The organism is Trichormus variabilis 0441 (assembly GCF_009856605.1).
In the GTDB taxonomy this organism is placed as follows: Bacteria; Cyanobacteriota; Cyanobacteriia; order Cyanobacteriales; family Nostocaceae; genus Trichormus; species Trichormus variabilis.
Map to the genome: position 1 here is coordinate 1,696,442 of NZ_CP047242.1, position 230,686 is coordinate 1,927,127.

Sequence of the window (230,686 nt, forward strand, 5' to 3'; positions counted from 1 at the left end):
CTTGCGTGAATGCCGGTAAACCCTTTCGGCAGTTCCTTCTGGGGGGAACCCCCAAGATCGGACTGCCTCACCAACACAATGCCCACCTTACTACATTTCAAAAATCAAATAGTAGTCTTATATTTGGGAAAATATTTAACAGTTATGCCAATATTTTCTAAAATAACCTTTTCTGGGAGTGCTGAAAATTTTTATATCTTAAGATAGATGCAATTATTTTATGAGGGAAAATACTTCTTCTAAAAATATATCTCTTTTATTTATCAGCTATCAAAATGGTGTAATTATATTTAGCTAAACTAACATCAATTTGAAACAAGAGTGAAACAGTTACATACAGACATACCTTGATTGTGTTTGGCTTTCTTAATTTGGTATTCCTGCGGAGAACCCTTACCCCCACCGGGAAGCAAGCTACTCGTACCGTCTCCGACAGGAGAAAAGCATTTTGTTGGCGCACCCATGCTACCGCGTTCGCCCTTCGCGGAGCGTTCCGTAGGAAAGGCGTTCTCGAAGAGTACCCGTAGGGTGTTTTGAATTTTTAATTGGTATAAAGCTGGAAATATCATACTGTAATGTCAAATAATCCAACTCTCTGACTTTTCATCAGTGTATAGATAATGAATTCAAGTCCGGCGAAAAAATCTCAATCTAATACCCCTGATGAAGAGCAGCAGGGGAATGAAAATGAATTATTTCCTATTGTGGGCATGGGGGCTTCTGCGGGAGGTTTAGAAGCATTCACAGAATTACTCAACAATTTGCCAAGCGATACAGGGATGGGGTTTGTGTTGATTCAGCACTTAGTCCCAGATCAAAAAAGTCTGTTGAGTGAGATTTTGTCTCAGACAACTCAAATGCCCGTGGTAGAGGTACAAAATGGGATGGTTGTGGCACCAAATCATGTGTATGTGATTCCCCCCAATACCATGATGACCATTTCTCAAGGAACTTTGTACCTGAGTCCCCGTAAGAAGACTCGCGGACAAGTGATGTCAATTGATACTTTCTTCTTTTCCTTAGCAGAGGACAGGGGAAACAAAGCTATTGCTGTGGTGTTGTCAGGGGGAGATGGCGATGGTACCAGAGGACTGGAAGCAATCAAGGCGGCTGGGGGGATTACCTTTGCTGAGTGTCAGGAATCGGCAAGAGTGAGTAGTATGCCCAATACTGCCGTAGCGTCTGGTAGTGTAGACTTTATTTTGACACCACAAGCGATCGCTCAAGAGTTAGCAAATATCAGCCGTCATCCTTATATCAAGCCAACAACACCAGAAAAATCAACTGAAGTCATACCCGAAACTGGGGATGCGCTGCACACAATCTTTAGTCTACTAAAAGCTGCTACAGGTGTTGATTTTAATTACTACAAGCAAACTACCCTCAAGCGGCGTATCTTCCGGCGGATGATTTTATATAAGCTGGAAAGATTAGAAGATTATGTGCGTTATCTTCAGGAAAATCTGGCGGAAGTGAAAGCACTGTATCAAGATGTGCTAATCACCGTCACCAATTTCTTCCGAGATCCTGAAGTCTTTGAAGCTTTAAAAACTACAGTATTTCCGCAGATTATTAGCAGGGAGCAAACTCCCGACAAACCCATTCGAGTTTGGGTAGCGGGGTGTTCCACTGGTGAGGAAGCTTACTCCATTGCTATCTGCTTACTGGAATATTTGTCTAATCAATCCATTAATACAACTATACAGATTTTTGCTACGGATATTAATGAGGTAGCAATTGAGAAAGCGAGAATCGGTATTTACAAGCCTAGCCAAGTTTTAGATGTTTCGCCAGCACGCCTACAGCGCTTTTTTGTGCCGGTGGAAGGTGGTTATCAAATCAGCAAGCCAGTGCGGGAATTGTGTGTTTTTGCCAGACAAAATCTCATTAGCGAACCGCCATTCTCTCGGCTCGATTTGATTAGCTGTCGCAATGTCCTAATTTATCTAGGAGCAACTGTACAGAAAAAGTTGATTCCCATGTTCCACTATGGGCTGAAGTCAACGGGCTTTTTATTGCTAGGTACTTCAGAAACAGTAGGCGAGTTTAGCGATTTGTTTGCACTAGTTGACAGAAAGCATAAAATTTATTCTCGGAAAATGGCTCCAGCTAGATTGGGGATGGATTTATTAGCCAGTCATTATCCTACAGAACCAGCAAAACCCCAACCACCAGTCAACGAAGATGGTTGGAACGATTTACAAATGCAGAAAGAGGCTGACCGAATTGTCTTGAGTCAATATGCTCCAGTGGGTGTAATTATTGATAACGATTTGGAAATTGTCCAGTTTCGCGGACAGACTAGTGCTTATCTGCAATCACCACCCGGTAGACCCAGCTTTAATTTGCTGAAGATGGCAAAAGCAGAGTTAAGGCTAGAACTACGTACTGCTATTCATCAAGCCAAAAAGCGGGGAATTGCTGTCAAAAAAGAAGGCTTATTAATTAAAGATAACGAGCAAGTCAAGCTGATAAAATTCGATGTTGTGCCGTTTAAAGCCCCAGGCAGAGCAGAACGCTATTTTTTAGTCATGTTTGCAGAGATGCCAACGGCAGCAACTTCTATGTTAGGTGTAGCTGGAGATGAGACTCGGCAGCAAAAACAAACTAATAACGCTCAGGAGATTAACCAACTCAAACAGGAGTTAGCCAGCACTAAAGAGTATTTGCAATCAATTATTGAAGAACAGCAAGCCACAAATCAAGACCTAAGAGCAGCTAACGAGGAGATTCTTTCTAGTAACGAAGAATTACAAAGCACTAATGAGGAACTAGAAACGGCTAAAGAAGAAATTCAAGCCACCAATGAAGAATTAAACACAATTAACGACGAACTACAACGGCGCAATATTGAATCCACTCAGGTCAGTAATGATTTACAAAACCTCCTCAGTAGTATAAATATTCCTATCCTCATGTTGGGCGGGGATTTGCGAATTCGGCGCTTTACCCCAACAGCAGAGAGAATCTATAACCTAATTCCTACGGATATAGGGAGACCATTGAGTGATATTAATCACAACTTAAATATTTCTGACTTAGAACAGCAAATTCAAGAAGTGATAGGCACCCTCACCTTTAAAGTGCAAGAAGTACAAGACAACGAGGGGCATTGGTATGATTTACGCATCCGTCCCTACCGGACAATGGACAACAAAATTGACGGTGCTGTTGTGGTATTGGTTGACATTGACGCGCTCAAACGCAGTGCTGAACAACTGAGAGCATCCCGCGATTATGCTGAAGCCATCGTTGATACGATGCGGGAATCTTTGGTGGTGCTGGATCTAAATTTACGGGTAGTGCGGGCTAATCGCTCTTTCTACGAGACATTCCAGATTCAGCCTACAGAAACAGAACAACGCCTGATATTTGACATAGGTAATGGACGATGGAATATTCCCCAATTGCGATCGCTCTTAGAAGAGATTCCGCCCAATATTACCCCATTTCAAGATATTGAAGTAGGGCATAACTTCGAGCAACTGGGATACAAAACTTTACGGCTCAATGCCCGAAAAATGCCCCAAATCGATGATACGCAGTTAATTTTGCTGCTCATTGAAGATATCACTCAACAAAAGCAATTAGAAGCAGAACGGACTCAATTACTCGCTCAAGAGCATTCAGCCCGTGAGGCAGCAGAGACAGCCAACCGCGCCAAAGATGAGTTTTTATCAATTCTCTCCCATGAGTTGCGAAATCCCCTCAATACCATACTTGGTTGGGCTAGTTTGCTCAGCACCCACCAGTTGGAAGCAGATACAGTTAACCAAGGGTTAGAGGCTATTGAGCGCAGCGCTCAAGCTCAAGCCCACCTCATCAGTGATTTGTTAGATGTTTCCCGCATTAGCTCTGGTAGACTGCGGATGGATGCCCAGCCAATTGAACTGATACCAATAATTGAAGCAGCGATCGCCGTCGTCCGTCTAGCAGCAGAAGCTAAAAACATTCACATTGAAACCCAGTTAGACCCCACACAAAAAACCATAGTAGGTGATCCAATTCGCTTACAGCAGGTGATTTGGAATTTACTTTCTAACGCCATCAAGTTCACCCCAGTCAGAGGCAGAATTGATATCACACTAGAGTACACTGACTTCCACGCGCAAATTCAAATCAGTGATACTGGTCAAGGTATCAGCCCTGACTTTCTCCCCTTTATTTTTGAACGCTTCCGCCAAGCTGATGGCAGCAGAACCCGCTCCAACACTGGCTTAGGATTAGGGCTTTCCATTGTCCGCCACTTAGTAGAACTCCACGGCGGTACAGTGGCAGCGCAAAGCCCAGGTGAAGGGCTAGGAGCAACCTTTACAATTCGCCTACCCCTACAAACTACCGAAGGCGGGACATCTGTACTTAACACCAGCGATTCCTTAGCTTCCACAAACAAAACCGAATTATCAACCGAAAACATTGCCTCTCTCGCAGGGCTGCGGGTTCTTGTGGTCGATGACGAACCAGATATACGTCTGTTATTCAAATTAGTACTGGAAGAATACGGTGTGGAAGTGGCAACAGTTGGTTCAGCCAGTGCCGCACTGTCAACCCTGACGGGAAACCCCAACGGCTATGACATCCTTCTATCTGACATCGGTTTACCGGGAGAAGACGGTTATGCACTGATTCGCAATGTCAGAGCGCTGAGTCCAGAACTTGGGGGTCAGATTCCCGCCGCCGCCCTGACAGCTTATGCTGGCTATGCAGAATATGCACAGGCTTTAGCAGCAGGTTTTCAAATGCACCTTGCTAAACCCGTCGAACCATATCAATTAGTGTCTTTAGTGGCTTCCTTGGCTGTAGGGGTTAGGGGGGTGTAGGGGTGTAAGGGTATAAGGGGGTAGGGAAGCTGGCAAAAATCCTAACTCAGCACTTTTCTAAGTAAACAATACAAGCAATTAACCACAATAAACCTGCTGCATAACCAGCTAACACGTCCGTAGGCCAATGTACACCTAAATAAAGCCGGCTAAAACCTATTGCCAAAATTAAAGCAGCCGTTGAGGCGAAAATCTGATTGCGCCATTGAGGAAATTCTTTGGCTAACACATAGCCGATATAACCATAAACGGCGGTAGAAACCATTGCATGACCACTAGGAAAACTATAGTGGATCGCATTCACTAGATAATCCCACAAGGCGGGACGCGCCCTGCCAAAAAGCTCTTTTAACAGAAAATTTAGACCTATTGCACCTACTGTAGCTATACCCAAGCCTGTTGCTTCTCGACGGCGATTGTAGCGCCAGAGATAGGAACCTAACCCGGAGGAAATTAATAAAAAGGGTAATGGCTCACCGAGAAATGTGATAGACTGCATGGTCAGATCAAGTAGGGGATTGTGCAGCCTCTGAAGCTCTAGCAAAATCCTTTCATCTAGACCATATTTAAATAGCAGTCCAGCGCTAAAAGCAAAGGTAGTGGCTGTAGCTGCTCCGAGAATAACTTGAGTGTTAAGATTCTCTAATTGCGGCGGTATGATGCTCTGTGTGGACGAATCTGCAATTGGGCTGAGATTAACCGAGACGCTTCTATAATCCAAAACAATATCTTGTAGGAGAGAGGCAATACCTTCTGGGCTAAAATTTGGATCGAAAATTACCAACACATTACCCGTGAGATGATTAGCACTCACTTGGGTAATGATATCTATCCTTAATAAGCGTAATTCGATATATCTTTTAAGCTCTTGGGAACCATGCAACCCCTTCACCTTAAATCTTGCTCTACCCTTAACAGCAGTATGTACTGCTCGAACCAAAGAGTAATCATGAGATAGATGACGATAATCATCTTTAGTTTGAGATTTCAGCGATTCCTGTAATAACATTCTGCCAGAGGACTCAAAACTATATTTTTGTCTCCTAATTCTAGCGACATTAACAATTCAAAATTCAAAAATAGGAAATAAGTGTAGGGCTGACCTAACAAACCCTACTGGACTGAAACAGGTTGCAAGAATTGGTGAAACATCCGGGATGAGATTGGAAAAAATTAAACCCATATAAAGCCCAGTGGGCAAGTTCAGCAGATGGACAGCCTTGGGTTTTTGCCGCACTTGTAGGTAGACACTTTTAATTGCTAAATTTGGGAAATCTACCAAAGAGCGTTATTTTTGAAAAATATACTCAGTTAAAATCTTCAAAATAAAAAGGTCAGTTAGCATCAATGCCACACTCTTATTCTTTTGACCAAGATAGTAACGGACATAAATCATTTGAACTACCCGGAGCTAGGCCACACTATAACCCCGATCGCCCCGGACAAGTAGAGCATATTTTCCTAGATTTGAACTTAGATATTCCTCGGCAAAGTTACGAAGGTAGTTGCAGTATTCGTTTATTGCCTATCCGCAACGGTATAGATCGCTTAACTTTGGATGCGGTTAACTTGCAAATTCGATCTGTACAGGTGGATGAGGTAGGGCAGAACTTTGATTATGATGGCGAACAGTTGGTAATTCAACTATCCCAACCAACCGAGATTGGCAAACGGATATTAATTGCGATCGCCTATGCTGTGGAAAAACCCCAGCGCGGTATCTACTTCATTCAACCAGATTCACACTACCCAAATAAAACCGTTCAAGTTTGGACTCAAGGCGAAGATGAGGACTCCCGCTTCTGGTTTCCTTGTTTCGACTACCCAGGACAACTTTCTACTTCAGAAATTCGGGTGCGCGTTCCTAAATCTCTCATGGCGATTTCTAATGGTGAACTGATTGACACTCAAGAAGACGGCAAGCATAAAATCTATCACTGGTCACAACAACAGATTCATCCTACCTACTTGATGACCCTCGCCGTTGCCGACTTTGCAGAAATCCGGGATGAATGGCGCGGTAAACCAGTCACCTACTATGTAGAAAAGGGACGAGAGGCAGATGCTAAACGCAGCATGGGCAAAACTCCGAGAATGATTGAGTTTTTGAGTGAAAAGTATGGTTACGCCTATGCTTTCCCCAAATATGCCCAAGTTTGCGTCAGCGACTTTATCTTTGGGGGTATGGAAAATACTTCCACCACCTTATTAACAGATCGATGTTTGCTAGATGAACGCGCCGCTTTAGATAATCGCAACACTGAAAGTTTGGTGGTTCACGAACTAGCACACCAATGGTTTGGTGATTTGCTGGTGATTAAACATTGGTCTCATGCTTGGATTAAGGAAGGTATGGCTTCCTACTCTGAAGTGATGTGGACTGAACAGGAATATAGCGCTGAAGAAGCCGCATATTACCGACTATTAGAAGCCCGGAGTTACTTGAGTGAAGATAGCGGGCGCTACCGCCGACCGATGGTAACGCACGTTTATCGAGAAGCCATTGAACTTTATGACCGCCACACCTATGAAAAAGGGTCTTGTGTTTATCACATGATTCGGGCGGAATTGGGAGAGGACTTATTTTGGCAGGCAATGCAAACCTTTGTCCAGGATAATGCTCACAAAACTGTAGAGACAATAGATTTACTCCGGGCAATTGAAAAAGCCACTGGACGCAATCTAGCTTTCCTGTTTGACCAATACGTTTATCGTGGTGGTCATCCTGATTTTAAAGTGGCTTATTCTTGGGACGGGGAAGCGAAGTTAGCCAAAGTGACAGTCACCCAAACCCAAGTCCCCGCAGATAAGGATAAAGATGTATTTGACCTGAGAATCCCCATTGGTTTTGGCTATAACCAAACAGCAGCAGCAAAACTGCAAACTTTCACGGTGCGGGTACATGAACGGGAACAAAGTTTTTACTTCCCACTCACAGATAAGCCAGATTTCATCAGCTTTGACGTGGGAAATCACTGGCTGAAAACCGTGTCTTTAGAATATCCCATCCCAGAGTTAAAAGCACAGTTGGCATCTGACCCTGACCCAATTTCACGCATATATGCGGCGGCGGCTTTGGCGAAAAAAGGCGGATTAGAAGCGACTAAAGCCTTAGCAGCATCTCTGAAAAATGAACCATTTTGGGGTGTACGGGTGGAAGTGGCGAAACAGTTGGCAGAAATTAAGCTAGACCAAGCTTTTGATGGATTAGTTGAGGGTTTGGCAGATAAAAGTGCTTATGTGCGGCGGGCAGTGGTGCAAGCACTAGCAAAAATCAAAACTCGCCCTAGTTATAAGGCTGTCAAAGGTGTAGTCAAAGATGGTGATGCTAGTTACTACGTAGAGTCGTCAGCTTGTCTGGCTTTAGGTGCGATCGCCGCCATTAATTTTGATGATAAATCCAAAGAAGAAAAGGCTATCAAGCTTTTGCAATCGGTTTTAGAAGAAAGGGCTGGTTGGAATGAAGTAGTCCGCAGTGGGGCGATCGGCGGTTTAGCTGAACTCAAAACCTCAGAAGCCGCATTAGATTTGATCCTTGAATACACCAAACTCGGTGTACCCCAACCATTACGCCTGGCAGCAATTCGGGCATTAGGCAAAATTTCCCCTGGTCAAACTCCAGTGAATTTAGAACGGATTATTGCCAGGCTAGGGGAACTGTCCAAAGAACACTTCTTTTTAACTCTGATGTCAGTTGTTGCTGCATTAGGGCAAATGGAGACACCAAAGGCGATGGGAGTATTGCGATCGCTTGCTGACCAAACAGCCGATGGCCGTGTGCGCCGTTTCGCCGAAGAAGAACTGGCTAATGTGCAGAAAAACATCGGTACAGACAACGCTTTACGAAAATTACGGGAGGAACTTGACCAACTCAAACAACAAAACCAAGAACTCAAAAGCCGTCTAGAAAATTTAGAGGCTAAATCCCAGACTGTTAAACAGTAATCAGATGTCTTTGGTTTAAATTGAACATTTTTTCGTGTTGGCTGTTGACAGTTGACAGTTAACCATCAACTGTCAACAAACCATAAAAGGGTAATAGCTTATCTAGCTTGGTAATGGTGGTGCTAGAGGTGCGCGTCTTGTAGCACCACCTCCACCTATGCTAGTCGGGCTATTGTTATCCACGATGTAAACTGCCTGATATAGCTTCATGATGTCGTTGTAAAAAGTGCCAGATGAAGCCTCGAAACTGTAACCATATTTTGTTTTAAACTCTTCTGGAACTCCTTTTTCTACTGCTATATAATGACCGTCCCATCCAGCATCATCAACAACATAAGCACCGTAATTTTGTAATGCACGAAAAAGCTTCTTGCCAACTGGAGTTTGTAATTGCAGACTAGATTCGGTGACAGATGGCGGAATTGCTAGTAAGGTTCCTTGTACAAGTGCAGGGTTTTTCCCACCATAATTAGTGGCGGCGGCGTTGTCAGCTCGGTCTGCTGGCCAGCGATACCCAGGAAGACTACTGGAATAATAGAAGTATTTTTTCCCCCAAAGGACAAACTTGATAGCATGGCGAATTGGTTGATCATTAGTCAGTTCGCCTCTACGAATTGAACCGCCAATAGAAGAAAGTCCAGATCCAAAATGCGCTCCACCTATGCCTTGACCAGATAAACTCAAATCAGGGTAATAGCGCCAACCGTAAATTGGCCCACTCTTTTGACAACGAGCTAACGGCTCAAGCTGTACTAAGGTTTTACCATCTGGCATCAAAAAAGCGGAGGCATTGTTCGGCGTACTATAGGGAGTTAAGGTAGCGTCGGGAATGATTAAACTATTGGGAACAGGTAGAGATATGTTCATATAATTCGTACCAGCACACCTTTTAGTCCAGCTACCAGGAGAATAGACTGGGCGTAAAGGATCACTAGCTTTTAACTTGTAAAAATACTCTCGATCTGGTCCAAACCAACCAGCCTTTTGAATATTTGCTGGTATATATTTAGCGTCTGAGCCTATGGGCATATTCCAAATTGATGTGGTGGAAAATGGCCATAGCCAAGGATCTCTTGTAACTGTTTGACTATTAGTAGCTGACGTTGTAGAGAAAATAGTCAATCCAATACTTATTATTACCGCAAATATACGTAATTGACGCTTGCGGTATTTCCAGAAGGAAAACAATTTCATCAGAATCTAGCCTAGAGAAGTTGATTAAGGGAACTAAGCTATAACTTACGCACTAAGCCGCAAAATTCAGGTGATAGTCGTCCTTTGTGCCTGTTGAGCTAACACATTGCTATCTATATTTAGAAAACTAGAATCAGCGATTTATCTGCACACCCATGATGAAATTCTGCTGCGAAGTGCGTAAAAAATATAACTTGAAGATAGTCTTCCCAGACTGAGATTGTAAATAACAGTGAAGAAGTTGTAGTTTTATAAAGTATAATTAATAAAAAGATAGAAATATCTGGGCAGTTCAATAAGCTAGCATAGCCGCGAACAAGCCCGAAAATCAAGATTAATAGTTTTTTTTCACAGAAAACTACCCTTACCTTCGACTAGCAAACAACTTGCGGGTCAACACACTAAAGGACACTGTAAATTTCCCAGAAGAAGAGGCAGACAAAGGCGTGGGTCAGTATCAACCTGGTCAGCTAAAGCGCTACAATCCCGATGCGATCGCTCGTTACTATCGTTTTCGTCCCTGGCTAGCATGGGGACGGCTATTCAAAATAACTTGGTCTTTTGCCATGTTTGTTTTGGGTTTGAAGTGGGATGAATGGCAAAATCAAGTAGAGCAGAACAAGGGAAAACGAGCTACCCAGTTGCGACAACTACTTACCCGTTTAGGTCCTACTTTTATTAAGGTTGGTCAGGCTCTCTCCACTAGACCAGACCTCATACGTAAGGATTTCCTAGAAGAACTCATCAAGCTGCAAGACCAATTGCCAGCTTTTGATAATGCGATCGCTTATCACATTATTGAATCTGAGTTAGATAGACCCATCTCAGAAGTATATAGCGAACTCTCCCCTGCTCCCATTGCCGCCGCTAGTTTGGGTCAAGTCTATCGGGGACGTTTAATTAGTGGTGAGGAAGTCGCGGTCAAAGTACAGCGCCCTCATCTGCGTCCTACCCTCACCCTCGACCTTTATTTGATGCGTTGGGCTGCTAGTTGGTTAGCGCCTTGGCTACCACTCAACCTTGGTCATGACTTAACTTTGATTGTGGATGAGTTTGGTATCAAGTTATTTGAAGAAATCGATTACTTGAATGAAGGTCGCAACGCCGAAAAATTTGCTCACAACTTCCGTAATGATTCCCAAGTAAAAGTACCGAGTATCTATTGGCGCTTTACTACCAGTCGGGTTTTAACTTTAGAGTGGATTAATGGTTTCAAGCTCACAGATACTGAAAGTATTCGCAAAGCTGGTTTAGACCCAGAAGCGATTATCAGTATTGGTGTCACCTCAGGCTTGCAGCAGTTGTTGGAATATGGCTTTTTCCACGCAGATCCCCATCCAGGTAATTTATTTGCCATGCCTGACGGTCGTATGGCTTATATTGACTTTGGCATGATGGATCAGTTGGAAGAAAAGAGTAAAGAAAGTTTGGTAGATGCACTAGTGCATCTAGTCAACAAAGACTATAGTGATTTAGCCTTAGATTTTGTCAATTTAGGCTTTCTGACTCCAGATACTAATATTGTTCCTATCATTCCGGCATTGGAAACAGTATTAGGAAATGCCATTGGTAAAAATGTCAGCGATTTTAACTTTAAAACCATCACAGATCAGTTCTCGGAACTGATGTATGAGTATCCATTCCGAGTTCCTGCCAAGTTTGCTTTAATTATTCGCTCTCTCGTGACACAAGAAGGGATTGCTTTGAGCCTTAATCCCAATTTCAAAATTGTGGATGTGGGTTATCCTTACGTAGCCAGACGGTTACTAACTGGAGAATCACCCGAATTAAGAAGGCGGTTGCTGAATGTGCTATTCAAAGATGGTAGATTTCAGTGGCAACGCTTGGAGAATTTGATTGCGATCGCTCGCAGTGATAACAATTTTGATGTGTTACCCACAGCCAGAATGGGTTTGCAATTTCTCTTGTCTGATGAAGGTCAATTTCTCCGCCGCCAGTTGGTGTTAGCACTTACAGAAGATGACCGCTTGCACACAGAAGAAGTTCAACGCCTGTGGTCTTTGGTGAAAGATGACCTCCAACCAAATCGCATATTAAATGTGGCGATCGGTTTGCTCACAGATTTATCTAGAGAAGGTGTTGCCGCTATTTTACCTAAGGCAACTTCTTTTGGATTTTTTGATGAAGCCCAATCAAAAAATTAAAAATCTACTTTTCTGACATTTTTAAAAAATTTCATTAATTCTCATTGGTAGTTTTCATGTACTATTATCCTTTACAACCACCCTATTTCTTACTACTTTTAGGTCTATTCGTAGCAGTAACCTCCGGTATTGCCTTATCTGGGACACTTAAATTAGTAGTGCAGAAGTGGCAAGTCAATAGCGTCGAAAATTCTCAAGCTAGTTCATCATTAAAAAAACTTTTGTCCGTACCCTTTTTAGGGATAACTAGTGGTACTTGTTTATTTTTATCTTCTGGCTTAGAAATATTTGGCTTTCCTGGTTCTCTAGCTTTAGGAATTGGTTTACCTCTCAGTTTGCTGACTTGTCTATTAGTTTGGTTGCAATTAGGTAGTATGTTAACTTTTGCAGAACGCCAAGGGATGAAATCACTAGACTTAGATACTTTGCCTTAGAGGTTATTTATAAAGAAAAAATAAAATTATTGTAGAGGAGCCAGTGCGTTGCGGAGGTTCCCTCCGTTGTAGTAACTGGCGTTGTGTTAGGCGCTGATTTCCCTGATGATTGTTCACAAAATAACTATCATTGCGCCTAACGCACCGCCTCATGGAAGGTGCGTTACGGCTAAATTTTCTTGTCTCTAAATCCCAAATTCTTTCATAGCCGTAACACACCCTACTTAAGATTTACTTTATAAATGGTCTCTTAGACGACTAGCAAAAACCAACATCCGTACTTAACAAATTGATGAAGATTTAGTAATACGTAAGTAGTTATGCGTGATTAAATGTAAGATGTAATTGCGATACCTACGGGAATCGATGGTAGAACATAGTTATATTTATCTAAGTCTACCTACTTAATAGGGAAATTACTTATTACCGAAGTGACGGGTTTAAGCTCTCTATTGAGTGAAGTATGTTGGGTTCCCGTCCCTCGCAAGTAATATTTCTTACAAGTCAATTTTATGCTTGTTTTTGTAATACCTTTAAAAAGCCAACAAGTTGCTAAATCTTGGAAGAATGTTTCTCAACTCTTTGAGAGATGCCTCCGCTCAATTTGTGAACAAACTGATACTAACTTTAGAGTAGTTGTTGTTTGTCATGAAAAGCCGGAGATAAAGTTTAACCATCCTCATGTTAATTATGTTGAAGTTGACTTTCCCATACCTGATCGCAATATCCTTCAACAAAGGCAAGATAAAGGAAAAAAAATCATTAAAGGGTTGATGTATGCCCGGCATTTTTCACCAACTCATGTCATGATCGTTGATGCTGATGATTGTCTTAGTGGGCGTATTGCTGAGTTTACAAATCAGCATCCAAATGTTAATGGCTGGTATTTGAATAAAGGATATGTTTATCAGGAGAAAAGTGCGTTTATTTACTATAGAAAATCACATTTTCACTCTTGGTGCGGAACTTGTAATATTCTAAAGTTCGATACCTGCAATTTACCTAGCAAAGATGATGAGTATCCTGAAGATTTAGTAAATCTTTATATCGCACATAAAAAGTTACCAGAGTTTATGATTAGGAAGGGTCTGGTAATAGAAGAACTACCATTTATCGGCGCTGTTTATATTATTGGCAATGGAGAAAATATTTATCAGAAAGGTTTCTCAAGTATACACAATGAAAATAAAAATAAGATATTTTTCCTCCTCAAAGAAGCACTAAAGTTTAGACCGATAAATTCATCTATTAGAAAAGAGTTTGGTGTTTATCAATTATCATAGATTGTTAAAGTCAAAAAGCCTCTAAAATCCGGCTTTTTGGCTTTAATATCAACTACTTTGTAAGCTGCCTTAATTGAGTTTTGATGCGGTTCAAAGTTTTTTCCCACTGGCTTTGTTTTGCTGGTGTAGGTATTGTCATTGCCGGTAAAGCGGGATTCAGATTTCGATAATGTTCCCATATTTCCCAGTAGGGACAACCTGGTTGAATACGAATACCAGCCCAATGCAGATATTGCAGAGGTTGATTAATATGAGGATCAAATACTAAGTTACCTTGAGTTTGGAAGTGAGAAGAACCAGCCCAATTACCTGGTGCTTTACCTTCCCGGCGCACAATGTTGAAGCGCCGTGGAATGCGCTTGAGCAACATATAATTGATGATTGGTTGATCGGAAGTCTTTTGTGAAAAGTCAAAATATTCGGGGTGGGCTGCACACTCGCTAAAAGTGGCAAATAAATCATCTGCCGATATTAAATTTTTCTTAGAACCCCAAAAACCACCGTTAAATATATCTTTAACTTCTGCCTCAGTAAACACTTTATCTTCTATAACTTTAGATGTAAAAACGTTTTTTATCCCTCCAGAATGTTGATAATCGCAGCAAATGAAATCTGCTGACTCAAGGTAGTTAAGATTATCAATGATTTTTTCAAAGACAACAATATCAGTATCAATATATAAAAATTCATCAAATGGGCCGAACCAACAAGCCTGCTTACGAAATTGATTGGGACGGGCAAAGAAGCGCCCACCGAAAGTTTCGTGTAATCTTTGAGAAAGTTGGTCTATAAAAGCTAAATCACCATAAAGTTGGACTCCATAATTTTGCTTAAGAATGTCTGCTATCTTGTGATAATTATCATCATAGGGAATCATCACAACTGGCGTATCCGCGTCATGTAATCGGATACTATTTAGTAGTGCGATCGCCTGATCAATAACTTTATCGTTAGCTATAATATATATTCCCCGGCTCATATCTTTCACCTCACACTGTTAAACCTAATTTTTTTAAAATTCTTTGACCTAGACTGGGATAAGTCTTGATAACTTTTGGCTTTGTTGTGAACTGTGGCCGTTGGTTCGGTTCATGCAAATAGCGGTAATGCAAAAAGACATCTCGATAGGGAAAGTCAAGATTTTCTCCAGCACAAACTTGTCTAAATAAAGCTGATCTTAGCCCGATATAATGAATATATGTGAGTCGATTACCTTTATCATATAAAATGTTATCTCGCGCTTCAAAATGGGGAGAAGTTACACAACAACCAGTTTTTTCTTGATGGGATAAACTGCGAGCGAAATTATAATTAGAAATGCCTAACCGCATAACCATATAATTAAGTACAGTTTGGTCAGGAGCCATATCATAAAGGACTTCAGCTTCTCCCTGAGCCAGTTTATCTAGAATAATTTCTCGTTTTTCAGCAGTAAATAACCCTTTTTTAGCAGCATAAAATCCTGAACAAAATATCTCTGTTTGTAATTGTTCTTTGGTAAATAACTTTGTCAATTTGGGAGAATTAATATCATAAACATGAGATAAATCTTTATACTGGAAGTCATGAACTACCCAATCATAGTGATTTAGTTGCTGAAAAACCGCATCTAAGGGACTCATTAATAATGTATCCGCATCCATATAGACAAAGCGGTCGAAAGGCCCATCAAAGGCACAGAAACGGCGATGAGTACCAACTCGAAAATATTTCTCTTCACTAATTTTTTGCCAATGTGTTTTAGCAGTAGGATGAGTATCCCAAACACGACAAACAAATTCATCCCATTGTTTGATTGACTCTTGATGATCATAAAGCTGCACATGAGGACGACGGGCAATTTCCGCAGCAATTTCCGTTGTATCGTTGTCATAGGGATAAATGCAAACAGGCATTTGTGTCCCGTAAATTGCTTCAATACTATTCAGTAGAGCAATTAACTGGTCGTAAACTCGATCATTTGCAAGGGTACAAATACCATCCATATATTACTCACCATTGATTAATAAGATTTATCAAACACTGTCTAGGAAAATTGAGTAACGAATTCTGACAACCAGTTGAGTAAGTTTAACTTGTGTAAGATAATTTGTCTGGCTTCGGCGATCGCATCCTTGGCAGCATACCAAGCATCAGGGGTAGCTGTCACTTCTTGAATGTAAGCAATACCTTTTTCATCCAAACTGGGTAAGCGTAAAAAACTGCCTGGGGGTAATAGCTTATCTGCGGCTGGCCCACCATAATAAATCGGCAAACACCACGCCAACAGAGCATCCCATAATTTTTCACTCACATACCAATCGTTGTCGGCATAATTTTCAATTGATAAGTTGTAATAATATGGAGCCATTCCATACCACTTGTTACCCAATTCTCCTAATGATTTTGCCCATATAGGTAAATCACGTCCATATAAATTACACTTAACTTCGCTAGCTTGTAGTAATTCCAAAAATCTTAATCGGCGACGATGGTTAACAGTCCGACTAATACCAGAAGTTATCCAACTGCAAGGAAATACTTTTTCGGGGACAGGCATTTCATTTAGTTCCCGAAATGAGTTGTTATGATACCAAATTGCCGGCATATAATCAGGCTTAGGAGCAAAATCATCAGGGCCAGAAATATAACCGCAATACTTTTGTGCTTCTTGATAATAGCGTTTATTTTTCTCTACAATCTCATCTAGGGGAGGTTCGCGTAATAGATAAATAATTTTTTCTTTGGGAACATTCCTGAGTAGAGATTCAACATTGATTTGTGGATTTTGTAGTTTGCGCTTTAGCTTATCTATCAAAGATGTTTGCTGATTATCTTTAGGAAAATCAAATTGATACATTAACAGAAAATCTGGTTTTCCTGACAGTGCTTGTATTTGAATATTCTGCCAAATACCAAATTGTTGGGGTGTTTGTTGCCACAGCCAATCTGCTCTTTTTGCTAGATTGCGGTAGCTGGTAATCATGCCAATTTTCTTTATATCCATAGAGCCAATATTCATTAATTTATAATTTAATTTTGAATTTAAGCTATGAGTGGGGGACGCAAAGATTCATCAACGTAACTGAGGATTTTTTCGGCTCTATTTTCCCAGGAAAATGGTTTAGCTAATGCAATATTATTTGTATAACCTTCTATTTTTCTTGGATAAATTTCTAATGCTTGTTTCAGTGCTTTAGCCAGTTGGTAAGGATTATCAGGTTCACACCACACAGCAGCTAAAGGCATATCTTTAAAAAGCATTAACGGAGGAATTTCTGTAATTACTATGGGAGTTCCAGAAGCCATGTATTGGAAGAATTTCACAGGATTCGTGAAATTAGCAGACTTGCCAGAGCAGTGGGGATGAACCAAAATATCAGCAGCTTGAAATAAACTGACTAAGCGTTGGCGAGGCAATATCCAACCTAGAAACTTGACATTTTCTACTTGTTTATCTTTAGCCAATTGTTGATAAGCTGTCACTTGTTCTGTCTTACCGCCTGTAATAGCAAACTGAACTTGTGGTAATTCTTTGGCTGCATCAATTAAAACATCAATACCTTTAAAAGGGTATAAAGCGCCAGAATAAACCACTAGAGACTGATGTTCATCTTTGAGTAATTCTTTGCGCCATGCTGTGGCTTGCTCCGATTGTCTTAATAAGAATGATTGATCAAATCCGTTATGTACCCAAACAACTTTCTCTGGGGGAAATCCCTGTTCAATTAAACTTTGTCTAATAATTTCTGATTGGGTGACAGCAACTTGTAGAAATGGACTTTCAGCAATGGCTTTGGGAACTTTTTCCTTTTGGAAGTAGTGGCGTTCGTAGATAGTGGGAATGCGGTTTTTTATTGCTGCTTGGACAAAGTTCCAGTCTCTAGTGTGAACGATTTTTGTATATTTTAGGAGATGAAATGGTAAATAATATCGCGTTACCACTGTACTAGATGCTGTAAATTTACCCCCTACACAATCAATCGGCCAGGGCATTGGTAAAGATGCCACTTTTAGCTTATCTTGCACATCGTAAAAATCTACAAAACTTTGATCTGGCTGTTTTGGTTGGAAAGGATTAAGTAAATCTAATGTATTCCCAGAACCTCGACTAGCTTCTGGATATACTAAAACAGAGGAATATCCTAAATTAGCTGCGCCATTAGCACAAAGAACGTCATGAATTTCGTGAGCCGTATCTGGTTTCTGGGAGATTATTCTACTATAGAAAATATATTTATTTTTCATTGTTTACTTTAGGGCAAATAATTCTGTGAGCGTTTTAGAAAATGCCTGTTTCAACATTTTCCAAACAATCGAGTAAATTCATCGACACATTTAGAGACTCTTTTAACAATAAATACTCACTTTGTTCTAACTCTCCTGTGCTATCAGTTAATGACCGCAAAGAAACTAATATGTTGTTAAACTGTATCCGAAATTCATTGATATTTTTCAGGTGTTCGAGCAGGGTATTGTTATTTTGATTATCCTCTGATAGTGACGTAGATAAATAATAGACTTGCTGCTGTAGAGTATCTTCAAAAATGTCTAGAGTATTGATGATTTTAAATGCTGACTTGTATGAGTCTTCAATCAGTTCTTGGTGTTCTTGGTTATTGTCTGTAACATCATCCAATAACAAGCGTAAGACACCAATCATGGAGTGGAGGCGTGTACGGATTTCATGGGAAATTCGCAATAAGCTTTGATTGGTTCTATTGGTAGTTTCAGAATTATTGCTAAACTGCATTCCATAAAGGCGTGAGTAGTAACCACCCTTTTGTAGTAGCTCTTCGTGGGTTCCCACCTCTACGACTTTTCCTTGCTCTAAGACGGCGATTTGGTCGGCTTTGCGGACTGTAGACAGGCGGTGAGCAATAACTAGAGTTGTCCTGTCGCGGCTGAGTTCTTCTAGCGCTCCTTGTACCAAACGTTCCGAAACGGTGTCTAAAGCGCTAGTTGCTTCGTCGAGAATCAGAATATCAGGGTTTTGTAAAAGAGCGCGAGCGATCGCTAATCTTTGTCTTTGTCCTCCCGATAACATGACACCGCGATCGCCAATCATCGTATCAAATTGTTGGGGCAGTTTACTAATAAATTCGTAGGCATTTGCCCGTTTAGCAGCTGCTACAACCTCTTCTTCTGTGGCTTCTTGTTTACCATAGGCAATATTATTTCGCACTGAATTATTAAATAGAAAGGTATCTTGGCTAACAACCCCCATACACTTACGTATAGAATTGATATCAAACTCACGCAGGTCTACATCATCTAAAGTAATACAACCACCAGTTGGGTCATAAAATCTGGGTAACAAGTCTGCCAATGTAGATTTCCCTGCGCCTGATCCTCCTACTAGTGCCAATGTTGTGCCACGGGGTAGTTTTAAAGTTACATCTTTAAGTACCTGCTTATCATGACCAGGGTAAGTGAAGGAAACAGATTTAAAATTGATCCCTGTTTGTAAGCCGTTGTAGGCAATTTTTCCATTGGTTAAAAATGGTTTGTCATCTAATCTGAGTAGGTCATTTACTGAGTCCACACTAGCATTCATGCTAGCGAAGCTACTCCGGAGACTATTGAGTTGGGAAACTAGGGGTAGCAGACGTAATAATATGAGTAAATATGTTAAGAGAACAGCCGAAAGCGTACTAATTTGATCAGCGAAAAAAGTTTTACTTAACAGCACAATTATCAGCAAAGATGTAACTCCCAAAAACTCACTTAAGGGAGTGATGGCGTTGGAGTTCATCTGAGCTTTAAAGTCTGCCAATTCGCGCTCACGGATTAGCCGTTTAATTCTATTAAATTCTTTTCTTTCATTCGCTGTGGTCTTGACAAGACGAATGCCATTGAGAGTTTCTAGCACAGCAATGGAGTAGGCTTTCGACATTTCACTTAATATCTTGCCAAACTTGCGAGAACGGCTAATTGCAAATTGATTGACTAAGGTTACCAGCGACAGCAAGATTGCCGCCATGATAGTTAATTGCCAAGATATTGATAGTAATAGACAGATAAAAACAGAAATTGTAATACTGAGAATAACTAATTTGATGATATTGCCTACATAACTAGCGGCACGGCCAATTTCACCTCCCAAACGATTGATTAAGTCACCAACTTTGGTTTTGGCGTAATAATCTATATCAATATTGAGTAATAAATCGATGCCTGCCTCTCGCATATCCGCAGTCAGTCTGCGAGTTAGAGAACTTGATGATAGTGTGCTGGTATATGTGGCTAAATTTTTTAAGGCAATTGTCAAGATGATTGCTCCCGCCATTGCGGCAATCCGATAATTTTCTGGCACATTATCGAATGGGGTCATAATGGCTTTGAGCAAACCCGGAGCGCCTTTCAAGTCTACTGGTTGTCCTACTATTCGTAAAATTACTGGTACAATCAGTGCTGTACTAATCCCATTAAATAAAGCTCCAGAAAATCCTAATATTATCGTCAGTAGAATTAATCCTGGGTAGGGTTTCGCAAATTTTAGTAAGATGCGTCTGGTAAGCATTTAGTTTATGAGGGTAACACTAGAGTCATTTTTAACATAAAGTATCCAGGCATTCATTAATTTCTCCTTTTATTTGCCAGCAATATCTATTTATACTTACAAATTAGCAATAACCGACTGTAGAGTAGTTGCCATAGCAGATATACTGTACTTTTCTATACATCTTATTCTAGCTTGGCGACCGCGATCGCTCGCTCCATCCAAATCTGCAAATATCAACTTAATTTGCGTTGCTATTTCCTCAGGACAAGCCGGTTCAACTAAATAAGCCGTTTCCCCAACGATTTCGGGAATATCCCCCACTCTTGTGGCTAGAATTGGCTTGGCCATGGCCATCCCATCAGTTAGTTTCAAGGGAAACTGCGCTAAAGCTGCTGGTGTATTTCTTTGGGGAACAACAATAATGTGAGCAGCAGCTACAATTTTGGGCATTTCCGTTGGTGGAGATTTTGGTAACTGGATAATCCAACGTCCCCATTTTTCCCTCAGTTGAGCATCATAGTCATCATAAGGGCTACCACCAACAATCACTAGTCTCAAATCAGGCTCATTAAGAATGTCTAACGCCATTAAGACATCTTCCACACCTTTATATGGTCTGGGTGCGCCAGGAAACATTAAAATTCTGTATTCGGATAACCCATAACAAGCTCGGCTTTCTTCTGCGTTGTAGTTAATAGGATTAAATAAATCAGTATCTTTACCATTAGGTATATATACACCACCGAAGCGTTCTTGTAAAAATTTGGTATGAATAGTAACTACATTAGCTTTTGGCGCAATTCCTTCCACCAATTTTAAATACAAAGGATGATCAGGATTGCGTAATGCTCCATCCGGCTTAAAAATATCTCGATAAAGTTGTTTTAATGAAGGGCGATACTGCCAGTTTTCTCCACCGTGCCAACCTAATTCCCAATCATCTATATCTAGAATTACTGGCTGACGAGTACTGATTTTTTTCCATAAAGATAGACCTAATGTTGTAGGTTTAGGTCGCATCGCATAAATAATATCACCATCAATTCTCTTCAAGAGTTGATTGGCTGAAACTAAAAATTTTGGATAGTTATAGCCTATGAATTGATTAATCTGAATTTCTGATTGGGGAAACACTGCTGCTTCGCCAAAGACAAATCCTAAAATTTCAACTTGATAGTTTAGCTTTTGTAGGGCTTGAGCTAAAAGAAAAGAACGTACAGAACCGCCTCCCCATCTTCCTGCTCCAGCACTGGATAAGTCGCTGACAACTATGGAAACTTTTAGCTTGGATTTGTTAGCCTGTAGATTCACGATGCAATTTTGTTGTGATAATTTAACTAAGTCCTGATACTAATGATAAGTCTTGGTCTGGGATTTATACTTTATGTTTGAAATATATCTAGGGTAGGCAATACTCATCAAGATAATCATAATAGGGAAACATAGCCTACCCTTATGAAGATACTACTAATAAATTTTTATACTACCAGTTAATTAGCTTTAATTGCCCTGTCTGAATATGGTCAAAAATCCGATTAATTTGGCGGCGTTCTTGTTCATCAATATCATGATGATTAAAAACGGCAGATGTTAGCAAAGCATGGTCTTGGGGACTCATTTTACCGGAACGTAAGATTCTATCTACGATTTGCTTAACTGTAGTTTCTGTTTGACTATAAACACTGGTGTAAGTGTATCTGTAGTCAGTAGTCATATATTCTCCTATAGTGGTGAATTTATCTGGAAATGAGACTCTACTCCTCTGGCTAAAAAGTAGATACGTAGAAAATATTGCAACTTCATCAAAACTTATAATTAAAGATAGAAGTTAATATCTGTATATTTATAGATTTTCGGCATTTTGGGAGCAAAAAAGAACACATTTAATCTAACTTTACATTTATACTTCCTCCCAGAGAATTATCACTGATAAATAATGAGTATATTTATAATTTCCGATTACACTTCCAGTGTAATTACGGTTGTATAATATCATGGTTTATAAAAAGTGAAACAGCAAAAATAAAATCCTGGTATTTTATATGGCTTGTCTCAAGCTTAAGTTAATGACCAGAATTAGCGATCGCTAATAGACTAAAAATATTGACTGGCTACGGAGATAAAGATTATGCAGGTGATTCGTTTGGCCGCACTTTCAGACAATTACATCTTCTTATTACACGACAGCCAAAAAAATATCGCCGCCGTTGTTGACCCAGCAGAAGCCGAGCCAGTACTTAAGCAACTTGCACAGCTAAACGCAGAATTAGTGGCAATTTTTAACACACACCACCACAATGATCATGTAGGTGGCAACCAGCAATTAATCCAAAACTTTCCCCAACTAAAAGTTTATGGTGGCGCTGAAGATAAAGGCAGAATCCCTGGACAACAGGTATTTTTACAACCAGGCGATCGCGTCCAATTTACTGATAGAGTAGCTGAAGTTATCTTTGTACCAGGACATACCCGCGCTCACATCGCTTACTACTTCCCTCCTCAAACAGCCGATACACCAGGAGAATTATTCTGCGGAGATACTCTGTTTGCTGGTGGTTGCGGTCGTTTATTTGAAGGTACACCAGCGCAAATGGTGGAATCTTTAACTAAGCTGCGTTCCTTACCAGAAAATACCCGTGTCTGGTGCGCTCATGAATACACCTTAAAAAATTTACAATTTGCACTCAGTGTAGATAGTGAGAACACTGAATTACAAAAACGCTTTGACGAAGTTAAGACAAAGCGCAGTCAAGGAATAGCCACAGTCCCTTCCTTATTGGGAGTAGAAAAGCTCACCAATCCCTTTTTACGTTGGGAACAACCCTCATTACAGTCAGCAGTTAACAGTAATGACCCTGTACAAACCTTTGCCCGCATTCGCGGATTAAAGGATAAGTTTTAGTGATTGGTAATTGGTTGAAAGTTGTTCTCTTCCGCTCCTCTGCTTCCTCAATCCCTAGTCCGGCTAAAAAATTTATAGCAAACAGTTGCGATCGCCCCCGGCAGTTCGCTAGGATCTGTAAGCTTTAGGGTATAGAAATGCTGGGAATAAGGCTACACTAACGTGAGCGCTCCTGCTGCAACCCAAGTTAATGAGATTTTACAGGAAAAATAGAAAACATGGTGAAACGCGTACAATTAGTTTTAACTAAGGATGTCAGCAAGCTAGGCAGATCCGGCGACTTAGTAGACGTAGCTCCTGGTTATGCTCGGAATTATTTAATTCCTCAGAGTTTAGCAACTCATGCTACCCCTGGTATTCTCAAGCAAGTAGAACGCCGCCGTGAACAAGAACGGCAACGTCAATTAGAACTCAGACAACAAGCATTAGAGCAGAAAGAAGCTTTAGAAAAAGTTGGCAGCTTAAAAATTGCCAAGCAAGTTGGTGAAAACGAAGCGATTTTTGGTACAGTTACCAGCCAAGATGTTGCAGACGCTATCCAAGCAGCTACCAGTCAAGAAGTAGACCGCCGTGGTATTACCATTCCTGACATTGGCAAACTGGGTACTTACAAAGCCGAAATTAAGCTATTCTCTGACGTTACAGCACAAATTGATATTGAAGTTGTAGCAAGCTAAAGGAAACAGGGGAGCAGAGGAGCAGGGGAACAGGGGAGCAGAGGAGACTTAAACTTACTACACCCTGACATCCCTACACCCTGGCACCCCCATACCCTGGCACCCCCATACCTTGACACCCCTATGGCTGAAGAATTGAGCTTTCAAGGCGACGGTAGTAACCGCCTTCCACCCCAAAACATCGAGGCAGAAGAAGCAATTTTAGGGGGCATTCTACTAGATCCAGAAGCGATTGGTCGAGTAAGCGAAGTCCTGATTACCGAAGCTTTTTATATTAGCGCCCACAGGGATATCTATCAAGCCGCATTGCGTCTCCACGGCCAAGGTAAACCCACAGATTTGCTGTCAGTCACAAGTTGGCTCACTGATAATGACTTACTGACCCGCATAGGTGGTAGAAACAAATTAGCCACCTTGGTAGACCGCACAGTCTCAGCTGTGAATATCGATGCCTTAGCAGGGTTAGTGATGGAAAAATACCTGCGACGGCAATTAATTAAAGCTGGCAATGAAATTGTCCATCTCGGTTACGAGACAGAAAAAGAATTACCCATAGTACTAGACCAAGCAGAACAGAAAGTTTTTGGCGTTACTCAAGAACGACCCCAATCAGGCTTAGTTCACATCGCAGACACCCTAATTAATAACTTCCAAGAAATTGAGGAGCGCAATCAAGGCATTGCTTTACCTGGTATTCCCTGCGGCTTTTATGATTTAGATGCGATGACTAGTGGCTTTCAGCGTTCTGATTTAATCATCGTCGCTGGCAGGCCATCAATGGGGAAAACAGCATTTTGTTTGAACCTAGCTAATAATATCGCTGCTTCCATGAAGCTACCTGTTGCTGTTTTCAGTTTAGAAATGTCGAAAGAGCAGCTGGTACAACGTCTACTGGCTAGTGAAGCCCAAATCGAAAGTGGCTATCTGCGGAGTGGTCGCCTCAGTCAAACACAATGGGAACCATTAAGCCGGGCGATTAGTATGCTGTCTGAAATGCCCATTTTTATTGATGACACGCCGAATATTACCGTCACCCAAATGCGCTCTCAAGCTAGAAGATTACAAGCCGAACAAGGTGTAGAACTGGGTTTGATAGTGATAGATTACCTGCAATTAATGGAAGGAGGCGGAGATAATCGCGTCCAAGAGTTATCTAAAATTACCCGTTCTCTCAAAGGTTTAGCTAGAGAATTATCCGTACCTGTAATAGCTCTGTCTCAGCTAAGTCGTGGCGTAGAAGCACGCACCAACAAGCGTCCTATGTTGTCTGATTTACGTGAAAGCGGCTCCATTGAGCAGGATGCGGATTTAGTTATTATGTTATACCGTGATGATTACTATAACAGCGACACCCCCGATCGCGGCCTAGCGGAAGTAATTATAGCGAAACATCGCAACGGCCCAACAGGTACAGTAAAACTCCTATTTGACCCACAGTTTACCAAATTTAAAAACTTAGCCAGATCGGGCTATTAAATGATGATGAATACAGTCAACAGTCAACAGTCATGAGTTTTTACCTTTGACTGTGGACTATTGACTATGGACTATTCCCCTACTTCACTTCCAACAATTCCACATCAAATAGTAGGGTTGAGTAAGGTGGAATCACCCCACCAGCACCACGAGCGCCATAACCCAATTCTGAGGGGATGATTAATTGACGACGACCACCTACTTTCATGGTGCTAAGTCCTTCATCCCAACCTTTAATGACTTGTCCAACACCGATGGTAAAGCTGAAGGGACGATTGCGATCGCGTGAGCTATCAAACTTGGTACCATCTTCTAAAGTACCAGTGTAGTGAACTACGACGGTTTGTCCACTTTTGGGAGTCGCGCCAGTTCCCTCTTCTATTTCCACATATTTGAGACCAGAATCGGTAGTGACAGTCGGCTTAGAGGCATCAGACATAATATTGCTCTTGATTGGAGTATTGTTTTCAGTAACGCTAATGGTGGCTAGTGGAGTTTGCGGTAAATTAGCAGCAATAGCAGAGTCCTGTTTATTCCCTACTTGTGCCAACACCAAAACCACAACACAAACCAGCATCAAACCTATGCTGAGTAAAATTGCTTTCAAAATTAGCCCTCCCCACTGAGGTAGTTTGGCAATGAAAATTACCAACAGGACACAATTAGTTTAAATCAGAAGCACATCCTAACGCCAAAGCTTATTTTCTAAATCGCGCACTTGACGTTCTAAACGGTCAATTCTTCCCCGCAATTCATCCACTTCAGACTGACGCGCTACCCCTAAATCCTGCATCATATTTCGCATTTGTCGTTGCATTTGGGCATCCCATGTCCCCTGCTCGGTCTTTAACTGCTGTACAATGTCATCCATAACAGCTTTAGCTTGCTCTGGATTGAGCTTACCGTCTTTGACCAATTCATCACTAACCTCCTTGAGTTTTTCTGCCACCAAAGAAGTTGTACCAATACCAAGCATCATTATTTGTTGCAACCAGTTGTTGCTGTCCATACTCTTTCCCTATTCCTTATTTCAAACCAGCCGACCCTTGCTCCTGAGTGTATGCAATCAAGCTATGCTGGAAGCGTAGTTATTCTAGCCTACAGTTCTATTTTGGCAGATTGGCAAACACAAGGGATGAATGGGTGTGGTTATAGAATTTCTGAGGTTTAAAGTTGAAGCTAGCCTGCGAGAGAGTTATATCCACAAGGATGCAGAGATTTGGACAACAGCATTGGCCAAGTATCCAGGGTTTTTAGGTAAAGAAGTTTGGACAAATCCCCTAGAATCCACAGAAGTGATTTTTATCATTTATTGGGAAACTAAAGAACACTGGAAAACCATACCAGCAGCAGATTTAGAGGCTATTGAGCAAAGGTTTAAGCAAGCTGTGGGAGATATCTATGAGTTAGTGGAATTTAGGGAGTATCAAGTACGGAAATTTCTCCATAACTAGCAATTGCCCCACAGCGCCAGAAATCAGCAACTAAGCAGACATAATATTATGTCTAGTATTTTTGACTTTACTAGCATAAATGATGAATTTGTGTTGTACATTTCATCTACAATATGTATACCCAATCTGCCTAAAATCCTACCCAGACAATCTAGAGCAATCCTCCATGCACAATAAATTAACTAACGCAAATATTGAAAATTATCACGTTCTCTTAACTCCAAACGAAGTAAAAGAAAAATTACCGTTAACAGAAACTGCGGCAGAAATAGTTTTACAGTTTAGATGTGAAATAGAGAAAATATTAGATTTTCAAGATAGACGCAAATTTATAGTAGTTGGGCCTTGTTCTATTCATGACCCTAATGCAGCATTGGAATACGCCCATAAGTTAAAAAAATTAGCCGAACGCGTCCAGGATAAACTACTGTTAATTATGCGGGTTTATTTTGAAAAGCCCCGCACAACTGTAGGCTGGAAAGGATTAATTAATGATCCAGAAATGGATGATTCTTTTCTGGTGGAAAATGGCTTATTACTAGCCAGAGATTTACTCATCAAGTTAACAGAGTTAGGGCTACCCACCGCTACAGAGGCTCTAGACCCTATTGTACCGCAATATATTGGTGAATTGATCACATGGGCGGCGATCGGCGCACGCACAACGGAATCCCAAACTCACAGGGAAATGGCTAGCGGTCTCTCTATGCCTGTGGGTTTCAAAAATGGCACTGATGGTAATATTCAAGTAGCTTTAAATGCTTTACATTCTGCCAGAATGCCGCATAATTTTTTGGGCATTAATCCTGACGGACAGGTAAGTGTATTTGAAACGAAAGGTAATGCCTACGGTCATGTTATTTTGCGTGGAGGAAATCAACCTAATTTTGATTCTGAAAGTGTTAGACAAGTAGAAGAAAAATTAAAGCAGGCTAAATTACCTCCAAGAATTGTCATTGATTGTAGTCATGGTAATACTAATAAAAATTACAGGCTACAATCTGATGTTTTAGAAAACGTTGTGCAACAGATAGTTGATGGTAATACATCGATTGTAGGGATGATGCTGGAATCAAATTTATATGAAGGGAATCAACCCATTAACTGCAAACGGGAAGAATTGAAATATGGGGTTTCTGTAACTGACCCCTGTATCGGTTGGGAGCAAACGGAAAAAATTATCTTGGCTGCTTACGAAAAACTTAATTGAGGGACTTCCAGATAAAAACAATAGCCAAAATGTAGTGTGCGTCAGTATGAATAATTTATGAGTATAGTTAGGTTCTATGGCACTGACGCACCCTACTAAACCATAAATTTCGGATAATTTATTTTTTGTTGTTCCTTGTTGTAATTTTGTGGAGACGTTGCAATGCAACGTCTCTATGGTGTTTTTAGAGGATGGAGCCAATTTCTTTGAGATAAACCCGTGTGAATGGTTCATCTTCGCCTAATGTGTAGTCTTCTATTAGTCCTTTGCGCCGAATGGAAACATCTTTTTCTTTTTTAATAACAACAGTAGAACCGTCGAACACATCCCGCGCTAACATCATTTCTGTTTCGCTGGGATTATCTAAAACTACCAAATTACTCCCTTGATAAAACATTCCGTCTTCTTCTAGGGTATCCTCCGGATATTCAGCAATTAATAAATCGAGTTTGGGATGACGTAGCAAACTTTGGATGTTGCTATTGTAATCGTCGCGTAGTACCTTTTGCGATCGGTTGACAAAAACGGCATCACGACAAACAGCGCCTATTGTCCATTCTGGATGTTGCAACAAAATGTGGTCAATTGTGGTTTGCAATTCCTCCACGGAGATTTTATTAAAGGTCATAATTGGGATTCTGGCATCTAAACCAGATTTAAAAAAGGTTTCTAAAATGTGAGAAGGTACGTCAACGCTTTCACCTACGGCTGGGTTAAGGTGCATCATTACACCTGGTGCGGCGTTGATTTCGATGATGGCAAAATTACCAGCTTTCCAAGATTCAGAAAGGTCTTCAGTTATGACATCAATTCCCAGACAAGTCAAACGGAAATATTGAGCAATATCTTGCGCCAAGATGATGTTGTCGTCATGGATAGTATGAGTAGCATTGATACTCATCCCTCCGGCTGAAAGATTAGCAACTTTCCGTAAGTGAACAGTTTCACCTTTGTCCAGTACTGTTTTTAATGACAAGCGCTGTTCTTCTAAGTAGTGTTCCATTGCGTCATCAACGATAATCTTACTCATCGGTGAAGTTGGACTATCTAAACGCGCTGCTTTGCGGTTTTCTTTCTGAATTAATTCCCAAATTGTTGAGTCACCATCACCAACTACCGATGCAGGATGACGTTCTGTAGCGGCTACAAATCGACCATTAACACATAGCAAGCGAAAATCTTTGCCTTTGATGCTTTTTTCGACAATTATCCGTGCGGGTTCGTTTTCAGGAATCGCTTCCAATGCTCTATCATAAGCAACTTCAAGTTCGTCTACATCTTTGATATCTGCGGTGACACCAATTCCCTTGTGACCTACTACCGGCTTGACTGCTACTGGATAGCCGATGTCTTTGGCTACTTGTCGCGCTTCTTTTTGCGAATAGACGATTTCACCTTGTGGTACTGGAAAACCCAATGTGTGGAGAAAAGCTTTGCAGTCATCTTTCCGAGTGGTGAAGTCAGAATCAATATGGCTGTCGCAATTAAAGGTTGTGGCTACACCCCGGATATGTTTTTTTCCCCAGCCGTATTGCATTAATCCTTCGTCCCACAGATAAAAGGTGGGAATACCTTTTTCGTAGGCTGTTCGCAATAAGGCGTAAACTGTGGGACCTCCGTATACAGATTGGCGAAACCGATTTTGCAAGGTGACAAGCTGGTCATCCCAGAAAAAATCATCATCTTGGTTAATGGCTTCAAACCAGTCCCAAACTAGGTAAACTACTGATCTGATTGTGCGTTCGTGCAGTGCTTGAACAGCAATTTTTGTATATTTACTGTGCGGTTTCACACTCCAGCGATGGAAGTGTAAATTCATGTCTAGCTTGCCCACTTCTGACACAGTTTGGGCAAATAAGTGGGCATAAGATTCGTAGTTTTGCTCTCGTAGATGAGGATAGCGATCGCCTACTCTAGTAATATAATCTTCGATAGGTAAAGGCTTTCTATTTTCTACTACAGCAAAATCAAACACTAACGCCCCTGTATCTAAATAAGGATTTGAACCAACATAATACCGACAATTGAAGATATCAAATACATCTGTCTTTCTGGCATTAATGCGGACTAAATCGGTGCTTGTTTCCTGAACCATTGATGCTAAACCTCTGGCTAAACACCTAATAAATGTAACGTTTAATTTCCCGTAAGGAGTCTTAATAATTTAAGATTATCTTACATAATAATTTTGAAATTTTTAAATCTACAGTTGTTCTGGCTGAATCTAACTTTAATTATAGGTTTCTGCACCTATCCCAAGACATAATTAAATTAATACCTGGCTCAGTATATAGTCGTTCCATAGGACGAGTATTTGATTTATAAAATACACCTAGAAATATAGGTAGGGTGGGCAATACCCACCACAACTATCATACGGTGGGCATTGCTCACCCTACAGATACTTAGATATTTTGAATAATCAAATTTGACTCCTATATGCGATTTATAAATGGTAGAGGGAGGTAATAAGTAATTAATGGGTGATTAGCTATTGGTTGATTAAGCATGAAAAAATACCTATCAATTACAAAAAATATAACTTTTGAAGGGTGTAATATCCTCAGAAAGTTTGTAAAAAGGAAGGGATGGTTACGCGAGACAATCAAGATATGAATAGCACACAAGCTGATCTAAGGGATGAAGTTAGACAACTTGCAGAGGAAGCTTTTCACCTAAAACTGATATCTGGACACGGAGACGGGCCAGATATAGAAGAGTATCAAATTGTCTACCAAGGTAAACCCAGACATTTGCCATTGGAACAAGCAAGATTGTTTCTCACAAACTTACTCTACAGAAATCGTATTCACTAAAAGTCTTTAATTAAATATCAATTTGCACAAATTTTCACTCATCGTTGACAGATTTTTAAACCAATAAACCACTTTAGTAGCATCACTTTACTAAACTGCTAGTGAGATATACTATCCCCAAATTTCAGAGAAAATGGGGATAGTATACCTGGCTTTTACTTAGATTTAAATTCTCACATAATAGAAATATAATTTTCTGACAACCAGAATTTAGGTAATAGTTCATAAGAGATAATTAAGTTATTTTTTGAATTGCTTTAATCAGTCCTATGGGCGATTTTATACATATAAATGTCATGCTTTATTGATATTACATAAATAAATCTATGGTTGGAGATATTATGACTGCAAGTGAAAACAAAAGGCAGTTGGTAATTATTGGTGGTGCAGAAGATAAAGATGGTGACTCGCAAATACTGCGGGAGTTTGTGCGCCGTTCTGGTGGTACAAAAGCTCACATTGTCATCATGACGGCGGCGACAGAACTACCCAGGGATGTGGGAGAGAATTACATTAGAGTGTTTGAACGTCTAGGTGCGGAAAAAGTTCGGATAATTGATACAGAAACCCGTGAAGATGCGTCTTCATCAACTGCACTGGAAGCGATCGCCAAAGCAACTGGTATATTCTTCACTGGGGGAGATCAAGCCCGGATTACCAGCATCATCAAAGATACCGAAATTGATGCAGCAATTCACAAGCGCTTCTCTGAAGGTATCGTTGTTGGTGGCACAAGTGCCGGTGCGGCAGTCATGCCAGATAAAATGATTGTGGAAGGTGACTCAGAAACCAATCCTCGCTTAGAAATTGTAGAAATGGGGCCAGGTTTGGGTTTTCTTCCTGGGGTAGTCATTGACCAGCATTTTTCTGAACGCGGACGCTTGGGACGCTTAATTACAGCATTGATTAGAGAACCAGCCGTACTAGGGTTTGGGATTGACGAGAATACTGCTATGGTTGTGACCGACAGCCAGATTGAAATCATTGGCCAAGGTTCAGTCACAATTGTGGATGAGTCAGAGTCTACATACAACAATATGGATGAAATCCTCAGGGATGAAGCTTTAGCAATTTGTGGCGCAAAACTACACATTTTGCCACATGGCTACAAATTTGATCTGAAAACTCGCAAGCCTATTTTAACTAATGGTGCGGCGGCGGATGCTTCTGTACCAGTTGGTTCGGCAACTATTTCTGCGGCTGTTTAACTAGCCATTATCAGCTACGCCCATTAAGACAGATGAAATAGGGGTTAGGGAAGAATCAATTCCAGATCAAAGCATCTCTTTCCCCTATCCCCATTACCTAATTCACCACTTGACTACCATGACTGCGAGGATCGTCTTGACTACCGATAGGTGCAACTGGTGTAGAGACTTGAGAAACTTGTCCACTAGTTTGAGCATGGGGTAAAGCGGAACCAGTCACCAAGGCTTCTAAATTACTTGCCATAATTGTATGGGGTTGATCGCCGATCGCCTGGGCTAGACTTTCCCCCTCTTTGTTTAAAAATACAAAGTGAGGAATACCGTCTACTCGATATTTCAGCATCTCCGGCAACCACTTGGTATTATCTACATTGAGCATGACAAAATTCACCTTGTCAGCATACTGTTGTTCAAATTCTGCAATATCTGGAGCCATTTTTTGACAAACAGTACACCAGTTAGCGTAAAATTCCACCATAGAAGGTTTGCCGTTGCTGATAGCCACTTCTAGAGGAGTAGAAGCTGCATATAATTTATCCAGAGATACAGCAGCCGTTTCCGTCCGTAACCCTAAGACTAAGGCAACGGTGAGAGCGATCGCCACCATTGCAACTAAAAAGTTTCTCAACCGCTCTCCCGCAGTAGTTTCCGGCTTAATGGGTGAGTCTGTAGTCATAACACAATTTATTAAATCTTATTAAGTAATCTCATTTTTAGTGTAACTGACTGTTGACTGTTGATTGTGGACTGATGACTGTTGACCAATAACCAACCCCTTACGCTAGAACAGAACAAGAAAAGACTCTGCTAAATCTGTGAAAAAACGAGTTACCCTCACCTTTCCCAAACGTGCTATACAAATGCCTGTGACTTATGTGCTGGCGAAAGAGTTCAATGTGGCTGCGAATATCATCCGCGCTCAAGTTGCGCCTAATCAAATTGGCAAACTGGTAGTGGAACTGTCAGGAGATATTGATCAGTTAGATGCAGCTATTGAATGGATGCGATCGCGCCATATTAATGTTTCTCTAACTTTAGGGGAAATTGTTGTTGATGAAGATATATGTGTCCACTGTGGTTTATGTACTGGGGTTTGTCCTACAGAAGCCCTGACCTTGCACCCAGAAACATATAAATTAACATTCACGCGATCGCGCTGCATTGTCTGTGAGCAGTGTATTCCTACTTGTCCTGTACAAGCAATATCTACGAATCTTTAACCTAGTGGAAACACATCAGCGATAACGCTAGCATCACCCACTAGTCTATTCTGGGCTGGAGAGTCATACACTACCAATATGGAAGGTACACCGGATACATCCTCAAATAATGTTATACCTTCAGCATGATCATTGCGATCGCCATAGGGAATTTCTTGGACTAATTCTGGTTTATTGAGAATATTTTCTTGTAAATTTACACCATTTTCCAATCGATAAACTTGTACAGGCCCATCTAAATCCATCGTTGGCCCAGCTAAAATTAACAAGTCTTTTCCAGCCAGACATAAGTCACGAATTCCTAAGCCATTCAACCAAACAAAATGTTTTTTGTACGTCTTTCCACCTTTTTCAGACTCCCATAGTCTCATTAAACCTGGCTGGGAATCTTGTAGCGCAATTTCCAAAATAATCGCCCAACCTCGCAACACAGGGCCACGTAAACCCAAGAAAACTTTGTTTTCGTACACAGCTAAACCTTCAACATCAAAGCCATTATCTTTACCAGGTATTGCAGCTTTGACAAAGAAACCTAAATGCTGATCATCAGCCAAAGCTGACATCAAAACATTTCCTTGCTTGATTAACTCTAATTTTGCAGCAACTAACCGCTTACCTGCATCTTGCGGATGAGAGCAAGACTTAAATAATTGACCCTTGACAAGGGGAATTCGTCCTAATATGTAGCGATTCTCTTCCGACGTAACTTTGGCTAACCGAGAAATATTTTTCTCATCTGTATTATCTGATTTAATATTTTTACGCTTGTAGCTATGAGAACCTGTGAACCACAGGTAATTATCAGCATAAGCTAATCCTTCAATATCAATTTCTTCATCTTCTGGTGCTGGTAAATCAATAAATTCAGCCACTCGAAATTGTTTGTGATCACTAAATTTATCTCCATCAACCAAATATAAACGCTCAATAGTGGCAGTTTCATCCGACCCAAGCCATAAATGCTTTTCTTGAGTAAGTAATATAGCCGAAATATCTTCCCTGTGTTGCTGAAAAGTATTATTAAATATCAGACTGACTTGTTGAAGCGGACGGAATTTTACCATGTTGCCTAGCCTCCCAGGTTAAGGATAAGTTAATAAGTTATTTTCTGGACTGATTCCATACACAGCAAGAAACAAGTCCCCAAGATTTTTCCTATTTTTCTTTGAGACCTGTTAATATGCAGTGTAATTTTATCTATCCGGCAATTCATGGATTTTATACACAAATTATGTAAAAACCCCTCTTTCTTAACTCTGAATCTTTAACATATATACCCTTGTATCCATAAGGAAGCATAATAATACTCACAAAGAAATAACTTTCTTAAAAAGACATATCAAAGGTTAGATATAAATTTTTCACAAATCCTATCATTTGCTATCATTCAATAATCTGTTTAAATAAGTAAATAATTACTATCAGCGATGACGTTAGCTACAGAACCAACGGTAAAAACTCTAGGAAACTACGCTTACGAAGCCATTCAAAAACACTTTAAGAAAACCTTGAAGTGGGAAAAAGCTGTTAAGAAAGATGAAGATCCAGAAGCATTACACCAAATGCGAGTAGGGATGAGACGCTTACGCACAGCTATTAGTAGATTTGACATAGCATTAAATTTATCAAAGCCCGCCAGTGATAAAAATATTGGTAAAATTGCCCGTCGGCTTGGTAATCTCCGGGACTTAGACGTATTAAAACAAACCTTAGAAACCCTTTATCAACCACATTTACCAGAAAAAGAGCAAAAAACTTTACAAAAAGCTTTTGACGCTTTAGCTAAACAACGAGTAAGTGTACTTGATAAAACCCAAGAAACATTGAAAGATGAGTCGTATAAGTCCTTAAAACATACATTAGAGGAATGGTTAGAAAAACCTAGCTATCAACCCTTAGCTTCTCTACCAATAAAGCAAGTATTACCAGATTTATTGTTACCTGAAGTAAGCAGTTTCTTGCTGCATCCTGGGTTATTAGTAGGAACCGATATTGTAGATTATGAAGTTAAAATTATTACTGATTGGCCAGCCGACAAGATAGAACAACAACTGACCACAAAAGGCGAAACTATTCATAGCTTAAGAAAACAAGCCAAACGCCTGCGCTACCAAATGGAATTATTTACTGAGTTATATGATGATTCTTATGCCACATACATTACAAAGATCAAAAGTATCCAAGATATTTTAGGTAACATTCAAGACAGTGTAGTGATGGGTGACTGGCTGGTAGATGTATTCAAGTCAGATATCCACAATCAATTACCAACACTTGCTAATCTACTAGCGGAAAATCGCTACCAGTGGTGGCAACAGTGGCAACCTTTACAAGAGCAGTACCTAAAAGCCGAGAATAGGCATAACTTTCATTTAACAATACTCCACCCTGTTTAGTAGTTTAATAATCCATATTTGACACTAGCGAGAAGACAGAGTGATGGGAGCTTCGAGGGATAAAACATAAACACTACTCTGGGGAATTTGGACAACACGGGTGTTTTCTGCGGAACGCAAACCTGAAAGCAAACCCATAGCACTACCTAACATTACCCCTCGGTCAAATTGTTCAGGATTTCCGTTGCTTAAGAAACCCAGGGCGCTGCCCCCAATCTTACCCCAAATAGATTCACTCTCCACTGCTGCGTCATTAGCTCCTTTATGGGTAATTGTAGTGCCGGGTATTGTTTGACTGGATGCTTTGATTGCAACAATGCGTCCATTGATTACTAAAGACTGTGCCACAATTCTGGCACCGCCCTCTGTTGGTTTAAGAACTATGGTTACAGGCGTATTTTCCGCCACTATAGTATTACCCTGAACATCTTTAATGGCATTTGCCAAAGTTACAGTTAGGGGATAATCCTTTTTTTGCCCTACATCTACTGTAATGGGTGCAGGAAAAGAAACCACAATTGCTGTATCTTGTGGAATACTAACTTCTAGAGTAGCTGCCTCTGTCTGTATTGGCTGGGTAGGGAGTTGTGCTGCAACAGGGAATGTTAGTGAACCTAAAAGAGAAATAGAGCAGGCTAGGCTCATTAATATTTGCGTTCTCATGGTTTTGTTTCCCTTGGATGTGAGTTGTTGGACTTGATTGCCTTCACTCAGTCAATAGGTGGACTATTTTGGCTTTATGCAGCCTGTTGTCTGCCATAAACCGTAAATTGAGTGGCTTGTCTGCAAAAATCCTTGGCAGCACAAATTCATTAACAGGTTGAAATTCACTGAAGATGAGAAAAACAATCTGTGAGTTATCCTGAAAAATTTAACTGATGAAACATTTATTAATAATCCAGCTTTTAGTGAGCCAAATTGATGATGGTTCACTCTTCACCCATTTCTAGCATTTATCATCTAGAAAATGCAGTTAAATACTTACAGAATTCCTTGATAAAACTCATGATTTTTTGACTTTTGTCACCTACTCTGTTTTGAGCGATTTCAAAAAGAGTAATAATAGTTTCTGTGATCCTTCTCTGATGAGACCTGATCAAAGATTATTGGCTCAAATAGGGGGTCATGCCCCTCTTTACAAAATCACCAATAAAGTGTTTTTGAAGTCGAGCATTAACTAGTAAAAATGCGTTAATTGCTAATGCGAATTTGTTGAGTGCTTGTTGTCTAAGCAGTTATACCAAAGGAGGTTCAGATGAGTCGTCTTCTTTATGAAAATTCAGTTTCATATCAAGGATATCTCATCATTCCATTTGTTTTTGGCAAAGCAGATAGGTATGAAATCTATTCCTATAAACTTTTGTCAGAAATTGGGCAAAAAAGTAAGCTGCATAAAGCAGAAAATCCAGCAAAAATATATGGCAATAGCATTAGTAATATCATTGAGATAGCTAAAGAGCATATTGACCAAAACGCCGATTTTGTAAGTCAAAAAGATAGCTTTCAATCTCGCTATATCTACCGCAACAATTTGATTATTGTCTTTCATGAGAATGATCGATACTTTTATGACCATTACCCACCAGATTTATTGAATAATATTGCTGCACCCAAATTATTCAAATCTGAGTATGAATGCCTCAGTTGGATTAAGCAGGGGTTAGATGGCAGATATATGCGGCAACAGGCGAGGTAAGAGGTATTAATTTGTAATAGGCTTACCCACACAGGTTGTCTGTTGAGACCGGGTGTAAGGGTGTAAGGGTGTAAGGGTATATGGGTGTAAGGGTTTCAAACATTTATACCCTTCCCTACACCTTTATTCAAACCCTTAATATTTCGTTTTCATGTGTAAATTCTACGTAATTAAAGACTTAATTACGAATTACAAATTACTTTAGTAGTAGGTAATAGATAGAACCAGTAGTAACGGTAATGCCAGCGCGATCGCCTGCTAAGTCACCATAGCCAAGGAAATAATCTACTCTGCCAGGGCCTTTAATGGCGCTACCTGTATCTTGATCCAGGACAAAACGGCTGACTCTGCGCTGAATTAATTGATTACGCTGTCCGGGATAAGGAAATGTTGCGTTCATTACAGCCAATGCTCCTGGTGGCATGAGAGATTTATCTGTGGCAATAGAACGTTCTGGTACAAGAGGCACGCTGATACTGCCTGTAGCTGGTTCACCTTTAGTTTCCTTAAAGAAAATGAAGCGTTCCCAACGTGGTAAATAATTACTCATAGACTGGGGACTTTTGCGGAAATAGCGAATAATTCCCGGCATATTTAATTCTTCTTTAGTTAGTTTGCCATCTTGAAACAGCAGCCGCCCGATACTTGTCCAAGGGTAATCCGTTCCGCGTACAAAACCGACACTAGTTTGAGTCCCATCAGTTAGGTTGAGTTTAGCAGAACCTTGGATATGGATCATGTATGCTTGAAAGCGATCGCGTAACCAAAACATCTCTAAACCCCGTAGCTGGCTTTTTTCTCCCAACAAACCATCTACCCCTTCTAATTCAACCCGTTTGGGGTGGGGTTTAGTCCATTGTTCAAAATCTGGTGGTACTCGATAAATTGGATATTTATATTGTGCAGTGCGTACACGACTGGCTTGATAAATTGGTGCGTAGTAGGCGGTAAATTTGACCGTACCCTGTCCATCATCACCAACCGACTTGTAAAAAGCGAACTCCCGCCGCACCGCCGCTTGTAATTGTGCTGGTGATTTAGCAGTAGCCACTAGCTGACGAAAACGCCGCAAACTCCGACGCACTCTGTCGCGGGTAATTTCTTTAATTGGGTAGTTATCGTAAGCTGTAACTGCTTTTGGAGTTTCTAAGTAACGCAAACTGTTATCTATTGAGTTTAATAGACCTTGGCGATCGCTTTTTAAACCCCTATGTCCTGAAAAAAGTTGCTCATCCCAACCCAAGCAAGCATGATGAGGAGTGCAGTTAGTACCAATATCAACAAGTTTTAAAGGTGGTGCTGTGGGTGATACCTGACTTACAGCAATTTGCAGTGGGTTAAAAAAGGTGATTCCTAAACTCAGGGAAAACAAAGCCAGCGTTTTTCTCATGTTCGTATCTCTATGTATTCAGACTTTAGGACATTAACCCACGGCTTAAGTTTCCGCTAGATACTTTTGTTGACGTGAGTTTGATTAAAGTATTCAGTAAAAAACAGGAGATAAAATTCATTTCCCCATTCCTAAGAGTGATTGTATTAGTAAATATACGCAAGTATCAATTCAAGAAGAAAGTTTTTTTACTGGAGTGATAGATCACAAATCACAACTGGGTAAGTTTGTTGTAGAACGGAGCGATCGCATTCTACTAACCCCAAACTTCAGGAGAAACCCATGCTCAAGCCAGAATTGCAAGCTAAATTCCTCAGCCACCTCAGCAACCGTAAGAACAGAGAAGAAGAAGGTTTTACCTTAATTGAATTGCTAGTTGTAGTAATTATTATCGGTGTACTTGCGGCGATCGCGTTACCTTCGCTACTTGGACAGGTAAACAAAGCCAAACAGTCAGAAGCGAGAAACTACGTAGGTACAGTCAACCGTTCTCAACAAGCTTACTACCTAGAATACCAAAAGTTTGCTACCAACCTTGACGAATTACAAGTAGGTATTAGAACTCAATCTGAAAATTATCAGTATACTATTGCTGGTGGTGGTACATCTGCGGCTCAATTCAAAGGAACAGCTTATAAAGCAGCACTTAAATCATACTATGGATTAGTAGGTACAACCCAAGGAAGCAGTGCTACCTCAGAAGCCCTAACACTAGCAATAGCCTGTGAGACAGCAGGACCTAGCCAATCTGTGGCTGATGTCACCACATTCGGTACAACGTGTGCAGCAAATTTCGTCTCTTTGGCTAGATAAGAGCATTTAGGGATAATTATTTCCGGCAACTTCACATAATTTTCTGTGTTGGGTAGTGTTTTTAGGACATTACCCAACTTCTGCGATCAACTTGATTAATGCTCTATTTCTTCATATTACGTCTTCCCAATTTTTGGTACATTCTATGATTTCTTTATCTACCCCCAATCACTACCATCAACGCGCAGAAAAATATTTTTTTACAGGTAATTATATCCAAGCTGCAAGTCTCTATGAAGAGGCAATTTCCATAGAACCTGATATTAAATCCTACTATTGGTATTTGGGATTAATTTTGCTCTTACAGGGACAAGAAGTAGAAGCACAGACAACTTGGTTTATGGCCATGATGGATGGAGAAGCAGAACAAGTTGAAGAATGGAATACAGAATTAGTCACGATTTTAAAAACGGAAGCTGAACGCCAAGAAGAACGAGAAGAATATTCTGTTGCTGAGAAAATTCGCCGTAATATTAAGGAAATTTCTCCTCAAGATATTCATAACCTCTTACATCTTGTTTTACTATCTATCAAGTTAGAAATCTATACTGGTAATGATTTACAGGAGTTGAAAGTAATTGATATTCTCCAAGGAAACTCCACTGTAGAAGTAAGTTTAGACCTATTGACACAGCTTGTAAAAGCTACCTTAGATTATGCTCCTGTACATCCCTCGACTCTAAATTTTCTAGAAACTTGTTTGCCTTATTTTAAAAAAGATCCTAAAGATTTACTAATTATTTTAATGCCATCTGCCATAGAAATTGCCTACTCTAAACGTCTGCCAGGCATAGCGGCTCAGATGTGCGAGTTGTACTTAAAATTAAGCCCTAATAATACAGAAATTATAGGTCAATTATCTAGTTTTTATCAGAATTCAAATCAATTTAAAAAGGGCATAGAAACAGCAAGACTATACTATTCTTTAGTTGAGGAATTTGCTGATAAAGTATTTGCAAATCGTCAGGTGCTACGCGGGTTAATTAGTGCTGGGGGGCATTGGGAAGAATCTTGCTCCGTGAATAAAATACAGGAATCATTAATAGCATCTCTTATAGAAAATCAACCTACATATCTTGATAACGTTAGAGTATCAAGACTATTTAACGCCAATTTTTATAGTGCATATCTTCAAGATAATCCTAGAAAAAATAGAAATATACAAAATTGTTTACTACAAGTTTGTCAGGCAAATATAGACAATTATGCAAAAGAGCAAGTAGAAAAATATATTTATGGACATTTAGAAAGAAGAAAACAAGAACGAACTAATAATAAAATTAGAATTGGCTATCTATCATATTGTCTCAAAAGTCACTCTGTCGGCTGGCTAGCACGGTGGCTTTTTGAACATCATGATAGAAGTAAATTTGAAATTAATGCTTATTTTATAAATACAAATCCAGACCTTGATCCCTTACATGAATGGTATCTCAGCAAAGTAGATAAAGCATATAAATCAACAAATACCAGTGAACTTGCGGAACAAATTTATCAAGATGAAATTGATATTTTGATTGATTTAGATAGCATTACTCTTGATATCAGTTGTGAAGTTATAGGGATGAAACCTGCACCAGTTCAAGTAACTTGGTTGGGCTGGGATGCTTCGGGGAGTCCATCTGTAGATTATTTTATTGCAGATCCCTACGTCTTACCAGAGTCAGCACAAGAATATTATAAAGAAAAAATTTGGCGTTTACCTCAAAGCTATATAGCTGTAGATGGGTTTGAAGTTAGTGTACCTACAGTAACTCGTGAAGAATTAGACATTCCTCATGATGCAGTTGTTTATCTATGTGGACAAAGAGGCTTTAAGCGACATCCAGATATTACAAGACTGCAATTGAAAATTATTAAAGAAGTCCCCAACAGCTACTTTTTAATTAAAGGTATCTCTGATGAAGACTCGATCAAATTATTCTTTGACGGGTTAGCAGATGAAGAAGGCGTAGATACATCGAGACTGCGTTTTCTTCCCATTGTTATGTCAGAATCAATTCATCGGGCTAATTTAGACATTGCCGATATAGTTTTAGATACCTATCCCTACAATGGAGCTACAACCACTTTAGAAACATTGTGGATGTGTATTCCTATGGTGACGCGAGTAGGTGAGCAATTTGCAGCGCGTAACAGCTATACCATGATGATGAATGCTGGTATTACAGAAGGAATTGCTTGGACTGATGACGAATATATAGAGTGGGGTGTGCGTTTAGGTAAAGATGAAGCCTTAAGACAACAAATAGCTTGGAAGTTGAGACAGTCAAGAAAAACATCACCTCTATGGAATGGTAAGCAATTTACCCGCGAAATGGAGAAGGCTTTTACTCAAATGTGGGAAATATATACGAGTTCGTAGTGAGGACTTTAGTCCTCCCATCTAAGGGCTTTAGCCCTTACTACAAACATTACAAATCCCAGTCTTTGCCATAATCTCGCACTGGATATTTAACCCAGCAATCACGTAACCACTGTCTCCCGTAAACTTGTAAATACCAGTTAACACTACTTTCAAGCCAGTCATAAGGAGATGTTACTAAACCATGTTTGACTGGGTTGTAATGTATGTAGTTAAGGGTTGTATGGTAATGTCTTTCAGAGCGAATAGCGCGGTCGCTCCAAGAATACCAAATTTTCCGCTTGATTACATTATCTTCAAGATTCCATTGACGTGAAGTAACTCCATGTATCTGGCGAAACAAGTCACTTAAGACATCAAAATTTACAATCTGAACTAATAAATGATAATGATTTGGTAAAGTCACCCAAGCACAAATCGTTATGTTCGTAGTAAGTGCTTTAGCACTGTCTTCGCCATCTCCACCATCACCAAACCTATCAAATATCATATTTAGCAATTGCTGACGACGAGATTCAGAGTGCATATAACACTGATGTTCTTAACAAGCCGCACTCAACAAATACAGTTGTCTATCTTTTACTGGATGTGGTGGCGCTTGAGCAGGATAATCGAGACTCAGGCGGTGTTCAACTAGTTCAGCTTGTTGTTTTGGTGTAAGTTTGGGATATTCATACATATATTTAAGGCACTGAAATACTTACTACAAACTTGTTGTTAGTAGTGAGGACTTCAGTCCTCATCTTAGAATCAGCACTAAAGTGCTTACTACGAACTTAATTCAACAACTTGTTTATAAAATTCTTCCAAACCAGTAACACAAACTTGATCATCAAATAATTTGTCATGACGCTGACTAATGCGTTCTGAAATCTCCCGTCGCCAAGCAGGATTTTGCCCTAATTTAACAGCAATATCAATATATTCCCCTTCATTTTGAGCAATAGTATCTGTCACTCCCAACATTTTCAAAAAACTATCAGAGTGACGACCTCGCATAAATTCACCAGGACAAGTAACAATAGGAAGATTACAAGCGATCGCTTCTAAGGTAGTATTACCACCAGACCATGTAAACGTATCTAAATAAATATCTGAAAGTAAGTTAATCATTAGATAGTCTAGTCTTTCGGGAATATTCAAAAACACGCAGTAATCCTCAAATTTTAGCCCCAAATTACCAAAAGCTTTTTGTAGTCTTTCTTGAAGCAAAGTACCACGTAAAAATATAAATTTTGCTTGCGGTATACGAGACGCTATTTCTGCAAAAATAAAATCATATTGCGGTAAATATTTAAACGGAGCTTGGCAGCATAAATAGAGAATATCATCATCTGACAAGCCAAAATCAGCACGAGTTTTCAGAACTAGTGGGATGTATGGTTTAGGGTAAGAAACTCCAATATTAGGTAGGCGAATTAATTTTTCTGAATAATGTTCTTGGGCATTTTCAGCTTCCATTAAGTCACTAGATAAAAAGTAATCAATTGTAGATAAACCAGTTGTCACTGGATGTCCCCAAGCTACGCACTGTACAGGTGCGAGTCGCAAAGCACCCATAAGCAGATTTTGAGGATTCATTCCAATTTCAGGATAAACTAAAATATGTAATTTATCAGTAATTATCTGTTCACAAACAGCCGATAAATTATAAGGAATATGGTAGAAATAATCACTATATTCTCTAAATTTATCTGTTATTGCATCTGGTTCATTACCTGTGTAATAACAGTAAATTTCAAAATTGCTATGATTACAGTATTTTAACCAACCAGTTAACCACAGTGTTCCACTATAAGAATGCAGGTAATGGGAAGCATAACCAATCCGAATTTTTTGATGTGGTTCAAGTTTAGGCATGGATAAAGGGACTATCCATTGAGGAAAGTTAGCTGACATAATTTCATGGACTAACTTTCCATATTGACGTTGTAAATCTACATCATTTTGAGCTTGATAAGATAGATAAAAATTCGTCAATCTACTAATACCAGACAAAGCATTTTCTTTGTCTTCAATAGTTTGCAGACTGGTTTGTGCAATTAAATTCTGTAAACCTTGAGTATAGCGTTGACGATACAATAATATTTCTTCTGGATTATTATAAATAGTGGGAACAGTTAAATATTTGAGAATTTGAAAAGTATAATCATTCGGTAAATATTGGCAAGCTTTCTCTGCATACTCAATTGCTTCTTGAGTACGTCCATTGCGCCGCAAATCAATAATTAAGGTAAAGTACAGCCGAGCGTCTGTAGGGTAATTTTGGATTCCTTGCTCTAGAGTTTGAAAATATTGCTCTAGTAAATTTAAATTTCTGTAGCACTGGCTTAAATTCCAGTAAATATCTACACTACCTTGGTTTAATTCTATCAGTTTTTGAAATGGGGCGATCGCTTCTTGCCATCTGCCCTCACTGTATAATTTCTGACTTAGGTAAAAAAAAACTCTTCCTCGCATACTTGGCTAAAACTTGTTAACTCATAAGATGTGAGATTTTCTGCTTTTACTTGTTTCAGTGCTTCTTGATTTTCATGTTCTAGAGTAATTCTGCCGTGAATGCGAGGTAGTAAAGCTTCCCACTGAATATCAGACAAATTTGCCACCAAAGAAATTTCTATTCCATCAGTAATATCTAAGTCTTCTTCCATCAGAAGATTCATAGTCGCACTAGATAACAACAACTCAGCATCTTCAGTTAAAAAATTAGTAGTATCAATCAATAAAGTAGTTTTGTCGCTATCAGGATGAGTTGCCAGTGTCTTAATTATCTGCGTCAATTCTAAACCAATTAAATCTTCCGACTCTGACCAATCTGGGAAAATAATTAAATTAATTTCTCTTAAATTTAATGATAAAAGAGTTGTATTAATTAAAGTAGAACTGACAATTTCTGCCATTGTTGACCAAGAAAATTTTTGCGCTTGGGCTAAACCAGCAGTAATTAATGATTGACGTATAGCAGGTTTTTGTACTTCGCATAGTGCATTTGCTAGTTCATCTATATCATCATCCTTGACATAGATTGCGGCTTCTCCAGCTACTTCTGGAATTGAAGCATTAGGACAGGTAATCACAGGACAACCACAAGCCATTGCTTCAATTACAGGCATCCCAAAACCTTCATATTTAGAAGGATAAACTAAAGCCACAGCACCAGAGTAAGCTATTGCTAACTCTTCGTCACTCAGTTGTAAACTATGAACCACACTACCAAATGTGTAGTTTCTAAACTGAGCATCTAATCCACCTCCGCCACCTGTAACCACAATATCAAAACCATAGCTACTCACAAGTTCTGAAAAAGCTTGGAAGAATAAAATACTATTCTTATAGCCAGAACCAACCCCAGGTAATAAGAAGTAAGGCTTGGTAATGCCATACTTTGTCTTGAAAAGACTGATGTCATCCAATGTGGATGGCGCAAAGGTGCTACTAACACCGCAATAGGCTAGAATAACTGACTCTAAAGATATTTGATTAAAGCATTGTGTTAAATCAAATGCTGTATTTTTAGAAATAGCTATATAAGCAGATGCGTGTTCTATTGCTTGGTGTTTATCTTGCCACATGGGATTACTCACATCCCATTTCATGACTTCTGGAATCATGTCATAAGCCATGAATACAGAAGGTGTTGTGATTGGCGTTGTGTAGTAAGATGAAATAAATAAATCTACACCCTCTTGATCACATACTTGCTGTAATAGTTCTCGTTCATGATTGGTGTCTTTATAGTTATAACGAGGTAAATTTAAATACTTAATTCCAGATACTTTAGGCGCAGTTCCAGCCCGGTCAATGAATAAAATATGTTTAGCAAATTCTTTATTTGACCATTCTTCCAAAAGTGATTTCCAAACACGAGCAATCCCAGTTTGGTAAAGTTGAAAAAATATCCCATCAATGAGAATCATCGGTGATGGTTTACTGATTTTATTAATTTGCTGCTGTACTTCCTCTGGTTGTAAAAATCGCCAGCTTTTATCGTTCTCGTCTCTTTGAGCAATCGGAACTATTCCAGAGTGATTTACAGTATCTACCTGAGTTTCATCGTAAACCCAAGGAAAATATTCTCTTAATAAAATAGGAAATTTGCTGTTTTCTTGTAAATTACTCCATCGTTCAACAGCATTTTTATAACCATAGTATTTTTCTTTGAAGCTTAATTGTTCTGGTGTGACATAAGCAAAATGCTGGAATACTAAATTATATGCTTCTGTTTCTGGATGCAGAAAAGGATTAACAGTAGCTAAATTTTTATATTCACCATTGGCTAAGGGTTCTACTAACACAGGTGGCTCGTGTGCAGCCCAAATACATCCTGGTTTAAATCGCCAAGTTCTTAACCACTCTTGCTGAGGATTATGTGCGTAACAGTTACGAGTGCTAATAATTAAATTTTCGCCAACAAAGTACCAACACCAATAGAAAGCAGCTGTTTTATCTGGGTTACTAATGAACATTTCTCTAGCAGTACAAATCTGCTCTAAAGTCCATAGTTCATCAACATCCACTTGCCACAACAAACATTCTTCTTGAATATTTGTAAGTGGTGCATTTACCATATTTCGCTTTCCGTCCCAGAAAGTACCCTCTGGTTGGCGGTAAACTGTAATATTGTCTGGATAAAGTTGCAGTAGTTCATCTATATATTCTGTAGTGCCATCACAACTACGTCCATTTTTATGAAAGTCATTGCTAATATGTCCACCTAACTTAACACTCCAGCTAGTATCATGTTTTAAGTCGGCAACACCCTCAACAATATGCCAATGCCATTTAAAAGGTAGCTGTTTAAAAATGTCGATGTGATAACGGATAAAGGGTTCTCCGTTGAGAACAATAGTGAAAAAATGGATAGGTAATTCTATCTTATTATTGCGTCTAAAAATAGCATAGCCGTTACGTATTTCTTGGTTGTATTTAATGATTGAATAATTATGATCTTTTAATAATTTATGAAAGTTATTATGATTTTTAAATGTATTAATATCATCTAAAAGAATATATTTTGCTCCATAAACTTCATCTAATTCTGCACTACCTGTAAATTCTGAGCCGTCAATTAATACTAAATCAAAATAATCAATGTTATTCTCATTTTTAATTGTTTTAATTCCATTCTCAGAGTATCCACATTCTTTGACATATTCAATATCTTGATACAGCCAGTTAAGAACGCTTTCTAATGGATAAAGCTTAAGATTGTTAGTAGTGTTTTTATAAAAATCTATCACTTCCTGTTCATTAGGAAAGCTTTCGATAGGAACAGATGATGTGTTATATACTTTTACAAAATTTTCATTTTTATACCTATTTTTTAGCTCATTAAATCTTGTCTTCGATACTTCCATGCAAAACAAGATGGGATTATTCGTATTTTGTCGGATTCCTGTAACAAATGCCTCTGTACTTCCTTCTCCCGAAGATGAACCAATTTCTAAAATTGTTTTAATTTCTTCATTCTTAACAATATCCTGAATAGCTACATAAAATTCATCATTTTTGATTTCAGGAGGAATTAAATTATCTAAAGCAGAATTAGTATTTTTTTTATTCATAATATTTACTGGTTGTATGATTTTCTTTATATAATTTATTTAGGTTCTTTTTCTTTTTTCTTCATATCTTCCAAAATCACCTGATAATCTTGTCTATCAGGATGCAGTTTTACTAGCTTTTCCAAAACTGCTCTTGCACCTTTAAAATCTTTTAACTGTACGCGTACTAAAGACAGCTTCTCTAACGCTGTTTGATTATTCGGTTCACGCTGTAAAACTAATTCGTAACCTTTGGCTTGCTCTTGTAACGAAGACTCAGCAGATGTAGTTGGAGTTACTGGCGGTGGATTCTGTATAGCCCGTTGAATAGATGGAACAACTGCAAATGCGGTAGAACCAACAAAGGAAATAATTGAAACTATCGTAAAAATTCTTTTTTTACGTTCAATCTGCCTTTTTCGGATCTCAAGATAGTCTTCGCCTGACTTAGCCATGTTTGCATCCGGACTGTGGTAAATACTTAGTTACAGTAATCTCCTAAATAAGAGATTACCCATTACCTCACGGAAACTAACATCTCAACTAAAAAATTTTTATGCTTGTATTCGGCTTAAAGTAAAGATATGTTAATCGCCTATTAGCATTCTCAATCGAAAACGATTTACTACCTTTTAGCTCATGCACATAAAGAAAAAATGATAATACTTAAGTATTGAGCCAAACGAAATGCGGTTGTTTAAGTATCATATATTGCCATTGTCTTACGTAAGGACAAATATATCTAAAATATCTGCTTAATTTATAGATAGATATTAAATTTTATCAGGTTTTCCGATGTTCTGATTTTAGGCTCGATGCTTGCGTTATCCTGTATAGCGATCGCCACCTAACACCTGAAAATTTCTGGCATTGTGCTTGAAACAACTTCCATTAGCAATCGCGCTACATGGGCTTTCTGATAACTGCACAGATTCTAATGGGTACAGAAAACGCAGTTTGACCTTTTTTTAGTGTTTATAGCAATCTTTAAGAAGGCTAATGTTTTCGCCTGGCGTTCACCTAATGTTTGCTGGATGAAATCTCAGTACGGTGGTGTAATTACCGTACAAAACCGAATCATGGCACAACTTAATAGATTTTGTTATGGTATAGTAAGAGAGTTAAGACTAGCTTTGCCAATTACAACACTCTACGGATTGGTGACAATTGCAAAATGGAAAGCAGTTTTGATTAAGTATTTACCCAACAAAATTTTTAACTGAATCGAGAGTTATGACTCAGCAAGTACTTCACCCAATGGTGAAATTGCAGCGTAACGTGCAATCACTCGTTGAATCGAATATTATCAAGCCGACTGATAGCATTTGGAAGATTGCGCTGCTCTATGGTAATGACTGGCAGCACTGGAAACAGGAGCTACTAGATTTCGGATTTACAATGCAAGATCCAATTGGCGATTTACTCGCGGTTGAATCTTGGGATGAAGATTAGGGACTGGGGATTGGGGACTGGGGACTGGGGACTGGGAAAATTTCTACTTGATGTTTAGTTAGTGATTTCTACCTGCTCCTCAGTTTTTATACTCTATCCTTAATGCCCAATACTTAATGTTCAATCCCTGAACCTAGTTCCGAATTCTTCTTTGCCTTGTTGCTGGGAACGGATGAAGCGACAGTAACCGTTAAGACTTTTTTCGATTTGGTCTTTTAGTTGAGTTACCCAGTTTAGTTGGTCTGTGTTGCAATAACCCAAGCTCTCAGCAATAACGAAGGCGCTTTTAGTCTCGGCTAATGAGCCACGAGCAATATACATAAAGCGCAATCTATCTAGATAGTGATAGCGCCCGTAGCCTTCCGCTATGTTTAGCAAGATACTAGATGCTGCTCTACGTAACTGATCGCTCAAATTGTAACGCTCATGATCTGGCAAGCTATCTGCAAGTCTATAAGCAGCTTTCAGTAACCTAAGACTATCTTGATAGAAGTCTAAAGACTCAAAACCCCTATCCCCCATATCATCCCAATCAAAAGTCCTTCAATCAATTTTACGAAGGATTATCACTAAATGCCCAATCCCCAATCCCCAATCCCCAATCCCCAATCCCCAATCCCCAATCCCCAATCCCCAATCCCCAATCCCCAATCCCCTCACTTACAAGCAGCCAAAGCCGCAGCTAATTCCTTGGCAGACTGAAAGCGATCGCGTGGCAAAGGTTCAGTGGTACGCTCAATTACATCCCTTAATTTAGGGGTGACAGTGGGAATTTTGCTCACATCAAAGCGGAAACCCCGTCCTTTTTGGCGATAAAACTTGAAAGGATTTTCCCCTGTGAGGAGAAAGATGATTGTGGGGCCGATTGCATATAAATCAGATTGGGTTAAAGGTTGTCCCCTTTCTTGTTCTGGGGCGCAGTAACCCTCTGCACCGATGCGTGTGCCTGGAGTAGTACCAATTTCCTTAACTGCGCCAAAATCTAGCACCGCTATTTGATTATTCGCCGTCTTTACCATCAGGTTTGCCGGTTTAATATCGCGGTGGATGAGTGGCTGTTCTTGGCTATGGAGATAATCTAGAATATCGCAAGTTTGGATCATCCAGGCGATCGCTTGGCTAGGTATAACTGGGCCAGTGGCATAGATGCGTTTTTCCAAATCTTGCCCATGCACTAATTCCATCGCCAAGTATTTTTTGCCACCTTCCACAAAAAAATCATAATACTTGGGGATACCCGAATGGTTTAGGGATTTGAGAGTATAGGCTTCCCTCTCAAATAGTTCTTGGGCTTTAGCAATCCTCGCCATATCGGCATTCATTTGCTTCAACACCAACAGTTTTGGATGTCCAACAATTACCCCAGCCGCATCCCAAGCTAAATAGGTAGTCCCCATTCCTCCCTGTCCCAAAGTTCGTAACACTTGGTAATGGCGAATGGTTTGGATTACCGAAAGTGGTTGTCCGCAGTGGATACAAAATAGGTTCTGGGGAGAATTACCTTCGTGGGTGCAAGTTAAACTGCCAGGATTGTTAGACAATTCTGGGGAAATTTTTTCTGCCGAACTACCCACCCCAGACAAAGGGCTATCGCTGCCAGAAATTGATTGCCATTCCGGTGGTATTATCCCCTGAACTTGGAATTGCAATATCGGCCCTCCTTGGGCAAGTTGCAGGAGGGCATTATTGGGTAGTGCATCTTGAATTACCAAAACGCCATTTAAGAAAGTTCCATTTGTCCCCTTACTAAGAACCTGCCAGGAACCACCACCACCTGAACTAACTTGCCGAATTTCCAGATGATGGCGAGAAACCAAATTGTCAGACAAAATCACATGATTATCCGCCGCGCGACCGATGCGAATCACGGAGGAGTTTTCAAAGCACCATTGCTTGAGTGGTGTTTTTTGTTGCGGTTCTAGCAGTGTCAAAGTAACCACAATACGACCTGTGTAAGAGATGGGTAATGGGGATTGGGGATTGGGTAATGGGGATTGGGATTGGGGATTGGGTAAATGTTTTCTCCACTGTACTTTGTCCCCCTCTATGCTTCTTCATAACCTTTAGTGTTTAATCCCCCGTCCCTTCCCCCAGATTTGGGCGCACTTTTGCCCGGACAAGTATAGCAGTAATGTTGTCATGACCATTGTATTGGTTGGCCAAATCGATTAATTCTGTTACTCCCTGCTCTAAATTAGTGCTAGAACTCAATAACGGCAGTAGGTGAGTTTGCCAATTAGTTTCTAGTAAATCGTTATCAGATAAGCCATCGGAAGCGAGAACGAGTAGGCTATCTTCATTAATATCAAAGAACTCTACATCGGGATTAATGGCGGTTTCGTCACGGGGGCCTAAAGCTTGGGTGAGTTGGTAAGCATCTGGACGGGCATAAGCGATGCTTGCTTCTACTCCCCGGTCAATTTCTCTTTGACCAACTTCATGATCTACAGTCACTTGTTCCAATCCCCGCTTACGAGTCACACGGTATAGGCGGCTATCACCCACATGGGCAACAGCTGCTTGACTACCTTGAACTAATAGCATGACCAAGGTAGTACCCATACGTCCTACCCCAGAACGGGCTTCTTGTTGGTTTTTTTCGTAAATTGCTTCATTAGCCAGATAAACTGACTCACGAATTATTTCTTCTGTTGGTAATTGGTTATTAGTCCAGTGTTGCTGAAAGTATTGGCGTAAGGTGATTACGGCTAACTCGCTAGCCACCTCACCGCCAGCGTGTCCGCCCATACCATCACAAAGAATATACAAGCCACGAGCTTGTAAAATGCGGTTTCTCGGCAGTTCTAATTTTTCTGTTTTAGTTTCAATCCCAAAGTAGTCCTCATTGTGATGGCGTTGACGACCAACATCAGTGCGGCCAGCATCTTCTAAACTGCTTAACTGCACGGACAGCACTACCGTGGGCATATCATCACCCTTGCCAGAGGGATCTTCTGTATCATCTGCTTGTAAGACTGTGGGCGCATTCGTTTGTTCTGCTTCCATTGGCTCAAATATTGGGGGTGTAGTTGCTTCTAGTTCCGTGGCGACTTCTTGTAAACGCGATCGCAATTGAGCGATCGAGTAAATCCTACCCTGCTGCAAATCTCCTAAAATCTGTATGATGGAACCAAATTGAGTGCGTTGAGACTCTCTAAATAGCGCCTGCCAAACTTCTCCCAAGGCTTTAATACTTGAGGGCTGCACAAAGATAGGCAATGTTACATCCTCTTCTTGTGCTGTTACCGGATTAAAGTCCAGTGGCAAGTAGTCAATCGCTAACTCGCTCTTAGGTGGTTTTACGTACAGTTTCCGTAAGCTAATTGTCTGGTCTTCATCTAAGCACAAATTCGCCAAATCCCACAAACTGTAGTGACACTTTAAGGGTTCTAGTAATACCCAAAGTTGGGTCATTTGATAAAACCAGTGTAAAATTTCTAGCGAACTAGTGGTTTCCTTTTGCCATAAATCAAGTAAAGGCTGGTAGTGAGTGCGGTCTTCAATAAGTAATATCTGGTTATCGCCGTCCTCCCAAGCATCATGAATCCGGGGAATTTCCGTGTGATTTTGGGATTGTAAAACCATATAAGCCCTAGCCAAACTGGGAATACCATTGGCTTCCACTGCTGGAGTCACCAATCCCTGTTGCTGATTAGCTAATATTGCTTCAATTGGTGACACTTGGTATGGTTGACAGTCCAAAACCCTAACGCTAACCTCATCATGTGCGGCTGATAGTACTTGCAAAATCTGATAGCGTTGTTCTTTGTCCAAATATGAGCCAACAGAGAATAATGCTGGAGACAGCATGATCTTCTCTTCTCCGTCTTCCTCAAACCCTAATTCTGTTTGGTCTTCCTTGGGGGACGCTACATCAACAGGGTTGGCGCTCAGTAAAGTGCTGACACTTACGGCGGCAGCCCAATCACCAGTCTCGATAATCGCCCGCCATACTGTGCCGGTTTCTGCACCACAGTTATGACAATTCTCAGCATTCACTGGTACTTCAGTGCTGCATTGAGGACAAACCTTGTGGGACAAAGAAGCACCACATTTTTGACAAAACTTGTTAGCATTAGGGTTTTCAAATTCACACTGAGGGCAAATCAGCATAGTGGAAGTTCCTTAATTCCCGTTCCGAGGTGCTTCTAGCCACTAATATCCAAAGTGCCACAACTGGCCGCCCTTGCCTATAGTAGACATAATAAATTGTGGTTTCATCAGTGAATCTTGGTGGCAGTATTAATTGTGACGCATATTAGCCAAAGATTGCAGATATCTGCAAGTTTATTTTGGAGAGTCAGGAGTTCTGAGTCATCAGTGCTGCGGGTTGTAACGGGGCGTTAGTCGTTGCTGAGCCTTGATTAAGATATTTTTCCCTGCTCCCTCTGCCCACCTGCTTCTTGCCCCCTACTTCTTTCACTCAACTATTTTGGGTTGTTGAAGCACCAGTTGGATACTAAAACAGGTACGGTTTGACCCGCTTTCTACTTCGATTGTTCCTCCTAATTGTTTGATGAGTTTTTGTACTAGTGCCAACCCTAGTCCTGTGCCTCCCTGCTTTCCAGGGTCATTGCTGGGAATACGATAAAATTTATCAAAAATATGGGGTAATTCGGATTGAGGGATTTCTACATCAGAATTAATTACTTGCAAAACAATATTTTGAGATTTTATTTGGGCTGTAACTGTAATTTCTCCCTCTGGGGGGCTAAATTTACACGCATTGGTCAGCAATTCTATCAAAATGCGTTCCAAGCTGCATGGATTGGAGGTTAATGTTGCCAGAGAAGGGCTGACGCTGATGTGTAATTTTTGTCTACAGATATCGAAATTGCGGGTTTTAAACTCCTCCACTATGCGCCATAGCCATTGCTGTATGTGAATCGTCTCTAGTACCCAAGGTTTAGCGTTGGTATCGAGGCGCTGTAATTCTAGGAAGTTATTAATAAGATTTATTTGGCGATCGCACTCATTTTCTAAAATATTAAAATAACAAGCCGCTTTTGAGCCTTCATTTGTTGGTTTTTTTGTTGCCGAGAACAAATTATGCTCCCGATGCAGCGTAATACCCAGCATTTGAATCGCCATTTTCATATTAGTTAGCGGTGTTCGCAGTTCGTGGGAAACTGTGCTGAAAAATTCTTCTTGCAAATGGCTAAGGCTTTCTAGTTCCTTTCGCTGGCCTTGATTTGATGGCAACTCTGGTAAGTTTTTAACTAAATTATCCGCATCTTCTGAACTTGCTTCGGCTGGTTCTAGAGAAGTGATGGCTTCACAGAGCATCAGAATCGTCGATTTTTTAATAGAAGATTTTTCTTCATCCAGTATTAACCGCAGTGTAATCCTGACTGCCTTTATACCATTAACAGGGTTATTTAACAGAAAATTGCCATAACTAACAGCATCATCAGGCGCAGTTTTGCAAAGACTTATGAAAGCATTAGACAGTCTTTGTTGGTCTGATTGAGCAAATAATTGAACAATGGGCTGTTGTAACAATTGTTCTGGTGTGTATCCTAGACAATCCGCTCCGAAATCATTGACAGATAAAATTAACCCAGTCGCATCCAAACTGAAATATATAGTTGGTATATTGTCGTACATCATGCGATGCCATCGCAATTCTTCTTGAGCGCGGCGGAGTTTTTCTGCTGTGTCGAACTCTTGATGAGAAGCTGATTCCGTCGCCAGTTCCAAGTACACAGGAGTTTTGGGCAAAATAGTTTGTGGTGTGTGAGTTTGATGCCAGAGCGATGGTGTTCCGCCCACCGTAGGTGATCGCTGATTCAGGCTCATAAGGTTTAAACTGACGCTCAAGGACTGAAGTGAATGGGAAACAACAAATTTTAAATTCTTTTTTTGTCAAATAAAGAGTCTTGTGCCTTTTGTTGAACTTCAAATGATTACTAGCTTATTCCTGCAACTGTTTACAAAGTTTAACGAGAGAATTTGCTTATCCCTCGACTCCGAGACGAGTCATGCAGCAACTTAAGTTCCAAGGAAGTGAGATCACGCCACTCACCTAAAGCCAGACCATCCAAGCGTAAATGACCTATACTTACCCGCAATAACCGCAAAGTCGGAAACCCCACAGCCGCAGTCATGCGCCGGACTTGACGATTTTTACCTTCAGTCAAAGTCATTTCTAACCAAGCTGTAGGAACATTTTTGCGAAATCTAATCGGCGGTTGGCGATCGCCTACAGGGGGATATTCTGGTAATAACCTCACTTTTGCCGGCCGTGTCCGATAATCTTGAATCTCCACCCCTGCTTGTAGCCTGTTGATAGCCTCCTCATCGGGAATCCGTTCTACCTGTACCCAGTAAGTCCGCTCATGACCAAAACGCGGATCAGAAAGCCGATGCTGCAACCTACCATTATTGGTTAATAATAGTAACCCTTCACTATCCCAATCCAATCTCCCCACAGGATAAACATTAGGTACATCAATATAATCTTTAAGAGTTATATGCTTGGGTGATTCCTGAGTAAACTGGCTCAGGACACCATAGGGTTTATGAAAAATAATATAGCGATCGTCATTAGTCATTGGTCATTGGTCAATTTATCCTGATCAATTGTAGAAAGAAGGCGATCGCTTTGAGCATGAATATAAATTTGGTTTCCCAAAGCTATAAGTCATTGGGAAATTAGTTTTTCTCAAAAAAATCAGGACTTAGGCAACTGGCACAATAGTAGGGTGCGTCAGCGTGATAGAACTTAACTATAATCAGAAATATTCATACTGACGCACCCCACCAAACCATCAATTTTGGATAATTTATTTTTTGGTGTTCCCTTCTATGCAAAGTGTAATGCCAAAATTGCCACCCACCAACCCTAAACACTTCACATTCTCAGGAATTGTTAACCCCATTGCCCCCAGTCATAAACAAGGTGATACACTACATCCATGCTAGGGGTGCTTGCACTAACAGGCTGAGATTACACCCTTAACACCTGAGACTGGGTAATACCAGCGAAGGGAAGCTGTTTATTGAGGGAATTTCATATGCGGACAGAATGGGTTGCTAAACGACGTGGGCAAGGTAATGTAACTCAAATGCACTATGCACGTCAGGGTGTCATTACCGAAGAAATGCAGTATGTCGCCCAACGGGAAAATCTGCCGGCTGACCTCATTCGTGAGGAAGTAGCGCGGGGAAGAATGATTATCCCAGCTAATATTAATCACACTAATTTAGAGCCAATGGCAATTGGCATCGCCTCTAAATGTAAAGTAAATGCTAATATCGGTGCCTCCCCCAACTCTTCCAATCTGCAAGAAGAAGTTGATAAGCTGAACTTGGCGGTGAAATATGGCGCTGATACCGTCATGGACTTGTCCACAGGCGGCGGGAACTTAGATGAAATTCGTACTGCCATCATTAACGCCTCCCCCGTACCCATTGGTACAGTACCAGTCTATCAAGCCTTGGAAAGCGTCCACGGCACAATTGAAAATCTGACCCCAGAAGATTTTCTGCACATCATCGAAAAACACGCCCAGCAAGGGGTGGACTATCAAACCATCCATGCCGGAATTTTGATAGAACATTTACCCCTAGTCAGAAGCCGCATCACCGGTATTGTTTCCCGTGGTGGTGGTATTTTGGCGCGGTGGATGCTACATCACCACAAACAAAACCCACTTTACACCCACTTCCGCGACATCATTGAAATTTTCAAGAGATATGATGTTTCCTTCAGTTTAGGCGATTCCCTCCGCCCTGGCTGTACTCACGATGCGTCTGATGATGCCCAACTAGCGGAACTCAAAACCCTGGGACAACTCACCCGCAAAGCTTGGGAACACGATGTACAGGTGATGGTAGAAGGCCCTGGACACGTCCCAATGGATCAAATTGAGTTCAACGTCAAAAAGCAGATGGAAGAGTGTTCTGAAGCACCATTCTATGTGTTAGGGCCATTGGTAACAGACATCGCCCCTGGTTATGATCACATCACTTCCGCCATTGGCGCGGCGATGGCTGGTTGGTATGGTACAGCTATGCTGTGCTACGTTACACCAAAAGAACACTTGGGGTTACCCAACGCTGAAGATGTCCGCAATGGCTTGATTGCTTATAAGATAGCCGCCCATGCAGCCGACATTGCTAGACATCGCCCAGGTGCAAGAGACAGAGACGATGAACTCTCCAAAGCCCGTTATAACTTTGACTGGAACCGTCAGTTTGAATTATCACTAGACCCAGAAAGAGCGAAGGAATACCACGATGAAACCTTACCAGCAGATATTTACAAAACTGCCGAGTTCTGTTCGATGTGTGGGCCTAAGTTCTGTCCTATGCAAACTAAGGTTGATGCTGATGCGCTGACAGAACTTGAGAAGTTCTTGGCGAAGGAAAAAGAAGTCATGATTTAGTCACATTTTTTTGATAATCAACAATAAGTACCCTAAAGGTTGAACTTTTCAGCCCATATAAAAACAGCCCTCTTTCGTGGGCTGTTTTGTAATTTCAATCTAAAATAGAAATTAGGATAAGTAAATAAAATAATTCTAATGTCGGCTTAGGGTTGGTACAAGTAACTAAGCCCGTACTCCCCAGACCCTAATTATTCTAATAATCAATTATAATTATTATGCTGTTAAAATTGCAAAAAAACTAACACTCAGTATGTATTTTTCTTTTAGTAAATGGTTAAAAGAAAATTTTTCTTTAGTAGCTACTTCTTTAGGCTTCACATTAGATAGTATTACTTTGATAGCCCTAATTAATAGCAAAACTCCCCCATCAATTCCTTTTATTGATTATCCTCTTGGTGTGACAGCCCAGATTACTATTTTTGCAATTACAGCAATAACATATTTGGGATTTTTGCAAGAATACTGGCATCAACTTCGACAAAAATATGTGCTTGAAACAGAAAGATATACCTTTCTAGGTTTTATAGTATTTGATATGTTTCTCTTTTTTAAATATCCTTTTCTTCTTATTCCTATTATCATTCTTGTAGGATTTTTATGTATTATTATACCTCAATTAATATCGTTCCAATATCTAGGAATTGCTATAATTATATTTTGTGTGATTTTATACTTAAGTTTCAATTTAGAAAAGTCAATAATAAAGCGTGAATGGGAGGAGGTGATAGAATACAAAGTCAAAGAACTAAGCTTGGAAAGTAGGGTATCTAGCCGTTGGATTAATCGTATAAATAAAGAATTAGCTCAGGTTGGTTATGTAAGTGACCTAAATTTATCGAATATGTATGGTCATTCGCGGAGTATTGCTCGAAAAGCACTGCGGAGCTACTATGAAGAGTCTGAAGGCGAACATGAGCTAGTGCTAGTTAAAGAAAAAGTAAAATTAAAAAAGAATGGATTGGGGCCAATAGAAGTTATGGTTCTCGCACACAGAAATCTATTTGAATCAAAACCTTGGTTATAAGCTAAGTAGAACGGCGTAAATAATTAAAAATTTGTAGTCAGGACTGGGGTTCTGGATGAAGGACTAAGCTCCTTACTACAAACTTAATTAAAATAATTTAACACTGCTTAAAAGAGTTCGATTTATTTTTGAACCATTGTTAGAGCGATCGCTCCTAGAAATTCGCCAAGAGTTTGACCTGATGCAATTACTCAAAGGCTAATCCCGACTTTATTGCTTTTGGCTGAATAACACTAGCTCGTCTAACTCCTGCTGCATCTTACTCACAACCAAGTTGTAGCATTCATCGACATAATGGCGATCGCTTGCGGCTTCTCTTCCATAACGTTCAAATATAATCGGTGGGCAAACCCGCGTGTGTATGGATACAGGAAAAGGAATATTAGGTAGTGGGCCAATAGATAATCCCCAAGGCCAACCGAGATAAATGGGAAATACCACCGGATCAACACCAAACAACCAGGGCATTCCCCTATCGTGCAACTGTCTGACAAGGTTATATATATCAGCCAGCACAATCAATGTATCGTGAGCGCCACAGGAAATTGCTGGAATAATTGGCACATTTTCCCGTAAGGCTAGCTTGATAAAACCTTGTCGTCCTGCAAAATAGATTTTGTTACGTAAAGAATGGGGTCGGAAAACATCTTCTGCTCCCCCTGGATACACTAGTAAACTAGCTCCAGAACGCAAAGCAGTATAAGCCATTTTGGGATGAGCAATGATGGCTCCGGTTTTCGCTACTAGCTGCGCTAATGCTGGGGTAACTTGCCAAACGCTGGGGTGCATCAAACCATAGCTTGGTCGCTCTACTCCAAATCGGCGAAACCAGTCATACATCATCATCAACATATCAGGAGCCGCTAGTCCACCATTGTGGGAACCAACAATTAAGACTTTTCCCTGTGGTGGGATGTGATGCCAGCCACTGGTTTGTACGCGAAAATAATAATGATAGAAAAAGCCCAAGAGGGGCATAATAGATGTAATAAACTCTGGATCTCGCTCTTCTAGAGACCATCCAAGTTTTGTGTTTTCGGGATGTTGCTTTTGTGACATTCAGGCATATTAACAAACTGAGAATTAAAAAGGTACTAGTACCGCAAGGCGGAATTCAAAATTCAAAATACCCTACGGGTTCGCGTAGCGTTCTCGAAGAGTAGGCTTCGCCAACAAAATTCAAAATGAATACAGCGTAAGCGTTTCGTGAGTTTAGAATGGTCTGCTTATTTACGCCGAGGTGTACTAGTATTCAACAGTCAACAGTCATCAGTCATCAGTCATCAGCGTCGTTCCTTAGTTTAAAAGCTTTGTTGTGAACGATCCTAAAACATTTTTTGCCACTGACTACTAACCACTAACAACTGACAAAATTACAGCAACTTGAACAGGTTGTGATACGCTATCAGCGTCGGGAGTGTAAAGGTATGGAAGATGAGTAAGTTGCGGGTAGGATTGTTATTTGGCGGTCGTTCTGGAGAACATGAAGTTTCTATAAGTTCCGCACGGGCGATCGCTTCAGCCCTAAGTGCAGGAGAAAATGCTAGTAAGTACGAAATATTGCCGTTTTATATCCACAAGGATGGGCGTTGGCTAGCAGGAGAAGCCCCACAACAGGTACTCAAATCAGGTGCGCCTCTATTGGAATCGTCAAACTCCTCACCAGCAGACAATAATCTCGTAAACTCCCAACAACAAACTCTCGAACGTTGGCAATCACCTTCTCAAGTTGCGGAAGTAGATGTGTGGTTTCCCATTCTCCACGGGCCTAATGGTGAAGATGGCACAATTCAAGGTTTGCTTACTCTCATGCAAACTCCTTTTGTCGGTTCCGGCGTTTTGGGTTCAGCACTGGGAATGGATAAGATAGCGATGAAGATGGCTTTTGAGCAAGCTGGACTACCCCAGGTGAAATATAAGGCTGTCACCAGAGCGCAAATTTGGTCAAATCCCTGCGTATTTCCCAAATTATGCGATGAAATTGAGGCGAGCTTAGGTTATCCCTGTTTTGTCAAACCAGCTAACCTTGGTTCTTCTGTTGGGATTTCTAAAGTGCGATCGCGCCAAGAATTAGAAGATGCTTTAGATAATGCCGCTAACTATGACCGCCGAATTATTGTAGAGGCGGGAGTTGTAGCAAGGGAAGTAGAATGTGCAGTTTTAGGTAACGACCAACCCCAAGCTTCCACCGTGGGCGAAATTACCTTTAATAGTGACTTTTATGATTACGAAACTAAATATACGGCTGGTAAAGCAGATTTACTGATTCCCGCCGTGATTCCCGACGAAATCAGCCGTCAAATTCAAGACATGGCTTTACAAGCCTTCGCAGCTGTTGACGCTGCTGGGTTAGCCAGAGTAGACTTTTTCTACGTGGAAGCTACAGGAGAGGTGTTGATTAATGAGATCAACACCCTACCAGGTTTCACCGCTACCAGTATGTACCCCCAACTCTGGGCCTATAGTGGCATCCCCTTTCCAGAATTGGTGGATAAGTTAGTCCAACTGGCGATAGAAAGACACAATCCTAGTCATTAGTCATTGGTCATTAGTCAACCGTCAACAGAAAAATAAATTTTGTAGCCTAAATGGCACAAAAAGACTACTAAAATAGCTAAATCGGCTACGGATACCTGATAGCTCTACCTTTTAGTACAATCGTGAACTAGAGGGGAAACAATCTGAAAGTGATCATGGAAAACAATCAGAGCATAAAGCATGAGCTAACTCAGGAAACAAGACATACAGCAGTGCTAAAAAGTAGTAAGTCCGTAGCAATTAGTAGCTACAAAATTTTTATCTATTTGCTGACACGTCATCCCTTACTTTTATTGGCTGGGATCTTCACAACACTGATGGGAAGTGCTGGCATGGCCTTGTATAGCCTAGTCCATGTGGGTGATGTGGAACATTTAGAAGCAGAACCAGTGGCTGTGATTGAGCAGCCAATCATTGCTGACGCAGAGAATGGCAATCCTCTGCCTTTGTGGATGGTAGCAGCGATCGCTCTCAGTTGCGCTAGTGGTTGCTTAATTATTTTCCGTTTACTCAACCAGCCAACACAGCGTCCTAAAATTCAGAAGCGAGAGGCTATTTCTCATCAAGCTCTATCGGCATCATCCCGTACCCAAAAACAGCAACAGCCAATTCTCAAAACTCAGCCAATGTTTGTCCCCAGACCAACATTGCAGCCCGTGAATGCCATGCAGGCTACCAAAAAACCTCTGTTGACAGTTTTACCAGCAGAACAGAGAAGTCCGTTTGATGACAGCAAAGAGTCTTTAGTTGAGTTGTTAGATTGGCGTAAACATAATTCTTTGACGGCAATTTTACAACAATATTCCTCATAAGTCGATATAGTTGCTTTTGTCAGTAATGGGTAATGGGTTTTCACCTACCGCTTGGCTGACGCTCACTGCGAAAGCCAATTACCAATTACCAACTAGTTATGATGCTTGTCAGCAAGTTCTGTTCTGGTTCATGATATTCCTGGTCATTGGATGCGCCGCCAGCAGGAATATTACCTACGAATAAATATAAATCCGGCGTTGCTGAATCAAGGGATGAAATTGGATATGCTGAAATTTGAAACTCTTTATCCTCTCTGCGTGATAGAAATCATCCCGCATTTATGCAGCGCCATAAATCCTATAGATGCTTATCTTTGTGGATTAGCACAGTAAAGTTGCATTTGTTGGTTTCTTGTCAACATTAAGCAATTACTATGATTAATATTCATAATATCGCCTGATTGATTTCTATGATTTCCCGTGAAAAAAGCTGCAAATATTAACGTTATAAATATACTAGCAATAAATATTATATAGGGACTTGTCCTTGCTTTACTCTCAGAAGCATTTACTTGACTTGGTTTTTGCAGACAAACTGTTTTTGATGACCAGAAATGCTCGTTGAAGTTGTAATAACTCATTTATTATCCTCGTTGAAAATAGAAGATGTTAAACAGTAAGGGTTATAACTAACAAAATTTGCAAAAGTATGGAAAGTTAACAAATCTAATTATTTATAACCAGAGGATGAGTAGCTATATTAGCCAATTTAGGTAAAAACATAGATTCTAATTCTATATAAGAATCCAGTTTGATTTTTATTGGCGTAGTTTGTGATTGTGCAGAAGAATCCAAGTGCGTCTGTTGACTGTTGACTGACTTGGAAGCATTTGATTGTCAGGGTTTTATCTTCGCTTGATGTCCTAATATATCTGGCACAGCTATATGTTTAGGGTGGGTATTGCCGAACAGCAATGATACGGCGCGTTTAGTTATGGATAGCTTTTACCTCAGTTACTTGCTTACTGAAGTCATTAAACCTGTTAGTTCATAAAAATACTTCCGACAAAAGTCATGGATTTAATTATGACAAAAGTCATATTTCTAGATGGAAATACAAAAAAGGGATCTATAGAAATACACTTTAATTCATAAACTTATTGACGTATGCAGGAATCAGAAAAGAGGGTATGAGCGACAAAATTTCTAGAGGTGAGATTTTCTCATTAGGTGCAAAATGCCAGTCTATGACTCGCGTAGCTATGTATTCGCAAAGTATAGAAAGAATCGGCTTATTTTTACCCTACACTTTCCAGTGTTTCTTAAAAATTGTATTCTGTAGAATCAGTTTTTCAGAAATATCAAAGTGGATCATATATTTGCAACTTTATGGTAGCCAAAACCTCAGTCTTAAGGAAGATCCTGATTAGCGAGTAACTCAGGTTGAATAGAAGAAGCCGTGTATGTATACGGGTGAATCTTCATGAAACGGGACACCACAGGTAAGTTTGTTAGCAATTGGGATTCGGAACCGAAACACAGATATAGTGTGTCTCTTACCAGTACAGCATGGCGATCGCTTGATGAGGAAGCACACAAGCAGGGAATTTCTCGTTCGGAATTGATTGAACATTTTGCTCGTCACTTGGGAAGTGAGCAGAATCTCACGGATGAGGTAATTAGCGTAAATGCTGGAAATGCCGAACAGCAACCAATATTAGCTACAGTCTTTAATCAAGACATCAATAACCATCAGCAACTCCAACTCGTCACATCTCCAGAAACTGAGTGCCAAGTCACAACGATTCTGGAAAGCATTACCGATGCTTTTGTCGCCTTTGATGAAAATTGGCACTACACCTATGTGAATCAGGCGGCGGTGAAAATTCTGCACAAAACGCCAGTAGAACTCATTGGTAAACACGTTTGGGATGAAGTTTTTCCAGAACTTGTAGGTGGTGTGGCTTACCAAGAACTACACCGGGCTGTAGCCGAACAAGTTGCTGTGTCTTGGGAAGAATTTGGGGAATCTGTTCAATGTTGTTTAGAGGCTAATGCTTATCCCTTTGCTCAGGGTGTGGCGGTTTATTTCCGCGATATCACAGAACGCAAAAAAGCTGAAGCAGAGAGAGAACGTTTGCTCCATGAACTGGAAACTGAACGCACTCGGTTTGAAGCGGTCTTGCGACAAATGCCAGCTGGGGTGATGATTGCTGATGCAGATTCAGGTAAGTTAGTTCTTACTAATGAACAAGCCAAACAGATTCTGAGGTACAACTTTGAAGATTCATTAGAGCTGGAAGAATACGTACCAGTAACTCCCTTTGCCGCCTTTCGCTGTGATGGACAGCCGTACACTCCTTATGAGTACCCACTGCCCCGATCGCTGTTGACTGGTGAAGTGATTTCTCAGGAGGAAATGCTGTTACGCTGGGAAGATAACAGCCATATTTTCATCAGCGTTAACTCAGCGCCTATTTTAAATAGTCAGGGGCAAATTGTAGCAGCTGCGATCGTTTTTCAGGATATCACCGAACGTAAACGCTTAGAATCAGAACTGCAACAGCGTGAGCAAGAATTCAAGATGGTGGCGGAAAATGCCCCCGATATTATTAGCCGCGTTGATAGAGAATTTCGCCATCTTTATGTCAGCCCTGCCGTAGAAGCAGCTACAGGTATTCCACCAGAGGTATTTATTGGTAAAACTAATACCGAATTAGGAATGCCAGAGGAAATCTGCACTTTTTGGCATGAAAATCTACAGCGAGCCTTTGACACAGGTCAAAAACAAGTTGTGGAATTTAGTTTTCCCACCCCAACAGGTCTTCGCTGGTATCAATCCCATCTCGCCCCAGAATTTGCTAGTGATGGTTCTGCGACAACGCTAGTAAATATTGCTCGTGATGTCACAGACTACAAACGAATCGAACAGGCGCTACTAGATAATGAAGAACGCTTACGATTAGCGTTAACGGTGGCACAAGCTGCACAACGGCAACTAGCAACAATTTTTGAAACCTCGCCGGTGGGAATTGCCCTGTTAGATAGCCAGCAGCGATTTGTTGCCATTAATCAAGCCTTAGCCCAAATTAACGGACTCACCCGCCAAGAACACTTGGGACGTTCAATTACCGAACTTTTTGGTGAATCAGATCCCCAAGTAGTCCAAGTCTTTCATGACATTTACACTACAGGTGAACCTTTTATTTCACCTAGCTTCGCTGTCAACTTACCTGGACGCAGCGATCGCCAACCTGGTTACTATAATGTCTACTATCTGCCCACAACCAACTCAAATCATCAAGTGGAAGATGTTTTAGTTTACGTGTTGGATGTGACAGAACAAGTACGATTAGAGCGTGGTCTACGCTTTCTTTCGGAAACAAGTAAAGTTTTGGCTTCTTCCCTCGATTATCAAACCACCTTAGAACGCTTGGCACAACTGGCAGTGCCAGAGTTAGCTGATTGGTGTACAGTCCACATGGTGGCAGAAAATGGTTCTGTTGAGGAGATTGCGGTGGCTCATGTTGACCCAGCTAAACTAGCATGGGCAGAGGAAATCCGACGCAAATATCCTCTAAATTTGAATGATCCGAGAGGGGCTGCATTAACATTGCGAACTGGTCAATCAGATTTATTAATCGATATTCCCGATGAATTACTTGTACAAGCGGCCCGTGACCCAGAACACTTAGAAATTTTGCGGCAAGTTGGGTTTAAATCTGCAATGACAGTACCACTCAGAACCCAAACACGGACTCTCGGCGTGATTTCCTTTATCTGTGCCGAATCTGGTCATAAATATGACCAAAGCAGTATGCAGCTAGCAGAAGAACTGGCTTACCGCGCTTCCTTAGCAATTGATAATGCCCACTTGTATCGGTTAGCTCAAAGCGATCGCACCAAGGCAGAAGCAGCCAACCGCATCAAAGACGAATTTCTTGCTGTACTGTCCCATGAATTGCGATCGCCTCTCAATCCCATTCTGGGGTGGTCAAGAATCCTCAGAACTAAGCAGCTATCCCCCACAAAAGTTGACCAAGCCCTAGAAACTATCGAACGCAACGCCAAGCTACAAGCCCAACTAATTGAGGATTTATTAGACGTTTCCCGCATCCTCCAAGGAAAAATGACCTTGAATGTTGCCCCGGTTAATTTAGCCGCCACCATTACAGCCGCCTTGGAAACTGTACAACTGGCCGCAGAAGCTAAGAACATTCACATTCAGACCACACTCAAACCCATTGCTGGCAATGTTGTCGGCGATCAGAACCGCTTGCAACAGGTCATCTGGAATCTCCTTTCCAACGCTGTCAAATTTACACCCTCTGGTGGACAAATTGAGGTGCAATTGGCACAGGTGAATCTTTATGCCCAAATTCAAGTTAAAGATAGTGGTAAAGGAATTGCACGGGAGTTTCTGCCTTATGTGTTTGAATATTTCCGTCAAGAAGATGGGGCGACAACCCGAAAATTCGGTGGGCTAGGATTAGGGCTGGCGATCGTCCGCCATTTCACCGAACTGCATGGGGGAACAGTCCATGTGAGTAGTCTAGGACAAGATTTAGGCGCAACATTCACCGTCCGCCTACCATTAAATCTGGTCGAGCAAGAGTTACCTGCTGATGACGAGCAATTAAAAAAGGTGACAGACCTCACAGGCACCCATATATTAGTTGTGGACGACGATGCAGATATGCGGGAATTAGCCGAATTTATCCTGATACAATTTGGCGCACAAGTAACAACAGCCGCCTCAGCAGTAGAAGCGTTGAATATTTTCAGCCACTTCATCCCCGATTTGCTGTTATGTGATATCGGTATGCCAGAAATGGACGGCTATTCTCTGATGCGGCAAATTAGACAATGGTTGCCCCATGAGGGAGGTACAATACCAGCGATCGCCCTAACCGCTTATGCAGGGGAAATCAACCAACAACAAGCTTTAGCCGCCGGATTTCACCAGCATATTTCCAAACCCGTGGAACCAGAGGAGTTAGTGCAGACAATTTTTCAACTACTCCACCCCGTTCAGTAATATATGGCTGTTGACGGTTGACAGCTAGTAGGTTGGGTGTAGCGATAGCGTAACCCAACAGAATCTTGAGAATGTTGGGTTCCGTTCCTCCACCCAAACTACACCAGCTAGTAACCCAACAGAGTCTTGAGAATGTTGGGTTCCGTTCCTCCACCCAACCTACTAGCGCGTCTAGTCTAATTTGTTGGGTTAAGTAATCAATTATCATGAAATTTTGGTTTTTTCACACTGAACAACCCAATATTTTAAGCTTGCCGCGCTACTACACCAGCTAACTTTTGACCTCTCCCCCAACCCCTCTCTCTTGAAAAGTTCTGATCGGAGGAAACCTCCGCTCAGACTTTTCGCTCCGACACGGAGAGGAGAGCAAAAAGCTAACATATCAACGAAAAATCCGGTTTTTAAAGCCTCTCCCCGACGAGGATACTGTTGGCGAATTGATAGAGGGCAAAACCAATCATCACAAAATAGAAAATCAGGAATACTATGAGGCAGTGGGAGCAATTCGAGCAAAGTGAGAAACGCGAGTCTGACTGCGTGGGACATGTTGCCACCAATCCCACATCCGACTGAAGTTGATAGCAGCAGCAGTAATGACATGCTGCAAGAGAGTTTTGGCAAGACCAATGTAGCGACAACGGCGTAATTGGTAGCGACCAGTAGCTTGGGAAATCAAGCCTTCAACGCCAGCACGTTGGTGATAAATTTGTTGAAAAGATTCAGTTTTTTGGCGAATGCGAGCATCATGTAATGCAAGATGTAGTTCCTGTGGTTTGAGGGTCAGAAGACGCGGTAGTTTTTTGGAGCGAGTGCATTTTGAGCGACTTGAACAAAGCGAACAATCGGATTTGTCAAATTGTATTTTGACTACTGGATTGTCATGGCTATCGACAGTTGTACGCCAGGACTTACTTTGTTTACCCATTGGGCAATCAACACGCATCAAATCCCAATGAATAGTGAAGCAATTTTGCTCAAAGCCGGATTGTGCTGTTGCTTGCCAACTAGTTCCGGGGGGAACTTTTCCTACTAAATCAACATGAAAATGGGATTGACTATCGACTAAGTTTTGAGCATTGACATAGCCAGTATCGACAACATGTTCTTGTGGCAAAAGATTGTTCTGGTTTAAACGAGAATGAATTACTGGTGTCATCTCAACATCCGCACTTGTGGCCACGGACGTTTCCACATTGATAATTAAGTTTGGCAGTATGGGGTGACAAATTTCTGTCAGATGCAGATTATAACCAGTCCAGTTGATTTCTCGCTTGCTGGAATTGCGTGCATCAACATCGTAAGGAGATTCAATCTGTAGTCTATTTGGTGGTAAGTTATCTTGTTCTCGCCAATAGACTTGTTGCAATTGAATATAGTATTGTTGCACCCAAACTATACGTAATGTTTCCACTGATGGAATCTGCCACAGCCAATTACAAGTTGAGTCTGCATACAAAGCGGATAGCAAATGATGACCATCCTCACCAATTTTTCGCCTCAATTTCTCACGTTCGGCTTTTGATTTGGGCAAGCGGTATTGCTCAAATCTCAGGGAGTAACGTTCAAACCAATCAACGTCAACTCTCGATTTGAGCCAATCAGGGGCAAAATAAGCCAAGTCATTTAAGGTATGACGTAAAGTTTCTCCCACTAATTCCAAACGATTTAACTGTCGTACTGCGGCTAATACGTGAGTTGAATCAGTTCTGACACGGCCGCGATTTTTGAGCCAACCTAGTTCTTGGAAACGAGCTAGCATTTGGTTGAGTAACTCTCGCTCTCGTCCTGCTTTGATTAATCGCTGACGAAATTCTGAAAGTACTGAATAATCAAACCCTGGGTCATTTAATTCCAACGATAGTGCGTATTTCCAATCAATATGACCCCTCACTGCATCCGCCGCTTGTCTATCCGTTAAACCTTCGATAAATTGCATTACTGTCACTAATGCCAGTTGTCCTGCTGATATTCCACTTTGACCACAATCTGCGCGGTAAAGTTTGACAAAATCCTCATCCTTATATAACACTCCTATTTCATCCCGCATCTTCATATATATGTTCCCTTTGGGAAATGAATTCCGGGCTACTTGCGCTGTTGTTTCAGGAATCTGCGACATATCACGCGGGTGCAGGGTCATAATCTTTGTAGATGCTACGCTCAATATACTTATTCTCTTTTTTCCACTGTTCCAAACTCTTGAGGGGCTTAACCCCTCAATAATTCGCCAACAGTATCCTACAAGGGAAGGGGTTGGGGGTTAGGTCTGAGTGCAACTAGGTGACGATATCTACAACTTATGAACCAGTAGCCGCTTTTGCAGGCTTATTTTTAATCGCCTTGAACCGTTCCCCTAACTGTTCCGCCAGAGTTTTTAACCCCGGTGTTTTCTTTGCAGCCGTCTTGACGTAATCATATACAGTCAAACTGCTGCCCATCGCTTCGCTACCAACTGCCAATAGGGTATCATCTACCTGTTCTGTCAGTTGCCGCAGCCCAATTAACAGTTCGGTGAGGGTGGTGGCTAGTTGATAATCCCGCACAAATTCCTCTACATCAAAACTGGCTGGTAGAATATCTGGGTTAGACTGGGCAGCAGTCAGGCTAGTGTTGACAAAAGCTAGGCTTTTATCGCCCATCTTAAATAACTTGCGTCGTTCTTCCACACTCAAGGTAACGAGAAACGGCAACTTTGCTTGAATGGTGGCAAATGCAGCTTTAATTTCTTTGACATCTTCAGCAGAAAGGGAAGCGGTGATATTTTGATAAGCCATTGGATATTTACCCGGTTAAATCTAATTGTCAAATGGCAATGGCAACTCTCCACAAGAGATATCGCCAGCATTTTTTTATGATTCCCAGTGGTAAAGGCGAATCATCTAATACCAATTCAAAATTCAAAATACCCTACGGCAAGGCTACGCCAAATAAATTATGTAGAGAATTCATGTATCGCCATAATTATGTACATAGTCAACATCAAATAATTTGATATTTGATGACTGTTATATTGTCATGAAAAATTCAATATTTTGACTTTCATTTAATCAATAAACTTGCTTACAATTATGGGTTTCAGCAACTTTCGATAAAAAATTAAAAGAATTGGGAAAATTTTGGTAAACAAAAAGGCATTTTCTGGAATTAATCCGTAGTAATTATTGACTAGGAGGGCAAATTTATTCGGTGCAAATATAGCGGTTTGCAGTTGAGTCCAATACTGACATAACCCCCAGCCCCTTACCTCGTAGGGAAGGGGAGTAATCAATGTGAATTATAGGTAGGGTGGGCAATGCCCACCAAAACCAGGATATGGTGAGCATTGCCTACAGATACTTTTTAAAAGATGGGTTTGGGGAGAGGTCAAAGTGTATTGCATATAAACGAGAAGCGCAAATATTGCCTGGAAGGGTTTAACAATTAAAACCGCAAAAAACACTTATGTTAGTTGAGGAGCAAATACCTATGCCCACAAACACGATTGATCAAAATCCCCTTTCAATTGACAGGCAAAATTCCGCTTATATCTCCTCAGCAGATATTTTTAATACAGAAAATAATCATACTTCTAAGTTGGGTTTTCGTAGTAGCTACACTCCAGAGAATGCTACTACCACTGCTACCAGCACTTACAACTCAACTAATGGCTATGGTTTAGTGAATGCAGGCGCAGCCGTACCTCAAGCTGCTGGGCAGAATCCTTATAGTGATGTTGCTAACCTTGGCGGGAATAATTGGGGCTTAGATATGATAAATGCTCCAGAAGTATGGGCAAATGGACATACAGGCCAAGGCGTAATCGTGGCGGTGATAGATACGGGCGTAGACACTAACCATGAGGATTTACGTAATAATATCTGGACTAATACCAAAGAAATTCCTGGTAACGGCATAGATGACGATGGTAATGGCTATATTGATGATGTCCACGGCTGGAATTTTAACGACAACAATAACAACACCCTTGATAATAATGGTCATGGAACCCATGTTTCCGGGATTATTGCTGGGGGAAATAATGGCTTTGGTGTGACTGGTGTTGCTTACAATTCCCAGATTATGGCTGTGAAGGTGCTGGATGAATCTGGTTCTGGTTCTTATAGTGCGATCGCCAACGGAATTTACTATGCTGTAGATAATGGGGCAAGAGTCATCAACCTCAGTCTAGGCGGCAATTCTTCCAGTCGTACTCTCAAGTCTGCAATTGAATATGCTAGCAGTAAAGGGGCGATCGTTGTCATGGCTGCTGGCAATGATGGTGAATCTACGCCAGACTACCCTGCTCGTTACGCCAATCAAACAGGAATCGCTGTTGGTGCAGTAGATGCTAATAAAAATTTAACTGATTTCTCCAACCGTTCTGGCAATACGACAATGGCTTATGTCACCGCCCCAGGACAAAGCGTTTATTCTTCAGTACCAAATAATCAGTACGCCAATTATAGTGGTACATCGATGGCGACCCCTTACGTTGCTGGTGTAGTCGCCCTCATGCTCAGTGCTAACCCCAATTTAACTGAAACCCAGGTACGAGATATTATTACCAGCACCGCAGGAAACACCAACAGCGACACTACACCCAAAACAGACTCCGACTTTAACTTTGACTTTGGTTCTGTTGTGGATAACTTATTTGGTGGTTTAAGTCTGAATAACACATCAATTAGCACTTCTAGCCTCAACTCCCAGTCTTTGCAAAAAAGCAATACTTTCACCACCAGTTCAAATCCTGCATCTGTATTATCCAATAATCAAACATCCACCGCTTACCAAACAGAGTTGACCCACAAATATTATCAAGACTCTCTACCCAACAGCCTGGCCAACAGCCCGACTGATATTGATACTGGTAATAATATTGATTTTACAGAGTTCATGAATATCATCGTCACCCGACTGAAAGAGTACCAAAAATTATTGGGTGGATAAGAGAATGTAATATTCAAAAGTCATTAGTCTACAGCCCAAATTCCCAATTTATACAACCAGTTAACGAGCTAATGACTAATGACTCATATACAGACGTTGTATGTAACGTCTTTATTCTTCTTCAGGTAAAATTTGGTTAATGCTGATAACCCAAGGTATACCTTGATTTACGGGAGAACTAATGCTAATTTTCGCTTGGTTAGCAAAACGTTTTAATTTACTAGCTAAGTAAGGAACGATCATCATAATATTTTGGTAGCTTTCGATATTATGACAAACCATGACTAACATCAAAATGCCACCATTAACCTTAAAGTACCAATGACAACTAGATAACAAAATACGTACTGGTTGCTTGCAAGCTAAATAAAAGCTTTTCTTGGTCGTCTCTTCTAGTTGACTAAGCAATACTTCACTGATCAGAGTTGTTTTATGTGTGGGCAAATCGTCGGGAGAAAGATATGGTTGCTTCATAGAACTTCGCCCTAATTTTCTAGAGTAAAATACTGACGTTAACTACATAATTTGGACATGACTACATAAAAATCATCTTCAGTGAGTAATTTACGTCAGGTAGAAATATGGTCTAGTATGACATCCGTTCACTCCCATACAACTGTTTATAATTTGAGTTTTTTGAGTCGCCCATTTTCATCAGATTTCTTTAGCAATTAGTCTACAAAAGTAAATAATGGTTAGTTTTTCTTGACCTTTGACTTTTATTCGCACTCTCATGGGGCAATGGTTCTGCTAACTGTCGCCTACCTCCTGACAATGGCGGTAGGTTTTCCCGCCCACCTATTTATATCTTTAGTTTTAGATTCGCTAAAATATCAAAATTTATTTCTCAGACTCGTGGCTGATGTCAATCATTGTTCTAATTAGTTTCCTAGAAGAAATAAGCCACATATTTGATTTATGTGCCTTATTTCTGTCACTAATTGGGCTACAAAATGTTTTATCACGCTAAGAAATTGCAATATTTCAGACCACCGGAAAAACCAGATGCAGTCTATGCGAATAAAATCCAAGAACTCATCGGTGGGACTTTTGGAGAAATGACAGTAATGATGCAGTATCTGTTGAGCGTATTGGCTAATCTGAAAGTTTATCTATGCAAGTACTCTCAGGGATTTGCGCGAACTCAATGAATAATCAGCCAAACCGGAGGCGGATAGTCTCCGGTGGTTGTACCTTGAGTAATTACTCAGGAGTTACTACCGAAATTGGTTAAACATTCTTGGTGTACTTCGCGGTGGGAGTTGTGACCCCTCACCCCGTTTTCTTACCCCACGGCTTAAAATAGAGAAAACGACCACAGTGATTACCGTGATCGTAGACGAATTAACTATACACTACTGATCTTACTACAAATAAACGTCTATTACCCTATCCCCCAAAAGGGGGTTTTTTTTGGGGTTAAATATGCTGTCCCAATTATAGCTGGGGACTGGGGACTGGGTTGTATCATATATTGATGTCGTAACACTACTGGCAACAGCCATATCTCAACAAAAAATTATGCTTGCCGCACTACTAGGGCAACCAAAAGTTAGGCAGGATGGATTTACCTAATTTACGTACAGTTTGGTTGAGCGATCGCGCCACTTGAATATGCGTTTCATCTGCTTCTACTGGTAAAATCTCGACAGGTGTACCCTCTCCTAAATGTGACACTACTAAATTCGCGGCTTCCAAACCTGTCACATAAGCTTTTTCCTGTGACCAAGAACCGTGGCGATTGACAATCCAATCACCACTCATAAAGACGTTATCGAAACTCGTCTTGGCAGGTAACATATACGGATAGCTACCAGGGGCAAAGTGAGTCACTGCTTGAGGTAAGCGAATCACACTGCTATCAATTACTTTTGCTTGCGCGAATCCTGGGACGCAAGTTGTTAAATAATTCTGAACCGTAGCGACAATTTCTGCATCACTCCAATTGAGAAACTGATTAGCATGATAAAAATCAGCTTCAATTACCGTTCCTAACTCATTTTTATATTCATCATGTAGGGCATTTAAATCAAAGAATGTCCACCCAGTAGTGTTATCAAAACCAAAACAAGCATTAGAGGGACGGGGAATATCAATTTTGCGGTCAAACCAAAGCCTGGTTGCTAAAACATCGATTGCCCCTAAATTATGTAAATTACGAAATTCGGCTCGACTTTGCAAACTAGGGCTACTGGAAACGATTTTTTTCATCCCAGTAATACCAACGGCAAAAATTACAGCATCAGCATCAAAGACTTCGTTACCACAAACTACGCCTGTTGCTTGATTATTACTATCAATAATTAAATCAGTAACTCGATGTTTGGGTAGCACCTTTGCCCCGGCTTTTTCAATACGTTCCACCCAAGGACGAAATATTTTTTCCCCCACAGTTCCTCGACACCAAACTACATCAAAATCAGCTTGGTGAGCCAAAATGAAAAAGTAAAGCATCCCCAAGGTAGCGGCGGCTGAACATTGTTCCCCAGGGGCAAATAAACCCACCAATAACATTGGTTCAAAAGCTTCTTTGTACAGTCTTGCCGAAACCCCAAAATCTTTGAATAATTCCCTTGCGGTTACACTGTCATAACGCCGCCAAGCCGCATCAGAATTATCAAAGTCAACTACTGCATAAAGTAAAGGTAAGGCACTGAGGCGGTCAATTAAGGGCAGACGTTGAAATTGTGTATAAATAAAAGTACCTAAAGGGGTGGGGAGTCTGGGCAAATCTTGAAAAATTGGTGATTCTACCTCCAAACCCGCCGGCGAATATTGGGCGGAACGAGTCCAGGTAGTGAAGGGATGAATGTTTAATTCATTAATCAGGGCAAATATATTTCTATAAGGATACCAGAAGCCATGAATCCCAGCTTCTACAGATTTACCCCCCGTGGTTTGCCAACCAGCCACCAGTCCACCAGGGTAAGGGCCTGCTTCTAGAAGTGTCACATCATAACCTTGCTTTGCCAAATGGTAGGTAGCACCTAAACCAGCCCAGCCTGCACCTACAACTACCACTCGTTTTTGTTGTGACCCTTCTGTCATTTTGCTCTCCTGTTGTGTTCTCTCACTCAACTAATCTATCAGTCCTGAGGGTGGGGAGTGGGGAGCTAATAAGTTTAGGTTATTTATGCTTTGCCCTGAAAACACGGGTTTAGGCTGTAAGGGTTAACTAGAAAAATGGCACTACTTTCAGTCGAAAATAAATTAGAATTAAGCTTTTATTGGTTAGTGTGCAGTTCTGAGTTGTCACAGGCAGTGCTTGGACAACAAAAATTAGAGATAAAAAATCTACTTATTGATTGTTCCAGATTTAGAGAAGGAAACATTTAACTATACTATGGCTAAGCTATCTAACGAATTACAACGCCACTTTTTTGAAGAAGAAAGACCAGAAAAAGTAACTTTAGCAGATATTCTGTTGCTGGCTGGGGAAAGGATTTTTGGCTTTTTGCTGGTAATCTTGTCTCTACCATCAGCTTTGCCTGTCCCTGCACCTGGTTATTCAACACCCTTTGGTGTCCTAATTTTTCTATTAGCTGTTCAGCTCATCGCTGGTGCTAAAAGCCCTTGGCTACCACAAAAAATGATGAATCACCCAATTGAACTGCAAACAGTCCAGAAGTTCCTGAAGGCGGGAATTCCTTGGTTAAAAAGAATTGAGGCGATCGCCCGTCCTCGTTTATCTTATATCTGTACTACTCTAGCAGGTAGGATAACAATTGGGATTGCGATCGCCTTGATGGCAATTTCTATGATGATTCCCATCCCCGGAACTAACACCTTACCCGCAATGGGTATTTTCGTGACTGGTTTTGGTTTATTAGAAGACGATGGTGCAATTAGTTTAGGTGGCTTAGTTCTCTGTGTCATGGGAGCAATTTTAACTACTTCCATTCTCATGGCTTTAGCTTGGGGCGGTTCCAGTCTTTTAGATATCATCAAGACTTGGTTGGGAAGATGAATCAATTCAAAATTCAAAATTCAAAATTCAAAATAAAAAAGTGCTGAAGCGCGGTAGCAGGGCATTCAGCCCCTAGTCCCCAATCCCTAATCCCCAGCCTCATTTCACAAACTCAGTCAAGAACTTGAAGGCTTCGAGGATGTAGGTAGCACATTCCTTAGGAGAAGTATTGTAAAACGATCGCCACGCTGAAGCCTTATCCTCATCATAGCGATCGCCCCGTTCTGGATGTTGTTCTAACCAAGCCAAGCGGACGGCGTGACCGATTAGTACATCTAGTACCATATATTCTTCGATTTGGAGGTTGGGGTTTCTAGAGGCGATCGCAGCTAGTTCCATTAATGCTTCAATGTTAACTTGGCGATATTCTGGCGCTTCAATTTTATTTAACAAATGCTCGATGCGTAAGGCAAAGTTCTTTTCACCGGCAGTCATTTCTGACAGAATGACATCACTATCTAAACGATTGCGTCGTTCTAATTTATCGCCAATGACCAACCCTTTGCAATGCTGCATGATTAGCCAAACTTGCTGAAAGAAATTTTTCGGGACGCGGTTTAATGCGCCCTCGGCTTGGCGGAAGCGTCGCCAACCACCGCTAGGAACTTCCATTTCTTCGCTAATAGCAGGTAATATCACCCAATCAATATCAGTTACCTTTTGCTTGACGTGGAGTGATTCCTGCTGGCGCAATAATTGACTCATCCCTGGATAAGCTGTTAATACCTGCTGTAACCGTGTCTTAACTTCAAATGGTGGCAGTTCCATCAAGCGTTCATAGGCTTCATCTTGGGTAACTTTTAACTCTTGGGCGAGTTCGCTGGTAATTAAGAGGATGAGATAACCAACTCTCAGGGTGAGTAGTCCTTGGAATGATTCCGGTTGTGATCTGATGAGGATACCCAGATAGATCAGAACTTCTTGCGTCAGAACGCGATCGCGGATATCCTCACGACAGAAGTGATTAATTTTATCAGCAATTTCATTGTGAGGCATCGGCACGGAAATCAATGACGCTTCACTGTAAGCCCTACCTACAGCTATTTGCTTACCTCTAATCAAAATACTTGTGACTGCATCAGTTAATCCAATATCGACCATTTGCCGCAAACCAGCCGCCCGCCGCACCACAGCCCAAAAACCCAACTCCCCAGCTTTGGTGTAAACTTCATCTAGTAAATCAGCTACAGTAACTCGCTGATTTGTCCCAAATCCTGTATCAAACTCTAACCCCTGCAACCGAGTCAAAGTCTGCAATAACTCAATTTGCTCATATAAATTTTCTGATGCACGCAGAGATGACAGCAGAAAATCCAAGTTAGTTTCGTATTCCACCTGAAATTCTTGGCTATGTCCCAAACGCCAGTTTTTCCCAGGATAATAAGCCAGGTAATAATAACGTTTGCCAGCATCTTGCACTGCTGACTGGTAAAATTCCACATCTTGCAGAAAATCAATCCTTTGGATTGCCCCTGTCAGCATCAATTGATTCAGTCGCCCTAATTTTACTGCCACACCATTACACACACCATCTTTCAGTTCCTGCATTAGTTCTAGTAATGCCTGAGAACCAGTTTCCAGCATGGTGTGAGTCAACATTAAAGTTAATATGGGACGACCTAAATCACTCCAATACTTTTGGATGTATGCAAGTTCACTTCTTATCTGGTCTACCAAAAAATGGTAATCAAGGGTTAAGTAAAACTGCTGAGAATCTAAAAATGAAGGTAAAAAAACAATAGTCTCACCCCGGAGACGAAAAACTCTTGATGTGGTCAAACTCCTGAGCCGCCGCACTGGACGACCTGTTAAACCAAGTTTATCGTTACGCCCAATTTGGGTATAAATAGTTGATAGTTCACTAGCTTGTCTAACTTGAATTGGGGCTACTTGCTTTGGTGTTTGCGTTTCAATACCGTGAACTGCTAGTTCTGCTTGTAAATCTTCATCCTCTGCTAACAAGACAATCTGCACTAAAGCTTCGCGTTTTTTACCTATAGATAAATGTCTACCTAAGGGATCCACATCACCAACGGCTAGTAACCCCTCACTCAACATTTGACCAAGATAATACAAACTCTGCGCCCAAACTAAAGGCACATTTTCATTTGGTAAACGGGGTTGAGTTTGGGGTGCTAACTTTTCCGCTTCCACATTTTCGGCGGGAACATAATACAATTCTGGTAATAAACGTAAGCCATGACCTATGTTGGATGATACGCCATCACGCTCAATGAGTAAACTTTCTAACTGCTCTTGATAAAATTGCGCCCGTTTTCGATCACCACAAAATAACCCATCAAGGGCTAAATAAGTGAAAAATAACGGCCATTCACATTCTATATGCTCAAATTGTTTCAGTTCCCAAGGTTCGTAGTGCAGACGTTGGGTATCTTCTAAAACGGTTTGGTGTCCATCACGCAAAAAGCGTTTGCAGCCATATTTGCCTTGGAGTTTGTTGATAATCTCGTTGAGGGTGCGTTCTCTCAACTGTGAATCTTCCACCGCAAACGCTGGATAGCTAATAATACTTAATAAGGCTGCATCAATTTCTTTAGAGGCAGATTCTCTGGGTAATAAGGATTCTAGAGTGCTGCGAGTGCGAGCGATTTCATCGGGTAGCACATGAATTACTGATGCTTGACTACCCCGCACACCAAACAAATCCAGTTCGTTCATGGCTTCTAAAGCAGCTTTTGCCATACCTACAGAACTGGCGTTTAACTCAGCATTGCCATGATTGATTTTATTACCCCGTTCCCAAATACCATAATCTGGTGTGCGGTAAGCTCGGCCAATGTAATAAACTAAATTTTGGACAAAGTTGACTTCATCAATGGTATAAATTATCTGCAATCCGGAAGCGGTCATTTGTGCCAACATCAACAAGAATATAGATGTGGCATCTAATTGCAAATGTCCCCATTCATCATCACCTACGACAATATCACCAGTAGCGGTGTTGTATTTGGCGTGCAACCCATCCAAAGGTGACTGAGTTTCTTTAAATCTTTCTACCTTGTGCGCCTGGCGCATCATCGCAAACAGCAACCCACGCATTAACTTAATAACGCTATGTTCTAATTCATAGGTACGTCCTTGGTCTTCATCCACCTTGCGATATGCCAGCGCTAAACCCCAAACTGCCAAAATGCTGTAAACATTATCTCTTACCCAAGCATCTGTATAATCACCGTGGGCAGTAACGGCCGTACTCGCCGGTAGCAAACCCGTGATAGGATTTTGACGCGTCATAATCACGGTTTTGATTTGCTGGTAGTAATATTCCAGTCGAGCTTGTAATTCGGTGGCTGTTTTCATCATCTCAGTTAAACGCAGCTTGCGGATTTACCCTATGGTGTCAATTATGTAAGCCAAGCCAAAGCGAGGGCGTATTACAGCAGAGGGTGGTGAGGATTTATTATTATCTCCCGTTAGTGAGCATTTAGTCACAAGATTGTTAAGGAATTGTCAGGAAACCCTTTCAGGATGATTCTTACATGAATAGGCGATCGCCTATTCATTTTCCGTTGCTTGTGCGACAAATTCAACTTGTCGGTACAAATCAGCGATCACTATTTCTACATTCACAGATTCTAGTAGCAATTTCTCACCCAAATTATACTCTGACAGTACCCATTTTCCCTGTTCATTGCGCCGAAATACTTCCACACCCGGTTGTGTTACTTGTACGAGGACATATTCTTGCAAGGTTGGAGATTGACGATATGCAGCAAATTTTTTCCCCCGATCAGCTGCTTCCGTTGAAGGTGATAACACTTCGATAATCAAACTGGGAAATTGTACCCATTGGGGATCATTATCGCGTTCGTCGCAAGTCACCACCACATCAGGATAAAAATACTTCCGCCCCGGCTCTACCTGCACCTTCACATCTACAATGTATACTTCACAGGATCTATCTGCTAGGGCATCATCTAAGAGTATTGAGAAATTGAGAGAAACCCGATTATGGTTGCGTGTCCCACCAGTCATGGCGACGACTTCACCATCCCAATACTCGTAACGTAGTTCTTGAGTGGATTCCCAAATCAGATATTCCTCGGCGCTCATGAAAATACTATCGGGTAAAGCAACCATTGTTCAATCGTGTAATGATTTACTTTTCTAAGATAACGAAAGAAGGATGTTCTCTTTTTTGTGAACACCAAAAAATAAATTATCCAAAATTGACGATTTGGTAGGGTGCGTCAGTGTGATAGACCTTAACTATACTCAGAAATTATTCATACTGACGCACGCTACATTTTGGATATTTTTTATCTGGAAGTCCCTTTGATAACATCCGGCGTGAAAATTTGCTCAAGGCTAAACGACTCACCAAGAATTTCTGGTGAAAAAACTGATCTGCTTGGGGAAGAAACCAGGATAATAAAGCATAATTAACCTTTATAGCTTTGAGCAATGGACTACGCTCCGCCATAGGCGATCGCTAGATGGTTCATACTCAAGGCTAATGATTCAACTTAACTAATTGACTATGAGTACAGCAAATATTGCACCAGCTATACGTATCGGAGTATTGGGTTTCGGTGGACTCGGACAAGCAGCCGCCAAGGTACTAGCTGGTAAACGGGAGATGAAATTGGTAGCTGTGGCAGACCAAAAAGGTTATGCTTATGCTGCGGCAGGTTTAAATTTTAAAGATTGCATTGCTACCTACCAGTCTCAAGGTTCGGTGGGTTATTTAGAACCAGTAGGTAGTTTAGGCAACAACAGTATTCAAGATTTAATTGATAGCAGCCAACCTGTAGATGGTTATTTTCTAGCTTTACCCAACCTACCCAATGACTTTATTCCTTCCGTAGCCAGACAGTTTATTCAATCTGGCTGGCGCGGTGTTTTGGTAGATGCTATTAAGCGCACCAGTGCAGTAGAACAGCTAATTGCCATGAAAGACGAACTACAAGCGGCTGGTATTACCTACATGACAGGCTGTGGTGCAACACCGGGACTATTAACCGCCGCCGCCGCTTTAGCAGCCCAAAGCTACGCCGAAATTCATCAAGTAGAGATTACCTTTGGTGTAGGTATTGCCAACTGGGAAGCTTACCGCGCCACCGTGCGGGAAGATATTGGTCATATGCCTGGTTATACAGTAGAAGCGGCTAGGGCAATGACTGATGCAGAGGTAGAAGCATTACTAGACAAAACCAATGGCGTACTGACCTTGCAGAACATGGAACACGCCGATGATGTGATGTTAGAGTTAGCAGGGATAGTAGAGCGCGATCGCGTGACTGTGGGTGGTGTAGTGGATACGCGCAATCCCAAAAAGCCCCTCAGCACTAATGTTAAGGTTACCGGACGTACCTTTGAAGGCAAGATTTCCACCCATACCTTCACCTTAGGAGATGAAACCAGCATGGCAGCCAATGTCTGCGGTCCTGCCTTTGGCTATCTCAAAGCTGGTATGCAGTTGCATCAACGCGGCATTCATGGCATATTTACGGCGGCTGAAATCATGCCCCAGTTTGTGAAGTAAGAGGGTAGAGGTTAAAGTTTAGAGCCTAGACAAACAGATTCTTGTCAAGAATTCAATACTTCAATTGCTAGTCCCTAGCTTCTAACCTCTCTTCTTTTCTGGCTTCATCAACTGGTGAATATGGTGCTTGAATCACGAAGGGCAATTCTGCACCTCTCAGGCCACGTTGGATGCGTTCGGATGTTTCACTAAAAACCACAAACAAAGGATATACGATATCAGCCCCTTCACTTAAAATATGACTGTGGCGGAGGGGCATTAACCATTCATAGTCCTGGTTAAGCAAAACTTGGGTTTGTCGCCAACGTCCCAACAAATCAGAAAAGTCTTCATGGGGGCGATGAATAAATAATACAATCTCGGCTCCCGTTTTCACCTTCCATTCGGGATCACACATGATAATTGCCACATCACAAGGTAAACAATGTGCCTGTGTGGTTGCAGCAACAGGATCACGCAGACGAACAATTGGCAGAGGGATAATAATTATACTTTCATCAGGACGACGCAAACTAGGAATCATTTCTAGATATGGTCGATGCTGTTTGAGTAGTGCGATCGCCGCCTCATAATTACTATACTCTGCCAAACTCGCTTCATAGTCAGATTTTTGCACAGGCATAAATATTAGAAAAATCAATGAGAAAAATCAAAATTCAAGGTTTATTTATCCCAATTTTTCAAATACTTTGAACAGAGGCAGATACATTGATAACAAGATTGTCCCCACCATACCCCCTAGAACCAAAATCATAATTGGTTCTAAAACGCTGGTTAATGCTTTGACTGCTTGCTCGACTTCATCTTCATAGAAATCGGCAATTTTCATCAGCATTCCATCTAATTCCCCGGTTTCTTCACCGATGCTAATCATTTGAATTGCCATTGGTGGAAAAACTTGCTCTTTTTGTAAAGCAATACTAATCATACCACCTTGTTGAATTTCGGCTCTTGCCGCATCAATAGCATTAGCAACTACCTGATTTCCAGAGGTATCGCGCACAATTTCCAAAGAGGTGAGAATCGGTACACCAGAACGAGTTAGAGAACCAAAAGTACGGCTGAAACGAGCAACTGAAGACTTTTGAATTAAGTCACCAAATAAGGGCATTTTTAAAGCAAGACGGTCAATTGTTTCTTTACCAACACGGGTTTTATAGTACTGTGTATAACTAAATTTTGTGCCTACAATCACAGCAACAATCAGTCCTGCTCGCCAACTTCTCAAAATCTCGCTGCAATTCATTAAGAATTGGGTAAGGGCTGGTAATTCTGTACCTAATTCCACGAAAATCTTAGCAAAAATGGGGATAAGAAAAACAGTCATCCCCACGAAAATGGCGGTTGCTAAAATACCCACAACAACGGGATAAGCTAGGGCTGATTTAAGTTGGTTTTGTAATCGAGCCATATCCTCTAACAATTTGGCTAAACGATTCAAAACTTCATCTAGAACACCACCGACTTCCCCAGCTTGAATCATGCTCACATACAAACCATCAAAACAGTCAGGATGCTTACGCATAGCATCCGAAAGATTGACCCCACTTTGAACGTCATTGCTAATATCATTGAGGGCTTGCTTAAGTTTAGCATTGGTACACTGATCACCTAATACTCCTAGTCCTCGGACAATTGCTACACCAGCATTTACCAATGTGGCAAGTTGTCGAGAAAACACGGCCTTTTCCTTCACTGTTACCTTGACGAAGGAATTCTGAAACTTTTGCAAATCAAAATTGGCAGCAAAGTTTTGCGACTGCTTAAGTTCTTGAACGACTAATCCCTGATCTCTCAGATTAGTCCGAGCTTGTGCTAAAGATTCAGCAACAACTTTCTCTTTTCTAGTTTTTCCTTGCGTGTCTCGAACTTGGGCAATAAATGTTGGCATATATCAATTCAAAATACCCTATGGGAAGCTAAAGCTACAAAAGTCAAAAATCAAAAATAGTTATTATTTATTATTTCTGAATAATAAATAATAACTATTTTTTAGTGTGCTTTGACGGCTCCAGGTTTAGCATTTGCCGGTGGAGCCGAGGGACCTATAAGGCGTTGAATTTCATCTGGTTTTGAGGTCTTAGACATTGCTGCTTCAAAGGAAATTGTGCCTGATTTATAAAAATCAGCTAAAACTTTTTCTAATGTTTGCATTCCTAATTTACCGCCAGTCTGAATTGCGGAATAAATTTGTGAGGTTTTACCTTCACGAATCAGGTTAGAAATAGCAGGAGTAATAACCATAATTTCTTGTGCCATAACGCGTCCGTATTCACCGGGCTTGGGATTTTTCTTCGGCACTAATGTTTGGCTAAATACAGCTACTAAAGAGTTAGATAACTGTACCCGCACTTGAGTTTGTTTTTCGTGGGGGAAAACGTCGATAATCCGGTCAACAGTTTGGGAAGCAGAACTAGTGTGCAGCGTACCAAATACTAAGTGTCCGGTTTCTGCGGCAGAAATCGCCAAAGAAATTGTCTCCAAATCCCGCATTTCCCCTACCAAAACAATATCTGGATCTTCCCGTAAAGCCGCTTTTAAAGCGTTTGCAAAACTTTTGGTATCTTCGCCTAACTGTCTTTGGTGAACTAAGCTTTTAATTGGTTCGTATACAAACTCAATTGGGTCTTCTACTGTGAGGATATGCTCTGCCTTCGTGCGGTTAATTAAGTCAATCATTGCCGCCAGAGTAGTTGTTTTACCGGAACCTGTCGGCCCTGTGACGAGAATTAACCCTCTAGGTTTGTCGCACATTTCCCGCACAACATCGGGTAAACCCAACTTTTCAAAGTTAGGAATTTTGGAACTGAGCGCCCTTAGACAAGCAGCATAAGCACCACGCTCTTTATAAACATTGACCCGGAAACGGGCTAAACCTTTGACACCATAGGAACAATCTAACTCCCAAGTCTGCTCTAAGGTTTTACGTTGGGTGTTATTGAGCATACTAAAAATCAGTCTTTGGCACTGGTCGGCGGTCAGCACCTCTTCGCCTATGGGTGTGAGTTTGCCACTGATGCGGAAATAGGGAGGCAAACCTGCGGATAAGTGCATATCCGAGCCACCCATTTCAATCATCTGCTCCATCAAGTCTTCAATCATCATTTCCATAGGGTCGCTTTGCTCCAATTCAAAATTCCAAAAAATAAATGCAGTAACTAATCTTCAAAACGGGCTGTTAGACAGTAGGGACAATCTAGCCATTCTGGTTGTAATATGGCGCTGCAAGTCCGGCAGGTAAGACCAGTCTTGCGTTTAGCTTTTAATTCAGCTTCTAAACCTGTGTCTGTAAATGTCACCCGTTCCACTTCTTCTAGGGTGGTAGCACCTTGGCGAACGAGGTCTAAGCTATAAGCTAATAAGGTTTTCATCCCTTCTTCTACAGCTACTTCTTTGATGCGTTCTGTTGGTGCTTCTTCGTTGATTAAAGTTTGTAGGTTCTCTGTAACCCGCATCACTTCATAAACACCACAGCGTCCTTTGTAGCCAACACCGTTACAAGCTGGACAAAGCTGGTTTTTCGCTTTGGCCTCGGCGATCGCTTCTGCGGGGATGGTGTTAGCTTTATAGAAGGTGACAGACACTTCTTGAGAAGCCGTCATGCCATAACGAGCTAACTCCTCAGTGGTGGGAGTGTAAGCAATACGGCACTCACCACAAACACGGCGCACTAAACGTTGTGCCAATACCCCAATCAGAGAACTGGAAACCATGAATGGTTCAATACCCATTTCACCCAAACGAGCGATCGCACCAGGGGCATCGTTGGTGTGTAATGTAGTTAATACCAAGTGACCTGTTAAAGCCGCTTCAATCGCTGTTTTCGCTGTTTCTTTGTCTCTTGTTTCACCCACCAGCAACACATCGGGGTCTTGTCGCAAAAAAGCCCGTAATGCCGTCGCAAAATCTAGCCCTTTTTCTCTAATTACCTGTACCTGGGTAATCCCTGGCAAACTGTACTCAATTGGGTCTTCTACCGTACTGATATTAATACCTGGTGAGTTCTTCTCCGCCAGTGCTGAATATAAGGAAGTTGTCTTACCTGAACCAGTTGGCCCAGTTACCAAAATTAAACCGAAAGGCTTACTCACCATATCTTGGACAATCTGCAATGTTTCTGGGTCAGTAATTAACTTATTCAGTCCCAGTTGCGTAGAAGAGTTGTCCAAAATCCGCAGTACTACCTTTTCCCCATAGCGACTGGGTAAGGTATTCACGCGGAAGTCTACTTTACGTCCCTCAAACATCCGGCGGATGCGTCCATCTTGCGGTAAACGTCGCTCGGCAATATCCAAATTGGAGATAATTTTAAATCTGGCTGTTACAGCCGGAATAATTTTTTTCGGTAAGGGGTCAAAAGCCTCCCGCAGTACCCCATCCTTGCGGAAGCGAATCCGCAGATTTTCTTCTTGGGGTTCAATGTGGATATCAGAAACCTTGTCATGCAACGCCTTCGCTAAAATTCTGTTAACGAGGTTGATGACAGGTGCATCTTCTGCACCCTTCATCGCTGAACCTAAATCAGCCTCCATCTCTTCAGGAGCATCTTCTAGGTCGAGATTGCCAAGATTTTCTAAATCCTGATTAATATCTGTAAATTTTTCTTGTTCCAGGTGCTTTTGCCGCACAGCCAATTCATCCAAATATTGGTTAATTAGCCGTTGGTAATCCTCCTGGGTAATTACCATACGCTGTAATGTTAAACCTTGGGGGCGCAAGATGCGGTTTAGGTCGTCCGACGCTTCCAAGTTATCCGGAGCAACCATCGCCACTAAAACATAAGGCGGGGTGTGTTCATCATTTTTAGATAGTGGTACTAAACGATGACGACGGCAGATATCAACTGGGATGAGGGTTTCAATTAAATTACCCACCATCGTGCTACCGATATCGTTGACCTCCGGATCGAGGTATTCAACACCGTATAGTATTTTCAGTTCAAATAATTGTTGTTTCTTGTACTGCCTGAGGTACTCAGGTGATAATTGTCGCCCAGTAATTGACTCCAAAACTTCTGTTAAGGGTCTACCAGACTTGCGACTTTCAATCAGCGCCTGTCTCATCTGTTCGGTGTTAATGTAGCCAGACTGCACTAGCTTATTACCGAAAGGTGAAAACTCTGTTCTTGTAGTAAGAGCGGTACTGCGCCGTTGTGGTGACGAGTAAGTCATAGGTGAGCAATGAGTAGGGAAAACCTCTATTTAGAGTATTCCCAGCCAGAGGCTAAAAATTTTCATCCACACTTAGTAAATTCCAGCCGAAACTTTATGAAGAGATTGGGGACGAGAAGAAGCAGAGGAGCAGGGGAAGCAAAGAAGAAGGACTATTGACTATTGACAGCCCTGACACAAGAATATTTGATTTAGGTGCGTATCACCTTAACTCCTCGTTCGGAATACCGCCCCTAGAATGTTGACGCTAATCTGTTCACCATTTGTAAAAATAAGATGATGTTACCCTCATCTCTAAAGAAATTTCGGCAAAAAATCAGTCTCAGTGTACAGCCATCAATTGTCAGGGTTGTTCATTGTGGTGAAATACTGCCGTAAATCCTCTTGGGGGTGAGTAGACTTGGACAATGATCGACGAAAATAAACAGGTAAACCATACAAGCCAGCAATTGGGTGAATCAACAGAGGTAAAGCAAGCAATTATGAGTGAATCCCCAGCCCAAATTAACAATAACGAATCTACTAACGAAGTAACTGAGTCAGTGGCAATCCCCACAAATGTAGTGGGAGACACTACAGCTACAGAAGATAATGGCTTCACAGCAACACAGATACAGGAAGCGAATACAGCTGCTTTGGCTGAATTGACTCAACAGATCAATTCTCTCAAAACACAGTTAGATGAACGCAGTACGCAATATATGAGGATTGCGGCAGATTTTGAAAATTACCGCAAGCGTACTCAAAAAGAAAAAGAAGAGTTGGACTTACAGGTAAAACGCAACACAATTTTGGAATTGCTACCTATTGTCGATAATTTTGAGCGGGCGCGATCGCATCTTAAGCCACAAACTGAAAGTGAGATGACAATTCACAAAAGTTATCAAGGAGTATACAAACAACTAGTAGATTCCCTGAAGCGCCTGGGTGTATCACCAATGCGCCCCGAAGGACAAGAGTTTGACCCCAACCTTCATGAAGCAGTAATGCGGGAACCTACGGATGAACATCCTGAAGGAACAGTGTTAGAAGAGTTAGTGCGCGGATATTACTTGGGCGATCGCGTGCTACGCCATTCTATGGTCAAGGTGGCTGCTCCAAAGGAAGATACGCTCCCTGCACAAGAAAATCAGTCGAGTCCAGCCGACAGTTAAGCTGTATCAGCTCGCCTCGCTGACCAATAGTGCTTAGGTCATAGAAGAGGCGAGCATTGTTAGGGATTGGGGATTGGGAACTGGGGATTGGGAACTGGGGACTGGGTAATAGTAAAACTTCTACCTAACGCCTGCGGTTTGCCTTCAGCTACTACCTCCGGTCTTCTTCAATTCTTAATTTTGAATTGACTTAGCCTCCTAACACTCAAGTCAGCCTAAGTTCGTACCCAAAAAAAGATAGTCCGCGCAAAAGCACTAAGTAAAAATATTTACGTATGGGAAAAGTTATTGGGATCGACTTAGGCACGACAAATAGTTGTGTTGCGGTTTTGGAAGGTGGTCAACCGATAGTGATCGCTAATTCTGAAGGCGGAAGAACTACACCAAGTATTGTGGGGTTTGGCAAAAGTGGCGATCGCTTGGTCGGTCAACTAGCAAAACGCCAAGCTGTAACTAATGCCGAAAATACGATTTTTAGTATTAAACGGTTTATCGGTCGTCGTTGGGAAGATACAGAAATAGAACGCGATCGTGTACCTTATGGTTGTGTCAAAGGTCGAGACGATACTGTTGATGTGCAGATTCGTGGACGCAATTACACGCCTCAAGAAATATCTGCTATGGTTCTGCAAAAACTTAAGCAAGATGCAGAAAATTTTTTGGGTGAAGCAGTTACACAAGCAGTAATTACCGTACCTGCCTATTTTACTGATGCTCAAAGACAAGCCACTAAAGATGCTGGTACTATTGCCGGGCTGGAAGTCTTACGAATTATCAATGAACCAACGGCTGCGGCTTTAGCTTTTGGACTAGAAAAGCAAGATCAAGAGCAGCTAATTTTAGTTTTTGACTTGGGCGGCGGAACTTTTGACGTATCAATCCTCCAATTAGGGGACGGTGTATTTGAAGTCAAAGCCACCGGTGGTAATAATCAATTAGGCGGTGATGACTTTGACGGCTGTGTCGTGTGTTGGATGATTGAACGCTTCCAACAACAGGAAAAAATCGACCTAGCCCAAGATAAGATGGCGCTGCAACGCTTACGAGAAGCAGCCGAGAAAGCCAAAATTGAACTCTCCAGCATGGCAAGTACCTCCATTAACTTGCCTTTTATTACGGCTGATGAAACTGGACCCAAGCATCTAGAAATGGAACTTAGCCGTTCTAAGTTTGAAGAGTTGGTAGGGCAGTTAATTGAAGCTACCATCCAGCCAATGATTCAAGCCCTCAAAGATGCAGACCTGAAACCACAAGATATAGATAAGATTATTTTGGTGGGTGGTTCTACCCGTATTCCGGCGGTGCAGAATGCCTTAATCAAGTTTTTTAATGGTAAAGCCCCAGACCGTTCTGTTAATCCGGATGAAGCCGTAGCACTGGGTGCAGCAATTCAAGCTGGGGTACTAGGTGGCGAAGTTGATAATCTCCTACTACTAGATGTCACACCTTTATCTCTAGGGATTGAAACTTTAGGAGAAGTATTCACCAAAATCATTGAACGTAACACCACAATTCCTACTAGCAAATCTCAAATATTTTCCACTGCTGTGGATGGTCAAACCTCGGTAGAAATCCACATCCTCCAAGGTGAACGGACAATGGCACGGGATAACAAGAGCTTAGGCAAATTTCTTTTGGCAGGCATTCCCCCAGCACCCCGTGGAGTCCCACAAATCGAAGTTTCCTTTGAAATTGATGTCAACGGCATTCTCAAAGTTGCTGCTCAAGATAAAGGCACAGGCAGAGAACAAAGTATTAGAATTACTAATACTGGTGGATTAAGTACCAATGAAGTGGAAAGAATGCGGCAAGAAGCAGAAGTTTTTGCCGAAGAAGATAGAAGACGCAAAGAACTGGTCGAACTAAAAAATCAAGCAGATAATTTGTTGATTATTTATGAATCTACCTTAAAAGACAATGGTGAATTAATTGGAGAACAAATAAAAGTTCTAGCCAACGAAAAAGTTGCACAAATTCAGAGTGTAATGACTAATCCTGCCATTTCCCTGAAAGAGTTTCAACAATGTTTAGATGATTTCCAACAAACCCTCTTTTCTATCGGTGCTAATGTTTACCAACGAGCTAACACTCAAACCGATGATGAAGTAGAGGTAATATCTGATAGTTCATCACCTTTAGATATAGAACACCCCATCAGTGGAACCTTAATACCACAATTTAACTTTGATTTTGATGATGAAAGTACAGCACAAGCTGATTATGAAGCGATAGATTAGAGATTGGTTTCGGCGATTAAGTATTAGGTATTGAGCATTAAATGTAGGAATCTGATTTGATGATTGAAAAAATCTAGGTGCAGCCCACCGTATCAAGCGTGTGGTGGGCAACGCCTACATACACTTCAAACATCAAGTATTAATCCTATAGTAAATCAATTATCAGTCCCTAATCTCCAACATGGAGGGTTTTCCACACCTAATCGTGCGGCTAGCCCCTCTAGTTCACTAGGGGGTTTCCTCGTAGTACGTAGCACAATTGTAAAAGGGACAGCCGACTTAGCAGTGCCAGCCCAAACTTATGGTTACCCTGCTCCTAGCTTCGGTTGCTTTTTCCGTTTTACGAGGAAAGTACTCATTACTTGACTTGTTAATGATTTTTGTTAAAGGTAAAAGGTAAAATCAGTTATTAACATAATTTAACTTTGCCTTCTATCTAGCCCCCGGCAAGTTGACCTTGTGGTGTCTACTGCCTATTGCTTTCTTCCTCCTAACCTTTACCTTTGCTATATGGCCCGCGACTATTATGAGATTCTAGGCGTTGCTCGTGACGCTGACAAAGAAGAAATCAAACAAGCCTACCGCCGTCTAGCCCGGAAATATCACCCTGATGTGAATAAAGAACCGGGAGCCGAAGAGCGTTTTAAGGAAATTAACCGTGCTTATGAAGTACTTTCTGAGCCGGAAACCCGCGCACGTTACGATCGCTTTGGCCCGGAAGGTGTTTCAGGTGCTGGTGTCGGCTTCCAAGATATGAGCGATATGGGTGGTTTCGCCGATATCTTTGAAAGTATTTTCAGTGGTTTTGCTGGTGGCGGTATGGGTGGTCCAACGCAGCAAAGAAGACGCGGTGGGCCAGCGCGGGGTGATGATTTACGGCTAGACCTAAAGTTAGACTTTCGAGAAGCGGTATTTGGTGGGGAAAAGGAAATTCGCATTTCCCATTTAGAAACCTGTGAAACCTGTAGTGGTTCAGGCGCAAAACCAGGAACCCGTCCCCGCACTTGTTCGACTTGTAGCGGTTCCGGTCAAGTCCGCCGCGTCACCAGAACCCCCTTTGGTAGCTTTACTCAAGTCTCTACTTGTCCTACCTGTAATGGTACAGGTATGGTAATTGAAGACAAATGTGATGCTTGTGATGGTAAGGGGACAAATCAAGTTACCAAAAAACTAAAAATTACCATTCCCGCAGGCGTGGACAATGGTACGCGCTTACGCATACAACAGGAAGGTGATGCGGGTCAACGTGGTGGCCCTCCAGGGGATTTGTATGTATATCTGTTCGTCAATGAAGACGAAGAATTTCAACGGGATGGCATTAATGTGATCTCGGAAATTAAAGTTAGCTACTTGCAAGCAATTTTAGGCTGTCGGCTGGAAGTAAACACAGTAGATGGGCCTGTGGAGTTGATTATTCCGGCGGGTACTCAACCGAATACGGTGATGAAACTAGAAAATCGTGGTGTACCTCGCTTGGGGAATCCTGTTAGTCGGGGCGATCATCTGTTAACGGTGTTAATTGATATCCCCACTAAAGTAATTCCTGAGGAGAGAGAATTGCTAGAGAAGCTGGCTAAAATTAAGGGAGACCGTACCGGTAAAGGTGGTCTGGAAGGATTTTTGGGAAATTTGTTTAAGTAATGACGCTCTCTTCTGTTTCAACTCCTGATGCTCAACTTGACCTGCGTGGCACTCCTTGCCCGCTTAACTTCGTGCGGACAAAACTCCGTTTGGAGAAAATGCCCCCAGGAGCATTATTGGAAGTCTGGTTAGACCCAGGGGAACCAATTGAGCAAGTCCCTGATAGCTTGACAATGGCAGGTTATCAGGTAGAACAAATTACAGATTGTACTGGCTATTTTTCTTTACTAATCCGCCGTCCTGTAACTGCCCAATGAGAGTTTTCACCACTGGACAGTTATTGGGTACGGTTGTAGCCGTGCAAGCCAATTTTTACAAAGTACAGTTAGACCAAGATGTGAGGGAGCCGGGGAGCAGAGGAGCAGGGGAAGAGGTACATTTAGATTCTCCTTTGCCCCTCTATCCTCTGTCTCTTCTTCTTTGTACTCGCAGAACCCGATTGAAAAAAATCGGGCAACAGGTGATGGTGGGCGATCGCGTGGTTGTAGAGGAGCCAGATTGGGCAGGAGGACGGGGGGCGATCGCTGAGGTTTTATCGCGGCAAACTCAGTTAGATAGACCGCCAATCGCCAATGCTGACCAAATCCTACTGGTTTTTGCTGTGGCTGATCCTCCCCTAGAACCTTATCAACTCAGCCGATTTCTCGTGAAGGCGGAAACCACTGGTTTAGATGTGGTTTTATGCTTAAATAAAAGCGATCTAGTTTCACCAGAAATACAGCAACAAATTAGCGATCGCCTATTAGCTTGGGGTTATCAACCCTTATTTATTAGCGTCGAAAAGCAAATAAATATTGACCAAATCGCCAAATATCTCAGCAATAAAATTACTGTAGTTGCTGGCCCTTCCGGTGTGGGTAAATCTAGCTTGATTAATGCTCTGATTCCCGACATTAACCTGCGCGTGGGGGAGGTTTCCGGTAAACTGGCTCGTGGTCGTCATACCACCCGCCATGTGGAGTTATTTGAGTTACCCAACGGTGGTTTACTGGCAGATACGCCGGGATTTAATCAGCCTGATGTGGATTGTAGCCCAGAAGAATTAGTACATTATTTCCCAGAAGCCAGAGAACGTTTAGCTGTTGCTAGTTGTCGGTTTAACGACTGCTTACATCGAGACGAGCCAGATTGTGCTGTGCGTGGTGATTGGGAACGATACGAACATTATCTAGAATTTTTAGCAGATGCGATCGCCCGGCAAACTCAACTTTACCAACAAGCCGATCCCGAATCTACATTAAAGCTCAAAACCAAAGGCAAAGGTCAAAGCCAATATGAACCCAAACTAGAAAGTAAAAAATATCGCCGCACCTCCCGACGCACTCAAGTACAAGGTTTGCAAGATTTGTATCAAGAGGAAGAGTAGGTAATGGGTAATGGGGACTCATTAGTCAGTACTTTTTCAAGTCAATCGGATACGATCCCCAGAAGGTCTTAAAATATTGTTAATTTCCCCCTTATCCCTCGACCTTCACTTTACAAGTATCACCCCAGAACACTATGGCTATCGGCTACGTCGCGCTCGTACTTCACGCACATCTACCCTTCGTTCGTCACCCAGAAAGTGACTACGTGCTAGAGGAAGAATGGCTCTATGAAGCCATCACCGAAACATACATTCCCTTATTGAAAGTATTTGAGGGCTTAAAGCGAGACGGCATCGACTTTAAAATTACTATGAGTATGACACCGCCTCTTGTGTCGATGCTCCGCGATCCTCTATTGCAAGAACGCTATGACGCACACTTAGCCCAACTCGAAGAATTGATAGAACTGGAAGCCGAACGTAATGCCCAAAATGGACACCTGCGTTACTTAGCTGAACACTACGCCACTGAGTTTAACGAAGCGCGTCAGATGTGGGAGCGCTACAACGGTGATTTGGTAACAGCTTTTAAGCAGTTCCAAGATACTAACAACCTAGAGATTATCACTTGTGGTGCTACCCACGGCTATTTGCCACTGATGAAGATGTATCCCCAAGCGGTGTGGGCGCAAATTCAGGTGGCTTGCGAACACTACGAGGAAACTTTTGGTCGTCCACCCAAAGGTATTTGGTTACCGGAATGCGCCTACTATGAAGGTTTGGAACGGATGCTGGCTGATGCTGGTTTACGTTACTTCCTTACTGATGGGCATGGTATTTTGTATGCTCGTCCTCGTCCTCGGTTCGGCACTTATGCGCCAATTTTTACGGAAACTGGTGTTGCTGCTTTTGGTCGAGATCATGAATCTTCTCAGCAGGTATGGTCTTCTGAGGTTGGTTATCCAGGTGCGGCAGAATATCGAGAATTTTATAAAGATTTGGGTTGGGAGGCTGAGTATGAATACATCAAGCCCTACATCATGCCCAACGGTCAACGTAAAAATACAGGTATTAAGTATCACAAAATTACTGGGCGCGGTTTAGGTTTATCAGATAAAGCACTATACGATCCTTACTGGGCAAGGGAAAAGGCGGCAGAACACGCGGCTAATTTTATGTATAATCGTGAACGCCAAGCAGAGCATCTGTATGGAATTATGCAGCGTCCGCCGATTATCGTTTCGCCCTACGATGCAGAATTGTTTGGTCATTGGTGGTATGAAGGCCCTTGGTTCATCGATTACCTGTTCCGCAAGTCTTGGTACGACCAAGGAACTTATGCGATGACTCATTTGGCAGACTATTTACGAGCAGAACCGACACAACAAGTCTGTCGTCCTTCCCAGTCAAGCTGGGGTTATAAGGGTTTCCATGAATATTGGTTGAATGAAACAAATGCTTGGATTTATCCACATTTGCACAAAGCGGCTGAACGCATGATCGAAATATCTACCCTAGAACCAGAAGATGAGTTGGGATGGAGGGCGCTTAACCAAGCAGCAAGAGAACTGCTGTTGGCACAATCTTCTGACTGGGCATTTATTATGCGGACGGGAACAATGGTTCCTTATGCTGTGAGACGGACGCGATCGCACCTCATGCGTTTTAATAAGCTATACGAAGATGCTAAAGTTGGCAAGTTTGACAGTGGTTGGTTAGAAAAAGTTGAGTTGATGGATAATATTTTCCCCAATATTAATTATCGGGTTTACCGTCCTTTGTAAGGAGTGCTGAGTTTTGAGCCTCGGACTTCCTTTTTTATCATGAAAAGCAAAACCCCCAACATCAATGATTGGGGGTTTTATTTGTATGAGTGTAAGCATTTTCGCTGCTATTGGGGCAGAGTCCTGCTGGTATACGCATCCATCGCATAAGCAGGAGCGCGATCGCTGTAGTCTATTTCCATCCCAGTGATAGACTTAGCCAACTTCTCAAAAGACTCAGAACGCCAGTTACGCTCATGGATGGGCTTTTTCTGTTCTCCCAAGAAGTAAGCAAGAGAACCTATAACCGAAGCTGCAACCCAACCTAAAAGTAATACTGCAAATAAGATAGCCATCACAAACCTCTTTTTTATATCTTTGTAACTTTATGTAAATAAATATAACTTTATTGCAACAAAGTTTGCAATATATCTAGAGGTGTGTATGCCGACTAGTCCGGTAGGGTATTTCCCACCTCTAGCTTGAAAGAGCAGGGGGAGAAAGACTTCTTTCATATTTGACTGTGAAACTTGCTTCATTGAGACTTTAAGACATAAAAAAGACAGGCGATCGCCTGTCTGAAAAGTATTGATTTATCAGAGAGTATTAGAAATTCATTTCCGCAGCTTGGACTTTTTCCACCTGCTTCTTCTTCAGAACTAGCATGACTTGAGCTAACATCACCAGAGCAACGAAAGCAATCAACCAGCCAACTCTATTAGCATCTTGGAGAACGATTTCTGCGTCTAATTGACCGAAACCACCAACGTTGGGGTTATTGGTCAAAGCGTCGCCTGCTTTGACAGCTTGTCCTTCAGAAACAATCAGTTCTGGGCCTGCAGGAATAGTGTCGCTGACAACTTCTCCAGACTCAGTTTTGATGTCTACTAGATATTTAACGCTACCATCTTCGCCTTCTTGTTTGGCAATCTTGCTAATTGTCCCAGTAGCAGCAGCGCTATAAAGGTTGTTGTTGCTCTTTTCACCTGTGGGATAAACTTGTCCACGTCCCCGGTTGCCACCAACATGAACTGAATATTTACCGAAGTGAATGTTCTTGTCGTTGGCGGGGTTGGGAGAAAGAACAGGGAAGACGATTTCCTGGTACTGTTCACCGGGTAAAGGCCCGACGATGACGATGTTGTCTTTATCTTCGCCGTAGGGTTGGAAGTAAACATCGCCGATTTCTTCTTTCAGTTCTTCGGGAATGCGGTCTTCAGGAGCAATCTTGAAGCCTTCGGGTAACATCAGTACAGCACCGACGTTTAAGCCGACCTTAGAGCCATCAGCACCAACTTGTTGCACGCTGGTGTCGTAAGGGATTTTAACAACGGCTTTAAATACGGTATCGGGTAGTACGGATTGAGGAACTTCTACTTCTGTGGGCTTCGCTGCTAGGTGACAGTTAGCGCAAACAATTCTACCTGTCGGTTCGCGGGGGGTTTCTGGGTAAGTTTGCTGCGCCCAGAAAGGATATGCAGCAGCTGATTGGGGAAGGGCTAAGTCGCTGGTGAAGAAAAATGTCACGCTGGCGATCGCTATGAACAATGTTTTTACCATTGCTCTAGCAGTGCGAGTTAACCTCGCTCTTGTACAAGCATTTCTCATCTCTATAGGGGCAACGATTGAATTTAGTCAAGAGTCAATAGTCAGTGGTCAGTGGTCAGTGGTCAGTGGCAAATTCACAACTAACAACTGACTACTGACACAGAACGAAATCATTAAGACCACCAGGGTTCTTCACCGGTGCGGAAGTCGGTTTCAGTCCAAGGAGTTAAAACGATTTTGTCGTTTTCGGTTTTAGCGTGACTCAAAGCCAGAGACTTTGGTGCTGGGCCGCGAACAACCTTACCCGTTGCATCGTATTGAGAACCGTGGCAAGGGCATTTAAATTTGTTTTCTGCCGCGTTCCAGGGGACGACGCAACCCAAGTGGGTGCAGACGGCGTTGATGCCATAATCTGTGATGGCTTCTTTGCTTTCTACCACGATATAGGTGGGGTCGCCCTTGAGTCCTTGAACTAGAGTGCGATCGCCTACATTATGGCTTTCTAGAAATTTGCTGACGCTAACATCGTTGCCCAGCTCATCTTTTGCTGTTGTACCGCCACCAGCGCCACCAGTTGCAGGTGGAATAAAGTAATTGACAACGGGATACAATGCACCCAGAGCCACACCAGTGACGGTTCCAAAAGTTAGCAGGTTCATGAACTGACGTCGCCCCATATCGGGAACGTCTACGGATTCAGAAAATTGAGCCATAATCTACGCGCTCTTCGTGTATTTTGTTAAGCATTCGACAAGAGCGCTAAATGCTTGAGCAACTCCTGTCTGGTTGAAATGCTAACGCTTGTAACGATGCTGTTATTCTTTGTTTCAAGATATATCTCGCATCCTTTCTGCTAGCATTACATTTCTTTATATCCTTATCATACTTGAGTTACGGAACTTAACGTCATAACTAAATGTAAAATCTAGTTGAGAAAAACTATGACAGGACAGGAATTACGCCAACTATTGCTGGATAAATGGGGATACTCTTATGATGTCCAGTTTCGCCGGACACAAGGCAAGATATTTTTACAAGTCATGTGGAAATACTTGGAGCAAGCTTCTTTCCCTATGAGTGAAACCGAATATCAAGAGCATCTTGATAGTGTCGCCAATTACCTTCATGCTTTAGGTGGTGCAGTCCAAGTGAAAACATTTATTACACAAACAAAAGAGCGCCCTCGACTCGGTAAAGCTGTGAGCATACCTCTAGATCTGGGTGAACGTGCATCTGAATGGATTATCTGAAATATTCGCAGCAGAAGGTGGTGATTATTAAGGAGTCTTAAAATAATTTTTTATAATAGTCACTTTGCTAAATTTTCATAACTAATGTGCGTAATTTTTCAAGTTATGAATTTAAGCGAAGGAGGAATTCAGAAATCAGAATTCAGAATTCAAAATGATATAAAATCAAGAAATTCTGATGGCTTTTGTTTTCTTCAAAGTACTAAACTGAAATATCACAATCTGATATATTCTGACTCCTGAATTCTCACATCGCAGGTTTTTCATTTACCTGTGAGCTTCACTAAACCAATACCACCAAAGTAAAGGGTAAGTACTGCGCCTGCCAAAAGACTTTGAGTTAGGGGGTCTGTGGAAGGTGTAAGTACAGCACCTAAAACTACGGCTGCCATAATTACAAATCGCCAGCCAGAAATCATTCTTTGGGATGAAACGATACCTAAATTAGCTAGTAAAAGTTGGATGATGGGAACTTGGAAAGCCAACCCAGTACTAAATAAAAGCAATAGTACAAATTCAAAATATTTGTCGATAGACCACAGTTGTTCGACTACATCCGCGCCGTAACTGATGAAAAAATTCAAAGCGGCGGGAATCAAAAGTAAATAAGCAAAGACTAAACCGGCGGCAAACAGCACACTTGACCCTAAAACAATAGGCCCAAGTAGACCACGTTCGCGCCGAGTTAATCCAGGGAGAACAAACAAAATAATTTGGTAGAGAATGAAAGGACTAGAAAGTAACAAGCCAGTGTAGCCTGCAACTTTGAGAGAAACAAAGAAATATTCTCCGGGGGCTAGCTGGAGAAATTTAACGCCTTGAGCTGGGACTTCTAGTAATTGAACAATTGGCTTGACGGCGAAGAAGCAGCCAACTACACCCACTGCTACGGCAATCAGTGAATAAAAGATGCGCTGTCTTAATTCTTCTAGGTGGTCGAATAGAGACATTTCGACTTCACCAGGCAACTCATCGAGAGAATCAATATCTGAGTTGCCGTATCCTTCTGTATCAATCTCAGGAGTGGTTCTTGTATCTACTTCTTGTGAGGGTGTCATGGCTCAGGTGGTAGGCAACATTTGCTAACTATTGTATCTGGGGAAGCAGCTACCACGATAGGAGAAACCCACTCAAAGCGAAAATTTCCAGATTGGGCAAGGATGAACAGAAAAATATGTCAGACTATAAGAATATGGGGAAGCAATCCACTCTTGACTCTGCACTGGGAAAAACGCTTGCTCCGTAAGCTTAGATAGTAACTGCTACGACAAAAGTAGGAAGAATTAATTTTTTCATCACGTCTGTGGGAACAGCATCATTAAGTCACGGGAGATAGCATCAGTCGTACAATATGCAGTTCTAAACTCCGATTCATCAGGTGGCATCTACAGAACATAAAACTAAGCTCTTCTGGCTATTTTCGCAGAGCTTCCACCGTAGATGATTAAAAATTTTGCTGAGGTTGGGATGAATAGGCAGATTTACATTAGCCTCATGGTATTACCTATGTGTTTCTCTCATGCCTGGGTGAATCTTGTTAGTGGTAGTAATGTTTCCAGTTTCATGACTCAGACTGTGAGTACAACTGCTGTGATGACTGACAGCAAAAATACTCAATCACAGATGATTTCGTGGCAAATATCAGCTAGGGACGAGCAGACAGGAGACTGCTTGCGTCAGCGTAAATGTAAAGATTGAAAGAAAACTATTCTATAAAAAACTGCTTTTACGATTTATCTTACTATTTTCCCGATTTATGTGTTAATATAGGAGGCTGTTGGCTATTTAACTGGTTAATTGAGTACTCCCCTACACCACTCGTAGGCAAAATATCCATCACAGGATAAAGGACAAATCGAATTTATACCCAGTTTGGTACTTTATAAGGCTTAAAATCAGGCTGACAAAGTGCGATCAAATAGACAAGTAGATATAACACCTACTTTTAGGTGACAAAAAACTGGGTATTAAAGGTTACTGTGTTAGTGTCAAAGTCCTATAACATATTTTTGCCACTCTTGATGCAATCCATTTTTGAGATGCTTGCTGACCTCAAAATACAGACTGCTATAGGGTTGACGAGGAAGATGGCGCAAAGGCATACGTGCCTCTTGGGGTGTGCGACTGCCTTTCTTGACATTGCAACGCACGCAAGCCGTTACAATATTTTCCCAGCTATCACCACCGCCGCGCGATCGCGGATTTACATGATCCAATGTCAGTTCGTCCCCGGTATAGCCACAGTATTGGCAAGTATGTCCGTCACGATGCAATATATTGCGACGGGTCAGAGGAATTTCCTTGTATGGAACGCGGACGTAATGACGCAACCGGATTACAGTTGGTAACGGAAAGTCTGAGTAAAGAAAACTACCGTTATGTTCAACGCGTTCTGCTTTGCCTTTGATTAACAGAACTACAGCGCGTCGCCAGCTCGTTATGTTGAGCGGTTCGTAAGAGGCGTTTAGGACTAAAACCTTACCCATTGATCAGCGCTCAAGGTATTAGTTTTACATATATTAACACGATTTTCCTCTCCTTGGGAGAGGAGATTAAAGTATACTTCCGCAATAATTGAGTAATTGATCCTGTCGGTTATTGATGATGGCTCAAAACCCCTCTTAATTGCCTATTATCTCAGTCGAAAACAGAATTTTAGCTCTTCTTAGTGCTAGTTATTAGTAGCAAAAAGAACCTGTTAATTTTAATTAAGAGGTGGAGTCTGGAGTAAAACACACTAGGTTTGAGTCTATAACCCCCCCCGCCTGATCAACACTTGAGCGAGAAAATTTCAAAATTTTACTCCAGTATGTTGTATCTGTTGCGAAATGCGCGTTAAACTTCCTGATTAACTCTGATGTGGTTATCAGAAGTGGAAATACACATAAATACGCAGTTAAAAAGCAGTGATGTAATAAGGGGGAGTAAAATGTTAAGTCGCCAACAAGCCTCAAGTATGGCTGCTCATCAACAGTGTGATACCTATGCTTGGTTTTCACAACGCGCTTGGGTGGAAATTGACCTAGAGGCGTTGTCGCACAATGTCCAGCAACTGAAGCAGTTTTTATCACCGCGTACTCAGTTAATGGCGGTAGTCAAAGCAGATGCTTATGGTCATGGTGCTGTAACGGTGGCGCAGACAGCATTACAAGCAGGTGCTAGTTGTTTGGGTGTCGCCACTGTTCCGGAGGGTATTCAACTGCGAGAGGCGGGTATGCAAGCGCCCATTTTGATTTTAGGGGCTACCCATACACCAGAACAAATTCAGGCGATCGCTCAATGGCAACTACAACCAACTATTGGTAGTCCTAAACAAGCTTTAATATTTTCCAATACCTTGGAGACTATCCAGCATGATTCTCCTGTACCCGTACATATTAAGTTAGATACAGGGATGTCTAGACTTGGGACTAACTGGCAACAAGCAGGGGAATTTGTACAGTTAGTAGAGCGTTTACCCCATTTGAATATTGCTAGCGTTTACTCCCACCTAGCAACAGCAGATAGCCCAGATCCAGGGATTATGGAAGAACAGTATAGAAGATTTGAGGAGGCGATCGCTCAAATCAAAGCTTTGAGTATTAAAATTCCCTGCCTGCATTTAGCAAACTCGGCTGCAACCTTGGCAGATCCAAGATTACACTACGATATGGTACGGGTAGGTTTAGCTGTGTATGGACTCTATCCAGCCCCTCATTTACAGAAGAAAATCAGCCTAAAACCAGTCATCCAAGTTCAGGCGCGAGTTACCCACGTCAAAACAATTGCTGCGGGTACTGGTGTAAGTTACGGACATCAATTTATTGCCCCCCATGAAATGCGCCTTGCTGTTGTCGGTATTGGTTACGCTGATGGAATACCGCGTAATTTATCCAACAAAATGCAGGTTTTAATTCGTGGTCAGCGAGTACCACAAATCGGTGCTATCACGATGGATCAGTTGATGATAGATGTTAGTGCTTTACCAGACCTACAAGAAGGGGAAATTGTCACCTTACTTGGGAAACAAGGAAAAGAAAAAATCACCGCCGATGATTGGGCAGAAGAGTTAAATACTATTTCCTGGGAAATTCTCTGTGGATTTAAACATCGCCTACCTCGTGTAGGAGTGATGTAATCAAATAGGGCTTTGGTAATTGTTACGAATTTTTAACTAATTCCTATTCCCTATTGCCTATTCCCTTACATAACGTGCTATACTAGTATAGTTGCATAAGCGGATGTGGCGGAATTGGCAGACGCGCTAGATTTAGGTTCTAGTTCCGAGAGGAGTGAAGGTTCAAGTCCTTTCATCCGCATATAGATTAGTAAAGTAACAAGAGGGACTGGGGATAAGTACTATTCCCGAAGCCCTTCTTATCATCTAAATTTTTATTGTCAAATTTTTAGTAACTGTAGGGTGCGTCAGCCCCAATAATTTCGTACACATTAGGGGATTTTTCGCATCTGACGTACCCTACTATTATGCCAGTTGCGTAAGTCCTGGCTTAGTATTGAAAAAAACATCAAAATCACAAACTAAATTCGGCTGCATTATCCTCGTCTACACCGATATCTTTACCCACAGCAGTAGGTTTAAAACTAGAACCGTGAATTAGCTCGCTAAACTTAATGTTTTGATTGTGGTGTAGGATGTTCAACACACTAATAAAATCCCTCACAATCTCTCCTGGTGTTAATAATGCTTCTGCGCCTAAACGACTGACGATTTCTTTGACAAATTCTTGTAATTCTTTGTTGGTCAAAATCTTGTCATAACCAAAATGGAGGGCGTGAATTTCAGTTAAACGCTGCAAAAGTGTCAGAATTTCTGCTTCACTTAAAGGATTCAGGCGGATAACCGGCCCAATAAACTCTTGTATATCTGCTTGTGCAGCAAAGCGGCTCTCTTTTGTGCGTCTACGCCAAGCTTGGTCTGCAAAAAGTCCTCGATTAGGGTCTTCTAAAAACTTTGTTGTCCCACCTATAACAATACCTAAATGTTCTGCTTTACACTGCATAGTGTCATTAAACATTGCTAGTAATCTGTTATAGTTCTTCTCACGAGTAACTGTAGTAGATATTTGGTAAAGATTAACTGCTTCATCCATTAAAATTAGTAATCCCTTATAACCAATCTCTGCCACGAATTTAGCTAGGAGTTTAATATAGTCATACCAGCTATCATCATCAATGATTATCCTTACGCCCAAAGCTGTCCTGGCTTCAGTTTTAGTATTAAATTCTCCCCGTAACCAGCGCAGTGCAGAATTTTTTAAATCATCATCATCTAAGCGGTAGCCACGCCAATAGGCAATAATAATACTACCAAAATCAAATCCATGAACTAAGTCTTCTATATACTGAACAACTTCTCGAATTTTGGCTTCCACTTGATCATCAAAACCCTCATCATTGGGACGTAGCTCAGTTTCTTTAACGACCTCTTGCTGAATTTTGTTAATCCATCCTTCTAGAATTGAAACTAACGCACCACCATCAGGACGGGTTTTGGTGGAAAGGCTACTCATCAATTCTCGATAGGTCGCTAGACCTTCATTGTTGCTTCCTGCTAGGCGATGTTCAGAAGATAAATCAACATCAGCAACTACAAAACCTTGCTCCATTGCTCGGTTACGAACCATCTGGAGGATGAAGCTTTTTCCCGCGCCATAGTTACCAATGATAAAACGAAATGCTGCCACGCCTTCGGCAATATCATTGAGATTTTGTAATAGGCTTTTCAGTTCTTTTTCTCGACCAACTGCTATATGTTCTACTCCTAATCTGGGTACTACTCCTGCACCTAGTGAATTAATCAAAGCAGTTGAGGTTTTTTTCGGGATTTTGAGCTTTGCCATGTATTTTGATGTACGGGATATCAATGCCAATTTTATAGCGCTGAGTGGAAGTGTAAATTTATTATTCTCTAGTCCCTAGCCGCTTTTTATTGTATGTTGTGGTGTAAAGCTTTAAATAATCAGAATAACATCATCTTTTTTTGGATAATTTCTAGGCCACACGTACATATATTTTGTAATGATCACATTATGTTTATATATATTTTATAATGAGATAGGGATATTTAATTTGAGGATGCGTATCTAGCTATGAAGTTTTCGTATAATGCAACTATGTTTCTGACATTGATTATATGTTCCGCATAAATCTTTGGTACATCTATGTCAGTTTCAATTATTAATTCACCAATAGTGTCATTAGCACGTTCATTGATGGAATCAATCAACAAGTTCGGCATAGTGATATTAGCTTCAGCAATTTTTTTGATCGATGCTTGGGGATTGTCTTGCTCTATGATAACTTTTAATACCTGAATTTCATGACTAGGTAATTGCTTTAATAATGTATGCCATTCTTCGGGTAAAGCTGGGGATGTAGTATCATTTTCAGCATCTAATTTATCTAAATTTTCGAGAACATCTAAAAAGGGAAAAAATGTTCCTGCTTGTTCTGATGTATTAACAGAAATAGATTCTTGATTAAATGTTTCTATTTGTTGTAAGAGTTCCCAAACTTGATTTTGCAGGCTGTCTCGTTCTTGTTGCAACAAAAAGATTTCATTTTGGATTTGTTGTAGTTCGTTGTGGCGTTCTGTTTTTTGACTTTGTAAATAGTCAATGTTTGCAGCTAGTCTTTCATGTTCGTTGCTAGTATCTAGAAGTATTTGAGATTGCTTGTTTTTTTCTGATTCTAAATTTTGTATAGTAATTCGCAGTTCATAAAGTTTTTCTTCTAATTGAGGTTTTATCCTTCCCAGCAAAGTAATACTGTTTTCAAGTTCTTGCTTTTCTTGATTCAGGTCACTAATTTGGGCTTGTAACTGAGTAATTTCTGTCCGAAAGACATGATGGTTAGATTCTAATCTACGTTTTTCCGATGCTAGCGTAGATAAAGAATTGTTCAGTTCTATTTGATTTTCTTCTAAGCTACAAATTATAGATTTTAGGTTAGCGATTTCCGACTCTATCTGTTTTCTTTGACTGGCAAAAACTCCTAAATCCCGATGTAAACTATCTCTTTGACTACGTCCATCTAAAATTTGATTTTTTAGCTGCTGTGACTCTGTGTATAATAAACTGCGATGGGTCTCTAGTTGTTCAATTTCTCTGGCCAGCCTGGACTTCAGACCCTCAGTTTCTTGAATGCGTTTGCGGAGTGAACTTAAAAGTAATAGTTCATAATTCCTCCGTCGCTTATCTACAAATAAGGCTGCTGCATAAGTAGCTACTACTGTAATTAAACCTGTGAAAAAAGCTTGACTAAAATTCCATTTGGGAACTAGGCTCAAACCAAAACTGACACTAAAGGCAACTATGCCTAAAATAAATCGATTACTTACTATGACTTGTTGCATATTGCTGATTTTTAGCTTAGTTAAGCTTTTTGACTGAGCAGCGTTGCCAATGATCACTCTTCATATTCTGGTGTTAGTCACTCTAGTTGTAAGTGTTTGTGGATAAGATTGTTGTGAAAGTAACAAAATATTGAAATCACGCAACAATTATTTTCATGATTGGGTATCTAAGATACTGTTATTTGTAGCAAACACAGATGTGTCTGCTTTGAGAAAATCTATGAATTGTTGTGCAGTACGCCCAGAACGTCCATTATGGCGTGTTGCCCACTGTAATGCTTGATATTCTAACTCTTCTGGGCTGATACTAATTCCTGCTTGGGTTGCTAGATGGCGTACAATTTTTAGATAGGTGCTTTGATCGGCAGATTCAAAGGTGAGGGTTAAGCCAAAGCGATCGCTAAAGGAAAGTTTTTCCTGCATTGTATCCCCAGCATGGACTTCTTCATTATTTTTCAAACTAGGTCTATCGGCAAAAAACTCTCGAATCAAGTGGCGGCGATTTGAGGTAGCATAAACTACCACATTGTGGGGACGGGCTGTCAAATTTCCTTCTAAAACAACTTTCAGCGCTTTGAAGGCATCATCGTCTTCTTCAAAGGATAAATCATCAACAAAAATGATAAATTTTTGTGGCACTCCGCGTAACTGTTCCACAATCTTGGGTAAATCTTTTAAGTCTGCTTTTGACACTTCCAGTAAACGGAGTTGGCGATGACTATATTCATTTAATAAGGCTTTGACTAAAGAAGATTTCCCCGCCCCTCGACTACCATAAAGTAATACGTGCAGCGCTTTCTCACCCGATAATAAAAATTCTGTATTTTTCAATAAGGCTTCTTGTTGTGACTCATAGCCCACGAGTGTACCTAGCTTAACTGGGTCAGGGTAAGGAATACCAACAAATTCCCCATCTTGCCAGCGTAAGGCGCGGTATTGAGCAAATAAACCTATCCCAAATTTCTGATAATGGGTGGCTAATTCTTCGACTGCATCTGCCCAATGCTCTAAATGATGTAAAGATAATGCTGTTTCTGACCCCATATCATCTTGTTCCAAATACCATACCACAGGTGAAATAGGTAAATGTGCTACGGCTTGCACCCATTGACTCAAAACAGCACTATTACATTCATAAAGACTTTGTAAGACTTGTAAATCATGCTTTACGGCTGAGATTAAAGCCGGGGGTAAATCTTTAAAGTCTTGCTGTTGAGTAACTTTGCTAAAGGGATTTTCGGCTATCAAAATTTGCGAAACTAAATAATCTTCCCAATTTTGCTTTCTCGTAGCTAAAGCGTGAAAGTAATTACCATAGGCTTGAAGAGAACCCCTAGCATCAGCATCAGCATAACGTATGGCTTGTAATAGTTCTTGAAATGCAATCCCGACATCAGTTTGTAGGACTGATTGGTACAGTAAAAGGGACGCTGCTTGGCGTTGGAGAAATTGTACTTGGGGATATAGAGAAGTAATTGCCGACATTACTGGATTATCCATCAATTAACTTAGTCAGTAGTCATCAGTTATTAGTCCAAAACCTTCACTATTGACTGTTGACTGTTGACTGTTGACCACATCATCAACATCTAGATAAGGTTTAACAATGAATTTAAGTGTAACTGCTGCGATCGCCTATGGTATGTTAGCGCTTATTGGTGGCATTATTGGCTACTTTCAGGCTAATAGTCAAGTTTCTCTCCTTAGTGGTGTTGTTAGTGGTTTATTACTATTTGTTGCTGCTTACTTGCAACTCCAAGGACAAACTTGGGGTTTAATTTTAGCAACTGTGGTGACTGCTGCACTGGTAGTCTTCTTTGCATTAAGGTTGGTTAGAACACGCAAGTTTATGCCTGCGGGATTAATGACTATTTTAGGGATGTTGTCACTAGTAGTTTTGGTCAATCAAATGGTAGCTCCTAAATAGTTTCAAAAATCTCCATCCCCCTGTGGCTGGGGATTTTGTTTAGTAGACTGCGACAAAATGTATTTTAAATTGATTGAGGATTGTCCTCACCATAGTACATCAGTATTAATAATATGTGAATGACTTTGACAGCATATCTGGTGGAATTAGGTGTATTTCACGTAACAAAAATCTCTTGCTCTAGAAATGTCGGCTTATTAAGTATATGCTGTATTGTAAATAACAAAGGAAATTAAGCAAAAATCTTTACTGATGACATAATTTTTGCTTATTTGGAAAAGGTGAAATATATACGTTTCTTTGCTTACGCATCAGGAGTTTATACAAAAACTCCGCTTTAGGAGATACAGGTAACGAAACATCATTGTGTTACATGATGTAATTTAATATTTTTTCAAAAAATCATTGCCGACCACCCAAAGTATCCGGTTTTTTGAACTTGGTGATGATAAATAAAAATAATACACATATTAAATTAATAGCTTTGAAAAGCCGAGAGTGAAAATGTATTAATTATTACAAATTATTTTAATACCTTAAAATGAGATTTCCTATTTATCTAACGTAGTAAGTGAAATCAGCTTTTGCATATCGATGTCATAGTCGGCATGATATGGGTTTTTATGTACCTTACTTTTGATAGATTCATCCTATAAAAAATCCTATGTTGAATATATGAAGAAGTATAAATCTGTCTTTAGATAGGTGCTTCAGTTAATCAAAAACTTCACCCACAAGGGGATAGGGTATTAAACCAGATCCTGTCAACAAATGACAAATAACAACTGATAACTGACACGCAAAGCGCAATCAATTATGGTTTATGAATAACCAGTAAAAAATCAATCACAAATCTATATAAGAAATTAAATAATCTGCCATAGTTTTTCCAAAAAATGAATATTTATTTTAAAGATTTCGTGGCGATTACATCAAAAATTAAAGCAAAAATAAAGGCCATTTTGGCAGGTATTAGTAAATGAGATGAGATATTTATAGATTAAAGCAATCATGATTGATATTTATATCCTTGTTGTTATCTACCTAGACGACTAAAACGAGACCGATCTTGAGATTAGGTGATTATCTCAGCAATTTTACGAACTAGGAAATAATCAATGTTATTACCACTGTCTTCTCAAAACGTTATCCAGCATCTGCAAGCAGCAGACCTGTGTAGCTCAGAAGATGGCAAATCAGACATAGTTGAATTGCCAATTAGCAAGAAGAACTACAATTTAGTGGTGAATTTAGCAGATAATCGCAAACTGCTAGTTAAACAAGAACGTGGTGTTGAAAATGATGGTATTCTCCATGAATTGTTTAATGAATGGCTATTTCACCAATTACTACAAAAGTTTCCCATTCTAGGTAATATTTCTGCGATCGCTCCTTTGGTGGTACATTTTGATGAGGAAAATTCCATCCTCGTTCGCAGTTATTTAAGCGAGTACCTGGATTTAGCTGAGTTTTATCAAAACCCGAATGTTTTCCCAAAAGAAATTGCGGCGGCGATTGGGACGACATTAGCAGCCCTACACCGTACTACCTTCCAGGGGAAAGAATATCGTGATTTCATGGCGACTGCGCCTCAAGGACAATTCCGCTATCATTTTTACAATCCGGCACAAGGAATAAGTTCTCTGAATCCAGAGATTTTTGGTAGAATTCCTACTGAAGCCTTAAAATTTCATGTTCTCTATCAATGCTATGAGAGTTTAGAAGCAGCGATCGCTGACTTGGCTTATGAGTGGGATGCTTGCTGTTTAACTCATAACGACCTCAAACTCAACAATATATTAATTCATTCCCGATGGAACCAATTAGATAATTGCCTAGTGCAATTGATTGATTGGGAAGCCTGTACTTGGGGAGATCCGGCTTTTGATTTAGGAACTATTTTAGCTAGTTATTTAGAAATTTGGCTTGAGAGTTTAGTTGTAGATCCCACTCTGGAATTAGCAGAGTCTTTAGAACTAGTAATGATACCACTAGAGGAGATTCAACCATCTTTAGTGGCTTTATTACAAGCTTATTTGCAAGCCTTTCCCATGATTTTGGAATACCATCCTAATTTTTTGGTACGAGTTATCAAGTTTATCGGCTTGGCTTTAATTCACCAAATTCAAGACAAGATTAATAACTGTAAATTATTTGATAATTCTCACCTTTATATGCTGCAAGTAGCTAAAAATCTGCTGACTATGCCTGAGCAATCCATACTGAGTATTTTTGGTATCTCGGAGGCAGAAATTCTCTCTCCGGTAGCAAAGGTTCCTCAAGTATCACATCCTGAGAAAGAAAAACAGTTAGTTCCCCTGTATTACGAAAAAACCCGCTTACGTGGTTGCTAAAAGCAAGATGATGAACAATTCAAAAAGCAAAATTATCAGTTTTGAATTTTGAATTTGTCATCGATTTGGTAAGAATTAATATTAGAGCCAGGATGTTTACCCTGTAGGGTTTTTCTAAATTATCAATTTTGAGTTTGGAATTGATTGATGCTAGATTATTCTGCTAACCCACTGTTTAATTCCCTGATGGATATTGCTACTAATATCCGAATTGAGCCGAACTTTTGTATCAACCATCCCAGTTATCAGCCTTTTGCTTTACCAACCAAAGTAGCAGATAGATTTCAGCACAACTCTCCTGCTCTACAAAATAAATATCTCGCCTTATTACTGCGTAACTTCCTTTATGGAATTTATTACAACGGTGTACTGCAAAGTAATTTGGCAAATGATAACTATGCTAGTTACTCGATGCCACAAAATTTAGCAACTAATACCAATGTGGGTATCGATTGGGAATTTTACGAACAACTGCAAGCCAGTAATCACGGACGGGGTTATTTTGACCCTAGTTGGCAGGTGTTACGTAAGGAACCAGATGGTAGTATAGCAGTGACTAAAGGTGGTTTAACTTTATACATAGAACCCGATTGCCATCTCAAACCCGGTAAAAAATCCGCCACTGTGGGGGAATCAGTAGCGATTTGGATGCCTAATAATCGATTGCAAAACGGCTACTACTTAGCTGTGAGTGATGTGGGACAGGAAAAGTCAGGTAACCCGGATGCTGATTTAGGTACAGGGAGAATCTATTTTAATTTCAGTGCAGCTGGTGCGATCGCACTCATGGATAGTTTAACTCAACAATTCAACGCCGCCGCACTTCCTTTTACCTTTCAAGTTCTCTATAATCCCTGCGCCTATGGACGCTATGACTCAGGTGTACTCTATTTTGAACACGAAAACTATCCAGTAATACATAAAATTCTTCAGGTTATATATCAAGAGTATCAAGCTTATTTTCAACCAGAGATACCCCTGTTTACCAAATTCCTAGCACCTGGGTTGAGTCTGGCTGAAGAACCTACGCAAAAATTTGCCGCACAAGAAACTTTTGGGATGAATCGTTGTCAAATTGTGGCGAATGCTTTGTTAGAAGCTTGGCAGAAGGGTAAGAATGCAGTCGAAGAAAGAATGAAGACGATTAACAAACACTTTCAACATCATTCTATAGATTTACAGCGTCCTTATCTTAACCCTACTTCTGAAGATATATATTCTCCATTAAAGTTATAAATTTTCCTTGCACAGTAATATGATTTTGTAGAGCGGACTTCTAGTCTGCTCTTTTTTTATTTGGTAATTTTCAATATGCCTTTTACTTATCATCGGACAATTCACTTTCAAGATACGGACGCTGCGGGAGTAGTTTATTTTGCTAATATCCTCAGCATTTGTCATGAAGGTTATGAAGCGTCTTTGAGAACATCAGGAATTAGTCTCAAGGAGTTTTTTACTAATCCTAATATGGCTTTTCCTATTGTCCATGCCAGTGTAGATTTTTTGCGTCCGCTATTTTGTGGAGATCAGGTGATAATTAGCTTAGTACCACAAAAGATTGGTGCGGAAAAGTTTGAGATTAATTATGAAATTTATTTGGCGGATGTGTTAGTGGCTAAGGCTGTAACTCGACACGTTTGTATTGATGCTAATACCAGAAGTAAGCAAGAGTTATCTACGGAAATTATTCAGTGGTTGGATGGCTATCGCAAGGAAACGGAGGAGGTGGAAAGGCGAAAGGCTAGAGAGGTTGTTTAACTTTTTTAAACGCAAAGTATCGCGGAGGTTGGCGCTGAGGGACGCAAAATTTTAACTATTTTCTTTGAGGGATAACGTTTCTTATGCCACTTTTCGCTCCTATCGCATCACCTTGATAACGTGGGATGATGTGGATACTCGCGTGCATAATATTTTGTCCGGCGGCTCGATTGATGTTCATACCTATATTAAAGCCATCAGGGGAAAACTCGGCTTTTAGAAATTCCTGTGCTTTATTCACCATTAACCAACAGGCTGATTGCTCTTTTTGGGGTAGCTCGAAGTAGTCGCTAACATGGCGTTTGGGAATAACTAATGTATGTCCTTTGCTGATCGGATAACCATCAAATATAGCGTAGGCGGTTGCTGATTCTGTTAATAATTTTAAGTTTTTATGGGGATTGCAAAATATACAGTAATTAGATGAATGGCGCTGGTTATTATAGTGGGTGTATTCATATATTTCTCGGCTTTCATCTAAATGAATTGAGCGAAAAGGCAGTTTAACAAGACATTGATATGTAGGTTTTTTATGAATATAATGTTCCCGAAATCCTTCCCTTTTAATATCTCTTCTGACTACATAATACGCTTTACCTCCTGGTTTTAATAAGTAGGCTATATCCATGAGGATATTAGCTTGGTCTTCAGGGAATAAAACATTTAAAACATACAAGCAAATTATAGTGTCAAATTTATTTTCAGGATATTGAGGAAAATAATAAGGGTCGTAACCTCTAATATCAAAGCCTTTGTGCTGCAATAATTTAACATCATTACCAAATCCACAACCAAAGTCTAATATTTGTCCTTGTAGCAGGTTTTGATTGATTAAAAACTGTGCAGGAAATGATAGATAAGTTCTTTCAATGGCGGTGAGATGGCTGAATTGATTTTTTTGCTGTTTCATGGAAATCTAAGACTCATCTGCTACCTTGTCTTAGCACAGCCAAAACTCAACCCGCGATACCCAATTCCACAGTCATAAATATGTTCTTATATTTATCTAAATTACTGCCTTTATTTTTTTATCCTTTGGGATTAGCTAGTGTCAGTTTAGTAGTAGCACTAGTAACTTTACGGAAACGTCCACGTATAGCGACTACAGCCATAGCTTTATCGTTAACTTTATTGCTATTGTGCAGTAACGCCTGGGTTGCTAAATACTTGGTGCGATCGCTAGAATGGCAAAATCTACCTCCCGCACAATTACCCAACGCTGAAGCCATTATCGTCTTAGGTGGTGCGACTAAATCAGTCTTTCCCCCAAGGATTACACCAGATTTAAGTGAACAAGGCGATCGCGTCATCTATGCCGCCCAATTATATCGCCAAAACAAAGCCCCACTCATCATCCTCAGTGGGGGACGCATCGATTGGCGCGGAAGTGGTTCATCGGAATCAACAGATATGGCAAATATCCTCACCTCTCTAGGTATCCCGGCTAGTGTGTTGATTGAAGAACCCGATTCACTCAATACTTATCAAAATGCCGTAAATGTCAAGAAAATATTAGCATCTCGTGGTATTGATAAAGTATTGTTGGTAACTTCAGCATTACATATGCCGCGATCGCTGAAAATTTTCCAACGTCAAGGTATGAACGTTATCCCCGCACCCACTGACTTTTTAGTTAGCGCAGGTGAACTCCAAGAACTCGGCAACACCCCCAAAGCCGCTATATTGAATTTACTACCAGATACTTACAACTTACACCTATTCACAAACGCCCTAAAAGAATATGTTGGTAGCTTTATTTATTGGTTAAGAGGTTGGGTGTAATTTAGAGACGCGATTAATCGCGTCTGCACAATTGTCAGTTGTCAATAGTCAATAGTCAATAGTAATTCTTCTTCGCTTCCCCTGCTTCCCCTGCTCCCTCTGCTCCCTAAAATCCATGAACGAAAACTTACCTTATATTCTGCCTGCGCCCCAACCCCAAGCCGAGGACACTTTTGCAGCTTATCAGACAACTCATCAGTTTTATTATGAAGTGCAAAAACGTTCTGAGTTTCAGCGCCATTGTGAATGGTATCGTACAACTGCCGAGCAGCATCGCCGGGAGTTAGAAAGAATGCGCGGCGAAGTTAATATTTTCTCATGGTTCCGCCGCTCCTGAAAGATTTGGATACTTTAGATAACTTCTAACTCATTTTCCCGTAGGTGAGCTTTAAATTTTTTACTAAACTGGATGAGAAAAGGTAAATTAGCACTAACAGGTCTACCTTGCCATTGGGTGACAATCTCCACAATTTCGCCTTCTGAGCCTTTGAGGTCAAAAGCTTTACCGCGATGTTCAGGATGATGGTAAACTACTACCGATTCTTTGACACGGACGCGATCGCCAACTTTCATAACAACATTCACACCTTTTTCAACAAGTATCTCCACGGCCATCCTCACTGAACTAACTTGCTTTTTTAACAAAAAGTATTGTTTACAACAGCAACTCCCATAGCACTCAACATTTACAGATGCTCTGTTTCACAACTCTCTAACTTATATACAAACAAAGCTTACCTACGCAGGCTTTGAGCGCAATTAGTGAGCAAAATTGCCTTTGCTGTGCGCTTTAACGACAGAATCAATTCTACAATAAATAGTCGTTAGTCCATAGTTATTAGTTATTAGTCAGTTGTCAGTTGTCGGTTGTCAGTTGCCAGTTATGATTGGTCAATAGTTCATAGTATTCTTCTTTGCCTCCCCTGCCTCCCCTGCCTCCCCTGCCTCCCCTGCTTCCCCTGCTTCCCCTGCTCCTCATCTACCCCTGGGTGAACAATATTGCTGCAATGATGGGGGTAGTTTCTGACACATCTGCTGAAATGATTGGGGACTAAGTTGCCACCAAGCAAATAATCCTATACCTGTACCTCCTATTAGTAACGCCAATAATCCCCCAACCAATAATAAAGGTTGACGGCGGTTTGGTTGTTTAATTGGGGCTGGGCTGGGTTCATCTGGAAGTTCCAAATCCAGCAATGCTTGAGAACTTTCCGTCAAGATAGATTCTTCTGGGTATCTTTCCAGTTCTGCTATTTCTGGTTCTGGAATCTCTACCAGTGGCGGCGTTGGTGTGATTGGCACTAAATATTCTTTAGAAACACGGCAAAGAGTCAGCACAACAGAAGTATTATCATGGCCATTTTTCTCATTGGCTAGATTAATCCAATGGTGGGCAGCATCTTCAACAGTCATTTGACCAGTTAATACTGGTACAGCGTAATCTTGCCAAGAATTTTCTACCCAGTTATTATCACTTAACCCATCAGAACATAATAATAAAATCCCATCTTCATCGATGATGAATCGCTTAATCGCCAACCGTAAAGATTCAGCATCTCTGTTTCCCAAGGCTTGAGTTAAAGCATTGGCATCTTGTCGCTGGAGTGCCTGCCGATACAAACTCCGGGCAGAACGGACTTCCCTAGTGACTATATCATCGTCTACTGTCAGCTGTTGGCAATATTCACAAGTGATCCAATAAGCACGGCTATCACCCACATTAGCCAAATAAAGCTCATGGCCATTATCTGATTGCCACTCAGATGTAGTTAATACTCGTTGCGGTACTTGTACTGCCATCACCAGGGTTGTGGCCATGCGTTCTCTACCTTGGCGCTTTTGTTCATCATTACGGGAATTAATGAGGTTGTTAGCCACACGCAGGCTAGCTTCTAGTTGTTCCTGTAACAAAGTTGGTGGGACAATTTCTGGCTGTGCGGCTACTTCGGTGAATAAAGCCCGAATTTGCAATTTTAGAGACTGCACTGCTAATTGGCTGGCGACTTCACCCCCTTGATGTCCGCCGATGCCATCACAAACGATCGCCAAATTTGGTACTAATAATTCATGGGAGTCAACAGCAGTATTGGGATAGCAAGTATCTTCATTTTGTTTGAGTTGGGGGCCTGCATCTGTCGCCCCTGCTATGGTTAAAGTTAATGGCAATTCTCCGGCGACGGCGAGTAATAAAGCATTAAGTTGAGTCGCAATAGTTTCTAACTCTACTTCTGAGTTAGCCATCTGCTGGATGATATTCTGCAACTTTGACGTAACGGAAGTTGTTGTCAACTCTAGTAGAGGCTGCCAAGAATCGCTCAAATCTTTTAAATTAGGCTGTTCTGTGGGTGTTTTGGCGTTAAGGTCTAACAGTCGCACACACCAGCCTTGGACACGTAAATTGTCTGCTCTCAGCAAGTTGTGAGCTAGTCCTAACTCCAGTAAAGGTGTCCACAGTTGGAGAATCTGCCATAACCAGTAAACTTGTCTGACTGGTTTGGCTTTTTCCCAGGCATCGATGATAGTTGGATAAATATTTCCTTCCTCATCTATGGGGACATTTTCTAGTAACAGGGTATTGTCTGCGCCTTCTGGTGAAGAGGTAACAAAACCATAGACTTGGGGGAGATGCGATCGCTCTGGATATAAGCGAAGATAAGGAATAACATCCGGCGGCAATTCTTGAGGTACCTCTGGAAGCAATCCCGGCCGAGTGTCCAGCCAAACCTGGCGTTCTATTACCTCATACCTATCTGATACTTTTGTACCTAGTGGAATCTCGGTTGCTAATGAGCCAGTAGCCCAAAGATAGCGGTGAACTAAAGGCGTTTGACAACTAGCGCAAACACGTTCTCCCGCAAAATTAATCGGATTATCACAGTTTTTATTTATGCAATAAATTATCCGTTCGATAGAAAGCATATAGGTATAAATTTTAAAAATAAATTAAGTGGTGAAGTTCGATTAACTTTAGCAGTCAAAGGCTTGAAGGACAGAATAGACTGGTTCTGTGTACCTGTGGCTACACATTGTTACTGATTTTAATCAAAATTGCTGGGAAAAAGGGAATGGGTAATGGGTAATGGGTAAGAGTTATGTTTGATCACCAATTACCAATCACCAATTACCAAATCCAGATAACCAGCAACTAAGCTGGTTTGTGTGAATGTAGTGTCTAGGATGGCGCTATGCCAATATCTACCTTAATTTGGCTACTGGCTGGAGCAGTTCTCTGCTTAACAGAATTGTTCTTACCATCGGCGTTTATCGCTTTCATGATGGGAATTAGCGCCTTAATGGTGGCGTTACTATCTCAATTGGGGTTAGCTTTATGGCTGCAAGTTGTGGCTTGGTTGTTTCTTTCTACCGTCTTGATTGTACTTTCCCGTCGATTTTTGCAACCACGACAACGTAAGTCAAAAATTCAAGATGCGATTACGGCAGAAACCTTAACAGAAATTCTTCCCGGACAAGCAGGACGAGTATTATACGAGGGAAATTCTTGGCGGGCAAAGTGCGATGACGAGCAAATCACTATCGCCCCGCACCAAAGGGTTTATGTAGTCAGGAGGGAAGGCACTACTTTAGTGGTGATGCCAGAAAATCTGCTGCATTTTTAGTCATTAGTCATTAATTAGACTTACGCAGTGTTACTAATTTTCTAGCTTTTTTGTCAAGGGTCAAGGGTCAACAGTCAAAATCAAGGTTTTTGGACTGTTGACTATTGACCGCCCTCAGAAGGGTTTTTTGGTTCAGTGCGTAAGTCTTAATTAATAGTTAGTTATAACTTATACAGAAATATTTGGAGGTTGGTAATGGAACAGTTATTTTTATTGATTGCTTTAGCGCTCGGTGGTTCTGCCGTTGCGGGATCTGTGAAGGTGATTAATCAAGGTAATGAAGTTTTAGTAGAAAGATTAGGTAGCTACCACAAAAAGCTAGGCCCTGGACTAAATCTCGTCCTTCCTTTTATTGATAAAGCCGTCTACAAAGAAACTATCCGCGAAAAGGTTTTAGATATTCCGCCCCAAAAATGTATTACCCGTGACAACGTAGGGATTGAAGTAGACGCAGTGGTTTACTGGCGGATTGTCGATATGGAAAAGGCTTGGTACAAAGTAGAAAATCTCCACTCGGCGATGGTGAACTTGGTACTGACTCAAATTCGCTCGGAAATGGGACAGTTGGAGTTAGATCAAACCTTTACGGCTCGTTCCCAAATTAATGAACTTTTATTGCGGGATTTGGATATTGCCACTGATCCTTGGGGTGTAAAAGTCACAAGGGTAGAACTGCGAGATATTATTCCTTCGCAAGCTGTACGGGAATCGATGGAATTGCAAATGTCAGCAGAACGACGCAGAAGGGCAGCGATTTTAAATTCTGAGGGTGAACGGGAAGCAGCCGTTAACTCTGCCAAAGGTAAAGCCGAAGCCCAAATATTAGATGCGGAAGCCAGGCAAAAGTCGGTAATATTACAAGCAGAAGCTGAACAAAAAGCGATCGTTCTCAAAGCACAAGCTGAACGTCAGCAACAAGTTCTCAGAGCTCAGGCTATTGCCGAATCAGCAGAAATTCTTGCCCAGAAAATCAATTCCAACGGTACTGCTGAACAAGCCCTAGAGGTGTTATTAGCTTTGGGTTATCTCGATATGGGCGCAACCATCGGTAAGAGCGATAGTAGCAAAGTCATGTTTATGGACCCCCGCGCTATTCCCGCGACTTTAGAGGGTATTCGCTCGATTGTTTCGGATAGTCAGTCTTCAGTGGTCAATGGTCAATAGTTGCTGCTAGTGACTAATTTCACTCGCGTGATTCATTTGGCACTTACCACACAAACCGAAAAACTCCAGAGTGTGGTAGAAAATTTTAAACTTATGGTCAGTTTCTAACTGGTCTTCTAAGTTGTGGACAGGGCATTGATGAATAGGAATAGATACACCACATTGCAGGCACGTAAGGTGGTGTTTATCTTGCTGCGCGAGGCTGTAGAGAGCTTCGCCATTGGGTAAAGTCCGTACCTGCACCAAGCCTTCTAGTTTTAAGGCTTCCAAGGAACGATAAACTGTTGCTAAGCCCATACTCTGATTGCGATTACGGAGTTCTACATAAATATCCTGGGCAGAAATACCTTGTTTAATGGTTTGCAACAGGCTTAAAATGCGCTCTTGACTGCGGGTGCGTATGGCTCTCATAGACTATTATTTAAATTTGCCACTGGATTAGAAGCTGTTACACTGCCTAACTAATAAAAACTCTACCCACAAGGGGATAGAGTTTTGTCAGTAGTCAGTGGTCAGTGGCAAAGATATGTAAAAACCACCCATTAGGGGTTGGGGTATTAGACCAGATCATTTCCACAACTGACAACTGACGACTAACAACTGACATACGCAGTGCAATAAATTAACTTTAACGTCTCGATTAACTTATTTTTACTCAGTTGGAACAGAAAGTTATAGTATAGCGATCGCAGCTTTCAGCAAAACTCCGTGCAAACTAAGTATCTAGCCAAAATTTTCGTGACACTTCGTCCTTCCGTTTTAGACCCAGCTGGTGTGGCTGTACAATCTGGCCTCCAGCAAATGGGATACGATAACGTTGATCATGTACGGATTGGTAAGTACATTGAACTCAACATTACTACTTCTGATGAAGCAAAAGCGCGTCAAGACTTAGACCGCATCTGTGACCAAATGTTATCTAATCCAGTAATTGAAAATTACCGCTTTGATTTGATCGAAGTCGAAACCCAGACCGGAGTATTTTAGGGATCGGGCAATAAGTAAGAAAACAACAATAGCAACTGACAACCGACAACCGACCCTCCGGGTTCGCCAGTTACTCATGGGGGAAACCCCCAAGACCGTACTGGCTCACAACTGACAACTAACAACTAACTAATCATGAAATTTGGCGTTGTTGTATTTCCTGGTTCTAATTGCGATCGCGATGTTGCCTATGTCACTAGAGACCTACTAGGACAGCCAACTCGGATGGTTTGGCATCAAGACACTGATATTGCTGATTTGGATGTGGTGATTATTCCCGGTGGATTTAGTTATGGTGACTATTTACGCTGTGGGGCGATCGCTCGGTTCTCCCCTGTGATGCAGCAGGTGGTGGAACACGCCCAGAAAGGTAAGTTGGTTTTGGGTATTTGTAATGGTTTTCAGGTCTTAACGGAAGCCGGACTGTTACCCGGTGCATTGGCGAGAAATCGAGATTTGCATTTTATTTGCGATCGCGTCCCTCTCACCGTTGAGAGTACCAATAGCCTTTGGACTCAAGCTTACAACCCTGGCGAAGTCATCACTCTGCCAATTGCCCACGGAGAAGGCAGATTTTATGCTGATGAGGCAACTTTATCTGAGATTGAAGATAATGGGCAGGTGCTGTTCCGTTATGCGGGTGAAAATCCCAACGGTTCTCTGAATAATATAGCCGGGATTTGCGATCGCCAAGGCAATGTTTTAGGCATGATGCCTCACCCTGAAAGGGCTTCTGACCCTGTGCTTGGTGGTAGCGATGGATTAAAGTTATTCCAAGGGTTGCTTGAGAAGGTGGTGGCGTTGGCATAATGTTGACCTCCGCACCCATCATAGTTAAACAAGATAGAGGCACAGTCAGGCTGTGCCTTTCTCCGTTGCTATTAAAGTGCTTATTGTAACTATATAATGTCAATTTCTAATGAAACTAAACAATTTATTCAATGGATACAATCTTTTGATTATCGTGTTTTAAAAAACAAAGATGATGTCGAGATAAATTTCATTGTACCTATGTTTCGTCATCTCTGTTATCCCAGGACATATTCTACAGGCAACTATCCTTTAGATACTCAAAAAATTGAAAGAAATCTAGAAAGTATTTATATATATTTCTCTACTGATGATGTTATTAAACAAAATGCTGAAACAGCTTTAATCATTGCTATATATTTGGATCCAAATTCTCATAATTTTTCAGAAGCTATCGAACGCGCCAAGTTTTTTAGTACTTATTTAAAACCTTTATATTTTTTAGTAACTAATGGCTATCATGTGAGAATTTTTCAGTATTTTATTTACCACAAGGAAGAATTAATTTTTGATAAAAGTGTTGATTCTTTAAAAAATACCCATATAGCCACAGAATTCCATAATAAGTTCAATTTCAATTTAGTTAAAAATATTGATAAGAACACAGCTAATATTTCCAAATATACACAATATAATCTCATAGAAAAATCCTTACGACGGTACAATTTGCAGGAAATTGTAGCTAATACTGACTTTAGAACCTCTACTTTTCGAGAAGGCGATCGCCTGACTGTTGTCAAGCCTAAAGTAGTTATAGAATGTAACCTACCTAAAGCTTTTGGGGAAGGTAATTGTCAAATACAATTTAGCAGCGTTATCTTAAGAGGACTAAAGGTTAGCTTAAATCATCAATATATTTTAGGTAACCTCATGACAGGCTTAAATACCCGTCCAGAATGGGGTTGTCGGAGTTTTCTTAAACAATTAGATGATAACGCTTTTGAAGTTAATCTAGGTCAAACAACAGTTATATTGTCTGACTTAGAAACAGCAGACTTGTGTTTATGTATCGATATAGTTTCCGAAGAATATAAAAAATCAATTGTTGCTTTTGAAAATGCTTTAGAAACTTGGGATTTTGAATTTACAGAATTTTTAGGTGTGCGTGGAGTTACTCTGTTTTCGGTAGATGCAAAATTATGGCGATTAATGCACAATTTTGCCAATGAGTTTAACTATGTACAAGGTAAATCAGAGTGGCATTTATTTCAGCAAGAAGATATTTCCATTCGTGTCAGTCGTGGAATTCGGGATCATGCTTTTATCTTACCCAAACCTGTCAATTATTTATCCATATTACCCAATGGTATAATTAACATAGTTTATGAAATCAATGATGTACATTTACAATCTTTGGAAAAAGGCGAACTGAATACATGGCAACAAGATATCGGCCCGCGAGGAACTTGGACTGCTAAATATACTCAACAATGGTTGTTAAATCAATTTATTCCTAAAGTTATTGACTATTATTCTGACAAATATCCTTTGTCTGAGGAGGAATTATTAAATAATATATTGAGTACCGAAAATAACAGGATTTATATTACAGAAATTCATGAGATTCAAGAATTAATTCCTTATCTCCAAGATATACAATCTTGGCTAAATATATATATAGACAATATTTCAACTACCTTATTACGAGTATATTACAGGGCATTGAATAACTTAGTACGGAATACAGATTCATCAATAGAAGGCATGGATTATATTATCCGTAACTTATCTTTGATGGAGTCTGACAATACAAAAGATAGAGTGAAAAGTAATTTCCAGAAATGGAATTTTAAAGATGTAATCTATTATTTAGATGCTCAAGTGGGTAGAATTAATAATTATCAATATGAAAATAGTTTTAAAGCAGTTTTAATTACTCGCATTTTTATCTGGATTATCGAACATGGCAAAATAAGCTGTTCCCAAGCCCAGTTAAATGCTGCAAAGCAAGCCTTACTACCACTGTGGGAGCAAAGCCGCTTTGAAATGCGCCATGTTTATCCAAATCGTTAATTTTATTCACCTCTAGAGAAAAGCATATTCCCTATAACCCGTTTCCCATAAATGCCCAAGTTAAGGTGTAGTTGGTTCGGAAATACTCAGGGTATTTTTGGGATTCTCTTTTTGTACTATGGTTGCGGTTATTTCTGTAGTATCTGTTACTTCTGTTTCATTATTTACACTAGAGGGACGTAAGGCTGTCAAGGCAGTTTTAATGATTACAGCAGTGGGGACAGCAACAATCACTCCCAAAAGTCCCCCAACTCTAGCTCCTGTCAAAACAGATATTAATATCCATACTGGATTTAAGCCAGTAAAATTGCCCAAGATGCGGGGAGCGATTAAGTTTTCCAGAATTTGCTGGACAATTACCGCCGCAATTAAAACTCTGACTCCCATCGAGAAATCTTGCAGTGCGACTAGTGAAGTAGTAAGAGCAATACCCACAGAGCCACCAAATGGTACAAGCGCCATAATGCCAATAGTTAGCCCAAATAACAACCCAAATGGCACCTTCAGCCATAAGAAGGCAGGAATGAGGGCTGATGCCATACAAGTAGATAAAATTAATTGGGTAATAAAGAAATTTTGAAAGCTCAAGCGTACTGTTTGCGAGAATGGAGCGCGAAATTTAGTAGGGAGCCATTCTACTAAGCTTTGCCAGAGTTCACCGCCATGCTGAAGAAGATAGAAAGTTAACACCATCGTCAACAGAAAATCTAGCAAGCTGGTGAAAGTAACAACGGCCAGATTGAGGACTTGTCCGGCGATCGCCTGTAGTTGTCCCTTGACGCGATCGTTGATCTGTACTACCAAAGCATCCAGGTTAATCGGCAAACCTACAGTCTCAGCTTTCTCGTTTAACATCATGAGCTGCGATCGCCCAGAATCAATTAACTCTGGGATACGTGCTACCAGTTGTTGAGCTTGGGTAAGCGCTAGGGGAAACAAAGTCACACCCAGAGCTAACAAAATTGATAGAGCCAATAAAAACACTAAAATAGCAACTTGCTCTCGCCTCGCGCCGCGATGCGCCATCCAACTAACAGGGTAGTTGAGCAGAAATGCTAAAACTGAAGCTCCGACTAAAATGACTATTAAGGAATGGAAGTAATCAAAAATTGCGGAAATTGCCCAACCATTGAGAACTAATAAAGGAGCGAACAGAGCGATCGCCCCAATTCTCGCTATTGGTGTTAGTGTTTGCCACCAGTTGAGTAGCTTGAGTGTCTGCATCTTGAGCCGATTGCGGGATAGAACTAAAAAATTCTGTATCTATAGCTTATTATCTCTAACTACATCATTGTCATTCATCCCTCTAGTTTAGGATTTGACGAAAAAACAATGGAAGACTTTCAATCAAGTCAAAAAATCATGGGGAGCGAGGAAGAGTCAACTATTCCCAAAACACAGCTTATTTTACATCTAGTTCCTGTTATCGGCTTTTTCCCATCCCTATGGGCCGTTTATCGCTCTCAAGGTAGCCGGGAACAACTAGCTGTGAGTCGTCTGTCTATTACTTTGGCGTTTACTTGGTTGTTGGGGTATCTCTTGTTGGCTACTGGAGCGGCAACTGCGGAATTTTTCACACTGCGCCTGTTAATCCTGAATGGCTTTTTTACATCTGGTTACTTTTTGGTAAGTATCTGGTTAATTTTGCGCCTACTCCAAGGTAAGTCCCATCGTTTACCGGGGTTAAGTCGCTTTGCAGAACAGATGTTTAGCAAATATTTATCTTGACTTTCTCAGATGATTAGGCAGCATTTTTACTTAATGGCTAACAAAATCGCAAATAATTTTCTTATAGGCCTAGTCAAAGGGAACGGACTATTGCCATACTGCAATAAATCAATTAAAAAATTGCCACAATGACAAAAAATCCTGCTATAAGTGTTGTGGTTGAAAGCAAAATAAAATGTCAATGTAATTGATTAAAAGTTAGCTATTATGGGTTGATTTATCTGCATTATTGTAATTCAGCAAATTTACTTAATTCATCAGTATAGTGTGAGGAAGTCTGTGACCATTCAAAGAACTTCAGCAGAAGGAAATCCATCGTCAAACGCCCCTAACTCCAGTGGCAAAAATTCGCACAATACTAAACCGGGGCGTTGGCTATGGTTTTGGATGGGTATGGGTGGAATTGCGATGGTATCAGCAACAGCCGGAGCGCTATTAGCTGTTTCGTTAACCAGTACACCATTGCAACAAGCTCAACTCAGCCCCCAGGAAGAAGCAGTCTTTGATGGTGATGCCATCTCTGGTAGTGGATTACGTTTCTCTGAGTTAACTCGGCCTGTGAATTTATTAGTCATGGGGATGAGTGTACTACCACCAGATGTGCAAACTCCCCCTGCTGAAGCCCAAAATCTCCGCTACCTACCCCAAGTCAATTCCTTTGATGGTCTTGCTGATGTCATGCTCATGGTGAAGTTTGACCCAGAGACCAAAAAAATTGCTATGCTTTCCATTCCCAGAGATACCCGCACGCGTATAGAAGGGCATGGAGTCAGAAAAATTAATGCCGCTAACGTGGAGGGTGGGCCTGCTTTAACAGCCACAACTGTTAGTAACCTGTTGGGTGGTGTGGGTATTGACCGCTATATCCGCATTAATGTTTTGGGTGTTGGTAAACTTATTGATGCTTTGGGCGGAGTGACAGTTTATGTCCCCAAAGATATGAAATATCAAGATCATTCCCAACACTTATACATTAATTTAAAGGCAGGTAAACAGCATCTCAATGGCGACCAAGTACTACAATTACTCCGCTTCCGTCATGATGAGCTAGGAGATATTGGCCGGATTCAACGCCAGCAAATGGTAATGCGTGCCTTAATGGATCAAGCTCTTAACCCTGTAACAGTAGCTCAGTTACCAAAAATTCTCAACGTAGTTAAAGATAATATCGACACCAACTTGACAGTTGAAGAATTAGTGGCGCTAGTGGGTTTTGGTGTGCGGACTAATCGCACCAATATGCAAATGTTAATGCTTCCCGGACGTTTCAGCGAACCGAATGAGTATAACGCCAGCTATTGGATACCAAGTAAAAATGGTATTGCTAAACTGATGGCACAGCACTTTGGTTTGGAATCTCTATCAGAAAACCCGGTAAATGATCCAACATCTGTGCGAGTAGCAATTCAAGATAGCACAGGTAGCGATCGCTCTCAACTACGTCCTTTAATCAATGCCTTAGAAAAAGCAGGCTATCGTAACGTTTATGTGGCTAATGCTTGGACTGAACCGTTGGAAGTCACTAATATTATTGCCCAGCAAGGTGACGGTAACAGCGCTGAGTCTATTCGCAACGCCTTAGGTTTTGGCGAAGTGCGGGTAGAAAGCACCGGTAGTCTCAACTCCGATATTAGTATCCAAGTAGGCAAAGATTGGTTACAGCAAAAATCTCTGTCAGAGGATTCTATTAAGTTCTAAGATCCCGTCAGGTAGGATCTACGCACCCAGGTTTTCTATTGAGACTGGGTGTAAGGGGTTTAAATATTTACACCCCTATACCCCTATACCCTTGATTTTTCGTTTTGTCCTTTATTCATAGCAATCCTAAAGCTTTGAGACTGCGCCGAGTAACTTCAATTCGGGCAGCAGCGTCATCATTATTGCGTATATCAATATTGGTGGCAAAGAAATATACATTATTGTTTTGTTCCAAATATCCAACAAACCAGCCAATATTCGGGGTAACACTTGCCGCCCAGCCTGTCTTTCCTCGCAATATATAATTTGGAGTACGTTCGTAAATCATGATGTCTTGAACTAGATCCAAAGTACGTTGGGAAAAGGGTAACTCTTTGCGGTGCAGACGTTGTAGAAACTCAATCTGTTGTTTGGGTGTAATTTGCAAAGGCCCTTCTAGCCAAAATCGGTCAATTTGCTCAGGTGTGCCGATTTGCAGGTTCCCATAGCCGACTTGCTTGATAAATTTCTCCATCCGTTCATAACCAATTTTTCGAGCTAGTACTTGGTAAAACCATACTGTCGAATTTCTGAATGCTTGGCGTATATTGGTGTCTTGATTCCATGTGGGGAACTGGCGCTGAATACCGTCCCAAGTCAAAATAGCTACGTCATTGGAAATCACCCCAGTCTCTAAAGCTACGAGAGAGTTAAAAATTTTAAAAGTCGAGGCGGGAAGGAACGATTGTGAGTTGCGAGCAGTGTTGTGTTCGTAAAATTTTTTGTTGTTGCGATCGTAAATTAGAATAGAACCTTTGATGCCCAGTTGATTAAATGAACGTCCAAGGTTAACACTCACAGGAATTGCAGGTGTCTGAATTTCCTGGGAGTGTCCTGGCATACCTGGAAAATTGCTAGTTGTTAAAAATATCACAAAGGTAGTGATAGCGACGATTATTGCCAGGGAATTTCGTCGATTTTGAGACATAAGGGAACACCAAAAAATAAATTATCCCAAATTGACGGTTAGTAGGGTGCGTCAGTATGAATATTTTTTTGGTGCAGCTAGGTTTTCTCCAACTGACGCACCCTACCTACTGGGATATTTTTTATCTGGAAGCCCAGAAATCTATTTCTCTGTTTGGTTGATTAGTCCGTGTGATTTTATAGTTGCTATCTGCTTGTTGACGTTCTCATCACCGTTGATTTATCGAAAAAAGTAATAAACACCCAATATAAATGGGAATACTAAATTTGCTAGTTATCAGTTCAAGGGTTGCTAATAGACTTCTGCCGTTAGTATGCAACGACTCTGTTGAATACTAAAGTTCTCACTACAAAACTTTAATTATTTACCCTGTTCTACTTACATAACTCCAAATCAAACCTGACGACTTATGAAATAGCTTATGTATAATGAAACACTGAAGCAGCAAATAAATCTACTCCAGCAACAAAACGCTGAATTAAAGCAACAGTTAGCAGCAACCACCCAAGAATCTAGTGCAATTATTGCCCGACTGGAACAGGAACTCAGTGAATCTAAAAACTGGTGGCTATTTTTTGATCTATCAGTGGATATACTCTGTATTACTGACTTTAATGGCTATTTTCAGCGAGTAAATCAGGCTGGTGAAAATATTCTGGGTTATTCTCAAGCGGAGCTTTTATCTTTACCCTTCATGGAGTTAGTACACCCAGAAGATAGAGCCGCTACTTTGGCAGAAATGTCTAAGTTAACTGAAGAAATTCGGGTTTTTCGGTTTGAAAATCGCTATCGCTGCAAAGATGGTTCCTATTGCTGGCTATCGTGGACTTCTGTTGCTCACGACAACTATATTTTTGCTATGGCTAGAGATGTGACCGATAGCGTTGAGCTTCGCTTATGCAAACAAACTGAAGCCATGCTACGTCAACAAGAAGCCCAATATCGCGGCATTTTTGAGACTGTTAATGATGGTATCAATGTTTTTGATCTGGATACTGGTGAGATGGTTGCTGTTAATCCTGCTTTATGTGAGATGCACGGTTATTCTCAAACCGAGTTTCTCAGTCTCCGCCCCACAGACTATATTCATACCGAGTCTTATGATCAGTTTAAGGATTTCATCAAAACAGTTAAATCTGGACAGAAATATCATACCCAAGCTGTGGGTATCCGCAAAGATGGTACTAGCTTTGAGATAGAAGTCACAGGAAAACTTTTTGACTACGATGGTAGGCCTCATGCCATTTCAGTAGTGAGGGATATTAGCGAGCGTATACAGTCAGAGCAAGAGCAACAAAGATTACTAGCAATCTTGGAAGCGACTCCTGATATTGTAGGGATTGCTGATGTTTATGGAACGAATTGCTACTTAAATAAAGCAGGACAGAGGATGCTTGGTATATCCTCAACTGACCAGTTTCCCATCAGCGAAGCCGTAGGATTGTCAATATTCGAGAAGTTTCAGACTGAGATAATTCCTCTTGTTATGCAACAGGGGATTTGGTCTGGAGAAGCTTTAATGCGATCGCGCAACGGAGAAGAGTTCCCTGTTTCTCAAGTGATTATTGCCCATAAAAATGAACAAGGGGAAGTAGAATTTTTATCCACTATTGCCCGTGATATCCGCGATCGCCAACAAATTGAAGCCCGACTCAGACAGCAAGCGCAAGATTTAGAAGCAACTGTGCAAGAACTCCAACGCACTCAAACGCAGATGATTCAAGCCGAGAAAATGTCTAGTTTAGGACAGTTGGTTGCTGGTGTCGCCCACGAAATTAATAATCCTGTTAACTTTATCCACGGTAATCTCAATTATCTTGAGGAACATACTCAAGACTTACTGCGAATTATTGAGGTTTATCAACAAAAAAATACCAATTACGAACCTGGTTTACAAGATTTGCATGAGGAAATCGACCTGGAATATATCCAACAAGATTTGCCAAAAATCTTAAACTCTATGAAGGTGGGTACTCAACGTATCCGCCAAATTGTGTTGTCGTTGCGTACTTTTTCTCGCATGGATGAAGCCGAATTTAAAGCTGTGGACATTCATGCAGGCATCGACAGTACTTTGATGATCTTACAACATCGCCTCAAAGAGCAACCAGAACGTCCGGCCATTCAAGTGATTAAAGAATATGGGGTTTTACCGTCAGTAGAATGCTATGCAGGGCAACTTAATCAAGTTTTTATGAATATTCTGGCCAATGCCATTGATGCTTTAGAGGAGTCGGTTGTCAGTGGTCAGTGGTCAGTAGTTAATGCTGAAGTAACGGACAAGGGACAACAAACTAATGACATCCCCACAATTCGGATTTCTACTTCAGTTATTGGTTCTAATTGGATTAAGATGGCGATCGCTGATAACGGTATGGGTATGTCTGAAAAAACTCAACAACAGATATTTAATCCGTTTTTTACTACCAAACCTGTGGGCAAAGGAACAGGTATGGGGATGTCTATCAGCTACCAAATCATCACCGAAAAGCATGGCGGTAAACTGCTATGCAATTCCCACCTGGGAAAGGGTACAGAATTTATCATTGAAATTCCTATTCAACAATAAATAACTTTTGACTAACATTAAAAAATGTTGCCTAATGACGATTAAGTAGTTACACAAAAAAGCATGGAATAATTATCCCATGCCTTTCTGATAATCAAAATTTTATTTGTCATTTATTGATGAGTTCGTAGTAGCAGTATCTAGGAAGATGAGAACAGAAAATAATCATCAGCCCGTTCCCTGCTATATTTACCAAGTCTCTGCTGTACGCTTTTTATAAGGATCACCTGTAAATGGTTGTACGCCTATAATTGGATAAGCATCGTCATTAGGGCCAAAAATCCGCAAGAAGGCTTCAGAAACATACTGCACTACGCCAGCGATAATTTTGGTAATAGCCATAAAGTTGGACTCCTATTTGAGTCAATTTCTGGTGATTTATCTACTCTAATCCCAATAACTTGATCTGAGTCTTACTCTCAATATATTGAGAACAAAAGCAATACTTTTTCAGATAGCTTTGCAATACTTTAAATTGTGGGAGAGTTGACAGTTTTCACCAAGATTTTAACCTAAAAATTTCTATGAGAAAAGGTGAAAAACCAAGGGAGAACAAGCTGATATTTTCCTTCTCTTCCTCCCTGCCAAAAGCATCGAAAATTCTTGTGGATATTCTGCAAAAATAGTCATTATCGGAATATTATCGAAATTAACTATTAATAAATATTAATTAATGGATATTTTAAATCTTATGAAAGGCTAAAAAGCTTGTGTGTCCTTGTGAATAAATAATTTCTGCTTAGGGGTTGACAAGATTTATGGTAAATTCTACCATAATAAAAAGAGCATTCTTTTAAGGAAGCGCTTGCATGACAACTATCCCCATCTGGGATGTTCAGCCAACCCCAGAACTAAACATCTCTGCGGCTGATTACAGCCTACTTACCGATCTTTATCAGCTGACAATGGCTGCTTGTTATACAGGTGAAGGCGTAGAACAACGACGGGCTAGCTTTGAGTTATTTGTGCGGCGATCGCCAGAGGGTTTTGGCTATTTAATTGCGATGGGACTGACGCAAGCACTGGAATATTTAGAAAAGTTAAGTTTTAGCTCGGAACAGATAGCAGCATTACAAGCCACAGGCATTTTCGCTCATGCAGGGGAAGGCTTTTGGTCATTGCTAGCAGAGGCGCGATTTACTGGGGATGTGTGGGCAGTACCAGAAGGGACAGCCGTATTTGCTAACGAGCCACTGTTACGGGTAGAAGCACCGTTATGGCAAGCACAGTTAGTAGAAACTTACTTATTAAATACACTCAATTACCAAACCTTAGTAGCCACAAGAGCAGCACGTCTACGTGATATAGCTGGTGAGCAAGCAACACTTTTGGAATTTGGTACAAGACGGGCTTTTAGCCCCCAAGCCTCTTTGTGGGCAGCACGGGCAGCTTTAGCGGGTGGTTTAGATGCCACCTCCAATGTGTTAGCAGCGCTACAACTGGGACAACAGCCAAGTGGTACGATGGCTCACGCCTTGGTTATGGCGTTGTCGGCGATGGAAGGTAGTGAAGAACAAGCCTTTAGTGCGTTTCATCGCTATTTTCCCGGTGCGCCATTGTTAATTGATACTTATGATACTGTTGCGGCTGCTCAGCACTTAGCAGAAAAAGTGAATACCGGAAAAATGGAATTATCCGGTGTCAGGTTAGATTCTGGTGACTTAGTGAGTTTATCAAAACAAGTGCGATCGCTCCTGCCGAAAGTATCGATTTTTGCCAGTGGCGACTTAGATGAATGGGAAATTGCCAAACTCCAAGCAGCCGGCGCAGAAATCGACGGCTACGGACTAGGAACCAAGCTAGTTACAGGTTCCCCCGTGAATGGAGTTTACAAACTCGTAGAAATTGACGATATCCCAGTGATGAAAAAGTCCAGTGGTAAAGCAACATACCCAGGTCGTAAGCAAATTTTTCGTTCCTATGGGGGAGGTCAGGTTCAAGCAGACAGATTGGGGTTAATCACAGATACACCCTTAATTACAGAAAAACCTTTGTTGCAATTGGTAGTTAAAGAAGGTCAACGCCTACAACCCCCAGAAAAGCTGTCCGCAATTCGCCAACGCACCGCCGCTTCTGTCGCCAGTTTACCCGAACAAACAAAGCGTTTAGATAATCCCGTTCCCATACCCATAGAAATTTCCACTGCACTGCAAAATTTGACAGAAGTTACATTGCAACGTCTCAACTAACGACAACTGACAACTAACAATGAAAAAAATTGCTTTATTTGGTACTAGTGCAGACCCACCGACGGCCGGACATCAGACTATTTTACGCTGGTTGTCTGAGCGTTATGATTGGGTGGCGGTTTGGGCGGCGGATAACCCGTTTAAATCTCATCAAACACTATTAGAGCATCGGGCGGCAATGCTGCGGCTGTTGATTGCGGACATAGAAGCGCCTCGGCAGAATATAGCTTTAGAACAGGATTTGAGTAGCTTTAGAACCCTGGAAACATTGGAGAAAGCAAAATTACGTTGGGGTACAGAAACAGAGTTTACTTTGATCATTGGTTCAGATTTACTGAGTCAGTTACCCCGTTGGTATCGAGTTGAAGAATTATTACAACAGGTGCAACTGTTGATTGTGCCACGACCAGGATATGCCATAGATGGGACTAGTCTAGAAGCTGTGCAACAACTGGGCGGTAAAATAGCGATCGCCTCTCTTACTGGTCTAGATGTTTCTTCAACAGCGTATCGTGAACGTGGAGAAACCGAAGCTCTCACCCCCCCTATAGTCGAATACATTCATCAACAGCATTTGTACAAATGCCCGGACGCAACCAAAAAAAGTTTTCAACTTCGTTAAATCAACAACCCTTAGCCGATTTTAAGGTTGGTGTTGATAATGTAATTTTTTCTGTAGATACTGAAAAAAATCGGCTGTTAGTTCTGTTAGTAATGCGACAGCAAGAACCATTTTTAAATTATTGGAGTCTTCCTGGTACTTTAGTGCGAGAAGGAGAGTCTTTAGAAGACGCTGCTTATCGCATTATGGCAGAAAAAATTAGAGTCAAAAATCTCTATTTGGAACAGCTATACACCTTTGGCGGCCCCGAACGCGACCCAAGGGAAGCAACTGGCAGTTATGGTGTACGTTACCTATCAGTTAGTTATTTTGCTCTCGTCAGATTTGAAGAAGCCGAATTAATTGCTGATGGTGTTACTGGTATTGCTTGGTATCCAGTCAAGCAAGTACCAAAGTTATCCTTTGACCATAATGAAATTTTGGCTTATGGGCATAGACGCTTACGCAACAAATTAGAGTACAGTCCGGTTGCATTTGAAGTATTACCAGAAATGTTTACTTTAAATGATTTATATCAGTTGTACACAACAGTTTTAGGCGAAAACTTCTCTGATTATTCTAACTTTCGAGCGCGTTTACTCAAATTAGGCTTTTTATCTGACACCGGAATCAAAGTATCACGCGGCGCAGGTCGTCCCGCGAGTTTATATAAGTTTGATGCTGAAGCCTTCGCTCCCTTCAAGGACAAACCTTTAGTATTTATTTAATTGGTAATTGGTAATTAGTAATTAGTAATTGTTGATGCAGAGATAACGCGATGTGCGACTTATTTGTGAAACCCCTCTCCATTAGACGCGAAGCGGCTTCCCGCAGGGTACCTCTCCCCATTGGCGTTAGCCTGCCGTTAGGCAAGCGGAGAGAGGCTTTGAATCTTGCGCCCCTTCCCTGCAAGGGAAGGGGTTGGGGGTTAGGTTTGAGAGAAAGTTGCACACAGCGTGAGATAACCTTTCTGTAATGGCAACTGACCACTGACAAATGACCACTAACTAAAAACAATGAAAATTGCGATCGCTCAAATTAATCCTATTATTGGTGATTTAACTGGGAATGCTCAAAAAATTCTGGAAATGGCACAACAGGCAATAAAAAAAGGTGCTAGACTGCTGCTAACTCCAGAACTATCTTTATGTGGCTATCCACCACGGGATTTATTATTAAATCCCATTTTTGTAGAGGCAATGAGTGTAACTTTACAGCAATTAGCTAGGGATTTACCTGTAAATTTAGCTGTGTTAGTAGGGACAGTTGAGCTAAATTGTCAAGCCCATACTACTGGAGGAAAACCTTTATTTAACAGCACAGCTTTATTAGAAAATGGCAAAGTCAAACAGATGTTTCATAAGCGACTATTGCCTACCTATGATGTATTTGATGAGCATCGTTATTTTGAAGCTGGACAACAAGCTAATTATTTTGCCTTAGATAATATTAATATCGGTGTGACAATTTGCGAAGATTTATGGAATGATGAGGAGTTTTGGGGCAAACGCAGTTACACAGCTAATCCCATTTCTGACTTAGCAATTTTAGGTGTAGATTTAATTGTCAATTTATCGGCTTCGCCCTACAGTTTAGGTAAGCAAAGCTTCCGAGAAGCAATGCTTAGACATAGTGCAGTCAGGTTTCAACAACCAGTAATTTACGCTAACCAAGTCGGCGGTAATGATGATTTAATTTTTGATGGTCGGAGTTTTGCCTTAAATCGTCAAGGCGAAGTGATGTGTCGGGCTAAGGGTTTTGCATCTGATTTAATTACAGTAGATTTTGACGAATCACAACGAGATTTACAACTCAGTTCTGTTGCTCCTATTTATGAATCAGAAGATGAAGAAATTTGGCAAGCTTTAGTTTTGGGTGTGCGAGATTATGCTCAAAAATGCCGTTTTTCTCAAGTTGTGCTGGGTTTAAGCGGTGGGATTGATTCTGCACTGGTGGCGACAATTGCCACTGAGGCCTTAGGTAAGGAAAATGTCTTTGGTGTGTTGATGCCATCTCCTTACAGTTCTGAACATTCTATTAGTGATGCTTTAGCATTAGCCGACAACTTGGGAATTAAGACCCAAATCTTACCCATAGGGGATTTAATGCAGAGTTTTGACCATAGTTTAGTAGAGTTATTTGCCGGGACAGAATTTGGTTTGGCTGAGGAGAACATCCAGTCACGGATACGCGGTAACTTATTAATGGCGATCGCTAATAAATTTGGCTATCTATTACTATCCACCGGTAACAAGTCGGAAATGGCAGTCGGTTACTGCACCCTCTACGGCGACATGAACGGCGGCTTAGCTGTAATTGCCGATGTTCCCAAAACCCGCGTTTACTCTCTGTGCAAATGGCTAAACTCTCACCAATCCCCAGTCATCCCCGAAAACATCCTCACCAAAGCACCAAGCGCCGAACTCAAACCCGGTCAAGTTGACCAAGATTCCCTACCCCCCTACGAAATTTTGGACGATATCTTACAGCGTCTAATTCACAACCATCAATCAGTAGGGGAAATTGTCGCTGCCGGTCACGACCCTATGGTGGTAGACAAAGTTATCCAGATGGTCGCACGGGCAGAATTTAAGCGTCGCCAAGCACCCCCAGGACTAAAAATCACTGACCGCGCCTTTGGTACTGGCTGGCGAATGCCAATTGCTAGCAACTGGAATGCGATTAAAAGTAATTACCGCCTAAGTTGCACATTCTGAAGGCCTCATTTAATGAATTAAAAAAGTGAAACAATATTAATAGGACTTACGCATGAAAACGCAAGATCGAGGTTTGGAGAAGGGTATAGGAGTGTAGGGACATAAATGTTTGAAACCCTTACACCCTTACACCTTGACACCCGGTCTCAACAGAAAATCGGGGTGCGTAAGTTCTAATTAATTCAAGCCCCCGGATTTATCCTGGTAGTGTTTTAATTTTGAATTTTGAATTTTGAATTCGGAGCGAAGCGACGTGGCTGCTGCTGTTCTTCTAGAAAACGTCTACAAATTTTATAACAACACTCCTGTAGTTAATGACCTGTCATTCAACATTGAGGCTGGAGAAATATTTGCCCTCCTCGGCCCGAACGGTGCAGGGAAGTCAACCACAATTCGGATGCTGACTACACTAACAAAACCATCCCAAGGAAAGATGGAGGTAGCTGGATATGATGTAGTACGCCAACCTTTGCTAGCTAAGCAAAGTATTGGCGTTGTCTTGCAGCAAACTAGTGTAGATGGTGATTTAAGTGTGTGGGAAAATATGGAACTACATGGGAGACTACATCACATCCCTAACCCACAGCGACAACGACTAATTAATCAATGGCTGGATTATGTTGAATTAGCAGACAGACGGGAAAGCTTGGTAAAAACTCTGTCTGGAGGGATGAAACGAAGATTGCAAATAGCGAGAGCTTTATTGCATCAACCACAAATATTGTTTTTGGATGAACCGACGGTAGGGCTAGACCCCCAAACTCGTCGTCGGTTGTGGGAAATTATTCGGGATTTAAATAAACAAGGTATGACGATGTTATTAACAACTCATTACATGGATGAGGTGGAATTTTTATGTGATGCTTTTGGCTCTACTAAACCAGGGCGCATAGGTATTATGGATGGCGGTAAATTAATTTCTTTGGGGACTTTAAAACAATTGCGTTCCGCTCACGGCGAAGGCCTAATTATGAAACAGTTGAGCGTGACCACAACAAGCAATGATAGTTCACGAGGTTGGGAATATTTATTTTTTCCTTCTTTGGAAGAGGCAAATATTTATCTAAATCAACAGCCAGATAAAACAGGAATGATGGTTCGTCCCTCTAATTTAGAGGATATTTTCGTTGAGTTAACAGGAAGACAATTAAATTAATTGAGCTTTATAACTGCTGCAACATCGCCTCTACTCTAGCGACACCATCTGCATCGTTTCGCCTTTGGTATAAGTCGCGGGCTTTTTGCAGTAGGTTACTTGCTTGTTTAGTTTGCCGTCTTTGTTTATACATCGCTGCCATAAACTCATAAGTCTGGGCGTTGTTTTTATCAAGCTTAATTGCTTGCTCAAATGCCCAATTAGCTGATTGGAAATCTCCCATCCGAGATTGAGTGATACCTAAACCCACATAAGCGCTAACATTGTTGCGGTTTAATTGAATAGCACGGCGGTAAGCTTCTTTTGCACCTGGTGTATCGCCCATGTTGCCTTTGATGTAACCTACTGCATAGAAAAAATCACTATTATTCGGGTTGATAGCGATCGCTCGACGGTATGATGCTAATGCAGCCTGGAAATTTCCCTGTTGTGCGTGTAAATACCCAATTCCCGAATGAATTCTGGCATTTCTCGGTTCCATTGTGGCAGCTTGTTGATAAACTGCGATCGCTCCATTATAGTCCCCAGCATCCACTAACCTCTTACCATCCTCTAGCAGTCTTTTTAACTCTGCATTGTTAGCTTGCACAACCAAAACCTGCCCTTGGGCTATTGTAGGGATAGTCGCAGTGCCACCACCCAACAACAACACACTCAACACGAATGATATGTGTTTGTACACAGTAATTTTCCCTAAATTATAGTGAACTTTTTTCTTGTTTATTAAAACAAAAAATTTGCATTTTGAAAACTGTATTTATCCCTTTTCACAAAATATTAATAATACGTAAATTTTCTCAAAATTTTCCATACAGAAAAACCAGAGTTTCTACTGAGTTAATTAGCCATGAAGACATAAATATTTAGTGTCAATCTTCCGATTGAGTATCAGCTTGATAAACTAGGAGCTAAGTTCCCTCATCAGCAATTTCTCAGGATAACTTATGATTGTCACAACAACAGATGTAATTCAAGGTGCAGTAATTGATTCTTACTTAGGTATTGTTACCGCAGAAGTTGTTTATGGTAGCAATTTTCTCCGAGATTTTCTAGCTGGTATCCGTGATGTTATCGGTGGACGGACTGGCAGCTATGAACGTTTATTTGAGCAGGGACAACGTAAAGCCATAGAAGAATTAGAACTCCGGGCGCAACGTTTAGGAGCCAATGCTGTCATCGGTATTGAAATAGACACCGGAACAATTAATGTAGACCAGTCAGGTGTTTTATTATTGATCACTGCAACAGGTACAGCAGTGAGAGTACGTTAGGGTGGCTGAATACTTCATTTACATACACTGCGGTTATAGTTTCTTATTCATTAAAGATGGGTAATTTTTTATTATTATTACCCATTATTAAATATCAAAATGTTTTAAATTCCTCAAAATAATGGTAATCTTACTAAGTTTATCTAATTACCATCCATATAAAAAGTAGACATTTTTATTCCAAAAAATATAAATCAACTTATATAAATATAATCTATTTATTATTACTCAAGATAGAGCAAATAACTCTTTCTGCTGATAGATATTAAAATCTGCAATTAGCCATTTAATTTTAACGTAAGCATAAAAATTAAGAAAAATTTCGCTGAAGTTAAAGTAGTCAGGAGAAATAAAGACTTATGTCATACGTCAATAGAGTAGGCGACGATGTTATTCAACCTGAACCTACGGTGGTGGGAAGAGTAGGTGATTACCATGACCGTGTGCGTTGGGGTCCCATAATTTCTGGTGTATTAGTTGCTTTAGCTACTCAACTAATTTTGAGTGCTTTATTTGGTGCCATTGGTGCTGGTACAGTTTCTGGTTCAGGCGCACCTAGAACTATTGCGCCTAACGTGGCGGGGAATGTAGGGCTTTGGTCTACGGTTGCTTTACTGCTTTCTCTGTTCGTTGGTGGTTGGGTAACAGCTCGCGCTTGTGGTCCAATGAACCGAAATACAGCACTACTTAACGGCGCAATCCTTTGGGCGACCACTTTAGCACTTAGCTCATGGTTATTAGCCAGTGGAGTATCGGGTGCTTTTGGTGTTGCAGCTTCTAACGCAGGAGAAGTTATCAACCAGGTACAACAACCAGGTGCTGCAATACCACAAAATGTACCCAACGTTACGGCAGAACAAGCTCGTGATATTGCGGCCGCAACTTCTAGAGGTTTGTGGTGGTTTGTATTCGGTTCTTTATTAGGTTTAGTTGCTTCCATGATAGGTGCAGCAGCAGGAGTTCGTAATCCTCGCTCTAACAATTACAACGCTTAATACCAACTTAATATAGGGATTTTTGTACAGTTAAGGTACAGAAAAAAGATTAACCACAGATAAATATTAATTTTCTTAGGGACGCACTTTTGTACGTCCCTATCTGTATAACTCATTTAATTGGTAACTGGAATAATTATTCTTGACAGCACCAGATCAACTAGAACAATTCAGTTATTTTTTGGAAAAAATCGGCGCTTCACCACTTCAAATATGATGATTCTATACCTTGCTCTCTTCTAAGTTTGCTATCTTTTTCAAACCAAGAAATAACTTGTTGTGTTGTCAAATTTTCTATAGATACACCATGCTCTTGGGCAATATGCTGTAAGAGTTTTAGTGAAGAAATGGTCAATCTTGTTAAAAATTTTTCCGGAGATGACAAAAGAGCCGCATCAACTTTTGCTGATTCTTCTAAAGTGAGAAATTGGGTTGATGGTTGTTGAGATGGTAAATCCATAAAATTGTTTAAAAAGTCAGTCTTGGGTAATTATATAGCGACTAATTGGTAAAAGCTTTTACCAATCGGCTATGATTCATGACCTAAACTGAGATGAGAAAACCAATTTATATGAGAGATAATGGTTTGCGGGCTTGGACTAGATAGCCGCAACGATGTTCGCCGTTGATTAACCAATGAGTACGCTCGACTGTACAGTCTGGGAGAACAGCAGCAAACATTTCTAGTTCATGACCGCAGACACTGGGGAATGATTCAGCGACGTTGGAAATTGCACAGTTATGTTCGATGAAGATAAATCTTTCTTCCTCTATTGAGTCAGGGGAATCTACAGGGTGATATTCAGCCATGAAGCCTTCAGCTTTTCGCAAATTAACTAAATTAGCTACCCTTTCTTTAATTGAACCACAACCTACAAGATCCCGGTATTCTTGGGCTTTACGCTCCCACTGTTTTTGTAAAATGGTCTTGAATTGGTCGTGTCCGACGGTTTCGGCTAGGGTATCTAATAAGGATACGGCAAAATCACCGTGGCGATCGCTGGCGTTTTTGTGCAAGCGTTCTCTTCCTTGGCGACTTAATTGATAAATGTGCTGCGGTCGCCCCATTCCCGCTTGTGTTGTATTGGAATACACAACTAACTCTTCCGCCTCCAAATCTTTGAGATGACGACGAATTGCTTGGGGGCTGACATCTAATACAGTGGCTAAGTCCAGGGCTGTTGCCTGTGAGTGTTTCAAGAGATACTCTAAAATCTCTTGCTTAGTTGAGGCTTGCTGAGTAGTCGCCATCTTCTTCTAAAAATTTTTTGAGAAAATTTGACTTTGACAACATTGTTGTTGTTAATCTAGCGTAAAATGAAGATACCTTAAACAACATCGATGTTGTTTTACTCTCCACCCCCATTCTAACAGCCGTGTCACCACTCAGTAATACGAGATGAGATTCGGCTAGACCAAAGCCCGTCTCCCATCCTTATCTAGAGATTTAGAACCGAACACGAGAGAACACTACCAATGAGTGCCACTGTAAAAACCTTAGTCAACCAACCCTACAAGTACGGCTTTGTCACCGATATTGAAGCCGACACTATTCCGCGTGGACTCAGTGAAGACGTTGTCCGCTTAATCTCCGCCAAGAAGAACGAGCCGGAGTTCATGCTGGAATATCGTCTTAAAGCGTTTCGTCAGTGGCAAAAAATGACGGAACCAACTTGGCCAAGTGTCAAGTATCCGCCCATAGACTATCAGAATATCATCTATTACTCAGCGCCGAAACAAAAGAAAGCCAAACTCAACAGCTTAGACGAAGTTGATCCCACCCTGATAGAAACCTTCGAGAAGTTGGGTATTCCCCTATCTGAACAAAAGCGCTTGGCAAATGTTGCGGTAGATGCCATTTTTGATAGCGTTTCTGTCGCCACTACATTTAAAGAGAAGCTCGCCAAAGACGGCGTAATTTTCTGCTCCATCTCCGAAGCATTGCAAGAACATCCAGAACTCATCAAGAAATACCTGGGTAGTGTTGTTCCCATTGCTGATAATTATTTTGCAGCCCTCAACGCTGCCGTATTTAGTGATGGTTCTTTTGTCTATATTCCTAAAGGTGTAAAATGCCCGATGGAACTGTCTACCTACTTCCGCATCAACTCCGGTGATACGGGACAGTTTGAGCGGACTTTGATTGTCGCTGAAGAAGGTAGTTATGTTTCTTACCTGGAAGGTTGCACCGCACCTATGTATGACAGCAACCAACTCCACGCGGCTGTAGTGGAACTCATCGCCTTAGATAACGCCGAGATTAAATATTCCACAGTGCAGAACTGGTATGCTGGCGACGCTAACGGTAAAGGCGGTATTTATAACTTCGTCACCAAGCGGGGTTTGTGTCAGGGCGTAAATTCCAAAATTTCTTGGACACAGGTAGAAACTGGTTCAGCAATTACATGGAAGTATCCTAGTTGCGTATTAGTTGGTGATAACTCCGTTGGTGAATTTTACTCGGTAGCACTGACAAATAATATGCAGCAAGCCGACACCGGGACGAAGATGATTCATGTCGGGAAGAACACCCGTAGCACAATTATTTCTAAAGGAATCTCTGCTGGTCAGTCTAGTAATAGTTACCGGGGTTTGGTGAAAATCAATCCCACAGCCACAGGCGCACGGAACTATTCCCAGTGTGACTCTATGTTAATTGGCGATAACGCCCACGCTAATACTTTCCCTTATATTCAAGTGCAGAATAATACGGGTAAGGTGGAACATGAAGCTTCTACTTCCAAAATAGGGGAAGATCAACTATTTTTCTTTGCTCAACGCGGTATTTCTTCGGAGGACGCTATTTCTATGATGATTAGCGGCTTCTGTAAGGATGTGTTTAATCAGCTACCGATGGAGTTTGCGGTGGAAGCTGATAAGTTGTTGAGTTTGAAGTTGGAAGGTAGTGTGGGTTAGGGAATTTTAACGCAGAGAAGCGCTGAGGTTGGCGCTGAGGTACGCGGAGAAGAGAAGAGAGAAGAGAGAGAGAACATGATTATTGAAAATAGTGAAGTTGTGCTGTCGGTGAAGAATTTGACGGCGGAGGTTGATGGTACGCCCATTCTCAAGGGTGTGAATCTTGAGGTGCGTTCTGGTGAAATCCATGCGATTATGGGGCCGAATGGTTCTGGTAAGAGTACTTTTTCTAAGGTGTTGGCGGGACATCCTGCTTATACGGTGACTGGTGGTGAGGTAATTTTTCAAGGACAGAATTTATTGGAGTTGGAACCGGAGGAGCGGGCGCGGACTGGTGTGTTTCTGGCGTTCCAGTATCCTTTGGAAATTCCTGGTGTGAGTAATTTGGATTTCTTGCGGGTGGCTTATAATTCTCGTCGCAAAGCCCAAGGGTTGGAGGAAATTGATACCTTTGATTTTGACGACTTGATTGAGGAAAAGTTGGAAGTGGTGAAGATGAATCCTGCTTTCCTGAATCGGAGTGTGAATGAAGGGTTTTCTGGTGGTGAGAAGAAGCGCAATGAGATTCTGCAAATGGCGCTGCTGGAACCGAAGTTGGCAATTTTGGATGAGACTGATTCTGGTTTAGATATTGATGCACTGAAAATTGTGGCTCATGGTGTGAATCAACTCGCTAGTCCAGAAAATGCCACGATTATGATTACTCACTACCAACGGTTACTCGATTATATTGTGCCGGATTTTGTCCATGTGATGGCACGGGGGCAGATAATTACTAGTGGTGGTAAGGAATTGGCACTAGAGTTAGAGTCGCGTGGTTATGACTGGCTACTAGAAGATGCTGCTGTTGAGGTGGGTGTGTAATGACGATGCAAGTTTCTCCTAGTGCAATTGCTAACTCGGATGTGGTGAATTTGACATCGAGTTTGTTGGATAGAGATAGTTATTTGGTTAGTTTGTTAAATCAGGTAACTGTACCAGCGACAGAGGGATGGTTACAGGAATTGCGTGAACGGGCGACGAATTGGGTACGTCATTCGGTGATTCCCAACACCCGTGAGGAAGAATGGCGGTTTACCGATTTGTCGGCGTTGCGGCGGGTGGAATTTCATCATGCGGCGCACACTGATGTAGAGAAGCTGCATGAAATGTCTCTACGGGGTACGGGCGATAACGGATTGGTGTTTGTGAATGGGGTTTACACACCAGAATTATCAAACATCGCCAATTTACCAACAGGTATAGTCGTTGGTAATTTATCTGCATTACCCATCACTGAGCAGGAACGTGTACAAAAATATTTAGCACAATCGGAAGGTGCGTTAGAAGTATTCACCGCCCTGAATACGGCTGGTATCTCTGATGTTGCTGTGGTGTTGGTGGCAAAGAATGTCATTGTGGAAACACCAATACATCTATTATTTGTTTCTGTGGCTGATGAGACGGCGACGATTTCCCAACCACGGTGTTTAGTCGTGGCGGAAAGTGGTTCCCAAGTGAGTGTAGTTGAAGAGTTTGTTACCCCCAATGCAGACGAAGGGGTTTACCTTACCAACGCAGTTACGGAAATTACGATCGCCGACAATGCCCAAGTGGTTCACACTAGGATTGAGAATGAAAGTAAGCAGGCTTTCCATATCGGCAAAACTGCTGTTACCCAGGGGCGTTATAGCCGCTATACTTGTCACGCCATAACTTTAGGTGGGAAAATATCACGCCATAATTTAGAGATTTTGCAGACTGGTGAACAAACCGAAACTACTCTCAACGGTTTGACAATGATAGCTAGTAACCAATTAGCAGATACTCATAGTGCGATCGCTCTCAATCATCCCTATGGTACAAGTAAGCAACTGCATAAATGTATTGTAGGCGATCGCGCTCACGCTGTCTTTAACGGTAAAGTTTTCGTCCCCAAGCCAGCCCAGCTAACAGATGCAGCCCAGTTAAACCGCAACTTGCTGTTATCATCAAAAGCTAGAGTTGATACCAAACCCCAATTAGAAATTACCGCCGACAACGTAAAATGCGCCCACGGTGCAACCGTTAGCCAGTTAGAAGACGATGAAATATTCTACCTGCAAAGCCGGGGAATAGATGCCAACGACGCACGAAAGTTATTAGTAAACGCCTTCGCCGCCGAAATCATCAACCAAATACCAGTTCCTTCTCTGCGAAACAAATTACTCACCACCGTCACTAGTTTTAAATCCTTAACTAACGACTAATGACTAATGACTATTGACTATTGACTAATTACCAATGACTTATACACCTACCAAAACCCTTGCAGATAAAGTCCGCGCCGACTTCCCTATATTACGTGAGGAAGTCAATGGTAAAACCTTAGTTTACCTAGATAACGCGGCGACATCGCAAAAACCCTTGTTCGTCTTAAATGCACTCAGGGATTATTACGAGCAATATAACTCCAATGTGCATCGCGGAGCGCATACCCTCAGCGCCAAAGCCACCGACGCTTATGAAGGCGCACGGGACAAAATCGCTAAATTTATTAATGCAGCCTCCCGCCAAGAAATTGTTTACACCCGCAACGCCAGCGAAGCGATTAACCTCGTCGCCTATAGCTGGGGGATGAACAATTTACAAGCAGGCGACGAAATTATTCTGTCGGTGATGGAACACCACAGTAATATAGTTCCCTGGCAATTTGTGGCTCAAAAAACGGGTGCAGTTCTTAAGTTTGTGGAATTGACACCAGAACAAACCTTGGATATGGAACAGTTTAAACAACTGATTTCGGAAAAAACAAAACTGGTTTCCATTGTCCACGTTTCTAATACATTGGGTTGTATAAATCCAGTGGCAGAGATTGCGGAAATTACTCACAGATACGGCGCGAAATTCTTAGTTGATGCTTGTCAAAGTGTTCCCCATATGCCTATCGATGTCCAGCAAATAGACTGTGACTGGCTGGTAGCATCTGGGCATAAAATGTGCGCTCCCACAGGCATCGGATTCTTATACGGTAAGTTGGCATTATTAGAAGCCATGCCCCCATTTTTTGGTGGTGGGGAAATGATAGCCGAGGTATATCTAGACCATTCTACCTATGCCGAATTACCCCATAAATTTGAGGCTGGTACACCTGCAATTGGTGAGGCGATCGCTCTTGGTGCAGCGATAGATTATCTTACTGATATCGGCATGGATAAAATCCACGCCTACGAAGCTGAATTAACGGCTTATTTGTGGCAAAAATTAGAGCAAATTCCTCAAATTACCCTCTATGGCCCCACACCGGATGCTCATGGAGGAGGTAGAGCCGCATTAGCCACATTTACAATTGAAGGTATCCACGCTAACGACCTATCTACACTATTAGATCAAGAAGGTGTAGCCATTCGTTCTGGACACCACTGCACCCAACCATTACACCGCCACTTAGGTTTAGCTGGAACCGCAAGAGCTAGTTTATCTTTCTACAATACCCGTGAGGAAATTGATGTATTCATCAAAGCACTCAAGGAAACCATTGACTTTTTTGCTGGGATCTTTGGATGATTGAGGGTGGGCATTGCCCACCTTTTGATTTTTATGAAAAAATCTACTTTAACTCTGCTATGTTTGGTTTGGGTTTTGATTCCTCATGGGGCGATCGCAGGAGGTTCAAGTTGGGAATATCAAGTCGTTAAGTTCAACAAAACATCCCCGACATCAGCACAATTCTCTCTACGTCGCACAAGGCGAGAACCGGACTATCCTAGAAAAGAGTGCAAAGAAATTGTAGTACGCGCTCGATATCGTCCTGAAGCATTTTGGCGACGGACATGGAGTAGATTTGTTTCTCGAAGAACGCAAAATCAAGCTCTTCGCTTACTCCAAGAATCATTTCAAAAGAAAAAACCAATCAGATTTGGTGAAATAGGTAGTGGTTTGAAAAAAGTAAATAGTAAAACTTGTGTTTTTGAAAGTAGGGGACTTGATGTGCGTCAAGAGCATCCGAGTAAACAAAATGCCGTATATTCCTATCACGATCCCATTTAGCCTCATTGAGAATGTGAGTTCGACAGAACCTAACCCCAACCCCTGCTTATCCGAACCGTATTGCATGGATAGGGGTTCTTCCGAATTTATCGAACTCACGTCATTGAGAGTGTTCAAATCTTTTTTGTAAACTACTTCAGCTAGCGAAATAATTCTGCACAATTTCTAAAATGCGTTCGGCTGCATGACCATCACCGAAGGGATTAATGGCATTAGCCATCGCATCATAAGCTACTGGATTACTCAATAACTCACTGGCAGCAGAGGAAATAGTTTTACTGTCAGTACCAACAAGTTTAGCTGTACCCGCCGTGACTGCTTCCGGTCTTTCTGTCGTTTCCCTGAGAACCAGAACTGGTTTACCCAGACTAGGCGCTTCTTCTTGCAAACCACCAGAATCAGTCAATAAAAAGTGCGATCGCCCGATTGCTCCCACCAGTTCGGCATAATCGAGGGGTTCTGTTAAAAATACCCTTGGATGACTCCCTAGTAATGCTTGCAATGGTTCACGGACTGTAGGATTGCGGTGTAGGGGTAAAAGCAAGGCGGTATCAGGAAACTTATCTAATATCTGCAAAAATCCTTGAGCGATCGCCTGTAGTGGCTCACCCCAATTTTCCCGCCGATGAACTGTAGCCAATAGCACACGATATTCATCCCAGTTTAAACCAGGTACATCGCAAGCTGGTGCATTGGCGGCTACATATAATAAAGCATCGATTACAGTATTACCAGTTAAGTGAATTTTCCCCAAAACACCAGAACGCTGCAAGTTTTCCACAGCCAAAGTCGTTGGTGCAAAGTGCAACTGGGTAATTTGGGAAATCAACCGCCGATTAGCTTCTTCTGGGTAAGGATTAAATAATTCATCTGTTCTTAACCCAGCTTCCACATGACCTACAGGAATTTTTTGGTAAAAAGCTGCTAAACTTGCCGCAAAAGCTGTTGTCGTATCTCCTTGCACCAGGACTAAATCTGGCTTATTTTGAATAAATAATCCTTCCAAACCGCGTAAGCTGCGGCAGGTAATATCACTTAGAGACTGTTGAGGCTGCATAATCTCTAGGTCATAATCCGCCTTGAGATGGAATAACTGCATCACTTGCTCAACCATCTCACGATGCTGTCCAGTTAAAATCACTTGCAGCTCAAAGTCTGGAGATTTTTGGAAGACCTGAATTACCGGAGCTAGTTTAATTGCTTCGGGGCGTGTCCCTAAGATAATGCAAACTCGTTTTTTATTAGTCATTAGTCATTAGTCAGTAGTCATTAGTTATTAGTCATTAGTTAATCTGATAACCAATAACGTCATAATCCTAACTCTTCTGGAAGACCTAGCATAATATTTAGGTTTTGGACGGCTGCGCCTGATGCACCTTTGCCAAGGTTATCTAATCGAGCCACTAACAGAGCTTCTTTCGTATTATCGTTAGCGAAGACGAAAACCTGAACAATATTAGTACCGTTAACTGCCGTTGCGTCTAAAAATGTGCCGTCACGTAACAGGCTAGGGTCTTTAAATGAAGCTACCTGCACAAACTTTTCCCCTTGGTAGTATTGGGCGATCGCTTGATGAATCTCTTCACCCGATGGCGGATTGTCCAAAGTCCACAGAGGTAAGGGTATTTGTACCAACATTCCCTGCTCGAAGTCACCCACCGCAGGGATGAACAATGGCGGTGATGCTAACCCAGAATGCTGGTGCATCTCTTTAACGTGCTTATGTCCGAACTGTAAACCATAGATACCGAAGGGATAATCTGAGGTTGCGCCTTTCTGCTGCTCGTGGAAGCTATCATACTTTTGGATCAAGCTCTTACCACCACCAGAGTAACCAGACACCGCATTAATTGTTATGGGGAAGCTACTGGGAAGAATACCTTGAGCTATTAACGGACGTACACAAGCTAAAAACCCTGTAGGATAACACCCCGGATTGCTGACAAACTGAGCATTGGCGATTTTTTCTCGCTGTCCTGGGTTCAGTTCCGGAAAACCATATACCCAACCTTGAGCCGTGCGATAAGCGGTGCTAGCATCAAGGATTTTCACCTGACTACTGTGAACTAAACTAACAGCTTCCCTCGCTGCATCATCAGGTAAACAAAGAATGGCTACATCAACGGAATTGAGTAATTTTGCTCGCTCATCCGCATCCTTGCGCTTCGATGCTGCAATACTAACTAGCTCAATATCATCTCGCTCGTTGAGGCGTGAGTAAATCTGTAAGCCTGTAGTTCCCGCTTCCCCATCAATAAAAATCTTTGGTTTATTCATAATGGCTTCAGCTTTTGTATACTGAATTTTACCTTAGGGAACACCAAAAAATAAATTATCCGAAATCGATGGTTTGGTAGGGTGCGTCAGTATGAATAATTTCTGAGTATAGTTGGGATCTATCGCACTGACGCACCCTACATTTAGGGTATTTTTGATTACCTTTTATGGAAATTGTGAGGATGTAGCACGAAAATGATAGAGTTCCTAATGCTAATCCCAGACAATTTTTCCGATAAAAATAAAGTTTTTATTAATATATGAATAATACACAAACTTGGTATATTGTCAAGCAAAATACTGGTAGCTGTGACATTATCCCCAGCGAAAAACTTGGGGAGAGTAATTCAGAGTTTGTTGAACAGTGGGGGCCTTTTGACTCAAGAGAAGATGCGATCGCCCGTCGCATCGGATTAATCAGGGCTGGTAAGTGCCAACCACAGTAAGTTTAGGGAATGTGGGGAAATTTATTCCCCATTCACTAACTGCCTTACTTCTTTTCTGCTGTTGGCGTACCTTTGGCAGCAATCTGTTTACCTAAGATTTCCACTGCTTTAGCAAATTGCAAATCGTCCAATGTGCCGAGTTTTTCGCGCTCACGTAGCCACAAATCTTGGCGTTGGGCATCCGTTAATTCTACTTTCACATCGGGATCAATACCATGCTTGTTAATATCCCTATCATTGGGAGTTAGGTATTTGGCGATTGTTACTGCCAATCCTGAGCCATCATCTAGAGGACGGACTGATTGTACTAAGCCCTTACCAAAAGTTTGAGTACCTACAATAACAGCACGCTTATTATCTTGCAATGCGCCGGAGAGAATTTCACTAGCACTGGCTGAACCTTTATCCACCAAAATTACTAAAGGTTTGTTTGTCAAAGCGCGTCCGTTCGCCACTTCTCTTTCTCGTTCTCCTTGGCGGTCAACAGTAGAGACAATTGTGCCTTTATCCATCCACATCCGCGCAATTTCTACACTGGAAAAGAGTAAACCACCAGGATTACCACGTAAATCCAGAATATAACCAGCTACTTGTTGTTTTTCTAAATTTTTGATGGCTTCCTGCATCTCTTTACCAGCATTGGCGCTGAACTGGTTGAGACGAATGTAGCCTACTTTACCAACAGAGGTTGGCTTTTGAGAATAGCGCACCGGATGAATTTCAATCCGCGCCCTTGTGATTTTGAATTGTTTTTCTTGATTGCTGCGCTGAATCGTCAAGGTTACTTGTGAGCCAGCTGTACCTCGGATCAAATTTACAGCTTGATTAGTATCCATCCCCTTGGTGCTTTTACCATCAATTTTGAGGATGACATCTTTAGCTAAAATGCCAGCTTTAAAAGCTGGGGTGTCTTCAATTGGTGCAATCACTACCAATTGCTTAGTTTTTTCATCCTGACTGATGGTGATACCAATCCCTGTAAGTTCTCCGGAGGTATCCACCTGCATATTCTTGAACTCCTGAGGGTCCATAAACCGAGTGTATGGATCATTCAGGCGTTTGAGCATTTCCCGTATGGACTTATAAGCTTCCTGCTGGTTACTGTAGGACTTGTTTAAGTATTCCTTACGAACAGCCTGCCAATCCACTTGGTTAAAAGTGCCGTCTACGTATTGACGCTGAACGATTTGCCATACTTCATCTACCAGTTCCTTGGGACTTGCTTTAAATAAAGCCTGACCGCGCGAGTGGATGCCAAGGCTAGTAACTGCGATCGTGGAGAGTGTCACTGCCGTAGCACCCAAAACAAGCCTACTTTTTGTAATCACCATAATGACAGCTGCGTCAGAGGGAAAGATTTATAGTCAGTATGCTCAATCTAACACAGGGTAAAGTGTAACGACCGAGTATGTATTCCTAACTTCATCAAAATACTTTGTAATCCGGCGACCTAGCCGATTGTTGTTTACAGAAAGTTTATGAATAAATGTGGGAGTAGGGAGTTATTACTTCCCTCTGCTCCCCTGCTTCCTCTAAGGATCTACCCAGCGACCATCAGCTTTAATGAGGTTAATTAATTCCTCAACGCCTTTATCTTCTGGAACTTTTTTAATTTCTTCTCTGCCACGATATAAAGAAATGTAACCAGGAGTTTTACCTACATAACCGTAGTCAGCATCAGCCATCTCGCCTGGGCCATTGACAATGCAACCCATAACAGCAATGTCTAGTCCTGTGAGGTGTTTAGTAGATTCACGTACTTTATGTAGTACTTCTTCTAAGTTAAATAAAGTACGACCGCAGGAAGGACAAGCTACATATTCCACCATTGTTTTCCGCAAACCTAAAGCTTGCAGAATGCTGTAACAGACTGGAATTTCCTTTTCCGGTGCTTCTGTTAGGGAGACGCGAATAGTATCACCAATACCATCAGCTAATAATGTGGCAATACCTGCTGTGGATTTAATCCGTCCATATTCACCATCACCAGCTTCGGTGACACCTAAATGTAAGGGATAATCCATGCCTAAATCATCCATGCGTTTAGCCATGAGGCGATAGGCGGCTACCATCACGGGAACTCGTGAGGCTTTCATGGAAATGACTATGTTGCGGAAGTCTAGAGATTCACAGATGCGAATAAATTCTAAAGCTGATTCCACCATGCCTTCTGGAGTATCGCCGTAGGTAAATAACATTCTCTCAGCGAGAGAACCATGATTGACACCAATACGCATGGCTTTACCTTGGTCGCGCAGAGTAATTACCAAGGGTGCGAGAGTTTCGCGGATTTTTTCGCCAATTTCTTCAAATTCGGCTTGAGTATATTCAGTTCTATTGGTGTTGGGTTTCTCAAACACATACAAGCCGGGGTTTATCCGTACTTTTTCAATATGTTTGGCAACTTCCAGGGCAATTTTCATCCCATTGTGGTGTACGTCAGCAACAATTGGCACATCTTGGTAAGTTGTAATGAGTTTTTGTTTAATTTCTGCCAACGCTACGGCGTGAGCTATGCTTGGCACTGTGACACGGACGATTTCACAGCCAATTTCGTGCAAGCGCCGAATAGCGGCTACGGAACCGTCGATATCAAGAGTGTCTTCGTTAATCATCGACTGCACCACCACAGGGTAGCCACCGCCGATGGTGACATTACCCACTTTTACCGGACGGGTTTTACGACGCTTGATTGTCGTATCAAATGTGCTTTGGTTGGCTGTATTACTGGATGTTGTGGGTGTCGGCAGAGTTTGCATAACCTTACTTAGGTGGATTTGCTGTAGTTAAAATATCAGATTTAAAAGCCTATGTTTCTCAGAGTGCCACAGTAGGAGCTTTTTTGAACCATGAAATGGAAAAATCATGATGAAGAAAGGTCAAGTCGCTTCTCTGCGAGACGCTACGCGTTAAGCGAAGCTATGCCGCAGGCTTTACGCTCCAATTCAAAATTCAAAATTCAAAATACCCTACGGTCAATAGTCAATAGTCCAAAAACCTTGATTTTGACTATTGACAATTGACAAAAAAGCCAGAAAATTAGCAACACTACGTAAGTACTAGGATTGTGAGACTTAAAAGCAGAATAGCTTATTGCGATCGCCTAATTTATGATGAAGAATCCCGATCAGGTTAAACTATTCTGATAAAACTGTTACTTGCCGAAGCGATGAGCCTCTGCATAAACCCTCAATGCTCAAAACCGCAAAACCCTGATAATGTCCTGTTTTGTCAGAATTGTGGCTCAGAATTACTTCTGGAAGGACGCTACCGAGTAGTTAGTGTTCTGGGAGGTGGTGGCTTTGGTAAAACTTTTGCAGTCAACGATACACGTACTCAAACAGCAAAAGTCCTTAAAGTCCTAATTAACAATCATCCCAAAGCAGTGGAGCTATTTCAACGAGAAGCCGAAGTTTTAGCTCTACTCAATTATCCCGGAATCCCGACAGTAGAAGCAAATGGTTATTTCGTGTATTTTCCGCGAAATAGTCAAGAACCAATGCACTGTTTGGTCATGGAAAAAATTGAGGGTTTAGATTTAGGTCAATATTTAAGACAAAGAGATTATCGACCCATTGACCAAAAGTTAGCTTTGCAATGGTTCAAAGAAGTCATGATAATTCTCCATCAAGTCCATCAGCAAGGCTTGTTTCATCGAGATATTAAACCATCAAATATTATGTTGCGGGCGGATGGTCGTCTGGTGCTGATAGACTTTGGTACAGCGCGGTCAGTGACGGGAACTTACATAGCCAAGCAAGCGGTAGGACAAGTCACAGGGGTTATTTCCGCAGGTTACACACCTTCAGAACAAATTAACGGTCAAGCCGTACAGCAATCAGACTTTTTTGCTTTGGGACGTACCTTCATTTATTTATTAACAGGAAAAGAACCATCTGACCCAACAATTTATAATTATTTAAATGATGAATTACGCTGGCGTGATGGACTACTTTCTAGTGGAAGTAATAGTGTTACGCCTACAGTAGGCGATCGCCCTAATATTCTGCCACAGTTTGCAGATTTACTCGATCAAATGATGGAGCGTTTACCTGCCCAACGCCCACAAAATACCCATATAATTTTGCAACGGTTAGCAGACATTGAAAAAAGCTTGCAACCACCTCCACCACCTCCACCAAAACCAAAAGGATGGACGAGACGACGGTTAATTGCAGTAGTTGGCTTCAGTAGTCTAGGGTTAACTGGGGCTTTAGCTCTATCTAGATTATTACCAAAGACTACTTTGATTGTGTCTCAAGAAGGCGGTGGCGACTATAAAACTATTAGTGCAGCCATAGAAAATGCTCAACCAGGGATGCGTATTTTGGTACGTCCTGGTCTCTACCAAGAAAGTTTAGTACTCGACAAAGCATTAAAAATTATCGGTGATGGGGTCAAGGCAGAAATTATTATCGAAAGTAAAGACGCAGGTTGTCTTGTAGTGAAAACTGACCAAGCTGAAGTCAGAGGCTTGACTTTCCGTAGTCGTGTGGGAACGGAAAACAAGCAGTATTTTGCTGTAGATATATCCCAAGGACAGGTAATTTTAGCAGACTGTGATATTACATCTGATTCATTGTCGGGAATTGGTGTTCATGGCGCTACAGCTAACCCAGTCATTCAAAAATGCCAAATTCATGATGGTAAACAAAGTGGAATTTATCTGTATGAAAATAGTCGCGGAACAATAGAAGATTGTGATTTCTTTGGGAATACAACCACGGAAATCACCGTTGATGCAGCGCAACCGATAATTCGTCGTTGCAAAATACACCAAGATAAAGAAGGCGGTATTTTATTTCGTAATCAGGCTCAGGGAATTGTAGAAGATTGCGATATTTTCAACAATAATCTATCCGGCATAGAAATTAGAGATAGTAGCAACCCCACCATTCAAAAATGCCGAATCCACGATAATCAACAAGGTGATGGTATCTTAGTTCACCTCAACGGACGTGGGACAGTGGAAGACTGCAATATCTTCAGTAATGGTTTTTCTGGTGTAGAAATTAGAGACAGGGGAAATCCTGTGATTCGCAGATGTAGTATCAATAAGAATAAATATTATGGGGTGTACGCCTATAAAAATAGTACGGGTACAGTAGAAAACTGTGATTTAACTGGTAATATTCGCAGTGCCATTAATGTCGATGAAACTTCTCAGTTACAGCGTAGCGGTAATGTAGAGTAGGGACTAAAGATCATGGAAGGGATGAGATGCGATCGCATACCATCGTGTAATTATAAGTATATAACGCCGTGTGCAACTTTCTCTGAAATCTAACCCCCAACCCCTTCCCTGTCTTCGACACGCTACGCGAACGCAGGGAAGGGAAGTAAGATTCAACGTAGAGACGTTCCATGCAACGTCTCTACAGTTTCAGGAGAGGTACCCTGCGGGTACTCCTGCGGAGAACTCGTAGAGTAGCAAGTTATGGAGAGGGGTTTCAAAAATAAGTCGCACATCGCGTTACATAGCAACCCAAAATTACCAATTACCAACAAATATTCTCAGTATTTCCGACAGCAAAATATTATATCAGTACAATTATGAGTAACTTTCCCCAAGCCGGACAGCCAGCACCCGATTTCTCAACTCCTGACCAGAACGGTAATTTAGTTAGCCTGAATGATTTTCATGGTCAATGGGTTGTGATATATTTCTACCCCAAAGATGATACCCCTGGATGTACCACAGAAGCCAAAGATTTCACAGGTTTACATGAGGAATTTCATCGATTAGGAGCCAAAATCTTAGGAGTTAGTCCCGACTCTGGTAAGGCACACTGCAAATTTATTGACAAACATAATTTATCGATTACCCTATTAAGTGACCCAGAACATCAACTCATAGAAGCCTATGGTGCTTGGCGCTTAAAGAAATTTATGGGCAAAGAATATATGGGTGTAGCGCGCTCAACTTTTTTGATATCAACTGATGGCATCATCGCCTATACTTGGCCTAACGTCAAAACTAAAGGTCATGCTCAAGCGGTATTAAATAAGTTGCAAGAATTAACTAATAGTTGAATCAAGTTGCTAAAACTATCAAGCTGAGTAAATAATTATTACCTGATACTACGCTTTGTATATTTTTATAATCAATACTATTTTACAAAAATTGTACCTACAATAAATAGTAAGCTTTCTATTTTCTGAACTATGGTTCAATTTGTCCAAGCACAAAATATCGGCATTGCCTATTTAGAAGAAAGATTTGGTCTGCAAATATCAAAGGATGAAAATTTTTTCAGAGAATGGTTTGAGTTACTACCGGAAATTACAGATGTAGAAAAGCAATATTTAGATAGAGCAAAATTTCAATTTCTTCGTTTAGTAAATCGCCCTCCGATAGCTGAAGAGACTGTAAAATTAGTAATTTTATCTCCATTGTTGGATTTAGCTGGATTCTATGATGAACCTTTTTTTATTAGAAGTGAGCAATCTATAGAACTTTCTGCTGATCAGGAAGGAGAAGTTGTTAGAGGGAGAATTGATGTTTTAGTTCTTCAACAACGATTATGGTTATTGGTAATTGAATCAAAAAGGTCTAGTTGGTCACTATTGGAAGGTATACCTCAAGCATTAACTTATATGATAGCTAATCCCGATCAAGATAAACCCATATTTGGATTAGTAACAAATGGTAGTGATTTTATATTTATAAAATTAACTAATAATGCTGGGTTACATTATGCCTTATCTGACCAATTTACTTTATTTAAGCGAGAAAATGAATTATACAAAGTTCTCAGCATATTAAAAAATCTTAGTCAAATTTTGAGCTAGTTTATGTCTAATCGTCCTATATATCTTGATTGTCACGCTACCACACCTCTAGATGAACAAGTATTAGCAGCAATGCTACCTTACTTTACGGAAAAATTTGGCAACCCGGCTAGTATCGGCCATATTTATGGTTGGGAAGCAGAGGCGGCTGTGAAACAAGCACGGGAAATTTTAGCAGCAGCAATTAACGCTAGTCCAGAAGAAATTGTCTTTACTAGTGGGGCTACAGAAGCGAATAATTTAGCGATTAAAGGTGTGGCTGAGGCTTATTTTCAAAAAGGTCAGCATATTATCACTGTTGCCACTGAACATCATGCTGTACTTGACCCTTGTGAATATTTAAAAACCCTTGGTTTTGAGATAACTATTTTGCCAGTCCAAGCAGATGGATTAATTGATTTAGCCCAATTAGAAAAAGCGTTGCGTCCTGAGACAATTTTAGTATCGGTGATGGCGGCTAATAACGAAATTGGGGTGTTGCAACCTTTGGCAGAAATTGGGGAAATATGCCGCAGTCACAATATAATTTTTCACACAGATGCAGCCCAAGCTATTGGCAAAATTCCTCTCGATGTGCAAGCGATGAACATCGATTTGATGTCTCTGACAGCCCACAAAGTTTACGGGCCTAAGGGTATTGGTGCATTATACGTCCGCAGGCGCAATCCCAGAGTCCAACTCGCACCCCAGCAGCATGGCGGCGGACATGAACGGGGAATGCGTTCTGGGACGTTGTATACACCGCAAATTGTCGGTTTTGCCAAAGCTGTAGAAATCGCCCTCGCAGAACAGACAATGGAAAATCAGCGCCTTACCCAGCTAAGGGATAGATTGTGGTCACAACTTGCACAATTGGAAGGAATACACCTCAACGGACATCCCACCCAGAGACTAGCCGGAAACTTGAATATCAGCATTGAAGGGGTGGACGGTGCTGCACTCCAGTTGGGTTTACAGCCTGTTGTGGCGGTGTCTTCTGGTTCTGCTTGTTCCTCCACCAAAACTGCGCCCTCCCACGTCCTCACAGCTTTAGGAAGTCCAGAAAAACTAGCCTATGCTTCTATTCGCTTCGGTATTGGACGCTTTAATACAGCAGAAGAAATTGATATAGTAGCGAAATATGCGATCGCTACTATTCAAAGTTTACGTAAACAAGCAAGTTTGGTATAGGAAGAAACTTATTCCCAACCGTCAACTAATAAGGGTCTGAATTGAACCTCCCGCGCTTCACACTCCTGAAGTAATAACCCCTGGCTGGTGGATTATTTAAATCAAAAGTGTCGCCACAGGGGATACGCCAAATTTTGTAGTCAGAATATGTGAGTGGTGTCCGGGGTTTGCAGATTTCTGGGGGATGGTCGCCTAAGACGAAATAAGCGGCGTTTCTCCCCAAGACTTTTGCCTTACCATATTTATCTACAACAACTGATGTCTCCTCACTAATGGCTATCCCTAAGGCACTTCTAGACACACCATCTTGAATTTGTCTGGCAATAAAAGCCATGATTCTTCCCATGCGTTTACGACTATCAAAGTGGGTGTCAATGATGGTTCCTTGTAAATGTGACCATTGGAAGAAGTTGTAGGTAAAGGTAATGTTTTGGTAAGGGTCTTCAAGTGCGTCTTTGGTTTCGATGGGGTCTTCGCAAGCACAAGCGTCGTAGATGAAATCACTCAAAATCATTGCCCCTGCGCTAGTACCACCAACGGCTCCGCCTCTGCGGTAAACTGACGCTACAGCTTTTTCTAACTTGGTGTTTTTCCAGCTACGAATATATTGACATTGGTCGCCACCTGCGAAGAAAACTACACCAGCATTGAGGACTTTCTGGACAATATCATCTCTGTTAGCATCTTGGCGATTGCTGATAACCAACGTCTGCACGGAGTTTACACCGGACATTCGATAAATCAGGTGATTGTAGTCATTCCCGCCGTAAGTGCGGAGAACGACAACGTTAACCTTAGCGGTTCCCCTGACTTGGTTAATCATCCACTGAATAGCCGCTTCCACATCCGGGCCGCCCCCACCTAAGTTAAGGACAGGGCCAGCTAGGGCAGGAAGAACCTCGACAGTGTTGCCCTGAAACAAGAGTTTCAGGTATGCTGTAAGACGGGATATAAAATTCTTCCAGCACTTTGCTATATTTGGGAATGCCCTTGTCATACGAACCTTTTGGAGCAAACTGCAACTATTGCTTAATTTCGCACTCCAAAGGCTAAAATTCCCAGCGTACAGGGCTTGTACTGTTTGTTAGCGCTGGATAACGCCAAGTAATTATTGATTCCCTGAGTTTCTCTGCGAAAACCTCAGCTTGTCTTTACATTTTGTTACCATTCAACTTGCGATCGCTCTTTCACCACTCGTTGATAAACAGCTTGGGTTTGTTGGGCTAATTTCGGCCAGCTAAAGCGGTGTTCCAAATCCTTATAGGCGTTATCAATCAGCCATTGACTATAACCCGGATTTTTCAAAACTTCTAGAATTCCCCAAGCCAAAGAATCGTGGTTATTCACCCAAGTTACGATACCTGTTCGGGTATGCTGCACTACTTCAGGGAAGCCGCCTGTATCGGACACCACTACGGGAACCCGCGAGGCGAAGCTTTCTAAAGCTACAATCCCAAAGGGTTCGTAAAGACTAGGAAATACTGCACAATCAGCCACAGTTTGGAATTTGTCCAAATACTCATCGGAAAGAAAACCGGTAAAGTAACATTTGTGCCAAATTCCTAAATCCCAAGCCTGACGTTTAAGATTGTCAGTATTACCACCACCAACAATCACAAATTTTACGTAGCCGCCCATTTCTGATAGGACTTTGGGGGCTGCATTGATTAAATTTGATACACCTTTTTCATAAGTCATGCGACCAACATAGTAGACAATCTTCTCATGGTCTTCGGCAAATTGACGACGAAAATCTTGAGCATGAAAATCTTCGTGGTGCTGTTTCTTTTCTGGTCGAATACCGTTATAAATCACATCGATTTTATCCCAGGGACTTTCTAGGGTGCGCCCTACTTCTTGGCGCATATAGTTGGTACAGACGATAATTCGCCAGGCGTTGTAGGCGAGTAGGTTTTCTTTGTCGTGAATGTAGCGTTGGGTGTCGTTGTGAATCCCGTTGTAGCGTCCGTATTCTGTGGCGTGGATAGTAGCAATCAGGGGAATTTTAAAGTTATGCTTAAGAGCGATCGCTGCATCTCCCACTAGCCAATCATGGGCATGGATTAAATCAAACGGCCCTTCCTCCGTAATTAACTTCCCACCGTGATGTCCCATGCTTTGGTTCAGATTAACTACCCAGTGAAAAAAGTCATTACTATGAGAAACTGGTACTCGATGTACGTGTATTCCCTCCACGACTTCGTACATCGATGCTTGACCAACTTCTACCGTAATTAGATGGATTTCATGCCCTAGCTTTACCAGTTCAGGATATAGTTCCGCCACATGACGAGCAATACCGCCAACTATTCTCGGTGGAAATTCCCAACTTAGTACCAATATCTTCATTGACTAAACTCCCCAATGCTTTCAGCAATTAAAAATTAAGAAAATTCCTAACGGTCAGCATTTTGGCTTTTGTGACCTTGGAACGTAAAAGAACGTTAGCTGATAAATATCTAAAAATATGAGATTGACACTTACACAGAATTTGGTTACTAAAATTTTCGGATTTTTTTACATTTTTTGCGATTTTAGTGGGAAAAAGTTATCAGAGCTTTAATGAAGGTCTTTAGATTAGCTGATCAAAGCCACATTAAAATGAAGTCTCTTACCCCTCACCAGTAGGTGGAGTGTAAAATCTAAGATATAAAATTAGAAAAGCTTATAGTATACATTTTTCCACTAATAACTATCAAAAGGAACAATTTTAAATTTTAGTGGAGTGTAAGTTGCAGGAAATTGCGTATTTTTACGTAGTTAATTAAAATCGTTTTTACAATATTTATATTTAAGCCCCTCTCCGCGTCGGAGCGGATGTTTCCTCCGTTCAGAACTTTTCAAGAGAGAGGGGTTTGGGGAGAGGTCATCGAACTCACGTCTACTTATATGTCTTGATGATATCCTTGAAGTGATTAAAAATACAAGAATGTAGAAGGTACATTCTGTCCTTCTACATTCTTGGTAAGCATGAATTTAATTAAATATGCCGATGATTTTCTGATGGTTTTCCTAATGCAGATACGCAAGATGAGACATCCAGCCTAGTTAGCTGAGTCAGGCACTAAGCTATAGTCTCTAGCTTTGATCTAAACGCAAGACAGCCATAAAAGCTTCCTGGGGTACATCGACTGTACCAACAGATTTCATCCGCTTTTTACCTTTTGCTTGTTTCTGCAAGAGTTTCTTCTTTCGGCTGATGTCACCGCCATAACACTTGGCGAGTACATCTTTACGCAAGGCGGGAATATGTTCGCTGGCGATGACTTTGCTACCAATAGACGCTTGAATGGGGACTTTAAATTGATGACGAGGAATTAATTCCTTGAGTTTTTCCGCCATTGAACGTCCCACACCATAGGCTTTATCTCGGTGAACAATCATGGCTAAGGAATCGACAGGATCACCATTAATCATGATGTCCAACTTCACCAAGGGGTTCTCACGATAGCCGATGAGGTGATATTCCATACTGGCATAACCACGCGATCGCGATTTCATTTGGTCGAAAAAGTCGGTAACAACTTCTGCCAAAGGAATTTCGTAGGTGAGGGTGGTACGTCCTTGGGTGAGATATTTCATATCTTTGAAGATACCCCGGCGATTTTGCGACAACTCCATTAAAGTGCCGACATAGGTTTCCGGTGTAATCATTTCCACTTTGACGTATGGTTCCTCAATCCTTTCGCGATCGTTGGGGGCTGGTAAATGGCTAGGATTATCTATATACAGTTCTTCGCCTTTGGTGGTGATGACTTTATACACCACGGAGGGGGCTGTAATAATTAAATCTAGGTCATACTCTCGTTCCAAGCGTTCCTGGACGATTTCCATGTGCAGCAAACCCAAGAACCCGCAACGGAAGCCAAAACCCATCGCGCTGGAGGTTTCTGGTTCGTATTGCAGTGCGGCATCATTTAGCCTCAGTTTCTCTAAAGCTTCCCGCAAGTCTTCAAATTGATCGGCATCAATGGGGAACATTCCACAAAAAACCATTGGATTGGCTTCTGTGTAGCCAGGTAAAGCTTCTGCTGCTTTGGCGTTGCATAAAGTGATTGTGTCACCCACCCGCGCATCAGCTACCGCTTTAATGGCTGCGCCGAAATAACCCACTTCCCCAGCGTGGAGTTCATCCACGGGTTTTTGGGTGGGAGAAAGAACGCCTAATTCATCGATTTCGTATTCTTTCTCGGAAGCCATGAGATAGACGCGATCGCCTTTTTTCACGGTTCCATCCATCACACGGAAGTATACAATAACACCACGATAGATATCATAATAACTATCGAAGATTAATGCTCGTAGGCGCTGATCAACTGTATTGGGTGGTGGTGGTATACGCTCAACAACGGCTTCAAGAATTTCACTAATGCCGATTCCTTCTTTAGCAGAAGCGAGAATTGCCCCACTGCAATCTAGACCAATAATTTCTTCAATTTCACCGATTACCCGGTCTGGTTCTGCCCCTGGTAAGTCGATTTTGTTCAGAACTGGGATAATTTCTAGATTATGTTCAAGAGCTAAATACACGTTTGCCAGAGTTTGCGCCTCAACCCCTTGAGATGCGTCCACCACTAACAAAGCGCCCTCACAAGCCGCCAAACTGCGGGAAACTTCATAGGAAAAGTCCACATGGCCTGGCGTATCAATTAAATTCAGTACATACTGCTGCCCATCTTTGGCTTGATAATTCATCCGGGCAGCTTGCAGCTTAATTGTAATGCCGCGCTCCCGTTCCAAATCCATGTTGTCGAGAAACTGTTCCTTCATTTGCCGCTCGTCAACAGTGCCAGTGGCTTGCAGTAAGCGATCGGCCAGGGTAGATTTCCCATGATCGATGTGAGCAATAATACAAAAATTGCGAATGCGAACTGCGGGAACGTCAGTCATATACTAATCTGTGCTGAAGCAGCAACCAAGGTTAAAAGAGCATTTTACTTCATGTATTTTAATGCTTTATTAGTCAACGCGCATTAAGAAGACGGGAGGGGAAACAATTCAAAATTCAAAATTAGGAATCAATGACTTACGCACCACTCTGATTTTTCACGCTATGTGGAAAAGCTAACGAGAAACCTAACCCCCTAACCCCCTTCCCTCATAGGGAAGGGGGAAAAGTTAAAGCCTCTACGCCACTTGCGTGACTGTCGCGGGAAACCCTTTCGGCAGTTCCTTCTCCTTGCAGAGGAGAGGTTTGCCCTACACCCTAATCATTCTGGTCGTAAATCGTTGGATAGTTCCACAATCCCCCTAGACCCGTCGATTCTGACTCGTTGACCATCTTGCAGAATCCAGGTTGCGCCTTTAACATCCATCACCGCAGGTATACCGTATTCTCGTGCGACGATCGCCCCGTGGGAAAGTCTACCGCCGGCTTCTGCAACTAATCCTCCGGCTCTGACTAAGAGAGGGGCCCAGCCGGAATCTGTATAGGGTACTACTAGTATTGTATCTTTATCGATGTCTGGTAAGTTCTGTAAGTTTCGCACCACTTTGATTCTGCCTTCGGCTTGTCCGTGGCTGGCGGCAATACCTTGTAATATTTGGTCAGAGTATACGTCTGTGGTTTCTGAAGGATGGGGGGGTATATTACCGTAGACTACCAGGGGGACTTGTTCAATTTGACTGTCTTGGTGGAATTGCGATCGCCTAAATTGGATTAGTTCGTTTAAGCTAACTCTTAACTCATTATTGGTATCTGCTAATAAATCTCGTAATTCATCGAGTTCTAAAAAGAAGATATCCCCTACTTGCTTGAGTACTCCTGATTTCAGCAGAATTTTTTCTAAAGCCACGAATCTCCACCGTAATTCGGCTAATAGGCGCGAATAAAGCTCGGTGACTCGCCCTTTAATATCTACTCGTCGTTGTACAGTCCCCCGTTTGCGTTTCGGGGCGACAACTTTTTTGGCTTCTAATTCGGCTTTTTCTGGCTCACTGAGTTGAATTAACTGGACAAATAACTGTTTGATGGGTTGGGGGTCTTCTTTCCAAGTGGGGACAGCGATATTTGTGCCGACATCACTCAAATAACCGTAATCTTCCAATAATTCGTTAAATTCATAGAGGATTTTTTCTCCCCCTGGGACTTGCGCCAATGTATCGAAGACTTGCTCAGGTTCACACTCTGGTAATATCTGTTTGGCATCTACAGCTAAAGCTCTGAGTGAGCGTAAAGCGGCTACTTCTGGGGTGACGCTGTTATCAATTTGCTCATCTTTCACCCGAAAAACTCCCTGTCTGATAGCGGCACTCAGGGGAGCTAAAATGCTGTAATAAGTGCCACGGCGCATCAATTCTAGGTTGAAATCAATCCCGGCTAGCAGTTCTCCTATCTCTTGTTCCTCTAGGGAAACATTGGCTAATTGAGATAACCCCGGAATAAATACCTTTTGGTAATCTTGTTTAAAGTCTTTCTCTAAATTGAGTTCTTGTTTCAGTAACTTGAATAATCCCGGCAGATTTTGTAAGGTGGACTGCAACGGCGGTTTACTGATTTTTGCACCCCTCGTTAAAAACTCTAGACTTTCTGGCGGTAATCCCATCCTGAGGAAAATTTCTCCTAGAAGAGAGGCGTTAAAGTAGGCTCTAGAGTAGTGCAGGGTTGCCGTTTCTGTAAAATCCAATCCTGTAGAGCGATCGCCTAACACTATCGTAAAAATATCACCCCAAACGCTACAAGTTAAGGGACGATTAATCGACCAAGTTAAGGGATGCACCACACCTGGAATCACTTCCGCCGCGATTTTCCTTGTCCAAATGGGTAATAAGGTGGTGATTGGTCTTGCTTGCAATAACCACAGGGTTTGACCGTCGTAACTCCACTCGATATCTTGAGGTACTCCCAGATAACGCTTTTCCAGCCGACGAGCTAAGTAAGCCACTTGTTTAATTAATGCCTGGGGTACTCTTCCGGTACCTTCTAGTTTCACCGAAGACAAATTATCGGCCTCCAGCACAAAAGCCCGATATTGTTCTGGTGTGACTTTGCCGGAAACAACTTGAGTAGGGCTACCGGGTAGGGCTTCGATAATCACCGCATCACCTTGCTGGGTAATAGGATCACGGCTAAAAGCTACCCCAGAATAGGCGCTTTGGACTTGTTGTTGAATCAGGACTGACATGGCTGTGTCGGGTAAACCGCGATCGCGCCGATACTGCACAGCCGGTGAATAATTATATGATTCTCTGACTTCTGTAATGGCTTGTTGTAGTTGCTGATAACTGGCAACTTGGATCACTGTTAAATATTGCCCAGCCGCCGAAGCCTGTTCTGAGTCTTCCCCAATGGCGGAAGAACGGACAACTATGGGTGATAATTCGGAAGGTTGGAGGAATTCTAATAACTTTTCTGGATCGTCTCCAGGGGTGAGTACCCAACCCTTTGGTACTTGATAACCCCAGCGCTTAATTTGAGATAAAGTAGCGGCTTTGTGTCCCACGATCGCCGGATCTAACTCATCATCTAAACTGAGGATGACATCATTGCCCTGTAAATATTCAAATGCGCCTTGTGACTCTGCATCTACCTCTTGGGAAGACAAATCCAAGTCGTCAGGAATTTTCTTATAAATCCACCATAACAATCCCGCTAGTGCTACAGCACTAATAATTTTAGGAAAGTCTTCGGCGTGGAGAAGCACCACAAATAAAGGAAACACAAATAAGACCCCGTACTTTACCACATTTCTCGACTGCAACAGGGTGAAGCTGATAATTGCCAACAGGCTCACAAAAATTGTTAGCAGGGGATCATGTACTAATAATCCCCAAACTACGTTGGTTGTCCCCGCCCCTCTGCCCATAAAGTACCTACCGAGTACCAAAGCTATCAGGGAAAGCAATTCCCAAAATGACCCCTCAGGGAAGAAAGCACGAGCAAGATAAATTGCAGCGACTCCTTTAAGGGCTTCTGATACAACCGCTAAAATCCCAGCAATTGTGCCACCGTGGTAAAAAGCTGCGGAGACACTGATATTTCTTGTACCTATTTGAGCTAAACGTCTCTTCTTGAGCGCGTAAGTAATCCAAGCAATTACAGGTAACGCGCCCAAGAAGGGACAGACAATTAATATAACTAAGGCACCCCAAAGTTCTCTCATTTATGAATTTTTGATTTGAGATTAATCTTGCACTTAAAACCTCAAATCTTCAATATCTAAAGTTTTTCTACAATTTTGGCTGCTGATTCTGGGGATGTTGTTAGTCGCTTGACGAAGACACATACTGGAAATCGATGAGGACTCACGCAATGAAAATTTGTGAGGATTCAGGGGTATGAGGATATGAGGGTTTAATAGCTTTTGATCCTTACCCATAACCCTAATAGGTATGTTTTCATACGTAAGCCCTCACTGTATTTCTGATGTCCCTCTAAGCTATTACACGCTCAGTTGAGTGCGTAAGCTGCTTGTAACGCCCAAATAATCAAACCAGCGATCGCTCCCAACAGTAATACTGTAGAGACGGTAACTACTTTAGGGGAATCGGCCCCTTCAAATTTCATAATTCCGCGATTTAAGTCGGACATAACTCTGTAATCCTCCTTTTTGACTGGGCTAATTTACCCGTTTTGATTTTAGTCTTTCTATTCGCTGATCAGGCGAAATTACTAATAATATTTTGTTTAAGCTTTGCAACATTTCCATCAACAATTTTACTGACTCCTCCAGACTAATTGTTCAGTTTTATACGAAATAATCAGGATGAAAGAATAGGGAATAGGAAATGAAGAATTGCTCAAAAGTCTGTGTTCAATAAATTTACGCAGAAATATTCCATCACATCAAGGGTGATATTTTATTTGTAAAAATGAGTATAATCATTTACTTTGAATTTAGTTATTTTCCGCGTTTAAGGAAGGGTTGGTGATAAATGAAATTAGTATTAACAATGATTTCGCTAATAACCATAGGATTACTAGCCCTGGAGATAGGGTTGCGATCGCTCTTTGGTTTTGGTAACCCTTTGGTTTACATCGGGGATCAGCATATTGGTTACTTGTTAGCTCCTAACCAGCGTACCCGTCGCTTTGGTAATCGCATAGAAATCAATGAATATTCTATGCGCAGTGCGGCGATCGCCAAAACACCTGCACCCGCCACACTGCGGGTTCTACTGTTGGGGGATTCGATTATTAACGGTGGTTGGTGGACAGATCAAACGAATACAATCTCCAATTTGATGACAGTTTCCCTTAGTTCAGCAACTCATGACAATTATCGCCAAGTGGAAGTACTGAATGCTTCGGCTAATTCCTGGGGGCCGAGAAACGAGCTAGCTTACTTGCAACGTTATGGTAACTTTCATGCCCAAATAATCGTGCTAGTACTGAATACTGATGATTTATTTGCCACTGCACCGACATCTTTACCAGTAGGACGCGATCGCAACTATCCAGACAAAAAACCGCCCCTAGCATTAATAGAAGTATGGCAGCGTTACATCCAAAAACCCCAGTCAATCCCAGAATTAGCCGCATTACAGAAAGAAGGGGGCGATCGTGTGGGGATTAATCTGGATGCTGTTAGTAAAATTCAAACATTCGCCCGTCAGAATAATAGCCAATTTCTGCTAGTGATGACTCCCCTATTACGAGAACTAGGTGAACCAGGCCCCCGTGATTACGAAATCACAGCACGTCAACGCCTGAAGGACTTTGCTCAGTCTCAGGAGATAAAATATATAGATTTTTTACCAATATTCAACGCCACAAATAACTTTAAAGCCTTATACAGAGACCATATTCATCTGAGTTTACAAGGAAATCAGCTAGTCAGTAAAGAAATTGAGCAAGCGATCGCTTCTCTTACTCATACAAAATAGGATGCTTATAGCGTTTCCCAATCCACTAAGGTACTAAGTAAAAATCCTCCGCGCCCCTCTGTCTTGAAAAGTTTCCTACGGAGGGAGACCCTCCTACAGAACTTTTCGCTGCGTTTAAAAAGAATAAATCTTTACCTCACTTGCTTAGAAATTGCTATATTGCAATACCCACTCTACATAGTTGTGAATTACTCATTATTTTCCCGAATCCACAGCGCCAAACCGCCCCCGCGTCCACGGGCGGCAATAAAATCCTGTGTCACTATAAAGAAAGCAAAAAATGCTTGTTTCGCTATGGATTGGCTGTAAAAATCTGCGTAATTACCTTTTCCAGAACGAATACTTTGTTGGTAAACTTTCCGACCAAATACATTAATATACATTTGGGTAAAGTCAAAAGCTAAAAGATTTTTCTTACCTAAATATTTAGCTGGGCCTGTAAGTTTTAATAATAATGACCCCAACTGTACCTGGTTGCCAACTTCCCCTCTGTTAACATCCTCTGTTGAACCAGAACTGAAGGATATATAAATTTTGGTAAATTGGGGTACATACCAACCCTTACCTAAAATTATTCCCCCGCGTTTTTGCGCTTTTTTCGTTCCTGTTGCAAAACACAATCGCCATTGTCCAACTAAACTATCAAAATCATAAGTTAGGTGTTGTTTCTTAGCTGATGTTTCTGCTTGTAACAAAGCATTTACTATTACCTCTGGGTGGGGACGAGTTTTGTTTTGTTCACGATAAGCCGCCGCCGCTTCCCATAAAATATTAACAAAGTTGTCTGTAGTGGTAGATGTCAAGTCGCTTCGCTCCAATTCAAAATTCGTCTTGAAAAGTTTCCTACGACGGGAAACCCGCCTACAGAACTTTCCGCAAAATTCAAAATTTAAAACAATTATGGGCAATGCCCATCATACGAAATAGTAGGCTTTTTAGCTTGATAATTTTAGCGATAAGCAAGTGATATAAAATGTGAGTATATAGATTTTAACTGATTTATGTATGTTTTGTGATTGGATAATTATAAAAAATTAACCGCCGATTAATAATAGTAATTTGAGACTAAATAACAACAGACATCGACGGTTTAACTTATGAAATTGCTGCTTATCGCTTAAGCAATGTGTAACACTTTGCGTAAAAGTGTTTGGTCTTCTAGCTTCGCTTTTAAGCGACCATTTTCTATGTCTCGAATCCAGCTTTGGCTTTTACCAGTGAGCTTTGCTAATTCCCGTTGAGATAAATTCAAACTTTTGCGAGCTTGCAAAATTTGCTCACCAACTAAATCACCTGCGGTTTTTATTTTTTGTCTACTCTTAGCAGTTCGCCGTTGTTTTTTTTCTGATTCGGCAATTTGTCTTTCCCATTCTGGCGGTAATTCAAAGGATAAAATCCGCGCATTCATCAACAGATTCCACTTACCACGGGGGCCGCTATCGGTGAGGCGAGTTTCACCACCTGCATCATTAATCCAAAACTCTAATGCTTCGTCGGGATCTTCAGGAATATCTACTAATTTTGCCCATAGGGGTTGGATAGCAGGAGGATAAGTGATGGGATCGAAAATGGGTTTAATTCCTAAATGATTTAGTACTTCTAAATCATTTTCAAATGTCCGCAATAAGCGTTTGCGTTCTTCTCTATGTCTAGTAGCAAGGTTGACTTTTTCTTGACCATAAGCAATGCGTAGTAAGGTAGGAACAGTGATGCGTTGTTCCTTGCCCATTTTGGTTTTAAATAATAACCACAGCATTAATTTTACGGCTCCTTCATGCTGCTGCCAAATACTCATAACGGTGGTTAACAGAGTCTTGGAGAGGCTGCCATATTGATAGAATGCAGTGCGTTCTTTGCATCCTTGCTTGTTTAAGAAATATTGGCTCCATGTCCCGGCTTTGACTTTAAATGTTAGCCCAACGAGATATTTACAACCCAATTTATCTTCTTGAAAGTGGTGCTGAATACTTACTAAGTCCCACAAGCGGCTATTGGTGACTGAAAACCCCTTGACTTGCCCTTGCTGAGGCCAGTCCATAGAAATAATAAGTGAGCAAGCTTGCTGCACAAGATTTTTCATTAGGGCTAGTTTGGCAGCTTTGCTGAGGTCTTTGCGTTTCTCTAACCCTAAATATTTTTCTAGCTGTCGTTCGTCAATGGTAAACTCCTGTTCCCAAGGTTTATCTAAGGCTGTAGCGTGGGCAGATAGAATTAAATGGATACAAGCTGCCCTAATATCAAATACCTCAATGGCTGCTACATTTTTGGCTTTTTCGCTGACTTGGAACGGGTCTTGGATATAAAAGGTAATTTTTCCTCGTCCTTGGTTGACGGCTCGACTGTAGCAGAGATAGCCTGCTTCGTCAGTTTCCCAGTTCAGGGCTGTACGTTGCGCTAGTAGGTTGCAGGCTTCCCAAATTGCGATCGCCGATGCAAATGGGTTATTCTTCCCATTAGAAAATAAGTCTGGGCTAGTTGCATCTCGCGGTTCCACTCTACATCGCCCCTTCTTTGCTTGCCACGGTATGGGGGATTTTACTGGACAAGCTATCACACACTGCGGTTCAGCATAATAACCCTCACAATTATTACAAAGAGACGGATCTATCCAGTATTTATTGTTTTCGATTTTGATTGCACCCGTAGGACATTGGGGACGGCAGTTGTCACATCCAACGCAACTGTTGTTAGGAATTGTATAAGGCATATAACTTTCTTCCCACCCTAATCGTTGAGATGTTTGGCTCAAGTTTCCCCCTGGATGTGTCCTGTTGATTGATAACTAACCATTTACTTAATTAGCTATCCAGCAAAAATATTTGATTCTTGCCGAAATAATCGCTCACATCCATCTTGAGATTTTGCATCCAATCATTTAATAAACATTTCATAGCTAGTTTGATAAATTTGTTCATAATGAGCCTGCAAATGGTTTTAAAGAATTTAAAAAATACTTCGCTTGCGAACATTTTGTTAAGCCTTAGTCCCTTAACCAAAATAGCTCTGGCGAACATTTACGTTTAGGAAAAATGTGATTAATCATCATTATTAATAGCCTTAATATTTCCTGTGGTTTAATTATCTTCCCTGAAGATAGCCGATGACATGGGTAATTTAATTATGGGTCAAGGATTTAACCCCAAACCACGTATATTTAAAGACTATTTATATAGAAAATATTATCAATTTATTTAAGGCTGATATATAGATGACATTTTGGCAATAAAAATATGTAGCGCCTTGTATTCGCAAATACCTCTTGGCTACAGAAGTCAACTATTTAAACTAATCTATTATAGTAAGTTTCTCACCGGATAAAATCAATAAGTATTTTCACATTAAACACATCTTTGTAACTAATAATAAAATTTCTCATTAATATTTAAAACACAAAATCAGCTAAAAAAATGTATAAAGTCAGGGAATTTTGATTCTCACAAATCAATAGATGAACAACAAAAAAATAGATAATCTTAAGTTAAGATGATGATTAAAGCACTGGGAAGTTTATTGGCATAATTGCCAGGAGAATATACATGGCCGTACTCACAGGATTGACCTTTGGAGGCAACACTTGGACACCTAAATTTGCCGAATCAATTGATAAAGACAAATGTATCGGTTGTGGCAGATGTATTAAGGTATGTGGTTATCCTGTGTTGGATTTAAAAGCACTCAATGAAGAGGGTGAATTTGTAGAGGATGAGGAAGATGATGAAATCGAGCGCAAAGTCATGGTAGTTGCTCATCCAGAAAACTGTATTGGATGTCAAGCTTGCGCACGGATTTGTCCTAAGAACTGCTACACCCACAACCCATTAGAAAATTAAGTTTTTCACCATAGGACATGATTATTCGCAAGGTAACAAGAGGGGAAGACAGAATTCAAAATTCAAAATTCAAAATTCACTCATAGCCTATGACAAGGCTACGCCAACAAAATTCAAAACCTGGAGAATACAGTAGGTTTTGGGAATTTGAAGGATGATACATTGAGTTTTGTTTTGTTTCTGTACCAAGAAATACCGAGAATCAACAAAAAGTTCACGGTAAACAAACTCGTAAATCACTAACTGTTAAATATTAAACAAAGCATACTTGCTGTTAAAAATAATTGTGTCTTTTTGATTTCAGTAGCTTTGGAGAGGTAAAAGCTACTTGGGCGATGGCGAAAAATATATTGTTAAGTTTTGGGGGAAAGATATGAAGATATCTGGAATAATTCCCCCAATTTTTATGGGCATAAGTTAGAAAGTTAATAAGTGAAATAAAAAGGGACTGGGGATTAGGGACTAGGAATTAGGTACTGGTGTTAATGAGGCGATTACCAATTAACAATTCTCAATTCCCAATTTCGATAAGTAAATGAGTAGGTGGTATGCAGCAAATTCCTGTTTCACTCTGGACTCTAATTGCTGGAATAGTAGTTGGAGTAATCAGTCTTTGGATTGGTCAAAATCATAACCTACTACCTATTCAAGCATCAGAACAAGCGCCTTTGGTAGACGGATTTTTTAATATTATGTTTACCATTGCAGTGGCGCTGTTTTTGGTAGTAGAAGGTACGATTCTGATTTTCTTATTTAAGTATCGTCGTCGTCGGGGTGATAATACCGATGGCGTACCAGTGGAAGGGAACGTTCCCTTAGAAATTTTTTGGACGGCAATTCCATCAATAATTGTGGTTTGCCTGGGTATCTATAGTGTAGATGTCTTCAACCAAATGGGAGGATTAGAACCTGGGACTCATCCCCATGCTTCCGCTCATGTGGCGCACTCTTCAGGTACTGCATTAGCAGCAACACTAAACGATACCTCGACATCTGCAATTAATCCGGGAATTGGGATTGGTGCAAGTCCGACAACTGCCGGTAAAACCGCAGACTTAGTTGTCAATGTGACTGGGATGCAGTTTGCTTGGTTATTCGATTATCCTGATAACAGTGTTTCCGCCGGAGAACTACACGTTCCGGTAGGCGCTGATGTACAACTTAATCTTTCAGCACAGGATGTAATTCACTCATTCTGGGTTCCCCAATTCCGACTGAAGCAAGACGCAATTCCTGGGGTTCCTACCGAATTAAGATTTGTGGCTACCAAACCAGGGACATATCCGATAGTGTGCGCTGAACTTTGTGGTGGTTATCATGGTTCGATGCGATCGCAGGTTATTGTCCACACACCAGAGGAGTTTGATAGCTGGCTTGCAGAAAATCAGGTTGCTCAACAACAAAATCTACATCAGGCTGTTGCAGTTAACCCAGCTAATTTATCAACATCCGAGTTTCTTGCACCTTACACCCAAGATTTGGGAATTAGTGCAGATACGTTGCAGGGAATGTCCGTTAAGTAGAGACGTTCCATACAACGTTTCTACAAATATCATCACAAAATAGCCTTATGACACGAGTTGAATTTCCACCACACATTCCGCCAGATGACAATCAGCCGAAAAATTTGGCGGTTGGACATGGCGTAACTCTGCCAGCTTGGAAATGGCGAGATTACTTCACTTTTAATGTAGACCATAAGGTTATTGGTATCCAATACCTGGTAACAGCATTTTTGTTCTATCTCATCGGTGGGTTGATGGCGATCGCTATCCGTACCGAGTTAGCAACACCTGATGCAGACTTCATTGATCCGAATCTGTATAACGCCTTCATGACCAATCACGGAACAATCATGATTTTCTTATGGATTGTTCCTAGTGCCATTGGGGGGTTTGGTAATTATCTCATTCCCTTGATGATTGGGGCGCGGGATATGGCGTTTCCCAAACTGAATGCGATCGCTTTTTGGTTAAACCCACCAGCCGGTTTACTCTTGTTACTTAGCTTTATTTTTGGTGGTTCTCAGTCTGGTTGGACTGCTTACCCACCATTGAGTTTAGTAACAGCGCCAATAGCACAAACCCTGTGGATTTTGGCAATTGTTCTGGTAGGGACTTCTTCCATTCTGGGTTCTGTGAACTTCGTTGTCACCATCTTGATGATGAAGGTTCCGAGCATGAAATGGGATCAACTACCTTTGTTCTGCTGGGCAATTTTGGCAACATCCGTACTAGCACTACTCTCTACACCAGTGTTAGCTGCGGGTTTAGTTCTGCTATTATTTGACCTTAACTTTGGTACTTCCTTCTTCAAACCAGATGCTGGCGGTAACGTTGTTATTTACCAACATTTGTTTTGGTTCTACTCCCACCCAGCAGTATATTTGATGATTCTGCCCATCTTCGGCATTATGTCGGAGGTGATTCCCGTTCATGCACGGAAACCAATTTTTGGTTATAAGGCGATCGCCTATTCTAGTGTCGCCATCTGTGTAGTCGGTTTGTTCGTCTGGGTTCACCATATGTTTACCAGTGGTACACCCGGTTGGATGCGGATGTTTTTCACCATTTCTACTTTGATTGTTGCTGTTCCCACTGGTGTGAAAATTTTCGGTTGGGTGGCAACTTTATGGGGTGGAAAGATCCGCTTCACCAGCGCCATGCTGTTTGCTATTGGCTTGTTGTCCATGTTTGTCATGGGCGGTTTAAGCGGCGTGACAATGGGTACAGCACCTTTTGATGTTCACGTCCACGACACCTATTATGTGGTGGCACACTTCCACTACGTTCTGTTTGGTGGTTCTGTATTTGGGATTTATGCCGGGATTTATCACTGGTTCCCCAAAATGACAGGGCGGAAGTTGGGTGAAGGCTGGGGTCGGATTCACTTTGCCCTGACTTTGGTTGGAACTAACTTGACTTTCTTACCTATGCACAAGTTGGGTTTACAAGGTATGCCCCGGCGGGTAGCAATGTATGACCCCCAGTTTGTGGATTTGAATGTACTTTGTACTATCGGTGCATTCATTTTAGGCTTATCGGTGATTCCTTTTACAATCAATGTTCTCTGGAGTTGGAGCAAGGGCGAATTAGCTGGGGATAATCCTTGGGAAGCTTTGAGCCTGGAATGGACTACTGCTTCTCCTCCTTTGGTGGAAAATTGGGAAGTTCTCCCTGTGGTGACTCATGGGCCTTATGACTATGGTCATAGTTTAGAAGCCGCACCAGAAGTAAGTGTACAGACCTAACCCCCTAGCCCCCTTCCCTCGTAGGGAAGGGGGAAGCAGGGAAAGCAGGGGGTGCATGGGAAGCAGGGGGAGAAAGAGGCTTTTTGCTGCTATTAACCTTACACAGTTGACTTGCCATACTACTCGCTACAGGCTGGGCGTTTGCTAGGAGAGGGGTTGGGTGAGAGGTAAAGAACCGAAAAATTGATGGAGAAGTGAATATGACTAGTGTGACTGCCCATGAGGCTCATGGGGGACATGAGGCGCATCCAGATTTACGGGTTTGGGGGTTGTTGACTTTCCTGATTTCTGAATCTTTGATGTTTGGCGGATTTTTTGCTACTTATCTGTTTTTTCGTGGGACTACCGAGGTGTGGCCGCCGGAAGGAACAGAGGTAGAGTTGTTTGTTCCAGCAATTAATACCGCCATTCTGTTATCTAGTAGTGTGGTCATTCACTTCGGTGATATGGCGATTAAGAGAGGTAATGTCTGGGGAATGCGGATTTGGTATTTCCTGACGGCGATTATGGGGGCGGTATTTTTAGCTGGTCAGGTGTACGAGTACCAGAATTTAGGGTACGGTCTGACTACCAATGTGTTCGCTAACTGCTTCTATATCATGACCGGGTTCCACGGACTGCACGTATTTATCGGGCTTTTATTGATTTTAGGTGTGTTGTGGCGATCGCGCCGTTCTGGTCATTATTCAGCTACTAAACACACAGGTATCGAAATGGCAGAAATTTACTGGCACTTCGTAGACATCATCTGGATTGTTCTTTTTACCTTGGTTTATCTGCTCAACCTTTTGTAAATACAAGGGTAATTGGTAATCGGTAATAGGTAATCGGTAATAGTTTCTTCAATTACCAATTAATCATTAGCTATTACCAATTCCCAGGAGGTTATTTTGCATACAGACACTAATAAATTTTCCTGGTTCCAAGTCCCTGAAGATATCAAACATTTGTTAATTTTAGCTGCACAGAGTTGGGACAATACTTCAGTATCAGAGCAATATATCCAACAAGCTTTAGCTATAACTGGAAAAAATACTGATATATTAGTAGCAGCATATAGGTTTTTTTACTATAAAAATAATTATTCTTTAGCATTGCAAACAACTTACCAATTATTAGATAAAATTAGAGAATCGGAAAAGTTTCCTGATGAATGGGAGGAACTGAAGCCAATATTGGTTAACCGTCGGGAAGAATCCACCATCAGGTTATACTTGAACGCTTATGCAGCTGCTGGATTGGTATTAGCTAAGTTAGGGGAAATCGAGCAAGCTAAGGAAATCAGCATGAGAGTCAAGGAAATTGATGACAAGCATGATTTCGGTGCGGGAATCCTACTGGATGTTTTGACGCGTCCAGCAGACGAAGACGATTAAATCAGTCAATAGTGAGATAGTGCATTCCTGAGCCGCCCCCGTGGGCGGGTTTCCCGACTTGAGGGAGTGGCGTGTCGCCTTGCGTCGGAAAGCAACTATCGAACCCGTAAAGGTCAACAGTTATTAGTTAACACTCAACAACCATGAATATGTTCTCTTTCTTCAGCGCATCTTCCCCTCAAACTCTATCTACATTTTCTAATACTAATAACGACCAGTTTCCTCCTAAAGTTATAGTTCCAACTTTCCCCACAACTGATTCGCTGCCGAATGTTAACACTCCTGTATTTGTACTTCCCAGATTTTCTTAACTGAGAGTTTAAATATCATGCAAGGTAGGGATTGGCTCTTGACAGGAGACGGTCAATATCAAGTGTGTAAATCTGCGAGAAGTTGGGATTTATTACAAGAGAATTATCGTCTTTATCGGTTTTTAACTGAGATGGAAGATGTTCTCAATCAGGTAAGTGATGAATCTACTCGCTTACCTGAAATCCGAATGCTCGTTAGGCGCTTGATTGTAAATTCGTACTGGGTGCGAAGTCAGTATTTAGACCCTTCTCCAACCACAGGAACCTCTGTTCTCCTCCTATATGATGAATTGGGTTTTCCCTTGACTGTGCAAACAGTCACATTTGCACCAGGAACCCTATCTACTATTCATAATCATGGAACTTGGGGAGTTGTCGCGGTCTTAAAAGGGCAAGAAAAAAATACTGTTTGGCGATGCACAAAAACCCTAGATTCTCAAGACAAAATCGAGGCGACGGGAGAAATTATTTTATCACCAGGGGACATGATTAGCTTCACTCCCGATGCAATTCATAGCGTCCAAGCAATAGGTGATGAACCAACTGTCACCTTTAATATCTATGGCGAAACTGACCCCAAACAAAGATTCGAGTTTGATGCAGTTACCCATAATGCCAAAAAGTTTTAAGGGGAAGTTAGAAGGTAGGAGTTAATAATTAACCCTGTGTGCGACTTTTTCAAACCTAACCCCCAACCCCTTCCCTACAAGGGAAGGGGAGCAAGAATTAAAGCTACCCTGCGGGTACTCCTACGGAGAACTCGTAGAGTAGCAAGCTATGGATAGGGGTTTCAAGAATAAGTTACACATCAGGTTAATTATCCTCCTATTCCCTATTCCCCATTACCCATTCCCTACTCATTAGGAGATACTTCAAATGGCTAGAGTAATTTTCTATGAAAAACCCGGTTGTAAAGGTGGTACTCGTCAGAAAGTTTTGTTAACTGCGGCTGGACATGAAGTGATCACTTACAATCTGCTTACAGAACCTTGGACTGTGGAACGTCTGCGTTCATTTTTTGGCGATCGCCCAGTCACCGACTGGTTTAATCGTTCCGCGCCACAAATCAAGTCTGGTGAGATTGTTCCCGAACAACTAGACGAGCAAACAGCATTACTTTTAATGCTGAGAGAGCCTTTATTAATTCGTCGCCCTTTATTGCAAGTAGGCGATCGCCGCGAAGTTGGTTTTGATGTCGAAATCCTCGAAACTTGGATTGGCTTAAAACCTGTAGACGAATCCTTCCGCGCCATGAGCGAAAACCTCATGAGCCAAGATTTGCAAGGCTGCGCCCACGGTAATGGTCATAGTCACGATCATCACCACGACCATCAAGGCGGATGCAACCATCATGGTCAACAAGAACACCACAGACAAAGCTGTCATCATTAAACACTAAACACTTGTAGAGACGTAGCGGTGCTACGTCTCCAACTCCAACAAAGTTATTGCACAAAATTACCGAACGCCAGCAGTTTCATTCGTCAAATCCTGAAACAAAGGGGTGCTGAGGTAGCGTTCGCCGAAGGAAGGTTGAACCATCACAATTAACTTACCGGCGTTTTCGGGACGTTTCCCCACCTGTAAAGCTGCACACAAAGCCGCACCAGAGGAGATACCAGATAACAAACCTTCTTCCCTGGCTAAACGCCGCCCGTAACTCATCGCTTGATCATCACTCACCCTGATGACTTCATCCACCAATTCCAGGCGGAGGACATCGGGAACAAAGCCTGCGCCGATACCTTGGATTTTGTGCGGCCCTGCTTGTCCACCGGAAAGGATAGGACTATTGCTTGGTTCAACTGCGATCGCCTGAAAACTAGGTTTGCGTTGCTTCAGTACCTCTGCAATCCCGGTAATCGTTCCTCCAGTACCCACCCCAGCAATTACAATATCAACTTCACCATCGGTATCATTCCAAATTTCTTCAGCAGTAGTTTCGCGGTGGATTTTGGGGTTAGCTGGGTTGCGAAACTGTTGCAACATATGAGCATCAGGGGTACTAGCCACAAGTTCTTCAGCTTTGCGAATGGCTCCCCGCATACCTTCCGTACCTGGAGTCAACTCTAAAGTTGCACCATAAGCCCGCAACATAGCCCGTCTTTCTTGGCTCATGGTTTCTGGCATAGTCAAAATTAACCGATAACCACGGGCGGCGGCTACCATTGCCAGAGCAATTCCTGTGTTACCAGAAGTTGGTTCTACTAAAATAGTTTTTCCCGGTGTGATTAAACCTTCCGCTTCTGCTGAGTTAATCATACTCACCCCAATCCGGTCTTTTACGGAAGAGGCTGGATTCATACCTTCTAGTTTGACAACTATTCTCGCAACTACTCCTTCCGCTTGCGGAATCTTATTCAGCTTAACTAAAGGTGTACCTCCAATAAGTTCTGTTACATCATTAGCAATTCGCATTATTTTACTCCTAAAATTCTTAATCCAGAGTGAATTGTTTACTTATAACAATTAGCTTATACGTATTAAATTTACAAATCAGCTTGCGTGAGAATATATGTGATGTACTTTCACTAAAGCATAAAACCAGTGACTAAATAAAGCTATTTAAAAACATTTACCTAGTATTTTTCTTTTTAAATAAAATTTGTCTTCCCAAACACATTTACACATTAAAAAATATTAAATATCTCTTGCTCATGGAACTCTGTTTATGTAGCCATCGTCTACATAACTAAGAATTTGGTGAATTTATTGTATCACTTTGTTCAAATCACACATTTTATATAATTTTAATTGTTTTTTCTGGCTTGTTTTTATATACTCACCGATACATATATTTTGCTTGAGTACAATTTTTCAGCATAAATCACTCAACCACAAAGTTGATTGTATTCGCCGCCTATTTAGCTTTGAGCTTGCTTTGATAAATGCCAGAACCCCAGTCAATAAATGCTAGTACCCCACCTCAAAAATACTAGTACCCATACCCCAAATAATTTTTGTAATCTTTATAAGATAAGGGTTTGCAGATTTGAGTACAAAACTAATAAATTTAATAATCTTGATCCGACTCATATAAACCATAGGCAAGAAGGTCGGCTGATATAAAACTAATAGGATTTACGCAGAGATTCCCCTCTACCCCCCGAAATTCAATGGGTTAAACCAAAGAACTAGGGGGGACTTCTTAATCATTAAAGAGTAATCGGTGAACATCTTTAAAAATTAATAGCTGATAACCTAAATTAGGTATTGGTGGCATCTAAATTTGCCAAAGTATACCGACTTTTTAAAATAATATGATTTTTCAATTATGACATATTTTATTTTTCAGTGTCGGCTACTTAGTTAGACCATCAAACTTTATTGATAATGAGAACATGAAAAAGTTTGTCAGACTACTCCCCACTCCCTACTCCCCACTCCCTTCTTTAAGATAGGAGAGCAAAGATGAAAGTCAAACTCTTAAATGTTCTCACGGTTTTTTTAGTTACTTTTACGGTGTTATCTCCAGGGCTAATCATATTCGGTGTCGTTTGGGTAAGACATATAGAGTTCGTTAAAACACAGAAATTAGCATTTGCAGTCAATAATATTAATCCAGCAGATACCACTCTATCCACCACAAACACAACTCAAAACTTAGAATTACCCCAAGTTAGCACCCAAATTTCTGATCGAAATATCGTGAATCAACTGCTGACTGCTGAACAGTATAAACTCGCTGTCCTCCTGCAATGGTTCGTTTTGCTAACCCCTATATTTATTGGGTTAGGAATTATTGTTTATGACAGATATCTTGTTTACCGTGCTGCTGTTTTAAGAGAACAAATTGAAATGTTAGAAAGACTTTGGCAGCAAAGTATTGAACAATGAATCAATTCAAAATTCACAATAAAAACAACTGGCGACTGACCACTGACAACTAACAATTTTGTAAAAAACCAAATTCACTATGACTGAAGCAACACAAGAACGCCAAACTTCATACTTTAATCTAATTGATGAATTACTACAATGTCCGAATGGTCAAGAACCAGCAATATTAGAAGCTAAAGCAGAATTAATTGATGCTGGTTTTGTGGAAACTATCGTACAAGTAGCAACAGCATTTGCACATCAAGGTAATCAAGATGGGGCGCAGTTTTTATTTTTTTTAGCTCGTGAGTTAGCGAAAAGTTTGGGCTTGTATCCTGATTTTCAAAAATCTGAAGGAGCAAATGAGGGATAATAATGCTACTAACTGCAACTGATGCTGGACACATAGCGTTAGAGTTTCTCCTAGCAGACTGGAATATTGTAGATGAATACAGAGATTGGTTTAGCGTTTTTAATTCTCGTCTGACGGGTCAGAGTTGGTATATTGTAGAGTTAGGTATAGAAGGATTTCCTGATAGGTGGTATATCCAAGTTTACGATACAGGAGAATGTGACCCTAACTATACTTTTGCTTCCCCTATTCATGCTTCTGAAGGATTTGCCGACTTGAGTCATTTACCAGAAATTGTGGCTGAAGTATTAGTTGCAGAGCGCAAGTCTAGATAAGATAAAATATCCCCGACCTCTTTAACAAGTCGGGGATATTTTATTTCAATTTGTATGGAATTATAAATGTTAATTAAAATCTAATTTTTCACATATATTCTATTAATAAATAGAAAAAATAATACTGAATTTGTCAACATTATATGACAAAAATATGTTATATTAGTTAGCGTGATGTACGCTACATAAATATCAATTGCAATGATTGCGGAAGATATCCTAGCTAAGGAATTCACAAGAGTCGTCAATCACTACTACCCAAAAGTCGGGGAATTATTAGACGGGTGTCATGTGAAAGTCATCACCTGTTTCTGGGGACGACCTGCTAGACGCTTGCAATATATAGGGATTTATTGTTCTGGTGAAATGCTCCCTTATGTGCAGTCTCAAAAAGAAATACTCAGAGAAGTAGCTGAAAACATGGGATTAGTGCAAGTAGTTTGCATGAATGCTAAACGATTATTGCGAGACCCCATGTCTAAGCTGAAAGATAACGACCCACGCCTATGGCTGGAGTTGCAGATGGTAGCAAGGTAGAGTAGGAATCGCTAGCAAATAATGAAAACTGGACTGTTCTGCAATTACGAAAATCATCACCAAGACTCGCGTCGAGCCATTTTTGAACAAGTGGCGCTAGTACGACAGGCGGAAAAGTTGGGTTTTGACGAGGCTTGGGTAACAGAGCATCATTTTAATGAAGTAAATCTCAGTTCGTCAATATTGCTGTTGATGGCACATTTAGCAGGTGTCACCTCAACTATTAAATTAGGTACGGCGGCGGTGTTATTACCATTCCACAACCCGATTCGGGTGGCGGAAGATATTGCTACCTTAGATAATTTGTGCAATGGACGATTATTATTTGGTGTCGCTAAAGGGGGGCCATTTCCCCAACATAACAAGCACTTTGCCACACCAATGGGTGAATCTCGCGCGATGATGTTAGAGGCACTGGCATTGATTCAAAAGCTCTTATATGAAACTGATGTATCATTTAACGGACAATATTATCAATGCGATCGCCTCACAGTTTACCCTAAACCTTTACAGCAAGAAATCCCGGTTTATCTAGCCACTGGTGATGATGCAGGTATTGAATTTGCGGCCAAACACTCCTTTGCTTTGATGGGGGGGCCGCCGTTTGCTCTGGAGAGATTAAAAAAGACAGTGCAAACCTATCGAGCCTTAAATTCTAGTGGTGGGGAAAAATTTGTTTTAGCACGCTTCTTTTATGTAGGTAAAACCTATGATGAAGCAGTCAGCGAAGCTTTACCTTTTATTAGGTATTTTAGCCAGAAAATGACAGCTAATTCGTCTCAAGTAATGCAGAACGGTTCTAGCGGTCACAAGCAATTTGACCGCACAAATATTTGTTTTGATGAAGACTACTTGATTGAAAATTCCATCATTGGTGATGTTGCTACTTGTCGAGACAAAATCAAGAAATTTCAAGACGAATTGGATCTAGGTACATTAGCGCTCAAACCCTCATCTTTTGCTTTGCAAAAAAATCAGGAAAGCTTGCAGCGCTACAACCAAGAGGTACAAAATTATGTCTAAATTGAATCTGCTTCCACCTGACGATTTACCGCCTAGTGTGGTGTCAAAAGAGGATGGAATGCTGCATCTGGAATTAGAACAGTCTATTGGCAGATGCTTTTATCAGGCTTGCGATCGCATTACCCAAGCACTGCTAAATAATTGCCAGTGGTATCTTACCAAAAAAGATGCGATCGTTATGCTGATTGTTGACTGTCCAGATATTGTCTCTTACTGGCATATAGTCAGCAATATTCCTCAATTAGGAAATCGTCTAGAGAGGTTTACCAAAAATGCCAAAATTCGCGTTTATCCCCCTTTTGGCAAAGGTGAACCTTTAGAGATTAGTGTCAATGAAATTTCTGCCTATCGAGATTGGCTCTAGATTTTTAAAGCATCTCGGATGATTAAATTTCAGTAACCCAGTTTTTCCCAAGGCTGGGTTTTTTCTTTTATTCCCAGTCTCCTAAGCTATTTCACGTTGCTTTACGGTATTTATGCCTAAACATTCACGAATTTCAATCACTGGTACATCCCAAAACTGATCCCATTTCTGAGCAATTAACTTCCTCGGCGTATGGGAACCTAAACTATATCCACGAGCTATTTCTGCCATTAAATCTTGGAATTTTGCTGGTTGATAAAGACTAGTCATCACCATACCAAAACTTACCAGCATCACACTAATAGGAATTGGGGTTTGAGCCAAAACAAAAGCTTGCAGGCCAATTTCACCAATCCCATCAGTATCAAATCCAGCAACGACATGATAAATATCATGGGTAGAGCGCCAAAGCATTTTCAGATACGAGATGTCATCAACTACAGGGACTTTCTTATAAAAATAGGGGTCGAAACCTCTAGCTTTCATTTCAATGGCGTAGACATGGCCCAATGTTCCCTCTGGGAGTTTAGCTAAATCATCTAAATTGAAAGGTGCTGGTAGCCAGCGTTCCGCAAACAAGGTGTTAACTTCGGGAATTTTTTTCAACTCATCAACAGCTAACTGCGCCATTTCTGTTTGGTCGAGTGCGTCCTCGAAGTCAAAAACTGGGTCAGTGTTACCATTGCTGGGTTTTAACGCCCTATCTGCCAAAAACTGAATATAGGCAAGAAGTCCTTTGTCATTGTTGTAACTGATGACATTGGTCATGATAATTTCCTCATGTAATGTTGGGGGATGAGGGATAAGATGACGAGGGAGAAAGATATTAAGACTTTAACTAACAGGACTTAACTAAATTCTTTTTCCTAGTGTGAAATTTGCATTAGGGAGAGATTATGTTACCTGTTATTGGACTTTAGCCATCAAGAGTGACATATCGATAATTAATGTGGAAATATACAGACCTAATTTTTATACTACTTGAGTCATATTTTCATTCATCCTGAGGAGTATTTAGTCACCTGTCTTCTCTAGCCCCTAATACCAATTCAAAATTCAAAATTCAAAATTCAAAATTAAGAATCAAGAGAGGACAAGCGTTTGGGGTTGTACATCTGTCGCATTCTTTTTTCAAATTGGTATAACCTCTATTTTCAGACAAAAGTGCGATCGCCCATGCTAAATGGGTATAAATAACCCAGAATATGTAATGAAAGATTAGCTACAATCTTTTTCCTAGATTTATTCACCAGAATACTTGCGTGTTAATTTTCTAGTCATAAACAGAGCAATCAACAATAATACTTCCAAAGGAATCAGTGAGAATTTAAGGCTACAGCATAGCCAAAAGAAGCCTACGATTATACAAATAACCTGCCAGATTTGATTGGTATTTTTTATAGCAATAACTACAAAAAATATAGCTAGCCCTAAAGTCATAAATGAAGTGAATAGCATAGCTAATACATTTGACAAGAATGATTTGTTGACTTGTTTATTTTGGAATTGCAGCAGAGTATTAATTTAAGTGATACCAATTTGAATAAACCATTTGTAGAGACGCGATTAATCGCGTCTTCTTGACTAATTATTAGCCCTTAACCTAGTATGTTGTGCCAACCTAGTTAATTGATAAATAGGAAAATTGAGATGGAAGATGAAGCGAAAATTTCCATCTATGATTAATCCCTAATTAGCATCAACCTAGAGATAATTTCTTACACAGATTCTAGTTCGCCGAGACTTTCTTGATTTGGCCGCAGAGCTTTACGCAACCAAGGAGGAGGATTACCTTTAAGAGTTTGCACTAATCTGTTCAAAAGGTAGATAATATCTTCCTTCTTTGAACGCGGTTTAACTGGCATTACGCCCTTTTTGATTAATTTGGCAGCAGCAATACCGCCAATGGATGCCACATATACAATTTTACAATCAGATAAAGCTGCGATTTTTTGAGCTACCTTATCATCGCTTTCACCATTTTGAACCTTAGGTTTTTGCTCCTCTTCTTTTTTAGCTTTTTTGCAATCGCTTTTACCGTGTTTGCAACCACCTTCGCCTTTTTCGATTGTATCTTCACTAGGTTTTGGAGTTTCCTTATTAAAGGAGAGAGTTTCGATAAATTCATAACCCCCGTCGGAAATTTCATAAACATCAATTTCTTGCGCCCAGCCAAAGTGAGCATCAACATTGATCCTATCACTTGTAGCAAATGCTATCTTCATTTTTGTGTTCCTTTCTTCATCAGTTGTGACTAACTGCCAATAAGTCCTGAATTGTGGTTAAATTGTTACCTATTATTTGATAAGCAATGCCCAGCACCTTGTCATTCATCAAGTGCAAGATGTCAAATTAGGCATTTTTACACAGTCACAGTTAACAATTAGTAGTTGAGTATCCGCAGAACATGATTCCAAAGACTCTATAGCCCTGAAAACAACCTCACTTAATACAGTTGTTGAAGGCTCATATTACTTATCTTAGGCTCAATTCTTTGAGTGTGGTGATGGCGCAAGAACTTTTTCGCCTTATTTGTCCCTAAAACCAGGCTATGTCTTGAAGAAAAGATGGAAAAATCATCCATAGGGTGTCTATGAGTCTACTAATCCTTTCCGCTACGATAGCGATCGCACAGTACCCACAGCTAGCTACAGGCAGGTTCGATGGTGTTGCGAATCAGAAGGTGGAGAAATAACCATAGACGGAACATCACAGACAGCTTGTTCGGATATGTGTTCATGATGCCGACTCTGTTGGTTTTGGGAACTTTTGTAGTTCTACCTATTCTCTACTCTGTTTTTCTTTCGCTCAACAAAGTTCAACTGTTAGGTGGTGTTGCCTATCAATTCATTGGTTTACGAAATTTTCAGCGATTAGTTGATGATCAATTAGTTTGGATTGCTTTAAGAAATACAGCAGAATATGTGGTTATTGTTGTACCAAGCCAAACTATTTTGGCGTTGATTTTAGCGGTCACCTTAAATGCTGGAATCCGGGGTAAAAACTGGTGGCGCATCCTTTACTTTTTGCCAACAGTCACTTCTTCCGCAGTGCTGACGCTAATTTTTATGTGGATTTATAATACCGATGGACTATTAAATGATTTTTTAGCTTTTGTGGGACTGCCTACTTATAATTGGTTGGGTGATCCGGCGGTTGCCCTCAAAGGCATCATGCTAATGAATATTTGGTCAACCGCACCATTTTATATGGTGATATATCTAGCAGCCTTACAAGATATACCAGCAAAACTTTACGAGGCGGCAGAATTAGATGGTGCAAATTGGTGGCAGAAGTTTATTTACATCACAATTCCTCTGCTGAAACCTGTGACTTTTTTTGTGATTGCAGTGGGGGTAATTGGCACTTTTCAATTATTTGATCAATCTTATATTTTCTCTGGTGGTACTGGTGGCCCTAATAATGCCACCTTGACTGTAGTACTGCTGATTTATCAAATGGTATTTCGTTATTTACAGATGGGATATGCTGCGGCGATCGCCTTTCTCTTAGCAGTGGTGATTATTGCTATTACACTGATTCAACGGCGAGTTTTTGCTGGTGAATAATTCCCAGTTTCTGATCGGGAATAAAAATATTTAGGACTGACGCACCCAGGCTATTTGTTGAGACTAGATATCAGGGGTTAAGGACGTAAAGGTGTAAGGATTTTAAACATTTACACCCCTACACCCCTACACCCTTTCATGGGTAAATCCTAATATTCTCTGCGGCTAAACCTCAACAGCTAAAGCCCGCACTAAAAATGCCCATTTATCTGCGGCTTCTTCGATAATCTTTGCCGTAGGTTTACCTGCACCATGTCCAGCTTTAGTTTCAATTCTAATTAATACAGGTGCATTACCATTGTGAGCAGTTTGCAAAGCTGCGGCAAATTTGAAGCTGTGGGCGGGGACAACGCGATCGTCGTGATCGGCGGTGGTAATCAAGGTTGCGGGGTATGCTGTACCTGATTTGAGATTATGCAGTGGCGAATAAGCGTAGATTGCAGGAAACTCTTGTGGGTTATCTGGGGAACCATATTCAGCAGTCCAAGCCCAACCAATGGTAAATTTGTGAAACCGTAACATATCCATCACACCAACGGCTGGTAAAGCTGCACCGAATAACTCAGGACGCTGAGTCATGCAAGCACCCACTAATAAACCACCATTACTACCACCAGCGATCGCTAGTTTTTCCGGTTTTGTATAATTATTTGCCATCAACCACTCAGCAGCAGCAATAAAGTCATCAAAAACGTTTTGCTTTTTATCCTTCATCCCTGCTTGATGCCATTCTTCGCCATACTCTCCGCCACCGCGTATATTTGGCATGGCATAAACACCACCCATTTCCATCCATACCAACATACTTACAGAAAAATTGGGCGTGAGTGAGACATTAAAACCACCGTAGGCATAAAGATAAGTGGGGTTATTCCCATCTAATTGAATGCCTTTCTTATGAGTAATAAACATGGGTACTTGTGTACCATCTTGACTTTGATAAAAAACTTGTTTAGTTTCGTAATTATCAGGATTAAAATCTACATTTGTTTCTCTAAAAACCTCGCTTTTGCCTGTTACTAAGTTATATCGGTAAATAGTTCCTGGTGTAGTAAAACTCGTGAATTTGTAAAAAGTCTCTGTATCGCCACGCTTACCACCAAAGCCATCTACAGCACCCAATCCTGGTAATTCTACATTCCGAACTAATGTACCGTTGAGGTCAAAAATTTTCACTTGCGATCGGGCATCTTCTAAATAACCTGCAATAAACTGATTATTTAAGATATTGACACTTTCTAAAGTTGCTTCAGCTTGGGGGATAATTTCTCGCCATATTTCTTTAGCCGGATTAGCTATATCAATAGCAATTACTCTACCCCGTGGTGCATCCAAGTCAGTACGGAAGTAGAAAACACTCTCATCATTATCAATGAAACTATAATCTGCTTCAAATTGATCAATTAGTTCTACGACTTCAGTATTGGGGTTAGTTAAGTCTTTATAAAAAACTAGATTTCTGGAATCAGTACCCAACCAAACTGAAATTATCAGATAGCAACCATCTTCCGTGACAACGCCATTAAAACCCCATTCTTTTTGGTCAAGACGTTGGTAAATTAGTATGTCTTCAGATTGCGGTGTACCCAACTGATGATAATATAGCTTTTGGTAATAGTTAACATCTTCCAATTTAGTTTTTTCATTTGGTTCGTCATAACGACTATAGAAAAAACCTTGATTATCATTCGTCCAAGATGCACCGGAAAATTTAACCCAATTGAGATGATCTGGAAAATCTGCACCAGTTTCTACATCAATAACCTTCCATTCTTGCCAATCAGAACCAGAAGTTGCTATACCGTACGCCAAAAGCTTGCCATTATCGCTGATAGCTAAACCTGAAAGAGCAACAGTCCCATCATCCGAAAGTTTGTTGGGGTCTAGTAAAACTCTTGGTTCAGAATCCAGAGATTTCAACGTATACAGAACACTTTGATTTTGCAAGCCATCATTTTTGAAATAAAAATAATTTTCTCCTTCTTTAAAAGGAATTCCATACTTTTCATAATCCCAAAGTTTGTTAAGACGTTGTTGAATTTTCTCTCTAGTCGAAACTTCGCCCAAATACGCAAAAGTAACTTGATTTTGTGCCTCGATCCAAGCCCTAGTTGTTTCAGAGTCAGGATCTTCTAACCAACGATAAGGATCTGCTACTAAGGTACCGTGGTAATCATCAACTTGATCAATTTTGTGGCTGAGTGGATAGTTCAGGGATTTTTCAGAGTAGGGCATGGTTTTGGATTAAAAGTATCTTTTCATATACTACAAACATCAGCCCCAGTCTTGATGTGGGTACTATCCCCAAAAATATCCGGTACTACTGACGCAGAATTAGCATGGTTACGGTTTGTCTGGGCGATCGTTTAACCGTAGGTTGGTAATTTATTGCTCAAGATGTCAGAGAAACTGATATAACTATACTACGGTTACTTTATCGAGAAAAAGTACTATATGGCGGTAACTCTATACTCAAGCATTGCAACCCCCCACAATAAGAATACTCACCACTATTTTACAAGGCGGACATTTTTACCAGACCAGCAAAATAGTTTATGGAAAATAGAAGCTGGTTTCGTGAGAACTTTTACCTATTTAGAAAATGGAACAACCGTTGCTTTAGGGTTATGGGGCCCTGGAGATATTCTGGGTAGAGCTTTGTCAAAATTAGAACCGTATCAAATGGAATGTTTGACGAAAGTCGAAGCGACAATTGTGCCTATTGAAGAATGGAAAAACCCTACTGATACTCTGCTGGCACACATTCAGCAAGCAGAAGAATTAATGGTAATTCGTAGCTACAAAAAAGTAGATACCATGCTAATTAAACTATTAGCATGGTTATCCAAAAAGTTTGGTTCAGAAGTAGATAAAGGACGTTTAATTGATATGCGTCTGACCCATGAAGATTTAGCGGAAATGCTTGGTTCTACAAGAGTAACAATTACTCGCATCCTTGGGCAATTTGAGGAAGAGGGTCTGATCAATAGGTTATCCCTACATCGCATAGTCCTGAAGGAAGAAGATATTTGGTACTATGAGATTTAAGCAATTTTAGTAATACCAACTATCACCTTCTACATTCGCTCTGCCCTCAATTTTAATATCTAGGGCTTCTAGATAAGCAAGCCCACTAGATATTTGCTTGATTGTTCCCCGGAGGGTTAGATCAAAATATCCTGCACCACCTGTATTAACTCCTAGTAAGGCTTTGGTGATGTTAACAACCAAACCATACATAGAAATTAGTTGTGAAATTACAGGTTCTTGAAGATAATTTTTGGGAATATATATGCGTACACGAATTTGTGTAACTTGTTTTTTTTCATGTATTGAAGGAACAAGAGATAATTTCGTAGGAAAGTTAAATTGAAATTGATTTAATGCAGCCATTGGATGATACTAATGTGTAATTAATATTGAAGCTTTTATTGTAGTAATTAAAGCCCAATCCTCTTATTTACGAGGAGCTATAAGTCGATTATTCAGGTTTTTCTAAAAAAATCAAATCAAACCAGCCTACGTTTTCATCTCCCAATACTCGTAAAATACACTTTAATTATCGGATTACTGTGCTTTGCAGTATTATAAACGAGATTCCCACAAAAAACGCGGGAAATCAATACGTAATAATACGTATATCCTGACAGATATTGGTTCCATATATACATTTATATTTTTAAGGACTGCGTCCAGATTCCCTCTCGAAGAAATTGGGGATATTGTTGCTGATGAATGATTTAGGACTGCTGTAGCGAAAAGATATTCTTATCCTGTATTGTTAATAACAGTTCAGAAACGACTTTCTCCCAAAGGAGAAAGATGATTTAATAAAACTCTCGTAAATTGTTTTATATCAACACAAAAATGAAAATAACTTTTGCGTATACCACAGCATTATTCTCTGCTTGTACTTTTTTTCTGGCAGCTTGTAGTGGTACTAACACAGACACAAATTCGACCAACAATTCTCCAAATAACACAACTAATACTACAACAAACGTTACTACAACAAGCGATAAAAATACTATTCCTATTGGCATCGCCCTAGCACAAACTAGTAATGTAGCTCTACTTGGTCAAGAACAAGTCGCTGGAGCTAAAATTGCTGAAAAGTATTTCAATGATAAAGGTGGAGTCAACGGTACTCCAATTAAACTAATTTTTCAAGATACGGCTGGTGACGAAGCTGGAACAATTAATGCTTTTCAAACTCTTATCAATAAAGATAAAGTCGTAGGTATTGTAGGTCCTACATTATCCCAACAAGCCTTTAGTGCTAATCCCATTGCTGAAAGAGCAAAAGTTCCAGTGGTTGGACCATCAAATACAGCAAAAGGTATACCAGAAATTGGTGATTATGTGGCGCGCGTTTCTGCACCCGTTTCTGTAGTTGCCCCTAATTCAGTCAAAGCTGCACTTAAGCAAAATCCCAACATTAAAAAAGTCGCGGTTTTCTTTGCTCAAAATGATGCCTTTAGCAAATCAGAAACAGAGATTTTTCAACAAACTGTTAAGGATCAAGGACTAGAATTAGTAACAGTACAAAAGTTCCAAACTACTGATACTGACTTTCAATCTCAGGCGACTAATGCAATTAATTTAAAACCTGATTTAGTGATTATTTCTGGACTAGCAGCCGATGGTGGAAACTTAGTTAGACAGTTGCGTGAACTTGGTTATCAAGGTGCGATTATTGGCGGTAATGGTTTAAATACATCAAATGTTTTCGCAGTTTGTAAAGCACTTTGTGACGGTGTATTAATAGCTCAAGCTTACAGTCCAGAATATACTGGTGAAATTAATAAGGCATTTCGTCAAGCCTACGTTGATCAATATAAGAAAGAACCGCCCCAATTTAGCGCTCAAGCCTTTGCCGCAGTACAAGTATATGTAGAATCTCTCAAAGCATTAGATACCAAGAATAAAGTTAGTAAAATACAGTTACCGGAATTACGTACAGAACTGAACAAACAGCTACTAACAGGTAAATACAATACACCATTAGGAGAAATTAGTTTTACACCAATCGGTGAAGTTGTACAAAAAGATTTTTATGTAGCTCAAATTAAAATGGAAAAGGATGGTAGTCAAGGTAAGTTTACATTCTTGAAATAGAAAATTGGGAGTGGAGTAAGAGAAAAAGCAGGGGGGAATAAATAATCACTATAGACTATTGACTAATGACAACTGACAACTGGCTAACTTAAATGGATATTAGTGTATTTTTACAACAGCTATTGAATGGGTTATCTATTGGCAGCGTTTATGCAATCTTTGCCTTAGGTTATACATTGGTTTATTCCATTTTGGGAATTATTAACTTAGCGCATGGGGCAATTTTTACGCTGGGGGCATATTTCACTTATGCTCTTATGGGTGGTACGTTTGGGTTTAATGGTTTGCTGGCTAACGCTACTCTGCCGATACAATTACCATTTGCTGTGGCATTGATTATTGGCAGTAGTTTAGCCGGGTTAGTAGGGGTGGCAATGGAAAGAATCGCTTTTCAACCTTTGCGAAAAAAAGGATCTGACACCTTACTAACAGTGGTTTCCAGCTTAGGGGTAGCAGTTGTAATTGTGAACATAATTCAATATTTAGTAGGTGCAGAAAGTTATACATTTCCGGCAAATACTTTTGGTAATTTACCCCCAGCCTTTAACTTTGGAACTTTGGAAAAGCCGATACCTATTCGTAGCGTACAGGTGGTAATTTTCACTGTATCTGTTGTAATTGTGGCTATTCTTACTTACTTTATTAATTGTACTAAATACGGTAAAGCAATTCAGGCGATCGCCGAAGATGCCACTACTGCCAGTTTATTAGGTATCAATAGCGATCGCTTTATTGTCTTAACTTTTTTTATCAGCAGTTTTCTTGCTGGCTTGGCGGGAACTCTAGTCGCCTCTAGTGTGAGCATTGCAGGCCCTTATTTTGGTATTGGCTTTGGGTTGAGGGGTTTAGCGGTGATTGTCCTTGGTGGCTTAGGTAGCATTCCTGGCGCAGTTTTGGGAGGTTTACTGATTGGCGTAGTTGAGGCGCTGGTTCCCTCTGATTACTCTGGTTATAAAGACGCTGTAGCTTTCGGCATTTTGTTTATCATGCTATTAGTTAGACCCCAAGGATTATTAGGCCGTCGGTTTATTCAGAAAGTCTGAGGTAGAAAGCCATGACAGCAATCGCAGGACAAAAATTAACCTTTGATCAATTTCTCGATAAATGTCCAGAGGAAGGTTTTTATGAGCTTGTAAATGGAGAAATTATAGAAGTGCGTTCAACTAGAAATCATGATGATGTTGCTAATTATTTATTGTTTGCTTTTAATGATGAAATTAGGCGATTAAATTTAAATTACATAGTCAACAATACAGCAGTTTTTAGAACTAAAACTGCTGATGGCATAGAACAAGGGCGCAAACCAGATGTTAGTGTAATTGATAGGGACTTATGGCGGTCAAATCGTTCAGCCTATTCTGCACTTGAGCAACCAATTCAATTGGCTGTAGAGGTAACATCAACTAATTGGGAAGATGACTATATTGATAAGTTAGATGAATATCAAAGATTAGGTATTCAAGAATATTGGATTGTCGATTATTTAGCAATTGGAGACAGAAAATATTTAGGAACACCAAAAGAGCCGACTGTATTTGTTTTTCTATTAAATACTAATGGCAACTATGAGCGCACATCTTTTAAAGGTTCTGAGCGTATCATATCAGTCACCTTTCCTGAACTAACATTAACCGCAGAGCAAATATTAACCGCTTAAAGTTTTATAAAAGCAAGTTAACATGGCTGAATTTTTCTCCACCTATGGTTCTCTCATCGTCTCTATGGTGTTGGGGGCGCTACTGGGACTATCACTTTACTTACCTCTAATGGCTGGACAATTATCTCTGGCAAGCCCTGGATTTTATGCTTTAGGTGGTTATATTGCCGCGATTTTATCAACCAAAGTTTTTCAAACTAACAGTAATTCATTTCCGATACCGCTACTTTTATTAGAAATGTTAGTTGCTGCCGCAATCTCTGGTTTATTGGGGATAGCTGTAGGCATTCCGGCTTTACGTTTACGGGGAATTTATTTGGCGATCGCTACTATTGCTTTTGTGGAAGTTTTACGCGTTCTCTCTCTAAATTTAGATATTACAGGGGGGGGCTGTCGGTATTTTTGGTATCCCTCAACCATTCTCCACACCAATCGAATATTTATGGATTGCTCTACCATTACTATTAATTAGTATGGTGCTATTTTATCGTTTAGAACGGGTGCGAGTGGGTAGAGCTTTCACTGCCATTCGTGAAGATGAACTAGCAGCCAGTGCAATGGGAATTAACCCCACTTACTACAAAGTTTTAGCATTTACTTTAGGGGCGATGCTCGCTGGTATTGTGGGTGTGATTAGCGCGCACTTTCTTAATACTTGGAATGCCAGACAAGGGACATTTGATGCTAGTATTATCTACCTCACTTTTGTTTTGATTGGCGGTTCGAGAACTTTTTTAGGTTCAGTTGTTGGTGGTATGGTATTTACAGCTTTACCGGAAGTCTTACGCGGACTAGCCGATACCGGTGGTTTCCCTACTTGGTTAGCTCAATTTCTCCGAGATGGTAGGTTAATTATTTTCGGGTTGTTGATAGTTATAGGTACGATTTTCTTTCCCCAAGGTTTGGTAACTCCAGATATTTTTAAATTCGGTAAGCCTAAAAATAGATGAGCCTAGATAAAAGTAGAGTTATATTAGAAGCAAAGTCACTCACCCGCCGCTTTGGTGGTTTAATAGCGGTAAATAATGTATCTTTTACTGTTAATCACTATGAAATTTTTGGTTTAATAGGCCCTAATGGCGCAGGTAAAACTACACTGTTTAATTTAATTACAGCTTTAATCCCACCTTCCAGTGGCGAGCTAATATATCAAAATAAAGCAATTGCTCAACTAGGTCCTCATGAAATTGCTAGTTTGGGGATTGCGCGGACATTCCAAAATATTCGCTTATTTGGGGAATTATCGGCACTAGAAAACGTGATAATTGCCCGTCATTTACATACTAAAAGTACTATATTTACAGGTGTTCTAGGATTACCACCAGCACCTAAAGAAGAAGCTCGCAGTAGAGAGAAAGCTTTAGAATTATTAGAGATGGTGGGACTGAGCGATCGCGCCCAAGAAAAAGCCCGAAATTTTGCTTATGGTGATCAACGGCGCTTAGAAATTGCCCGCGCTTTAGCCTTAGAACCGCAAATATTACTACTCGATGAACCTGCGGCAGGTATGAATCCCAGTGAGAAACAGCAATTGAGTGAATTTATTCGGGAAATACGCGATCGCTTCAATTTAACTATTATTTTGATTGAGCATCACGTACCTTTAGTTATGGGCTTGTGTGACAGAATTGCTGTATTAGATTTTGGGCAATTAATTGCTTTAGGTGAACCATCTGTAGTCAGGAATGATCCGGCCGTAATTGAGGCTTATTTGGGCAATGAATAAGTCTGCTGAAATTCTGCTAATGAACTAACAGCGATCGCACTATCCATGAGGTTCTCTAATCGCTCTACAGTCTCCCCTTCTAGCCTTGCTGCTAACTCTTGAGGAACTTCACCAAAACGCCGTTGTAACAGCCGGATTAACTGACGTTGCATACCCTGCTGCAATCCCTGCTGTAGCCCACGTTGCTCACCTTCAGCAAGGATTTCTTGATACCAAGGCGATTCTCGCAATATTGCCATATCCCACCTCATGATTTGCTGCACTAAAGGAGTCTCTAATACTAAATTGGGAAAGGAAGTATTAATTGAATAACTGAGGTCAAATTTGGCAAATCCAATCAAACCCAACCTTGCCATGAACAATTTGAGGGTGAGACATTAACCATTGACAACGAGAAATTAACACAGTTTCTAGTTCATCGAGAGTAGAAAACATCTGATTAGCAACAGCTTCACGTAGAAGCGACCAAACACACTCAGTCGGTTGGAGTTGAGGTGTATAAGCAGGCAGAGGAAACAGAATGATACCAGCTGGCAACATTAATTGTTTACTGGTATGCCAACCAGCTTGATCAACAAGCAAAACAATGATTTTGTGATGATGAGGATTGACTTCAGCGGCAAAAGCATCTAAAGCCATTTGCATGACAGCAATGTTGACTCTGGGTAAAATCAAGAAAAAACTCTCGCCAGTAGCTGGATGGACAAATCCATAAGTATAAAGCCATTGGTAACGAGTGCGATGCACAGCATTGGGACGATGACCTACTGGTGTCCAAACTCGACGGACGATGGGTTTGAGGCCTAATCGAGCTTCATCTTCTGCCCAAACTTCAACTGATTTGTGCGGATGGAGGAAACGTAACAATCGCACAAACTCCGTTAACTCAGTTTTAAACATCTGTCTTTGAACAAAAGTTGCCGCCTCAGTATGCAGAGGTCGTGGTTGTTGCAGACTAAATCCTAGCCTTTTGAGGTAATCCCAAGCTGTAGTGACATGGAGTGTAATTCCAAACTGTACTCGGATCAATTCCCCTACTTTTGGCGCACTCCATAACCCCCCATCTTCTGGTGGTGAAGCTAACCTTTGGCGCAACCACTGTTGTTGCTCGTTTGTGAGTGCAAGTTTTTTTCCTCCTGGTTTCAGTTTCTGTTGATTGATGATTCCGTTTGCTCCTAGCTTGTTGTATCGCCGCACGATTTTTCTCACCCAGTCCCCTGAGAATCCCACAATCTCTGCTACCTTTTGCGCTGACAACTGTGGTTGTTGATTGAGCAATTTAATCACTAACCATCGGGTTTTCTCTTGTGCATCTTCACATCGGCGATAACTTTGTTCTATTTCTTCTGTTGATAGATGCTCTGTTAGTTTTATCCTGGGACGTACCATTTTTCTAGCCTTTTTCCCTCTGCTTCAAATGATACTACCTTTCCCTATTCAGTATAACACAAAGCTAGCAAAAAATGCTAGCAATGATTCTCTAGCGTTTACTAACCTGCTGAGATACTGAGTACACCGCTAATCAAATTGGCCAATCTCCGCGCCCCTCTGTCTTGAAAAGTTTCCTACGGAGGGAAACCCTCCTTCAGAACTTTTCGCTGCGTTTTCCTTCGCGCCCCTCCGCGTTTAAAAACATTATTTATCTATCTCACATAACTGGAAATATCTATAACTGGTTCACTGATATTAAGGTATGTTAGATATTATGTCAGAACTCGATATTTCTGGATTTAAATCGCCGATGAACGCAGATGAAAGCCGATATAAAAATGGACACGATTTTAAAATTTTAGAAATTCAGGAACTTGATGTTAACTATGGCGGTATTCAAGCTCTGAAAAAGATTAATTTAACTATTCAAAAAGGTGAGGTTGTTACATTAATTGGTGCGAATGGTGCAGGTAAAAGTACAACATTAAGGGCGATATCGAAGATAGTTACTCCTAAAAATGGGCAAATTATTTATAGTGGACGTAATATTACACGCCGTCTACCCCATGAAGTTGTGAAGTTTGGTATTGCCCATTGTCCAGAAGGGCGGAGGGTATTGGCAAAGCAAACTGTTTTAGATAATTTACTCTTGGGTGCATATATTCGCTTCAATCAAACAGAGATTAAAGCCGATATTAAACAACAATTTGAATTGTTCCCCAGGCTAGCACAACGACAAAATCAACTAGCGGGAACTCTCAGTGGAGGAGAACAGCAAATGTTGGCGATCGCTCGTGCTTTAATGAGTAGACCACAACTTTTACTTTTAGATGAGCCTAGCTTGGGTTTAGCACCTGCGATAGTTAAGGAAATATTCTCGATTATTGAAAATCTGCGTGCCACTGGTGTGACTATTTTACTTGTGGAACAGAACGCCAATTTAGCTCTACAAATCGCTGATAGAGGATATGTTTTAGAAGCTGGCTCTATTACCTTATCAGGTGCGGCATCCAACTTAATTAATGATGAGCGCGTGAAAAAAGCCTACTTGGGTTAATTATATTGCTGAGATCATTTACCTTGGAAAACTGATAATATCTGTGGGGATTGGTAATCGGTAAAACCAGAACATAGTTATGACAAATCAAGCTCCTATCCCAGTTATTGTCAATGGTGCTGCTGGCAAAATGGGACGTGAAGTAGTGAAAGCGATAGCCCAAGCACCAGACTTAAATTTATTGGGTGCAATTGACAGCAGTCCAGAACATCAAGGTAAAGATGCTGGAGAATTAGCGGGTTTAAGTGAACCTCTAGAAGTTCCCATTACAAACCAACTAGAACCAATGCTGGGTTATGTTGCAGGAGAAAGACAAGGGCCGCCAGGGGTTATAGTAGACTTTACCCATCCTGACTCAGTTTATGATAATGTACGCAGTGCGATCGCCTATGGCATTCGTCCCGTTGTAGGTACAACAGGATTAAGCCCAGCACAAATCCAAAATTTAGCTGATTTTGCCGAAAAAGCCAGCACTGGCTGTCTGATTATTCCTAACTTCTCCATAGGTATGGTGTTGTTACAACAAGCAGCCGTCACCGCATCACAATATTTTGACCACGTAGAAATTATTGAACTGCACCACAATCAAAAAGCCGACGCACCCAGTGGTACAGCCATTCAGACAGCCGAGTTACTAGCAGAATTAGGTAAAACATTTAACTCTGCTATTGTGGAAGAGACGGAAAAAATACCCGGAGCTAGAGGTAGTTTAGCTGGGGAAGGAATTAGAATTCATAGCGTCCGCCTACCGGGACTCATAGCCCATCAAGAAGTGATTTTTGGCGCACCAGGACAAATTTATACATTACGCCATGATACAAGCGATCGCGCCTGCTATATGCCAGGAGTCTTACTTGCGATTCGCAAAGTCTTACAGCTAAAGTCGTTAGTATATGGTTTAGAAAAGATCCTTTAAACTTCAAACTCCCCATTCCCCACTCATGTTAGTTCCACTGACTCGCCAGAAATTTGAACAACTAATTCCTTTAATTGCCACTGGCCCGCAGTATAAGTACTACTGGGGAAAGTTTTCCAATTTTTTGCAGCGCCTACTAGCTTCTGTAGTATCCGTAGTTGTGATTCTCCTGATTAGGTCAGTTTTTCGCTTAGAGTTTGGCCTTATCGTCTTCTTCTTGGGTGTATTCGCCGCCTTTTTTTGGATGTGGTATCCCGTACTTCAGGCTAGCCTACGCAATGCAAAATGCCGCCGTTACAAGTACAGTGGCTTTTTCCGTGGGCGAATTTTGGATTGGTGGATTACAGATAAGTTGATGGGTAAACAAGAAACAGTCAACAGCAAAGGCGAATTGGTAATTGTCGAAAACAGAGAAAAACGGATAAATATTGAGGTAGGCGACGATACAGGATTTAGTGTCGAGTTAGAAGCACCACTACGTCCTGTCCATAAAGCCATTGCCCGTGGTCAAATTGCTGAGATGATTGTCTTATCAAATCGTCCTGATTTGAGCAGAATCGAAGAATTTAGCGATGTTTATATCCCCAGCCGCGACATCTGGGTAAACGACTATCCCTATCTACGCAGGGATTTCTTTAACGAAGTCAGCAGCCGTTTACGCCCAGACCGACAAGATAAACCACGCCGCAGACGCAGAACACAGGAGTAGGTAGAGAAGAAGCAGGGGAGCAGGGAGCGAAAAGAAGCAGGGGAGCAGGGGGCAGGGGAGATTTTGAATTTTGTACTCCTGCGGAGAACCCGTACCCCTACGGGGAAGCAAGCTACGCGTTAGCGTTGCGTAGCAAAGGGAATTTTGAATTTTGAATTTTGAATTGATCACTCCCTTTTTTGCCCATAAGCTTGCCAAGCCAAGTCTATCAAACCATCGGCGATCGCAGCTGCCACAACAGCATTACCTTTACGGCTGTCGATTGTGATATTAGGGACTAAAGAGTCTTGCAAGCGCCTTTTAGCATCTTCCATATCTACTAATCCTACGGGAGTAGCAAGAATTAAAGCCGGGCTAATCTCTTCTGCTTCAATTAAATCCACTAGTGTAGTCAAAGCTGTTGGTGCTTGACCTACTATAAAAATACCTTCTGGATAGCGTTTAGCTAAAGTTTCAATTCCCCATGCAGCGCGAGTTTTTTCTATTTGGGGACGAGTCAAAGCTTCTGTACTGCAAAAAACTGGGTTAGCAAAAGTCTTTTGAATATCGTAAGCAATACCTGTTTGCACCATCGGTACATCTACCACAATAGTAGTCCGTGCTGCCAATGCTGCTGCTCCGGCTTGTAAAGCACGTTCAGAAAATCTGATTAAAGATTTATACTCAAAATCAGCCGTAGCGTAAATTACTCGGCGAACAATTTCATATTCTGCTGGCGAGAACACATGATCGCCAATCTCACTATCGATAATTGCTAAACTTTGAGCATCACTTACGTGCCATTCCATTGCTATTCAATTCTCAGAGACTAGCTTTCAGCTTATCAGATTAGAGATTGGAGCTTAGAGGCTAGTAATATATTTTTCCCTATTCCCCAATCCCCAATCCCCAATCCCTATCTACGAATTAGCATTAGACGAAGGACGACTAAACACAGGGGATAAATAAGCCACTAAACCCCCAATGAAGAAACCAGAGAAGTTGCGGACTAGAGGTAGCCAGTCACTTGTGCGGGTGACCACAGGCCCAATACCAAAGGCTATAAACAAAATTCCCCATAATGGTGAGAAAATTAAAGCCCATTGCCAAGCAAAAATTTGTCCTTCCTTGCGTGGTTGTCCAGCAAAGCCACAAATAACTCCACCAATAACGGAAGTAATTAAGGTTAAAATCCATTGTTCCCTGGGTAGACCAGGTACAACGTTACAACCACCTTTAAGCAAACAGCCTTTAACTGAATCTAAAGCTTGTAAAATAGCTTGGTCTTCACCTTGTTCTCGGACAAAATACAAATTCCCAAAGCGGGTTTGTAGTTCTATCCAAAAAGTCCGGGGTAACAGTTCATAAACTGCATCACCAACGCTAAAACTGAGGATGTTCCCGCCACGGGAGTCAGCAACTAGGAGAATGCTTTTATCATCCAAACCCCAATAATTAATGACAGCCCTACCCGGAGTGCGGTCATACTGAGTCAGTACGCGTAGTTTCCAACCAGTATCAGCCTCAAATTGCTCTATGTCTTCGACTAGCTTTTCTTCCTGCGGATCTGGGAGTGATTTAGCTAGGTCTACAACTGGTGTGAAAAACTTAGGTAATAACTCAGGATTGTCGTAAGCCAGCGCAGAGGGAGAATTTATTACCCAAAGTGACCCAGCCAAGAAAAATACTGTAATAGATACTAAAATTCGTCGCCAAAAACGAGACTGCATGGACGTTCTTATACAAATATCAACAGTAAAAGTGAACAAGTTACTTCAAAAGAGTATGAGAAAAGTGATAGTTTGTTACACTTGTTTACTTTACTCTAATCTTAGGGATGAAAGCAAAGATTATTCTTGGGGATTGGGCTTTGGGGAATTAAGGAGAACTACAGACTCTGGAATATGTACAAGCGGTACAAATGTTTTAGGGACATTGCACAGCAAGAAATATGTATAGACTTTACACTACAAAGTCTTTAAAGAAATTCCTCATCATCAATGCCGTTGTTCCAGTTAGAAGCTTCACTGTAACCATCATGACTCCGGTATACTTCTGCTTTGGGTAGGCGATTTTCTGATTTCAACGCTTCTCGTTCTCGGAGAGCAAAAGAGGATGGTTCTGTAATAGATAAACGCTCAACTGCTCGTCTTGTAGGTTTTTGTCGGGTAAAGGTTTTCCAAGCGGTTTTGACACCAACAAATATGCTGCGTGTGCCTACTTGCAGATTTTGAGCTTGTTTTCTTGCACCATCTAGACTTTGATCAACTTGTCTTGCAACCTGACTGGCACTTTTGACACCTTCGCTAACATCTTCTGTTAAATCTGTAATTTCCAAGCCTGTTGTGCGGATGGCTTCTAGTGTAGGTGGTAGTTCCCTTGAGAGCGTATCAAATAACTTTTCGGCACTGCGGGCTGCCCGTGCTAATTCCTGCAAAGCGGGTATCGCTGCTACCAAAACAGCAGTCAAGCTGGTAGCGACTAAGACAATTGACAGTCCCAACCAAAACAGGGGTTCAACCACGGCAATAAAAATTCAAATAATCTACGACTAGGCTTGTACCTACACAGGAAAACAAGGTTTACTGTATGTATTTATGTTTCAGAATTATGGGTTTTCTAATTCTTGAGCAAGAGAATCAGCGTCTGGGGTAGCTTGTTGGCGTTTCAAGACTTGGCTTTCGCGCTGACTAGCATCCATACCAGCTGCGATCGCATCCCGTAATCTATCTAGAGTTTCATCCCAATTTCGCAAAGCGTTGGTAGACAGTCGATCTGCTTGAATTTGTACACTTGTTGATAAATCTTCTGCTAATTCGGGGATTGCATCAGCAGACTTTTTCAAAAGTTTACGAGTTTCGCGCCCTGTGCGTGGAGCAGCAAGTAGCCCTGCTAAAGCACCAATAGTAGCTCCCAGCATCATACCGCCAATAAATGTTCCAGAACGGTTATTAGACATCTTATATTGTTTCTCTCCTTACACTTATTTTAGGTGGTTTTCGCCTTTTGAAAAACACCAGCAATTTTATCTGATTAATCTAGCGTGACAATATATCAACCAAAAATGTTGCTTTTATGCCTGATCTGATTCTACAGAATTTATTTTTCCGACATAGAAACTGGTTTGCGAACATAACGCCCCCAGGTACGTTGACCGAGCAATAATAAACTCACAATTTGCCTGGTTTGCTGAATTTGACTCTGTAAACTTTGGTTACTCAACCGCAGATTTTGAAGATTTTGCTGGCCAAGATAAATATTTTCCGGTGCTTTATATAGTAAATCATGACTACAGCGCTCATAATCGAGCAGGCGATCGGCGATAAACGCTATCAGTCTTTTCAACTGCCAGACTCGCCAAGCTATATAAAGTAGTATTACAGAAACAGCAGTATTAAAAACTACAACTACTATTACCATTTTATTTTACGCCTTGTCTCTAGAAAACGGGTTAAGTGAGTGTAGCTTTAAGAATCAGATTTGACTAAGCTAATGCGCGTCTAAGTATATTTCAAAAATCAGGTATGAGTCCTATATAATTTAATACCTTACTAAAATTCCCTACAAATCTCGAAAATATTTCTTTTGAAATTTATTATATATTCTATTGATAAAAAGCTTCACCAACCTCACTTTTGTTAAACTGGGTATATTACTTTCTTGATATTGTCTATGATCAAAAAATTCGTTTATTTCCTTTAGAATCACTTGCAAACGTTTCAGAATAGTTTCAACCCGATACTCAACAAAGAAATCTTCTGATAAATTTGCCGATGTGGAAGAATCTATCACCTTGAGAATACGTTGGACATCATATTCTTGGGAATAACCAGAGATTTTATGACAATTAAAACCAGGGTCTAAATAATCTGATAGTCCACCATTAACACTAGAAAAAACCTGACACCCACAAGCTAAAGCTTCCATTGGCTGTAAACCAAAACCTTCACTAACATTCTGTTGCGCCCAGTATTCAGCAGAATCATAAAGATAAACTTTAGTGCGGTTAAACAGCCCAGGTAAATCCTCAACATAAGAATTAACTACCTCGACCTTACATTTTTCCTTTAACGCTGGAATAAGTTGTTTTATCAGATATTCAGAAGATTTTCGTGCCTGAACTAAAACATCTATATCTCTTTCTGTATGTAAATTTCTAAATTCAGGACTAATTTCATTTGGTAAATAATAAATGAGAGAATTGGGTGATTTTTGTCCCCAATATCCCAGGGTGTTACGACTCACAGTAATAATAGGAATACTTGCAGGTAGGCTGAACTTATACCCTGCACTATGAGCATGATAAACCACATTGTATTGCTTGAGTTTTGCCACTAACTTGGCTATGTCAAAACCCCAGCTAATTACAAAGATTACGTCGTCCAAATTTTTCTCTTTCAACAGTTCATCAAGAAATAACTTACCGACTTCTCTTTGACGGTAAGTTACAACCTCGGCATGACAAATTTGTTGCGCCAATTTAAATGTTTTTAACTCTGCCCAAAGACCACCACAAGCAAATTTGCCGTCAGTTCCTGGGACTAAGAAATAAAGTTTTCGCATGAAGGAATAGGAGCAAGGAGAATGACTAATGACTAATGACTAATGACTATCTCGCCATGTCACCTTAATAAAATGCCCTTGGCGACCCCAAACATCGCGGGAAATAGTAATATTGTCTACTGCCAAGTTAAAAGGAATCGCAGTGGTAATGTATCGCTGTGCTATTAAGCCTAAATCGGGTGCAAGTTCAGATGCGGTGGTAGCTGCCAATCCTAAACCTATCAATTGTTCTACAGGACGGAACGGTAGCATGAGATTTACACCCACTGCTAGTCCAGCAGCCAACAGCATAGCCACTGATAAGTTCGTACCGCACCGGGGGTGTACAGCTAAATCCCATTCACCATTGGTCAGGCGGTGGAGAGCAAGGGTGACAGCACGCCGCAAATCGCTAATATTCACCTCTCCGTAGAGGTAAAAGCCTTGGTCTGTAGACAAACCACCTAGTAGTTCGTTATCAACTTGAACTGGGCTTGGTCTACTGATAGGCGTTTGAGTGTTTCTAGTTTCACTCAAAACCCAAACGGTGGCGTGTTCGAGGGCGTGAACTTGCCGCAACATCAAGATTTCTTTCAACCCTGGGATAAAAGACAGATTTTTGAGTAAGTCAGCATCCTGTTTTGGTTGAGGTGTCGTCAAGTCAAAATTTAGAAAATCAAAGGGAGACGAGCTACCTTGAACATAAGCAGAGGTATCCATAAGAACACTGCTCCCAAGTTGATGGAGCAATATAGATTTCTTACAAATGTAACGCTTGAAGCTAGGGATTGTTGCTAATTTTTGTTGATGATTTTTTCAAGGTCTATTGACATGAGTTTAAGTCGCCGCCCATCGAGTCTAACGTGATGCTTCGTTAAGGGCTAACGCTCGTACCAAAGTGGAGGTCTGAAGGAATAATGGTTTTAAACACTTACCCATTATCCCTCATACCTTTATCACCACTCGGTCGAGCAATAACTGCTTGATGTTGACGTTTATCAGACTTGCGCTAGAGGTTCACAAATGAAAGATGCGTGAGGAGAAAACAATCAGTAAACCATCAAAATTATCTGTATTACCAGACAACATTCGTCGCTATGCTAGATGCACAGAATGGCGTTTGCCACGCGCCATTAATTTTTGTCAATCGTTCTGGTTTGGTAGAGAACAGCAGTTAACGTCATTCAAGCAGACTTTACCCCACTGTAAAGCCCATCGGACAAGCGCTACTCGGTTTTCCGTTCGTGTCTTGTCGAGGATGTTGCTAATGTGATTATCAACTGTGCGTTTGCTAATTTCCAGTTTTGCTGCAATCTCTTGGTTAGTTAAGCCAGCGGCCACTAAGTCGATAATTTGCAGTTCTCTGTCTGACAGAGTAACAGGGGTCTGAGACTCGCCACCAGCCATGAGTTCTTTTTTCCTCCGTTGGTATATGTACTTATCACCTTTCTTAATTCTAGAAGATTCTTTTGGCTGTAGGGATTTCAAGTGTTAGCTGTAATACAATTGACAATATTTTTTTTCTTTTTTAAAGGAATGATAATTTAATTAAATTTTCTATATATGTATTAAATAATATATTCAATACACAAAATATACTTAATAAATTCTAGTTGTAGTGCGTATTTTTTCAGCATATACATATAAAATATGTATAAATAATGTCTTAGCATTGGGGAAAAACAAGTATCTCCAGGGTTGATAGCGTAGAAATTGGGTTTTGCGGCTTTTATCTTAATTGAAGATATATGTGACATTTGGCACTTTTTAATAAAAGTTCTGGCGTTGCCGATTAGTAAAATGATTGAATTGGTTCATTTTCTGTGATTTGGAAACTCCTGCACTCCGATACTTGTCTTCATACTAATACTTCAAGATTGCCTGTTTGAGCATCTGCATCACATTTACAGTATCATTTACTACATTAAATATATGAAATTTAGCAACCTCAGAAATCCTTGTATCTTGATGATAATCAGCTTGAGTTTTTTACAGGCTGCTGATGCCCGAACTCCTGTAAGTCGAGCATCCCAACTATCTCAAGAAGTAGCAACATTGCGAAAACAGGGGACAAAGGGGTTGCAAGTGTTTCTGAAATCCCATAACAGTCAACTTAATAACCCCCAAGTCAGAAAGGCTTTAGATGCACTCTGCCAGCAACGAGACTGTTATGCTTCTCGTCTTTACTGGTACACTGATATAGAACAAGCTAAAGCAGCCGCTCAGGCTAGTGGTAAGCCGATTTTATCTTTACGGTTGTTAGGTAAGCTTGATCAGGATTTGAGTTGTGCTAATAGTCGATTCTTCCGTGTTGCACTATATCCCAATGCAGAAATTTCTCATCTGCTGCAAGACCGTTTTATTTTACACTGGCAATCAGTGCGCCCTGTACCAAAGGTGACAATCGACTTTGGTGATGGTCGGAAACTAGAACGGACGGTTACAGGTAATAGCATTCACTATATATTGGATGGGTCTGGTCGCCCTATTGATGCTATACCTGGACTTTACAGCCCTAAAGCTTTCTTGCAACGACTACAACAAGCTGAATTAGTAGCCCAAGAATATCGCCAGCTTCCTGTTGCCAATCGTGATGCTTTTCTAAAAAAATATCACAGCGATCGCCTGCAAGCAATCCAAACCCAATGGACAGCAGATTTATCGCAACTGGGAATTAATTCTCTTCCCCGTTTGACACAATCACCAAATAACACGAGTCAGCCACCAACAGCAGAGTTAGCAGGTTCTTTGGCAGTGTCTAAGATGGTAGTTGAACGTCCCTTACTCAGGACTATTCAGCCTACTAACAATCGAGAGACGTTGGCAAAAATCACAGATGAGGAATCTTGGAACAAAATCGCTCAACTTTACATAGCTGATACTAAGCTAGATCAAAACAGCGTTGCTTTGATCAGAGCTAAAACTAAAGCAGCTAATTTACAGAAATTGGTAAAAAACTTTGAGTCAGCAATGGCTTTAGATACAGTCAGAAATGAATATATGCTACACAGCCAAATTCATCAATGGTTTGTGGAAGGTAATCAGACTAGCAATGTGGCAATACTCAATGAGAAAGTATATGCTCAACTGTTTCTAACTCCTAGTTCTGACCCTTGGTTGGGACTTGCCCCTGATGACACATACAGCGCTATCGATAATGATGGAATCCGTTGATTATTCTCTGTTTTTAAGCTAATAAGTCTAGTTTTTGCTGTTATTTTTCAGCTATTGTGCTTTTAAGTTGCACAATCTATTGTGAGGCCTGTTAGCTGTTGACCGTTGAGAGTCAACAGTTAACAGTCCTGATTAGTAGTTATGCAATTTAGGCACCCATCAGTTTAACTAGGCGGATTAGCTTTGGTCTTGCTTTTGATGTGATACCGATACGATTGCAAACATTAGTGTTGAAAGTCCCCTGAGAAAGGGGAGGTTTTAAACCCAAATTTTCGGCAACAAAGTTCAAGAAGCTGCGGACTGCAATTTTTCCAGTCGAGCCAAAACTTCTGTACTATGAACAGACGGGTTAACTTTGACAAAAGTCTCCCGGAGAATACCTTGTGGATCAATGATAAAGCTATGACGCATAGATACAAAACCGATCCAAGAACCATAGGCTTTACTAACTGCACCATCAGTATCAGCCAACAAAGGAAATTTTAGACCCTCGGAATCACAAAATTCAGCATGGGAGTCTATATCATCAGCGCTCACACCAATAATCTGGACATTTTTATCCACATAGGTTGGTAAATCTTGCTGAAAACGACGAGCTTCAATTGTGCAACCAGATGTAAAATCCTTAGGGTAAAAATACAAGACCACCCACTTACCCCGAAAATCAGCAAGAGAAAGCTTACCATCACCTGTATTGGTTGGTAAGGTAAAATCGGGTGCAGGTTGGTTAATAGCGGGGAGTTTGCCCCCAAGAGCATAGGCAGTAGGGGCAAAATTTAACCAGCTAATGACAGCAAAGCAGCTGACAAGCAAAATATGCAGAAAATTGCGTCGGGAAATCATGATGTAAACAAGAATGATAACTTTACACAAGTTTACAATTCTTGGGGGATGGGGGTATAGATATTCCAGTTGACAATCCTTGTACCTTTACACATCATGATTTTCTGGAAGCTTATCCACACTTTCGATGTATTGGCTATCGATGAGAAAGGCACCTCTACTAAAGCGGACACCCCAATATCCGCCAGGACGACGGTCAAGTACAATGCCTTCTTCGCCAAGTTGAATCACATCAGGGGGGCGTAGCATAGGCATGGGGTCTGCGGTTTTGATATAGGGCGGTAATGCCACAACACGGACTTTACTACCAACGATAAATTCTTCAGACATATGATTCGTAAGAAACGAGAGTCCCAGTAAGCTATTGTGATTTGAAGTTGCACAATCCATCGTGAGGGCTGTTGACTGTTGAGAGTTGACAATGAACAGTTACCAGTTAACAGCCATGATTAGTAGTTATGCAACTTAGACGCGCATTAGCTTATCTCCACAATACCGGGATTCTGAAGCCTTCAATATTCTCTTTTGTAGGCAATTAATTGACATTACTTCAACTTAAAAATTTTCGCTACACTTTTAAGTTTTAAGTGCTATGTTATACTCCTAGCGAGCCAGCATCATCGAATATGTGCTGAACTCATTTGTTAAATTTACTTAATTTTAGGTGGATAAAGTTAGTAAAATTTCCAACATCACTTAGAATTAAACCTGATCTGCACTTAAAATCTTCGTTTTTTATAACATCATGGAAATTACCGTCACTGAAGAATCAGTAAAGAAAAGTAAAATTCTGAAATCAGAAAAAGATGATTTCCAGTCAATAATTACGCATCTTGATTCTAACAACTTAGATGCTAACAGAATTATTGATGCTATTAAGTCAGCGATCGCTGAAGTTGTGGAACTAGAAATCACTACTTGGGTAGCAGAGCCATCAACGCAATTAGAGGAAGAACTACACCACATCACCGAAATTGCTAAACCAGGAAACCGAATTTACACCAAAATTAATTTGATCAGTGGAGATATAGAAAACGAAGTAGGTAGTCAGTTCTTGGCTAGTGGGCCTTATGCCGAACTACTCAACTTCCATTTAGTTCAAGTGAAAGATAGTCGAGAAATCATGCAGAAGAACATAGAAAGCGTCCAGAAAATATATAAAATTCTGATGGAAATGTATAACTCTCGCAAAACAGTACAACTGTAAAAGGCGTTGTAGATTTGAGATTAAATAATTAGCCTCTACTTCTACTACAGGTATCACTTAATAACAAGATTTGCCAGAATAATAAAGGGTAATTGCTATGCAAAATAAGACTCAAGGAATGGACGCTCTTGAGAATAAAAATGCGCGTGGTGGTATATTAAGTAATAGTAGTAGATCCACAGATAGTAATCAAACAAAAGATACTATTGAGATTAAATGTAGGAATTTATTAGATAAATTTGTTTCATCTGTACAAATATTAGTTGATGATATTACAGCCTTAGAAGTCAATACTATGGTTGTTCATAATATTACCGGGACTAAATTTAGTGCGTGGGAAGCTTATCAAGAAATTTATTCCATACATGATAAAGATTATTTTAAAGTCAAAGGAATTCCTGACGATAGCCCATTACGAGAGCGTTATCAACGTCTCTTCGCTCAACTTGAGAGAGAGTATTTTTATATAATTATTGAGGATGAGAGACTGCACAACAAAAAAGTAGAACAATATCACAGACGCTTGGCATTTCTCAAAGAAATTAAACAAGGAAATATAGTGGAATCAGACCCTCGATATGTAGAATTAGCCCGCCCTATATTACCTTCTCCCTCTCCTGTTATTGATGGTGGAGATTCAGACAATCGTAACGAAAATTGGCAACAAGAATGGGAACAAAATTGCCAAGAAATTCATACGCTTTTGATTAATGATAAATTTGTGCGTACTCTGCGGAAGATTGCTGAATTGAAAGCGGCTCTTGATGGTGGAGATGTGACAAGTACTAGGACTGATACTATTTACGCTCAAACTGTTATGCAGTTAGATGGAGATATTATCACTCGATATCATAAAGACCTGTTCAGTTTACCAGAAGAAACAAAAAACTTGATACTGCAAGTTCACAATGAAGGTGTAGTTACTGGTGAAAAACAATGGCATGGAATACTAGATTTTATGATTAATTTGGTAAGAAACATGGCAAATTTAGCTGTCAATGGAAGACAATAAGATCCAAACAAATAATCCTGCTGATGTTATAATTTCTATTTCCTTGCAAATTCCCCAAGGCAATACTTTACAACTTCAGGTTGAGCAAAATGATTATAGTTTTTACCTGAATCAGCAAGTCGTAGAACAAATTCAAGAAGCTAAAAACAAGGGTATTGCTCTGGAAATTCCGCTAAAGCTTTTGCTACCTCTTTGGTATTACACTTGCTTTAGTCATAATGTTGTATCAACAAACAAAGAAGAAGATGGGACGAGGAAAACTGTAACGAAGTCTTATACTATTTTTTTAATAAATATTTTGCAAGCCTTTTGGAGTAAATCTCTACAAAATAACACTTCTTTACAACCTGGTTTTACTTTCACCTCTTATTATCAGCCAGAGCAATTACAATCTGTTGATACTCATAAACAAGAACGGGTTTTGCAAAGCGTTGTTTTGTTTCATGGCGATATTTTGCACAAGATTAAATGGGACTTGCTAAATAACAATTTTGATTGCCAGAAAATTGTTGCCGCTCACTATTGGCTCATAGAACAAATTTTAGGAGCTTTGAGGAGTAAGTTAAATCTATTAGTTTGGGAAATAGCGGCGATTGTGCCTGCTGGTTTTTTGGCTTATAATTCACATTCTGTGAATGGATTAACATCAATAATAACTTGGATAGGTGCGACTATAACAATAGCTTTTAGCCGCCCTGTATTGGTAAAGATTTTACGAAGATTTACTACTCTTAAAAGCGGAAACTTAGATAATTGGGCGTGGGCTATAGTTTGTAGTGTTTCTGGTATTATTTTTTATGGTTTTGAGGAGTTGAGTGATATTTACTTATTGTTGTTGCTAATTCTTTCATGGTTGACACCAGAAATTGTCAAACGTACTTTACGTTATATCTGGCCACAACTAGGTAAATTCATGATACGCTCACTCTCCCGCTTACCTATTTAACAAATGCCAACATTGTTGCGCGATCGCCCAATCTTCTTGAGTATGAATTACTAACACCCGTACTGTAGAATCAGCAGTAGCGATATCTATATCTACTGGGTTGTTTTGGTTCTTTTCTGGGTCGAGTTTTAACCCCAAAAACCCAAAGGCTTCACAAGCTGCTTGGCGAATACCTGGGGATTTTTCCCCTACGCCGGCGGTGAACACTAACACATCCAAACCCCCCAAACTCGCCAACATGGAACCAATCCCAGAACGCAGGCGGTGTACGTACATATCCCACGCTAGTTGAGCGCGGTAGTTACCTTGGGTAATGGCTTCTATCACCTGGGGTAAATCACTGGACACGCCAGAAATACCGCGTAAGCCGGAAGCTTTATTTAAAACATAGTCCAATCTTTCGGCAGAATAATCTGATTGTCGCATTAAGTGAACAATGATCCCCGGATCGATGGAACCGGAACGACTACCCATCATCAACCCATCTAAAGGTGTGAAACCCATTGTGGTGTCAATACTGCGACCATTTTTAATTGCTGCCAAAGAACAACCATTGCCCAGGTGACAAGTAATTATCCGCAGAGATGCCAAATCTCGACCAAGGATTTGAGCCGCACGAGCCGAGCAATATTGATGGCTGATACCATGAAATCCATAGCGGCGGATACCTTGTTCCACCCATTCAAAAGGGCCGGGATAAATAGCGGCTGCATCGGGTAGAGTGGCATGGAAGCCAGTATCAAACACTGCTACTTGGGGAACATCACCCAAGCTTTTTTCGATAGCTTCAATACCTTCCAAGGCGGCAGGATTATGTGCTGGGGCGAGATTGGATAATTTAGCGATCGCCTGTTTCACTTCTTCAGTAATAATTACACTATTACGGTAATTTTGCCCACCATGTACCACCCGATGTCCTACCACATCGATTTCGGATAATTGACCGATGACCTTAGTTGTACCGCGACTGAGAGTATAGAGCATATAGGTGACGTGTGCTTGGCGAGAATCACCATAAATAGACTCATGCAGCGTTTCACCTCCAGCTGTTTTAACCTCAATTTCCGCCACACTTCTATCTTGAGTCCAGTTAACTTTCCCTTCCCAAAGCGGTTGGGGTGCTTCCGTCAGGAGAGCATCATCAGGAATTTCATATAAACAACTCTTTTGGCTGCTAGAACCAGCATTCAAAATTAGTACTTTCATTACTTTTTCGTGATTCAGGTTTGTGAAGCGTGAACTATATCATTTCCTAATTTCAAGTATTTATTAAACTTATTACCGATATTTTAGGAAAAGCAAAGACGTGAACCGTTTCCAAAAGCTATCCTCCATCGTGTTCTTGTTATTAGCTTTCATCTATCCGCCTACATTAGTTGAAGCTAAAGAGAATACTCTCAATAATGCTTTGAATGAGCAAACTATTGGAGCAGAAACAAACTTAGTCGAAGGTGAACACAAAGAAGTTTTAATAGCTCACCGACGATATAGACGGCATTATCACGGAAGAAGAAGGACTAGACGGCATTACCACAGACGGCGCTATCATAATCGGCATTATTATAGGCATTACTATCGTCATGGACGTTATCGTGGTCGGTATTACCGTAGAGCAAATTATTACGGTCAATACTATCGTCATGGAGGATGGCAACTTGTCCGCGATCGTCATGGACGATTAATGTATGATTGGCATCGTTAATATTCATAGCTGACACTGAAATTAAGACTGTGTAGATAACCAGAAAACTAAGATTCACATAGGTTGGGGACGTTATCAACAATCAGTCCCCACCCATCATCAACGATGGCTTTATTGGTAAGTAATATCTGTGGTGTGAGTTGGTTCTCTATTATTTGATGAACTTATAGGTAACAAAAATATCGCTCTGAAGATAGAGACATAGATATTTCCTAAAATTCTATGTTTATCACTGGTATAAATTTTTTACTAAAGCTTAACAAAATGAAAAGTGTTGCCAAACTATCTTCAATTGCCGTCTTGCTTTGTAGCTTAGTTTATCCCCCCTTTATCGCTGAAGCAAAAGCTAGCACTATCAGCAATAGTATTGATCAACAAAGTATTGAAGCAGATGCAAACCTAATTAGTGGTCAAACTGAAGGTCTTTTACTTGCTCAACGTCGGGGTGTGCGGAGAAGATATGTTCGTCCAGTAGTCCGGAGAAGATATGTTCGTCCAGTTGTGCGGAGAAGATATGTCCGTCCAGTTGTGCGGAGAAGATATGTCCGTCCAGTTGTGCGTGGAAGATATGTCCGTCCAGTTGTGCGTGGAAGATATATCCGTCGTTAATACTAATTCGTCATTAAGAAAATCCGATTTAGTCTAGGTTTCTGGGTTTGGATATGTTCAGTCTTTTCGGGTAAGAATATCAGCACTAAGAATTGAGTAGTTAGTGGCTAGTTATTCTGACTTGAAAGAGGGTGTAAGGGGGAAGATATCTTTCATCTATGATTGTGAAACTTATTTCATTGGAACTGCTTTGAAGTTGCACAATCTATTGTGAGGGCTGTTGACTGTCAGCAGTCAACAGTTAACAGCCCTGATTAGTAGTTATGTAATTTAGGCGCGCATTAGCTTACTAACCACTAAGCCACCAAGTACTAGTGACTTGCTACTACTTCTAGACGAGCTAGTCTTTCTGCTAGTAGTGTTTCTAACTCTTCTAGAGCTTTGGTAAAACCTTTGATACCTTCGTCTAGTTTGTCATAGGCCATGCGGTCAGCAGCGTGCATCTTGTCAAAGGTAGCTTTATCGATGGAAATCTTTTCTATATCCAAAGTTGCTGCTTTTGCTGGGTCGAGTTTGCGGGGTAGCTCACCAATTGTGGCTTGTAGTTCACCCAACAAACCAGGGGAGATTGTCAGCAAGTCGCTACCTGCAAGCTCAGTAATTTCACCAATATTACGGAAACTAGCTCCCATAACTTCGGTGGTGTAGCCGAACTTCTTATAGTAGTTGTAAATCGTGGTAACAGAAATTACACCAGGGTCTTCCGCAGAGGGGTAGCTATCACGTCCGGTTTCCTTCTTGTACCAGTCGAGAATGCGGCCGACGAAGGGAGAAATTAAGGTGATACCGGCTTCGGCACAGGCGATCGCCTGATGCAAACCAAACAATAATGTTAAGTTACAGTGAATACCTTCTTTTTCCAAAATTTCCGCAGCCTTGATCCCTTCCCAAGTAGAGGCAATTTTAATCAAAACACGTTCTGGGCCAATACCAGCCGCTTTGTATTGAGCGATTAATTCTCGTGCTTTGGTGATAGTAGCTTCAGTATCGTAGGACAAGCGGGCATCTACTTCTGTAGAAACGCGACCAGGGATAATTTGTAAAATTTTCAATCCAAAGGATACCGCCAGACGGTCAAAAGCAAGGGAGACAATTTGGCCTTTGCTAGCTCCTGCGCCTGCGTCTTTTTTAGCTTGGAGTAAGGTTTGATCAACAATTTCCTGATATTCTGGCATTTTAGCGGCTGCCGTAATCAGAGAAGGATTGGTGGTAGCGTCGCGGGGTGTAAACTTTTCAATTGCTTGAATATCACCTGTGTCAGCAACTACTACAGTCATTTCTCGCAATTGTTCTAGTAGATTTTTAGTCATAAAATACTCCATGATTTTAGTTTGTTAAGACTTACTTGCTTGGTTGCTAGATCCCCGACTTCTTCAATAAGTCGGGGATCTGACCACCGTTAGTTATTGCTTTGGACTATTGACTCTGGACTGTCTCAATAAAAAATCCATAACACCTGCGTAAGTCCATTTTGTTTAGGATTTACCCTATCCCCTCTTCTTCACACCCTCTTTGATTCCTTACAATTCTGATTTTGGCCATTTTTCTTAACCATTGCCCAATTTGGCTAAGAGGCAAAAGCCTCAGACTTATTCTAGGAATATTAGGCGGTGATTGGTTGTCCAATAGAATGCACTTTAATTAAACTAGTTGTGCCTGATTTACCAATTGGCACTCCAGAAGTAATAACTACCTTGTCACCGTCATGCACCAAACCCGTTCTCACTGCGGTGTTTATGAGATTCATAAACATTTCTTCCGCATTGTGGACTGGTGGAGTTAATAAAGGTTCCACACCCCAGGAAAGTGCTAATTGATGGTAGGCGGTTTCGTCGGGAGTCAAAGCAAAAATTGGTGTAGTCGGACGATATTTCGACACGAGTTTTGCTGTACTCCCAGATGTGGTGTTGCAAAGAATCGCTTTTGCACCTGTTTCGTAGGCGATACGACAGACAGCTTCAGCTACAGATTCGGTGACGCTCAGACCACCTGCTTCATGGGATAAACAATTTTTACTACCCTCTTGCAAAGACTTTTCTGTAGTCGTAGCGATATCGTGCATAGTCTGGACGGCGGCGACGGGATATTGTCCCACAGCCGTTTCCCCAGATAGCATGACCGCATCCGTACCATCGAGAATAGAGTTAGCAACGTCGGTAGCTTCTGCACGGGTGGGATCAGGAGCGCTAATCATCGACTCCAGCATTTGCGTTGCTGTAATTACAGGCTTACCAGCTTGGTTGCAACGGCGAATGATGTCCTTTTGAATCAGGGGTACTTCGTGGATAGGCATTTCTACACCCAAATCACCACGAGCAATCATAATGGCATCAGCCACGTCGATGATAGAATCAATTTGCTCAACTGCCTCTGGACGTTCGATTTTGGCAATCACTCGGATGGTTTTCCCAGCCGCTTCAATCATCCGTTGGGCTGGTTCGAGGTCATAAGGCGATCGCACAAAGGACACCGCTACCCAATCCACACCTAACTCAATACCAAAACGTAAATCCTGCAAGTCCTTTTCGGTGATGGAACTAACGGGTAAACGAGTGGCTGGCAAGTTAACACCCTTACGCGTGGAAAGAAGACCCCCGATTTTGGCAATAGCTCGAATGCGATCGGCATCGCGATCGGTCACAATCAACTTCACACGACCATCATTAATTAAGATTGGTTCCCCAGGGCGTACCATTGCAAACAAAGTCGGCAACGGTAAAGGCAATTCATCCAGACTATTACCCTTTTCTTGCAAGACAAAAGTCACTTCCTGACCAGCTTCTACCGTTAACCCTTCTGGTGGTAGTGTTCCCAAGCGAATCTTCGGCCCACATAGGTCTTGCATAATAGCAACAGGCTTTTGTCTATCAGCACTGATTTGCCGCAAATACTGAGCAGTTTGGGCATGGAAATCATAAGCCCCATGAGAAAAATTCAGCCGCGCTACATTCATCCCAGCTTCTACCAACGCTTCTAAACGTTCTGGTGCAGATGTAGCCGGGCCTACAGTACAGATAATTTTAGTTCGACGCATAGATATTGGGGATAGGAAATAGGGGATAGGGGATAGGGGACTGGGAACTGGGGACTAGGAATAAATTTAGGTAAATGTTCCACCAAATACCCAATCCCCAATACCAAATACCCAGTCCCTAATACCCTGATTAAACAGCAGCCAGTTGTTCTTTCTGTATCATTGACAACATCAAGTCAACTACACGGTTGGAGTAGCCCCACTCGTTGTCATACCAAGCGACTACCTTAAAGAAGTTGGAGTTTAATTCAATTCCCGCGCCTGCGTCGAAGATGCTGGAATGAGTGTCACCCTGAAAGTCTGTGGAAACTACTTCTTCATCGGTGTAACCAAGAATACCTGCAAGCGAACCTTCAGATGCTTGCTTCATCGCTGCACAAATTTCTTTGTAGCTGGTGGCTTTGGCAGTTTTGAAGGTTAAATCTACAACGGAAACGTCTGGGGTAGGAACGCGGAAAGCCATACCAGTTAACTTACCTTTCAACTCTGGTAAAACTAGAGCTACGGCTTTGGCTGCGCCTGTGGAAGAGGGAATAATATTTTGGGCTGCACCTCTACCACCGCGCCAGTCTTTTTTGCTGGGGCCATCTACCGTGGGTTGAGTAGCAGTCATGGCATGAACTGTGGTCATTAACCCTTCGGTTAAACCAAAGTTGTCATTAATCACCTTAGCGATGGGTGCTAGGCAGTTAGTGGTACAGCTAGCATTGGAGACAATTACATCTTTGCTGGGGTCAAATAAATCGTGGTTCACCCCTACCAACAGCGTCCGCACTCTATCTGGGTCTTTTGTAGGAGCAGAAATGATGACGCGCTTTGCTCCTGCTTGTAGATGCTTGGATGCGCCTTCAGAATCAGTAAACAATCCAGTCGATTCAACGACGTAATCAGCACCTAATTTTCCCCAAGGTAATTCTGCTGGGTTCCTGACGGATACACAGGGAATAAAGTGACCATCGATCACAATACCATCATCTTTGGCTTCAACCTGGCTTCTTAACTTACCGTGGGTAGAGTCGTACTTTAATAAGTAAGCCAGGTTATCGGGTGGTACGAGGTCGTTAATCCCGACAAACTCAATGTTGGGGTTGTTAATGCCAGCACGAAGCACAAGTCGCCCGATACGACCGAATCCATTGATGCCAACTTTTAATTTCGCCAAAACTAACCTCCTACATTTTTGTCAAATTAATCTGGGCGTTTACCCTAGCTTCAACACTGCAAACAGCCAGGTGAATTTTTGTCTGACTTAGCTGATCGTGACAGCCCCAGACGCTTTAAGCCCAATTACTTGGCATCTTTTAAGGTTTGAAGAGTCATTGCGAGATCCCCAACTTCTTCAAGAAGTCGGGGATCTGAGAGTCCCTAATACGGCCATTGCCAGTCGTTAATTTCTGGCATATCTTCACCGTATTTGGAAATGTAGTGTTTGTGTTCGATGAGCTTGTCTTGTAGTCGTTGCTTGACGTAAGCTGCTTTGTAGCCCAGTTTGGGTACGCGATCGATTACGTCCATGACTAGATGGAAGCGATCGAGGTCGTTCAGCACAACCATATCAAAGGGAGTCGTGGTTGTTCCTTCTTCCTTGTAACCGCGCACATGAAGGTTGTTGTGGTTGGGTTGGCGATAAGTTAGACGATGGATTAGCCAAGGGTAGCCGTGGAAGGCGAAAATGATGGGTTTGTCGGTGGTGAAAATAGTCTCAAAGTCTTTGGGATTTAGACCGTGGGGATGTTCTGTTTTGGGCTGTAGTGTCATCAAATCGACAACGTTGACTACCCGTACTTTTAAATCGGGGAAGTGTTGGCGCAAAATGTCTACAGCTGCCAAAGTTTCTAAGGTGGGAACATCTCCGGCGCAAGCCATGACTACATCTGGTTCACTACCTTGGTCGTTGCTAGCCCATTCCCAAATACCAATGCCTTTGGTGCAGTGTTTAATTGCTGCATCCATGTCTAGAAATTGTAATGCTGGTTGTTTACCTGCAACAATGACGTTGACATAGTTCCGGCTTCTTAAACAGTGGTCTGTCACTGATAGTAAGGTGTTGGCATCGGGGGGAAGATATACCCGAATGATCTCCGATTTTTTGTTAACTACATGATCAATAAATCCGGGGTCTTGGTGAGAAAAACCGTTGTGGTCTTGTCGCCAAACGTGGGAGGTCAGAAGGTAATTGAGAGAGGCTACTGGTCTGCGCCATGAAATGTGGCGAGTGGTTTTCAACCATTTGGCGTGCTGGTTGAACATGGAGTCAATAATGTGGATAAAAGCTTCGTAACAGGAGAAGAAGCCGTGACGGCCTGTCAGCAGATATCCTTCTAACCATCCTTGACAGCAGGTTTCACTCAGGATCTCCATCACCCGACCACTGGGATCAAGATGGTCATCTTCGGGTAGTTTTTGAGCTACCCAAGTTCTATCGGTGACATCTAAGACGGCGTTGATGCGATTTGATGCGGTTTCATCGGGGCCGAAGACTCGGAAGTTACGGCTATCTAGGTTGAGTTTCATCACATCCCGCAGAAATTTACCTGTGACTTGGGTGGCTTCCGCAGTGACTCTACCTGGTTGGGGAACTTCGACGGCGTAGTTTTGAAAATTGGGCATTACCAAATCACGCAACAGGATACCGCCGTTGGCGTGGGGATTATCGCCCATCCGCCGATCGCCTTTTGGTGCCAATTCTGCTAATTCTGGTACAAGTCTGCCGTTAGCATCAAAGAGTTCTTCTGGTTTGTAACTCTTGAGCCATTCTTCTAGTAGTTTCAGGTGTTCTGGATTACCTGTGACATTACCAAAGGGTACTTGGTGCGATCGCCAGTAATCTTCTGTTTTCTTCCCGTCTACTTCTTTCGGCCCTGTCCATCCTTTGGGAGTCCTGAGGATAATCATCGGCCACTGGGGACGCTTGCTAAATCCGTGTACACGGGCTTCTCTTTGGATACTGTGAATTTCCGCAATCACTGTATCTAAAGTTGCTGCCATTTGTTGATGCACAACGGCGGGATCGGAACCTTCGACAAAGTAAGGTTTGTAGCCATAGCCCACAAATAAGCTTTCTAACTCTTCGTAGCTTAACCGTGCTAAGACTGTGGGGTTAGCAATTTTATACCCATTCAGGTGGAGAATCGGCAGTACTGCACCATCACTAGCCGGATTGAGAAACTTGTTGGAATGCCAACTAGTAGCTAACGCACCTGTTTCCGCTTCCCCATCACCAACAACAGCCGCCACAATTAAATCAGGATTATCAAAAGCCGCACCAAAGGCATGAACCAAAGCATAACCAAGTTCACCACCCTCATGAATTGAACCAGGAGTTTCCGGCGCTACATGGCTGGGAATCCCACCAGGAAAGGAGAACTGTTTGAACAGTTTCTGCATACCGCCAGCATCTTGGGAGATGTTGGGATAATACTCGCTGTATGTCCCTTCTAGATAAGTATTCGCTACCAGTCCAGGCCCACCGTGACCAGGCCCGGCGATGTAAATCATACTCTGGTCGTATTTTTTGATAATCCGATTGAGATGGACGTAAATAAAATTCAGTCCCGGCGTAGTTCCCCAGTGTCCTAAGAGACGGGGTTTAACGTGTTCTTTGTTGAGTGGTTCTCTTAGTAGGGGATTATCAAGTAGATAAATTTGTCCAACTGACAAATAGTTAGCTGCACGCCAGTAGGCGTTGATTTTATACAGTTCTTCGTCTGTTAAAGGCTTTATCTGTGGAGGACTTGCTAAAGTCATATCAATCTCCAATTACACAATTATTTTGCCGGATTCGTTAGTATGCCAGTTTAGTGATCTACTGTGTGGGAGTCATCTTACTTGTGATGAATTTTTCCAGTAGCTAACAAGGACTTTAGTCCTAATTAGCCAATTTCATACATTTGTACCCATCTAAAATAAGGCTAAAGAAATTCTGTTACTGGCTTCCCTGAAAGGTTAACAGACTTAATATTTTAGTGAGTAGTTTTTAACATTAATTTTAGGTATTGTTAAGAAAGTCACAATGTAATTCAAAATACAAATAGTAGTTATTTGTTTTTTGGTATGACTAAATGGAGCTTTTGATACAATTACCCAAAATTGTTAATAAATAATGACTTTGCCAAAATTTACAAAATAAACTTAAATTAATGAACTTTAAAGCAGATTTCAAACAACTGCTATGCACAACGCCATAAAAAATTGTCAGGGGTATAAGTATTCAAACTTACACCCCTGACTCAAACCCTAGTTGTTTGGTTGATCCTGTGACAATCCTAAAAAATGCTAAATCTAAAAAAACAAAAAATTTCTTTAGTTACGGATTTTGCATATTTAGTTTTTAGTTTTAAATACACCTGCTTCTTGCTGGATAGGCAAGACAGTTAAAACATCGGTTTGGGAACAATATTTTAGGTCTTCATGACATTCAAGGCGTAACAAACGTTGACCATGACTAGCATGATGAAGTAGCCCTAACAAATTGTCTTGCCATTGTGAATAAAGAGCGATCGCACTAATGACTTCATCATTACCCGCTAATTTCTCAGGGGGTAGCTGGGATTTTTCCACAACACTATGAGCGATCGCCCCAGCACAAGCGGTATCTTCTAAAGAATAACTACCTTCCCAGCCTGAGCCGACAATCCAGACTGTCTCTGGTTGTTTTTCTAGAAGATACTGTACTACTGCTGCCCGGTTAATAAAGGCTGCTGTTAGGACAGTGGCAGAGTCTTGTACTCGTTTTAAAGCACGAGTACCATTAGTAGTACTAATGAACAAGCGTCGTCCCTCCACCAGTTCTGGTGTGCAGTCAAGGGGAGAGTTGCCCAGTTCAAAACCAGCGACTTTCCCACCACCACGCTCTCCGGCTCGTAGCCGTTTTTGTGGAGGCCATGTTTCACTAACTGCAATGAGTTCATCCAAATCGCTGAAGACTTGCACAGCTTCGCCACCAGCAGAAAGGACGGTGGCAATTGTGCTGGTGGCTCGTAAGACATCGACCGCGATCGCGCAGTCGGGAACCTGGTCTTTGGGGGTTAATTCCGGAGTATGGTATACAAATAGCTTCACGCGGGGGATACACCTGCTCTAAATACTACTGTCGAGATTACATTCTAATGGGTGTCATTACCCATCATGACAGCTGAATTGAGCTTATTTTTTATAGTTAGGCAAGAGTATTTGCTATTGTGCGATCGCTCTCAAACAACGGTAACCTGAAAAAAGGCCAGGGGTAGCAGGCAGAGGAAATTCTGATTCAGCATTCCCCATAACCCCTTATCCCCAAAGGGAAATCTCCGCATCTAATCCAATATCCAAACTCTATAATCCAATGCACAACTAATATGGCTCCTTTACCCGACTATCGTCCTAAACAAATGTCTGTAGGCCCTTTGGAAGCAGAAATTTTAAATATTGTCTGGGAAGTAGGTTCAGCTACCGTCAAAGATGTCCACGATCGCATTCTGGCTGATCCTAACCGCGAATTAGCTTACACTTCCGTAACTACAGTTTTACGTCGCCTCACAGACAAAGGTTGGTTAGCTTGTGATAAAAAAGGGCGGGCGTTTTATTGGCGGCCATTACTATCAAAACAACAAGCCCAGGTAATTAAAGCCCACGATCAATTACATAGCTTTCTAGCAGTGGGCAACCCTGATGTAGTGGCAGCTTTTGCTGATAGCCTTGATGAAGCAGCTAGCGAACAAATAGAAGCGATCGCCAAACGTATTCAAGCTGCGCGCCAAGCCAGGGAGGAACAATGATGCACTTGCTGATGATTTTGACAGCTGTGGTGGTTTCGTGGATTTTCAGAAGTTATTGGACTAACCCCCAAGACAATTGGGATACGCGGTGGCAAAGAACTTTGCTTTTCTTTCTGTTTCCACCATTGTTAATTTTGATGACAGCGATCGCGCTCTTATTTATGGGGCCGCAAGGCAAAATGGGAGGCCTGTACACAGGTTGGTTCAGCTACGCGCTAGCTTTAACCTTTCTGGCAATTTTTTCTGGTTTGTGTGTCACACGAGCTATTCAAGGCTGGCGATCGCTACAATCCGCCCGTCATTGCCCTTTAGTTCATCTTGAAGGTAAACAAGTCAGGCTACTCAACACAGCAGCCCTATTTGCTGGACAAATTGGTTTCTGGCAACCAGAACTAGTAGTTAGTCAAGGATTACTGCAAACACTTTCTCCCAACCACGTAGAAAGCGTTCTTGCCCACGAACAAGGACATTTTTATTATCGGGACACCTTTTGGTTTTTCTGGCTGGGTTGGGTGCGTTCTTGCACCGCTTGGCTACCCAATACCGATGCTTTGTGGCAAGAACTTTTAGTTTTGCGCGAACTCCGTGCAGATAGTTACGCCGCATCCCAAGTTGATCCCCTGGTACTAGCAGAATCACTTTTATTAGTGGTTAGTAATGGTTCTGCATTTTCACAATCAGAAATTTGTTGTGCAGCTTTGGGTGATAGTGTAGGCGATCGCTTGGAACAAAGAATAGAAGCCCTGTTATCACCACCAAATCATACCCCAGAAGCCCAATTCCCGTCTTGGCACGGTTTTATTTTGGCGCTGCTGCCCTTAGTAACTGTCATATTTCACACTTGAACAAAAATGTTGCGCGCAGCGTCAGCATTCGACTTATACCAATTCAAAATTCAAAATTCAAAATTCAAAATTAGGAAAGTCAGATTTGGCCTGAGTTTTAAGGTTTGGATGTGTTACTTGATTTTGGAGAATTTGGTATAAGGCTTTGTGATCTATCTTCAGCAATCACCAACAGGACTTAGATAAAGTCCTGTTTTTTAATAAAAAAATATCCCAAGGTAGGGTGCGTCAGCGTGAGAAAACTTAGCTGTACCAAGAAATTATTTATACTGACGCACCCTAATTATACCGTTTCTTGATGTAGCTTGCCTGGCGTAGCCATAGATGCACTTCATTCTGTACTGTAGAGACGTTGCATGCAACGTCTCTACTTCATTTATTGGGCGCAACTCCATAGAGAATTGGTATTAGTTTAATTGCTAATTGGTTTTATTTTTTGGTGTTCTCTAATTACCTAAGACCTGTTGCTAGGCTCAACTTTAGCTTCTACTTTTACAGTCTTCACGCCTTTGACTTCTTTGACTAACTTTTCGGCTTTTTCTAGTTCTTGCTGGGAACTTGCTATACCTTTGATGGTAATTTCACCTTGTTTATTTTCTACTACAAGCTTATTACCTGGGATACCTGCCTGTAATTTATTGGTAACTAAGGCTTTTATATCTCCTTCAGTTTTTGTATCTACGTTTTTATTTGTTACCGTTTTATCTTTGGTATTGCTATTAACTACGGGAATTGGGGTTTCTTTGACAGTAGATTTGATAGTTTTACCTGTGGTTTTCGTCATTTCAGATGCCTGTTTTGCAGGTACTTGATTAGCTCCACTGGTGTTGGTGGGAGCTTCTTGGCAGCCAAAATTACCAACTAATAGAAAGCCGGTCACTAATAGGGAAAACACTTTTTTCATTTTTGTCTCCAAATGGAATACTTGAAGCGATCAATTTACCTGTGTGTCGTGTGGAGGAGCAAATGCTAAATAAAAATTCAACTTGTCAGTACAAGATGGTTGATGCAGGCAAAAGATAGATAAGGCTAACAACTTAGATCACTCATTGGGACTCAAATCCGTAAACTTTTTCTTAAAAGTTTTCAGTTAGTTTTAGTCAAGACCAGCATTTAACAATACTTGACATACAAAAGTTTTTAGATGTTATCAGATTTTATTAAAAGTGAAGTGCTTATATGCCAAATTTCATATAAATTTTGGGCATAATCTGCAATGAAAAGTATTAATAACGTTTTATTTTTAACTTCATTGATACTTGTATAAAAAATATTTCTCTGAAGAATAAAGTAAAAAACTGTATTTTTTGCCGCTATATCAACATCTTCTAAAAGTTACTTTTAATTCTCTGTTACCTATTTATTCGCTTTCATCTGCATAGCAGAGATGATCTCAATAAGGTGCCATCACAGACTCTTCATTTATTCTGCCCCAGCAATTCACGAAAACTTCATACTTAAGATGGTAGACATTAAAAACCATCACAGGGGAAATTGCGCCTATCTTGTTCGGTTATACGACTGTTACTAGGGCATAAATAACTATACGCTCATAAGTAGTAGAGAAATTTTGAATTTTCCGAGCTGCTAGTCGCTCTTGAAAGAAGGGGTGAAGTTCTGTGTACGAATGGATATTGCCAAGTCTGAGTGAAGTTTTAGCCGAAGGTCAGGGAACTGTGGCTGAATGCTCACCAACCAAAGCAGAGCAACAATGGCGGATGAGTCTAGCCGCGACAGAACATTTGCTCATTAACAGTTTAGTTGCTGTCGTACCTGAGGCGCTTCAAGGATTAGTTCTAGCTGCACCTGCACCCCTATTTAGTCAACCTATCCTCACTCAAAACTTACAGACGATTACTTTTACAGCCAGGCCATTTAACCCTTTGGCATTGATGCCATTTCAAATGCCAAGTGCGATCGCCTCTACAGAGTCAGAAACTACCCTTTGTGAACCTGTATTACCTTTACTACCTGCCGATCCTTTGGCATCTGAGCAATTTTGTTTAATTTTTACAGATAAATTTAGATTAGTTTTAGTTCTCGCCACACATAAAAACGGTAAAAAAGCTTTCTCGTTTTCCTTTGAGCCAGAAATAGTCCAGCAGGCTTGGCGATCGCTAGGCGCGCGGGTAATGCTGACTAATCCTGATTTGTTCACAGAATTGGATAGTTTAGTACAACAGTATCCAGCGATCGCCCCTGATTACCGTACAGTACTTCAGTTTAGCCAATTTTTACTCCAAGAATTACCAGAGGAAGAAACTAGAGATTGGGGATTAGGAAGAACCAGAGGAGGAGAGGAACAAGGTAACAGAATAGAAGAAATTCCCTATCCTCAATGTCCCATACCTAATGTCCAATGTCCCATACCTAATCCTCCATCAATCAAACCCGATGTAGAATTATTGCAAGCTTTTGCTCACGAAGTCCGTACACCATTAACTACTATTCGTACTATGACTCGCCTGCTGCTGAAGCGGCGTGATTTACCTGCCAATGTCATTAATCGTCTAGAGATTATCGATCATGAGTGTACTGAGCAAATTGATCGCATGGAATTGCTATTTAAAGCAGCAGAACTAGAAACATCGACTTCCGGGAAATCCGCGAATACTCATTTAACCGCGATGTCTTTGGATCAAGTGTTGCAACAAAGTATCCCTCGTTGGCAACAAGCAGCCGAACGGCGAAACTTGACCCTAGATGTGGTTTTACCCCAACAATTACCAACTGTGGTGAGCAATCCTAATATGCTGGATCGCGTACTCACTGGGTTGATGGAGAATTTTACCCGCAGTTTACCAGCCGGGAGCCATATTCAAGTACAAGTGATTCCGGCGGGAGATCAACTCAAGTTACAATTGTCTCCTCACACTCACTGCAAAGATAGCAATAAAGCCAGCGCACCAGTTACACCACCCATCCGTAAAGCCTTGGGACAATTACTCATGTTCCAACCAGAAACAGGCACAATTAGCTTAAATATCGCTGCTACCAAGCACCTATTTCAAGCGATCGGTGGTAAATTAATTGTCCGCCAACGCCCACACTACGGCGAAGTATTAACTATTTTCTTACCGCTAGAAGTCAGTAATAAGCAAAACTTAACTATAAAGAGGTAAGCTGACTCCGCTATTTTTCACAATTAATTGTACAGACGGGATTAATCGCGTCTCTCTAAAAATTACCGAGCGATTAATCGCGTCTCTAACAATTACCGAGGATGAAACTCTACCTCTGTTTCTAAAATCTTGATGTCGTAGTTGCCAAAGAAATCATGACCTAGTAGACCGAACTCTGCTTTAGGCGCGATCGCTACTTGGATATTCTTAGCTATGGCTCCACCAGCAGCGATCGATCTAACCTTACTAGTAGAAAATTCCACTTGTGTACCATCAGCAATTTGAGCCTTCATGATCCCAGTAGGCTGGAGTTGGAGAGCGATCGCTAACTTTAGAGGTATTAAAGTATTGTTTGCACCTGTATCGACAATCATTTCAAAGGTTTTCTTATCATTGAAAGTCACATCAATCACGGGAGTTCTACCCAATCGCCGTTTAATCGGAACCCGAAAAACTCTCTCTGCGCTGTTTTGAACCGTCTTTGTACTACCACACAGCTTTCTCAAGGGAATGGTTCTACCAGAGGTAGTAATCATAAAACATTCACCTGGATCTTCAGCATTAACAGTGTGGGAAAACATCAAAAACAACAGTGTTGGTATCACTGCTATCACACCTAACCTAATATTTTTAGTTTCCCGCCTCCAATCATTTTTTATCATTATTTTGTTCTCAATTATATTTCTAAGATTTTCATAAAAAATCTGTTTATCTAGATATATGAAGCTATCTAGAAAAGAGTTAAATCATTAGTTGCTTGTAGTGTTTTTTCTATAAAAAATAGTAATTTCAGGCAATAAAGTTAATCTATATTATTTTTTACGGAAAATTCATTGATTGTTTAACTGATAAAAATATTGAGTTTTTGATAAACACTTTAGTATATATTACATATATTCACTTAGAAATAAATTAAAGATTAAGTGAAGACTCCATAAAACTACGAGTACCTAAAATAGATACTCATAAGGTAATACGCACCTAAATCAAATATTCTTGCGCCAGGGCTGTCCATATTTAAATGCGTAACAGCTTACTAATTCTCTATGAAGTTGCACCAAATAAATAACGTAGAGACTTTGTATACAACGTCTCTACAGTCCAAAGTAAAGCACATCTTTATGAAGAAACGGGATCACAGACCATTTATTACGCTTTGCGTGTCAGTTGTCAGTTGTCAGTTGTTGAAAGGATCTGGTCTAATACCCCAACCCTTACATAGAGTAGTTTTTACATATCTTTACTACTGACTGCTGACCACTGACCACTGACAAAACTCTATCCCCTTATGGGTAGAGTTTTTATATTTTTTTAGCAACGTGAAAAGCTGAGAGATATGAGATTTCCACACTACTACCACAGTGTTTTTCTAGAGTTTCCCGCAAACTAGTAAATAAAGAATTTCTCTGTTGTGAATCCAAGGCTATATACGGTGACAAAGTACTTAACAGCGTCAAATAATCATCAATGCTATAAGTCACATCACAACGTAGCTGCTCAGATACTAAATCCTGGAAGCGACCTGAATCAATAACCGCTTTTCCAAATCTTCTTAAATGTTTTTCTTGAGCTTCTTGCTCTTCATATCGTTCTAAAGTCGGAGCTTGAGCTTGATAAACCTCATGCAGCCTTTGGTAAACCTCATACTCTGGCTGGGGTGTCATGTTCCACAACAAAATCAAAGAGCAATGATCTTTTAAAGCGTCAGCAGCTTTGGAATAGCCAATTTCTGGGGAAACCCAATGAAATGAAGTTGCTGCTAAAACAGCATCGAATTTCCCAGGCTCTAGCGGCCATTCTTCAAATGAGGTGTTGATAATCTCTACATTTGGATAGGGAGAACAGTTCTGTTGTGCTAGCTGGCTACTGTTCTGACTTGGCTCTAAACAAACCATAGAAAAGCCTAATTGAGCAAAAGCAGTAGTAGCAGTCCCAGGGCCACACCCTACTTCCAAAATCGCCGCGTTTTGTGGTAATTGGGCTAACTCCACAACACGGCTAACTAGTTGTTGAGGATAGCGCGGCCTAGTCCTGTTGTAAGCATCTGCAACATCGTTGTACCAATTTTTTCTTTGTTGCGAAGTGTAGTTAATTGCTACTTCGGCATACCAGCTTTTTCTTTGTTCTAAATTTTTCATAAGCTGACTAAAAGCAAGCTTCTCTACTTTGACACCACAAAAAGCTAGATTCAATACGTGGCAATATTTTAGTGCTGTATAGTTTTATCTTGCAGTATTGAGCTAAAGTTTGCACTCTATCGCCGTTGAAGCGTTGTTTTTTGAACTCACCCAATCTGTGTAGATATAGCCTGAGTATCTGTAATGCGCGATTACTCCATTTTTAGACCATCAAACTGCAAAAACCCTGGTTTTACCTGTAAAATATCAATCATTCCTCATACAGTCGCCGTCACTCATGTACTTTGCCATAATTAATAACTAAATTGCTAATGAGGCATAGCAGCTGAATAATGACAGATAACCAAGTCCAAATTCACCTACTTGTTGGTATCAGGGGGTTGACTTTATTGGTTTTCTACACAGAAACTGATTGCTGGCAGTTCCGGTTTCTCAGTTTGGGTGGTGCTGTATTTGGAGAACGCAAAATATATTTCACAGCCCAAGCAGCTGAACAAGCCGGACGTGAATGGATTAATAAAGATTTTGAAGATTGAGAAACATCGTTTCCGTTTAATACAGTAAGCTGTTACGCATTTAAATTGTATATTTCGCACTCAGGTTGTCAAAAGTCCAGAGTCCAAGCTAGCCTTTGACTCTGGACTCTTGACTATGGACAGCCCTGACGCAAGAATATTTGATTTAGGTGCGTATCACCTTAACAAGATTTGCGGGGTTCGTAATAGGTAATGGGTAATTGTCGTTTACTATTACCTATCACCGTTCTCTTAACAACCTTAAGCGTTTATTTGACTGACTAACTTCTCACCTTTCAACATCCGCACTGCGGCTTCTAGTAAAGCCTCTTCTAGGTAAGGCTTAGTAAAGTATCCACTAGCACCGAGTTGAATTGCCATCTGTCTGTGTTTATCTGCACCTCTTGAGGTGAGCATAGCAATGGGTAAATGGTTAAGGGTGGAGTCTTTCTGAATACGTGAGAGTAACTCTAGTCCGTCGCAACGGGGCATTTCAATATCGCAGAAGACGATATCACAAGGCAGACCGGAACGGAGTTTGTCCCAAGCCTCTTGACCATCACGAGCTTGTTCAACGCGATAACCCGCTTTATTAAAGGTGAGGGACAACAACTCTCGGACTGTGATCGAGTCATCTACAATCAGCACAGTTGGGTCAATCTTCACAGATGGGATTTCGATCGCAATTGGTGGTGTTTGTTGCCAAGGTGCGCCACCAGCGTGTTTGGACATCCGTCCTTGGAAGATGTCGATAATTTCTAGTACATCAGCAATGGGCATAATGCGACCATCGCCCAAGACCGTAGCCCCTGCTACACCTATTGGTTTAGGTGCTGGGCCTTCAAATTGTTTAATAACAATTTCTTGCTCACTCAATACTTGGTCAATCTGGAGAGCGATTAAAGTATTACCCGATCGCACAACGACGACGGAAATCATATCATCATCTCTAGTACCACCGTAGACATTACCGCGACCGAGTTGACGATTGAAGGTTAACAGTTCTTTCAATGGTCGGAAAGGTAAAACCGTATCCCGCCAAGAGATGAATGATTGTCCATCAGCGTTATGTTGGACGTTTTTGCTGGGTATATCTAGGGTATCTTCCACACCATCCATTGAAAAGGCAATCCGTGCTTTATCAGAAACACAGCACAGAGCCTTACAAATACTCAAGGTTAATGGTAGACGAATCGTGAAGGTGGTTCCCTTGCCAACAGTAGAATCTGTATTTACCGCCCCGCGAATTTCACTAATTTCGGAACGCACCACATCCATTCCCACACCACGACCAGCAATTTCATCGGCTTCATCTTTGGTACTAAAACCAGACTGGAATAGTAGGTCATAAATTTCCAGGCGAGAAATAGTTCTAGCCTGTTCTGGTGTCATAATCCCCAGCTTCACTGCTTTGGCTTTGATGCGTTCGGGATCAATTCCTGCACCGTCATCTCCTACAGAAATTACAGTTTGATTCCCCTGGTGAAAGGCGCGGATAGTAATGGTTCCCACGGGTGGTTTGCCAGATGCTTCCCTAATTTCTGGGGTTTCAATACCGTGAGCGATCGCATTGTTGAGCATATGGGTTAGTGGGTCATTGAGATGATCTAAAATCATCTTGTCAATGAGGGTATCGCCACCTTCAATCACTAATTCCACCTGTTTACCAAACTTGATGGCGTTGTCGCGCACTCCCCGCCGCAAGCGGTCAATTGTCTGGGAAAATGGCACCATGCGGGCGCGTGTCAGACCTTCTTGCAGTTGAGTGGTCACTTGACGGAATTGTCTGGCTACTCGTTCGGTTTCTTCAGTGACGAAATCAATGTCACTCGCTGACTCCCGCACCCTGACAATCAATTCAATCATTTCCTGAGACAGTGTGTGGAAGGGAGTAAAGCGATCCATTTCTAATTCGCTAAAACCGCGATCGCTATTCGCATCCGGTACTTCGTAGACAGGCTCTCTAGTTTTGCGACTAGCTAATAAAGAAGCTTCTAAGAGCGATCGCTCATATAATTCCTGCATCCTTGCACCCACGTCTGAGAGTTGTTGCACCTGAACTAGCAAGTTATCTAATGATTGTCGCAGTCGTTCATGATCCTGCTCTAAGGTGTTGCGGTTGACTACTAGTTCACCGACCAAATTGCTCATTTCATCCAACTGCTTGACCGGCACTTTCATCGTTTCTTCAAATCTCGCAGTCCGTCGATTAGAAGTACGTGGAGTTTTTCCTACCGTTGGTTTGACTGGTGATGAATGGGAGATGGTTTGGTCTGCTTCTGCTAAAAGTTTCTCCAGATCACTAAATTCATCTGCCAACGGCGCTGGTGTTACGGAAACAGTAGGAGTAGTTTTGATGATTTTAGCTAAAGCAGGTGGCTCATCCAGTGCTGTTTCCGGATTGTCTTCACCCAGAAGTGCTTCTAAAGCAGCAAAATCATCTCCTGCTATGGAGTCATTATCAGCACTGAATGTAGGTTCTTCTATTTCTAACAATGCTTCTAAATCAGCAAAATCATCTTGAATATAAGTATCTGACTTGACTGATTCTGGGATATCTATTGAAGTAGAAACCACATTCTCTACTTCAACCCCGGCTACATCTTCCGTGGCTGGATTTATATCTATTAAAAGCCCTGATGAATCTGCAATATCTTCTGGATTTTCATCATTTGTCAGAGATAACCCCAATTCGCTAAATTCTGAGGTAGATAAGGTATTGTCATCAACCGCAATACTTATAAAGTTGTGATTTTCCGTGATTAACTCATCTAAGGTTAAAGCCGATAAATCATCAGCCAAATCTAGTTCGTTAGTTTCGACAACTGTTTCTAAACTGGAAGAATCATTCGTTTCTGCAAAAGTGATATCTGTTAAATCACTATTTAATGCTGATAAATCATCATCTAAACTTAGTTGACTAGTTTCTGCAACTGTTTCTAAACTGGAAGAATCATTCGTTTCTGTAAAAGTGATATCCGCTAAATCACTAGTTAATGCTGATAAATCATCATCTAAACTTAGTTCACTAGTTTCTGCAACTGTTTCTAAACTGGAAGAATCATGTGTTTCTGCAAAAGTGATATCTGTTAAATCACTCGTTAATGCTGATAAATCATCGTCTAAACTTAGTTCACTAGTTTCTGAAACTGTTTCTAAACTGGAAGAATCATTCGTTTCTGTAAAAGTGATATCTGTTAAATCACTCGTTAATGCTGATAAATCATCGTCTAAACTTAGTTCACTAGTTTCTGAAACTGTTTCTAAACTGGAAGAATCATTCGTTTCTGTAAAAGTGATATCTGTTAAATCACTAGTTAATGCTGATAAATCATCGTCTAAACTTAGTTCACTAGTTTCTGCAACTGTTTCTAAACTGGAAGAATCATTCGTTTCTGTAAAAGTGATATCCGCTAAATCACTAGTTAATGCTGATAAATCATCGTCTAAACTTAGTTCACTAGTTTCTGCAACTGTTTCTAAACTGGAAGAATCATTCGTTTCTGTAAAAGTGATATCCGCTAAATCACTAGTTAATGCTGATAAATCATCGTCTAAACTTAGTTCACTAGTTTCTGCAACTGTTTCTAAACTGGAAGAATCATTCGTTTCTGTAAAAGTGATATCCGCTAAATCACTAGTTAATGCTGATAAATCATCGTCTAAACTTAGTTCACTAGTTTCTGCAACTGTTTCTAAACTGGAAGAATCATTCGTTTCTGTAAAAGTGATATCCGCTAAATCACTAGTTAATCTGATAAATCATCATCTAAATCTAGTTCGTTAGTTCCCGCAACTGTTTCTAAACTGGAAGAATCATGTGTTTCTGCAAAAGTGATATCCGCTAAATCACTATTTAATGCTGATAAGTCATCATCTAAATCTAGTTCGTTAGTTTCCGCAACTGTTTCTAAACTGGAAGAATCATTCGTTTCTGTAAAAGTGATATCTGTTAAATCACTAGTTAATGCTGATAAATCATCGTCTAAACTTAGTTCACTAGTTTCTGCAACTGTTTCTAAACTGGAAGAATCATTCGTTTCTGTAAAAGTGATATCCGCTAAATCACTAGTTAATGCTGATAAATCATCGTCTAAACTTAGTTCACTAGTTTCTGCAACTGTTTCTAAACTGGAAGAATCATTCGTTTCTGTAAAAGTGATATCCGCTAAATCACTAGTTAATGCTGATAAATCATCGTCTAAACTTAGTTCACTAGTTTCTGCAACTGTTTCTAAACTGGAAGAATCATTCGTTTCTGTAAAAGTGATATCCGCTAAATCACTAGTTAATGCTGATAAATCATCGTCTAAACTTAGTTCACTAGTTTCTGCAACTGTTTCTAAACTGGAAGAATCATTCGTTTCTGTAAAAGTGATATCCGCTAAATCACTAGTTAATGCTGATAAATCATCATCTAAATCTAGTTCGTTAGTTCCCGCAACTGTTTCTAAACTGGAAGAATCATGTGTTTCTGCAAAAGTGATATCCGCTAAATCACTATTTAATGCTGATAAGTCATCATCTAAATCTAGTTCGTTAGTTTCCGCAACTGTTTCTAAACTGGAAGAATCATGTGTTTCTGCAAAAGTGATATCTGTTAAATCACTATTTAATGCTGATAAGTCATCATCCAAATCTAGTTCGTTAGTTTCTGCAACTGTTTCTAAACTGGAAGAATCATTCGTTTCTGTAAAAGTGATATCTGTTAAATCACTATTTAATGCTGATAAATCATCATCTAAACTTAGTTCACTAGTTTCTGCAACTGTTTCTAAACTGGAAGAATCATTCGTTTCTGTAAAAGTGATATCTGTTAAATCGCTCGTTAATGATGATAAATCATCAATAGCAGATAGTTCTTGAATTTGCGTAGTAAATTCAGGGGTAAAATCTAAAACTTCTGGTTGCTGTGAAAAATCATGAATCTCAGGTGGAGAAACTTGACTAATTTCTCTTAAGAATTGGATATCATCACTAATAACATCAATCCTATGAGTATCATGCGTATTTATAGTTAATTCCCCAAATAAATCATCACTTGTATCTGATGCGAATAGCAAATCTAACTGCTGTTCATCCTGTAAGAAAGTGATATTTAGATCATCTGGATCTAAACTTTCATTTAAATGTGATGTAAATTGTCGATTTTCAACGAAAATGTCTCCAGAAGCCGCAGCTTCAAACAAACTTTCCTCTAAAGCTTGGGCTATATCTTCTTCTATTACAGACTCTAATATTTGCTCCGGTTCTACTTCAGTTGCCGAGTTCCATAGATTCCCTAAATTATCTACTGGTGGTAAATCCAATAAATCACTAATTTCTGATTTTTCAGTTAATAATTGCTTATTTTCCTCTGAATCATTAAATATGTTATTTAGCGATAAGTCTTCTGGTAGTGCTATTAGCTGTAACTCGGAATTAGTGGGTAGATTAGTTTCTGTATCTGAAAATAAATCATCAAAATCGCTTGAGGTGTTTGTCTGCTCTAATTCATTGCTATTCTGGATTTCATCATCGATTTTTAATGCCAACAAATCATCTATGACATCATCAGAATCTGGCAACTGATTAGCATTATCTCTAGCTTCTTGTATTATTTCACCCGCAGTAACAGGAGCTTTAAATAAA

Annotated in this window: 199 protein-coding genes, 1 tRNA gene, 3 pseudogenes and 1 riboswitch; of the genes and pseudogenes, 107 read left to right on the forward strand and 96 right to left on the reverse strand. The window is 41.1% G+C overall.

The window, feature by feature from the left end:
• Positions 1-305: 305 nt before the first annotated feature.
• A complete protein-coding gene (locus tag GSQ19_RS06730) occupies positions 306-569 on the reverse strand; it encodes a hypothetical protein (RefSeq protein ID WP_041455928.1) in 264 nt (87 codons plus the stop codon).
• Between the two features lie 51 nt (positions 570-620).
• Here GSQ19_RS06730 and GSQ19_RS06735 point away from each other — a divergent pair, with 51 nt between their 5' ends.
• Positions 621-4,820, forward strand: a complete 4,200-nt coding sequence (locus GSQ19_RS06735; protein ID WP_011317200.1) for a chemotaxis protein CheB — start codon at positions 621-623, stop codon at positions 4,818-4,820.
• 46 nt (positions 4,821-4,866) lie between these two features.
• On the opposite strand, the gene GSQ19_RS06740 is transcribed toward GSQ19_RS06735, so the two are convergent.
• Positions 4,867-5,829, reverse strand: a complete 963-nt coding sequence (locus tag GSQ19_RS06740; RefSeq protein ID WP_011317201.1) for a phosphatase PAP2 family protein — start codon at positions 5,827-5,829, stop codon at positions 4,867-4,869.
• A gap of 338 nt (positions 5,830-6,167) precedes the next feature.
• Between GSQ19_RS06740 and GSQ19_RS06745 the strand changes: the two genes are divergently transcribed.
• On the forward strand, positions 6,168-8,765 hold the full coding sequence (locus GSQ19_RS06745; RefSeq protein ID WP_011317202.1) for a M1 family metallopeptidase: 2,598 nt from the start codon (positions 6,168-6,170) through the stop codon (positions 8,763-8,765).
• A 102-nt stretch (positions 8,766-8,867) separates the two neighbouring features.
• Here GSQ19_RS06745 and GSQ19_RS06750 read toward each other — a convergent pair whose 3' ends face one another.
• Positions 8,868-9,959, reverse strand: a complete 1,092-nt coding sequence (locus GSQ19_RS06750; RefSeq protein WP_011317203.1) for a hypothetical protein — start codon at positions 9,957-9,959, stop codon at positions 8,868-8,870.
• Between the two features lie 446 nt (positions 9,960-10,405).
• Here GSQ19_RS06750 and GSQ19_RS06755 point away from each other — a divergent pair, with 446 nt between their 5' ends.
• The 3 genes from GSQ19_RS06755 to GSQ19_RS06765 all read left to right on the forward strand — a co-directional run bounded on the left by GSQ19_RS06755 (position 10,406) and on the right by GSQ19_RS06765 (position 13,841).
• Positions 10,406-12,124, forward strand: a complete 1,719-nt coding sequence (locus GSQ19_RS06755) for an ABC1 kinase family protein (protein WP_041456584.1) — start codon at positions 10,406-10,408, stop codon at positions 12,122-12,124.
• Between the two features lie 56 nt (positions 12,125-12,180).
• The gene (locus GSQ19_RS06760) at positions 12,181-12,558 is read left to right on the forward strand and encodes a hypothetical protein (RefSeq protein ID WP_011317205.1); all 378 of its coding nucleotides are present in this window, start codon (positions 12,181-12,183) and stop codon (positions 12,556-12,558) included.
• A 512-nt stretch (positions 12,559-13,070) separates the two neighbouring features.
• Entirely contained in the window at positions 13,071-13,841 is a 771-nt protein-coding gene (locus GSQ19_RS06765; protein ID WP_011317206.1) for a glycosyltransferase family A protein, read from the forward strand.
• Positions 13,842-13,893: 52 nt separating this feature from the next.
• On the opposite strand, the gene GSQ19_RS06770 is transcribed toward GSQ19_RS06765, so the two are convergent.
• The 7 genes from GSQ19_RS06770 to GSQ19_RS06800 form a co-directional block, all read right to left on the reverse strand.
• Complete coding sequence (locus tag GSQ19_RS06770; RefSeq protein ID WP_011317207.1) at positions 13,894-14,820, reverse strand: Npun_R2821/Npun_R2822 family protein; 927 nt, start codon at positions 14,818-14,820, stop codon at positions 13,894-13,896.
• Between the two features lie 10 nt (positions 14,821-14,830).
• The gene (locus tag GSQ19_RS06775; RefSeq protein WP_011317208.1) at positions 14,831-15,826 is read right to left on the reverse strand and encodes an Npun_R2821/Npun_R2822 family protein; all 996 of its coding nucleotides are present in this window, start codon (positions 15,824-15,826) and stop codon (positions 14,831-14,833) included.
• Between the two features lie 41 nt (positions 15,827-15,867).
• Complete coding sequence (locus GSQ19_RS06780; RefSeq protein ID WP_011317209.1) at positions 15,868-16,842, reverse strand: glycosyltransferase family 10 domain-containing protein; 975 nt, start codon at positions 16,840-16,842, stop codon at positions 15,868-15,870.
• A 23-nt stretch (positions 16,843-16,865) separates the two neighbouring features.
• Positions 16,866-18,068, reverse strand: a complete 1,203-nt coding sequence (locus GSQ19_RS06785) for a glycosyltransferase (protein WP_011317210.1) — start codon at positions 18,066-18,068, stop codon at positions 16,866-16,868.
• Between the two features lie 34 nt (positions 18,069-18,102).
• On the reverse strand, positions 18,103-20,343 hold the full coding sequence (locus GSQ19_RS06790) for an ATP-binding cassette domain-containing protein (RefSeq protein WP_011317211.1): 2,241 nt from the start codon (positions 20,341-20,343) through the stop codon (positions 18,103-18,105).
• A gap of 96 nt (positions 20,344-20,439) precedes the next feature.
• A complete protein-coding gene (locus GSQ19_RS06795; protein WP_011317212.1) occupies positions 20,440-21,636 on the reverse strand; it encodes a glycosyltransferase family 4 protein in 1,197 nt (398 codons plus the stop codon).
• A 172-nt stretch (positions 21,637-21,808) separates the two neighbouring features.
• A complete protein-coding gene (locus tag GSQ19_RS06800; RefSeq protein WP_011317213.1) occupies positions 21,809-22,039 on the reverse strand; it encodes a hypothetical protein in 231 nt (76 codons plus the stop codon).
• 414 nt (positions 22,040-22,453) lie between these two features.
• On the opposite strand from GSQ19_RS06800, the gene gloB reads away from it, so the two are divergent.
• From gloB to dnaB, 3 genes are all read left to right on the forward strand, one after another.
• Positions 22,454-23,227 (forward strand): hydroxyacylglutathione hydrolase, encoded by a 774-nt coding sequence (gene gloB, locus GSQ19_RS06805; RefSeq protein WP_011317214.1) that lies wholly within the window; start codon positions 22,454-22,456, stop codon positions 23,225-23,227.
• Between the two features lie 218 nt (positions 23,228-23,445).
• Entirely contained in the window at positions 23,446-23,904 is a 459-nt protein-coding gene (gene rplI, locus GSQ19_RS06810) for a 50S ribosomal protein L9 (protein WP_011317215.1), read from the forward strand.
• Positions 23,905-24,027: 123 nt separating this feature from the next.
• Positions 24,028-25,380 (forward strand): replicative DNA helicase, encoded by a 1,353-nt coding sequence (dnaB, locus tag GSQ19_RS06815; RefSeq protein ID WP_011317216.1) that lies wholly within the window; start codon positions 24,028-24,030, stop codon positions 25,378-25,380.
• Positions 25,381-25,459: 79 nt separating this feature from the next.
• Here dnaB and GSQ19_RS06820 read toward each other — a convergent pair whose 3' ends face one another.
• Together GSQ19_RS06820 and GSQ19_RS06825 are read right to left on the reverse strand one after the other, a co-directional pair.
• Positions 25,460-25,957, reverse strand: a complete 498-nt coding sequence (locus GSQ19_RS06820; RefSeq protein WP_011317217.1) for an FKBP-type peptidyl-prolyl cis-trans isomerase — start codon at positions 25,955-25,957, stop codon at positions 25,460-25,462.
• Between the two features lie 108 nt (positions 25,958-26,065).
• Complete coding sequence (locus tag GSQ19_RS06825) at positions 26,066-26,389, reverse strand: phasin family protein (RefSeq protein ID WP_010994752.1); 324 nt, start codon at positions 26,387-26,389, stop codon at positions 26,066-26,068.
• A 130-nt stretch (positions 26,390-26,519) separates the two neighbouring features.
• On the opposite strand from GSQ19_RS06825, the gene GSQ19_RS06830 reads away from it, so the two are divergent.
• The gene (locus GSQ19_RS06830) at positions 26,520-26,834 is read left to right on the forward strand and encodes a TIGR03792 family protein (protein ID WP_011317218.1); all 315 of its coding nucleotides are present in this window, start codon (positions 26,520-26,522) and stop codon (positions 26,832-26,834) included.
• Between the two features lie 166 nt (positions 26,835-27,000).
• Positions 27,001-28,044: a 3-deoxy-7-phosphoheptulonate synthase gene (locus GSQ19_RS06835; RefSeq protein WP_185478774.1), complete on the forward strand. Its 1,044-nt coding sequence runs from the start codon at positions 27,001-27,003 to the stop codon at positions 28,042-28,044.
• A 184-nt stretch (positions 28,045-28,228) separates the two neighbouring features.
• Here GSQ19_RS06835 and GSQ19_RS06840 read toward each other — a convergent pair whose 3' ends face one another.
• Positions 28,229-30,139, reverse strand: coding sequence for an acetate--CoA ligase family protein (locus tag GSQ19_RS06840; protein ID WP_011317220.1), 1,911 nt, complete (start codon positions 30,137-30,139; stop codon positions 28,229-28,231).
• A gap of 517 nt (positions 30,140-30,656) precedes the next feature.
• Between GSQ19_RS06840 and GSQ19_RS06845 the strand changes: the two genes are divergently transcribed.
• Positions 30,657-30,860, forward strand: a complete 204-nt coding sequence (locus GSQ19_RS06845; protein WP_041456586.1) for a hypothetical protein — start codon at positions 30,657-30,659, stop codon at positions 30,858-30,860.
• 341 nt (positions 30,861-31,201) lie between these two features.
• A complete protein-coding gene (locus GSQ19_RS06850) occupies positions 31,202-32,068 on the forward strand; it encodes a cyanophycinase (RefSeq protein ID WP_011317222.1) in 867 nt (288 codons plus the stop codon).
• Positions 32,069-32,165: 97 nt separating this feature from the next.
• Here the strand turns inward: GSQ19_RS06850 and GSQ19_RS06855 are convergent, their stop codons facing one another.
• On the reverse strand, positions 32,166-32,744 hold the full coding sequence (locus GSQ19_RS06855; protein ID WP_011317223.1) for a thioredoxin family protein: 579 nt from the start codon (positions 32,742-32,744) through the stop codon (positions 32,166-32,168).
• Between the two features lie 139 nt (positions 32,745-32,883).
• On the opposite strand from GSQ19_RS06855, the gene GSQ19_RS06860 reads away from it, so the two are divergent.
• Positions 32,884-33,288, forward strand: a complete 405-nt coding sequence (locus GSQ19_RS06860) for an NIL domain-containing protein (RefSeq protein WP_011317224.1) — start codon at positions 32,884-32,886, stop codon at positions 33,286-33,288.
• Here the strand turns inward: GSQ19_RS06860 and GSQ19_RS06865 are convergent.
• The gene (locus GSQ19_RS06865) at positions 33,285-34,352 is read right to left on the reverse strand and encodes a DUF3616 domain-containing protein (protein ID WP_011317225.1); all 1,068 of its coding nucleotides are present in this window, start codon (positions 34,350-34,352) and stop codon (positions 33,285-33,287) included. The genes GSQ19_RS06860 and GSQ19_RS06865 overlap by 4 nt on opposite strands.
• Positions 34,353-34,715: 363 nt before the next feature.
• Here GSQ19_RS06865 and GSQ19_RS06870 point away from each other — a divergent pair, with 363 nt between their 5' ends.
• The gene (locus GSQ19_RS06870; RefSeq protein WP_011317226.1) at positions 34,716-35,684 is read left to right on the forward strand and encodes a CHAD domain-containing protein; all 969 of its coding nucleotides are present in this window, start codon (positions 34,716-34,718) and stop codon (positions 35,682-35,684) included.
• Between the two features lie 24 nt (positions 35,685-35,708).
• Here the strand turns inward: GSQ19_RS06870 and GSQ19_RS06875 are convergent, their stop codons facing one another.
• Positions 35,709-36,347: a hypothetical protein gene (locus GSQ19_RS06875; RefSeq protein ID WP_011317227.1), complete on the reverse strand. Its 639-nt coding sequence runs from the start codon at positions 36,345-36,347 to the stop codon at positions 35,709-35,711.
• 592 nt (positions 36,348-36,939) lie between these two features.
• Between GSQ19_RS06875 and GSQ19_RS06880 the strand changes: the two genes are divergently transcribed.
• The gene (locus tag GSQ19_RS06880) at positions 36,940-37,380 is read left to right on the forward strand and encodes a hypothetical protein (RefSeq protein WP_010994741.1); all 441 of its coding nucleotides are present in this window, start codon (positions 36,940-36,942) and stop codon (positions 37,378-37,380) included.
• A 196-nt stretch (positions 37,381-37,576) separates the two neighbouring features.
• Here the strand turns inward: GSQ19_RS06880 and mltA are convergent, their stop codons facing one another.
• A complete protein-coding gene (mltA, locus tag GSQ19_RS06885; RefSeq protein ID WP_011317228.1) occupies positions 37,577-38,770 on the reverse strand; it encodes a murein transglycosylase A in 1,194 nt (397 codons plus the stop codon).
• A 282-nt stretch (positions 38,771-39,052) separates the two neighbouring features.
• Between mltA and GSQ19_RS06890 the strand changes: the two genes are divergently transcribed.
• Entirely contained in the window at positions 39,053-39,583 is a 531-nt protein-coding gene (locus tag GSQ19_RS06890) for a type IV pilin-like G/H family protein (RefSeq protein ID WP_011317229.1), read from the forward strand.
• Positions 39,584-39,728: 145 nt separating this feature from the next.
• A complete protein-coding gene (locus GSQ19_RS06895; RefSeq protein ID WP_011317230.1) occupies positions 39,729-41,948 on the forward strand; it encodes an O-linked N-acetylglucosamine transferase, SPINDLY family protein in 2,220 nt (739 codons plus the stop codon).
• A gap of 49 nt (positions 41,949-41,997) precedes the next feature.
• On the opposite strand, the gene GSQ19_RS06900 is transcribed toward GSQ19_RS06895, so the two are convergent.
• The 5 genes from GSQ19_RS06900 to GSQ19_RS06915 form a co-directional block, all read right to left on the reverse strand.
• A complete protein-coding gene (locus GSQ19_RS06900; protein ID WP_011317231.1) occupies positions 41,998-42,474 on the reverse strand; it encodes a transposase in 477 nt (158 codons plus the stop codon).
• 15 nt (positions 42,475-42,489) lie between these two features.
• The gene (locus GSQ19_RS29970; protein ID WP_224311744.1) at positions 42,490-42,627 is read right to left on the reverse strand and encodes a hypothetical protein; all 138 of its coding nucleotides are present in this window, start codon (positions 42,625-42,627) and stop codon (positions 42,490-42,492) included.
• A gap of 89 nt (positions 42,628-42,716) precedes the next feature.
• Positions 42,717-44,408: an O-linked N-acetylglucosamine transferase, SPINDLY family protein gene (locus tag GSQ19_RS06905; RefSeq protein WP_011317232.1), complete on the reverse strand. Its 1,692-nt coding sequence runs from the start codon at positions 44,406-44,408 to the stop codon at positions 42,717-42,719.
• Positions 44,381-47,512 (reverse strand): glycosyltransferase family 4 protein, encoded by a 3,132-nt coding sequence (locus GSQ19_RS06910; RefSeq protein ID WP_011317233.1) that lies wholly within the window; start codon positions 47,510-47,512, stop codon positions 44,381-44,383. Before GSQ19_RS06910 ends, GSQ19_RS06905 begins: the two co-directional genes overlap by 28 nt.
• A gap of 35 nt (positions 47,513-47,547) precedes the next feature.
• Positions 47,548-47,946, reverse strand: coding sequence for a tetratricopeptide repeat protein (locus GSQ19_RS06915; protein WP_011317234.1), 399 nt, complete (start codon positions 47,944-47,946; stop codon positions 47,548-47,550).
• Positions 47,947-48,462: 516 nt separating this feature from the next.
• On the opposite strand from GSQ19_RS06915, the gene GSQ19_RS06920 reads away from it, so the two are divergent.
• Positions 48,463-48,714 (forward strand): hypothetical protein, encoded by a 252-nt coding sequence (locus GSQ19_RS06920; protein WP_011317235.1) that lies wholly within the window; start codon positions 48,463-48,465, stop codon positions 48,712-48,714.
• Between the two features lie 10 nt (positions 48,715-48,724).
• Positions 48,725-48,943: a DUF4327 family protein gene (locus GSQ19_RS06925; protein ID WP_010994726.1), complete on the forward strand. Its 219-nt coding sequence runs from the start codon at positions 48,725-48,727 to the stop codon at positions 48,941-48,943.
• Between the two features lie 120 nt (positions 48,944-49,063).
• On the opposite strand, the gene GSQ19_RS06930 is transcribed toward GSQ19_RS06925, so the two are convergent.
• Positions 49,064-49,465, reverse strand: coding sequence for a four helix bundle protein (locus tag GSQ19_RS06930; protein WP_011317236.1), 402 nt, complete (start codon positions 49,463-49,465; stop codon positions 49,064-49,066).
• A 51-nt stretch (positions 49,466-49,516) separates the two neighbouring features.
• On the opposite strand from GSQ19_RS06930, the gene GSQ19_RS30240 reads away from it, so the two are divergent.
• Complete coding sequence (locus GSQ19_RS30240; protein ID WP_268744641.1) at positions 49,517-49,645, forward strand: hypothetical protein; 129 nt, start codon at positions 49,517-49,519, stop codon at positions 49,643-49,645.
• Here the strand turns inward: GSQ19_RS30240 and GSQ19_RS06935 are convergent.
• From GSQ19_RS06935 to GSQ19_RS06950, 4 genes are all read right to left on the reverse strand, one after another.
• Positions 49,600-50,883, reverse strand: coding sequence for a protein kinase domain-containing protein (locus tag GSQ19_RS06935; protein ID WP_011317237.1), 1,284 nt, complete (start codon positions 50,881-50,883; stop codon positions 49,600-49,602). The two genes, GSQ19_RS30240 and GSQ19_RS06935, sit on opposite strands and share 46 nt — an antisense overlap.
• Before the next feature lie 130 nt (positions 50,884-51,013).
• Positions 51,014-53,056 carry a serine/threonine phosphatase gene (locus GSQ19_RS06940; protein ID WP_011317238.1) on the reverse strand — a complete coding sequence of 681 codons (2,043 nt, stop codon included), beginning with the start codon at positions 53,054-53,056 and terminating at the stop codon, positions 51,014-51,016.
• A 306-nt stretch (positions 53,057-53,362) separates the two neighbouring features.
• A complete protein-coding gene (locus GSQ19_RS06945; RefSeq protein ID WP_011317239.1) occupies positions 53,363-54,742 on the reverse strand; it encodes an ATP-binding protein in 1,380 nt (459 codons plus the stop codon).
• A gap of 140 nt (positions 54,743-54,882) precedes the next feature.
• Positions 54,883-55,497, reverse strand: coding sequence for an rRNA large subunit pseudouridine synthase E (locus tag GSQ19_RS06950; protein ID WP_011317240.1), 615 nt, complete (start codon positions 55,495-55,497; stop codon positions 54,883-54,885).
• Between the two features lie 358 nt (positions 55,498-55,855).
• Positions 55,856-55,952: riboswitch (TPP riboswitch) on the forward strand.
• 7 nt (positions 55,953-55,959) lie between these two features.
• On the opposite strand from GSQ19_RS06950, the gene thiC reads away from it, so the two are divergent.
• Together thiC and GSQ19_RS06960 are read left to right on the forward strand one after the other, a co-directional pair.
• Positions 55,960-57,333: a phosphomethylpyrimidine synthase gene (gene thiC / locus GSQ19_RS06955; RefSeq protein WP_011317241.1), complete on the forward strand. Its 1,374-nt coding sequence runs from the start codon at positions 55,960-55,962 to the stop codon at positions 57,331-57,333.
• Between the two features lie 253 nt (positions 57,334-57,586).
• Complete coding sequence (locus tag GSQ19_RS06960) at positions 57,587-58,360, forward strand: hypothetical protein (RefSeq protein WP_011317242.1); 774 nt, start codon at positions 57,587-57,589, stop codon at positions 58,358-58,360.
• A 210-nt stretch (positions 58,361-58,570) separates the two neighbouring features.
• Here GSQ19_RS06960 and GSQ19_RS06965 read toward each other — a convergent pair whose 3' ends face one another.
• Entirely contained in the window at positions 58,571-59,419 is an 849-nt protein-coding gene (locus GSQ19_RS06965; RefSeq protein WP_011317243.1) for a lysophospholipid acyltransferase family protein, read from the reverse strand.
• Positions 59,420-59,794: 375 nt separating this feature from the next.
• On the opposite strand from GSQ19_RS06965, the gene GSQ19_RS06970 reads away from it, so the two are divergent.
• The 4 genes from GSQ19_RS06970 (at position 59,795) to GSQ19_RS06985 (ending at position 66,688) form a co-directional block, all read left to right on the forward strand.
• Entirely contained in the window at positions 59,795-60,898 is a 1,104-nt protein-coding gene (locus GSQ19_RS06970; RefSeq protein ID WP_011317244.1) for a D-alanine--D-alanine ligase family protein, read from the forward strand.
• Positions 60,899-61,053: 155 nt separating this feature from the next.
• Positions 61,054-61,710 (forward strand): hypothetical protein, encoded by a 657-nt coding sequence (locus GSQ19_RS06975; RefSeq protein ID WP_011317245.1) that lies wholly within the window; start codon positions 61,054-61,056, stop codon positions 61,708-61,710.
• Positions 61,711-61,815: 105 nt separating this feature from the next.
• Positions 61,816-62,043, forward strand: a complete 228-nt coding sequence (locus GSQ19_RS06980) for a hypothetical protein (protein WP_153228505.1) — start codon at positions 61,816-61,818, stop codon at positions 62,041-62,043.
• A gap of 1,090 nt (positions 62,044-63,133) precedes the next feature.
• Complete coding sequence (locus tag GSQ19_RS06985; protein WP_011317246.1) at positions 63,134-66,688, forward strand: PAS domain-containing protein; 3,555 nt, start codon at positions 63,134-63,136, stop codon at positions 66,686-66,688.
• Between the two features lie 484 nt (positions 66,689-67,172).
• On the opposite strand, the gene GSQ19_RS06990 is transcribed toward GSQ19_RS06985, so the two are convergent.
• Positions 67,173-68,828 carry an IS5-like element ISAva5 family transposase gene (locus GSQ19_RS06990; protein ID WP_041455935.1) on the reverse strand — a complete coding sequence of 552 codons (1,656 nt, stop codon included), beginning with the start codon at positions 68,826-68,828 and terminating at the stop codon, positions 67,173-67,175.
• Between the two features lie 157 nt (positions 68,829-68,985).
• Complete coding sequence (locus GSQ19_RS06995; protein ID WP_011317248.1) at positions 68,986-69,462, reverse strand: hypothetical protein; 477 nt, start codon at positions 69,460-69,462, stop codon at positions 68,986-68,988.
• A gap of 691 nt (positions 69,463-70,153) precedes the next feature.
• On the opposite strand from GSQ19_RS06995, the gene GSQ19_RS07000 reads away from it, so the two are divergent.
• Positions 70,154-71,617: a S8 family peptidase gene (locus GSQ19_RS07000; protein WP_011317249.1), complete on the forward strand. Its 1,464-nt coding sequence runs from the start codon at positions 70,154-70,156 to the stop codon at positions 71,615-71,617.
• 111 nt (positions 71,618-71,728) lie between these two features.
• On the opposite strand, the gene GSQ19_RS07005 is transcribed toward GSQ19_RS07000, so the two are convergent.
• Positions 71,729-72,091 (reverse strand): hypothetical protein, encoded by a 363-nt coding sequence (locus GSQ19_RS07005; RefSeq protein WP_011317250.1) that lies wholly within the window; start codon positions 72,089-72,091, stop codon positions 71,729-71,731.
• Between the two features lie 267 nt (positions 72,092-72,358).
• Between GSQ19_RS07005 and GSQ19_RS07010 the strand changes: the two genes are divergently transcribed.
• Both GSQ19_RS07010 and GSQ19_RS07015 read left to right on the forward strand, forming a co-directional pair.
• Entirely contained in the window at positions 72,359-72,502 is a 144-nt protein-coding gene (locus GSQ19_RS07010) for a hypothetical protein (RefSeq protein WP_153228361.1), read from the forward strand.
• 68 nt (positions 72,503-72,570) lie between these two features.
• A pseudogene (locus tag GSQ19_RS07015) lies at positions 72,571-72,699 on the forward strand (manganese catalase family protein); the annotation flags it as partial.
• Between the two features lie 454 nt (positions 72,700-73,153).
• On the opposite strand, the gene GSQ19_RS07020 reads toward GSQ19_RS07015, so the two are convergent.
• The gene (locus GSQ19_RS07020) at positions 73,154-74,665 is read right to left on the reverse strand and encodes a hydroxysqualene dehydroxylase (RefSeq protein ID WP_011317252.1); all 1,512 of its coding nucleotides are present in this window, start codon (positions 74,663-74,665) and stop codon (positions 73,154-73,156) included.
• Positions 74,666-74,960: 295 nt separating this feature from the next.
• On the opposite strand from GSQ19_RS07020, the gene GSQ19_RS07025 reads away from it, so the two are divergent.
• On the forward strand, positions 74,961-75,584 hold the full coding sequence (locus tag GSQ19_RS07025; RefSeq protein ID WP_011317253.1) for an exopolysaccharide biosynthesis protein: 624 nt from the start codon (positions 74,961-74,963) through the stop codon (positions 75,582-75,584).
• Between the two features lie 99 nt (positions 75,585-75,683).
• Here the strand turns inward: GSQ19_RS07025 and GSQ19_RS07030 are convergent, their stop codons facing one another.
• The 3 genes from GSQ19_RS07030 to GSQ19_RS07040 all read right to left on the reverse strand — a co-directional run bounded on the left by GSQ19_RS07030 (position 75,684) and on the right by GSQ19_RS07040 (position 80,028).
• Positions 75,684-78,905 (reverse strand): glycoside hydrolase family 15 protein, encoded by a 3,222-nt coding sequence (locus GSQ19_RS07030; RefSeq protein WP_041455938.1) that lies wholly within the window; start codon positions 78,903-78,905, stop codon positions 75,684-75,686.
• A 195-nt stretch (positions 78,906-79,100) separates the two neighbouring features.
• Complete coding sequence (locus GSQ19_RS07035; RefSeq protein WP_011317255.1) at positions 79,101-79,685, reverse strand: Uma2 family endonuclease; 585 nt, start codon at positions 79,683-79,685, stop codon at positions 79,101-79,103.
• Positions 79,686-79,827: 142 nt separating this feature from the next.
• On the reverse strand, positions 79,828-80,028 hold the full coding sequence (locus tag GSQ19_RS07040; protein ID WP_153228360.1) for a hypothetical protein: 201 nt from the start codon (positions 80,026-80,028) through the stop codon (positions 79,828-79,830).
• 57 nt (positions 80,029-80,085) lie between these two features.
• Here GSQ19_RS07040 and bioU point away from each other — a divergent pair, with 57 nt between their 5' ends.
• Complete coding sequence (bioU, locus tag GSQ19_RS07045; protein ID WP_011317256.1) at positions 80,086-81,090, forward strand: (S)-8-amino-7-oxononanoate synthase BioU; 1,005 nt, start codon at positions 80,086-80,088, stop codon at positions 81,088-81,090.
• A 67-nt stretch (positions 81,091-81,157) separates the two neighbouring features.
• Here bioU and GSQ19_RS07050 read toward each other — a convergent pair whose 3' ends face one another.
• From GSQ19_RS07050 to GSQ19_RS07065, 4 genes are all read right to left on the reverse strand, one after another.
• Positions 81,158-81,712 carry a hypothetical protein gene (locus tag GSQ19_RS07050; protein ID WP_011317257.1) on the reverse strand — a complete coding sequence of 185 codons (555 nt, stop codon included), beginning with the start codon at positions 81,710-81,712 and terminating at the stop codon, positions 81,158-81,160.
• A 45-nt stretch (positions 81,713-81,757) separates the two neighbouring features.
• A complete protein-coding gene (locus GSQ19_RS07055) occupies positions 81,758-82,981 on the reverse strand; it encodes a type II secretion system F family protein (protein WP_011317258.1) in 1,224 nt (407 codons plus the stop codon).
• Between the two features lie 101 nt (positions 82,982-83,082).
• Positions 83,083-84,201 carry a type IV pilus twitching motility protein PilT gene (locus GSQ19_RS07060; protein WP_011317259.1) on the reverse strand — a complete coding sequence of 373 codons (1,119 nt, stop codon included), beginning with the start codon at positions 84,199-84,201 and terminating at the stop codon, positions 83,083-83,085.
• Between the two features lie 47 nt (positions 84,202-84,248).
• A complete protein-coding gene (locus GSQ19_RS07065) occupies positions 84,249-86,261 on the reverse strand; it encodes a GspE/PulE family protein (protein WP_011317260.1) in 2,013 nt (670 codons plus the stop codon).
• Positions 86,262-86,668: 407 nt separating this feature from the next.
• Here GSQ19_RS07065 and grpE point away from each other — a divergent pair, with 407 nt between their 5' ends.
• The 6 genes from grpE (at position 86,669) to GSQ19_RS07095 (ending at position 94,383) form a co-directional block, all read left to right on the forward strand.
• Entirely contained in the window at positions 86,669-87,415 is a 747-nt protein-coding gene (gene grpE, locus GSQ19_RS07070; RefSeq protein WP_011317261.1) for a nucleotide exchange factor GrpE, read from the forward strand.
• A gap of 275 nt (positions 87,416-87,690) precedes the next feature.
• A complete protein-coding gene (dnaK, locus tag GSQ19_RS07075) occupies positions 87,691-89,652 on the forward strand; it encodes a molecular chaperone DnaK (RefSeq protein ID WP_011317262.1) in 1,962 nt (653 codons plus the stop codon).
• A 510-nt stretch (positions 89,653-90,162) separates the two neighbouring features.
• A complete protein-coding gene (gene dnaJ / locus GSQ19_RS07080) occupies positions 90,163-91,293 on the forward strand; it encodes a molecular chaperone DnaJ (RefSeq protein WP_011317263.1) in 1,131 nt (376 codons plus the stop codon).
• Positions 91,293-91,550: a sulfurtransferase TusA family protein gene (locus tag GSQ19_RS07085; protein ID WP_011317264.1), complete on the forward strand. Its 258-nt coding sequence runs from the start codon at positions 91,293-91,295 to the stop codon at positions 91,548-91,550. The genes dnaJ and GSQ19_RS07085 overlap by 1 nt, the downstream gene beginning before the upstream one ends.
• Positions 91,547-92,659: a small ribosomal subunit biogenesis GTPase RsgA gene (rsgA, locus tag GSQ19_RS07090; protein ID WP_011317265.1), complete on the forward strand. Its 1,113-nt coding sequence runs from the start codon at positions 91,547-91,549 to the stop codon at positions 92,657-92,659. Before GSQ19_RS07085 ends, rsgA begins: the two co-directional genes overlap by 4 nt.
• Positions 92,660-92,793: 134 nt before the next feature.
• Complete coding sequence (locus tag GSQ19_RS07095) at positions 92,794-94,383, forward strand: glycoside hydrolase family 57 protein (protein ID WP_011317266.1); 1,590 nt, start codon at positions 92,794-92,796, stop codon at positions 94,381-94,383.
• A 107-nt stretch (positions 94,384-94,490) separates the two neighbouring features.
• Here GSQ19_RS07095 and GSQ19_RS07100 read toward each other — a convergent pair whose 3' ends face one another.
• Positions 94,491-94,718: a photosystem II protein, Psb35-related gene (locus GSQ19_RS07100; protein WP_011317267.1), complete on the reverse strand. Its 228-nt coding sequence runs from the start codon at positions 94,716-94,718 to the stop codon at positions 94,491-94,493.
• A gap of 250 nt (positions 94,719-94,968) precedes the next feature.
• Positions 94,969-95,970, reverse strand: a complete 1,002-nt coding sequence (petA, locus tag GSQ19_RS07105) for a cytochrome f (protein ID WP_041455941.1) — start codon at positions 95,968-95,970, stop codon at positions 94,969-94,971.
• Here petA and GSQ19_RS29685 point away from each other — a divergent pair.
• Positions 95,903-96,061 carry a hypothetical protein gene (locus GSQ19_RS29685; RefSeq protein WP_162470530.1) on the forward strand — a complete coding sequence of 53 codons (159 nt, stop codon included), beginning with the start codon at positions 95,903-95,905 and terminating at the stop codon, positions 96,059-96,061. The two genes, petA and GSQ19_RS29685, sit on opposite strands and share 68 nt — an antisense overlap.
• 22 nt (positions 96,062-96,083) lie before the next feature.
• On the opposite strand, the gene petC is transcribed toward GSQ19_RS29685, so the two are convergent.
• Positions 96,084-96,623, reverse strand: a complete 540-nt coding sequence (gene petC / locus GSQ19_RS07110; RefSeq protein ID WP_011317269.1) for a cytochrome b6-f complex iron-sulfur subunit — start codon at positions 96,621-96,623, stop codon at positions 96,084-96,086.
• 228 nt (positions 96,624-96,851) lie between these two features.
• Between petC and GSQ19_RS07115 the strand changes: the two genes are divergently transcribed.
• Positions 96,852-97,160, forward strand: a complete 309-nt coding sequence (locus GSQ19_RS07115) for a DUF3067 family protein (protein WP_011317270.1) — start codon at positions 96,852-96,854, stop codon at positions 97,158-97,160.
• 263 nt (positions 97,161-97,423) lie between these two features.
• Here the strand turns inward: GSQ19_RS07115 and tatC are convergent, their stop codons facing one another.
• Positions 97,424-98,218, reverse strand: a complete 795-nt coding sequence (tatC, locus tag GSQ19_RS07120; protein WP_011317271.1) for a twin-arginine translocase subunit TatC — start codon at positions 98,216-98,218, stop codon at positions 97,424-97,426.
• Between the two features lie 409 nt (positions 98,219-98,627).
• Between tatC and GSQ19_RS07125 the strand changes: the two genes are divergently transcribed.
• Positions 98,628-98,858, forward strand: a complete 231-nt coding sequence (locus GSQ19_RS07125) for a hypothetical protein (RefSeq protein ID WP_104010005.1) — start codon at positions 98,628-98,630, stop codon at positions 98,856-98,858.
• Between the two features lie 290 nt (positions 98,859-99,148).
• Here GSQ19_RS07125 and GSQ19_RS07130 read toward each other — a convergent pair whose 3' ends face one another.
• Positions 99,149-99,646, reverse strand: coding sequence for an HNH endonuclease (locus GSQ19_RS07130; protein WP_011317273.1), 498 nt, complete (start codon positions 99,644-99,646; stop codon positions 99,149-99,151).
• A gap of 443 nt (positions 99,647-100,089) precedes the next feature.
• On the opposite strand from GSQ19_RS07130, the gene alr reads away from it, so the two are divergent.
• Positions 100,090-101,277 carry an alanine racemase gene (gene alr, locus GSQ19_RS07135; RefSeq protein ID WP_011317274.1) on the forward strand — a complete coding sequence of 396 codons (1,188 nt, stop codon included), beginning with the start codon at positions 100,090-100,092 and terminating at the stop codon, positions 101,275-101,277.
• Positions 101,278-101,376: 99 nt separating this feature from the next.
• Positions 101,377-101,458: transfer RNA gene (locus tag GSQ19_RS07140), tRNA-Leu, on the forward strand.
• A gap of 213 nt (positions 101,459-101,671) precedes the next feature.
• Here GSQ19_RS07140 and GSQ19_RS07145 read toward each other — a convergent pair.
• The 3 genes from GSQ19_RS07145 to GSQ19_RS07155 form a co-directional block, all read right to left on the reverse strand.
• A complete protein-coding gene (locus tag GSQ19_RS07145) occupies positions 101,672-103,000 on the reverse strand; it encodes an ATP-binding protein (protein ID WP_011317275.1) in 1,329 nt (442 codons plus the stop codon).
• Between the two features lie 224 nt (positions 103,001-103,224).
• Positions 103,225-104,514 carry a tellurite resistance TerB C-terminal domain-containing protein gene (locus tag GSQ19_RS07150; RefSeq protein ID WP_011317276.1) on the reverse strand — a complete coding sequence of 430 codons (1,290 nt, stop codon included), beginning with the start codon at positions 104,512-104,514 and terminating at the stop codon, positions 103,225-103,227.
• A gap of 153 nt (positions 104,515-104,667) precedes the next feature.
• Complete coding sequence (locus GSQ19_RS07155; RefSeq protein ID WP_011317277.1) at positions 104,668-106,014, reverse strand: ATP-binding protein; 1,347 nt, start codon at positions 106,012-106,014, stop codon at positions 104,668-104,670.
• A 106-nt stretch (positions 106,015-106,120) separates the two neighbouring features.
• Between GSQ19_RS07155 and GSQ19_RS07160 the strand changes: the two genes are divergently transcribed.
• From GSQ19_RS07160 to GSQ19_RS07175, 4 genes are all read left to right on the forward strand, one after another.
• Positions 106,121-106,441, forward strand: a complete 321-nt coding sequence (locus tag GSQ19_RS07160) for a TMEM14 family protein (protein ID WP_011317278.1) — start codon at positions 106,121-106,123, stop codon at positions 106,439-106,441.
• 1,118 nt (positions 106,442-107,559) lie between these two features.
• Positions 107,560-108,795 carry a phosphotransferase family protein gene (locus tag GSQ19_RS07165; RefSeq protein WP_011317279.1) on the forward strand — a complete coding sequence of 412 codons (1,236 nt, stop codon included), beginning with the start codon at positions 107,560-107,562 and terminating at the stop codon, positions 108,793-108,795.
• Positions 108,796-108,942: 147 nt separating this feature from the next.
• Positions 108,943-110,031 carry a T3SS effector HopA1 family protein gene (locus GSQ19_RS07170; protein WP_011317280.1) on the forward strand — a complete coding sequence of 363 codons (1,089 nt, stop codon included), beginning with the start codon at positions 108,943-108,945 and terminating at the stop codon, positions 110,029-110,031.
• Between the two features lie 75 nt (positions 110,032-110,106).
• Positions 110,107-110,553 carry an acyl-CoA thioesterase gene (locus GSQ19_RS07175; protein ID WP_011317281.1) on the forward strand — a complete coding sequence of 149 codons (447 nt, stop codon included), beginning with the start codon at positions 110,107-110,109 and terminating at the stop codon, positions 110,551-110,553.
• 55 nt (positions 110,554-110,608) lie between these two features.
• Here GSQ19_RS07175 and GSQ19_RS07180 read toward each other — a convergent pair whose 3' ends face one another.
• Entirely contained in the window at positions 110,609-111,463 is an 855-nt protein-coding gene (locus GSQ19_RS07180) for an HIT family protein (RefSeq protein ID WP_011317282.1), read from the reverse strand.
• An 80-nt stretch (positions 111,464-111,543) separates the two neighbouring features.
• On the opposite strand from GSQ19_RS07180, the gene GSQ19_RS07185 reads away from it, so the two are divergent.
• On the forward strand, positions 111,544-112,335 hold the full coding sequence (locus tag GSQ19_RS07185; RefSeq protein WP_011317283.1) for a YdcF family protein: 792 nt from the start codon (positions 111,544-111,546) through the stop codon (positions 112,333-112,335).
• A gap of 115 nt (positions 112,336-112,450) precedes the next feature.
• Positions 112,451-112,672, forward strand: coding sequence for a hypothetical protein (locus tag GSQ19_RS07190; protein ID WP_011317284.1), 222 nt, complete (start codon positions 112,451-112,453; stop codon positions 112,670-112,672).
• A gap of 14 nt (positions 112,673-112,686) precedes the next feature.
• Here the strand turns inward: GSQ19_RS07190 and GSQ19_RS07195 are convergent, their stop codons facing one another.
• Entirely contained in the window at positions 112,687-112,950 is a 264-nt protein-coding gene (locus GSQ19_RS07195; protein ID WP_041455943.1) for a ferredoxin-thioredoxin reductase variable chain, read from the reverse strand.
• Positions 112,951-113,310: 360 nt separating this feature from the next.
• On the reverse strand, positions 113,311-115,254 hold the full coding sequence (locus GSQ19_RS07200; RefSeq protein ID WP_011317286.1) for a PP2C family protein-serine/threonine phosphatase: 1,944 nt from the start codon (positions 115,252-115,254) through the stop codon (positions 113,311-113,313).
• 266 nt (positions 115,255-115,520) lie between these two features.
• On the opposite strand from GSQ19_RS07200, the gene GSQ19_RS07205 reads away from it, so the two are divergent.
• Entirely contained in the window at positions 115,521-115,952 is a 432-nt protein-coding gene (locus GSQ19_RS07205; RefSeq protein WP_011317287.1) for an NfeD family protein, read from the forward strand.
• A 195-nt stretch (positions 115,953-116,147) separates the two neighbouring features.
• Positions 116,148-117,116, forward strand: coding sequence for an SPFH domain-containing protein (locus tag GSQ19_RS07210; RefSeq protein WP_011317288.1), 969 nt, complete (start codon positions 116,148-116,150; stop codon positions 117,114-117,116).
• 6 nt (positions 117,117-117,122) lie between these two features.
• Here GSQ19_RS07210 and GSQ19_RS07215 read toward each other — a convergent pair whose 3' ends face one another.
• Entirely contained in the window at positions 117,123-117,527 is a 405-nt protein-coding gene (locus tag GSQ19_RS07215) for a Fur family transcriptional regulator (RefSeq protein ID WP_011317289.1), read from the reverse strand.
• 297 nt (positions 117,528-117,824) lie between these two features.
• Between GSQ19_RS07215 and purS the strand changes: the two genes are divergently transcribed.
• The 3 genes from purS (at position 117,825) to GSQ19_RS07230 (ending at position 120,926) form a co-directional block, all read left to right on the forward strand.
• Positions 117,825-118,103, forward strand: coding sequence for a phosphoribosylformylglycinamidine synthase subunit PurS (gene purS, locus GSQ19_RS07220; RefSeq protein ID WP_011317290.1), 279 nt, complete (start codon positions 117,825-117,827; stop codon positions 118,101-118,103).
• Between the two features lie 135 nt (positions 118,104-118,238).
• Positions 118,239-118,913, forward strand: a complete 675-nt coding sequence (gene purQ, locus GSQ19_RS07225) for a phosphoribosylformylglycinamidine synthase subunit PurQ (protein ID WP_011317291.1) — start codon at positions 118,239-118,241, stop codon at positions 118,911-118,913.
• 96 nt (positions 118,914-119,009) lie between these two features.
• Positions 119,010-120,926, forward strand: a complete 1,917-nt coding sequence (locus tag GSQ19_RS07230) for a hypothetical protein (protein ID WP_011317292.1) — start codon at positions 119,010-119,012, stop codon at positions 120,924-120,926.
• Between the two features lie 60 nt (positions 120,927-120,986).
• Here GSQ19_RS07230 and GSQ19_RS07235 read toward each other — a convergent pair whose 3' ends face one another.
• Entirely contained in the window at positions 120,987-122,150 is a 1,164-nt protein-coding gene (locus GSQ19_RS07235; protein WP_011317293.1) for an AI-2E family transporter, read from the reverse strand.
• A gap of 108 nt (positions 122,151-122,258) precedes the next feature.
• Here GSQ19_RS07235 and GSQ19_RS07240 point away from each other — a divergent pair, with 108 nt between their 5' ends.
• Both GSQ19_RS07240 and GSQ19_RS07245 read left to right on the forward strand, forming a co-directional pair.
• Positions 122,259-122,654, forward strand: a complete 396-nt coding sequence (locus GSQ19_RS07240) for a hypothetical protein (protein ID WP_011317294.1) — start codon at positions 122,259-122,261, stop codon at positions 122,652-122,654.
• Positions 122,655-122,933: 279 nt separating this feature from the next.
• Positions 122,934-124,352 (forward strand): LCP family protein, encoded by a 1,419-nt coding sequence (locus tag GSQ19_RS07245; protein ID WP_011317295.1) that lies wholly within the window; start codon positions 122,934-122,936, stop codon positions 124,350-124,352.
• A gap of 115 nt (positions 124,353-124,467) precedes the next feature.
• Here GSQ19_RS07245 and blaOXA read toward each other — a convergent pair whose 3' ends face one another.
• Complete coding sequence (blaOXA, locus tag GSQ19_RS07250) at positions 124,468-125,319, reverse strand: class D beta-lactamase (protein WP_011317296.1); 852 nt, start codon at positions 125,317-125,319, stop codon at positions 124,468-124,470.
• A gap of 421 nt (positions 125,320-125,740) precedes the next feature.
• Between blaOXA and GSQ19_RS07255 the strand changes: the two genes are divergently transcribed.
• Entirely contained in the window at positions 125,741-127,888 is a 2,148-nt protein-coding gene (locus GSQ19_RS07255) for a PAS domain-containing sensor histidine kinase (protein ID WP_011317297.1), read from the forward strand.
• A 189-nt stretch (positions 127,889-128,077) separates the two neighbouring features.
• Here GSQ19_RS07255 and GSQ19_RS07260 read toward each other — a convergent pair whose 3' ends face one another.
• On the reverse strand, positions 128,078-128,230 hold the full coding sequence (locus GSQ19_RS07260; RefSeq protein ID WP_041455945.1) for a hypothetical protein: 153 nt from the start codon (positions 128,228-128,230) through the stop codon (positions 128,078-128,080).
• A 467-nt stretch (positions 128,231-128,697) separates the two neighbouring features.
• Here GSQ19_RS07260 and GSQ19_RS07265 point away from each other — a divergent pair, with 467 nt between their 5' ends.
• From GSQ19_RS07265 to GSQ19_RS07285, 5 genes are all read left to right on the forward strand, one after another.
• Positions 128,698-130,077, forward strand: a complete 1,380-nt coding sequence (locus GSQ19_RS07265; protein WP_011317298.1) for a nicotinate phosphoribosyltransferase — start codon at positions 128,698-128,700, stop codon at positions 130,075-130,077.
• Positions 130,078-130,096: 19 nt separating this feature from the next.
• Positions 130,097-130,699 (forward strand): nicotinate-nucleotide adenylyltransferase, encoded by a 603-nt coding sequence (locus tag GSQ19_RS07270; RefSeq protein ID WP_011317299.1) that lies wholly within the window; start codon positions 130,097-130,099, stop codon positions 130,697-130,699.
• Positions 130,660-131,406, forward strand: a complete 747-nt coding sequence (locus GSQ19_RS07275) for an NUDIX hydrolase (RefSeq protein ID WP_011317300.1) — start codon at positions 130,660-130,662, stop codon at positions 131,404-131,406. Before GSQ19_RS07270 ends, GSQ19_RS07275 begins: the two co-directional genes overlap by 40 nt.
• A gap of 288 nt (positions 131,407-131,694) precedes the next feature.
• Positions 131,695-133,395: an NAD+ synthase gene (locus GSQ19_RS07280; RefSeq protein WP_011317301.1), complete on the forward strand. Its 1,701-nt coding sequence runs from the start codon at positions 131,695-131,697 to the stop codon at positions 133,393-133,395.
• Between the two features lie 253 nt (positions 133,396-133,648).
• Positions 133,649-134,551 carry an ABC transporter ATP-binding protein gene (locus tag GSQ19_RS07285; protein ID WP_011317302.1) on the forward strand — a complete coding sequence of 301 codons (903 nt, stop codon included), beginning with the start codon at positions 133,649-133,651 and terminating at the stop codon, positions 134,549-134,551.
• A gap of 7 nt (positions 134,552-134,558) precedes the next feature.
• Here the strand turns inward: GSQ19_RS07285 and GSQ19_RS07290 are convergent, their stop codons facing one another.
• Entirely contained in the window at positions 134,559-135,233 is a 675-nt protein-coding gene (locus GSQ19_RS07290) for a tetratricopeptide repeat protein (RefSeq protein ID WP_011317303.1), read from the reverse strand.
• Positions 135,234-135,495: 262 nt separating this feature from the next.
• Between GSQ19_RS07290 and GSQ19_RS07295 the strand changes: the two genes are divergently transcribed.
• Together GSQ19_RS07295 and GSQ19_RS07300 are read left to right on the forward strand one after the other, a co-directional pair.
• Positions 135,496-135,822 (forward strand): YbjQ family protein, encoded by a 327-nt coding sequence (locus GSQ19_RS07295; protein WP_011317304.1) that lies wholly within the window; start codon positions 135,496-135,498, stop codon positions 135,820-135,822.
• Between the two features lie 359 nt (positions 135,823-136,181).
• Positions 136,182-136,817: a hypothetical protein gene (locus GSQ19_RS07300; RefSeq protein ID WP_011317305.1), complete on the forward strand. Its 636-nt coding sequence runs from the start codon at positions 136,182-136,184 to the stop codon at positions 136,815-136,817.
• Between the two features lie 199 nt (positions 136,818-137,016).
• Here GSQ19_RS07300 and GSQ19_RS07305 read toward each other — a convergent pair whose 3' ends face one another.
• On the reverse strand, positions 137,017-137,277 hold the full coding sequence (locus GSQ19_RS07305) for a hypothetical protein (protein WP_011317306.1): 261 nt from the start codon (positions 137,275-137,277) through the stop codon (positions 137,017-137,019).
• 107 nt (positions 137,278-137,384) lie between these two features.
• Complete coding sequence (gene sufR / locus GSQ19_RS07310) at positions 137,385-138,068, reverse strand: iron-sulfur cluster biosynthesis transcriptional regulator SufR (protein ID WP_011317307.1); 684 nt, start codon at positions 138,066-138,068, stop codon at positions 137,385-137,387.
• Positions 138,069-138,293: 225 nt separating this feature from the next.
• Here sufR and sufB point away from each other — a divergent pair, with 225 nt between their 5' ends.
• The 5 genes from sufB to GSQ19_RS07335 all read left to right on the forward strand — a co-directional run bounded on the left by sufB (position 138,294) and on the right by GSQ19_RS07335 (position 143,741).
• Positions 138,294-139,733 carry a Fe-S cluster assembly protein SufB gene (sufB, locus tag GSQ19_RS07315; protein ID WP_011317308.1) on the forward strand — a complete coding sequence of 480 codons (1,440 nt, stop codon included), beginning with the start codon at positions 138,294-138,296 and terminating at the stop codon, positions 139,731-139,733.
• A gap of 75 nt (positions 139,734-139,808) precedes the next feature.
• Positions 139,809-140,597, forward strand: a complete 789-nt coding sequence (sufC, locus tag GSQ19_RS07320) for a Fe-S cluster assembly ATPase SufC (RefSeq protein WP_011317309.1) — start codon at positions 139,809-139,811, stop codon at positions 140,595-140,597.
• A complete protein-coding gene (gene sufD, locus GSQ19_RS07325; RefSeq protein WP_011317310.1) occupies positions 140,597-141,961 on the forward strand; it encodes a Fe-S cluster assembly protein SufD in 1,365 nt (454 codons plus the stop codon). The genes sufC and sufD overlap by 1 nt, the downstream gene beginning before the upstream one ends.
• Positions 141,962-141,995: 34 nt before the next feature.
• Positions 141,996-143,258, forward strand: a complete 1,263-nt coding sequence (locus tag GSQ19_RS07330) for a cysteine desulfurase (RefSeq protein ID WP_011317311.1) — start codon at positions 141,996-141,998, stop codon at positions 143,256-143,258.
• Positions 143,259-143,291: 33 nt separating this feature from the next.
• Positions 143,292-143,741 (forward strand): hypothetical protein, encoded by a 450-nt coding sequence (locus tag GSQ19_RS07335; protein ID WP_011317312.1) that lies wholly within the window; start codon positions 143,292-143,294, stop codon positions 143,739-143,741.
• 136 nt (positions 143,742-143,877) lie between these two features.
• Here the strand turns inward: GSQ19_RS07335 and wecB are convergent, their stop codons facing one another.
• Both wecB and argC read right to left on the reverse strand, forming a co-directional pair.
• Positions 143,878-144,990, reverse strand: coding sequence for a non-hydrolyzing UDP-N-acetylglucosamine 2-epimerase (gene wecB / locus GSQ19_RS07340; protein ID WP_011317313.1), 1,113 nt, complete (start codon positions 144,988-144,990; stop codon positions 143,878-143,880).
• A 59-nt stretch (positions 144,991-145,049) separates the two neighbouring features.
• Positions 145,050-146,018 (reverse strand): N-acetyl-gamma-glutamyl-phosphate reductase, encoded by a 969-nt coding sequence (gene argC / locus GSQ19_RS07345; protein WP_011317314.1) that lies wholly within the window; start codon positions 146,016-146,018, stop codon positions 145,050-145,052.
• Between the two features lie 260 nt (positions 146,019-146,278).
• On the opposite strand from argC, the gene GSQ19_RS07350 reads away from it, so the two are divergent.
• A complete protein-coding gene (locus GSQ19_RS07350; RefSeq protein WP_011317315.1) occupies positions 146,279-146,464 on the forward strand; it encodes a DDE transposase family protein in 186 nt (61 codons plus the stop codon).
• Between the two features lie 44 nt (positions 146,465-146,508).
• Here GSQ19_RS07350 and ctpC read toward each other — a convergent pair whose 3' ends face one another.
• Together ctpC and ispG are read right to left on the reverse strand one after the other, a co-directional pair.
• A complete protein-coding gene (ctpC, locus tag GSQ19_RS07355) occupies positions 146,509-147,795 on the reverse strand; it encodes a carboxyl-terminal processing protease CtpC (RefSeq protein WP_011317316.1) in 1,287 nt (428 codons plus the stop codon).
• Between the two features lie 201 nt (positions 147,796-147,996).
• Complete coding sequence (gene ispG / locus GSQ19_RS07360; RefSeq protein WP_011317317.1) at positions 147,997-149,223, reverse strand: (E)-4-hydroxy-3-methylbut-2-enyl-diphosphate synthase; 1,227 nt, start codon at positions 149,221-149,223, stop codon at positions 147,997-147,999.
• A 410-nt stretch (positions 149,224-149,633) separates the two neighbouring features.
• On the opposite strand from ispG, the gene GSQ19_RS07365 reads away from it, so the two are divergent.
• The 4 genes from GSQ19_RS07365 (at position 149,634) to GSQ19_RS07380 (ending at position 154,426) form a co-directional block, all read left to right on the forward strand.
• On the forward strand, positions 149,634-151,658 hold the full coding sequence (locus tag GSQ19_RS07365) for a right-handed parallel beta-helix repeat-containing protein (RefSeq protein WP_011317318.1): 2,025 nt from the start codon (positions 149,634-149,636) through the stop codon (positions 151,656-151,658).
• Positions 151,659-152,017: 359 nt separating this feature from the next.
• Positions 152,018-152,497, forward strand: coding sequence for a thioredoxin-dependent thiol peroxidase (gene bcp / locus GSQ19_RS07370; protein ID WP_011317319.1), 480 nt, complete (start codon positions 152,018-152,020; stop codon positions 152,495-152,497).
• Between the two features lie 132 nt (positions 152,498-152,629).
• Positions 152,630-153,256, forward strand: coding sequence for a type I restriction endonuclease (locus GSQ19_RS07375; protein WP_011317320.1), 627 nt, complete (start codon positions 152,630-152,632; stop codon positions 153,254-153,256).
• Positions 153,257-153,259: 3 nt separating this feature from the next.
• The gene (locus GSQ19_RS07380; RefSeq protein ID WP_011317321.1) at positions 153,260-154,426 is read left to right on the forward strand and encodes a cysteine desulfurase family protein; all 1,167 of its coding nucleotides are present in this window, start codon (positions 153,260-153,262) and stop codon (positions 154,424-154,426) included.
• A 25-nt stretch (positions 154,427-154,451) separates the two neighbouring features.
• Here the strand turns inward: GSQ19_RS07380 and GSQ19_RS07385 are convergent, their stop codons facing one another.
• The 5 genes from GSQ19_RS07385 to GSQ19_RS29690 all read right to left on the reverse strand — a co-directional run bounded on the left by GSQ19_RS07385 (position 154,452) and on the right by GSQ19_RS29690 (position 162,932).
• Positions 154,452-155,423 (reverse strand): cyanophycinase, encoded by a 972-nt coding sequence (locus GSQ19_RS07385; RefSeq protein ID WP_011317322.1) that lies wholly within the window; start codon positions 155,421-155,423, stop codon positions 154,452-154,454.
• A gap of 164 nt (positions 155,424-155,587) precedes the next feature.
• The gene (locus GSQ19_RS07390; protein WP_011317323.1) at positions 155,588-156,775 is read right to left on the reverse strand and encodes a glycosyltransferase family 4 protein; all 1,188 of its coding nucleotides are present in this window, start codon (positions 156,773-156,775) and stop codon (positions 155,588-155,590) included.
• Positions 156,776-157,504: 729 nt separating this feature from the next.
• The gene (gene lepA, locus GSQ19_RS07395; protein WP_011317324.1) at positions 157,505-159,316 is read right to left on the reverse strand and encodes a translation elongation factor 4; all 1,812 of its coding nucleotides are present in this window, start codon (positions 159,314-159,316) and stop codon (positions 157,505-157,507) included.
• Positions 159,317-159,636: 320 nt separating this feature from the next.
• The gene (locus GSQ19_RS07400; RefSeq protein ID WP_011317325.1) at positions 159,637-162,528 is read right to left on the reverse strand and encodes a glycerol-3-phosphate acyltransferase; all 2,892 of its coding nucleotides are present in this window, start codon (positions 162,526-162,528) and stop codon (positions 159,637-159,639) included.
• 287 nt (positions 162,529-162,815) lie between these two features.
• Entirely contained in the window at positions 162,816-162,932 is a 117-nt protein-coding gene (locus tag GSQ19_RS29690; protein WP_162470531.1) for an RNA polymerase subunit sigma, read from the reverse strand.
• 368 nt (positions 162,933-163,300) lie between these two features.
• Here GSQ19_RS29690 and GSQ19_RS07405 point away from each other — a divergent pair, with 368 nt between their 5' ends.
• The gene (locus GSQ19_RS07405; protein WP_011317326.1) at positions 163,301-164,251 is read left to right on the forward strand and encodes an SGNH/GDSL hydrolase family protein; all 951 of its coding nucleotides are present in this window, start codon (positions 163,301-163,303) and stop codon (positions 164,249-164,251) included.
• A 188-nt stretch (positions 164,252-164,439) separates the two neighbouring features.
• Here GSQ19_RS07405 and GSQ19_RS07410 read toward each other — a convergent pair whose 3' ends face one another.
• Together GSQ19_RS07410 and GSQ19_RS07415 are read right to left on the reverse strand one after the other, a co-directional pair.
• Complete coding sequence (locus GSQ19_RS07410; RefSeq protein WP_011317327.1) at positions 164,440-165,054, reverse strand: hypothetical protein; 615 nt, start codon at positions 165,052-165,054, stop codon at positions 164,440-164,442.
• Between the two features lie 314 nt (positions 165,055-165,368).
• On the reverse strand, positions 165,369-166,958 hold the full coding sequence (locus GSQ19_RS07415; RefSeq protein WP_011317328.1) for a helix-turn-helix domain-containing protein: 1,590 nt from the start codon (positions 166,956-166,958) through the stop codon (positions 165,369-165,371).
• Between the two features lie 829 nt (positions 166,959-167,787).
• On the opposite strand from GSQ19_RS07415, the gene fdxB reads away from it, so the two are divergent.
• The 7 genes from fdxB to GSQ19_RS07450 all read left to right on the forward strand — a co-directional run bounded on the left by fdxB (position 167,788) and on the right by GSQ19_RS07450 (position 174,410).
• Positions 167,788-168,081 carry a ferredoxin III, nif-specific gene (gene fdxB, locus GSQ19_RS07420; RefSeq protein ID WP_010996669.1) on the forward strand — a complete coding sequence of 98 codons (294 nt, stop codon included), beginning with the start codon at positions 167,788-167,790 and terminating at the stop codon, positions 168,079-168,081.
• 548 nt (positions 168,082-168,629) lie between these two features.
• Positions 168,630-169,604, forward strand: a complete 975-nt coding sequence (locus GSQ19_RS07425; RefSeq protein ID WP_011317329.1) for a cytochrome c oxidase subunit II — start codon at positions 168,630-168,632, stop codon at positions 169,602-169,604.
• A 47-nt stretch (positions 169,605-169,651) separates the two neighbouring features.
• Positions 169,652-171,331 (forward strand): cytochrome c oxidase subunit I, encoded by a 1,680-nt coding sequence (gene ctaD / locus GSQ19_RS07430; protein WP_011317330.1) that lies wholly within the window; start codon positions 169,652-169,654, stop codon positions 171,329-171,331.
• A 200-nt stretch (positions 171,332-171,531) separates the two neighbouring features.
• On the forward strand, positions 171,532-172,125 hold the full coding sequence (locus GSQ19_RS07435) for a cytochrome c oxidase subunit 3 (RefSeq protein WP_011317331.1): 594 nt from the start codon (positions 171,532-171,534) through the stop codon (positions 172,123-172,125).
• A 96-nt stretch (positions 172,126-172,221) separates the two neighbouring features.
• Positions 172,222-172,707, forward strand: coding sequence for a hypothetical protein (locus GSQ19_RS07440; RefSeq protein ID WP_011317332.1), 486 nt, complete (start codon positions 172,222-172,224; stop codon positions 172,705-172,707).
• 328 nt (positions 172,708-173,035) lie between these two features.
• The gene (locus tag GSQ19_RS07445; protein ID WP_011317333.1) at positions 173,036-173,647 is read left to right on the forward strand and encodes a cysteine dioxygenase family protein; all 612 of its coding nucleotides are present in this window, start codon (positions 173,036-173,038) and stop codon (positions 173,645-173,647) included.
• 247 nt (positions 173,648-173,894) lie between these two features.
• A complete protein-coding gene (locus GSQ19_RS07450) occupies positions 173,895-174,410 on the forward strand; it encodes an ArsC/Spx/MgsR family protein (RefSeq protein WP_011317334.1) in 516 nt (171 codons plus the stop codon).
• 66 nt (positions 174,411-174,476) lie between these two features.
• Here the strand turns inward: GSQ19_RS07450 and cysK are convergent, their stop codons facing one another.
• Entirely contained in the window at positions 174,477-175,436 is a 960-nt protein-coding gene (gene cysK / locus GSQ19_RS07455; RefSeq protein WP_011317335.1) for a cysteine synthase A, read from the reverse strand.
• Positions 175,437-176,429: 993 nt separating this feature from the next.
• Between cysK and GSQ19_RS07460 the strand changes: the two genes are divergently transcribed.
• From GSQ19_RS07460 to GSQ19_RS07485, 6 genes are all read left to right on the forward strand, one after another.
• Positions 176,430-176,855, forward strand: a complete 426-nt coding sequence (locus tag GSQ19_RS07460) for a hypothetical protein (protein ID WP_011317336.1) — start codon at positions 176,430-176,432, stop codon at positions 176,853-176,855.
• A gap of 79 nt (positions 176,856-176,934) precedes the next feature.
• Complete coding sequence (locus tag GSQ19_RS07465; RefSeq protein ID WP_011317337.1) at positions 176,935-177,210, forward strand: hypothetical protein; 276 nt, start codon at positions 176,935-176,937, stop codon at positions 177,208-177,210.
• A gap of 2 nt (positions 177,211-177,212) precedes the next feature.
• Positions 177,213-177,524, forward strand: coding sequence for a hypothetical protein (locus GSQ19_RS07470; RefSeq protein ID WP_011317338.1), 312 nt, complete (start codon positions 177,213-177,215; stop codon positions 177,522-177,524).
• A gap of 201 nt (positions 177,525-177,725) precedes the next feature.
• Positions 177,726-178,061 (forward strand): hypothetical protein, encoded by a 336-nt coding sequence (locus tag GSQ19_RS07475; RefSeq protein ID WP_011317339.1) that lies wholly within the window; start codon positions 177,726-177,728, stop codon positions 178,059-178,061.
• A gap of 21 nt (positions 178,062-178,082) precedes the next feature.
• Complete coding sequence (locus GSQ19_RS07480; protein ID WP_011317340.1) at positions 178,083-179,084, forward strand: LLM class flavin-dependent oxidoreductase; 1,002 nt, start codon at positions 178,083-178,085, stop codon at positions 179,082-179,084.
• Positions 179,077-179,448 (forward strand): hypothetical protein, encoded by a 372-nt coding sequence (locus GSQ19_RS07485; RefSeq protein WP_011317341.1) that lies wholly within the window; start codon positions 179,077-179,079, stop codon positions 179,446-179,448. The genes GSQ19_RS07480 and GSQ19_RS07485 overlap by 8 nt, the downstream gene beginning before the upstream one ends.
• 81 nt (positions 179,449-179,529) lie before the next feature.
• On the opposite strand, the gene GSQ19_RS07490 is transcribed toward GSQ19_RS07485, so the two are convergent.
• Positions 179,530-180,216 carry a Coq4 family protein gene (locus GSQ19_RS07490; protein WP_011317342.1) on the reverse strand — a complete coding sequence of 229 codons (687 nt, stop codon included), beginning with the start codon at positions 180,214-180,216 and terminating at the stop codon, positions 179,530-179,532.
• Between the two features lie 950 nt (positions 180,217-181,166).
• Positions 181,167-181,673: a NifB/NifX family molybdenum-iron cluster-binding protein gene (locus tag GSQ19_RS07495; RefSeq protein WP_011317343.1), complete on the reverse strand. Its 507-nt coding sequence runs from the start codon at positions 181,671-181,673 to the stop codon at positions 181,167-181,169.
• A 438-nt stretch (positions 181,674-182,111) separates the two neighbouring features.
• Here GSQ19_RS07495 and GSQ19_RS07500 point away from each other — a divergent pair, with 438 nt between their 5' ends.
• Positions 182,112-183,017 carry a carbohydrate ABC transporter permease gene (locus GSQ19_RS07500; protein WP_011317344.1) on the forward strand — a complete coding sequence of 302 codons (906 nt, stop codon included), beginning with the start codon at positions 182,112-182,114 and terminating at the stop codon, positions 183,015-183,017.
• A gap of 165 nt (positions 183,018-183,182) precedes the next feature.
• Here GSQ19_RS07500 and GSQ19_RS07505 read toward each other — a convergent pair whose 3' ends face one another.
• Entirely contained in the window at positions 183,183-185,252 is a 2,070-nt protein-coding gene (locus GSQ19_RS07505; protein WP_011317345.1) for a prolyl oligopeptidase family serine peptidase, read from the reverse strand.
• Between the two features lie 219 nt (positions 185,253-185,471).
• On the opposite strand from GSQ19_RS07505, the gene GSQ19_RS07510 reads away from it, so the two are divergent.
• Positions 185,472-186,065 carry a Crp/Fnr family transcriptional regulator gene (locus GSQ19_RS07510; RefSeq protein ID WP_011317346.1) on the forward strand — a complete coding sequence of 198 codons (594 nt, stop codon included), beginning with the start codon at positions 185,472-185,474 and terminating at the stop codon, positions 186,063-186,065.
• Between the two features lie 6 nt (positions 186,066-186,071).
• On the opposite strand, the gene GSQ19_RS07515 is transcribed toward GSQ19_RS07510, so the two are convergent.
• Complete coding sequence (locus tag GSQ19_RS07515; protein ID WP_011317347.1) at positions 186,072-186,410, reverse strand: NIL domain-containing protein; 339 nt, start codon at positions 186,408-186,410, stop codon at positions 186,072-186,074.
• A 474-nt stretch (positions 186,411-186,884) separates the two neighbouring features.
• Between GSQ19_RS07515 and GSQ19_RS07520 the strand changes: the two genes are divergently transcribed.
• From GSQ19_RS07520 to GSQ19_RS07540, 5 genes and pseudogenes are all read left to right on the forward strand, one after another.
• Entirely contained in the window at positions 186,885-188,135 is a 1,251-nt protein-coding gene (locus tag GSQ19_RS07520) for an ABC transporter substrate-binding protein (protein WP_011317348.1), read from the forward strand.
• Positions 188,136-188,227: 92 nt separating this feature from the next.
• Entirely contained in the window at positions 188,228-189,178 is a 951-nt protein-coding gene (locus GSQ19_RS07525) for a branched-chain amino acid ABC transporter permease (RefSeq protein WP_011317349.1), read from the forward strand.
• Positions 189,179-189,189: 11 nt separating this feature from the next.
• Entirely contained in the window at positions 189,190-189,792 is a 603-nt protein-coding gene (locus GSQ19_RS07530; protein WP_011317350.1) for a Uma2 family endonuclease, read from the forward strand.
• A gap of 22 nt (positions 189,793-189,814) precedes the next feature.
• Positions 189,815-190,742: pseudogene (locus GSQ19_RS07535) on the forward strand (branched-chain amino acid ABC transporter permease).
• Positions 190,739-191,518 carry an ABC transporter ATP-binding protein gene (locus tag GSQ19_RS07540; protein WP_011317351.1) on the forward strand — a complete coding sequence of 260 codons (780 nt, stop codon included), beginning with the start codon at positions 190,739-190,741 and terminating at the stop codon, positions 191,516-191,518. The pseudogene GSQ19_RS07535 and the gene GSQ19_RS07540 overlap by 4 nt, the downstream one beginning before the upstream one ends.
• Here GSQ19_RS07540 and GSQ19_RS07545 read toward each other — a convergent pair.
• Complete coding sequence (locus GSQ19_RS07545) at positions 191,500-191,874, reverse strand: DUF4351 domain-containing protein (protein ID WP_104009875.1); 375 nt, start codon at positions 191,872-191,874, stop codon at positions 191,500-191,502. The genes GSQ19_RS07540 and GSQ19_RS07545 overlap by 19 nt on opposite strands.
• Positions 191,837-192,907 carry an IS630-like element ISAva6 family transposase gene (locus tag GSQ19_RS07550; protein ID WP_011316335.1) on the reverse strand — a complete coding sequence of 357 codons (1,071 nt, stop codon included), beginning with the start codon at positions 192,905-192,907 and terminating at the stop codon, positions 191,837-191,839. Before GSQ19_RS07550 ends, GSQ19_RS07545 begins: the two co-directional genes overlap by 38 nt.
• 352 nt (positions 192,908-193,259) lie before the next feature.
• Here GSQ19_RS07550 and GSQ19_RS07555 point away from each other — a divergent pair, with 352 nt between their 5' ends.
• The 3 genes from GSQ19_RS07555 (at position 193,260) to GSQ19_RS07565 (ending at position 195,631) form a co-directional block, all read left to right on the forward strand.
• Positions 193,260-194,006 (forward strand): ABC transporter ATP-binding protein, encoded by a 747-nt coding sequence (locus tag GSQ19_RS07555; protein ID WP_041456588.1) that lies wholly within the window; start codon positions 193,260-193,262, stop codon positions 194,004-194,006.
• 79 nt (positions 194,007-194,085) lie between these two features.
• Positions 194,086-194,922 (forward strand): 4-hydroxy-tetrahydrodipicolinate reductase, encoded by an 837-nt coding sequence (dapB, locus tag GSQ19_RS07560; protein WP_011317354.1) that lies wholly within the window; start codon positions 194,086-194,088, stop codon positions 194,920-194,922.
• 25 nt (positions 194,923-194,947) lie between these two features.
• Positions 194,948-195,631, forward strand: coding sequence for a hypothetical protein (locus tag GSQ19_RS07565; protein WP_011317355.1), 684 nt, complete (start codon positions 194,948-194,950; stop codon positions 195,629-195,631).
• Positions 195,632-195,798: 167 nt separating this feature from the next.
• On the opposite strand, the gene GSQ19_RS07570 is transcribed toward GSQ19_RS07565, so the two are convergent.
• From GSQ19_RS07570 to pedR, 8 genes are all read right to left on the reverse strand, one after another.
• Entirely contained in the window at positions 195,799-196,419 is a 621-nt protein-coding gene (locus tag GSQ19_RS07570; protein ID WP_011317356.1) for a precorrin-8X methylmutase, read from the reverse strand.
• A gap of 111 nt (positions 196,420-196,530) precedes the next feature.
• Positions 196,531-197,340: a TPM domain-containing protein gene (locus GSQ19_RS07575; RefSeq protein WP_011317357.1), complete on the reverse strand. Its 810-nt coding sequence runs from the start codon at positions 197,338-197,340 to the stop codon at positions 196,531-196,533.
• 248 nt (positions 197,341-197,588) lie between these two features.
• Positions 197,589-198,134, reverse strand: coding sequence for a hypothetical protein (locus tag GSQ19_RS07580; RefSeq protein ID WP_011317358.1), 546 nt, complete (start codon positions 198,132-198,134; stop codon positions 197,589-197,591).
• 84 nt (positions 198,135-198,218) lie between these two features.
• The gene (locus GSQ19_RS07585; protein WP_011317359.1) at positions 198,219-198,569 is read right to left on the reverse strand and encodes a YtxH domain-containing protein; all 351 of its coding nucleotides are present in this window, start codon (positions 198,567-198,569) and stop codon (positions 198,219-198,221) included.
• A gap of 140 nt (positions 198,570-198,709) precedes the next feature.
• Positions 198,710-199,030 carry a hypothetical protein gene (locus tag GSQ19_RS07590; protein ID WP_011317360.1) on the reverse strand — a complete coding sequence of 107 codons (321 nt, stop codon included), beginning with the start codon at positions 199,028-199,030 and terminating at the stop codon, positions 198,710-198,712.
• Positions 199,031-199,171: 141 nt separating this feature from the next.
• Positions 199,172-200,173, reverse strand: a complete 1,002-nt coding sequence (locus GSQ19_RS07595) for a glycosyltransferase (protein WP_011317361.1) — start codon at positions 200,171-200,173, stop codon at positions 199,172-199,174.
• A gap of 39 nt (positions 200,174-200,212) precedes the next feature.
• The gene (locus GSQ19_RS07600; RefSeq protein WP_011317362.1) at positions 200,213-200,872 is read right to left on the reverse strand and encodes a DUF6391 domain-containing protein; all 660 of its coding nucleotides are present in this window, start codon (positions 200,870-200,872) and stop codon (positions 200,213-200,215) included.
• Positions 200,873-201,295: 423 nt separating this feature from the next.
• Positions 201,296-201,559 carry a photosynthetic electron transport-dependent transcriptional regulator PedR gene (gene pedR, locus GSQ19_RS07605; protein ID WP_010996707.1) on the reverse strand — a complete coding sequence of 88 codons (264 nt, stop codon included), beginning with the start codon at positions 201,557-201,559 and terminating at the stop codon, positions 201,296-201,298.
• Between the two features lie 525 nt (positions 201,560-202,084).
• Here pedR and GSQ19_RS07610 point away from each other — a divergent pair.
• Positions 202,085-203,326, forward strand: coding sequence for a hypothetical protein (locus GSQ19_RS07610; protein ID WP_011317363.1), 1,242 nt, complete (start codon positions 202,085-202,087; stop codon positions 203,324-203,326).
• Between the two features lie 285 nt (positions 203,327-203,611).
• Here the strand turns inward: GSQ19_RS07610 and GSQ19_RS07615 are convergent, their stop codons facing one another.
• Positions 203,612-204,169, reverse strand: coding sequence for a peroxiredoxin (locus GSQ19_RS07615; RefSeq protein ID WP_011317364.1), 558 nt, complete (start codon positions 204,167-204,169; stop codon positions 203,612-203,614).
• 87 nt (positions 204,170-204,256) lie between these two features.
• Positions 204,257-204,499 (reverse strand): regulatory protein SipA, encoded by a 243-nt coding sequence (gene sipA, locus GSQ19_RS07620; RefSeq protein ID WP_041455957.1) that lies wholly within the window; start codon positions 204,497-204,499, stop codon positions 204,257-204,259.
• A 415-nt stretch (positions 204,500-204,914) separates the two neighbouring features.
• Here sipA and GSQ19_RS07625 point away from each other — a divergent pair, with 415 nt between their 5' ends.
• The 3 genes from GSQ19_RS07625 to GSQ19_RS07635 all read left to right on the forward strand — a co-directional run bounded on the left by GSQ19_RS07625 (position 204,915) and on the right by GSQ19_RS07635 (position 207,334).
• Positions 204,915-205,376 (forward strand): hypothetical protein, encoded by a 462-nt coding sequence (locus GSQ19_RS07625; protein WP_011317366.1) that lies wholly within the window; start codon positions 204,915-204,917, stop codon positions 205,374-205,376.
• 97 nt (positions 205,377-205,473) lie between these two features.
• Positions 205,474-206,388 carry a hypothetical protein gene (locus GSQ19_RS07630; protein WP_011317367.1) on the forward strand — a complete coding sequence of 305 codons (915 nt, stop codon included), beginning with the start codon at positions 205,474-205,476 and terminating at the stop codon, positions 206,386-206,388.
• A complete protein-coding gene (locus GSQ19_RS07635; RefSeq protein WP_011317368.1) occupies positions 206,375-207,334 on the forward strand; it encodes a hypothetical protein in 960 nt (319 codons plus the stop codon). Before GSQ19_RS07630 ends, GSQ19_RS07635 begins: the two co-directional genes overlap by 14 nt.
• On the opposite strand, the gene GSQ19_RS07640 is transcribed toward GSQ19_RS07635, so the two are convergent.
• Both GSQ19_RS07640 and GSQ19_RS07645 read right to left on the reverse strand, forming a co-directional pair.
• Entirely contained in the window at positions 207,323-208,540 is a 1,218-nt protein-coding gene (locus tag GSQ19_RS07640; RefSeq protein WP_011317369.1) for an acetate kinase, read from the reverse strand. The two genes, GSQ19_RS07635 and GSQ19_RS07640, sit on opposite strands and share 12 nt — an antisense overlap.
• A gap of 311 nt (positions 208,541-208,851) precedes the next feature.
• Positions 208,852-209,043, reverse strand: a complete 192-nt coding sequence (locus tag GSQ19_RS07645) for a hypothetical protein (protein WP_041455960.1) — start codon at positions 209,041-209,043, stop codon at positions 208,852-208,854.
• A 257-nt stretch (positions 209,044-209,300) separates the two neighbouring features.
• Here GSQ19_RS07645 and GSQ19_RS07650 point away from each other — a divergent pair, with 257 nt between their 5' ends.
• Positions 209,301-209,645 (forward strand): hypothetical protein, encoded by a 345-nt coding sequence (locus GSQ19_RS07650; RefSeq protein ID WP_011317371.1) that lies wholly within the window; start codon positions 209,301-209,303, stop codon positions 209,643-209,645.
• A gap of 311 nt (positions 209,646-209,956) precedes the next feature.
• Here the strand turns inward: GSQ19_RS07650 and GSQ19_RS07655 are convergent, their stop codons facing one another.
• The 5 genes from GSQ19_RS07655 to GSQ19_RS07675 all read right to left on the reverse strand — a co-directional run bounded on the left by GSQ19_RS07655 (position 209,957) and on the right by GSQ19_RS07675 (position 217,740).
• Positions 209,957-210,955, reverse strand: coding sequence for a transaldolase (locus tag GSQ19_RS07655; protein WP_011317372.1), 999 nt, complete (start codon positions 210,953-210,955; stop codon positions 209,957-209,959).
• A 293-nt stretch (positions 210,956-211,248) separates the two neighbouring features.
• Complete coding sequence (gene pyk / locus GSQ19_RS07660) at positions 211,249-212,679, reverse strand: pyruvate kinase (protein ID WP_011317373.1); 1,431 nt, start codon at positions 212,677-212,679, stop codon at positions 211,249-211,251.
• 130 nt (positions 212,680-212,809) lie between these two features.
• The gene (gap, locus tag GSQ19_RS07665; RefSeq protein WP_011317374.1) at positions 212,810-213,841 is read right to left on the reverse strand and encodes a type I glyceraldehyde-3-phosphate dehydrogenase; all 1,032 of its coding nucleotides are present in this window, start codon (positions 213,839-213,841) and stop codon (positions 212,810-212,812) included.
• Between the two features lie 203 nt (positions 213,842-214,044).
• On the reverse strand, positions 214,045-216,426 hold the full coding sequence (locus GSQ19_RS07670) for a phosphoketolase family protein (protein WP_011317375.1): 2,382 nt from the start codon (positions 216,424-216,426) through the stop codon (positions 214,045-214,047).
• A 576-nt stretch (positions 216,427-217,002) separates the two neighbouring features.
• Positions 217,003-217,740, reverse strand: a complete 738-nt coding sequence (locus tag GSQ19_RS07675; RefSeq protein ID WP_011317376.1) for a 2-phosphosulfolactate phosphatase family protein — start codon at positions 217,738-217,740, stop codon at positions 217,003-217,005.
• 275 nt (positions 217,741-218,015) lie between these two features.
• Here GSQ19_RS07675 and GSQ19_RS07680 point away from each other — a divergent pair, with 275 nt between their 5' ends.
• Positions 218,016-218,435: a BlaI/MecI/CopY family transcriptional regulator gene (locus GSQ19_RS07680; protein ID WP_010996725.1), complete on the forward strand. Its 420-nt coding sequence runs from the start codon at positions 218,016-218,018 to the stop codon at positions 218,433-218,435.
• Positions 218,435-219,280, forward strand: coding sequence for a M56 family metallopeptidase (locus GSQ19_RS07685; protein ID WP_041455966.1), 846 nt, complete (start codon positions 218,435-218,437; stop codon positions 219,278-219,280). Before GSQ19_RS07680 ends, GSQ19_RS07685 begins: the two co-directional genes overlap by 1 nt.
• Before the next feature lie 454 nt (positions 219,281-219,734).
• Here the strand turns inward: GSQ19_RS07685 and GSQ19_RS07690 are convergent, their stop codons facing one another.
• Positions 219,735-220,184: a BON domain-containing protein gene (locus GSQ19_RS07690; protein WP_011317378.1), complete on the reverse strand. Its 450-nt coding sequence runs from the start codon at positions 220,182-220,184 to the stop codon at positions 219,735-219,737.
• 715 nt (positions 220,185-220,899) lie between these two features.
• Between GSQ19_RS07690 and GSQ19_RS07695 the strand changes: the two genes are divergently transcribed.
• Positions 220,900-222,402 (forward strand): sensor histidine kinase, encoded by a 1,503-nt coding sequence (locus GSQ19_RS07695; RefSeq protein WP_011317379.1) that lies wholly within the window; start codon positions 220,900-220,902, stop codon positions 222,400-222,402.
• A gap of 92 nt (positions 222,403-222,494) precedes the next feature.
• Here the strand turns inward: GSQ19_RS07695 and GSQ19_RS07700 are convergent, their stop codons facing one another.
• Both GSQ19_RS07700 and GSQ19_RS07705 read right to left on the reverse strand, forming a co-directional pair.
• Positions 222,495-223,064 (reverse strand): retropepsin-like aspartic protease family protein, encoded by a 570-nt coding sequence (locus GSQ19_RS07700; RefSeq protein ID WP_011317380.1) that lies wholly within the window; start codon positions 223,062-223,064, stop codon positions 222,495-222,497.
• Between the two features lie 639 nt (positions 223,065-223,703).
• Positions 223,704-224,540 carry a class I SAM-dependent methyltransferase gene (locus tag GSQ19_RS07705; RefSeq protein ID WP_011317381.1) on the reverse strand — a complete coding sequence of 279 codons (837 nt, stop codon included), beginning with the start codon at positions 224,538-224,540 and terminating at the stop codon, positions 223,704-223,706.
• Between the two features lie 332 nt (positions 224,541-224,872).
• Here GSQ19_RS07705 and GSQ19_RS07710 point away from each other — a divergent pair, with 332 nt between their 5' ends.
• Positions 224,873-225,076 carry a hypothetical protein gene (locus tag GSQ19_RS07710; protein WP_010995097.1) on the forward strand — a complete coding sequence of 68 codons (204 nt, stop codon included), beginning with the start codon at positions 224,873-224,875 and terminating at the stop codon, positions 225,074-225,076.
• A 240-nt stretch (positions 225,077-225,316) separates the two neighbouring features.
• Here GSQ19_RS07710 and GSQ19_RS07715 read toward each other — a convergent pair.
• Positions 225,317-227,578, reverse strand: a pseudogene (locus GSQ19_RS07715) (hybrid sensor histidine kinase/response regulator); the annotation flags it as partial.
• Positions 227,579-228,026: 448 nt separating this feature from the next.
• Between GSQ19_RS07715 and GSQ19_RS07720 the strand changes: the two are divergent.
• Entirely contained in the window at positions 228,027-228,842 is an 816-nt protein-coding gene (locus GSQ19_RS07720; RefSeq protein ID WP_159368348.1) for a hypothetical protein, read from the forward strand.
• The last annotated feature ends 1,844 nt before the right edge of the window (positions 228,843-230,686 follow it).

Excerpts from the sequence above, each read along its gene's own strand:
- GSQ19_RS06730 (WP_041455928.1), bottom strand. The coding sequence starts at position 569 with ATGATATTTCCAGCTTTATACCAATTAAAAATTCAAAACACCCTACGG.
- GSQ19_RS06735 (WP_011317200.1), top strand. The coding sequence starts at position 621 with ATGAATTCAAGTCCGGCGAAAAAATCTCAATCTAATACCCCTGATGAA.
- GSQ19_RS06740 (WP_011317201.1), bottom strand. The coding sequence starts at position 5,829 with ATGTTATTACAGGAATCGCTGAAATCTCAAACTAAAGATGATTATCGT.
- GSQ19_RS06745 (WP_011317202.1), top strand. The coding sequence starts at position 6,168 with ATGCCACACTCTTATTCTTTTGACCAAGATAGTAACGGACATAAATCA.
- GSQ19_RS06750 (WP_011317203.1), bottom strand. The coding sequence starts at position 9,959 with ATGAAATTGTTTTCCTTCTGGAAATACCGCAAGCGTCAATTACGTATA.
- GSQ19_RS06760 (WP_011317205.1), top strand. The coding sequence starts at position 12,181 with ATGTACTATTATCCTTTACAACCACCCTATTTCTTACTACTTTTAGGT.
- GSQ19_RS06765 (WP_011317206.1), top strand. The coding sequence starts at position 13,071 with ATGCTTGTTTTTGTAATACCTTTAAAAAGCCAACAAGTTGCTAAATCT.
- GSQ19_RS06770 (WP_011317207.1), bottom strand. The coding sequence starts at position 14,820 with ATGAGCCGGGGAATATATATTATAGCTAACGATAAAGTTATTGATCAG.
- GSQ19_RS06775 (WP_011317208.1), bottom strand. The coding sequence starts at position 15,826 with ATGGATGGTATTTGTACCCTTGCAAATGATCGAGTTTACGACCAGTTA.
- GSQ19_RS06780 (WP_011317209.1), bottom strand. The coding sequence starts at position 16,842 with ATGAATATTGGCTCTATGGATATAAAGAAAATTGGCATGATTACCAGC.
- GSQ19_RS06785 (WP_011317210.1), bottom strand. The coding sequence starts at position 18,068 with ATGAAAAATAAATATATTTTCTATAGTAGAATAATCTCCCAGAAACCA.
- GSQ19_RS06790 (WP_011317211.1), bottom strand. The coding sequence starts at position 20,343 with ATGCTTACCAGACGCATCTTACTAAAATTTGCGAAACCCTACCCAGGA.
- GSQ19_RS06800 (WP_011317213.1), bottom strand. The coding sequence starts at position 22,039 with ATGACTACTGACTACAGATACACTTACACCAGTGTTTATAGTCAAACA.
- gloB (WP_011317214.1), top strand. The coding sequence starts at position 22,454 with ATGCAGGTGATTCGTTTGGCCGCACTTTCAGACAATTACATCTTCTTA.
- rplI (WP_011317215.1), top strand. The coding sequence starts at position 23,446 with ATGGTGAAACGCGTACAATTAGTTTTAACTAAGGATGTCAGCAAGCTA.
- dnaB (WP_011317216.1), top strand. The coding sequence starts at position 24,028 with ATGGCTGAAGAATTGAGCTTTCAAGGCGACGGTAGTAACCGCCTTCCA.
- GSQ19_RS06820 (WP_011317217.1), bottom strand. The coding sequence starts at position 25,957 with ATGCTGGTTTGTGTTGTGGTTTTGGTGTTGGCACAAGTAGGGAATAAA.
- GSQ19_RS06825 (WP_010994752.1), bottom strand. The coding sequence starts at position 26,389 with ATGGACAGCAACAACTGGTTGCAACAAATAATGATGCTTGGTATTGGT.
- GSQ19_RS06830 (WP_011317218.1), top strand. The coding sequence starts at position 26,520 with ATGGGTGTGGTTATAGAATTTCTGAGGTTTAAAGTTGAAGCTAGCCTG.
- GSQ19_RS06835 (WP_185478774.1), top strand. The coding sequence starts at position 27,001 with ATGCACAATAAATTAACTAACGCAAATATTGAAAATTATCACGTTCTC.
- GSQ19_RS06840 (WP_011317220.1), bottom strand. The coding sequence starts at position 30,139 with ATGGTTCAGGAAACAAGCACCGATTTAGTCCGCATTAATGCCAGAAAG.
- GSQ19_RS06845 (WP_041456586.1), top strand. The coding sequence starts at position 30,657 with ATGAATAGCACACAAGCTGATCTAAGGGATGAAGTTAGACAACTTGCA.
- GSQ19_RS06850 (WP_011317222.1), top strand. The coding sequence starts at position 31,202 with ATGACTGCAAGTGAAAACAAAAGGCAGTTGGTAATTATTGGTGGTGCA.
- GSQ19_RS06855 (WP_011317223.1), bottom strand. The coding sequence starts at position 32,744 with ATGACTACAGACTCACCCATTAAGCCGGAAACTACTGCGGGAGAGCGG.
- GSQ19_RS06865 (WP_011317225.1), bottom strand. The coding sequence starts at position 34,352 with ATGGTAAAATTCCGTCCGCTTCAACAAGTCAGTCTGATATTTAATAAT.
- GSQ19_RS06870 (WP_011317226.1), top strand. The coding sequence starts at position 34,716 with ATGACGTTAGCTACAGAACCAACGGTAAAAACTCTAGGAAACTACGCT.
- GSQ19_RS06875 (WP_011317227.1), bottom strand. The coding sequence starts at position 36,347 with ATGAGAACGCAAATATTAATGAGCCTAGCCTGCTCTATTTCTCTTTTA.
- GSQ19_RS06880 (WP_010994741.1), top strand. The coding sequence starts at position 36,940 with ATGAGTCGTCTTCTTTATGAAAATTCAGTTTCATATCAAGGATATCTC.
- mltA (WP_011317228.1), bottom strand. The coding sequence starts at position 38,770 with ATGAGAAAAACGCTGGCTTTGTTTTCCCTGAGTTTAGGAATCACCTTT.
- GSQ19_RS06890 (WP_011317229.1), top strand. The coding sequence starts at position 39,053 with ATGCTCAAGCCAGAATTGCAAGCTAAATTCCTCAGCCACCTCAGCAAC.
- GSQ19_RS06895 (WP_011317230.1), top strand. The coding sequence starts at position 39,729 with ATGATTTCTTTATCTACCCCCAATCACTACCATCAACGCGCAGAAAAA.
- GSQ19_RS06900 (WP_011317231.1), bottom strand. The coding sequence starts at position 42,474 with ATGCACTCTGAATCTCGTCGTCAGCAATTGCTAAATATGATATTTGAT.
- GSQ19_RS29970 (WP_224311744.1), bottom strand. The coding sequence starts at position 42,627 with ATGTATGAATATCCCAAACTTACACCAAAACAACAAGCTGAACTAGTT.
- GSQ19_RS06905 (WP_011317232.1), bottom strand. The coding sequence starts at position 44,408 with ATGCGAGGAAGAGTTTTTTTTTACCTAAGTCAGAAATTATACAGTGAG.
- GSQ19_RS06910 (WP_011317233.1), bottom strand. The coding sequence starts at position 47,512 with ATGAATAAAAAAAATACTAATTCTGCTTTAGATAATTTAATTCCTCCT.
- GSQ19_RS06915 (WP_011317234.1), bottom strand. The coding sequence starts at position 47,946 with ATGGCTAAGTCAGGCGAAGACTATCTTGAGATCCGAAAAAGGCAGATT.
- GSQ19_RS06925 (WP_010994726.1), top strand. The coding sequence starts at position 48,725 with ATGACTCAGCAAGTACTTCACCCAATGGTGAAATTGCAGCGTAACGTG.
- GSQ19_RS06930 (WP_011317236.1), bottom strand. The coding sequence starts at position 49,465 with ATGGGGGATAGGGGTTTTGAGTCTTTAGACTTCTATCAAGATAGTCTT.
- GSQ19_RS30240 (WP_268744641.1), top strand. The coding sequence starts at position 49,517 with ATGCCCAATCCCCAATCCCCAATCCCCAATCCCCAATCCCCAATCCCC.
- GSQ19_RS06940 (WP_011317238.1), bottom strand. The coding sequence starts at position 53,056 with ATGCTGATTTGCCCTCAGTGTGAATTTGAAAACCCTAATGCTAACAAG.
- GSQ19_RS06945 (WP_011317239.1), bottom strand. The coding sequence starts at position 54,742 with ATGAGCCTGAATCAGCGATCACCTACGGTGGGCGGAACACCATCGCTC.
- GSQ19_RS06950 (WP_011317240.1), bottom strand. The coding sequence starts at position 55,497 with ATGACTAATGACGATCGCTATATTATTTTTCATAAACCCTATGGTGTC.
- thiC (WP_011317241.1), top strand. The coding sequence starts at position 55,960 with ATGCGGACAGAATGGGTTGCTAAACGACGTGGGCAAGGTAATGTAACT.
- GSQ19_RS06960 (WP_011317242.1), top strand. The coding sequence starts at position 57,587 with ATGTATTTTTCTTTTAGTAAATGGTTAAAAGAAAATTTTTCTTTAGTA.
- GSQ19_RS06965 (WP_011317243.1), bottom strand. The coding sequence starts at position 59,419 with ATGTCACAAAAGCAACATCCCGAAAACACAAAACTTGGATGGTCTCTA.
- GSQ19_RS06970 (WP_011317244.1), top strand. The coding sequence starts at position 59,795 with ATGAGTAAGTTGCGGGTAGGATTGTTATTTGGCGGTCGTTCTGGAGAA.
- GSQ19_RS06975 (WP_011317245.1), top strand. The coding sequence starts at position 61,054 with ATGGAAAACAATCAGAGCATAAAGCATGAGCTAACTCAGGAAACAAGA.
- GSQ19_RS06985 (WP_011317246.1), top strand. The coding sequence starts at position 63,134 with ATGAAACGGGACACCACAGGTAAGTTTGTTAGCAATTGGGATTCGGAA.
- GSQ19_RS06990 (WP_041455935.1), bottom strand. The coding sequence starts at position 68,828 with ATGACCCTGCACCCGCGTGATATGTCGCAGATTCCTGAAACAACAGCG.
- GSQ19_RS06995 (WP_011317248.1), bottom strand. The coding sequence starts at position 69,462 with ATGGCTTATCAAAATATCACCGCTTCCCTTTCTGCTGAAGATGTCAAA.
- GSQ19_RS07000 (WP_011317249.1), top strand. The coding sequence starts at position 70,154 with ATGCCCACAAACACGATTGATCAAAATCCCCTTTCAATTGACAGGCAA.
- GSQ19_RS07005 (WP_011317250.1), bottom strand. The coding sequence starts at position 72,091 with ATGAAGCAACCATATCTTTCTCCCGACGATTTGCCCACACATAAAACA.
- GSQ19_RS07010 (WP_153228361.1), top strand. The coding sequence starts at position 72,359 with ATGGTTCTGCTAACTGTCGCCTACCTCCTGACAATGGCGGTAGGTTTT.
- GSQ19_RS07020 (WP_011317252.1), bottom strand. The coding sequence starts at position 74,665 with ATGACAGAAGGGTCACAACAAAAACGAGTGGTAGTTGTAGGTGCAGGC.
- GSQ19_RS07025 (WP_011317253.1), top strand. The coding sequence starts at position 74,961 with ATGGCTAAGCTATCTAACGAATTACAACGCCACTTTTTTGAAGAAGAA.
- GSQ19_RS07030 (WP_041455938.1), bottom strand. The coding sequence starts at position 78,905 with ATGAAAACAGCCACCGAATTACAAGCTCGACTGGAATATTACTACCAG.
- GSQ19_RS07035 (WP_011317255.1), bottom strand. The coding sequence starts at position 79,685 with ATGGTTGCTTTACCCGATAGTATTTTCATGAGCGCCGAGGAATATCTG.
- GSQ19_RS07040 (WP_153228360.1), bottom strand. The coding sequence starts at position 80,028 with ATGGCGGAGCGTAGTCCATTGCTCAAAGCTATAAAGGTTAATTATGCT.
- bioU (WP_011317256.1), top strand. The coding sequence starts at position 80,086 with ATGAGTACAGCAAATATTGCACCAGCTATACGTATCGGAGTATTGGGT.
- GSQ19_RS07050 (WP_011317257.1), bottom strand. The coding sequence starts at position 81,712 with ATGCCTGTGCAAAAATCTGACTATGAAGCGAGTTTGGCAGAGTATAGT.
- GSQ19_RS07055 (WP_011317258.1), bottom strand. The coding sequence starts at position 82,981 with ATGCCAACATTTATTGCCCAAGTTCGAGACACGCAAGGAAAAACTAGA.
- GSQ19_RS07060 (WP_011317259.1), bottom strand. The coding sequence starts at position 84,201 with ATGGAAATGATGATTGAAGACTTGATGGAGCAGATGATTGAAATGGGT.
- GSQ19_RS07065 (WP_011317260.1), bottom strand. The coding sequence starts at position 86,261 with ATGACTTACTCGTCACCACAACGGCGCAGTACCGCTCTTACTACAAGA.
- grpE (WP_011317261.1), top strand. The coding sequence starts at position 86,669 with ATGATCGACGAAAATAAACAGGTAAACCATACAAGCCAGCAATTGGGT.
- dnaK (WP_011317262.1), top strand. The coding sequence starts at position 87,691 with ATGGGAAAAGTTATTGGGATCGACTTAGGCACGACAAATAGTTGTGTT.
- dnaJ (WP_011317263.1), top strand. The coding sequence starts at position 90,163 with ATGGCCCGCGACTATTATGAGATTCTAGGCGTTGCTCGTGACGCTGAC.
- GSQ19_RS07085 (WP_011317264.1), top strand. The coding sequence starts at position 91,293 with ATGACGCTCTCTTCTGTTTCAACTCCTGATGCTCAACTTGACCTGCGT.
- rsgA (WP_011317265.1), top strand. The coding sequence starts at position 91,547 with ATGAGAGTTTTCACCACTGGACAGTTATTGGGTACGGTTGTAGCCGTG.
- GSQ19_RS07095 (WP_011317266.1), top strand. The coding sequence starts at position 92,794 with ATGGCTATCGGCTACGTCGCGCTCGTACTTCACGCACATCTACCCTTC.
- GSQ19_RS07100 (WP_011317267.1), bottom strand. The coding sequence starts at position 94,718 with ATGGCTATCTTATTTGCAGTATTACTTTTAGGTTGGGTTGCAGCTTCG.
- GSQ19_RS29685 (WP_162470530.1), top strand. The coding sequence starts at position 95,903 with ATGAACAATGTTTTTACCATTGCTCTAGCAGTGCGAGTTAACCTCGCT.
- petA (WP_041455941.1), bottom strand. The coding sequence starts at position 95,970 with ATGAGAAATGCTTGTACAAGAGCGAGGTTAACTCGCACTGCTAGAGCA.
- petC (WP_011317269.1), bottom strand. The coding sequence starts at position 96,623 with ATGGCTCAATTTTCTGAATCCGTAGACGTTCCCGATATGGGGCGACGT.
- GSQ19_RS07115 (WP_011317270.1), top strand. The coding sequence starts at position 96,852 with ATGACAGGACAGGAATTACGCCAACTATTGCTGGATAAATGGGGATAC.
- tatC (WP_011317271.1), bottom strand. The coding sequence starts at position 98,218 with ATGACACCCTCACAAGAAGTAGATACAAGAACCACTCCTGAGATTGAT.
- GSQ19_RS07125 (WP_104010005.1), top strand. The coding sequence starts at position 98,628 with ATGAATAGGCAGATTTACATTAGCCTCATGGTATTACCTATGTGTTTC.
- GSQ19_RS07130 (WP_011317273.1), bottom strand. The coding sequence starts at position 99,646 with ATGGGTAAGGTTTTAGTCCTAAACGCCTCTTACGAACCGCTCAACATA.
- alr (WP_011317274.1), top strand. The coding sequence starts at position 100,090 with ATGTTAAGTCGCCAACAAGCCTCAAGTATGGCTGCTCATCAACAGTGT.
- GSQ19_RS07145 (WP_011317275.1), bottom strand. The coding sequence starts at position 103,000 with ATGGCAAAGCTCAAAATCCCGAAAAAAACCTCAACTGCTTTGATTAAT.
- GSQ19_RS07150 (WP_011317276.1), bottom strand. The coding sequence starts at position 104,514 with ATGCAACAAGTCATAGTAAGTAATCGATTTATTTTAGGCATAGTTGCC.
- GSQ19_RS07155 (WP_011317277.1), bottom strand. The coding sequence starts at position 106,014 with ATGGATAATCCAGTAATGTCGGCAATTACTTCTCTATATCCCCAAGTA.
- GSQ19_RS07160 (WP_011317278.1), top strand. The coding sequence starts at position 106,121 with ATGAATTTAAGTGTAACTGCTGCGATCGCCTATGGTATGTTAGCGCTT.
- GSQ19_RS07165 (WP_011317279.1), top strand. The coding sequence starts at position 107,560 with ATGTTATTACCACTGTCTTCTCAAAACGTTATCCAGCATCTGCAAGCA.
- GSQ19_RS07170 (WP_011317280.1), top strand. The coding sequence starts at position 108,943 with ATGCTAGATTATTCTGCTAACCCACTGTTTAATTCCCTGATGGATATT.
- GSQ19_RS07175 (WP_011317281.1), top strand. The coding sequence starts at position 110,107 with ATGCCTTTTACTTATCATCGGACAATTCACTTTCAAGATACGGACGCT.
- GSQ19_RS07180 (WP_011317282.1), bottom strand. The coding sequence starts at position 111,463 with ATGAAACAGCAAAAAAATCAATTCAGCCATCTCACCGCCATTGAAAGA.
- GSQ19_RS07185 (WP_011317283.1), top strand. The coding sequence starts at position 111,544 with ATGTTCTTATATTTATCTAAATTACTGCCTTTATTTTTTTATCCTTTG.
- GSQ19_RS07190 (WP_011317284.1), top strand. The coding sequence starts at position 112,451 with ATGAACGAAAACTTACCTTATATTCTGCCTGCGCCCCAACCCCAAGCC.
- GSQ19_RS07195 (WP_041455943.1), bottom strand. The coding sequence starts at position 112,950 with ATGGCCGTGGAGATACTTGTTGAAAAAGGTGTGAATGTTGTTATGAAA.
- GSQ19_RS07200 (WP_011317286.1), bottom strand. The coding sequence starts at position 115,254 with ATGCTTTCTATCGAACGGATAATTTATTGCATAAATAAAAACTGTGAT.
- GSQ19_RS07205 (WP_011317287.1), top strand. The coding sequence starts at position 115,521 with ATGCCAATATCTACCTTAATTTGGCTACTGGCTGGAGCAGTTCTCTGC.
- GSQ19_RS07210 (WP_011317288.1), top strand. The coding sequence starts at position 116,148 with ATGGAACAGTTATTTTTATTGATTGCTTTAGCGCTCGGTGGTTCTGCC.
- GSQ19_RS07215 (WP_011317289.1), bottom strand. The coding sequence starts at position 117,527 with ATGAGAGCCATACGCACCCGCAGTCAAGAGCGCATTTTAAGCCTGTTG.
- purQ (WP_011317291.1), top strand. The coding sequence starts at position 118,239 with ATGAAATTTGGCGTTGTTGTATTTCCTGGTTCTAATTGCGATCGCGAT.
- GSQ19_RS07230 (WP_011317292.1), top strand. The coding sequence starts at position 119,010 with ATGTCAATTTCTAATGAAACTAAACAATTTATTCAATGGATACAATCT.
- GSQ19_RS07235 (WP_011317293.1), bottom strand. The coding sequence starts at position 122,150 with ATGCAGACACTCAAGCTACTCAACTGGTGGCAAACACTAACACCAATA.
- GSQ19_RS07240 (WP_011317294.1), top strand. The coding sequence starts at position 122,259 with ATGGAAGACTTTCAATCAAGTCAAAAAATCATGGGGAGCGAGGAAGAG.
- blaOXA (WP_011317296.1), bottom strand. The coding sequence starts at position 125,319 with ATGTCTCAAAATCGACGAAATTCCCTGGCAATAATCGTCGCTATCACT.
- GSQ19_RS07255 (WP_011317297.1), top strand. The coding sequence starts at position 125,741 with ATGTATAATGAAACACTGAAGCAGCAAATAAATCTACTCCAGCAACAA.
- GSQ19_RS07260 (WP_041455945.1), bottom strand. The coding sequence starts at position 128,230 with ATGGCTATTACCAAAATTATCGCTGGCGTAGTGCAGTATGTTTCTGAA.
- GSQ19_RS07265 (WP_011317298.1), top strand. The coding sequence starts at position 128,698 with ATGACAACTATCCCCATCTGGGATGTTCAGCCAACCCCAGAACTAAAC.
- GSQ19_RS07270 (WP_011317299.1), top strand. The coding sequence starts at position 130,097 with ATGAAAAAAATTGCTTTATTTGGTACTAGTGCAGACCCACCGACGGCC.
- GSQ19_RS07275 (WP_011317300.1), top strand. The coding sequence starts at position 130,660 with ATGCCCGGACGCAACCAAAAAAAGTTTTCAACTTCGTTAAATCAACAA.
- GSQ19_RS07280 (WP_011317301.1), top strand. The coding sequence starts at position 131,695 with ATGAAAATTGCGATCGCTCAAATTAATCCTATTATTGGTGATTTAACT.
- GSQ19_RS07295 (WP_011317304.1), top strand. The coding sequence starts at position 135,496 with ATGATTGTCACAACAACAGATGTAATTCAAGGTGCAGTAATTGATTCT.
- GSQ19_RS07300 (WP_011317305.1), top strand. The coding sequence starts at position 136,182 with ATGTCATACGTCAATAGAGTAGGCGACGATGTTATTCAACCTGAACCT.
- GSQ19_RS07305 (WP_011317306.1), bottom strand. The coding sequence starts at position 137,277 with ATGGATTTACCATCTCAACAACCATCAACCCAATTTCTCACTTTAGAA.
- sufR (WP_011317307.1), bottom strand. The coding sequence starts at position 138,068 with ATGGCGACTACTCAGCAAGCCTCAACTAAGCAAGAGATTTTAGAGTAT.
- sufB (WP_011317308.1), top strand. The coding sequence starts at position 138,294 with ATGAGTGCCACTGTAAAAACCTTAGTCAACCAACCCTACAAGTACGGC.
- sufC (WP_011317309.1), top strand. The coding sequence starts at position 139,809 with ATGATTATTGAAAATAGTGAAGTTGTGCTGTCGGTGAAGAATTTGACG.
- sufD (WP_011317310.1), top strand. The coding sequence starts at position 140,597 with ATGACGATGCAAGTTTCTCCTAGTGCAATTGCTAACTCGGATGTGGTG.
- GSQ19_RS07330 (WP_011317311.1), top strand. The coding sequence starts at position 141,996 with ATGACTTATACACCTACCAAAACCCTTGCAGATAAAGTCCGCGCCGAC.
- GSQ19_RS07335 (WP_011317312.1), top strand. The coding sequence starts at position 143,292 with ATGAAAAAATCTACTTTAACTCTGCTATGTTTGGTTTGGGTTTTGATT.
- wecB (WP_011317313.1), bottom strand. The coding sequence starts at position 144,990 with ATGACTAATAAAAAACGAGTTTGCATTATCTTAGGGACACGCCCCGAA.
- argC (WP_011317314.1), bottom strand. The coding sequence starts at position 146,018 with ATGAATAAACCAAAGATTTTTATTGATGGGGAAGCGGGAACTACAGGC.
- GSQ19_RS07350 (WP_011317315.1), top strand. The coding sequence starts at position 146,279 with ATGAATAATACACAAACTTGGTATATTGTCAAGCAAAATACTGGTAGC.
- ctpC (WP_011317316.1), bottom strand. The coding sequence starts at position 147,795 with ATGGTGATTACAAAAAGTAGGCTTGTTTTGGGTGCTACGGCAGTGACA.
- ispG (WP_011317317.1), bottom strand. The coding sequence starts at position 149,223 with ATGCAAACTCTGCCGACACCCACAACATCCAGTAATACAGCCAACCAA.
- GSQ19_RS07365 (WP_011317318.1), top strand. The coding sequence starts at position 149,634 with ATGAGCCTCTGCATAAACCCTCAATGCTCAAAACCGCAAAACCCTGAT.
- bcp (WP_011317319.1), top strand. The coding sequence starts at position 152,018 with ATGAGTAACTTTCCCCAAGCCGGACAGCCAGCACCCGATTTCTCAACT.
- GSQ19_RS07375 (WP_011317320.1), top strand. The coding sequence starts at position 152,630 with ATGGTTCAATTTGTCCAAGCACAAAATATCGGCATTGCCTATTTAGAA.
- GSQ19_RS07380 (WP_011317321.1), top strand. The coding sequence starts at position 153,260 with ATGTCTAATCGTCCTATATATCTTGATTGTCACGCTACCACACCTCTA.
- GSQ19_RS07385 (WP_011317322.1), bottom strand. The coding sequence starts at position 155,423 with ATGACAAGGGCATTCCCAAATATAGCAAAGTGCTGGAAGAATTTTATA.
- GSQ19_RS07390 (WP_011317323.1), bottom strand. The coding sequence starts at position 156,775 with ATGAAGATATTGGTACTAAGTTGGGAATTTCCACCGAGAATAGTTGGC.
- lepA (WP_011317324.1), bottom strand. The coding sequence starts at position 159,316 with ATGACTGACGTTCCCGCAGTTCGCATTCGCAATTTTTGTATTATTGCT.
- GSQ19_RS07400 (WP_011317325.1), bottom strand. The coding sequence starts at position 162,528 with ATGAGAGAACTTTGGGGTGCCTTAGTTATATTAATTGTCTGTCCCTTC.
- GSQ19_RS29690 (WP_162470531.1), bottom strand. The coding sequence starts at position 162,932 with ATGAAATTTGAAGGGGCCGATTCCCCTAAAGTAGTTACCGTCTCTACA.
- GSQ19_RS07405 (WP_011317326.1), top strand. The coding sequence starts at position 163,301 with ATGAAATTAGTATTAACAATGATTTCGCTAATAACCATAGGATTACTA.
- GSQ19_RS07415 (WP_011317328.1), bottom strand. The coding sequence starts at position 166,958 with ATGCCTTATACAATTCCTAACAACAGTTGCGTTGGATGTGACAACTGC.
- fdxB (WP_010996669.1), top strand. The coding sequence starts at position 167,788 with ATGGCCGTACTCACAGGATTGACCTTTGGAGGCAACACTTGGACACCT.
- GSQ19_RS07425 (WP_011317329.1), top strand. The coding sequence starts at position 168,630 with ATGCAGCAAATTCCTGTTTCACTCTGGACTCTAATTGCTGGAATAGTA.
- ctaD (WP_011317330.1), top strand. The coding sequence starts at position 169,652 with ATGACACGAGTTGAATTTCCACCACACATTCCGCCAGATGACAATCAG.
- GSQ19_RS07435 (WP_011317331.1), top strand. The coding sequence starts at position 171,532 with ATGACTAGTGTGACTGCCCATGAGGCTCATGGGGGACATGAGGCGCAT.
- GSQ19_RS07445 (WP_011317333.1), top strand. The coding sequence starts at position 173,036 with ATGCAAGGTAGGGATTGGCTCTTGACAGGAGACGGTCAATATCAAGTG.
- GSQ19_RS07450 (WP_011317334.1), top strand. The coding sequence starts at position 173,895 with ATGGCTAGAGTAATTTTCTATGAAAAACCCGGTTGTAAAGGTGGTACT.
- cysK (WP_011317335.1), bottom strand. The coding sequence starts at position 175,436 with ATGCGAATTGCTAATGATGTAACAGAACTTATTGGAGGTACACCTTTA.
- GSQ19_RS07460 (WP_011317336.1), top strand. The coding sequence starts at position 176,430 with ATGAAAGTCAAACTCTTAAATGTTCTCACGGTTTTTTTAGTTACTTTT.
- GSQ19_RS07465 (WP_011317337.1), top strand. The coding sequence starts at position 176,935 with ATGACTGAAGCAACACAAGAACGCCAAACTTCATACTTTAATCTAATT.
- GSQ19_RS07470 (WP_011317338.1), top strand. The coding sequence starts at position 177,213 with ATGCTACTAACTGCAACTGATGCTGGACACATAGCGTTAGAGTTTCTC.
- GSQ19_RS07475 (WP_011317339.1), top strand. The coding sequence starts at position 177,726 with ATGATTGCGGAAGATATCCTAGCTAAGGAATTCACAAGAGTCGTCAAT.
- GSQ19_RS07480 (WP_011317340.1), top strand. The coding sequence starts at position 178,083 with ATGAAAACTGGACTGTTCTGCAATTACGAAAATCATCACCAAGACTCG.
- GSQ19_RS07485 (WP_011317341.1), top strand. The coding sequence starts at position 179,077 with ATGTCTAAATTGAATCTGCTTCCACCTGACGATTTACCGCCTAGTGTG.
- GSQ19_RS07490 (WP_011317342.1), bottom strand. The coding sequence starts at position 180,216 with ATGACCAATGTCATCAGTTACAACAATGACAAAGGACTTCTTGCCTAT.
- GSQ19_RS07495 (WP_011317343.1), bottom strand. The coding sequence starts at position 181,673 with ATGAAGATAGCATTTGCTACAAGTGATAGGATCAATGTTGATGCTCAC.
- GSQ19_RS07500 (WP_011317344.1), top strand. The coding sequence starts at position 182,112 with ATGGTGTTGCGAATCAGAAGGTGGAGAAATAACCATAGACGGAACATC.
- GSQ19_RS07505 (WP_011317345.1), bottom strand. The coding sequence starts at position 185,252 with ATGCCCTACTCTGAAAAATCCCTGAACTATCCACTCAGCCACAAAATT.
- GSQ19_RS07510 (WP_011317346.1), top strand. The coding sequence starts at position 185,472 with ATGGCGGTAACTCTATACTCAAGCATTGCAACCCCCCACAATAAGAAT.
- GSQ19_RS07515 (WP_011317347.1), bottom strand. The coding sequence starts at position 186,410 with ATGGCTGCATTAAATCAATTTCAATTTAACTTTCCTACGAAATTATCT.
- GSQ19_RS07520 (WP_011317348.1), top strand. The coding sequence starts at position 186,885 with ATGAAAATAACTTTTGCGTATACCACAGCATTATTCTCTGCTTGTACT.
- GSQ19_RS07525 (WP_011317349.1), top strand. The coding sequence starts at position 188,228 with ATGGATATTAGTGTATTTTTACAACAGCTATTGAATGGGTTATCTATT.
- GSQ19_RS07530 (WP_011317350.1), top strand. The coding sequence starts at position 189,190 with ATGACAGCAATCGCAGGACAAAAATTAACCTTTGATCAATTTCTCGAT.
- GSQ19_RS07540 (WP_011317351.1), top strand. The coding sequence starts at position 190,739 with ATGAGCCTAGATAAAAGTAGAGTTATATTAGAAGCAAAGTCACTCACC.
- GSQ19_RS07545 (WP_104009875.1), bottom strand. The coding sequence starts at position 191,874 with ATGGCAAGGTTGGGTTTGATTGGATTTGCCAAATTTGACCTCAGTTAT.
- GSQ19_RS07550 (WP_011316335.1), bottom strand. The coding sequence starts at position 192,907 with ATGGTACGTCCCAGGATAAAACTAACAGAGCATCTATCAACAGAAGAA.
- GSQ19_RS07555 (WP_041456588.1), top strand. The coding sequence starts at position 193,260 with ATGAACGCAGATGAAAGCCGATATAAAAATGGACACGATTTTAAAATT.
- dapB (WP_011317354.1), top strand. The coding sequence starts at position 194,086 with ATGACAAATCAAGCTCCTATCCCAGTTATTGTCAATGGTGCTGCTGGC.
- GSQ19_RS07565 (WP_011317355.1), top strand. The coding sequence starts at position 194,948 with ATGTTAGTTCCACTGACTCGCCAGAAATTTGAACAACTAATTCCTTTA.
- GSQ19_RS07570 (WP_011317356.1), bottom strand. The coding sequence starts at position 196,419 with ATGGAATGGCACGTAAGTGATGCTCAAAGTTTAGCAATTATCGATAGT.
- GSQ19_RS07575 (WP_011317357.1), bottom strand. The coding sequence starts at position 197,340 with ATGCAGTCTCGTTTTTGGCGACGAATTTTAGTATCTATTACAGTATTT.
- GSQ19_RS07585 (WP_011317359.1), bottom strand. The coding sequence starts at position 198,569 with ATGTCTAATAACCGTTCTGGAACATTTATTGGCGGTATGATGCTGGGA.
- GSQ19_RS07590 (WP_011317360.1), bottom strand. The coding sequence starts at position 199,030 with ATGGTAATAGTAGTTGTAGTTTTTAATACTGCTGTTTCTGTAATACTA.
- GSQ19_RS07595 (WP_011317361.1), bottom strand. The coding sequence starts at position 200,173 with ATGCGAAAACTTTATTTCTTAGTCCCAGGAACTGACGGCAAATTTGCT.
- GSQ19_RS07600 (WP_011317362.1), bottom strand. The coding sequence starts at position 200,872 with ATGGATACCTCTGCTTATGTTCAAGGTAGCTCGTCTCCCTTTGATTTT.
- pedR (WP_010996707.1), bottom strand. The coding sequence starts at position 201,559 with ATGGCTGGTGGCGAGTCTCAGACCCCTGTTACTCTGTCAGACAGAGAA.
- GSQ19_RS07610 (WP_011317363.1), top strand. The coding sequence starts at position 202,085 with ATGAAATTTAGCAACCTCAGAAATCCTTGTATCTTGATGATAATCAGC.
- GSQ19_RS07615 (WP_011317364.1), bottom strand. The coding sequence starts at position 204,169 with ATGATTTCCCGACGCAATTTTCTGCATATTTTGCTTGTCAGCTGCTTT.
- sipA (WP_041455957.1), bottom strand. The coding sequence starts at position 204,499 with ATGTCTGAAGAATTTATCGTTGGTAGTAAAGTCCGTGTTGTGGCATTA.
- GSQ19_RS07625 (WP_011317366.1), top strand. The coding sequence starts at position 204,915 with ATGGAAATTACCGTCACTGAAGAATCAGTAAAGAAAAGTAAAATTCTG.
- GSQ19_RS07630 (WP_011317367.1), top strand. The coding sequence starts at position 205,474 with ATGCAAAATAAGACTCAAGGAATGGACGCTCTTGAGAATAAAAATGCG.
- GSQ19_RS07635 (WP_011317368.1), top strand. The coding sequence starts at position 206,375 with ATGGAAGACAATAAGATCCAAACAAATAATCCTGCTGATGTTATAATT.
- GSQ19_RS07640 (WP_011317369.1), bottom strand. The coding sequence starts at position 208,540 with ATGAAAGTACTAATTTTGAATGCTGGTTCTAGCAGCCAAAAGAGTTGT.
- GSQ19_RS07645 (WP_041455960.1), bottom strand. The coding sequence starts at position 209,043 with ATGAATATTAACGATGCCAATCATACATTAATCGTCCATGACGATCGC.
- GSQ19_RS07650 (WP_011317371.1), top strand. The coding sequence starts at position 209,301 with ATGAAAAGTGTTGCCAAACTATCTTCAATTGCCGTCTTGCTTTGTAGC.
- GSQ19_RS07655 (WP_011317372.1), bottom strand. The coding sequence starts at position 210,955 with ATGACTAAAAATCTACTAGAACAATTGCGAGAAATGACTGTAGTAGTT.
- pyk (WP_011317373.1), bottom strand. The coding sequence starts at position 212,679 with ATGCGTCGAACTAAAATTATCTGTACTGTAGGCCCGGCTACATCTGCA.
- GSQ19_RS07670 (WP_011317375.1), bottom strand. The coding sequence starts at position 216,426 with ATGACTTTAGCAAGTCCTCCACAGATAAAGCCTTTAACAGACGAAGAA.
- GSQ19_RS07680 (WP_010996725.1), top strand. The coding sequence starts at position 218,016 with ATGGCTCCTTTACCCGACTATCGTCCTAAACAAATGTCTGTAGGCCCT.
- GSQ19_RS07685 (WP_041455966.1), top strand. The coding sequence starts at position 218,435 with ATGCACTTGCTGATGATTTTGACAGCTGTGGTGGTTTCGTGGATTTTC.
- GSQ19_RS07690 (WP_011317378.1), bottom strand. The coding sequence starts at position 220,184 with ATGAAAAAAGTGTTTTCCCTATTAGTGACCGGCTTTCTATTAGTTGGT.
- GSQ19_RS07700 (WP_011317380.1), bottom strand. The coding sequence starts at position 223,064 with ATGATAAAAAATGATTGGAGGCGGGAAACTAAAAATATTAGGTTAGGT.
- GSQ19_RS07705 (WP_011317381.1), bottom strand. The coding sequence starts at position 224,540 with ATGAAAAATTTAGAACAAAGAAAAAGCTGGTATGCCGAAGTAGCAATT.
- GSQ19_RS07710 (WP_010995097.1), top strand. The coding sequence starts at position 224,873 with ATGACAGATAACCAAGTCCAAATTCACCTACTTGTTGGTATCAGGGGG.